Source organism: Bacteroides sp. GM023, assembly GCF_014750685.1.
Classification (GTDB): Bacteria; Bacteroidota; Bacteroidia; order Bacteroidales; family Bacteroidaceae; genus Bacteroides.
The window spans coordinates 403,701-634,386 of record NZ_JAAXGE010000005.1; the positions used below are offsets into that span (position 1 = coordinate 403,701).

Below are 230,686 nucleotides of genomic sequence, written 5' to 3' on the forward strand. Positions count from 1 at the left end.
CAAGGAGATTATTGATTATTTTAATAATAATCCCGAAAATTGGCTAAATCAATTCCAGGTATGTGCTACAATCGCAATTAAGGTTACGCCATTTACTCGTGATTTTGTAAAAGAATGGAGAAATCTAATGCTTAAATATCCTAAGTTTGTTATGGATGTTACATGTGAAGAGAAAGATTATCAGCTCCCATGTTTTATAGAAAACAGACATGATCAAGCTTTATATTCAGCTTTGATATATAAGTATTTGTCCAATGGACTTATATGTCTTCCATGGGAACACATTGAAGGAGTTGATCCATATCGGCGACAAGCAATAATTGCCACTCGTTTAAAGAGTGGAGAAGTATTGTCCCCAAACTTTAAATCTGTGATTTTTTCGTATTTTAAGTGGGGCGTGAAACATCTAATTTATACTTCATTAAAATAAAATGCTTTACCTGTCAGTATTCTTGCTATTTTTATTTGCTGCCATAAAATTTGACTCAAGTAATAACAGCTCTCCAAAAGCTTCTAATAAAGTCTATCTTTTTGAACTGTTAATACTTATTTTATTAGCAGGATTGCGTAAAGGAGTTGGTGGAGATACATTTTCGTATATGTCATATTGGAACAGTGGATTCTATTCTTCCATATATGATCTAAATCTTTTCGGCTTGGCCTTATTTGATAGATTTGGCCCGGGATGGTTGATTCTATCTAATCTTGTGCATACGTTTTCAGAGGAATTTTATGTATTTCAAATAGTCCATGCATGTATAATTAATACGGCAATATTTTACTTTGTAAATAAAGCCACAAATTATAGGTTTACTGTAATTCTCTTATATTTTTTGACAATATTCTTTTACTATAATATGGAGATTATGCGACAATCATTAGGAAACGTATTGCTATTGATATCTCTTTTTTATTTTGTAAAAAAAGAATGGAAAAGCTATTTCCTGTTTGTTGCTGTTGCCGCTCTGTTCCACGTTAGTGCCCTATTATTTGCTTTCTTGCCATTCGTCAATAGTTATATTTTGAAGTTATCCAAATTGCGTACTATTGTTATCGTATCTGTAATGGCAGGCATTATGAAAGTTATATTTCCGTCGTTATCATTTGGTGAATCATGGGCTGATGGAGTTGTAAAATATTCTGCGATGCAGAATGCAAGTTTACTTGGCAATATACATGCAGTGTTATTGACAATCGCATATTTCTATTTGGCAAGATATTGCAGAAAATGTGATACATTGTCACCGGAAGTGAAAGTTGGAGTTAACGTATTCTTCTATTTTAACTTGATAGGTTTGTTCATGCCGATTTTTGTAACTCGTTATTCTACAATAATGTCAATAGTGTTATACATAGCAATGGCTACTTTAGTAATAGAAAAGCATAAAACAATTGTAAAAGCAGTTGTATGGGCCGAGTTTGTAGTATTTACATTCTTTCGTGCTTATACAATTGATATGTCTTCCGATGTTGGCAGAGCTCCCGGATCGTATTATTTTTACAATAGATTTTATCCTTATTATTCTATATTTGAAGATAATGTCGAAGCAAAAGAATATTATCAATTTCGTTATAACATTATGAACAAAAATGAAGGATAACATCGCAATAGTAGATATAGACTTCCCGTTTCACGTAAATGAGGAATTGTTTTTTAATGTTAAACCTTATTCGAATCTACCTCTATGGAAAATGTTTTCTTTCAGACTTTTCCATATAAAGCAGAACGAAGTGGAAAAACAAAACTGGGTTAACGAACTTGCAACGGCAGATTTCATCATTTTGTTTGATACTCACAACAATTATGCATATTTGGCTGACAAAATCGAAAAAAAATATCCCGATAAAAAACTTATTTTTTATGCATGGAATCCATTGATATTTTCAAATGATTGGAAGTTACTGTCATCAAAATGGGAAAAACTTTCATTTTCTAAAGCAGATTGCGTTAATACGAGCTTTGAATATGCAGGCACTTTTTATGGTATTCCAAAAGAAATATGTGGCAACACAGAATGCAAGTGGGATGCCTTCTTTGTCGGTTTGGATAAGGGTAGACGATCCTTAATTGGTAAAATTCAAAACATGTTATCAAATGCTGGCCTTATTTCTAAAATCATCATAGTTGATAATAAAAAATGTCTATATAATCACAAGTTTAGCCGCTATCTTGAATATGATGAAGTATGTAGATATATAAAATATAGTAAAGCAATTATTGATATTGTTCAAGAAGGACAAGAAGGTATGACCATACGGGTAATGGAGGGTCTTTTCTATAACAAGAAAGTAATAACTACCAATAAAAATATAAAATATTATGATTTCTATGATAAATCAAACTTTTTTATTTACGGATTAGATGATCAAACCAAAATTAACGAATTTATGAATACTCCGTTTGTACCTGTACCTTATTCCATAAAAACAAAATATCAGTTCGATAACTGGCTAAAAAAAATAATAGGGATGTGACAATAAGAATCTCAGACAGGAATATTTTTGATGGGGCTGTTTTTGATTATTTCACTTTGATTTCTTGTAGTAAGAAATTAAAGCAATAATCAGATTGTTATTGAATATTTGAATGTAATTTTGATATAATATTAGAACTAATGGATAGACAAAATCGATTAATATGGGCAGACTCACTAAAAGGATGTCTAATGTATTTGGTTATAGTAGGGCACATTATACAAGGTATGCTTTTTGAAGAATGTGAAAATAATCATCTATGGAATCTCATTTATTCTTTTCATATGCCTGCTTTTATGGCTGTAAGTGGTTGGTTTGTTTATAAAGATCATACACAATATGGGGAGGGTAAAAAGAAATTTTGGAATATTATTCAACGAAGATGCTTTCAATTATTATTACCTTATATCTTGTGGAGACTGATTAATGGCTTTTTGAGTGGTAGCAACTTTATTGATAGTTGTATCGCTATAGTCGTTTCTCCAGAAACAGGATATTGGTTCCTTTGGACATTATTTTGGATAAACATACTTTTTGTAATGGCTCAATTTGCAGCAAAAAAATTAATGAAAGACGAACTTATTATTATCTTGATGTTAGCATTGGTTTTAATGGGCATTATGGTCATTTTTGATATCCGAGTATTTGCATTTCAATATATTGCTTATTATTTCCTTTTTTATATGGCTGGTTATATCCTAAGAAGATATAATATACTTAGCTATCTAAATGGTTGGCATTATATAATAGTCTGTATATTATGGTTTATACTTGCTTGGAGCTGGAATATGCATGAATTACCATTTTGGATGCCAAATATTCCGTATATACCTATGTCCTTGGTGCAATATATATATAGGGGATTAACAGCTATCCTTGCTGTTATTTTTATTTTGGGAATAGCTCCAAAATATCTAAATACCAATAACTTTTTTAGAAGATACACTTGCTATATAGGTACTTATTCTCTTGGATTCTATGTTGTACAACCGTTAATAAACTTGATGATTTTGGATTTGTTCACTGATTATGTAAAGATCAATTTTTATATTGCAGTTTGTGTAGTATCGATAATTAGTATAATATTATGCTATATCGCTGTATCAGTATTAACATATAATAGGTATACTTTGAAATATTTATTAGGAAAAAATTAAGACTATGAAGATAGTAAATATCATTGGTGGTTTAGGGAACCAGATGTTTCAATGTGCCTTTGCTATTGCTTTGAGGGAAGCAAATCAAGGAGAACAAGTGAAGCTTGACATTTCTCATTTCAATGGCTATGGACTGCACAATGGTTTTGAGGTAAAGCGGCTTTTTAACTTTCCCTTGGATATTGCAACTAAGGATGAATTAAAGAAGCAGACATACTATATACCGAACTACAAGTGGTCAAGAATTGTAAGAAGGATTCTTCCTAAAAAGAAGACAGAATATCTGGAGCCATATCAATTATCTTATTTATATGATCATAATGCTTTGAACATTCAGGGGGATTGCTATATGGAAGGTTATTGGATGTGTGCAAAGTTTTTTGATTTCTGCAAGGATAAGATTATAGAAGCTTTCAAGTTCAAACCATTTGATACAGAAATTAATCAAGAGTACGAGAAATTACTAGGTGCTGATAATACTATCAGTATTCATATTCGTAGAGGCGATTATGTTAATGCTCGTAATTTCAAGGGTATATGTACGATAGATTACTATCGCAGAGCCATACAGGAAGCGAGAATGAGAATCGATAAACCTATATTTTTTATTTTCTCGAACGTTCAGGAATGGTGTATAGAAAATCTAAAAGATGTACTTGGTGAAGCAGATGTTCACTTTGTAACAAACAATAAGGGTAACGAGAGTTATCGTGATATGCAGTTGATGTCACTTGCTCGTTGTAATATCCTTGCCAATAGTTCCTTTAGCTGGTGGGGAGCATATTTGAATAATCGCAAAAACCAAATAGTATATGTTCCAAAGAAATGGGTGAATAACCTTGAAGATAAGGATGCATATGCAGATGACTGGATAAAGATTTAGAGACCATGGTAAAATACCGATTAGTAAAAGAGGCAGACTTACATCAGGTTGCACAGATTCATAAAGATCAATTCTCAGCTCATTATCTAGGACAATTTTCGACGTCTTTCTTGGAGGTGTTTTATAAGAATCTTCTGGATGCTGGATATGTTTTTGTTGTTGCTGTGGAGGAAGAAACTGTACTTGGTTTTGTTTTAGGCGGCGAATGGAAAAATATTTCTAGAAGTTTGAGTTTGTTCATGAAACATAACTTTGGCAGAAGTGTTTGGGAATCAGTTGTCAGACCAAAGACATGGAAAAAAAGTGTACTTAAGATGGTGTCATTATTTTGCAATAAAGCCAGTGACCCTAACAATCTAGACAACATAGAGAAGTTTACATTACTTTCTATTGCCACAAGCAAATCCTCACAGGGGAAAGGAGTTGGAACTGGGTTGATTTCTGCATTTAATGCAGAGATGAAAAAGATTACCAACAAATATTACCTCTCGGTACAAGACACAAATTTCAATGCAATCAGATTTTATAAAACGAATGGATTTGTTGAAGCATATTCATGCTCTGGTGAGATTCAAATGATAAAAATGCTTTAACTGATGAAAAGACTTGCCATTATCATGTCTCTGTATCGAAATGACAGACAGAAATTTGTATCTCTTGCAGTTGAGAGTGTACTTAATCAAACATATAAGGATTTTGATTTCTATATTCAGTATGACGGTTCTGTTGATACAGATGTAGATGCATATCTTATAGGTCTCAAAGACGAGAGAATTAAAATACAACGGCGTACGGAAAACAAAGGATTGGCGCAATCGTTAAATGATCTTCTATCTATCGTCATGTCTATGGACTATAAGTACATTGCCCGCATGGATGCTGATGATATCAATGAGTTGAACCGCTTTGAACGTCAGTTGGAATATTTTAGGCAACACCCAAAAGTAGAGTGCTTGGGCACATGGGTTGTGGAAATTACTAGTTCGGGTGAAGAGTATTATCGTAAACAAATGCCTGAAACTCATGATAGTTGTAAGGAGTTATTCCGCAAGCGTGATTGTATGGTTCATCCTACTGTTATGTTCCGACGTTCATATATAGAGAAGGCTGGTTTTTATTCTCTTGACACTTATTTTGGTGAGGATACAATGATGTGGTGTCAAGGCTTTGCCGCAAATTGTACATTCGCAAATGTACCAGAGTATCTTTATCAGTTTAGAATAGACGATAATTTCTTCAAGCGTCGTAGGGGATGGAAGCACGCTACTGCTATATTTAAACTCCGTCATAAGGTAAACAAGATACTGAGCTATGGTATTATGGCAGATTTTTGGGCTTTGGTGTATGCAGTTGCAAAGATGATGCCGACGAGCATACTTAATTTAATTTATAAGAAAGCAAGAAAAGTATAAGCTGTTTTATAAAGTATATTTTTCGTATAGAACAAAAATAAAACTCTCAATATAAAGAAACATATTATGAATGTGCAATTGCGCAATGTGCCTTTCAGTCCTCCGGATATGACGAAGGCAGAGGCTGATGAAGTGCGTGATGCCATCCTCTCAGGATGGATCACAACTGGACCTCGTACCAAAAAACTGGAGAAGAGAATCTCCGAGTATGTACACACGCAGAAAACTGTATGCTTAAATTCTGCTACGGCCGCTATGGAAATGGTGTTACATCTATTAGGGGTGGACCCTGGTGATGAGGTGATTGTTCCTGCATATACTTATACTGCTAGCGCATCTGTGGTCGCCCATGTGGGTGCAACTATCGTGATGGTGGATGTGCAAAGGGATTGTGTGGAGATGGATTATACCAAATTGGCCGATGCTATCACCGAGAAAACCAAGGTAATTGTGCCTGTGGACTTGGCTGGTATTTGTGCGAATTTGGATAAGATCTATGAGGTGATAAACCGCCCTGAGATTAAAGCGAAATTCACTCCAAGTAATGAAATACAGAAGAAGATGGGGCGTATCATCGTATCAAATGACTGCGCTCATTCTTTTGGGGCAAGTCGTCGCGGTAAGATGGCAGGTGAGATAGCGGACTTTAGTTCTTTTAGTTTTCATGCGGTGAAGAACTTTACAACTGCAGAAGGCGGCGCTCTTACTTGGAACCTGCCTTTCGGTCAAGAAATAGTAGAGTGTCAGCAGGTATATTGTGGTTCGCCTGTCCCTTTTATCGAGGGTGAGACATGGAATGAGTTCTTGTATCGTCTTTCTCAGCTATTGTCGCTCCATGGTCAGAACAAGGATGCTCTTGCAAAGACAAAACTTGGTGCTTGGGAATATGACATCATCGGACCTTGGTATAAATGTAACATGACTGATATAATGGCTGCTATGGGCATCATACAATTTGAACGTTATCCTGCAATGCTAAAACGTCGCCGTGCTATTATTGAGAGGATGGATGTAGTTTTCGCAGATCTGAATGTTGCTACTCTCAAGCATTATGGTGATGATTGGGCAAGTAGTGGTCACCTCTACATGGTGCGTCTGTTGGGGCACACTCGTGAGGAAACTAATGCTGTTATTGAAAAGATGGCTGAACGTGGTATTGCAACGAACGTGCACTACAAACCTCTGCCTATGATGACAGCTTATAAGGCTTTGGGATTTGATATCACTAACTTTCCTAATGCATATCATTTCTTTGAGAACGAGATTACATTACCACTTAACACTTGTCTGACCGACGAAGACGTTGATTATGTTATTGAGAATTTTGTTGAAATCGTAAAGTCATTGGAATGAAAAGACTTTTTGATATTGTAGCAAGTGGCTGTGGACTTATTGTCTTCAGTCTCTTGTTTCTGGTACTGGCAATTTGGATTAAGTTGGATTCTAAAGGACCAGTGTTTTACCGTCAAGTACGTGTAGGTAAAGGAAATAAAGATTTTTGTATTTTAAAGTTCCGTTCTATGCGAGTAGGTTCGGACAAAGGTAGTCTTGTGACTATCGGTGGTCGCGACCCTCGTGTGACGAAATCGGGTTATATTATCCGTAAGTATAAGTTTGATGAACTCCCTCAGTTGATCAACGTATTTACGGGTGATATGAGTTTAGTGGGACCTCGTCCAGAAGTACGCCGCTATGTCGATTACTGGACATCTGAACAGATGCATGTATTGGATGTTCGTCCAGGTATCACCGATCCAGCCAGCATCAAGTTCCGTAACGAAAATGAACTGATGGAAAAGGCCGAGAATTCTGAAAGCTACTACATCAATGTGATCATGCAAGAGAAAATCAAGCTATATTTAGAATATGTGCAGAATGCTTCATTCTGGTATGACATCAAACTTATCTTCCAAACCTTCAAAGTCATTGTTACAGAAAGATGATTGTGGGGAAATTCAAATAGAAGGATCCACTTTCATTAAAGTGGAAGTTACATTGGAACATTAAATATCTGATTAAAATAAAAAAAATATGAAACATTATTACGAATTAATCTATTGGTGCGTGCTTTTTTTACTGCTAACAGCTTGTCAGTCTTACAAAAAAGTGCCCTACCTGCAAGATGTGGAAGTGGTAGGACAAACGAAACAACAGAAGAACCTGTATGATGCTCAGATTATGCCCAAAGACTTGTTGACAATCGTAGTGTCGTGTACCAGCCCAGAGTTGGCGGTTCCTTTTAACCTGACGGTTGCTACTTCTGCCAATGTGGCTCTTTCTAATACACAGGTCACTGCCCAAGCGGTTTTGCAGCCTTATCTGGTAGACAACGAAGGTAAAATCAACTTTCCAGTTTTAGGCGAATTGAAGGTAGGCGGTTTGACTAAGAAACAGGCGGAAGAAATGATTATCAAAAGGTTGCAACCTTATATGAAAGAAACTCCGATTGTTACCGTCCGTATGGTAAACTATAAAATCTCAGTAATCGGTGAGGTGGACCGTCCAGGTACTTTTACGATTTCCAATGAGAAAGTGAATTTGTTGGAAGCCCTTGCTATGGCAGGCGACATGACAGTCTACGGTTTGCGCGACAACGTGAAACTGATCCGCGAGGATGCTAACGGCAAACAGGAAATTATAACGTTGGATTTGAATAAGGCCGAAACGATTCTTTCTCCTTATTACTGGCTTCAACAGAATGATATTGTCTATGTGACTCCCAACAAGGCAAAAGCTAGAAATTCGGATATTGGAAACAGTACGAGCCTGTGGTTCTCGGCAACTTCCATTTTGGTATCGCTTGCAAGCTTATTGTTTAACATCTTAAAATAAGGACCAGACCGATGAAAGAAGAAACAGCAAATGAACGGTTGCGTGAATCTGATGACGAGAAAATAGATTTTCAGGAAATCCTGTTTAAGTATATAATTCATTGGCCCTGGTTTGTTGGGGCAGTGCTGGTTTGTTTAATCGGCGCTTGGATTTATTTACGTATGGCTACCCCTGTTTACAATATCTCTGCAACGGTTTTGATTAAGGATGATAAAAAAGGAGGTTCAGGTACATCTTCAGAATTGGAAAATTTGGGATTAAGCGGGCTTATGACATCTTCCAAGAACATTGATAATGAGATAGAAGTGCTGCGTTCCAGAACGTTAGTGAAGGAGGTTGTTGAACAGTTAAACTTGTTTGTCACTTATAAGGATGCGGATGAAATTCCATCAAAAGAGTTGTATAAGGCTTCTCCTGTTTTGGTTAGTCTGACTCCTCAGGAGGCGGAAAAACTTCAAGGTTCGATGGTTGTGGATATGATGTTACAGCCGGAAGGAAAGCTGGATGTAAATGTAGAAGTAGGAGAGAAGAAGTATCAAAAACATTTCGAGAAACTTCCCGCTGTATTTCCGATGGATGAAGGTACGTTGGCTTTTTTTGAAAATGCGTGGGATTCAGTGGCTATTCGTCATATCACCGCTACTATCAGCCGCCCGATGAAAGTAGCGAAAGAATATTGCAATAATTTAAGTATTGTTCCCACTTCCAAGACTACTTCCGTGGCTGTCATTTCCTTGAAAAGTTCCAGTCTGCAATGCGGACGGGATTTTATTAATCAGTTATTGGAAGCGTATAATCGGAATACGAATAATGATAAAAACGAGATAGCGCGGAAGACGGCCGAATTTATAGATGGACGCATTCTGATTATTTCGAAAGAGTTGGGTAGTACGGAAGCCAATCTGGAAGCCTTTAAGCGTAATGCGGGTATTACGGATTTGACGAGTGATGCACAGATCGCATTGAGCGGTAGTGCCGAATATGAAAAGAAACGGGTAGAGAACCAGACACAAATTAATTTGCTCAATGACTTGCGCAAGTACCTTAGTGGTGATGAGTATGAGGTGTTGCCGGGTAATATCGGTTTGCAAGATGCAGCTTTGACAGGAGCGGTTGAACGGTATAACGAGATGCTGATTGAACGGAAGCGTTTATTGCGTACTTCTACTGAAAGTAATCCCGCTATCGTCAATTTGGATACTAGCCTTCGTGCCATGAAATTGAACGTACAGGTCACTCTTGATAGAACATTGCAGGGATTACTGATAACCAAAGCTGATCTGGACCGTGAGGCTAGCCGCTATTCCCGTCGTATCAGTGATGCTCCGGGACAAGAGCGTGAATATGTGAGTATTTCCCGGCAGCAGGAAATTAAAGCCGGTTTGTATCTGATGCTTTTGCAAAAACGCGAGGAGAATGCGATAGCTCTGGCGGCTACAGCGAACAATGCGAAGATCATCGATGATGCTATCGCTGATGAAAATCCCGTATCGCCGAAAGGTATGGTGATTTATTTGATTGCTTTCATTTTAGGCGTAGGCATTCCTGTTGGTATTATCTATTTAATCAATTTGACAAAATTCAAGATAGAAGGTCGTACGGATATGGAAAAACTCACTAGTGTACCCATTGTCGGTGATATCCCATTAACAGATGAAAAACAGGGAGCTATTGCTGTATTTGAGAATCAAAATAACCTGATGAGTGAAACCTTTCGTAATATCCGAACGAATCTTCAATTCATGCTTGGAAATGACAAGAAGGTGATTTTGGTTACTTCCACAGTCAGTGGTGAAGGTAAATCCTTTATTTCTGGTAATCTTGCTATTAGTCTTTCTTTATTGGGGAAGAAAGTAGTAATAGTTGGTCTTGATATCCGCAAGCCAGGTTTGAATAAGGTATTCAATTTATCAAAAAGAGAACAAGGTATAACTCAATATTTGGCTAATCCGGAAAAGAACTTGATGGATTTAGTACAGCTTTCCGATGTTAGTAAGAATCTCTATATTCTTCCTGGTGGAACAGTACCTCCTAATCCGACCGAATTGTTGGCTCGTGATGGCTTGGATAAAGCGATTGAAACTCTCAAAAAGAATTTTGATTATGTCATTTTGGATACTGCTCCCATTGGCATGGTTACTGATACCTTATTGATTGGTCGTGTGGCGGATTTATCAGTATACGTATGCCGTGCGGATTATACGCATAAGGCAGAATACACATTGATTAATGAACTGTTCCATGAACAGAAATTGCCTAATCTTTGTACCGTCATTAACGGTGTAGATCTAAAACGTAGAAAGTATGGTTATTATTATGGCTATGGCAAGTATGGTAAGCATTATGGCTATGGCAAACGTTATGGGTACGGATATGGATACGGGCAAAATCCAAAAAAATAAAATGTTGAGATGTAATAAACATGAGAGTGTTTGTATGTGAGATGAAAAAAATGTAGGTCCCTAGCTTCATGCTGTAAAGGCATGATTCTCCTACATTGTGGATTGGAAATCGTACGACGGTACATTTCTAATTTACGCCCTGTCATCGGAGGTTAAAGCCGATGTGAATTTCCCACTATATCAACTGTCTGTGAAGATCGTTGATATTTAAAGAATAAAATCATAAACTATGATATAAAAGAATATGTAGGTCCCTAAATTCATGATGAACTCATGAAATCCCTACATAATGAAGGTTAGAAAGGATACAGCGGTATATTTCTAACCTTAGCCCTCATGTCGGTTGAAAGACTGATATGTGTTTGTATGTAAAATATGCCAACTGTCTGTGAGGATCGTTGGTATATTTCGTTTTAAGGGTCTGGTGTACAGAAGAAGTGGATATTATCAATGACAAGGTTGATTAGCGTCCAAAATGACATATTCCTATAGGGGATGTCTAAATTGGACGCTAACAGAATGTTGTTTTTTAGCTGAGAAATAGGAAAATCAAAAAAGAATTTGTTCCTTTGTGGTAATATTAAGAATAAAGAGAATATACATGACTTCAGATGATATTTTGAAATTGAAAGCAGTCTCCCTCTACATTCTCAAGCAATGTGGAGAGACGGATTTTATTCATCTATTTAAGATTCTCTATTTTGCAGAACGTAATCATTATGCATCTTATGGAAAGCATTTGGTGAAAGATACGTTTTGTGCATTAGAGCGTGGTCCTGTTCCTTCATTCTTATATGATGCTATGAAAGTGGCAACTGGAAGTGCTTCTGCACTGCCGGGAACTCCGTTGGGCAATTTATCTCAGGCATTCAAGCCTGGGGAAGCTGAGTGCCGTTATATTATCCGTGCCGCAGAAGAACCGGATATGGATGAATTGAGTAAGGCTGAAATAGCTTCATTGAATTCTTCTATAAAAGAGAATTGTTCTAAGACTACTCAACAATTGTCTAAAGATTCACACGATTTGGCATGGAAAAAAGCGTGGAATCATAAAAATGCTTCTCCAATGAACCCTTTATTGATTGCTGAAGCTGGAGGCTCTACTTCCGAATTTCTGAGATACTTGAAAGAACAGGAAGAGCTTGATAAATATTTGGCAGATTGAAAATACAAAAAGGTACATTGGCTGATCTTCTCTCGAAAGAGGCAATGGAGAAACTTACAATTTCTAGTGTGCAAGTAGGGGACGTGTTTAGAATGCATCTAGGGGAAGAAGAGAAAGTGAAGGGTAAGAATCTCGGTGATGATGGTCGCAATAAGTATTTTGTTGTATTAGGATATGATTGGGAAGGTAATGCGTTTGGAGTTATTCTGATTGATACAAATATTAACCCTGTTCTTCCCCAGAAACGTAAAGATATGCATTATCCTCTCCTTGCTTCTAAGTATGATTTTCTCGAAGGTGTAAATCGGTTTGTAGACTGTTCTGATTTGAAAGTTATCAGTGGCAGTCGTTTTGTTCAGCTTTTTGGCGCTGACAAAGCAAAGGGAACGATACATGACGAAGATTTGTCTTTAATAAAGACAGCTGTAGCAGGTTATGAAGATGCTTCACCGAAATTGCTGAAACGTTTTGGATTAATTGAAAAGTAAGAGCTTACAAAGCTACCTCTGTGAATATCCGTATGAGCAACGGTTTACATTAAAAAAGATATTTAATAAAAGGCGAATGGAATATTTTTATAACTTTGTGTAAATTCTAACGGTTATGGAAAAGATGCAACGATTATACCCGATAGGGATACAGACATTTTCAAAGATTCGTGAGGGGAATTACCTCTATATCGATAAGACGGAGTACGTTTATCGGATGACTCATTTTACATCTAACTATATGTTCCTGAGCCGTCCCCGTCGGTTCGGAAAGTCATTGCTTACTTCCACTTTGCACAGCTATTTCTCCGGTTGCAAGGAACTGTTCAAGGGATTGGCTATAGAAAAGTTGGAGACGGAGTGGACAGAGTATCCGGTACTTCATTTCGACATGAGCACGGCAAAGCATGCGGGCAAGGATGAATTAATTAGTGAACTGGAACGTAAGTTGGCGGCTTATGAAAGAATATATAGTCGAAATGAGGAAGACATATATATCAATCAGCGTTTGCAAGGTCTGATAGAGCGTGCTTATAAGCAAACCGGTAAGCAGGTGGTTGTTCTTATCGATGAATATGATGCTCCTTTGCTCGATGTGGTGCATGAAAGGGAGAATCTCGACGTGCTTCGCAACATCATGCGCAACTTCTACAGCCCGTTGAAAGCCTGCGATCCTTACTTGCGTTATGTATTTCTTACGGGCATCACAAAATTTTCCCAACTCAGTATCTTCAGCGAGTTGAACAATATCAAGAACATCAGTATGGACAAGACGTACGCTGCCATCTGTGGAATCAGTGAAGAGGAAATCCGTACGCAGATGAAAGAAGATGTGAATTTGTTTGCCGATGGATTGCGGATTACTTCGGAAGAGGTTCTGGCAAAGCTGAAAGAAAATTATGACGGTTATCATTTCACTTATCCTTCTCCTGATATTTATAATCCGTTCAGTTTGATGAACGCTTTCACTGACCGGGAATTTAAATCATATTGGTTTGGAAGCGGTACTCCCACATACCTGATAACGATGTTGAAGAAGTTTAATGTCGCTCCCTCTGAGATAGGTGAGATTCATGCGGACGTTACCTCTTTCGACGCTCCTACCGAAACGATGACCAATATAACTCCATTGCTTTATCAGAGCGGTTATATAACCATCAAGGATTATGATGAGGAGTTGGAAATTTATACGCTTGACATTCCGAATAAGGAAGTTCGGGTGGGGCTTATGAAAAGTCTTCTTCCTAATTATACGGGTAGTTCGGCACAGGCCGCCATCACGACGATGGCTTACTTTTCTCGTGATATCCGTAACGGTAATATGGATGCGGCCCTGCGTCGCTTGCAAACGTTCTTGTCTACTGTTCCTTATTGCGACAATACGAAGTACGAGGGGCATTATCAACAAATGCTTTACATCATCTTCAGCTTGTTGGGATATTATGTGGACGTGGAAGTGCGCACTCCTCGTGGACGGGTGGATATGGTGCTTCGTACAAATACGACTCTCTATGTGATGGAACTGAAACTAGACAAGGATGCATCGTCCGCTATGGAGCAGATCAACCTGAAGAATTATCCCGAACGTTTCGCCCTCTGCGGCTTGCCGATAGTAAAAGTGGCGGTCAGCTTCGATTGTGATTGTGGAACGATAGCGGATTGGAAAATAGAAGAATAAAAATGTTTCCGCAATTATTTCGTGGATAAATCAAAAAATATAGTCATTAATACATTTTAGTGTCCCTAATGTGGTGAGTGCCTTTCCTTATATTTGATTTTGCATCGGTAAAGATTACCATCGTAAACTTTACGGTGGTAAAGTTTGATCTAGCACTAAATATATGTTCTTGAGTGATTAATATAGCTCATTGCTTCCTCCTTTTGTCCCTTTTTTCTGTCTTAAACTATCTTTTCCATTTAAAAATCTCTTTTTACTGCCTTCTGACCACGATTTTATCTTGTCCTTTCATTCCCTAAGAAGATGCTGCATCTTTGTATCGTTAACGTTAGCGAAGTAATAATCATTAGTATTTATCTTAAAAAGAAAGGATCAAAATTATGGCAATTAGATTTAGAAGAGTGTCGCGTTTGTGTGACCCTACCAACAAAGAATTAGGAAAGAAAGTGTATCCGGTAATCTCTTACCAATATGACACGAGTGCGACTCTGACAGAATTTGCGAAAGAGATATCCTCCAATTCGGGAGTGAGTGAAGGAGAGACAATTAGTGTATTGAAAGATTTTCGTACTTTATTGAGAAAAACGTTGCTGGCGGGTCGTTCAGTAAATATTGAAGGGTTAGGCTATTTCTTCTTGTCTGCCCAAAGTAAAGGAACAGAGAAAGCGGAAGACTTTACTGTAGCTGATATTCAAGGGCTGCGCGTCTGTTTTCGTGCTAATTCGGACATTCGTCTGTCTACTGGAACATCGACTCGTTCGGATGGTTTGAAATTCAAGGATCTGGATCATATAAAGGATACGGGTGCTACAGGTGGAAAGCCGGATGATGGAGATGACGAAGAAAATCCGAATCCGGGTGGCGGTCCGGGTGACGATGGTGAAACACCGGACCCGGCAGCATAATGAAAACAAGGTAACTCGTTGCTGCAAAGTTGCTATAAGAGTGGGGCTTCGGCCCCATTCTTTCGGCATAAGTATTTCTGAAGAAAAAATCGTAATCTTAAATTCCTCGGTAAGGGATTTAAGATTACGATTTTTTCTTCAGTTCTGCAAATACAGTTACATAATAACTACCAGCTCTCTCTTTTTATCATTACTTAATAAGCATATCAATGAGCGTTTATTGAACTTTCTTTCCCCAATAGGTCTTTTTATTACCTTGTGCGGCGTAAACAATGGTATGAGTTCTGGGAGTAGCTTCCCAATCTACTTCACGTTGCAGATAAAGTACAACTCCAGAACTTGTAGTTATTGTTTGTGCAGCTTCATCGAATGTCCATGATGCATTCTGCCAGCTACCGTTAGTTATTTTATGAGTACTAAGGTCATAAGTTAGTGTTTCAGAAGTTCTCTGGCTGCCTGTACTGGTTGTCAATGCCAAATGTTCCCAGTTTCCTGCTATTTCTGCTTCTGTGATAGGTGCTTGTGGTACTGCTCCATAACGTTCGGGCATTACAAGAGGCCAACCATTGGCATCCCAACGGATACTGCGAACATGTCCCATCATAATTGCATTCGAATATTCATTTCCACCTACGTTTACAGGGAAGCGTCCTTGAGACGTATAGAACCAATTGCCTTCTCCGTCATCAAATACACCACAGTGGGAGATACCTACCCAGCCATAGCTATTGTTGAATTTGTAAGGAGCTGTCAGTATCGGATATAACTCGCCACTACCCATGGCAGAGTTTCCATTCATATCTACATAAGGGCCATCAATATTTGTAGAGCGGCAAACACGTGTGTTGTATTCTACTGATAATGTACCATATGCTAGGAAAAGGTAATAATAGCCATCCCGATAAATGATTTCCGGTCCTTCAGATGCTTGCCAACGGCTATTTCCACGTGTAGCAATAATTTTCCCATAACCGGAGTTGTTTTCTCCTGTAATTTTCCAGGGATCACCTAGTGTATTTAGCGGTTTACCATCTCCGGGGTTTAATTGCATTGCGGCAATCCCATTGTGCCATGAGCCATAGATCAACCAGTGCTCACCGGTGGTAGTTATAATATAAGTGGGGTCAATTGCATTGATTTTGAAATAAGCATTCCAGTCACCTGTACTGCTACGCCCATAATCCGCCATTTCCTTGTCACTGGCAGAACATACTACATAACCTTTATCCTCCCATATATTGCTTGCCGGATCAGATGTTTCCATTAATCCGATAAAGGCGCGCTCTCCCCATGAATTATCGAAATTCCCATTGTTCTCAATTTCCGGCTTTCCGGTTTTGATATAGTTGGTTATGACGATAGAGTAATACATACGGTATTTTCCTGTAGAAACTTTTCTTGCTACCGGTGCCCAATATCCGTAAGAAGGATTGTCGATTGGCTCTAATCCCATTTCCTGACGATATGCGTTCAGCTTTTCTTTAATCCATGTCGGTGGAGTTTCACTCATGGTTGCTCCCAGGTACTCCCAGTTAACGAGGTCTTTGGAACGACGTGCATGGAAATGTCCGTTTCCGTTATGTGCATTTCCATAAGATGCGTCTGTCTGATACATATAATAGTATCCGTCATCCGCTTTCATGACCGTAGGGTCATGTACATTGGCAAGGTTCCATTGGTAACGGTTACTCCAGGCTGAAAAGCCGGTGTAGTCATCCACATATGTCGGCGCTTCATATTCGGCAAGCTCATCATTCAATGTTTCCGTAGGAGTAGTGAAAGAGATTTCTTCCGAATATTTGGGCTCTTCATTGTAGAGGGTGACGAAAGCTCGGGCATAATAAGTCGTTTGTTGGCTTAAACCTGTTAATGTAGTACTGATTTCCGTTCCTCTTACTTCGTCTGTTGTATCATAAATGCTGGGATTGGATTCCGTACTATAACAGAATCCACGTTTCACAATGTTTACACCCTCACTTCCACTAATATTGGCGGATAAGGTAACTTTATTGTAACCTACATTCGTATATGTCGGCGTCGTGATGCTTAAAGCCCCTGATGCGGAGTTTTCATCGTCATCGCTGCACGCTCCCAAAGTGAGCGCGCAACATAAAAGAAGATAGATAGTCTTTAAGTATTTCATATTTCAGTCTTTCTTTTAGAACATTTTGATTTTTATTAGTTAGAAGAGCTTCCGGTATCCCAACCCGGATTCTGTCCGAGGTTCGGGGCGCGTTTCACTTCATTTGCCGGAATTGGGAAGTAATAACTCTTAGGATTGACAAATGTGCGCGAGTTGACAGTTTCTGCCAAACTGAAAGAGTAAGTAGGAGAATCCGCATTACCTGTTACTTTTACTCCATAGAGATTAAGTAATTGATTGTAAAGAGGTTTTCCGGTTTCTCCGGTAGAGGTTACATTGTCATACAGTTTCCAACGACGTACATCGAAGAAACGATGGTCTTCGAAAGCAAGTTCGATGCGCCTCTCGTTGCGGATGCGTTCACGAAGTTCACTTTGTGACATATTCTCGTAAGCAGGCATACCGGCACGTGAGCGTATATCGTTGATATAAGTGTATGCTTTGCTCGGACCTTCCGCTTCATTATAAGCTTCTGCCGCATTCAACAGGATTTCGGCATAACGGAAAATCATCCAGGCATGAGGATAAGTAGCCGGTTCCTTACACGAAATATTATTCACGTATTTTTTTAGGTAATATCCGGTATATGTACCACCCATAGCAGAAGTATAATCGACACCTTTATCGGCATCCGAATTATATCGTACGTCGATAGCACGTCTTTCTTCTTTGTCGGCACGTCCCCACATCATTCCCTGATAGAAGATTGTTTGTGTCAAACGCGGATCCCGGTCTTTGTAGGGGTTCGTTGCGTCATAGTTACTTCCGTTTTCGTCAATTCGCTTACCGTTTGCCATTTCATACGCGTCTACTAGGTTCTGTGTCGGGTTCGTACGTCCGTTTCCGGAAAAAGAACCGGTGAATCCTACGGGTAGGAATACCTTTTCTACCTGATTGGTAGTCCATACGGAACGTGCCAGAATAATTTCATTGTTGTATACCGGATTGGTAGTGAAACATTCATAATAATCGTTTTCAGAATTTCCCGTATTATATAGTTTATACGGATTGCTCTGCTTGTTATTAAGAGTCATAAAGTCCACTGCTGCCTGGGCTGCATTGGCCCAGTACGTAGTATTTCCATCCGGATTATTCAGCTTGGAAGCACGATAGAGCAGGGCTCTTGCTTTCAAGGCATAGGCGGCAGCGCCATTAACGCGTCCCCAATTTGACGCTTCATCGCTGTAACGGAAAGGGAGTTGATCCTTAATCTGTTCACATTGGTCGGCTACCCATTCAAGTGCTTCGGCGGCCGGAGTACGGGACATATTCATAGCCGAAGGGTCGGATAAGTCGAATATGATCGGTTCTCCGTTTTCGTCTTCAGCGATAATAGGCGCATCACCGAACCAACATATTAAATCAAAGTGAAAAATAGCACGCAATAATCTTGCTTCCGCACAATAACGATCATAAAGGTGATTGTCGTCACCCTCTTTTGTGGTGTTTCCCACAACGGACGCTTTGGCATTTTTCAGGAACATATTGCATTTGCGGATTCCATATAAATCAGTGTTCCAAAAACCTAATAAAGGATGATCTCCCGCGGTATATCCGTCACTACCTATCTTTGTATAGTAGTGAAGTCCCCAGCAAGTGACTGCATTATCTGTCATGCAGTCGCGTGAAGCGCCTGTAAACTGGTCGTCCGACAGTGGAGCAAGTCCGTCCGGCAGATTCGTATAGATATTAGCGAGAAACTCACGTGTCAGATTCTGATTATTGAAAACTTTCTTTTCTGACAAAGATGCATCATACTCTTTGTCGAGGTAGTTGCTGCACGAACTACTTGCGAACGCAAGGACTAGAGTTGCTATATAAATTGAAATTCTTTTCATAATTCTTTGCTGTTTTTGAGTGATTAGAAGCCGATGTTTACGCCGAACGTAAATGAACGTGTCTTAGGATAGGCCCAAATATAGTTCGTCGGATTTTCCGGGTCGAAGTCTTTGGGTAAATGACTCCAGTTACACAAGTTGTATCCGCTAAAATAAATACGGCATTTCGTCATGTTTATTTTTGAGATAAGTTGTGTAGGGAGTGAATAACCTACTTCAACATTACGTAATGACAGGAAATCTCCATTGACTACCCAAATCGTAGATTCGTTATACGGATAATTCCGGTCAAGGTCACTGAAAGAGGTAGACAGACGAGGATATTTGGCATTGATGTTACGAGGATCTGTCGGATCGTCCGTATAGTAGCCCCAAGTATTCGTAATTTCGTGAGTGGAAGTACCTCCCCATCCGAAACCGTAGTCCATATTTTCACGACAAGGTACTGTACGATTCAGGTAAGCAGTCAGTACAGCGCGTGCATCGAATCCTTTCCAACTGAATCCTAAACGAATGGTCGGGATCAATTCAGGGATATTGGTATATCCGGTCGGCACTTTGTCGTAACTATCAATTTTGCGGTCACCGTTAGTATCTTGGAATACGGCATTACCCAGTTTATATTTGCCGGCAGCATTCCATGGATATTTTTGCGGATTGGCAACTGCGTCTTCGTAAGATTCAGGTATCAAATCCGGATTACTGGCCCATTGTTTCCAAATTAGCAACTGGCTTTGGTCGATACGATTTCCTGTTCTAGCCTGATAAGCATAATCGGGAGTTAATTCGTCCATTTCGGTAATCTTATTCGTATTGAAAGTCAGCATACCATCAATGTAGTATTCAAAATCCCCAATACGGTTACTATGTCCAAGAGTTACTTCGAAACCTTTTGTTTCCGCTTTTCCATAAGAATCTTGTGGAGCATTCACCCCAAAGATACTGGGCACTGTAGAACGGGACACCAAAATATTAGAACGCCATTCTTTGAAGAAGTCTACCGAACCATAAATTTTCTTGTTCCATAAGTCGAAGTCAACGCCAAAGTTTGCCATATCCGATATTTCCCATTTGATATTTTTGTTTCCGGCAGTCGATTCATAAACCCCTTCCGTGTATGACTGTGAAGTTCCGAAGTTGTAGCCACCACCTTCTGTGAATGTGCCTTGATAAGGATAACGGTTTACACCGGTTACCGCTTGTCCGGAACGTCCGTAAGAGGCACGAAGTTTCAGCAGTTTCACAAAAGAGTCTTTTAGCCATGATTCTTCAGAAAGTACCCATCCGGCAGAGCCACCGGGGAAAGTGCCGAAACGTTCGCCTTCAGCGTAGTTGTCACTACCCATGCGGGAGATATTTCCGGAAAGAATATATCTGTTATTATATACATAAGTTGCCTGGGCATTGTAAGAAAGATAACGGTTGGATGATTCTTGTCCGCGTACTACATTCTGGTAAGTGCGGATAAAAGCCTGTGCATTGACCGCATGTTTGCCGAATGTATGTTCATAAGCCAGTCCACCGTTCATATTGATGTTATAGTAATAATCACGTGGAGAAGTTGTCGCATTAGGTAATGCCTTATACGTTCTCATACGTTGGTAAGTATACTCTGACGGATCGTTTACATTTGCCATATAATTATAGTAGTACACATTGACATCCGCTTGCTGGGTCTTTTGGAATGTTTCATAAGAGTCGAAACTGAATGTCATCTTAGCTTTCAGTCCGGGAACTAATGAGTCCAGGTTTCCGGTAGCTGTAACGGTAGTATACAAGTTACGACGACGGTTTTGTTCCACACCACGTCCGGCGATTTGTGCCGCGCCGTTTTTACTGTCGCTACTGGTCGGCATAAAGAACTCGCCATTGGGACAGAATATCGGATATACCGGAAGATTTTCGCCCGCTCCCCAAGTGAAGAGATTCCATACGTCGATACCTGGTTGTGAAATATTGTCGATACGTCCACCCAAGTCCATGGATACATTCAGGAATTTGTTTACATCAATGTCGATATTGGAGCGCAGATTATAACGGTTCAATACTTCCTGCGTGCTGTAACCGTCATTCCATTCCGTCCATTTGGTATCAAACAATCCTTCCTGACGAAGATAGGAGAAAGAAACATAATAACGGGCACGTGCATTACCGCCACTTACGGACAAGTTGGTGCGGTATTGCGGAGCTGCGTCACGCAACATAGTATCATGCCAGTTGGTGTTGAAGTATTTGTATTTAGCCATCCCTTCCAGTTGCTCACCATTACAGACACGGCGATAATATTCCAAATCCTCGTCAGAAAATTCAGGACTCAATCCGTCCAAATAGCGTGCCTGGTTACGGCTCAACGCATAGTTATAAGAGTTTTGACTTTCCGGTATCCCGGCAGAAGTCTGGAAACCGACTTCCTGTGTGAAGTTGATTTTTGTTTTACCGGCTTCTCCACGTTTGGTGGTTACCAGGACTACACCATTTGCTCCGCGCATTCCATAAATGGCAGTTGCTGCGGCATCTTTCAATATTGTGATTGATTCGATGGGATATGCATCCAGAAATGAGAGGTCGCGTTCCACATTATCAACGATAATTAACGGACTGCGCGCACTGGCATTCATAGTACGAATACCACGGATATACATGGCTGTTTCGCTCCATCCCGGTTCGGATTGCGCTTCATAAGTTTCTACACCTGTCACAGTCGAGGTGAATGCATTTTGTAATACAGTCACCGGATGCTTCTCCAACTCATCTCCGGTAACGATGGAAGTGGATTCCGTCACAAACTTCTTTTGCTTGCGGGTGAAAGGAAGCGGGGTGGTGTGGGCATATTCATCCAGATCGGCTTCCATGACAATCTTGAAGTTCTCTTCAAAATCGGCAATAGCTGTTGTCGGCAGATAACCTACACTGCTTACATAAAGTTCGTCTGCCGGTTTCACATTTTTCAGTGTAAAGTAACCGTCTTTGTCCGAGAGTGCAATGCGGCTCGCTTCCGCTACGTTGACCACCGCACCGGCAATCGGTTCACCCTCTGCATTGACGATTCGTCCTTTCAGGACTTTCGCGTCTTGCGCCCATCCATTGCCCAGCATGAGAACTGCGGCTGCGGTGAGGAGGATTCTCTTGAATCCTTTCTGTATATTTTTAAAATTCATCGTATGCATATTCATTCAGTTAATTAGTCCAACCTGGATTGTTTTCGATATTTGTTTTCCATACTTCTCCTTCCGGTATCGGATAGAGATACATCTTTTCTGTAAATACCCGGGTTTGGGCTACTTTACGTGTATAGACAAACTTTCCGTTTTCCTTGGTAATATCCATTCCGTAGATTGGACGTGCCAGTGCTTTTTCTGCTACGTTCCAACGGCGTACATCCCAGGCACGATGATCTTCAAATGCAAGTTCTATAGTGCGTTCCTTGCGGATGAAGTTCCGACGTTCCGCAAGAGTTTGAAGATCACTTCGTTCTATCAGTTTAGCAGTCATTCCTGCACGGTCGCGGAGAGGTTGAATTATATTCAGTACATCTGCGCGTGAACCACCAGCTTCATTCAGAGCTTCTGCATAGTTCAATACTATTTCCGCATAACGGATAATGATCCAGTTGCGATAATTACTTCCGGTATGATTATTATTCAGGATAACTTCCGGAATATACTTGCGTACATAATATCCGGTCGGTGTAGCATTCGCATTTCCTTGCGGATTATCCCGTTGTCCTTTCAGTACATTAATCACGCCATTTCCCCAATTTACACCATTATACAAGATACTTGCTGACAGGCGCGGATCACGGTTACTATACGGATCATTACTTTTATAACCACTGGCACTATTGATAGCCGGAGTTTCAGTTCCATTGTAAACCGGTGCGCCGGTTTCGTCATAATTGCTGAAAGGAGACTGGCCGTTTGCCATATCGTACATATCCACCAGGTTTTGTGACGGGCATAATCCTCCGTTACCACCTTCACCAACAGGAGTATCATTATAAATAGCCGCCCAACCTGCGACTACATCGTTGCGCCAAAAGATTGTTTCATTGTTTTTCTCATCATGCGCATTTTTCAGGATTGCATTGGTATAGCAGGTTTTCGAATCCGTATCAGCCGTGTACAGGCCATAAAGCGTTCCGTAATCCGTAATAAAACTTTGGGCTGCGTCGGCGGCTTGTTGCCAGGTGATACCCGATTCACTTTTAAAACGGTCGCTTGCCATATATAGCATGATACGGGAATACAGGGCACGTGCCATTGGTTGGCTGATACGTCCAGGATTACCGGATTCGGCAGAGGTTGCCTTATCCATCAATCCTTCTTCGCAGTCCTTCAATTCTTCCAATATAAAATCTACCACATATTCTTTTACCGTAGGGCGGGTTGTGTAATTGCTTAACAGGTCACCATCCGGATCTAGAACATCTAAAACTAAAGGTATGGGGCCATAGCGTAGAAACATTTCCCAATAGAAATAAGCACGGAGAAAGTGAGCTTCCGCTTTATATTGTTTCACATAAGTGGTATGTGCTTCGTCCGAATCGTCTGTTGCTTTAGGCACATCGTCGATTCTCTTTAATAACATATTACATTTACGGATACCCCGATAAAAATGTTCCCAAGTACCAGTCAGTTCTGCGGCGGCTCCGGTTGCGTAGTAGTTGCCAATATTAAAACTGGTGCGGGTACCACCGCTGGCATAACTGGTTTCGGCAAGGTCGGTAGCGGCATCCATCCAGGAGTTATTAATGCGGCATGCTCCGTGACGCAAGAAATTGTATGTGTCGAAATGGAACTCGCGTGTAGTAGTCCATTGACTGAATACTTCTTCCTCGGTCAGCTCGTTACTAGGTTGTTTGTCCAGGAATCCTCCGAATACGTCTTCACAGGAAGTGAAGGAGATTCCAGCTGTTGCCAACCAAAACGCTGTATATATGATTGTCTTTTTCATGTTTTATATCTGTTAGAATTTAACGTTTACACCAAAGTTTACAGTCTTCATAATCGGATAGCGGTTGGAACCTTCACTTTCCGGGTCGCAAAGCCCATCCAGTTTATCCCAGGTCACGAGATTATTCGCGTTTACATAAATGCGACATTCATTCATTGCTACTTTTTTGATCCACTTAGCCGGGAGAGAGTAGCTGAATTCAATATTCTTCAGACGCAGGAAATTACCGTTTTTCAGGAAGAATGAATTTTTTCGTTGGTTATGGTCGCCGTAGCTGTCATAGTGAAGTAGCGGATATTTCGCATTACTTAAATTATAGGCTTCCGATTGGTTAGGATTCCAACGATCCATGTGATGCTCTTTCACTTTTCCACCATTGACAAAGGCAAACATGGCTTCTGCATCATAGTATCTGGAAACATGATCTACTCCCTGGAACATAATATTGAATCCGAAACCTTTATATTCGCATCCTAAAGAGAGTGCATAAGTGTTTTCGGGGACATCACTATAACCGATGAATGTCTCGTCACGACTGTCTATAAATCCGTCACCGTTCATATCACGGTATTTCAAGTCACCTACCTGTACATTTCCAAAAGTAGAGACAGGAAAATCAGGATTACTTAAATCAGCTTCCGTAACGAATCCGTCGCAAACCAAACCGAAATATTGGTTGATAGGATGACCTTCCTGTTTGCGATAATCCGTTTTAGTAGATGGCTCATCCATGTTCCGGATTTCATTACGAGCGTGTGAGAAGGTAAGGCTTGCATTGTAGGTGAAGTCTTTTCCTATATGATTGGCATGTTTCAGTTCTATTTCAAAACCTTTATTGTGAGTTTCTCCCAAGTTACCTGCGGCCATATTCACACCTACCCATTGCGGACGGGTCAGATAAGGAGTCAGGATATCATTTCTCTTTTCATAGAATACGTCGATATTACCATTCAGCAGTCCGTTCCATAAACCAAATTCCAGTCCCAGATTATATTTGTGGGCACGTTCCCAGGTTACTGCATAGTTGGGGTACTGGCTTTCATAAATACCAGTATATCCGGTTGTTCCGAAGTGATAGTCATTAGCTACCTGTGTCCAGACAGCTTGATATAAGAAACGTTGTTTCACACCGTTTACTTTATATACATCATTACCTACTTCACCATAAGATGCACGGATTTTCAAATTATTCAACCAGTCTTCGGTACCTTTCATAAAAGCTTCGTTACTGATTCTCCATCCCGCCGAGAAAGAAGGGAAGAATCCGAAACGTTTTCCACGCATGAAGTTCTCCGAACCGTTGTATCCGAAGTTTACTTCTGCCAGATAACGGTCGTCGTAGCCATAAGTGGCACGGCCTACCAATCCTTGATAACGTTCGGCAAGGTCTGCCTGATAACGATAATCATTCTGATTGTACAATGCCATAGCTGTAATGTCGTGTTTACCGAATTTACGTGCCCAGTTCAGTTGGAACTCCATATAGAGTTTGTAAGTAGTGGTCTGGTCGTTGCCGAGGTAGGCAAGTTCGGTATCCGTATTAAACTGCGTGTAGGCATCTATAGAATTATAATTAGTACGGTCGTTCAGTTCGTAAGTTGCAAAATTGGCATTGAATGCACGCATATAGTACGCATCGTAGTCGAAGGATACCATACCTTTTGCAGCCAATCCTTTAGTCAGCCAATCCATTTTATAATTCACAATGAAGTTTGTTTCATTGATGGTATTCGTTGAGCGGTAGAAGCCTGCTTTGGCGAAACGTGCCACAATGTTGTTCTGATACTGGGAACTACCACTGTACAATGTCTTTTGGTCTTCACCTTCGCCTACTGTGTAGGATACGGGGAACAACCACCCCGGTGTATGATTCATTTCATAAAATGCCTGACTGTAAGTTCCATCTCTTGTTTCATTGGAGTTCGGTCCTCTACGCTCTTCAAAACGGGTTCCGAAGTTGACAGAGAGCGTCAGGTCTTGGGTCATCAGAAAATCAAGGTTGGCACGGAAAGCGAAACGCTTGAAACTGGAGTTCGATTTATTTCCATATTCATCCAGACTGAAGTTCTTGTACAATCCCTGCTGATTGTAATATTCGGCAGAAGTAAAGTAGCGCATACGTTTCGTTCCGCCTTGCACATTGACATTATAACGTTGGGCAGGCGCACTGCTACGCAAAACTGTATCATACCAGTCTACATTCGGGTAGAGTAGGGCATCAATGCCGCTTAGTTGCCCGGCGGAAGATCTTTTATACATTTCAATATCCGAAGCGGAATATTGAGATGGCAGCCCGTCATTGGCCAATGCTTCTTCCAGCAGTACGACTGAATTATAGGAATCCAGGTAAGTATCCTGTCGGGTAGGAGACTGTATCTGCCAGTTGGCAGTCAGGCTGACGGTCGGTTTCTGTTCTCTACCACGCTTGGTCGTAATCAACATAACACCGTTTGCGCCACGCACACCATAGACAGCCGTGGCAGAAGCATCCTTTAATGTAGAGATAGATTCGATGTCATCCGGGGCAATTTGTGAGAATTCACGTTCCACACCATCTACCAGAATCAGCGGCTGGTTATCTCCGGCAAAAGAAGCACGTCCACGGATATAGATTTTCATATCATCAGAACCCGGAGCACCGGAAGTCTGTGACGTAATCACACCCGAAATTTTACCGGCAATAGCTTGTGAAATATTGGCTGCCGGAGATTTCAGGAGTTCTTTAGAAGAAACCTGTGAAATAGCGCCTACCACACTTTCCTTTTTCTGCGCGCCGTAACCTACTACTACGACCTCGTCCAACACTTCCGTATCTTCATCCATGGTCACATTCAGTTTCGTTCTGTTGCCGACAGGAATTTCCTGTGTCTTATAGCCGATGTAGCTGATTTGCAGTACAGCTTTCGGTCCGACTGTCAGTTTAAAGTTACCGTCGAAGTCGGTAATTGTTCCGTTCGAAGTTCCTTTTTCGAGTATGCTTGCACCGATGGCTGCTTCGCCTTTGGTATCGACTACCCGTCCGGTGATTTGCTTGTTCTGCGCATACGTCCATTGGCTGAATGTTATGAGGCAGACTATCAGTAGCAGCCGGGAAAAGATATTTCCCGGGGCTGCTTGTTGATTAAGTTTATAATTCTTCATGTATGTTAAACTTAAGGGTTTAATTCTTTTTCTTTTTCATAATGGACTGAATCTCTTCGAGAGATAGCGCCTTGTTATAGATAGCGATGTCATCGAACATGAATCCGGGGTCCGGATCTCCCCATGTCCAGGCTTGATTTCCTCCTAATGAGATATACTTTAGCTCCGCGCCGTTGGTGAATATTCCGGATATGGTATTCCCGTCGCCGCTGCCTGTCACTTTCCATGAATTAGCTATCTCGCCATCGAAATAGATCTTGCAGGTAGTCGTTGTTAAAACTGCTGTATAAAGATGCCACTCATGGTCTTTCAGCCAGTCCTCCTCACAAACGATTCCATCTGCTGCATATTCCGGACAATACACTGTGTTAACTCCTTTCTCATTTTGTGCGGCGGCGAAGTCCGTCCATCCGGCACAGTTGATTTGTGCAAGTCCGCGTGCTTGAAGAATGAACATGGGCCATAGATTTTCAGATCCGGCTGAAGGTTCATTACCATAAGCGGTAAATAAAGGAGAATATCGATAGTCTTCAGATGTTCCGGCGTTCTTTGCATTTACCCATACGCTGATACTCACTTCCTGTGATTCGACAGAATGAGAAAGAACATCTTGAGGTAATCTCAGATAATTAGTACCTTTGGCACCGGCCACGTTTTGGAATATTTTCCCGAATCCTTTGTCTTCTACAGAAGCTATTTTCCCGGAACCTATGATTTGCGCGTCACCGGTTCCTTCTTCAAATGTATTAATATAGATAGGAGTGGTGAGAACTAATGTCTTATCCTCAATAATTTGTTTAATCTGTTCCTGAGACAATTCTCTATCATAGATTGCAAAGTCGTCGAACATGAATCCCGGGTCCGGATCGCCCCAGTCGAATGCTTGGTTACCCCCTAGTGTGATATATTTGTAATTGGCACCGTTGATAAATGCGCCTTCAATTACATTGTTATCTCCGGTTCCTGCCACTTGCCATTCGTTTTTCAGTTCGCCATCCATATATATTTTGGCAGAAGTAGCGGTCAGAGTTACTGTATAATAATGCCACAGGTGATCTGCCAACCAGTCGGTGGCATCGTGATATAACGCATTGGTTCCATTTACATTCTGCGTATCATCAAAGTTGCACCATCCTGCGTTGTTCAATTGCAATGTACCTCTGACGTACAATGCGAACATGGGCCAGTTGTCTATATTATCAGTTCCTGCAATGCCGGGTGCTTGTCCATGTGCACTGAATAATGGAGACCACATATAAGTAGATGATATTCCTGCTTCTTTCGCATTCACCCACATACCGATAGACATTTCTTTTGTTTCTGCGGAGTGTGACATAACATCTTCCGGGAGTAGTAAGTAATTCTGGCGTTTTCCACCCGGCACATTCTTGAACACGGTTCCGAAGGCATTGTTAGTGTCGGTGATGAAGCTACCGCCACCTATAATCTGCAATCCGTCGCTAGTCTCAAATGTCGCTTTATAGACGGGGTTCGGCACAGATACTCCGCCACTGATATTCGGTCCTTGTGCATCACTATCACTGAATGTATTTGTCCAAATCTTCAAATCATCGTAATAAGCTTCGGCAGTTTCCGTGTCCGAACCGTATCCCATATATATATAGGTAGCAGATGATAGTAAATCGACCATGTTAGCATAGTCGAAATCTCCTACAGTGACAGCTCTTGATTTACCGGAATTGATGCTGGCGTGATTGTTGGTATCATACTTCTTGGAGCCGTCAATATAAATGGCATATCCTTTTTCTGTAAATGTCAGAGCGACATAATGCCATGTGCCGAAAGGCATCGCATTTGTAATGCTGACATCCGGGTCATTGACATCAAGATAACCTCCTGTGCCCGTATAACTTAAGAAAGCATTTGCTGTGAAATACAGCTTGTTTGTTCCATCACTGAAAGAGATCAGTGCGCCTGTGTTATCCGTTTTGGTCGTTTTTACGTAGAAACTAAAAGAGACTCCGGTTTGGATATCTGCTCCGATCAGTGGGTTCGGTATACGGAGATATCCGCCATTGGCATGCATCACTCCGCCTTCTCTTTCATCATCCTGTACAATTTCAGGCTTATCCTGTCCTGTACTATAAGCGAAACCTTCACCTGTTATAGGTGTTTCGCCTTCAGCAGCAGTAGAGTTGAAGTCTTCGTCAAATGTAAATTCTGCTATTAACTTTGCGGAAGTATCCGGCTTTTCCGGGAATTTCTGATTTCCTGCGGGTGGATCTGCTTCGCCCCAGTCCTGACAAGAACTCATACAGAGAATGGTAAGAATTGCCATAAATAGTAACGGCCATTTCCTTGTCTTCATAGATATTGATATTAATGGTTCAACAATAATTTTACTCGTTGTAATGATGCAAAAATACAACGAGTAGATGTATGTCAGGTGGACAAATGAATTTTCGAGGTGGATAAATGACTATATGAGTGTGTTTTTTACACTTCGTTGCTTAATATGGCGCTTGGAGTCACATTAAATTGCTTCGTGAAGCAGCGGGTGAAATATTTCGGATCATTGAACCCTACTTCATAAGCTACTTCCGCAATATTCATATTCTTTGTTTCCCGGTTCTTCAGAATCAGTTCACGTGCTATATTCAAACGATAATTCCGTATAAATTGTCCGGCGGACTGTCCGATAAGACTTTGCATTTTCTTATTCAGCAGACTCTTGCTTACACCGACAGCTTCGCTGAAATCACTGACCTCAAAATAAGAATTCTTATAATTCTCCTTAATGACTTCCATTACCTGATTCAGGAATTTCTTATCACCGGACTCTTCTTCCATATTCAATACGTTCACATCCATATCCAGTGTAAATTTACGTTGATACCGCTTCCGGTTTTCCAAAATATTTTGGATGCGAGCCAATAATAGAGTTTCGTCAAAAGGTTTTAGTAAATACTCATCCACTCCCATACGATAACTTTCCAATCGTGCTTCCTGCGATGTTTTTGCAGTCAACATCAAGAAAGGTATATGAGAAATGGCGAATGTCTCTTTTACCTTTCGGGAGAGTTCGATACCATCCATTACGGGCATCATCAAGTCACTGATGATAAAATCCACCGGATTGCTGCTAAGTATATGCAATGCTTCTTCACCATTTGCAGCTTCCAGAACACTATATTGTTCACGCAGGATGGAACGTATATATCCGCGCATATCTGTGTTATCCTCTACCACCAAAATAGTCAGAGCCTCCCTCTCTTTGGGAGAATCAGACGATGGGGCAATTGCTTCCATATGATTATGTTCGATGATAACTGTTTTATCATCCTGCTCGTTTTCTTGTTGCAGGGGGAGGAGTATACGGAATGAACAACCTGCATGCCGATTGTTGAATGCTTTAATTTCTCCGCCATGCATTTGTACAATCCGCTTGCAGAGATAAAGCCCTATCCCTGTACCTGCTTGCCCGTAAACCGGGTATTTTACCTGATTCTGTGATTGGTAGAAGCGGTTGAAAATCCGGTTAAGGTCTTCTTCCGGTATTCCTGAACCGGTATCTTTGACGCAAATATATATTTTTCTCACTCCGTCCGCAGAGGTAAGAGCCGATATATAGAGTGAAACGGTTCCCTCGTTCGGAGTAAATTTGATGGCATTGCTTAGTAGATTCGTGACTACTTTGCGCATCGCTTCTTCATCATACAGAATATCCGGTGTTTCCATCCGGTAATAGCGTTTTAATATGATATTCCGTTCTCCGGCAAATACTTCAAATGGAGTAATCAGTGAATCTATGAATTTCAGGAAATTCCCTCGTGTCTTTACAATTTCCAGTTTCCCTGATTCCACTTTCCGGAAGTCCATCAATTGATTGACTAAAGATAACAGATACTTGGAATTACGTTCTACGAAGTTTAATTGTTCAATTACCTGTGGATTATAACTTAGTTTCAGGGCACGTTCGATAGGGCCGATTATGAGTGTAATCGGCGTGCGGAATTCATGAGTGATGTTAGTAAAGAAAGAAATCTTATCCAAAGTCAGTTCCTGCACTTTACGTGACATGCGGATAAGTTGCGCTTTCTGCTTCGTGATTTTCTCATTTTGTTGTGTCAGCATCCGGTTTTGCCGTGAGAGCTCTTCTGTTTGGTCTTCCAATAGATGTTTTTGCTGTTCCAGTTCATGGGTTCGTTCTTCTACTGTGCGGTGCAGATATTCTTTCTGATGTTTCAGTGTGCGGATTCTCCACTGGTAAAATTGCCATATACCTATTAATATAAGGACGATTATCGATAAGATAAACCATGCACTTTTATAAAAATAGGGGACGATTGTGATTTTCAGTTCGGTAATATTCTCTCCTTCATTTTCTCCATCGGGGGTATACTTTACTTGCAGGGTGTAATTTCCCGGTGGCAAATTCGTATAACTCGCAAAACGACGATTACCGGGAACCTGTATCCATTTATCATCGAATCCTACCAACCGATAGCTGTAAATAGCTGCATTGTTCGCCTCAAAGTTAAGTGCGGAAAACTCCAATGAAAAGGACTTCTCTTTTTCATGCAACTTTATTTCTGTAGCGGTAGCAATGTCCTGTGATAAATATTCATTTCCGGGTAATATTTCTTCATTGCCTATTCGTAAACGCGTAAAGCGAACTTTAGCTGTAGGAACAGAACTCCCCGGACGATTGCTTTCAATGGTGACTAATCCGCCTACACTGCCGAAATAAAGCAGGTCATGCGAAGAACGGTAAGATGCATTCCAATAGAATTGGGTGTCAATCAAACCGTCATGTTTCGTATAGTTGATAAAGCGGTTTTCTGTAGGATGGTAGCAGGAAAGTCCGTTATTGGTTCCTATCCATATATTTCCGTTGATGTCTCCCAATAGTCCCCGGACACTGTTATTAGGCAAACCTTGTGTAGTACTGTAAGAGATGAATTGCTCTTTTCCCTGTTCATCAATTATCCGCTTATAAATACCATACCCGTTACTTCCCAACCATAGAGTTCCGTTTTGATCTTCGTAAAAACAGGTGATTTTTTCTATCAGGCGAGAATCCGGGTCATCCAGTTTATAGTTCAAATGTCTGTATGTGAATTCTCCTTTGGATGATCGTGAATGAAGGTCGATTATATACACCCCTTCCAGGCAACCCAACCACAGTTTGCCGTCTTTATCAATAATAGAGCCTATACTGCCGTGTATGTTCTCGGCAGCTTTGTCGGCAAATGGAGAAATGAGTTGTGCTTTATCCAAATCATAGAAGTAGAGTCCTTGATTGGCGCCTATCCATACTCCTTTATTAATAGGGTCATACATTAATGCTCCGATAAAGTCGATAGGAAAACCACTCTCTGTTTGTGAAGAGATTACTTTTATAACTTGCTTGGGATTCTTCAAATCAAGCAGATTAATACCGCCACCCCAGGTTCCTGCCCAAAGATGATTATTTGAGTCGGCTGTGAGTGCGCTGACGGAATTATGACTCAATCCGCCACGCTCGCGGGTATAGTGTGTGAAGTTCTCACTGTTACGTTCTTTACGGTTCAAACCGCCTTCTACCGTACCCACCCAAAGAGCACCGTATGTATCTTCGTAAACTGCATTGACCGGGTTTCGGGATAGACTTGATATGTTTTCTTTATCGTGCCGATAATTACGGATGGATAAACGCCGTGGATTCAGTAGATTGATACCGCCGGTTTCCGTGCCGAACCAAATATGATCTTCCTCTGTCAATATGCAATTAATAAAGTTACTATTCAGTAAGTTAGAACCGTTATCCGGGAGATCATTGGCAATCCGTTCGAAATTATCCGTCATCGGATTGTAGATATTAATACCACGGAGAGTTGCAATCACCAGTTGCTTGTCATAAGTAATAGCCAGATCAGTCAGATAATTCTGTGAAAGAGAATAAGGATCGGAAGTATCATGCTGATACTGTTTGATTGCATTTCCATTTTTGTTGTATCTGAATAATCCGCGGTCGGTAGAAATCCATACCTCATTTTCCTTGAGAAGAAAGTCGGAAATGTAAGTTCCTGTTTCGAATTTGAGGGATTCGGCAATGGGCGTCGCTGCCAGTTCTCCTTGCTGGTTTAAAGACACCTTATAAATTTCTTCATTAGCTCCCATCCATATCTTTCCATCTCCGTCGATATCTTGCAGAGCAATATCGGGTCCATTCAGTAAAACAGATTGAAGAGTGGAAATAGTTCTTATTTCCCCTTTTTCATTGAATTCAATGCGGTGAAGTTCATTGGCGCAATGTAGCCATATACATCCTTGTGTGTCTTTGAATACACGGGTAGCAGGTTGCTCCAGAATTTTAAAAAGTATTCCTTTCGGATGACGTGGAATAACGGTTTTTAAGATAGATAAGTCAATGATATCCGTTCCACCTTCAGAAACCATCCAAAGACGTTGATAGTTATCTTCACATACGTTGCGGATGAAATTACTTTTTAGTTTACAATGAGGCGTGTTAGGATTGTAGTTGACGAATTCGTAGCCATCGAAACGGGAAAGCCCTCCACCCGCCGTTGATATCCAAAGAAACCCCCTACTATCCTTATATAAATCGTCGATAAAGTTATGAGGCAATCCGTCATTCATGGTGACATAAGTGATATTGTAACGATCCGCAAATCGCTCTTGTGCCCAAATGGTTCCGGTGAATGGCAGAAAACTCCAAAATAGAATAAAGAATAATAGGTGTTTTTTCATATGAGTACGTATTAATAGGAGCAAAGTTAAAAGATAATCTCAAATCGCAAAAGCGGAACAGGCTTCTTTTCAGCAGAATGTAGAATTGTCCACCAATCGTGTTCGTATGTCCACCTTCAATAGGTGAAACAGGGCGTATTTTTGCACTATGATTGATGAACGAATACACTGATGTTATGAAAAACTTGTTTTTGCCCGTCTTAATGCTAGCAGGTAGCTTGTTCGCAAGTTGCACTTCTGCTGTGTTTACACCAGTCCCTTCTGCGAATCCTTGGGATGATAATTATTTATCCGTAGCTAAAATGGAAGACTACCGCCAATGGGGAACATATAATGTACACGATCCGTCCTGCTGCAAGTTGGGCGACTATTACTATATGTATTCCACCGACGCCATTTTTGGTGAGAACCGGGAGGAAGCAAAAGAAAAAGGCGTTCCCTTGGGATATATCCAGATGCGTCGTTCCAAAGACTTGGTGCATTGGGAATTTTTAGGATGGGCTTTTCCCGAGATTCCCGAAGAAGCGGTTCAGTGGGTACAGACTCATGCCGGCGGACATGGAGCTACAAACATTTGGGCTCCCTATATCATTCCCTATAAGGATAAATATCGCTTGTACTATTGCGTATCCGCTTTCGGACGCAAAACCTCCTATATCGGTCTTGCGGAATCCGAATCTCCCGAAGGCCCCTGGAAGCAAATCGGTTGTGCGGTGAAAACAGATGATTCCACTGCCATGAATGCCATCGACCCAAGTGTCATTGTCGATGAGGCTACCGGGAAATGGTGGATGCACTACGGCTCCTTCTTTGGCGGATTATACTGCGTAGAACTGAATCCTGAAACCGGATTAACACAGAACGAAGGAGACTTGGGACATTTGGTGGCACGTCGTGCCAATTACCGGAAAGATAATCTCGAAGCACCCGAAATAATGTATCATCCGGACTTGAAGCAATATTATCTGTTCACTTCTTATGATCCGCTGATGACTACCTATAATGTACGTGTCAGCCGTTCGGAAGCGGCAGAAGACTTATTCCGGGATTACTTTGACAAAGCTGTAAAAGATACTACCAATAATTTCCCTATCCTGACTGCTCCCTATCGTTTTGAGAATCATCCCGGATGGGCGGGTACTGCGCATTGCAGCGTATTCTCCGATGGCGAAGGCAACTATTTCATGGCCCATCAAGGACGTCTTTCCCCGCATAATCAAATGATGGTATTGCACGTCCGCCAGTTGTTCTTTACACCGGACGGATGGCCGGTTGTCTCTCCCGAAAGATACGCGGGAACTCCTTCACGTCAATTCACCGAAGCCGATTTGGTAGGAGAGTGGGAAATCATCCGTGTGCAGGAACCCAAGTACGAGCGCCAGTTGGAAGCCGGTCAAATCCTGTGGGGGGAAGGTGAACTGAAAGAAGGTGAGTGGAATCTTTCCACCCGGATCAAATTAGCCAAGGATGGAACCTGTACGGGCGAGATAACGGATGACAGATGGAAAATTGTACCAATGAATGGAAATTGGTCCTTTTTGACCGAAAAACATCTATTAATGGTAGAATCGGGCACAGAGAAAATAGAGAATCTGATTATCTTTGCAGGACACGATTGGGAGAATGAAACGGAAACCATTCTCTTTACCGGACTCGATAGCCGGGGACGTTCTGTCTGGGGAAAAAGAATCAAATAATCATATATAATTTTATATTGAAAACCATGAAAAGATACACAAATTTATTGGCTGTATTAGCCTTATCTACCGGCATGGCACTTCATGCGCAAACCAATGAGTTGGTGATACAAACGAAGAAGCTGGGTGCGGAAATCCAACCCACAATGTATGGACTTTTTTTTGAGGACATCAACTATGCTGCCGATGGTGGACTTTACGCAGAGCTGGTAAAGAACCGCTCATTCGAATTTCCCCAACACCTAATGGGATGGAATACCTACGGCAAAGTATCATTGATGGACGACGGTCCTTTTGAACGCAATCCGCATTACGTACGTCTTTCCGACCCCGGGCACGCACATAAGCATACCGGACTGGATAACGAAGGTTTCTTTGGCATCGGCGTCAAGAAAGGAGAGGAGTATCGCTTCTCTGTCTGGGCACGTTTGCCGCAAGGAGGAACAAAGGAAACATTGAGAATAGAACTTGTCGATACGAAATCTATGGGTGAACGTCAGGCTTTCGCTACACAAAACCTGACTGTCGATTCAAAAGACTGGAAAAAATACCAGGTTATCCTGAAACCGGACGTTACCAATCCTAAATCTACGCTCCGAATTTTCCTTACCTCCAAAGGAACCGTAGACTTGGAACACATATCCCTTTTCCCGGTAGATACCTGGAAAGGCCATGAAAACGGACTTCGTAAAGACCTGGCACAGGCTTTGGCGGATATTCATCCCGGAGTCTTCCGCTTCCCCGGTGGCTGTATCGTGGAAGGTACTGACCTGGATACCCGCTATGACTGGAAGAAATCCATAGGTCCGGTAGAAAATCGCCCTTTGAATGAGAATCGTTGGCAATACACTTTCACTCACCGTTTCTTCCCGGATTATTACCAAAGCTACGGGCTGGGATTCTATGAATACTTCCTGTTGTCCGAAGAAATGAATGCGGAACCTCTTCCGATTCTGAACTGCGGGCTATCCTGCCAATATCAGAATGATGACCCGAAAGCTCACGTAGCAGTATGCGACCTGGACCACTATATCCAGGATGCACTCGACCTGATAGAATTTGCCAATGGTGATGTAAATACGACTTGGGGAAAAGTACGTGCCGATATGGGACATCCGGCTCCTTTTAATTTGAAATTTATCGGAATTGGTAACGAACAATGGGGCAAAGAATATCCTGAACGTCTCGAACCGTTTATCAAAGCTATCCGCAAAGTATACCCGGACATGAAAATTGTAGGTAGCTCGGGTCCGAACTCCGAAGGAAAAGAATTTGATTACCTGTGGCCTGAAATGAAACGTCTGAAAGCCGACCTGGTAGACGAACATTTCTATCGTCCCGAAAGTTGGTTTCTGAGTCAGGGTGCGCGCTATGATAACTACGACCGTAAAGGTCCGAAAGTATTTGCCGGTGAATATGCCTGCCACGGGAAAGGTAAGAAATGGAATCATTTCAACGCCGCTTTGCTTGAAGCTGCATTCATGACCGGATTGGAACGTAACGCTGATATTGTTCATATGGCCACCTATGCCCCGCTTTTCGCTCACGTGGAAGGATGGCAATGGCGTCCGGACATGATTTGGTTTGATAACCTGAATTCCGTGCGTACCACTAGCTATTATGTTCAGCAACTATATGCGCAAAACAAGGGAACGAATGTACTCCCGCTTACTATGAACAAGAAAAACGTGACAGGTTCCGAAGGACAGAACGGACTTTTCGCAAGTGCCGTTTACGATAAAGACAAGAATGAACTGATAGTAAAAGTTGCCAATACTTCCGGCACTCCCCAACCGATTTCATTGAACTTTGAAGGCTTGAAGAAACAGGATGTACTGACCAATGGCTGTTGCATCAAACTTCGTTCACTTGATTTGGATAAGGATAATACCCTTGAACAACCTTTTGCCATCACTCCGCAGGAAACTCCGGTATCCATTGAAGGCACAGTCTTTACCACCGAACTGGAACCGGCTACCTTTGCGGTTTATAAATTTACGAAGAAATGATAAATAAGATTAGATTCGTTGTATTCTCATTCGCACTGACAGCCTTTTCCGGGCTGTCAGCGCAGAATGACACTACTTTTGTAGCCAACGGCAATCCCATCATTACATATAAATATACAGCAGACCCGGGCGCTATGGTATATGACGGAAAAGTATATATCTACGCCGGACACGATGAATGTCCTCCGCCTAAAGAACATTATCTGCTGAATGAATGGTGTGTCTTTTCCTCTCCAGACATGAAAACATGGACGGAGCATCCTGTTCCCCTGAAGGCTAAAGACTTCAGCTGGGCAAAAGGAGAAGCTTGGGCAAGCCAGGTTATTGAACGTGACGGCAAATTCTATTGGTATGTCACAGTAGAACATGGCACAATTCCCGGTAAATCTATCGGCGTAGCCGTTTCTGATTCACCGATAGGTCCATTTACGGACGCACGCGGTTCAGCATTGGTCACCAATGACATGACTACCGAATATACCAAAATCGGGTGGGACGACATTGACCCGACAGTTTTCATCGACGATGACGGTCAGGCATATCTCTGTTGGGGAAATACCCAGTGTTATTATGCCAAACTGAAAAAGAACATGATTGAACTGGACGGCCCGATTATTCCCATTAATCTTCCCCGTTTCACGGAAGCCCCCTGGATACATAAACGTGGAGACTGGTATTACCTTTCTTACGCTTCGGAGTTTCCCGAAAAGATTTGCTATGCAATGAGCCGTAGTATAACGGGGCCCTGGGAATATAAAGGTATCTTGAATGAACTGGCCGGAAACTCCAACACCAACCATCAGGCTATCATTGAATTTAAAGGAGACTGGTATTTCATTTACCACAATGGCGGTATCAATACCGCAGGTGGTAGTTTCCGCCGTTCTGTTTGTATCGACCGTTTGTACTATAACGAGGACGGTACAATGAAAAGGATACAGATGACGACAGAAGGCGTACAGTAAAAAGAATAGTAATAAGGATTTTGGGTTAGTTAAATCAATAGATAATAGGTTTTAGGTTTTTGTTAATTTGAGAAAGAAAGGGCGGCTCCCGTGATGGAAGCCGCCCTTTTAATTATCTAATCTTGAATAATCTCTTATTCCAGTCTACGGGAACCGTCGCCGATTACTACGTCATACACTTTCGGGCTTCTGCCGAATTTAGCTTTGAAAGCTTCTTTTGTCTTTTCAACGAAGTTGTCATATAATTCGTTCTTAACAAGGTTGATTGTACAACCACCGAAACCACCACCCATAACGCGTGAACCGGTCACACCGTATTCTTTAGCGCAGTCATTCAGGAAGTCGAGTTCTTCGCAGCTTACTTCGTACAGTTTGCTCATACCGTGATGAGTTTCGTACATCTTCTGACCTACAGTTTCGTAATCATCTTTTTCCAATGCTTCGCAAACGTCGAGCACGCGTTGGATTTCTTCGATTACATATTCTGCACGCATATAGTCTTCAGCGCTGATGTCAGCTTTCGCTTCTTCAAGCATAGCCATAGTACAGTCACGCAGGAATTCTACGTGCGGATGATTCTTCTGGATAGCGGCAACAGCAGCTTCACAGCTTTGGCGACGCTTGTTGTAAGCAGAAGAAGCCAATTCGTGTTTAACTACTGAATCCATCAAAACCAAACGGTAACCGTCCGGATGGAATGGGAAATACTCATACTCCAGTGAACGGCAATCCAGACGAATCAAGCTGCCAGCTTTACCGAATACAGAAGCAAACTGGTCCATGATACCGCAGTTCACACCACAATAGTTGTGTTCTGTAGCCTGACCCACTTTAGCCAATTCGAATTTATCAATCTTGTTTTCGCCGAACAGTTCGTTCAATGCGAAAGCATATGTACTTTCCAAAGCAGCGGAAGAAGACATACCTGCACCCAGAGGCACATCACCTGCGAAAGCAGTATTGAATCCCTTCACGTCAACGCCACGTTTAATCATTTCACGGCAAACACCGAAAATATATCTTGCCCAGCTAGCGCGTGGAGCATCTTCTTCGTTCAAGCCAAATTCTACATAATCCTTCAAGTCGATGGAGTAAGCCTTCACTTTGTCAGTACCGTTCGGTTTGATTTCAGCAATCATACCTTTGTCTACTGCACCCGGGAAAACGAATCCACCATTGTAGTCAGTGTGTTCACCGATCAGGTTGATACGACCCGGTGAAGCATATAAAAATCCGGTAGTTCCGTCAAAGTGTTTAATGAATCGACTTCTTACGTATTCTGTATCCATGATATTAATAGTTTAAAGGTGAATAAATGAATATATTATTATTCCACAGGAATATCCTTATTGACATTTTTGCAACCTACCAGGCCGTAGAACAGCAGATAAGCAAGAGCAGCGATAATCAGCCAGTAGCTAGCCATGTAACCGGCAGAGTCAGAAATACTTTGTTGGATCAATGGCAATACACCACCACCGACAACCATCATCATAAAGATACCGGAAGCCTGTGCTGTATATTTTCCCAATCCTTCTACAGCAAGGTTGAAGATACCACCCCACATTACAGAAGTACAAAGACCGCAAAGTACAAGGAACAGTGCGCTGACAGGAACCTGAGCCATCATAAAGCCTTCACCTACAGTGTAACCCGGCATTGAAACCGTAACATCTTTCGGAGTGAAGATAGCAATCAATACGAAAATGATAGCAGTAGCAGAAACAACGATCAACTGTGCACGGCTTGAAACCTTGCCGCTGATAGCACTACTTGCAGTACGTCCCACAAGCATCAACAGCCAGTAGATAGCAGCGATTGCACCACCGATGGCAGCACCGTTCATCATGATTCCGGCACCCTTGTCACTTGCGTCGGCAAGATAGAAGTTCAAAGTACCCGGGATACCGATTTCGATACCTACATAGATAAAGATACCAATCACACCCAATACAGTATGACGGAAACTCCAGGGACTGTGAGAGAATTTTTCCTTCTTCACGCCACCTTTCTGAAGGTGAGGTTCGGGGATAGCAACAAAAGAGATGATGATAAATGCAGCAACAAACACACCCATTGCAACGAACAGGAGAGGAGCAACGTCCGACATAGCTGTTCTGTCAGTAACAGTACCGATCAAAGCACCTACGAAAAGCGGAGTCAATGTACCAGACAAAGAATTAAGAGCTCCACCTGTCTGAATCAACTGGTTACCTTTGTTACCACCGCCACCAAGAAGATTCAACATCGGGTTAACTACTGTGTTAAGCATACAAACGCAGAAACCGCAGATGAATGCACCCAGCAGATAAATGACGAAGTTCAATTTGATAACATACTCACCGAATGCGAATACTTCGGCACCTGCTCCGAATAAGCTGGAGAGATACTGTGTGAACAAACCGAGGAAACCTACTGCCATTGCAATCAATGCAGTCTTCTTGTAACCGATCTTAACGAGCATGTTACCGGCAGGAATTCCCATAAACAGATATGCCAGGAAGTTCATCATATTTCCCATCATACCTAAAGTGTTCGAACCCGCATATTCATTTCTCCAAATCGTACCGAAAGGAGCAGCGAGGTTTGTAACGAAAGAGATCATCGCAAAGATGAAGAACATCGTAATAATTGCGACGAGATTACCGTTCTTTTTTTCTTGTGTCATGGTTCAAAAAAAATGTTAGTTTATAAAATTAGGTTAGTTATTTACTTGATTATTATTCTTCTACCGCAAATTTGTAGACAGTGATTTGCTGGTATTCATCACCCGGCAGCAAAGTAGCCGATGGGAAATGAGGTTTGTTCGGCGTATCCGGGAAACACTGTGCTTCGAAGCAGATAGCGCTTCTTGCAGGGAATGTGGCACCGTGGGCACCTTCGAATCCGTTGAGCCAGTTACCAGTGTAAAGCTGTACGCCGGCTTCGGTAGTATACACTTCCATGATACGTCCGCTTTCCGGGTCTTTGCAAGTGGCAGCCAAGTCGAGCGAACCGCTTTCAATCTTATTCAGTACATAACAGTGGTCATATCCCGCGCCAAATACCAATTGCTGGAATTTGTCATCGATACGTTCGCCTACGGTATGCGGAGTACGGAAATCCATTGGAGTGCCTTCTACTTTGGCAATTTCTCCTGTCGGGATAGAAACTTCGTCGATGGGCGTATAGAAATCAGCGTTGATAGTAACAATGTGATTGTTGACAGTAGGAGTAGGGGTGGCGATGCCGGCGAGATTGAAGAAACCGTGGTTAGTCAGATTTACCACTGTAGCTTTGTCGGTTGTAGCACGATATTCGATAGTCAGTGCATTTACTTCGTTTTCCAACCGATAGGTCATTTCTACTTCGAGATTACCGGGGAAACCCTCTTCGCCGTCTTCAGAAACATAGTTGAATTGTACTGTACTCTCATCAATTTGGATAGCATCCCAAACGCGGGCGTGGAAACCAGTAGGGCCACCATGCAGGGAGTTAGGTCCGTTATTGATGGTGAGTTCGTGCTCTTCGCCGAATAGAGTGAATTTACCCTTGGCGATACGGTTGCCATAGCGTCCGATAGTCGTACTCAGGAAAGGTTCCGGGCTGTTGACTACATGGTCAATGCTGTCGTGTCCGAGAATCACATTAGCATACTTACCGTTTTTGTCCGGTACCATAATAGAAAGAATGGCGCATCCGTAATTGGTTACAGCTACTTCCATTCCCTTTGTGTTTTTGAGGATAAATAAATCTGTTTTCTTATCGTTTATCTCCTTTTGAAAATCTTCACGGCTGAGCCCTGAAAGATTCCCTTCTGTTGGGAATGTGTTATTCATGTCTGGTATTATTAAAATTTCCTGCAAATAAAAGGAAATTCTTTCTTACTCACAAATTATTCCGACTAAATATAAGCGGTGGTTTAGGAAAGTTTAGCTTTCTTACTTTATGTTCCTTTTCGGGAAAGAGTAATTGCTTGTATTCGCTACAATATTGGATAAAAAACATTAAATACCCCATTTTTTGTTCCTGTTTATACCAAATAAGAATAGAAAGCGGGAACTTTTCTATTTTGACGTTGTTCTAATTCTCCAAGCTGAACGTACGTAGAAAAAATAGACTTGGAAAAAATTATAAACATTTATTTTTTAATAGACATGAAAATTAAACAGCTATTATTGGCAGGAGTTGCAGGAATGTTCCTATTCTCTTGCAGTGACAAAGACGATGTCTCTGTTGCACAGAACGAAATAAAATCTCTTTCAGTATCATTGAGCGGAATCAAAAGTGAAGTCGGTTCGAGAGCATCTTCTCCAACGGATATCATCACATCGAGCGTAAAGGATGTGAACAGTGTCCTGATAAATCTGACTGATGTCAATGGCAAGATCATTACTTCCAAATCAGTGATAAAAGATGATATCGCCAACTCAGACTGGAATAAACTGATAGATCCCACCCTGGGATTGAAGTTCATCAATATTCCTCAATCTGTTTCTAAAGTGTATGTTTACGGTAATCCGGGAAATGCCGTAAAAGATAATGTAGTCAATACCAAACTAGCCGAGCAGCAGGGTAGTGCAGTACTTTATTACGGAATGGACGACGATCTGACACCTATTGTTGACGAACCAATCAACCCGACTCCGACAGCCGGAAAGACTTATACGGCAAACGTCACCATAGCACCGATTGTAGCCCGTATGCAAATCACTAAAATCTCTTTCAAGAATGCAGGCAGCTTTGACTTCACCCGTTCTATCGACGGAGTAAACAAGAAAGCCACTGTTACATGGACACAGTTCACTGGAAACGTGAAAGGTATTTATATGAATAACTTCTATAACCTTTTCAATCAACCGGGAACATTGGACAACCTGCTGCTAAACTCGACTGCCGAAGGACATATTCTACAAGGAATGTGGACATTTGACAACAGACCGATTATCGACGCAGCTTCCTTTGCCAGCTATGCCATTTACAACTCGGCAGATGATACTTATGGTAATCTTCCACTCGACCTGGCCGGCAAATGCTATGCCTTTAACTTCTTCCCGGGCACAGCTATACCGCAACTGCATCTTGACCTTGCCGACTTGGTAATTGGCGACCTCGCATCCTCCGATCCGGAAGTGTTCAACCCCGAACTGGCAAACAGCGCTCGTTTCGCCAACATCGTGAAATATTACAAAAGTATAAATACCGAATTAACGGCTGCTGACTTTAAACCCGGTACACTTTATAACATGGAAATCGAATTGATACCGATGTTGGACAATGACCTGGGTAATATACAATATAATGTATTGGTACATGTCACTGTTGCCCCGTGGAATGAAGAAACAATAACCCCGGGATTCGACTTGGAACAGTAAGCTTCGGCAGAACCATAAACAAAAAATATGAAGAAGGTGATAATGCTGTACACCTTGTTGCTGGTAACGGTGACAGGGTGTATAAAAGAAAATCTGGATGATTGTGAGACAATTTTGTACTTCGACTATCTGGGTGACGGAACACGGGATATCTTTCTTCAGAAAATAGAAAAGGTGGATATGTACATATACAATGAAAACAACGTATGTGTGCAGAAAACTGCCCTCGATAAGAGCGAGCTGCATCGCCAACAGGGCACCACCTTGACTTTGCCAAGCGGTCAATATCATGTTGTTTGTTGGGGGAACTCCCTTAGCGATACGCGGATAAATGAAGGTGCTTCACCGAACGAAAATCTTGTCGGAGCCCCCCATTACTTCACCAAAGAACTGATAACGACGAATGACAGCCTGTATTTTGGAGAAAAGGAGATTATAATACGTAATGAAAACTATCAGGTAGACACCGTTCTCTTCAGCAGCGCACATATCAAGATGCTTGTAGAATTGGAAGGACTTGATATCAGCGATACACGAACGGCAGTTTCGCCCGTCAGTATAGAAATGGGGAACTTGAGCCCGACAGTGGATTTCGCCAAATCGTTTTCGAAAGAACAAATCTCTTATTACCCGGTGCTTAATTATAATTCCGGCACACAAAAGTTTGGCGCGAAGTTCAACGTGTTACGATTTAATAATGAGAATGAAGTAAATCTTCAATTGTACAATACACAGAGCAATGAAAAACTGTACACCCTGCAATTGAAAGACTTCATGAAGGAAAATGACATTACCGTAGACGGTATCAATGAAGTGACGGTAGGAATCCGTATCCGTTTCAATGGAACCGCCATAACAGTAAAACCCTGGGACGAAGAAACGATCAGACCGGGGCAATAACCCCAACATAGAATATGAAACTAATAGTAAAATATCGGCTCTGTTTACAGATGTTTATTCTCGCACTCTTTCTTTATTCATGTAGTGAGAGCGAGACTCCGGTATCAGATGCAACCCATAATCAGGCTCGACTTAATTTTCTGATTAGTACCACACCGAAAGAAGATGTGCTGACCAAAGGAAATGACGGCAGTTTCTCCAGTCTTGCGCTTTATATATTCAATAAAGCTGATGGATATTGCGAGTATTCCGAACTGATTCCGGAATTTACTCCGCAAAGGCTGCAGGAGCTATCACGTTCAGTCAATGTATCACCGCAAACAAAAATCATTTATGCAATAGCCAATTACAATGACCCGGACAAGACATTTTCTATTCCTATTGCTACCGACCTGACAATGGAGCAACTGGAAAGCCTGACCGTGTCCGGCAGTGGCTTCAGTGACAACAGTATCCTGATGATTGGAAAAAAAGAAGTTCCGATTAACAGCGAATACGTCGTTGCCGAAATTCCGATGGAACGGCTGGCTGCCCGACTGGACATCTATATGTTCAAGAATCAAGGATTGGAACAGTCTACTGTCACAGTGACCTCGATTGAATTTGTCAACCAGGTACTCAATACCTATGCCAGCCCGGAAAGCATGGCTATGCCCGCAACTGTCCAATTGCAAAATGTAACCTTTCCGATTACTGAAAACGGAACCCTGCAACCCATGCCATCTGATTTGTCGGAAATTGTTCCGGCGAATGCTAATGCTTCGTTCTATACGTACCGGAATATCGTTTCCGGCGGTAAACCGGATGCAAATACCCCCTATATCCGTATAACGGCCTTATTTAATGGGATAAGTTATACATACCGGGGTTATCTCACAGACCAGGGACAGACTGCCAACAAATACAGCCTGCTGCATAATACGGTTTATCGCGTGATGGCTATGCTCGACCATCCTGACAATCAGTTGATAATCAAAACAACTCCTTATCCATGGAGCGTTGTATCTTCCGAAATTGGGCATGAAGTGAAGGAAGGCGACTATCGTCTCCTGCCTTTCAATGGCAACGATGCCGGAGCTACTACCGGAGTCGTGCAATTCCCGTATATATGGAATGGCGAAGCCCGCAATGAAACCTCTTACGCTGATTATAATTTCAGCCTGACAGCACCTACAGGTGCCGTATGGACTGCCACATTAACCAATGGCCTTGACTTTGCGTTTGGAACCGACGGCTCTGTTGCCGGAACTCCGGCTGTTTCCAAAGGAATAGCCCGGGATGCTGCTTATGAAATAAAAATAGGCGCTACCAAACCCTGGAATGGAACCGCAAGGCGCACGATGTTCTATATCACCGTAGACGGTGCGAAACTAAAAATTAATCCGTTGCAGAATGGCGTCCGCCAATTTCCGGGCGATAACGATACAGATATATTAATCAGTCAAACTGAATATAAATAGCTTGAATTATGAAACAAAACAAACTATATATACTTCCGTTCATGCTCTTACTACTTTGGGGTATCACCTCTTGTGAGAGTGAATCTCCGGTGGAATCCGCCGGAGTAGCAGACGTGAACGGAATCACTCTGAAACTTTCCATCCCACGTCCAGTTGTTTCCAGGGCGGCAACTACGGAGGAAGCCGGCGAAGACGCGCTGAATGAGAACGCGATACAGACACTCGATGTTTTCATTTACCGGGAAGGAGCAGACGACTGTCTGTTCTACCAGCACTTCGCCCTTTCTCCGCAACTGACCGGAACCGGAGAACATCTGGAAGTACTGGACGTGGCACAGGAAAGATTTGCATTGAATGTGAAACATACCGTCTACGTCATTGCCAACCATACGGCGACCATTCCCGAAGCCGGATTGACCCTTACCCAATTGAAAGCATTGGCCGCCCCTGTATTGGATGCGGATAAAAAACAAGATACTTTCCTGATGGACGGCGAACAGGCGATGGTCTTGAATGACGGAATCATCACCAACAAGGAGATTCCCGTCACCCTCCGGCGTGCTGCCGCCAAAATAAGGATCACGCTGAACTATGTGAACGGATTTACTCCGTTGGACGGTGAACAGCCTTCCAAGAAAATAGTAAACTATGCCGCTGACGGTTCATCCATTGCGCAAGGAGCAGTAATGCCCCCGCAGTTGCAAACCATGAATTCGTTTACCGCTCTCAATACGGGTGCAGGATATAATGGACAATTTATCCTATATTCATATGCCAACGACTGGACGAAAGATACGAGCCGTGAAACGTATGTGCTCATCAACGTACCCGTAAAAGATGCGGATAGCCATGCGATAACGCAGAACTATTACCGGATACCGGTCAATTATCGTCTACCGGACGGAACTGCCGGACAGGAAGAAAGCCTCTATAAACTTGAACGCAATCATCTCTATGACATTCTGGTAAATATAGACAAGCAGGGAGATACCGATCCCCATTCTGCCGTGCAATTGAATGGCAGCTATACCATACAAGACTGGACTACCCATGAAATTCTGGTATCCGTAGAAGGTGTCAACTTTATCTACGTGAAGGATACGAAGATTTCCATGCCCAACAGTACTCAATTCACCACCACTTTCCAGTCCTCTACACCGGACGTGGAAATAAATAGTATAACTGTGAACGGAGTTTCCGTAGCCAATGGCAGCAAGGATATAAAAATCGTATCCACACCGAATGCGAAATCAGGAACCATCAGTATCACTAGCCCGCTTCCTGAAAATTTCCTGGCGAAAGAAATAACTTTCCAGGTAAAGAATGGAGTAGGGTTGACGCAAAAGGTTACCGTTTCACAATATCCGGCTTTATACCTTGGTTCCGATACATCTGCAGACGTACCCGGTGGAAGCGACGGACAGAACAATACGAAAATGTATATCATAAACTCGTTTGTCGCCGACTTCTCTACGCTTCCCTATCCGGATGAATTTGATGAAGCGTTCGGTACCGGTTTCTCCCATTACGACCCAGACCCTGCATTGGGAAAATCCTATGCCGACTATATACGTGACAATGCCGTGTTGGGCTATCCTTTGAGGGATAGTGAAGGAGCCAGTATCGATACGGAAGAAAACAACCGGAGAATCTCTCCGCATATGATGCTTGCTTCGCAATATGGAACAACAACGGCGGATTCATATGCCAAATCAAGAATCAAATGCCGTGATTATGTGGAAAGAGACGCCACTACCGGCGAAACCTACTCCGACTGGCGTATGCCTACACAAGCGGAAATCTATATGATAGACATTCTGCAAAATGTCAAAGTCGCTGAAGTAAAAGCAATTTTGGAAGGACATTATTACTGGAGTTCAAATGCTGTCAGTGCCGTCCGTTTTATGGACCCCCGGGTGGGAAATGGAAATAGTTTCGGTCCTCTGAACGCAGCCGTGCGCTGTGTCCGTGACATCCGGTAACACAACAATTGGAATAAAATTAGAAATGTATGAAAAGATTTATCTATTATATAACCCTCTTCGGACTTCTGCTTGCTTCGTGCACATACGAGGATAGCCCGGAGAATCCGTCACCGGAAAAGAACGGGACTACTTTTCGTTTCTCTGTCGATATACCCGATTATAAAACTGTACTTAGCCGTGCTACGGCCAGCGAAAATGCAGTGAATGACCTGTGGCTGATGGCCTTTGATACCGACGGGCTTTTCATCGGACGGGTGCATCCGTCTCTCTTGACCGGCAATGATGACGGAACCGGAACATTTCAGGCAGAAATTCCAGATAATACGGGCATTATCCATCTCATAGCCAACTATGACCAATGGGATAGCTTCGACGAACGTGCCGCTTTGCAGAAAGATGAACGGGAATTGATTCCTTCTTTCACCAGTGCTAAAATGGTATTTTGGGGCAGGCAGGTCCTCGCTTCAGCCAGTGATTCGCCCCATATCATTCTTTATCGCAACCAAGCTAAAGTGACCGTAGAAAACGAAGCCGATAACTTTGAAGTAACGGGATACACTATCTGTAATTATGCAAGCAGCGGTACGGCAGCTCCATTCAACCCGGACGCAGCCGTCACTCCATTTGTCATCATAGACGGCAAACCGACCCTGGCGCATGGTTCCACCCCTAAAGCCAGTCAGACTTCTGACGACTGCACCATGGAACCAAAATATATGTTCGAAAACGAGAACTATTTCAACGACCAGACTTATATCATCATCAGCGGTCGCCTGAAGGGAAAAACTGACATACTATATTATAAGATTCAGTTTCTCGACAGCAATAAGGAACCCTATTCTATTGTCAGAAATTACCATTACAGAGTGGTGATAAAATCCTTTAGCGAAAATGCCAACGGAAGTACGACTTTTGACGACGCCAAGAGCGCGGAATCTTCTAACAATATATATGCGGAGATTTTTAAAGATTCTCCCACCATTGCCGACAACAATAATAATGTGCTGACGGTGAGCCGTCTTCACTTCCTGTTTGTCAGAGGTGGTACTTTAAATGTATCGGCTCAGTACATCCAAAACGGAGTGACCGACAATTCAAAAATTAGCGTAGTCCTGGCCGAAGACCAGGGAAACATACTTCATAACCTCAATTATGACGGCAACGGTACGATTACTGCTGATGTATCCCGTATCATTGCGGGACAACAAGAAGCTACCATCACCGTGAAAGCCGGGATACTGTCCCGTACCATCACCGTGGTATCCAGTGCACTGTATCAGTTTGACCCTGCCTCCTTGTCGCCGGAAGTATATACGGCACGTGACCAGGATATGACATTGCAGTTTACCATACCTGCCAACATACCGTCGTATCTTTATCCGTTGAAGTGTGCCATCACTACCGCCAATCTTTATCCGGTAGCTCCCAACAAGAACTTGCAGATAGAGTACACCAACGGAGGCTACCAATATATCTATTGGGCAACCGACCCCGGAACCAAAACGCTAAACTTCCGCACAAGTCTTGAGAATAGTGACGAAACGATTCTGATAGCCAATGATATTTTCAAAACGCAGGAAATCGAAGTGAAGTCACGACACTTCACCGATGTAGCCGTCAATGGAAATAATCTGGTGAATTACGGTACCAACAATACCGCCCAGTTCACATTTACCGTGCCATCGTATCCCGATTATCCAGTTACTTATCCGTTGACAGTATTCATCGCCACCGAAAACCTGCATACCACGCAAAGCGGATGGACAGCCGTTGACGGAGGTTACCAGCATACCTATGCATCGCAACCTTCCGGCGCTCAAACTGTCGCATTCACTACTGCGAAAGCGGTGAGTGATGAGAACATCGTCATCTCCGCCCCGGGATTCAGCCCGACGACTATCGGTATCGGAACAGTGCTGCAACGTGGAGTAGCCGTCACTAATACCATCCGGGTATATCAGAATAATAACTTGCTCCAAGTCCCTAATTACAGAGTTACATCATCGGACACGAGCATTGTACCTAATTTTACGGTAAACAGTCGAAGCAACTATTCTTTTACGATAGCTGCCAAAGCCAAAGCCAGCGATGTCGTCAGATTCACTTTACAGGGCTATACGGCTGCCTATAGGGTGGAAGAACTGCTTCAAAGTCCGGCCATTGTATTAAGATAATAAAAACAGAATGATATGAAAATAATCAAATCTCTCCTGATAGCTATCCTGGTGTTCACATTCACCAGTAGCATGTATGGGCAGGAAAAAAGCTACTATATGCCGGAATTTGCCATTAAAACAAATGCGTTGTATTGGGCTACCACCACTGCCAATCTCGGCTTTGAAGTCGGACTCGGCAAGAAACTGACTCTTGACGTATCCGGCAACTATAATCCGTGGAAATTCTCGGATAATAAACAAATCAAGCATTGGATGGTGCAGCCGGAGCTTCGTTACTGGCTGTGCGAACGGTTTTACGGACATTTTTTCGGTCTGCATGCCCATTATGCGGAATTTAATGTGAGCAACCTGGATATTTTTGGTTTAGGGCATCATCGCTATCAGGGGAACCTTTACGGTGCCGGTATCTCTTATGGATACCAATGGATACTGAACAAACGCTGGAGTATGGAAGCTACCATCGGGGTAGGCTACGCCCGCATCGACTACGATAAATATAATTGTGGTCATTGCGGAAGCAAGCTCGACAGCGGACACAAAAATTACTTTGGCCCTACCAAAGTAGGTATCAACATTATATACATCATAAAATAAGATAGTCATGAAAAAGAAACTGATATACGCTGCGCTGTGTCTTGCTATGGCTCTTCCGGCCGGCGCGCAGAAATACTATAACGATGCTATCAGCATCACCGATGTCTCCTTGTGGCAACAGGGGGAATCGCTCTACATAGATATGCAGATAGATATGCGAAACCTGAAAGTCGACAACGACCGTACGCTGACGCTCACCCCAATGCTGGTGAGTGCCGACCGTAATCTTGTGCTGCCCGAAATCATCATCAACGGTCGCAGAAGACAGAAAGCCTATGTTCGTTCCATGGCATTGAACAGCGAAACCAACCTGGGAGTGCCGTCCAATAAAAAGGAAGTGTTGAGCTATACACAAGTCATTCCATATCAGTCCTGGATGGAAAATGCTTCCCTGAATCTTGAAGAAAACCTATGTGGTTGCGGCGGACATCAGGAAGTACTGACGCAGGAACCGATTCCGAATGAAATCTCTACTGAAATCAAACGTCTTTCTGCCATTCATCCTATACTGTCACATATTCAACTACCGGCTGACAGACTCGAAGTACGAAGCAAACAATACGAAGCACACCTGGAATTCCCGGTGAACCAATCCGTGATTCTGCCGGATTATATGAATAATAAGTCTGAATTGCAGAATATTCAGAAAATGCTCTCCGAGACATTAAATGACAAGGGGTTGAATGTCAAAGGCATCTATATAGAAGGCTTCGCTTCGCCCGAAGGTGCATTGAAACTCAATGAACAACTGTCTGTAAAGCGTGCCGAAGCGCTGAAAAACTACCTGACCGCACAAGGACAGATTCCTGCCGGACTCTGCCATGTCTCCTTTGGCGGAGAGAATTGGGACGGACTGGTGAAAGCATTAGAGTCTTCTACTCTGAAAGAGAAAACCACTTTGCTCGACATTATCGAACAAACTTCTGACATCGCCCTTCGGAAGCAGAAACTGAAAAATGTAAATGGTGGCGCTCCCTACCGTGTCATGTTAAGAGAACTCTATCCGGCACTCCGTAAGGTGAATTGCCGGGTCGATTATACTACTGATATTTCCATCGCTGCACAAGCCGATGCCGAAGATACCAATCTGAACGCAGCAGCCACCGCCTTGTCCGAAAGAAACCTGACAGCTGCCCGGCAATATCTGGATAAGTCGAATCCCCAAACAGCCGAATACGCCAATAATAACGGAGCTTACTATCTGCTGAACGGTCAGCCTGAACAAGCCATTATTGAGTTTAACAAAGCTATCCAGAAAGGAAGCGAAGCTGCTCGGAGCAATCTTGCAGAGATGGAGAAAGTGATGAAGATGCGTAAGAAATAACCACATGGAAAAGAAAGATGATTTCTTAAATGAATTTTCGGCTTTCTTTTCTTAAAAACTAAACTATTTTTTGTATGTTTGTTCCCGGATTGTAACAATCCGAGCGAATTTAATCTAAGTTTATAACAAGAAAAACAAAAATGTATCCATTAAAATTCGAACCGATTCTGAAGCAGACGCTTTGGGGGGGCGACAAGATTATTCCGTTCAAGCATTTGAACTCAGACTTGACAGGAGTAGGAGAAAGCTGGGAGATTTCCGGCGTTGAAGACAATGAATCCGTAGTGGCTAATGGCCCGGATAAAGGTTTAACCCTGGCCGATATGGTAAAAAGGTATCGCGAAGAATTGGTGGGCGAAGCGAACTATGCGCGTTTCGGCAACAAATTTCCGTTGCTTATTAAATTTATCGACGCCCAACAGGATTTGTCAATCCAGGTACACCCGGCAGACGACTTGGCGAAGAAACGCCATAACTCGATGGGAAAAACCGAAATGTGGTATGTGGTAGATGCCGACAAGGGAGCTAAATTGCGTTCGGGATTCTCTGAAGAGATTACCCCTAAAGAATATAAGGAACGTGTGTTGAACAACACGATTACCGACGTGTTGCAAGAATATGAAGTCCATCCGGGAGATGTCTTTTTCCTTCCCGCCGGACGTGTGCATAGTATTGGTGCCGGTTCGTTTATTGCCGAGATTCAACAGACCTCTAACATTACGTACCGCATCTACGACTTCAACCGTAAGGATGCGAACGGTAAAACGCGTGAACTTCACACCGATTTAGCCCGCGAAGCCATCAACTACGAAGTATTGGATGACTACCGCACTAAATATGATGCGGTGAAGGATGAACCGGTAGAACTGGTTGCTTGCCCTTATTTCACGACTTCCCTGTATGACATGACTGAAGAAATCACTTGCGACTACTCGGAACTTGATTCATTTGTGATTTTCATCTGCATGGAAGGTGCATGCAAAATGAGAGACAATGAAGGTAACGAGCTGACAGTCAACGCAGGTGAGTCTATCCTGCTTCCTGCCACCACACAGGATGTCACCATTACTCCTGAAGATGGAAATGTGAAGCTGCTGGAAACATACGTGTAATCTTATTTTCCATATAGTTAAGGTCATCCGACTTTGTCCCGTTGTAGTGACGGGCAAAGCCGGATGACTTTTTTATTGTATGTAATGAAGATGATTAATGATGCATTATAGAGCTTTAGGGAAACGAAAGAGTAAAGCATTGCTTTGTGCCTGCTAAAGCTATGCTTTATGATTGCTAAAGCAGTGCTTTAGAACTCGCAAAGCACTATGTTATTAACGGGTACAGTAGGTACACTTTTTCCGGGGCTCTTAACACACACACGCATGTGTATATGTGCGCGCCCGCGTATATATAATGTACACGCGAAAAACTTATATATGGGTTTATATCTGTTCGTGTTCCGAATAATATCGTATTACACAATGTATAGTAGCGGGTAGTATAAATTATGATGAATAATAAAATTTCTGATTAGTTTTTTTGATTTTCTATACCTTATTATTACGCGCACGTGTGTGAAAGAATGAAGGGGGTGTACCTGCTGTACCTTTTGTACCTCTCCGGTTGTTTAATACCCCATGAATAAGTACGAAAAATGAGTCAGTATAATCTCATTTCAGATTCCTGAAGTACGCACGAATCTTCCGCATAATTTTGACTCCCATCACCACTCCATCGAAGATAGCCATACCTGTATTGAACGAACGCATGATGGCATCCGCCTTATTGGTTGCCGGAGCAATCGGAGCGAATATTTCACGTGTGGTAGCAGTCATGGCTCTTTTCTGAGCATGAATCTCATTTAAGAGTTTCTTCTTGCGTTCGGCAATCTCTTCTAATGTAAATTTATGTGGTGTTTGCGCACTCATAATTTATTTATTTGAATCGGTTAAAAATAAATTGGCGAGGAAGTTCACCATCGGAGAGATGATGAGCTGCTTGCGGAAAATAATGACCAGGGCGATGAGGACAATATTGATGCCTGCGATGATGGCAAAGCTTGCCATGAGTCCACCGACCAATGGTTCCAAAATGTAAGCTAGTGCGAAAAGTAAGTAAAACAGGGCAACCATGCCAAGGATAATAAGTACTAATATCATGATTAACGTGGAAAACAGTATGGTTAACTTTTCCGTTAATTCTAATTTGGTGTATTCTTTTTGAAGTTCTAAATATTTCTTGAACTCAAAAAATAACTGCTGAAAATTCTCAATACTTTCATCGTCTGCAAACATGGTCGCTCTGTTTTTAGTCTTTTGTTACTCACTTACTCTGCTATTTCTCCTTTCATCTCAGCTGCAATCTCATCAACGAGATTTTCCATTTCACTGCGGTTGAGACGGATTCCTTTCTTACGGAGAATTTCTGCGATCTTGTTGCGGGTATCTTCTCCTTTTTCAGGAGCAAATAAAATACCAAGGGCTGCGCCTACGGCTGCACCACCCAAAAATGCTGCTAATACATTCAATCCTTTCATAATTTGTAATGTTTAAAATGATTACGATACAACAAATATAACATTTTTATCGAAAGGTTGTTCATGAAAACGAAAAAAAATGACTTAGTTTTATAATTCTTTTTTTCTTTTATGGTTTAATTTTATTTAACGGACTTTCGAGACTAACCAATGCGACTTAAGGCGTACTTTTGTCTCCTATATTATAAATCAAAACATAATGGATAATAGAATTGTTTTAATAACCGGAGCAAGCAGCGGAATTGGTAGAGCTTGTGCCCATAAATTTGCAAAAGAAGGTTGGGATTTGATTTTAAATGCTCGCGATGAAGCAAAACTGGGAGAACTGAGATATGAATTGGAAATGGAGTATCCGAAGATTACAGTATGGAAACTTCCTTTTGATGTACGCGACCGCAAGCAAGCGCAAGCTGCATTGGAAAGTCTGCCACCTGAATGGGCTATGATCGACTTATTGATAAACAATGCCGGACTGGTGATTGGTGTAGATAAGGAATTTGAAGGTGACTTGGATGAATGGGATATCATGATCGATACGAATATAAAAGGACTGTTGGCGATGACACGTCTGGTAGTGCCGGGCATGTTGGAACGCGGACAAGGTCATATTATTAACATCGGTTCTATTGCCGGTGACGCTGCTTATCCGGGTGGAAGCGTGTATTGCGCTACCAAGGCTGCCGTGAAGGCTCTTTCAGACGGTCTGCGGATTGATTTGGTCGATACTCCGTTGCGTGTTACAAATATCAAGCCGGGTATGGTGGAGACTAATTTCTCGGTAGTGCGTTATCGGGGTGATAAAGAAGCTGCCGATAATTTCTATAAAGGAATCCGTCCGTTGACCGGAGATGATATTGCCGAAACAGTTTATTTTGCAGCATCGGCTCCGGCACATATTCAGATTGCGGAAGTGCTTTTGATGCCAACAAATCAGGCAACAGGCACTATTTCGTATAAGAAAAAGCAGGAATAGACGTTTTTTTGACGGATTTCTTTGCCGGATGATAAAATTTCTATTATTTTGTTGCCCGAAACTAAATATAGATAGACGGGAACGTTGAATTATTAATTAAAACAGAGTATAGGATTATGAAAAAATTAGTCGTATTAGGAATGGGAGTATGCTTGGTTCTGGCGTTTGCATCTTGTAAATCCAGCGAAAGTGCCTATAAGAAAGCTTATGAGAAAGCAAAACAGCAGGAATTGGCAGAACCGCAAGTGGAAGCTCCGGTAGAGGTGACTCCGGTAGTTGCAGCTCCTGTGACAACGCCTAAAGTGGCAGATACATCCGGCGTTCGCCAAGAAAAGGTTACTGTGGTTTCCGGCAATGAAGGATTGAAAGATTACAGCATTGTAGCTGGTAGCTTTGGTGTAAAGGCAAATGCCGAAGGTTTGAAAGACTGGTTGGATGCACAAGGTTATCATTCTACTATCGCATTTAATGCAGACAAGGCAATGTATCGCGTGATTGTCAGCTCATTTGCTGATAAGATGGCTGCTGCTGAAGCTCGCGACGCATTCAAGGCTAAGTACCCGAATCGTTCAGATTTCCAGGGAGCTTGGTTGCTGTATCGTGTATATTGATTTCTTTTTGGTAATATATATTGGAAAGGACAAACGTTTTTTCCAAATAAGAAGGCGGTAACTGGGAAGTTACTGCTTTTTTATTGAGAGAGGGAAGTGTTATTCCGTTTAGATATTTTTATCATTCTACTAAAAGAAGTTATAAATGATAGTGGGGAAACTTTTATAGCAAAGAAAGTTTTTACTTTTGTCAATTCTTAATTTGGAGAATTCACAGCCTTGGTGTAAATAAGGTATTAATGAAGGAATTAAATGGAACAAAAATATGTAATGGCTGCTATCGACGCAGCATTAAAAGCTGGTAAAGAAATACTTTCTATCTATGAGGACCCGGCGTCGGATTTCGAGATAGAGCGAAAGGCTGATAACTCTCCGCTGACAATAGCAGACAGAAAGGCACATGAAACGATTGTCGCTATTTTGAATGGTACTCCTTTTCCTATTCTTAGTGAAGAAGGGAAGCACATGGGGTATGAAGTCCGTAGTAAGTGGGATACTTTATGGATTGTAGATCCGCTGGATGGAACGAAGGAGTTTATCAAGCGTAACGGAGAATTTACCGTAAATATTGCTTTGGTACAGAATTCCATACCTGTGATGGGAGTTATTTATGTACCGGTAAGAAAGGAACTTTATTTTGCAGTTGAAGGTGTGGGAGCTTATAAATGCTCCGGTATTATCGGCTTGGAAGATGACAGCGTGACATTGGAACAGCTGATAAAGGAATCGGAACGGATACCGTTGGAAGATGTCCGCGATCATTTTATTGTTGTGGCTTCCCGTTCGCACCTATCACCCGAAACAGAAGAATATATCGCAGATTTAAAGAAGAAACATGGCAGCGTTGAGCTGGTATCAAGCGGAAGTTCTATTAAGATTTGCTTGGTTGCAGAAGGAAAGGCTGATGTGTATCCGCGTTTCGCTCCGACGATGGAGTGGGATATGGCTGCCGGGCATGCGATAGCGCGTGCCGCCGGAATGGAAGTGTACCAGGCCGGAAAAGACGAACCTCTACGATATAACAAGGAGGATTTATTGAATCCCTGGTTTATCGTTGAGCCAAAAAGAGAACACTAATTAATGTTTATATGACATTTGAAATTGTATTTGTACTATTGTCCCTATTAGGAATGGTAGCTGCCTTGGTTGCGGATAAGATGCGCCCGGGCATGATACTTTTTTCGGTAGTGGTATTGTTTTTGTGTGTAGGTATTCTGACTCCTAAAGAGATGCTTGAAGGGTTTAGCAACAAGGGGATGATTACTGTTGCTTTGCTGTTCCTGGTCAGTGAAGGTATTCGTCAGTCGGGCACACTGGGGCAGGTGATAAAGAAATTGTTGCCTCAGGGTAAGACAACAGTGTTTAAAGCGCAGTTGCGTATCTTACCTTCGGTCGCTTTTATCTCTGCATTCCTGAATAATACTCCTGTTGTAGTCATTTTCGCTCCGATTATCAAGCACTGGGCAAAATCGGTGAAGCTCCCTGCTACAAAATTCCTGATTCCTCTTTCATATGTGACTATCCTGGGTGGTATTTGTACGCTGATCGGTACTTCTACCAATCTTGTGGTACACGGAATGATATTGGAAGCCGGTTTTGAAGGGTTTTCCATGTTCGAACTGGGAAAGGTGGGGATTTTTATAGCGATTGCCGGAATTATTTATATATTTCTTTTCTCCAAGCGGTTGCTGCCGGATGCTCGTCCGGATACAGCAGTACCGGATGAGGATGTAGAGGAAGGAGAGAGGTTGCATCGGGTGGAAGCTGTTTTGGGTGCCCGTTTCCCTGGTATCAATAAGAAACTGAAGGACTTTAATTTCCAGCGTCATTATGGGGCTGAAGTGAAAGAAATCAAGACTCGTAGCGGACAGCGGTTCGTGACAGATCTGGGTGAGGTGGTGCTTCACGAAGGCGATACGCTTGTGGTGATGGCGGATGATACATTTATCCCGACTTGGGGTGAATCTTCGGTATTTGTGCTGTTGACAAATGGTAACGAGCCGGATACTACCGGAAAAAAGAAACGCTGGTTTGCTTTGCTGTTGTTAGTCTTGATGATTGTTGGCGCAACAGTAGGTGAGCTTCCGATAACCAAAGAGTTGTTCCCGGATATCAAGCTGGATATGTTTTTCTTTGTTTCTATAACTACGATTATCATGGCATGGACGAACCTGTTTCCTGCCCGTAAGTATACCAAATATATTTCGTGGGATATTCTGATTACTATTGCCTGTGCGTTTGCTATCAGTAAGGCGATGGTGAATTCGGGCGTGGCTGATTGTGTGGCGAAGTTTATTATCGGATTAAGCGATGATTACGGGCCGCATGTATTGCTTGCCATGTTGTTTATCATTACGAATTTGTTTACGGAGTTGATTACGAACAATGCGGCTGCCGCTTTGGCATTCCCGCTGGCACTGTCGATTGCTGCCCAGTTAGGGGTAAGCCCGACACCTTTCTTTGTCGTGATCTGTATGGCTGCATCTGCCAGTTTCTCTACGCCTATCGGCTATCAGACTAATTTGATTGTGCAAGGTATCGGTAACTATAAGTTTACGGATTTTGTCCGTATCGGTTTGCCGCTTAATATCATTACCTTCCTGATTTCTGTTATTCTGATTCCGATGATTTGGAACTTTTAATAAAACTAATTTATAAATGGAAGAAAAGAATCATATATATCCCATATTCGACCGTATGATGACGCGGCAGGATAAAGAGAAACTCCTGGGACAGCACAGTGTGATGATTTGGTTCACCGGACTGAGCGGGTCGGGGAAAAGTACGATCGCTATTGCGCTGGAACGCGAACTTCATAAGCGGGGATTACTTTGCCGTATCCTGGACGGAGATAATATCCGCAGCGGAATAAATAATAATCTGGGATTCTCGGAAACTGACCGGGTGGAAAATATCCGTCGTATAGCCGAGGTTTCCAAATTGTTTTTGGATAGCGGTATTATTACGATTGCCGCATTTATCAGTCCGAATAACGATATTCGTGAAATGGCGGCAAATATTATCGGCAAGGATGATTTCCTGGAGATTTTCGTAAGTACTCCGTTGGAAGAGTGCGAAAAGCGTGATGTAAAGGGATTGTATGCGAAAGCACGAAAAGGGGAGATTCAGAACTTTACAGGAATTTCTGCTCCGTTTGAAGTCCCGGAGCACCCAGCCTTATCATTGGATACTTCTAAGTTGAGCTTGGAAGAATCGGTGAATCGTTTGTTGGAGCTGATTTTGCCCAAAGTGAAAAAGAATGTTTAGTAGAAGAATAAAATCATTATTTTAGTAATGGAAGAATATAAATTAAGCCACTTGAAGGAGCTCGAAGCAGAGTCTATTCATATCATCCGCGAGGTGGCTGCGGAATTTGAGAATCCGGTGATGCTTTACAGTATCGGAAAGGATTCTTCGGTGATGGTGCGCTTGGCTGAAAAAGCGTTTTATCCGGGTAAAGTGCCATTCCCGTTGATGCATATCGATTCGAAATGGAAGTTCAAAGAGATGATTCAGTTCCGTGATGAATATGCAAAGAAATACGGATGGAATCTGATTGTGGAAAGTAATATGGAGGCTTTTCATGCAGGGGTAGGGCCTTTCACGCATGGAAGTAAAGTGCATACGGACTTGATGAAGACGCAAGCGTTGCTCCATGCACTGGATAAATATAAGTTTGATGCTGCATTCGGTGGTGCCCGTCGTGATGAAGAAAAGTCACGTGCTAAAGAACGTATCTTCTCATTCCGTGATAAATTCCACCAGTGGGATCCGAAAAATCAGCGTCCTGAGTTGTGGGATATTTATAATGCTCGTGTGCATAAGGGGGAAAGTATTCGCGTATTCCCGATTAGCAACTGGACAGAATTGGATATTTGGCAGTATATTCGTTTGGAGAATATTCCGATTGTTCCGCTTTATTATGCAAAAGAGCGTCCTGTTATCAACCTGGATGGGAATATCATTATGGCGGATGATGAACGTCTGCCAGAAAAGTATCGTGACCAGATTGAAATGAAAATGGTTCGTTTCCGTACATTGGGTTGCTGGCCATTGACAGGTGCGGTAGAAAGTGGTGCTGATACCATCGAAGAGATTGTGGAAGAGATGATGACTACTACGAAGAGTGAACGTACCACCCGTGTGATTGATTTTGACCAAGAGGGTAGTATGGAACAAAAGAAACGTGAAGGATACTTTTAGAAAATTGAAAATTGAGAATTAAAAATTAAAAAATAGCATTATGCAGTTTTTAATTCTCAATTTTCAATTCTTAATTTTTAATTTAAAAAGTGATGGCAGATAATAAATTAGATATAAAGGCTTTCCTGGACAAGGATGAACAGAAAGACTTGCTGAGACTGTTGACAGCCGGTTCGGTAGATGATGGAAAATCAACGCTGATCGGACGTTTGTTGTTTGACAGTAAGAAATTATATGAGGATCAGTTGGATGCGTTGGAACGCGACAGCAAACGTGTGGGAAATGCAGGTGAACATATCGACTATGCATTGCTGCTCGATGGTTTGAAAGCGGAACGCGAACAGGGAATCACGATTGACGTGGCTTACCGTTATTTCTCTACCAATGGTCGTAAGTTTATCATTGCGGATACTCCGGGACACGAACAGTATACACGTAATATGATTACCGGTGGCTCTACGGCCAACCTGGCGATTATCCTGGTGGATGCCCGTACGGGAGTGATTACGCAGACACGCCGCCATACGTTCCTGGTGTCTTTGCTGGGTATCAAGCATGTGGTATTGGCTGTCAACAAGATGGATTTGGTGGACTTCTCGGAAGAACGCTTTAATGAAATCGTTGCAGAATACAAGAAGTTTGTGGCTCCGTTGGGAATTCCTGATGTGAACTGTATTCCTCTTTCTGCGTTGGATGGAGACAATGTGGTGGATTTGTCTGAACGCACTCCGTGGTATAAAGGAACTTCTCTGTTGGATTTCCTGGAAACTGTCCATATAGATAATGACCATAATTTGACTGATTTCCGTTTCCCGGTTCAATATGTGCTTCGCCCGAATTTGGACTTTAGAGGATTCTGTGGTAAAGTTGCGTCCGGTATCATCCGTAAGGGGGATACAGTGATGGCACTTCCTTCAGGCAAAACATCTAAGGTGAAGAGCATTGTAACTTATGACGGAGAATTGGATTATGCTTTCCCGCCGCAGTCTGTGACGTTGACACTGGAAGATGAAATAGACGTGTCCCGTGGAGAAATGCTTGTGCATCCTGACAACTTGCCAATTGTCGACCGTAATTTCGAAACGATGATGGTATGGATGGATGAGGAGCCGATGGATGTTAATAAATCGTTCTTTATCAAGCAGACTACCAATCTGAGCCGTACACGTATTGATACGATCAAGTACAAGGTGGATGTGAATACAATGGAACATCTGTCTTTGGATAACGGACAATTGACTAAAGAAACTTTGCCTTTGCAACTGAATCAGATTGCCCGCGTGGTGCTGACTACTGCGAAGGAACTGTTCTTTGACCCCTATAAGAAGAATAAATCTTGTGGCTCGTTCATTCTGATTGACCCGATAACCAATAATACTTCAGCAGTGGGCATGATTATCGACCGGGTGGAGATGAAGGATATGAGCAATACGGATGATATTCCTGTATTGGATTTGTCAAAGCTGGGAATTGAGCCGGAACATTATGAAGCTATAGAAAAAGTGGCGAAAGAGCTGGAACGCCAGGGATTTGCCGTGAAAATAATAAAATAAAAAAGTATGGGATTACTCGAATTTAACAAACTTCCGATTAATACACTGGTAGGTGCCGACTGGAAAACGTTTAAGGCAATCACTGCCGGTCGTGAAATTGATGCGGCCTATAAGGGTAAATACCGACTGACAAAGGCTGTATGCCGTTTGCTTTCTCCATTGGCCGGACTGCAAAATAGCCGGTATGAAAAACGGCTGGCTAACCAACCGTTGGAACATGACCCGGTATTTATCCTAGGGCATTGGCGGAGCGGAACGACTTTCGTGCATAACGTATTCTCGTGCGACAAGCATTTTGGGTATAATACAACGTATCAGACTGTATTTCCTCATCTGATGATGTGGGGACAGCCTTTCTTCAAGAAGAATATGAGTTGGCTGATGCCGGACAAGCGCCCGACGGATAATATGGAACTGGCTGTAGATCTTCCCCAGGAAGAAGAATTCGCATTGTCGAATATGATGCCATATACGTATTATAATTTTTGGTTCTTGCCGAAATATCAACAGGAGTATGCCGATAAGTATCTGCTGTTTGACGACATCACGGATACTGAACTGAAGGTTTTTGAGGAGGTGTTTACAAAACTGATTAAGATTTCTTTGTGGAATACGCAGGGTACGCAGTTTCTTAGTAAGAACCCGCCGCATACGGGCAGGGTGAAAGAATTGGTGAAAATGTTCCCGAACGCTAAGTTTATCTACCTGATGCGTAATCCGTATACTGTATTCGAATCTACACGCAGTTTCTTTACAAATACGATTCAACCGTTGAAATTGCAGGATATAAGTAATGAACAATTAGAGGAAAATATCCTTTCTATCTATGCAAAGCTTTATCATAAGTATGAATCGGATAAACAGTTCATTCCTGAAGGAAACTTGATGGAAGTGAAGTTTGAAGATTTTGAAGCAGACGCGATGGGTATGACGGAGAATATTTATAAGTCTCTTTCCATCCCCGGATTTGCCGAAGCGCGCGGAGATATAGAAAAGTACGTAGGCGGCAAGAAGGGGTATAAAAAGAATAAGTATAAATATGATGACCGGACAATTCAATTGGTAGAAGAAAATTGGGATTTTGCTTTGAAGCAATGGGATTATAATTTATAAGAAGAAAAAAGAAAGGAAAGTAATGATTCAGAAAATCGTTCATCGCCTGTTGATGGCAGGTTTCGTGGCATTTTTTTCTTCCTTGTCTTTGATGGCGCAACATAGAGTGGAAATGGTTCCTTTTGGAGACATGGACCAGTGGGTAGACCGTCAGATAAAGGAGTCGGGCATTATTGGTGGGAATACAAAGAATGTATATGCGATAGGGCCGACGTCTGTAATCAAGGGAGATCAGGTTTATAAGAATATGGGTGGGTCGCCTTGGGCTACTTCGAATGTGATGGCAAAGGTGGCAGGTGTTACGAAGACAAATACTTCGGTTTTCCCGGAAAAGAGGGGAGACGGATACTGCGCACGATTGGATACACGCATGGAAAGCGTGAAGGTACTGGGACTCGTTAATATTACAGTATTGGCGGCTGGCTCTATTTTTACCGGTTCAGTACACGAGCCGATTAAAGGTACTAAGAATCCGCAGAAGATGTTGCAGACAGGTATTCCGTTTACCAAAAAACCGGTTGCTCTTCAGTTTGATTACAAAGTGAAGATGTCTGACCGGGAGAATCGTATCCGTGCTACCGGTTTCAGCAAGATAACAGATGTTCCCGGTAAAGATTATCCGGCAGCTATCCTGCTTTTGCAGAAGCGTTGGGAAGACGCGGATGGGAATGTGTTTGCAAAGCGTATAGGTACAATGGTAACCTACTATTATCATTCAACGGATTGGAAGAATAACGTTTCTTATGAAATCATGTATGGTGATATTACAGGGCGACCGGAATACAAAGCTCATATGATGCGTTTGCAGGCTACCGAAAGCTATACGGTGAACAGCAAAGGAGAAAGCGTGCCTATCCATGAAGTGGCCTGGGGAAATGAGGAGGATATTCCGACTCATATGTGTCTTCAGTTTACGTCCAGTCATGGCGGTGCCTATATCGGTTCACCGGGAAATTCATTGTGGATTGATAACGTGAAGTTGGTATATTAATAGAAGGTACAATCCAAATATGAGAAATGACCGGTGGTATGATTTACTATCGGTTATTTTTTTTGTTTTGATTCTTCTGTAATAAATGCCCTCAGAAGGCTTCTGGACTTATATGACACTTTTATCATTCCATAAAAAACTATGTCCGAATGAAAATTTACGTGATTTTTTGTTTGTGTTATATTAAATATCTATATTTGCATTAATTTTAGAGGAAAGGACGATGAATATTGTCTCTTGGTCAGGATTGGACATTCGGGTTTATTGTCATCCTGAAAGACAATTGAAATATATTATTTACTAAAATAAATTGAGATGAAAAAGGGTTTATTGTTTATTTTATTGGCAGCAGTCTCAGTATGTCTGCCTGCTCAGGAAAAAGAAAAAGCTGCAAAGAGCTACAGAGTAGAGACAAATACGTTCGGCGCTAATTGGTTTATTAGCGGTGGCGTTGGTGCACAAATGTACTTCGGTGATAACGACAGTAAGGCGGGTTTTGGAGATCGTATTTCTCCGGCACTTGATATTGCTGTAGGTAAGTGGTTCACTCCGGGTATCGGATTGCGTATTGCTTACAATGGCCTTCAGGCTAAAGGTGCTACTCCTAATGCTAACGATGTTTATGCAAAAGGTGGTACTTTCTCTAACGGATATTACAAACAAAAATGGAATGTTGCAAACTTCCATGGTGATGTTCTGTTAAACCTTTCTAATATGTTCTGCGGATATAACGAAGAACGTGTTTATTCATTTATTCCTTATGTAGGTGCCGGATTGGTACATTCATGGTCAAAACCGACAGAAAATAACTTAGGTATTAATGCTGGTTTGATTAACCGTTTCCGTTTGTCTCCGGCTTTGGATCTTAACGTAGAATTGCGTGGATTATTGATGAAGGATGCATTTGGTGGCAAAAGCAAAGAAGCTATGGGCGGTGTGACTGTAGGTGTAACTTATAAGTTCAAAAAACGTAGCTGGGATGCAGTTCCTACTGTACCGATGGTTCCGGAAAGCCAGTTGAACGACCTGAGAGACAGAGTTAACTCTTTGAAGGGTGAAAATGAATCTCTGAAACGTGACTTGGTTGAAGCACGTAACAAGAAACCGGAAGTTATCGTTAAGAAAGAAGCTGGATTCGTTCCACGTCTTGTTGTCGTATTCAACATCGGTAAGAGCAACATCAGCAAGAGAGAATACATGAATATCGAAGCTATGGCTAAAGGTATCAAAGAAAACCCGAACAAGGTATTTACTGTAACAGGATATGCTGACAAGGGTACTGGTTCTGCTGAGTACAATATGAAGTTGAGTAAGAAGAGAGCTGAATCTGTTCGTGACTTGATGGTTAACGAATTTGGTGTTCCTGCTTCTCAATTGAAGGTTGATTACAAGGGTGGTGTAAGCAATATGTTCTATGATGACGCTAAGTTGAGCCGCGTAGCTATTGTTGAAGAATAATATACATTTGAAATATTATAATAAAAGAGACGTTTCCTTTCACGGGAAGCGTCTTTTTTTGTATTTTTGTGCCCCATGAGCAGAATTGTAGCAATAGATTATGGAAGAAAGCGCACAGGAATAGCTGTCAGTGACACTATGCAGCTGATTGCAAACGGTTTGACAACGGTGCCTACGCATGAGCTTCTGAAGTTTATCGGTGATTATGTAGCCAAAGAACCGGTAGAGCGGATTATTATCGGACTGCCTAAGCAGATGAATAATGAGGTCTCGGAGAATATGAAAAATATAGAACCTTTTGTCCGTTCGCTGAAGAAACGTTTCCCGGATATTCCGGTTGAGTATGTGGATGAACGTTTTACGTCTGTCCTGGCGCATCGCACAATGTTGGAAGCGGGCTTGAAGAAGAAGGATCGTCAGAACAAAGCATTGGTAGACGAGATAAGCGCTACAATAATTCTGCAAACATATTTGGAGAGTAAACGTTTTTAGTAGATGACAATAGAATAATTTAATTTATTAGTAGAATATAAAGATATGATTTTACCTATTTATGTATATGGACAGCCTGTTTTGAGAAAGGTGGCAGAGGACATAACCCCGGATTATCCGAATTTGAAAGAGTTGATTGCAAACATGTTTGAAACAATGGTGCACGCAGACGGTGTAGGACTGGCTGCTCCGCAGATTGGCCTGCCTATCCGTGTTGTCACTATCACATTGGATCCGCTTTCGGAAGATTATCCTGAATTTAAGGATTTTAATAAGGCTTATATCAATCCGCATATCTTGGAAGTGGCTGGTGAGGAAGTGAGTATGGAAGAAGGTTGTTTGAGCCTTCCCGGCATTCATGAAACAGTGAAAAGAGGAGATAAGATCCGCGTGAAATATATGGACGAGAATTTTGTGGAACATGAGGAAGTGGTAGAAGGTTACCTGGCTCGTGTCATGCAGCATGAATTCGATCATTTGGACGGTAAGATGTTCATTGATCATATCTCTGCGCTTCGTAAACAGATGATTAAAGGAAAGCTGAATACGATGCTGAAAGGGAAAGCACGCAGTTCTTATAAGATGAAACAGGTGAAATAAAGATAAAAAACGTTTATATCCCTGTTAAGTAAACGAAAAGCATTATTTTTGCTTCGTTTACAAGCATAAAATGTCGATGATAAAAAGAATATTAACAGTATTATTACTGTTCCCCACGCTGGTATGTGCTCAGATAAATACGGATCGAGTGATGACTATCGCCCGAAACGCTCTTTATTTCGAGGATTATGTACTTTCTATTCAGTATTTTAACCAGGTGATTAATGCGAAGCCTTATTTGTATGAACCTTATTTCTTCAGGGCGCTGGCTAAACTGAACCTGGAAGATTTTCAAGGTGCTGAAATAGACTGTGATGCTGCTATCAAGCGGAATCCGTTTGTGGTAGGCGCTTATCAGGTGCGTGGTTTGGCAAGGATTCGTCAGAGTAAATTTGACGGAGCTATTGAAGATTATCAGAAAGCTCTGCATTATGATCCGGAGAATATTACTCTGTGGCATAATCTGACATTATCCCATATTCAGAAGAAGGATTATAGTTCTGCAAAAGAAGATTTGGAGAGTTTGCTGAAAGTGGCTCCGCGTTATACTCGTGCATACCTGATGAGGGGCGAAGTATCCTTGCAGCAAAAGGATACGATTGCTGCTTTGAATGACTTTAATAAAGCGCTAGAGCTGGATAAGTATGACCCGGATGCATGGTCTGCAAGAGCGATTGTGAAATTGCAGCAGTCTAAGTATGCGGAAGCTGAGTCGGATTTCGACCGGGCCATTCATTTAAGTGCCAAGAATTCCGGAAATTATATTAACCGTGCATTGGCACGATTCCACCAGAAAAATCTTCGGGGTGCTATGAGCGATTATGACTTGGCACTGGATATTGAGCCTAATAATTTTATCGGGCATTATAACCGTGGTTTGCTTCGTGCGCAGGTAGGTGATGATAACCGGGCGATTGAGGATTTCGACTTTGTGATTCAGATGGAGCCGGATAATATGATGGCTATATTTAACCGTGGTTTGCTTCGTGCACAGACGGGTGATTATCGTGGCGCGATAAAAGACTACACAACTGTAATCGACCAGTATCCTAACTTCCTTGCCGGATATTATCAGCGTTCGGAAGCTCGCCGGAAGATTGGCGACAAGAAGGGGGCGGAACAGGACGAGTTTAAAGTCATGAAGGCGCAGATAGACAAGCAGAACGGTGTGACGAATAAAGATGTAGCCCAAAATCAGAATAAAGAAAAAGATGGCGAAGACGAGGAGGGTGAAAAGACTCGTAAGAAGTCGGATAAAAATATGAATAACTATCGTAAGATAGTCATTGCTGACGACTCTGAAGCTGATCAACGCTATACGAGCGATTATCGTGGACGTGTGCAGGATAAGAACGTGAATATTACACTGGAACCTATGTTCGCATTGACTTATTATGAGAAAATGAGTGATGTGAAGCGTTCTGTGAACTTCCACAAATTCGTTGAGGATTTGAATCGTTCGAGTGTGCTTCCGAAACGTCTCCGTATCACAAATATGGAAGCTCCGTTGACTGAAGAACAAGTGAAGTTCCACTTCGCTCTGATCGATACACATACATCTGCTATTGTAGCGGATGAAAAGAGTGCTCCGAAGCGCTTTGCCCGCGCAATTGATTTTTACCTGGTACAGGATTTCTCAAGTGCCGTTTCCGATTTGACGCAAACGATTCTATTGGATGGGGATTTCTTCCCGGCATACTTTATGCGTGCTCTTATTCGCTGTAAGCAACTGGAATATCAGAAGGCGGAACAAGCTGCTGAAACAGAGACTTTGGGTGACAAGCATAAGGAGATTACTGCGGTAGATTATGAAGTGGTGAGAAAAGACTTGGATAAAGTAATCAATTTGGCACCGGATTTTGTTTATGCTTATTATAATCGTGCGAATGTTTCTGCCATGCTGAAAGATTATCGCGCAGCAGTGGTTGACTATGACAAGGCTATCGAACTGAATCCGGATTTTGCGGATGCTTATTTCAACAGGGGATTGACTCATATCTTCTTAGGTAATAATAAGCTGGGTATTTCTGATTTGAGTAAAGCCGGTGAGCTGGGTATCGTTTCCGCTTATAATGTAATCAAGCGTTTTACGGATCAGACGGAATAACATTTTTTTGATAAAAAATGGAAAACTCAAAAGATTTAGTTACTTTTGCGTTCAAATTGTGAAAATATAACATAATCATATTATGATAAAGATAACATTTCCCGATGGCTCCGTTCGTGAGTATAACGAAGGAGTGAACGGTTTACAGATTGCAGAAAGTATCAGTTCGCGTTTGGCACAGGATGTGCTGGCATGTGGCGTGAATGGTGAGACTTATGATTTGGGACGTCCTATTAATGAAGATGCGAATTTCGTGCTTTATAAATGGGATGATGAAGAAGGTAAACATGCCTTTTGGCATACAAGTGCCCACTTGCTGGCTGAAGCTTTGCAGGAACTTTATCCGGGTATCCAGTTTGGTATCGGTCCGGCTATCGAAAACGGATTCTACTATGATGTGGATCCGGGAGAAGCTGTGATTAAAGAAAGTGACCTGCCTGCTGTTGAAGCTAAAATGCTGGAATTAGCTGCAAAGAAAGAAGATGTAGTCAGAAAGAGCATTGCTAAAACAGATGCTTTGAAGATGTTCGGCGATCGTGGGGAAACTTATAAATGTGAATTGATTTCCGAATTGGAAGACGGACACATTACTACGTATACACAGGGTGCATTTACTGACCTTTGCCGTGGTCCTCACTTGATGACGACTGCTCCGATCAAGGCTATCAAGCTGACTACTGTTGCCGGTGCTTACTGGCGTGGTCACGAAGATCGCAAGATGCTGACCCGGATTTATGGTATCACGTTCCCGAAAAAGAAAATGCTGGATGAATATCTGGTATTGCTGGAAGAGGCGAAGAAGCGTGACCACCGTAAGATTGGTAAGGAGATGCAATTGTTCATGTTCTCTGAAACAGTTGGAAAGGGACTTCCGATGTGGTTGCCGAAAGGTACTGCGTTGCGTCTGCGTCTGCAAGAATTTCTGCGTCGTATTCAGACCCGTTACGATTATCAGGAAGTGATTACTCCGCCGATTGGTAATAAACTGTTGTATGTGACTTCCGGTCACTATGCAAAATATGGCAAGGATGCATTCCAGCCTATCCATACCCCGGAAGAAGGTGAAGAGTACTTCTTGAAACCAATGAACTGCCCTCATCACTGTGAGATTTACAAGAATTTCCCGCGTTCGTATAAGGATCTGCCTTTGCGTATCGCTGAATTCGGAACGGTTTGCCGTTATGAACAAAGTGGAGAGCTGCACGGTTTAACTCGTGTACGCAGCTTTACGCAGGATGATGCACATATCTTCTGCCGTCCGGAGCAAGTGAAAGATGAATTCCTCCGCGTGATGGATATTATATCTATCGTGTTCCGTTCTATGGATTTCCAGAATTTTGAAGCTCAGATATCATTGCGTGATAAAGTGAACCGCGAGAAGTATATCGGTAGCGATGATAACTGGGAAAAAGCTGAACAGGCTATTATCGAAGCTTGTGCGGAAAAAGGCTTGCCTGCTAAGATTGAGTATGGAGAAGCTGCTTTCTATGGTCCTAAGCTCGACTTTATGGTGAAAGATGCTATCGGTCGTCGTTGGCAGCTGGGTACTATCCAGGTTGACTATAACTTGCCGGAACGTTTTGAACTTGAATATATGGGTTCTGACAATCAGAAGCATCGTCCGGTAATGATTCACCGTGCTCCGTTCGGATCTATGGAACGTTTTGTTGCCGTACTGATAGAACACACTGCCGGTAAGTTCCCATTGTGGCTGACACCGGAACAGGTGGTTATTCTGCCGATCAGTGAAAAGTTCAATGAATATGCAGAGCAAGTGAAGATGTATCTGAAGATCCATGAAATCCGTGCGATTGTAGATGATCGTAACGAGAAGATTGGTCGTAAGATTCGCGATAATGAAATGAAGCGCATTCCTTACATGCTGATTGTCGGTGAGAAAGAGGCTGAAAATGGCGAAGTTTCTGTTCGCAGACAAGGCGAAGGTGACAAGGGAACCATGAAATTTGAAGAATTTACTAAAATTTTGAACGAAGAAGTTCAGAATATGATAAATAAATGGTAACTTTGCAGCCGTTTCAGAATAAAATATTTAGTATAACAATTAAAAGATCAAACTAGGAAGTAAACGTTTTTAATGAAGAATGACACTCTAAAAGGGCAATACAGAATCAATGAACAGATTCGTGCCAAGGAAGTTCGCATAGTAAGCGACGATATCGAACCGAAAGTATATCCTATCTTTCAGGCTTTGAAAATGGCCGAAGAGAAAGAACTGGATTTAGTGGAAATTTCTCCGAATGCTCAACCCCCTGTTTGCCGTATAATTGATTATTCTAAATTTCTTTATCAGTTAAAGAAACGTCAGAAGGAACAGAAAGCAAAGCAGGTGAAGGTTAATGTGAAAGAGATTCGCTTCGGACCTCAGACAGATGACCATGACTACAACTTTAAGTTGAAGCATGCCAAAGGATTCCTGGAAGACGGTGATAAAGTGAAGGCTTATGTATTCTTTAAAGGTCGTTCCATCCTTTTCAAGGAACAAGGTGAAGTATTGCTGCTTCGTTTTGCCAATGATCTTGAGGACTATGCAAAAGTAGACCAGATGCCAATGCTTGAAGGAAAGCGTATGACTATACAACTTTCTCCGAAAAAGAAAGATATTCCTAAAAAGCCGGCGGCTCCGAAACCTGCTGCTCCTGCCCAGAAAGCAGAAAAGCCGGAAGCAAACGAAGAATAAGAAAAAGTGCGTAACGCGCAGGTATAGTGCGTTGCCATTATATATTTAATAATTTAAAAACAAGTAAGATGCCAAAGATGAAGACTAACTCCGGTTCTAAAAAAAGGTTTACCCTTACCGGAACAGGTAAAATCAAAAGAAAGCACGCTTTTCACAGTCATATTTTGACTAAGAAATCCAAGAAGAGAAAAAGAAATCTGTGCTACTCTACAACTGTTGATGCAACAAATGTAAGCCAGGTTAAGGAACTCTTAGCAATGAAGTAATCAAAAGCGTAAAAGTATTTTAAAGTATTAACCGAATGCTTTAGCCTGAAGTTCGCTGCGTGAAGTAGCGGCGCTAACATTCAAAAAAAGTAAAACTATGCCAAGATCAGTAAATCATGTTGCTTCAAAAGCAAGAAGAAAGAAAATTTTGAAATTAACCAGAGGTTACTTTGGTGCAAGAAAAAATGTATGGACCGTAGCTAAAAACACTTGGGAAAAGGGTTTGACTTACGCGTTCCGTGACCGTAGAAATAAGAAAAGAAACTTCCGCGCTCTTTGGATACAACGTATCAACGCTGCTGCACGTCTTGAAGGAATGTCTTATTCTAAATTGATGGGCGGTTTGCACAAAGCCGGTATCGAAATAAACCGTAAGGTTTTGGCTGATTTAGCAATGAATCACCCGGAAGCTTTCAAAGCTGTAGTTGCAAAAGCAAAAGCTGCTTAAGTTTCAACAGTTTACGATTTACAAAGTGTCAGTTACTAAGCTAGTAACTGACACTTTCCTTTTGTTAGGCAGATGAAAGGGAATAAAAAAAATGTTAGTAGGCAAACAAAATCCTTTTTTTTCTTGCTAATCTCAGGGATTCTTATTACATTTGTGATACAAAAATATTAGCCGTATCGACTGGATCGGGAAACTCTTCAAATTAATCTGATGCACCGAGAAAGCTTCGTTCTTCAATGGCGGGCCACATCCTTCGGGACAGCTTTAAGCCGGTGGATTACAAAGAGGGCGAGCGCTCAAATCTTGTTCTATCAGAGTTTCATCACATCGTCGGTACGGCTTTCTTATATACTTTCCTATGATATTTTATTTTTCAGGTACAGGTAATTCCAAGTGGATCGCCCGGCAGCTATCCAAGGAACAGAAAGAAGAATTGGTTTTCATTCCCGACGCATTAAGGAATGAGACGTTGGAATTTTGTCTGCGGGAAGATGAGAAGATAGGATTTGTGTTTCCAATCTATTCGTGGGCACCGCCTGAAATTGTATTGCGCTTTATTCAAAAGCTTTCTCTGAAAGGATATAAAGGGCAGTATTTGTTCTTTGTCTGTTCATGTGGAGATGATACCGGACTTACGCAGCAGGTGTTGACGAAGGCGTTGAAGTCTAAAGGGTGGGAATGTCATGCTGGTTTTTCTGTGACTATGCCTAATAATTATGTATTGCTTCCGGGGTTTGATGTGGATACTAAGGAACTGGAACGTAAAAAGTTGGCAGAGAGTATTCCAAGCCTCAAAAGGGTAAATACTTTGATAAGTAGGAGAGAGTATGTGTTCTCCTGTCATGAAGGGAGTATGCCTTTTATCAAGACAAGGATTATCAATCCTTTATTTAATAGTTTCCAAATGTCACCTAAGAACTTTTATGCTACGGATGCTTGCATTGGTTGTAAACGTTGCGAGAAGTCTTGTCCGGTGAAGAATATCACTCTTTCGGAAGGAAAGCCAGTGTGGGGAAAAGATTGCACCTCCTGTCTGGCATGTTATCATGTATGTCCTCAACAAGCGGTGCAATATGGAAAAAGAACAAAAAGGAAGGGGCAATATTTCAACCCCAATTCCGGTTATTGATCTTTGATTTTGATGCAGCAATGAGATAAGTCCTCAATAATAGCAAGGCTTTCTACTCTAACTCCTTGTTCTTCTAATATTTTGCGGCCGTTTTGGAAAGCTTTTTCGATTATGAACCCCATTCCTACCAAATTAGCTCCGGATTGCTTGATGAGGTCGATAACGCCTAATGCTGCGTTTCCGTATGCAAGGAAGTCATCAACGAAGAGCACATTGTCATTAGGAGTGAGGAAATCGGCACTGATAACAACTTCATAGTCACGGTCTTTGGTAAATGAATGGACGGTGGTACTCAGTGCATTCTGAATGGTTTTAGGAGATTTTTTCTTGGCAAATACGACAGGCAGGTCCATTAAATAGCCCGTCATGATAGCAGGGGCGATACCACTGGCTTCGATTGTCATGATCTTATTTACGTTTGTGGCTGCAAAACGGCGGACAAACTCAACTCCGATTGATTTCATCAGAACAGGATCCATTTGATGATTGATAAAACCGTCTACTTTCAGGATACCTCCTTCGTAGCATTTTCCGTCTTGCAGAATTCTCTTTTTAAGTAATTGCATGCTGTATGATATTAATTAATAATGTGCTAATATGCCATTCCGTTTGATGAAAGTTGCGGATGGTATATTAGCACATAGACAATTTAAATGGTTTACTTGTTGTTTCGTAAGTCTTTCACGCGAACGGCTTTTCCCTCACTTTGCGGGAGAGAGCCTTTCTTTACTAGTTTCACTTTCGGTGTAACCAGAATTTCATCTTTCAATTGGCGGGTAATAGCCTTGCGGATTTTTTCCAGCTCAATGTAGTTGTCGGTGGAGAGGTCGCTCAATTCTACCTCGACAATCATTTCGTCCTGGTTGTTGACAGTCTCCAGGGTGATTAAGTAGTTGCTGCCTAATTCGGGGAATTGTACCAGGATTTTTTCAACCTGCATCGGGAAGATGTTGACTCCCTTGATAATAAACATATCATCACTACGCCCTTTGATACGGTCGATGCGAATATGTGTACGTCCGCAGGGACATTTTCCGGGGAGGATACAAGTTAAATCGCGGGTACGATATCGGATCAACGGCATCATTTCACGGTCGAGAGTGGTGAGTACTAATTCTCCGATTTCTCCTTCGGGCATAGGTTCACCAGTTTCGGGGTCAATGATTTCTACCAGATAGCAGTCTTCCCAAAAGTGCATACCGTTCTGTTCCTGACATTCGAAAGCGACACCGGGGCCATTCATTTCAGTCATGCCGAAGCTGTTGTATGCTTTCACGCCCAACATGCGTTCTATTTTCCGGCGTTGTTCGTCTGTATGAGGTTCAGCACCGATAACCAGCGTCTTTAGGGTGGTTTTTGTCGGGTCGAGACCTTCTTCCTGGAAAACCTCAGCAAGTCGGATTGCATAGCTGGGAATGGCGTGTAAGGCGGTCGTTTTAAAGTCGTTGATGAACTTAATTTGTCGCTTACTGTTTCCGGCAGCAGCAGGAACCGTCAGGCAGCCAAGACGTTCGGCGCCATATTGGAAACCTAATCCGCCGGTAAACATGCCATATCCCGAACTGTTTTGGAAAACATCGGTCTTGCGGATACCTACGGCATACAGGCATCGGGCAACCAGGTTCGCCCAGGAGTCGAGGTCATGTTGTGAATGGACAATTACGGTTGGATTCCCGGTAGTACCACTGGAAGAGTGGATACGTACACCATCATTGCTCATATCACCTGCCACTAGTCCGAAAGGGTAGCGGGAGCGCATATCGGATTTAGTGGTAAAAGGCACTTTGCGGATGTCATCCAATGACTGTATACTATCTGCGGTAATGCCATGTTTGCTGAAAACTTCTTTGTAGTAAGGAGCGTTTGCAGCTATATTGATTGTTTTTTTAAGCCGTTGAAGCTGCAATTCCTGCAACTTCTCACGGCTCATGGTTTCTAGTTCTTCTTCCCAGTATTGTGTACTCATGGTAATGCCTGTTATTGCATTAACTTTTCGGCAATTTCCTTGCCGGCAGCCAATGCTTTAAGATTCATTTCTACAATTGCTTCTCCTTTGCGCAAGAAGATTTCACGAATGCTGTCTTGTATTTTTTCGTAATCGATGCCAAGGAATGGGATGGTGGCTCCCAGTAAGACGATATTAGCAACCCGGGCAGAGCCTACTTCCTTTGCTACTTTATCTACGTTCAATACAATCTTATGGGGCAATTTGTTGATTTCCGCCATTACTTTGTCTGCTTCCGGATAATTGGGAATGTTGACAAACGGAGTTTCGTTGGTCACCAACCAGCCTTCGGGGCTAAGGTAGGGGAGATAACGCAGTCCTTCCATAGGTTCCAGTGAGATGATAAGATCACATTTGCCGGAAGGAATCAAGTCTGAAGCAATCGGTTGGTCGCTGATGCGGAGATTGGACTGGACGTCTCCACCGCGCTGGCTCATTCCGTGCACTTCTGCCTGTTTCATGTAAAGTCCTTCTTTCAAGGCAGCTTTGCCGATTACTGTTGCGATGGACAAAATTCCCTGTCCACCTACTCCTGATAATATAATGTCTTTTTTCATGGCTTACTTACTTCTTTTTTTGCGTGCTAATGTTTGGATACACTCTCTGCGTGGAATAATAACAGATACACCGCGATATTCGATTTCTTCGCGTATGATTTGCTTCATCTCTTCGTAGTTTTTCTTCAATGGAATAACTACGCGGATGTGAGCGGGCTCTACTCCCAGACCTGCGCATATAGCTTCAATACGTCCTGTGCCGGCAGAATCCTGTCCACCTGTCATGGCAGTGGTTTCGTTGTCGGAGATCACGATGGTTACATTGGCATTTTCATTGACGCAGTCCAGTAATCCGGTCATTCCCGAATGAGTGAAGGTAGAGTCTCCGATAACGGCTACGGCCGGATAAAGACCACCGTCGGCGGCACCTTTTGCCATAGTAATAGAAGCTCCCATGTCTACACATGAGTTGATGGCATTGAATGGCGCATTAGCTCCCAGCGTGTAGCAGCCGATGTCACTGAATACTTTATGAGAGGGATATTCCTCTTTAAGAACTTCAGTCAATGTGATATACATATCGCGGTGTCCGCATCCTTCGCAAAGTGCGGGTGGACGCATTTCCACTACGGAAGGAATACCGAATTCTGATTTATTCTCTTTTCCTACTGCACGGGCTACCGAGTCGGGATTTAATTCTCCATCTTGTGAAAGAGTACCGTCCAGGCGTCCTTTTACTTTGATGCCAATGCCCAAATAACCTTTCAATTGCTTTTCTACAAATGGCTGGCCGTCTTCCAAAACGAGGATTTCGTCACAAGATTCGATTAATTGGTGCAATTGTTTTTTAGGCAATGGATATTGTCCGATTTTGAGTACCGGGTATTCACAACCTTCGGGATAATTTTCCATCAGGTAATTGTAGCCGATACCACAAGCGATGATTCCTAATTTCTTGTTAGGACCATCTGTATATTTATTGTAAGGTGATTCTTCTGAAGCTTTGATAAACTCGTCCTGGCGGGAGAGTAATACTTTATAGCGCTTGCGTGCATTTCCCGGCAACAGGATGAATTGGCGTGGATCTTCGCTGAAAGATATGTCATTCTGTGGCTTTTGCTCTTTACGCTCTACTCCGGAACGGGAGTGTGCAAGGCGGGTTACCATACGCATTAAAATAGGTTCGCCTAGTTTTTCAGAGAATTCGAAACCACTGTAAACCATGTCATACGCTTCTTGCTGATTGCTGGGTTCGTACATAGGGATCAGTGAAAAATCTCCATAGAAACGGCTGTCTTGCTCATTCTGCGAAGAGTGCATACTGGGGTCGTCTGCTACTATGACAATCAACCCGCCTTTCACGCCGGTGATGGCAGAATTGACGAAACAGTCGGCGGCTACGTTCATGCCTACGTGCTTCATACAAACTAAAGCCCGTTTGCCTACGAAAGACATACCCAATGCAGCTTCCATCGCTGTTTTTTCGTTGGCAGACCAACGGTTGTGTATATTCTGTTCGGTCGTTATAGGGGCCATTTGAATATATTCAGTAATCTCAGTTGAAGGAGTACCGGGATAGGCATAAACACCCGAAAGTCCGGCATCCAGTGCAGCTTGTGCAATGGCTTCATCGCCAAGTAAGAGTTGTTTGCTCATATATTTCTGTTATTTATTTATGTTGTTCACAGTCTGTTAATCTATCGTGCAAAGATAGCCTTTTCAGTTCGTTTTATCACAAATTTACTTGAAAATCTTTCTTTCATTCAGTGCTTTCCAGTATTTTCTTGCATTTGCCATGTGGTCGGCATAATTGGATGCAAAATTGTGGGTTCCTGAAAAATCTTCTTTGGCACACATATAGATATAGTTGTGTTTGGTATAGTTCAATACGCTGTCTATTCCTTTCTTGGAAGGGATACGGATAGGGCCTGGCGGCAATCCGGTATTTATATAGGTATTATAGGGTGAATTAACTTTCAGATGTTCGTTGGTGATACGGCGCAAGCCAAAATCTTGCAGGGCAAATTTTATGGTAGGGTCTGCCTGTAAAGGCATATCTTTATGCAAACGATTGATATACAGTCCGGCTACCATTGGCTTTTCTTCATTATTGTTGGTTTCTTCCTCAACAATGGAGGCCAGTGTACTTACCTCTTCCGGTGTCATTCCGATAGCAGTGGCTTGGGCGAGGCGTTCCTTGTTCCAAAAGCGTTCGTGTTCCTTCTGTATACGCTTGAAAAAATCATCTGCGCTTATATCCCAGTATACTTGATAAGTCTCCGGGATGAAAAGGCTGGGAAGGGTTGTCTCCGTGTATCCCATTTTATTTTGAAAAGTAGGGTCAAACAATTGCCCGGCGATTTCGGCGGAGTCTATCATAAGTTGTTTGTCGATGCTTCGCGCCAGTCGGTCTAATGTCCGGACGCTTCCGATTGTGAGGTTGACTGCTTCCTGGTAACCTCTCGAAAAGCGGCTATATACATGATAGACATTGTCATTCGGGCGAATGGCGTAACGTCCGGTATGAATATTCTGTTTGAAATCCTTATATTTAGCCATCCAGTAAAATCCGGTGAATTTGTTGACATGACCGGACTTCTTTATTTTATTATATATGGAGTCTGCTGTATCATCCCGGTCTACATAAATATATACGGTTTTAGACGGATGGAACTGAGGAGCAAACAGGTAATAATAAACGGTTCCTCCGGCAATGGCACAAAGAAGGAATGCTCCGATCAGAATGGATAATAAAATGTTTCTCTTTTTTTTCTTCATCTTATGAGACGTTATTTTTGCAGCGTCAAAGATAACAAGAATTTGGATAGGAGTGATTTCTTTCTGAGATGAATCTTTCCTTTGTGACATTTTTGCTCTTATAATAAGTATTATACCCGGAAAAACAAAAATGTTGCATCGTTGATAATCAGATTATTATGTGTGTAAATAGGGTGTATTTTCGATAAGTTTACAAAAAATATCTAAATGATTTCTGTTTTTTGAAGGAGAAAATTGCACTTTTTATGCAATGCATTGTCAATGAGGTGATTGCTCGCTTTTATATGTGTATATAACGATTTGTAAAGTTGCAGTGGAGTAACTATGAGGAAGAACAAGTGTAACTGGTGAGTTACACAACAGTATCAAGCCTGTTGCACAAGTGCAATAGCTTAATATCCCGGCAGATTTTATTAATATACTGAAAGGATTACATTAATTGATAGGAAAGAAATCGGTAAGGTTACTGCATGATTCTAAGAAATTATACGGTGTTTTTGATTAATTCGGCCATTGGAAATAATTTGCTTCTGCTTCTATTTTATTCTCTATCTCATCGGGTAGAGGTGCGAAGAAGTCCATGTTCGTAAGACGTTCGATGCTGTCTATGGTTACTACGTAGGTGGAAAGCGGCTCTACGGCTTGTTTGTTGTTGAACAGGAATCCGATAGCCCGCATGGGTTTGACGAAAGGAGAGAGGACTACTTTGAAAAACTGTTGGGGTACTACAACCTTATTTTTTCCGATTGTTTTTGGCTGTTTGGCTACAATAGGGCCACATATAATGATAATCGCGCTGTCTGCAATAGCCCAATCCCGGATTTTCTCTTCCAGGTTTTTCCATCCTCTCCTGTTTAATTGCGGGTGTTGTGGGCACATATTACTGAAATAGAATGATTCTTTCATTGCCTGCGGGCTCCATTTCATATCCGCAGCCGGTGCCATGTGTCCTTTGTCGTATCCCGAACGTGTATAATCAGCATTAGTTGCAATCGAGCCTGTTACCAGCGGATCGGCAATAAAACGATCGTTTCTTTTCTCTTTTCCTTTTGTTTCTTTCCGGGTTAACTCATAGGAAACCCAATTGGGAAGCTTTAAATCTTTATTATAAGAAACGGTGTATCCGGTATGGTGGATTATTTGTTCTTGTCGCGGAGTTAGTGATATCGGAATTTCCAACTCCTTGCCGGATGGAATTTGAAGTGATACGTTTGCTTGCGGCTCTTCCTTTTTTGTGCTGTCAATTTGTTGACAATACAAATAGACGCCGTAAAGAATAGGAATGAGTACAATGAGGACGATAATACATCCTAATTTATAATTAGAGCGTGATTTCTTTTTGAATAATTTTCTGCTTTTACCTTTTTTACTTCGATTCATTGATTTGTTGACGATAATGGTCAAGTGCATATCATGCTATTCTATGGATATGATGTCACTTTTATATTTATAATTTAGTTAGCAAAAATAAGCTATATTTCTTTCTTTTCCTCATTTTCTATGAAGTTTTAAAGTTTTCTGTTTAAAATAAAGAGGCGATTGGTTTATTATGTAGTAGTTTAGATACTAAATAATTTTATTAATCTAATACGTTAATCTAGTACTTTTTGTATATTTGCAATCAATATACTAAGTTTGTTCCTGATTATAATACTTGATAAAATACAAATCAGAATGGAAATAAGAGTAAGAAAAGAAAGTTGGCTGTTGTTGATACTCTTTTTGGGGAGTTGGGGAACATTGCAGGCTCAATACAAATGGGAGAATCCTCAGGAACAAGCCTGTCCTGTGATTCGTGGTAGAGCTTGGCAAAGTGAATTGCGGGGTACTTATGCCCGTCTTCCGCTTAAAGCCCAAAGTAAAGTGCGTACCCCACTTTGGGACTTGTCTCAACAGAGTGCGGGTTTATCCGTTGCTTTTTATTCCAACTCTTCGGAAATTAAAATAAAATATGTAGCAAAAGGTAGCCGAGGGATGGCGCATATGCCAGCAACAGGAGTTTCCGGAGTTGACTTATATGCCACTGACAGAAATGGACGAAGTAGGTGGTGTGCAGGGAAATACAGTTTTGGTGATACTATAACCTATACATATAGCGGTTTGACTTATGAAGACGGTTCAGGTAGAGGATATGAGTATGAGTTGTTTCTGCCTCTTTATAACTCAGTATCTTTTATGCAGATAGGAGTTAGAGAAAATGCTTCTATAGACTTTCTTCCCGTTTCGCAAGAGAAGCCATTGGTCATTTATGGTACCTCTATTGCGCAAGGAGCCTGTGCGTCGCGTCCTGGAATGGCATGGGGAAATATTATCAATAGAGAACTGAAACATCCGGTTATCAATTTAGGCTTTTCGGGTAACGGAAAGATGGAGAAAGAAATCTTTGAATTGCTGTCGGAAATAAATGCCCGATTATATGTAATAGATTGTATGCCTAACATGGCTAATGCGACTGATAGCGCAGTGATTTATAATCGTACCTTGGACGGAGTAAACATGCTTCGTGCCCGGACTAATGCTCCTGTTTTATTAGTGGAGCATAGTGGGTATATGAATGAATTTACCTCAGAAAAAGTGAAATCTTCTTATAAGATGGCAAATACCCCATTGCGCAGAGCTTATGAAGATTTGATAAAGAATAAAGTTGCAGATATCTATTACTTGACTAAAGAAGATATTAGCTTATCAATGGATGCTATGGTTGAAGGAGTTCACCCGTCTGATTTAGGTATGCAGCAGTATGCGGATAGTTATATTCGGAAAATAAGGGAAATATTACATGAAGAAGGTGGAAGCTCTTCAGCCTGCATTCCTTGTAAGCAACAGAGAGACCCATATGACTGGACGGCAAGACATGAACAAGTATTGAATTTGAATAGTAGGAATTTTCCAGAAATCTTGATGATTGGTAACTCGATTACTCATTATTGGGCAGGTGAACCGCTTTCGGGCAGGCAAGCCGGGAAGAAAGCGTGGGAGAAACTTTTCAAAGGACGGAGAGTACATAATTTGGGCTTTGGTTGGGATAAAACGGAGAATGTACTTTGGCGTATTTATCATGGTGAGTTGGACGGTTTTCAGGCAAAGACAATTTTTCTGTTGATTGGCACTAATAATTTACAGTTTAATACTGACCGGGAGATATTGGATGCCATTATGTTGATAACAAAGACTATCAGAAACAAACAACCGACTGCCAAGCTGCATGTAATAGGTCTTTTACCTAGAAAAGGCATGGAAGAGCGTATCCGCCGAATTGATTCGGAATTGCAGGATTTGGTATCTAAAACTGATGCTGTGTATATAGACCTGACCCCTTCTTTGATTAATAAAGAGGGGCGAATTGATGCGTCATTATTTAGTGATGGCCTTCATCCTAATGAGAAAGGGTATGAACGGATAGCCAGTGTGCTTTCTCCATTTTTGTAATGTGAGAGATCTGGAGGATGTTTATAAGTCTCTTTACTCTTCTTTTCTCATGCTGAATTCACAACCACAATATTGCTGGTTGTAGAAATTATATTCTTTGATGATGGCGATACGGCGTTCGCTTAATCCACCTTTACGCCAATTCTGTTCCCAGTATGTGACATCGGGATAGTGTACCATGGCATATTGTCCGGCTTCATTTATCTGCTCCAGGCTTTTCCAGCGACTGGAAGCAAGAGTGGTAGTAATTACGGAAAAACCATGCTCGTGTGCATAACGGGCTGTCTCCAACAAGCGGACTTTGAAACAACGCAGGCAACGTCCTCCTCTTTCGGGTTCCTGCTCCATTCCTGCCATTTGGCATCTCCAGGCTTCGTGGTTGTAATCGGCATCAATAATTTCCAGTCCTAATGATTGTGCATAGCGTGTACATTCATCTTTTCTTATATTGTATTCTTCCAGTGGATAAATATTGGGATTACAGTAGTAAATGACAGGAGTTATATTGTGTTGCATCAGACATTCGATGATAGCTGACGAACAGGGAGCACAACAGGTATGAAGTAAAATCTTGTCGGCTCCTCCGGGAACTTCGAGTTGGAATTTCTTTTTCATGCCGTAAAGTTAGTACATAATTTGCCATACCGATCAATGGTTTATAATTTATTCAGAATAAAATCGGAGAGGGTTTGGGATGGAATTTTTGCTAAATGAATCAGGACGAATCAATTAATCTCGTTTTTTTTAGTAATTTTGCCCGCTCAACTCAATAACGGAACATGATGGATGAATTAAACAACGGGCAACAAGAGCAATATGTTGAACCCGGTAAGAAAAAGAATAGTCGAAAATTTGTAAAGAGAGCTCTGGTAGTGGCAGGATTAGCCTTGGCGGTATATGTTGTATATTCCATCGTTTATTTGTTTGTCTCGCCCGACCGTAATATTCAGCAGATTTATCTGGTTCCCGAAGATGCTGCATTTATTATCCAGTCATCAGCTCCGATTGAGGATTGGGAAAAGTTTAGCGGAAGTGAGACATGGAAATGTCTGAAGAAAGCGAAATCTTTTGAAGAAGTAACCGAGAGTGTGGAAAAGCTCGACTCGGTGGTAAAAAGCAATAAAGTATTATTGTCTCTTGTCGGTGAAAGAGACATGCTGATTTCACTTCATAAAACCCGTCCTACTAATTGGGATTTCCTGCTTATCCTGGATATGCAGAAAGCGTCAAAGATGGATTTGCTGAAAGATCAGGTTGAAACGGTATTGGTCATGAGTGGCTTTAAGGTTACTAACCGAATGCATAATGGCATCAATATACTTGAAATGCGTGACCCTGATACGCGTGATATTTTCTACATTGCTTTTGTGGATAATCACCTGGTGGGTTCTTATACATCCGCTCTTGTCGAATCGGCTATTGATTCGCGTAATAAACCCAAAATCGGACTCGATCAGTCCTTTATTGAAACGGAGAAATTAGTTTCGGGCAAGGGGCTTGTAAGAGTCTTTATCAATTATGCACGCGTTCCTCAGTTTATGTCTATTTATTTAGGAACGAGAAACGAATATGTTGATCTCTTTAGTAACTCTATGAACTTTGCCGGCCTTTATCTGAATGCAAACGAAGACAGAATGGAAGTGAAGGGATATACTTTACGAAAAGACTCTGCCGATCCCTATGTTACTGCTTTGTTGAATTCGGGAAAACATAAGATGAAAGCGCATGAGATTCTTTCCGGGCGAACGGCTCTTTATACAAATATAGGTTTCGATAATCCGGTAACTTTTGTGAAGGAGTTGGAAAATGCACTTTCTGTGCATGATAAACAGTTGTATGATTCTTATCAAAGTTCCCGGAAAAAGATTGAAGGATTGTTTGGGATCTCTTTAGAGGATAACTTTCTGAGTTGGATGTCAGGTGAATTTGCTATTACACAGTCTGAGCCGGGGTTATTAGGACGTGAGCCTGAACTTATTTTGGCTGTCAGGGCTAAAAGTATAAAAGATGCCCGTAAGAATATGGAGTTTATAGAGAAGAAGATAAAGCGACGTACTCCGGTTAAGGTCAAGACGGTTAATTATAAGGACTTTGAGATCAATTATGTTGAGATGAAGGGCTTCTTCCGCCTGTTTTTCGGAAAGTTATTTGATAAGTTTGAGAAACCATATTATACTTACGTGGATGATTATGTTGTTTTCAGTAATAAGGCTTCTTCTTTGCTTTCCTTTGTAGAGGATTACGAACAAAAGAACTTATTGAAGAATAATCAGGGATTTAAGGATGCACTTTCGTATATGAAATCCAGTTCTACTATTTTCTTATATACAGATATGCATAAGTTCTATTCTCAGTTGAAACCTATGATGAATCCGAGTACATGGAACGAGATACAATCTAATAAAGATGTTTTGTATTCATTCCCTTATTGGACGATGCAGGTGATTGGGGATAGCCAGTCGGCTTCTTTGCAATATGTTATGGACTATACGCCCTATGAGCCTGAAGAGACTGTTGTGGTTGCAACTGATGAGGATGACGAAGAAATGAACGAAGATGCTGAAACCGAAAAAGAACAGATGAGCGAACTGAAACGTTTCTATGTCGAGAAGTTTGAAGGAAATGTTCTGCGGGAGTTTTATCCAGAAGGTGCATTGAAGAGCGAGTCGGAAGTCAAAGAGGGAAAACGACATGGACGTTACCGTGAATATTATGAAGATGGCACTTTGAAACTTCGCGGAAAATACGCTAATAACAAACCCAAAGGTACATGGAAATATTATACCGATGAGGGTAAATTTGATCACAAAGAGAAGTTTTAGATTTAGTCAACAAAAGCCGATTGAAAAAATAACCTCAAAAAAATAGCTGGATTCTTTTTGTTTTCTCAAATAAAGCTGTAATTTTGCACGCCGTAAACGAGAGACAAACGCCGCTATAGCTCAGTTGGTAGAGCAACGCATTCGTAACGCGTAGGTCGCCAGTTCAAGTCTGGCTAGCGGCTCTTGAATTAAAAAACGCTGATTATTAATCCAATAATCAGCGTTTCGTTTTTTGACAGAATTCCTTTTATACGGATAGGAATATCTTTATATGAAGTTTGTATGAACTATAAAAACACAGTCTATGTTAAGTCGTATTATTGTTATGATCGTCGCAGGAGTTGCTATCGTCTATATTGTTCGCTTTATAGACAGTATCTTCTCGCAGCGTAAAAGATAGATATCAGCTTTCGAACATCCTGCTACGTGCCAGCATACAAGCCCCTACGATTCCTGCCTTGTCCTTCAGTTTAGAGGTCATGATGGCGGAGTCTTTATTGACCAGGTTTAGAGAATACTTGCGCACTGCTGTCTTTATAGGCTGGGTGATATAGTCACCGGTCAATGATAAAGTTCCACCTATGATAACCAGTTCGGGATTGAAGATATTGATTAATCCTGCAATCTGCTTTCCTAGCTTCTGTCCGATCTCTTCTACGATTTCGATACAGAGCAGGTCTTCTTTGTTGACAGAAGCTATAATTTCGTCCAAGGTTAAAGGATTTTCTTTAGATAAAATCCGGTTGGACAGGATAGAACTTTCTCCTTTCTGAATGCGTTCAATTAATATACGATGAAGCGCAGAGCCTGACGCTTCGGTTTCAAGACAACCTTTTTTTCCGCAATGGCAGATTATTTCATTATCAAAAACGTTAGTATGTCCGAATTCTCCTGAAAAACCGGATTTTCCAGTATATATTTTCCCGTCAATAATGATACCTATGCCCAATCCCCAACTAATATTAACGAAAATGATGTCTTTCTCTCCTTTTACACATCCCTTCATGTATTCTCCGTAAGTCATGCCACGTGTGTCATTATCTATAGTAACAGGGAATCCGATTCTTTCAGCCAACACCTCTGCCAAGGGGCGTTCCTCAAAATTGAATTGGCTAAAGCTATACCCGGATTCAGGGTTGACTCTACCGGAAACATTAATATTGATATTGAGTATTTTATCACTGGAAATATCTATTTTCTTGATAAATTGCAAAATTAGTTTGCACAATTCATCAAGGGCCTGGGGCGTATTTTCGCATTTGAAGGGAATATTCATTTTGAGTTCGACCATGTCCCCTTTAAAGTTGATTAACCCGATATTGATGGCGAATTTCTTTATATCCACTCCGATGAAATAGCCGGATTCAGGATTTAGACCATATAAACTAGGGTGGCGTCCACCGCTCGTTTCCAATTTGCCATGGTCATTGATATACCCATCTTCGCACATTTCCGAAATGAATTTGGTTACAGTTGGTACACTAAGATCCAATTCCTTCGCCAAATCTGTAATTGTAGAACTCCCATTATATATATAATGTGTAATGATCTTCTTTTTAAGAAGTGCATTCTTGGTTCCTGCTTCTATTTCTTTTAATAAATGTTGTTTCATATCTGTTGTTCTATGTTCTTTTGACAAAGATAATAAAATTATTTATTAATAATAGCTTTAGAAGCATTCTATAAATGTATGACTGATTCTTTTTTAGTAAAATAATCGTTTTTGGTTACTGTATTTTATAGAATAGAAGTGACTTCGATAGTTTATAATTTATATTGTTTACTATTTATCTTTCATATTTGAGATTTTGTTAGTAAAATATTTAATTAATTGTTTGCGATATAATAAAAATAACATTATGTTTGCGTTGATTTATTTGAAAGGGTATTGAATGTTATAAAAGGAGTAAGATTCTTCATCATAGAACTAAATTTATCATTTAAATAAGAAAAATATGATTGTATCTAATTTGAAAAACAGTGAACGTATTGAGGGACTTCACCCTTTATTTAAAGTTTTGTTTGACTATGTAAAGAGCCATGATTTGCTTCATGCAGATTTGGGGCGTATTGAAATTGACGGCGAACGTCTTTTTATTAATAATGTAAATCCTGAGTGTGTTGCTGCTGAAAAACAAGTCTTAGAATTGCATCATGATTATATTGACGTACATATTCTGTTGGAGGGTACGGAGAGAATTGGGTGGAAGGCATTGGAAGATTTGCAGGAGGAGACAAAAGCTTATTCGAAAGAAGAAGATTGTGCTCTGTATTCGGATGTCCCAACCACTTACGTAGACTTGCTTCCCGGTCAATTTGCAATTGTATATCCGGAGGATCCTCATGCGCCGATTATTGGTAATGGTAAAATCCGTAAATTGATTGCGAAAGTTAGGGTTTGATTTTCAGCATAATAGTTGAAATGAGAAGGTAGTATTCTATATGATTGGGATACTACCTTCTTGTATATAATAGCCATATTCTGCTCCTTCTTATTTACTCTTGTTTAATAAATATCGAATAGATAATAAATTATTTTATTAAATATTTGGTGGATAATAAAAATAATATTATGTTTGCATCAGTTTAATACGAAAAACATTAAAAAACGTTCTTATGAAAAACAAAAGTATTTATCCTTGGGTAGTAGTAGGTTTATTATGGGTGGTCGCACTTCTTAATTATATGGACCGTCAGATGCTGTCTACTATGCAGGAAGCGATGAAAGTAGATATTGTGGAACTAAATAAGGCAGAAGCGTTTGGAGCGTTGATGGCTATTTTCTTATGGATTTATGGCTTTATGAGTCCTGTTGCCGGAATTATTGCTGATCGTGTAAGTCGGAAATGGTTGGTGGTAGGTAGTCTTTTTGTTTGGTCTGCTGTTACTTTTTTAATGGGTTATGCGCATAATTTTCATGAACTTTATTGGTTGCGTGCTATAATGGGGGTGAGTGAGGCACTTTATATACCTTCAGCTTTATCTTTAATAGCTGATTGGCATGAAGGGAAATCCCGTTCACTCGCTATCGGAGTACATATGACCGGACTTTATATGGGGCAGGCTATTGGAGGATTTGGAGCTACGGCTGCTGCCGCTTTTTCCTGGCAAGCTACTTTTCATTGGTTTGGTATCGTAGGTGTCGTGTATTCCCTCATTCTTATATTATTTTTACATGAGAATCCAATTCATAACTTTGCAGGCAAAAATGCAGGTGAAAAGCTGAAAGAGAAAAGGCCTTCCGTGATAAGCGGACTTTCCCTTCTTTTTACTAACTGGGCATTTTGGATTATACTTTTCTATTTTGCAGCCCCAAGTCTGCCCGGATGGGCCACTAAAAATTGGCTTCCCACTTTGTTTGCCAGCAGCTTGGATATACCGATGGCAGAAGCCGGTCCGATTTCTACAATTACAATAGCTGTATCATCATTTATTGGTGTGATTGTGGGTGGACTTCTTTCCGATCGTTGGGTACAAAAGAATGTTCGTGGGCGTGTATATACCGGTGCTATAGGTTTGGGAATGACTATACCTGCATTACTTCTACTGGGATTTGGACATAGTTTCGTAAGTGTTATAGGTGCCGGATTACTCTTCGGCATTGGATTTGGGATTTTTGATGCGAATAATATGCCTATTCTTTGTCAGTTTGTATCCGCTAAACATCGGGCTACAGCCTATGGAATCATGAATATGACTGGTGTCTTTGCGGGAGCGGCTGTTACCGAAGTACTGGGAAAATGGACTGACGGAGGAAGTTTGGGACAAGGGTTTGCGATGTTAAGTGTTGTTGTTGCTGTCGCATTGGCGCTTCAGATTTACTTCTTGCGCCCGAAGACAGATAATATGGAAGATTAAAACAGTAATATATAATTTATAAAAAATAAAATTATGGAACGAATTAAAGGACTTATTGATGCACCGTTTACACCGTTTTATGAAAATGGTGAAGTGAATTTGGAACCGATTGAAGCATACGCTAAAATGTTAGTAAAGAATGGCTTGCAAGGTGTATTTATTAATGGCTCTTCCGGTGAAGGTTATATGCTTACCGAAGAAGAACGTATGAAACTGGCAGAACGCTGGGTATCTGTTGCTCCGAAAGGTTTTAAAGTGATCGTTCATGTTGGAAGTTGTTGTGTGAAAGCAAGTCGTATGCTGGCTGAACATGCACAAAAGATAGGAGCGTGGGGAATTGGTGCTATGGCTCCGCCGTTTCCGAAAATTGGACGCATTGAAGAATTGGTGAAATACATCGAAGAGATAGCGTGTGGTGCACCTGAACTTCCTTTCTATTATTATCATATTCCTGCATTCAATGGTGCTTTTTTGCCAATGGTAAAACTGTTGGAGGCTGTGGATGGACGTATTCCCAATTTTGCCGGTATTAAATATACTTTTGAAAGCATGTATGAGTATAACCAGTGCCGTTTATATAAAGATGGTAAATATGATATGCTGCATGGACAAGATGAGACGATTCTTCCTTGCCTGGCTATGGGTGGTGCTCAGGGAGGAATTGGCGGAACAACCAATTATAATGGAAAAGAACTGGTAGGTATAATCGAAGCTTGGGAAGCCGGTGATATTGAAACAGCTCGCGAGCGTCAGAACTTCTCACAGGAAGTAATCAATGTGATTTGCCACTTCCGTGGAAATATTGTAGGTGGAAAACGTATCATGAAACTGATTGGTCTTGATTTGGGTAAAAATCGTACTCCTTTCCAAAATATGACAGATGCGGAAGAAGCACAAATGAAAGCGGAACTCGAAGCAATCAATTTCTTTGACCGTTGCAATAAATTCTAAAAAACACTATATGAACGCTACAGAATATTTAAATCAATGGGCCACGTCTTATAAAAACGACATCGTGAACAACATTATGCCGTTTTGGATGGAACATGGACTCGACCGTAAACATGGTGGCGTGTATACATGCGTCAATCGTGACGGCAGCTTGATGGATACAACAAAGTCTGTTTGGTTCCAAGGGCGTTTTGGTTTTATTGCAGCTTATGCATATAATAATATAGAGAAGAATCCTGAATGGTTGGCGGCATCGAAGAGTTGCATTGATTTTATCGATGCATATTGCTTTGATACAGATGGCCATATGTTTTTCGAGGTCACAGAAGACGGAAAACCTTTGCGTAAACGTCGTTATGTGTTTTCTGAAGGATTCGCAGCTATTGCAATGGCAGAATATGCATTGGCAACCGGTGAAAAGAAATATGCAGAAAAGGCTTTAGAGCTATTTAAACGAACTCAATATTTCCTTGAAACTCCGGGGCTGCTCGAACCGAAATATTTGCCTACTATACAGGCAAGAGGGCATTCTATTACAATGATTCTGATAAATACGGCTTCCCGTATCCGTATGGCCATTGATGATCCTTTATTAACGGAACAAATTGATAATTCAATAGCTGCATTGCGCAGATATTTTATCCATCCTGAATTTAAAGCTTTGCTTGAGATGGTCGGACCTGACGGTGAGTTTATTGATACATGCAACGGACGTGTTATTAATCCGGGACATTGTATTGAAACTGCCTGGTTTATAATGGAAGAAGCTAAATATCGTAATTGGGATAAAGACTTGCTTCAATTGGCACTCCAAATTCTTGATTGGTCTTGGGAGTGGGGTTGGGATAAAGAGTTCGGCGGAATAATTAATTTCCGTGATTGCCGTAATCTTCCTTCTCAAGATTATTCCCAGGATATGAAATTCTGGTGGCCGCAAACAGAAGCTATTATCGCCACTTTGTATGCTTATCAAGCTACAGGAGATGATAAATATCTTCAAATGCACAAACAAATAAGTGATTGGACCTATGCTCATTTTCCTGATAAAGAATATGGTGAGTGGTATGGTTATCTTCACCGTGACGGTACTGTTGCCCAACCCGCTAAAGGGAATATATTTAAAGGTCCTTTCCATATACCTCGTATGATGATTCGCAGTTTTACGCTTTGCGAAGAATTGCTGAAAAGTAAGTAATATATTATTTATCCTTTTCATTTTAAAGTTTTGTTATATGCCTATCTTGAAAGACATATTTTTTATAGGTATTCTGCTCCTCCTCTCGATAACGAGAGGAGAGGCACAGCCTACTTCACTGAATAAAACTTCTGAATTTACCAAATATACAGTTTTCTCCGCAGGGGATGATAACGTGAATAGTTATCGTATTCCTTCATTGTTGACTGCAAAAGATGGTTCATTACTTGTCTTTTGTGAAGCACGTAGAGAAAGTTGGCGGGATAAAAGCCGCACAGATGTAGTGGTAAAACGAAGTACTGATAATGGAAAAACATGGTCTGTAATGCAAGACTTGACAAAAGGAGACTCCGGTGCATATATGGATCCTACCCCCATTTTAGATTCAAATACCGGACGAATCCTTCTTTTTACAACCTTTTGGCCAGCGGATGATCATTCTGGAGCCAATAACCGGGCGGTTCTAATATCTTCTGATGACAATGGGCAAACATGGTCAACTCCAACAGATGTTACTACGGAATTGATTCCTGACGGACGTCGTATCAATGGTTTCGGACCGGGAGCCGGGTTGCAAATGGTTGGAGAGCAATATAAAGGGCGACTGATTTTGCCTGCTCGTATTTCTGATGCAGAAGGTAAAGTTGCACATGATGTGGCTATTTATTCCGACAATCATGGTGAAACATGGAATGTAGGTGGAGATGCTGATGATGACAACGAATTTCAGATAGCTGAATCTCCTAATGGAGTATTAAGTTATAATGCCCGTGTAGCCGGCGCCCGTACAGTAGCATATAGTACAGATGGCGGAGAAACATGGAGTAAGGCGGTAAAAGACCCCGCTCTGCCTGGAGTATCGAAAGGATGCCAGGCAAGTATATTAGGGAATGGAGAGAAACTTTACTTTTCTGGTATAAAAGGTACGACTGAAACACCGGAATATGACGAACGTGCGACACTAACATTGTATAAGAGTGAAAATGGTGGGAAGAAATGGAATAATGGTCTTGTATTATATGATAAAGCTTCGGGATATAGTTGTATGTCATTTTTGCCGGATGGACGAATGGCTATTATCTTTGAAACGGCAGACACACAAGGGTTCACTAGAAAATCACTGCCTAATACCAAACCTCTCAAGCGCCCGGCGGGGTGGATGCGATTAGACTTAATCTTAGTACCTATTATTAATCTTTAATTTTTATATTATGAAAATCTTTTTGAAAAATATTTACTATGTTTTGGGCTTATTTATCATTATTGCCTGTTCGGATGATAATGTAAATAACTTCAGTCCTGTACCTTATCCAGATGAAGTTGCGAAACCTGATCCTGACCCTGAACCAGATTCTGGGCCGGTATGGGAAATTACTTCTCCGACAATTACTGTATTTAATTCAAAAGCAAGCAATGATGTGTCCTATCGTGTTCCTGCAGTTGCAGTTACAAAGAAAGGCAGTATACTCGTATTCTGTGAAGCTCGCTATGGAACTTGGCAAGATAAAGCTAGCCGAACAGATATTCTGATGAAGCGTAGTACTGATAGGGGAGTAACATGGACTGAAAAGAATTTAACTGTTCAAGCTACTTCTTCAAGATTGTCATATATGGATCCGACTGTAGTTGTTGATCAGGTCACAGGTAAAATCTTTTTGTTTACCTCTTTATGGGATGCTATGGGTAAAGAGTCTGCTAAGCAAGGTTATAATAATAGAGCTATCATGTATATTTCAGAAGATGATGGATTGACTTGGGCAAGAAAGGATCTGACTGATGAGGTTACAATTGGTATCTTTAGCGGTGCAACAAGAATGATTGGCAGCTTCGGTCCCGGTTCAGGAGTGCAAATGTTATCGAGTGAGCAATACAAGAATCGTTTGATTGTTCCCATACGTACTTTTAAAGTGAATGAAGATGCCGGAACCGTTTCAAATGGTGGAAATACAGCAATGTGGTCGGATGATAGCGGAATAACATGGGAAACCGGCCAACCTAATAAATCCGGTGAATGGACCGTAACAGAAGCTCCGGATGGTGCTCTGATTGGAAATATCCGTTATAAAGGATACCGCCAAAATTATGTAAGTAGAGATGGTGGAGCCAAATGGCCTTCTTTTGCAGATTATGCTCCGACAGCATTACCTACTCCTGCTGATGGCTGTGCAGGGAGTGTTGCTGTAAAGGATGACTGGCTGTATTATTGTGGCCCGAAAGGAATTACCGAAACAGGAGCTCATGATGATCGAGGTATATTGTACTTGGCTAAAGCTAAATTCTTTGGTGGTCATTCACATACCTTCGAACCGGCAGATCAAATGGTACTTTATGATAAAGCGGCAGGATATACATGCATGGCGTTTCTACCTGATGGTGATATGGTCATTGTTGCCGAGCTTGGTGATGAACCGGGATTTCAAAAACTGTCAATTCGTCCGGCCGGATGGATGAGATTGGAATTGTTTATATTATCTACTAAATAACCTCTTTAATATGAGAAAAATACATTTAAAGTGCTGCCGGAAGGTAATTTTCATGGCAGTAGCCATACTTTGCTCCATTGGCAGTATGTATGCGCAAGTCGGGCAGACGGTAAATGGCATTGTAAAAGATGCTGCGGGAGAACCTTTGATTGGTGTCTCTGTATTGGAAGTGGGCACATCCAATGGTGCTATTACAGATTTAGATGGAAAATATGCACTAACATTGACGAAGAGTAAATCAGTTCTTGCTTTTTCATACATAGGTTATGTTCAGCAGAATATTTCAGTGGATGGACGTAAGAATATTATGGTAGTGATGAAAGATGATGCTATAGGTTTACAGGAAGTTATTGTCACAGGTTATGGCAAGACTGTTACTAAGGATAAACTGACTGCTGCTATTTCCAAAGTGTCTTCTGAAGTTTTGGAAAAAGGGGTGCGTTCCAATCCGTTGACAGCTTTAGCAGGGACGGTTACTGGTGTGCGTGTTACGCAAACCTCCGGGCAACCGGGAGCAGGTCCTTCTATTCAGGTGCGTGCAGGTGCTTCTTTGGACGGTACTGGTAGTCCGTTGTATATTATTGACGGTGTGCAGAAAGATGATATGAATGATATCAATAGTAATGACATAGAGTCTATTGAAGTTTTGAAGGATGCTGCTGCAACAGCATTGTATGGTGCGCGTGCCAACAATGGTGTAGTATTGGTAACTACCAAGAGTGGACATGTGGGAAAAACAACCGTAACTTTGAATGTAAATATAGGTAAGGGTTTTGCTCGTGACAATTATAATTTTATGAATGCACGCGATTATCTGTATTGGGAACGTATGGCTGCAAAACGTAGTGGGGACGATTTGAACCTGGTGAATGGATGGGGTACGGGAAATGACATTACTGCTGATGGAAATAAAAGTAGTAATGGTATCTATAGTACATCTATTCTAACGGATAAGAATAAATATCTTTTGGACTATGGTTGGCAGTCGATGAAAGATCCTGCATCAGACAATTATTTGTTGTTCAAGGAAACTGATTTTATGAAATTGAATACACAGGATGCATGGACACAGGACTATAATATTTCATTTTCCGGTGGAAATGATAAGGGTAAATATTATTCAAGTATCGGATATTATGATGAAACAGGTTTTCCATTGGAGTCAGGATATCAGCGTTTATCTTTTAATTTGAACGGTGAATATAAGATTAAAAGCTGGCTGAAGGCTTCAGGTTTTGTGAATTTTTCACGTTCAGAAACCAATCCTAATTACATGAGTGATGCTAATTTTTGGAGTGTGGTGGCTGCGGCTCCTCCTACCTTCAAGGGGGCTAATTTGGATGGGACAGTTATTACACTGCTCAACAATACCCAAAATGCCAACTGGAATGAAATGAAGAACTACTATTATCGTAGAAATACAGCTTACAAGACTACACTGGGAACTTCTTTCCAAGTAGACTTGATGAAGGGATTGAGTTTGAAATTGAGTGGAATGTGGTATCTTTGGATGAAGGAAACAGAATCTTTTGATAAAGAATTGCCTACTGCCCCCGGTAAGTTAAATTCCAACCGCAAGGCTTCTGCCACTTATGCACGCAAGTTAGATCAAACCTACAATGCTATTCTTAACTACAATGCTTCGTTCGGTGAACATAATGTCAGTGCAGTCGGTGGTTTTGAAATGATAGATAAGTATAGTTATGGACTTTCAGCATCGGGGCAGGGAGCCACTTCTGATGATTTTATTGGCTTGCAGTTCACTGAACCGTTGGATGCTAATGGGAAATCTACCCGTAACATGTCTACTACTCATACGCAAGAGCGTATTATGTCTGGTTTCGTTAACGCAACCTATGATTATAAGAGCAAATATCTTTTCTCTTTTTCTGGGCGATATGACGGCTATTCCAAGTTGGTGGACAATCGTTGGGGATTTTTCCCCGGTGTTAGTGCCGCATGGAATGTTTATCGTGAAGACTTTATGGAGAAATATCTGGATCTGTTTTCCAACATGAAAGTGCGTATGGGATACGGACAGAATGGTAATGTGAATGGTATCGGATTGTATGAATTACAGGGTAGCTATGGGAATGCCGGTAATTACAACGGCATTTACGGTCTGTTGATTGATGATATTGCCTATCCCGGATTACGTTGGGAGAAGACGACTTCTTTTGATACTGCCATCGAGTTGGGATTATTTAATAAAGTAGATTTGACCGTAGGTTACTTCAACAAGAAAACTACCGATCTGATTGCCGATGTACCTTTAGCTTCTTCATCCGGAGTAGGTTCGATGACTACAAATAATGGTGCTGTGCGCAGCCAAGGTATGGAACTTGAAGTCAATTACCGTATTTTTGATCGTAAGGATTTTAAGTGGAATGTGGGTGCTAACATCACTTTCGTGAAATCTAAAATACTACAGTTGCCCGATAACGGTAATGTAAATAACCGCCAAGGTGGTACAGAAGTTTACAAAGGCAAGGGCAGTAATGAAACCGTATGGATGGGTGGAATACAAGAAGGACAATCTTATGGAGATATCTATGGATTTAAGATGATGCATGTAGTGCGTGACGAGGCAGACTTGGCAAATTATGCTTATTATGTGGATAAGATTCCTTCCAAACCGGTATATGGTCCGGCAGCTTATGCCCAGTTAACGGTCGAACAGCAAAAGAATGCGCAACAGTTGGCTCCGGGTGATGCAGTATGGTACGATGTGAATGGTGACGGAACTATTGACACATATGACCAGGTGAAGCTCGGCAATGAAATTCCAAAATGGATGGGTGGTTTCAATACATCTGTTACGTGGAAAGGGCTGACACTTTTTGCCCGTTTTGATTATGCGCTGGGTTATAAGAAGTGGAATAGCGGTTATCAATACTTTATGGGTATTACTTCCGGACACTTTAATGTACCGGAATTGGCAAAGAAGACATGGACAGAAGATAATCCGGGAGCTGAACTTCCAGTATTAGTAACTAATGATACTAACTTTAAGAAGAACTATACTCGTAACACTTCATTGTTATGGGAAAATGCTTCCTATCTGTGTGCCCGTGAAATCTCTTTGAGCTATGACCTGCCATCACAGTGGACAAGAAAAGCCATGATGGAAAAGGTGACGGTGACTCTTACCGGTCAAAATCTATTCTACATAACGGATAATCATCTCTATACTCCCGAATATGGAACTACCAGTGGTAATAAAGGCGGCTATGCTTTACCCAAAACAGTTTTGATGGGCTTAAAGGTTGTATTCTAAAATCATAAAGAAAGGTAGTATTATGAAAAAAATAAAATATATATTATTAGTGTTGTTGATAGGAGCCATGCAGTCTTGTGATTATTTGGATTTGAGTCCGGTAGACTCCTATGGTATTAGTAACTATTGGAGCACCAAAGATCAGGTAGAACGTTTTGTGCGTGGCCTGCATTATCGTGTCCGTGAGCGTCAGGAAGTATTATTCAAAATGGGTGAACTAAGGGGTGGAACCTTTTACGGCTCAAATTCTTCCTTATTCAATCAAACTATCAGTGATGTGCCGGCTGTGACAAACAATCTCACTGTGGCTAATTATGTAATAGGTAATTGGGGAAATTTCTACATGGACATCATGCAGATTAACCATGCTATCCAGTCTGTTCCCGGCAGTTCTGCTTTAAATGAAACTGAAAAGAACTATTATATGGGTATACTGCATGGATTAAGGAGCTTCTATTATTTCCACCTGTTCCGAACCTATGGCGGAGTACCTTTGATTGAGACTGCACGTGTTATGGATGGTAGTTTTACTCCTTCCGATTTAAATCAGCCGCGAGCTACAGAAGAAGAAGTATACGACTTTCTTGTTAGAGACATCAAGGCATCGGAAGATTATTTTGCAAGTGATGCATTTACCATTCATTCTACGGATAAGAGTTCTTATTGGAGCAAAGCGGCAACAAAGATGTTGAAAGCTGAAATCTTGTTGTGGGGATGTAAGGTGAAACCCATTGGCGGTGAAAATGTCTACTCGAAAAATACATCAGCAGACTTGGCGACAGCTAAACAGGCATTGCAGGATATTATAGATTGTGGTAAATATGATTTTGCTTCCAAGACCAACTTTGAAGAGGTATTCGATGTAACGAAGAAAGATAACAAAGAAATGATATTCGTTATCCGCTACATGCTGAATGAAAAAGAAAACTTCTTTAGTAAATTCATGTATCCTACAAACACCAATTTAGTAGGTTTCGAGAGTGCAGACGGTGTAGAGTACAAGGGTGATAATGTGAATCCTTTAAAGCTGAACGGTACGGCATCTAACTATCAGTATGCAAAAGATTTTTTTGATACGTTCAGCGAGAGTGATATTCGTCGTAGTGCCACTTTCTTTGATGTATATAAGGTAGACGGAGGGGCGGCAGCTATACTTTTGAATAAATATAAAGGAGAGCTTGATAATGATATACGTAAATTTACGAATGACTGGCCTATATACCGATATGCTGATTTGCAGTTGATGTTGGCTGAAATTGTGGCGTTGCAGGGTGGTGATCCTGCTACTTACATCAACAGTATACGTGAGCGTGCATACGGTTCTGCATATGTTGCCAATAAATATCCTCGGGAAGGCGAAACAGCAGAAGATGCAATTTTGGAAGAGCGTTCTAAAGAGTTTGTCGGTGAAGGTAAACGTTGGTATGATATTCGCCGTATGAAGGGTGGAGCCTTGGCTAAAGCTCTCCAAATCAGTGTCACGGGCGACCTTATTGAAAAACATTTGTTGTGGCCTGTCGATGCGACGGTATTGTCGAAAGACCCGTTGGTACAACAGACACCCGGTTATTAATCTGCTTGTCGGATTCATTTCATTCATTAAATTTTAAATCATACAAAGATGAAAAAACAATATATATATCCGGTCTTAGGACTCTGTGCAGCACTTTTTGCTGCTGCATGTAGTGACGATGACTATACTCAAACTGATTTTACGCACCCGGCGGGAGGAAACCAGATTTTCCTCAACTGTCAGTCACAGTTAGGTGATAATAAGACGGCTTGGGCGGCAGATAGCAAAATCGGTTTCTTTTGTGAACAGACAAAAACAGTTAATCTTGCCGTGGGAGTTGCAGCACCTTTTGTAGGACAGGTTGAAGGGATGTTTTATACGCAGGTAGCTTGGGACAAGGATGCGGGAGAACATACTTTCTATGCTTATACTCCTTACAATAAGGATAATACAACAGCAAAAGCTGTGTCTGGAGTCTTGAGTAATTCGCAATTGCAGTCAGGTACATCAAACACTCATTTGACGAACACCGCCTTGACGTATGCAGTGGCTAAATCTTCCGAGATAGAAAACGCTGTTCCGATGACTTTTAAGCATGCTTTGGGATACTTGGATGTTAATTGTAAAACAGCTGCTAAATATGTTGGTTGGAAAGTGAAGTCTATCGAGTTTTCCACAGAGGATGGCATTGCATTGGCTGGTGATTATAAGTTTGATCTAACTACCGGGCAGTTCACCATACCCGATGGGTCCTCTAAAATAGAGTTGAGGGTAGATAATGCCCCGGAGCTTGTTGCTAATGAAGTATTCCATGGATATATGTCCATGAACCCCATAGACTTGTCAGCGAAACAATGCAATGTAAAAGTAGCGATTGAAAAAGTAGGTGAGGACGATCTAAGTCTGACAGGAAAGATTTCTTCTGCCAAAATACTTGCAGGTAATATTAATGTGTTGAATCTGGAATTGGATGCTCTTACTGCCGAACTTCTGGAAGACTTATCTATCGATTTGAGTACAACAGAAACAGCAAACTGCTATGTAGCAGGGAAAGCAGGACAAGAATATCGCTTTAAAGCTACTGTCATGGGTAATGGAGCGATTACTCCTGCTATAGATGGAGATGAGACAAAGAAAGGTATCATTCCTTCTCCATTGGCTCCTGTATCCGCATCAATCCTTTGGCAGAGTGAAAGAAGTCTGATATCCGGTGTGAAACTGAAAAATGATTATGTTTATTTTACTTTGAACGGATCGGAAGAAACGGCGTTGAAGGCTGGTAATGCTGTAATTGCCGCTTATGATGGTGCGGGAACCATTGTTTGGAGTTGGCATATTTGGGTTACGGATGTGGATTTGGATGCTAAGGTACAGACCTATGTCATGCATACTGATTATAACACATTCCCGAATTACCAGTCACCAATGATGATGGATCGTAATTTAGGTGCAACGGATGATAAATTGTGGTCGGGAGCTACCGATCCTAAAGATTCGCATGGCTTATTCTATCAGTGGGGGCGTAAAGATCCGATTATTGGTCCGAGTGATGATGCAGCAAGTGTACACGCTACGGTTTATGATAAGGATAATGAGGTTGTAAGTTGGGATTTCACAGTTACAACATTGATATCAAGAGAGGAGATAGCCAAATATCCGATGAAATATATTAAAGGGGATAATTGGTTGGATGAAGATGCTTATGATTTATGGGGAAATTCAGCTATATATGAGAATAATGGTGGAGACGGTTCTATCGGTTCGAAATCCATCTACGACCCATGCCCTCCAGGGTATCGTGTTCCTCATCCTTATGTGTGGAGTGGATTTACATCGACAGTCAGTGGCGGTAATCATAAGACAGGTGCTGTTACTACGAGTGCTTCTGGCGATATAACGAAGCAGGGTGGAGTTACTTTTGCTAATGGCGGAACAGCTATTTATCCTAGCACTGGCTTTATCAATAATGGTGCGTTACAGCGAGTGGCTCCGGCAAGTAACGGTTGTATAAGCTTATGGAGCAATGCTGCAACAAAGAAAGATTTTGGTGCACAGTTCTATTATGATGCAACGAACTGTAATACACCTAAAGGGAATAAACGTACGTTTGGTTTTGGTGTTCGTTGTATGAAGGACGATACTGGAAACTAAAGATTAACTTCCTGTTTTATAAATCCTTGGCGTGCTTTTTGATAATCATGCCAAGGATTCTTTTCAGTATAGGATGACAGTTTTTTACTTTTATAATACAGACATTGCAATGGAAAAAAGTATAGTAGCTGGTTTATTAATGCTGATAGTTTGCAATAATATAGTTTTAGGCCAGACTTCGGATATGATAGGGCGGGAATATAATATTATTCAATCAAATCGGCAGGATGGACGATTTTTAAATACTTATGGAGTTGTTCACGCAATGCTTTCGCATATACAACCTGAATGTGCATTTCAACCGGAGATGACTTTCGAGGATTTTCGTGAATGGCAATGTAAAGTACGAAAGTCAATGCAGGAAATCATGAAGTTTCCTGATATAAAGGGGATGCCGGAACCTCGACGGATAGATAGCGCACAGCGTGACGGTTACAAACTGGAGAAATGGGAATTTTATCCCTTACCCGAATGTGTGTCTACTTTTTTAGTACTGATACCGGATTCTTTAGATAAACCGGCACCAGCCATCTTATGCATTCCCGGTTCAGGACAGAGTAAGGAAGGTTTGGCAGGTGAGCCGGGAATATCCCCCAAACTAAACGATGACTATCAGAATCCGAAAGTAACAATGGCTCGTAACTTTGCCAAAGCCGGATACATTGCCGTAGTTGTAGATAATCCCGCAGCAGGTGAAGCATCCGATTTGGAGCAATATGCCCGTGGTAGGAATTATAACTACGACCTCGTCTCCAGAGTCTTATTAGAGATGGGCTGGAGTTATCTCGGATATACTTCTTATCTTGATATGCAAGTACTCCAATGGATGAAAGCACAGCCCAGTATCCGTAAAGACCGGATTATACTGAGTGGTTTCTCTTTGGGTACAGAACCTTTGATGGTGCTGGGAACCTTAGACCCGTCAATCTACGCTTTTATTTATAATGACTTTTTGTGCCAAACGCAGGAGCGTGCTTTAGTAATGACAGCACCGGATAAAAACGGTACACGCCCTTTCCCTAATTCTATCCGACATTTAATACCTGATTTTTGGCGTAAATTCAATTTCCCCGACATTGTCGCTTCCTTGGCTCCACGTCCGGTGATACTGACAGAAGGGGGACTTGACCGAGATTTGAATCTTGTACGTACCGCATATAAGATTGCCGGACATCCTGAAAATGTAGAAATACATCATTATCCTAAATATGCTGATCCACATACTCGAACAAACATAGAAGCATTACCCAAAGGGATCGACAGAGATGAATTTTATAGATTAGTAAACGTAGATGGGGCTAATCATTATTTTAAATCAGAACTAGTTCTTCCTTGGTTGAAGAAATTTTTAGAGTAGACAGTAATATTCATTCCTATATCCCCAGGAAATAGAAAAGTAGAACAAAGTCCCTTCACCCTTCACTTTTCCCTATTCATCAATGTTAGCGGGTGAAGGGCTATTGTTCACTGGGAGTTCAACCTCCGTTTCATTATAGCAAATAATTTTTTCATTATAGCAAATCTAATTTTCATTATAGCAAATCGGAATATGCTTATAGCTAAATTTATTATGCTCATAGCTTCTATTTTTCTTCCTAATAGTTGAAACAAACATTGGGATGTTTATTTTAAAGACAACCAATGATTGAGATAAACTCTTCGAGTTTTGAAAAGCATCGCTTTAAGTAGGCTAAAGCTATGCTTTACAACCTCTAAAGCATAGCTTTATATCTCATAAAACGCTATGCTACATACAATAGCGAAAGATACAGGATGAAGGATGGCTCCTTCACCCTGTATCTACTTATTCATCAGCTTTTATAGCAGAAGATGAAGGGGGATGTATTTGTATTTACCTATAAGATGTATACCATTTGTGCTACCTGATTCTACAACACTTGCATTAATGACCTTGTTTTTCTTATGTCATTTGTCATTATAACAGTAATTGATTTGGTTTATACAATCTTTCTAGGGAATTGGATAAATACATTGCTACCATGAGTGAGTTCTTGTCTTTATAAGTATAATTGTTCAATGAAATGAATAGTAATTGCTAGTGAATATATAAGTTCAATTAGAACTTATTCAAGTTGTTTGTTTATGCTTTCTTCTATTTCATAGAAGATTTGTGTATTAATTATAGATATATATCTTAATTCGCTGCAAATATATCTATATTATTAATAATAACAAAGTATTTAATAAATTATTTTATTATTAATGCTGATAAACATAAAAGATATATTGTCGTAACTGGAAAATAGAAAGAAGGAACTATATAATAAATGGGTAGAAAATAAATTGATTTTATGAATGCGTTTTTGCTTTAAGTGAAATTTTAATAGAGATTTTGACATAAAGGGGTGAGGTATTACTTGGAAGATTAGTTCTAATTGGACTTATATAAGTAGTTGAATTTATCTTATTTATTAACTAAAAAAGTAATACTAATGAAAAAAGACATCCTTTTGTTGATGTTGTGTTTATTCTGCTCTATAGGAGCGGTAGCACAGACAAAATCAATTACCGGATTGGTTACGGATGGAGCCGGTGAACCAATTATTGGTGCAAGCGTAATTGAGGTAGGTACCACGAATGGTATTATTACTGACATTGATGGTAAGTTTTCCTTAACGGTAAATCCGAATGCCAAGATTAAAATTACGTATATCGGATTTCAGGCGCAGACTGTTGAATTGAAGGGACGAACCTCTTTAAAAATTCAGTTGAAAGAAGATTCTGAAATGTTGGAAGAGGTTGTAGTCACCGGTTACGGTGGCAAGCAGTTGCGTACTAAAGTAACTAACTCTATTTCCAAAGTTAATGAAGAATCTTTAAAAGTAGGTTTGTTTTCTAATCCGGCTCAAGCTCTTTCCGGTGCAGTTGCCGGTTTGAAAGTAACTCAGGCTTCAGGAAGTCCCGGTGCCACGCCTACTATTGTTCTTCGTGGTGGTACCGACTTTAACGGTTCCGGTTCTCCATTAGTTATCATTGACGGTCAGCTCCGTGACGGATTGAGCGACATCAATCCTGAAGATATAGAATCTATGGAAGTCTTGAAAGATGCCGGAGCGACTGCCCTGTATGGAGCCCGTGCAAGTAATGGCGTAATCCTTATTACTACGAAAAGCGGTAAGAAAGGACACCGCGAAATCAACTTAAAAGTAAAGTTGGGAGTTAACTATATCAATAATCCATATGAGTTCCTGAATGGAGAAGAGTATATTAGCACTTTACGCACTGCCTATTCAAAGTCCGGTTATTATTGTAGTGATGGAGAATATGTATCCATAGCTCCTTTGAGTAATCTGACAGGCGCGTCTCCTTTTGGTTTAGGGAATGAATTAGGCAAATCGGCATGGAACGTTATGGGCAAAACCGCGGATAATGCTTATTTGGTACAACAACACGGATGGAAAGAAATGATTGACCCTTTAGACCCGACGCAAACAATTATATATAAGGATATCAATCCTGCCGATTATAACTTGAACAATCCTTCCTTCTCGCAAGATTACAATGTGAATATGTCCGGCGGTGGTGATAAGGCTACCTATTATGCAGGTATCGGCTACAATCGTCAGGAAGGTTTACCTGTTGATACCTATTATGAACGGTATAGCTTTATTCTGAACGCAAGCTATAAAGTAACTGATTGGCTGACATCAACTTCTAACTTTAATTATAATCGTGCGAACTGGAAGAATATGCCGGGCTCAAATACAAGTGAGGGCAACTATTTTGGACGTATTATGTCTACACCGCCTACCGCGCGTTTTGAAGACGAAGAAGGTAATCCGACTTTAGGACCGAACGTTGCAGATGGTAACCAGGCTTTCCAACCGGAAAAATGGACAGACTTTAATCAAACAGATAAGTTTACCATGATTCAGTCTTTTCAGATTGACATAATGAAAGGGTTGTATGTAAAGGGTTCTGCAAACTGGTATTATTCAGAAGGTTTATATGAAAGCTTTACTAAGGATTATCTGGATAATATGTTGACAAATCATTATACCAAAACTCGTGCCACATCTGCTAAATTCGAACGTAATTTCGCACAAACTTATAATGCAGTATTAAATTATTCGCAGACGTTTGTGAAAGACCACAATGTAAACCTGATGTTGGGTATGGAATATTATGCGAATGAAAAACGTGGTTTTTCGGGTTCAGGTTCCGGTGCTCCAACAGATGATTTTGCTGATTTGGCTTTGACAGACAAAGGAGAAGGAAAGCGCTCTATTGATTCCTGGCATGAACAATACCGCATTTTGTCTTACTTTGGACGACTGAATTACGATTATAAGGGTAAATATTTGCTTTCAGCAGTATTTCGACATGATGGTTATTCTTCTTTATTAGGTGATAATCGCTGGGGATTCTTTCCAGGGCTTTCCGCAGGTTGGATTTTCGGACAAGAGCAGTTTGTTAAAGACGCTGTCCCTTTCCTTTCATTCGGTAAATTACGTGCCAGTTATGGTGTGAATGGTAATGCTACAGGAATCGGTGCATATACCTTGCAAGGTTCTTATAGTCCCGCGACTTATAATGGTAACGTCGGGTTCTTGATAGGCTCATTGCCTAACCCGGGTTTGAGGTGGGAGAAGACGAAAACTGCTGAAGTCGGTTTGGATTTAAGTTTCTTCGATAATCGATTGAATGCTAATTTTACTTTTTATAACCGTTTGACTTCGGATAAGTATGCAAACTTCAGTTTGCCTTCAACAACAGGTTTTTCTTCTATAAAAAACAACAATGGAGAATTTCGTAACAGAGGTTTGGAAATAGAACTTTCCGGGAAGATTATAGATACCAAAGATTGGAAATGGAGTATGTCCGGTAATATCTCATATAATAAGAATAAAGTAATATCCTTACCGGACAATGGCTTGGAACATAATCGTCAGGGAGGACAGCAGATTTATACAGGAGAAAGCTTTGTAAATGACAAAGGTGAAGTAGAGTATGTAAAACGTTGGGTCAATGCTACCCAGGAAGGTATGGAACCGGGCATGATGGTTGTTTATAAGTCAGATGGCATATACCGTAGTTGGGAAGAGATACCCGGCGATTTGGTCATAACATCAGGAAATTATTATGGTAAAAAGATGTATGGTCCCGAAGCCTGGAAGAAGTTGACGAAAGCCGAGCAAAAGAATGCTTTGCCTATTATGCCCGGTGATATGAAATGGAGAGATATAAATGGGGATAACGTCATTGACCAATATGACCAAGTGGTAGCAGGTAATACGACTCCGCATTGGACTGGCGGTTTTAATACGACACTGCGTTGGAAGAACTTCCAGTTTTACGGACGCTTTGATTTTGCTCTGGATTATTGGATTTATGACCATACAACTCCGGAAACATTCCTTGCTTGTGCACAAGGTACCTATAATACGACAACGGATGTATATGATACATGGTCGGAAGATAATGTGAATGCCAAATATCCGCGCTATGCTTATGCCGATTTGCTGACAAATGCTAATTATGCCCGTAATTCGACGATGTTTGCTTATAAAGGTAACTATTTAGCTATCCGTGAGTTGTCGCTGACCTATTCGCTACCGGAAATGTGGGCGAAGAAAGTTTTCTGCCAAAAGGTGGATGTATCTATTACCGGACAGAATTTAGGGTACATCACTTCTGCCAATGTAGCTACTCCTGAAGTGTCCAGCGCGGGTTCCGGTTATGCTTTGCCAAGAACTCTTTTGTTCGGACTGAATGTAACGTTTTAAGTGACTAACTCTAAAAGAAAGAAATTATGAAAAAGATAAAATATACATTATTCTATAGTCTGTTCATCGTTCTCGTAGGAGGTATTTGTTCTTCCTGTGCCGACAAGCTGGATTTAGCTCCAATTGATTACTATGGAAGTGGTTCCTACTGGAAAACAGAAGCTCATGTGATAGGATATATGGATGGCATACATAAGCATCTCCGCGATGCGGCGTTTCAACATACATTTCTATGGGGAGAAGCACGAGGAGGAAACTTGATTACGGCTGGTACCAGCTCGGACGGAATGGGTATGTTGTATGGGGATATCAAGCTGCAAAATTTTGATGAGTCGCATACCGGTGGAATTACAAAATTTGGAGATATATTCGGACGCCTTACCAACATCAACCTCTTCATTGCCCGTGTGACGGATGCCACCTATATTAGTGAAGATAAGAAAGGATATTATCTGGGACAGGCGTATGGATTGAGAGCATTTTATTATTTTGACCTTTATCGTACGTATGGTGGTGTGCCTTTACGCCTTACGGCGGATGTAGTGGAAGGAGTTATTGCCCCCAACCTTCTTTATTTAGGACGTGCGACTCCTCAGGAAGTGATGACGCAAATAAAAAAAGACTTGGACAAATCTATGGAATGTTTTGGAGATAACAACTCTTTCGATCCTAATAATAGAGGGAATAAGAAAGGATATTGGTCTAAAGCTGCTACGGAATGCCTGATGGGAGAAGTGTATCTGTGGATATCCAAAGTAACTACCGGCAACGATGTTGCTGATGAAAGTAACTTGGTCACTGCAAAAAAACATTTGCTGAATGTTTTAACTAACTATGGTCTTGAACCATTAGGTAACTTTGCTAATGTATTTGAAGCTAAGAATAATAAAGGTAATAATGAAATAATCTTTGCGGTTCGTTATGCTGAAGGAGAAGCTACCAATAGCAACAATCTCTTTACTTACGCTATGGCTACGGGCAGCACCAAAGACCGGTACAAAAAGGATGGGGAAAAGTTTTTGGATGCTTTAAATATAGGCAATACGGGTAGTCAGCAGTTGGAATATAAAATTGAACTTTATAATAGTTTCGATGATGAAGATACCCGTAAGGATGCTACATTTATTGCTTCCTATAATAAAGATGCAGAAACCGGTGCATTGTCTTTATTCGGAACACACGTATGCAAGAATATCGGATATGCAAATTCTCAGGGTGCACGTATTTATTGTGGCGATTACATCATTTATCGTCTGCCGTGGGTGTGGCTGACACTTGCTGAAATAGAGAATATGCAAGGAGGAGACGTTGCCACCTATATAAATAAGGTTCGTAAGCGTGCTTATGGAGATAATTGGAATGAAGAAACTTATGGCTACAAGAATGCGGATTTTACAACGAATGAATTAGCCATACTTCATGAAAAAGATAAAGAGTTTGTTCAGGAAGGACAACGCTGGTGGGATCTTCGCCGTATGACTTTGACTAAAGGTGGGAAACATCTGGTCTTCTGCAAGGAAGGAAGTATAGGGATAGAACAGCCCATGTTGAATGAGACAACGGAAGCTCATAAAGTCCTTTGGCCGGTGGATGTTACTTTGCTGGGTAATGACCCGTTGATTTATCAGACGCCTGGTTATGACACTTATAAAAAGCCGGAATAAAGGTTGTTTTATGGATAAATAAGTAGTGGATATCCTAAGAAGCAATATAAAAGTTGCTTCTTAGGATTTAAATCAGAGTATATTTTATTATGTATATGAGATATAATAAATTATTTAATTATTTGTGGGGAATATGATAAATTTATATCTTTGTGCCCAAACAATTAATAATACCATGAAAAGAAACCTTCTTTTATTTTCGATTGTCCTCAATTTCTGTTTTTGTGGAACTTTGCAATTAGTTGCTTCGGACACTGTTTTTGTGCGTGAAACTCAAATTCCAATCTTGATTGAACGTCAGGATAATGTGTTGTTTATGCTACGCTTGGATGCAAAAGAAAGCCGTAGTTTGGAAAATGTAGTACTGAATTTTGGCAAAGAGGTTAATTTGTCGGATATAAAATCAGTAAAACTCTATTATAGTGGTACGGAAGCCAGACAGAATTATGGAAAGAATTTTTTTGCTCCGGTAACTTATATCTCCAGCCATACGCCGGGAAAGACATTGGCTGCCAATCCTTCTTATTCGATAAATAAGTCACAGGTAAATAATCCCGGACAGAAAGTTACACTGGCTGCCAATCAGAAACTCTTTCCTGGAATCAATTATTTTTGGGTAAGTTTGCAAATGAAGCCGGACGCTTCCTTGTTGGATAAAATTTCAGCAGAAATCACGTCAATCAGAGTTGACGGTAAAGAAGCGATTGTAAGTACAGTTTCTCCTGAGAACATTGCCCATAGGGTAGGAGTAGGTGTGCGTCATGCCGGTGATGACGGTTCGGCTGCCTTCCGTATTCCGGGATTGGTTACTACTAATAAAGGAACATTGCTCGGTGTATATGACGTACGTTATAATAGCAGTGTCGATTTGCAAGAGCACGTAGATGTGGGCTTGAGCCGCAGTGTAGATGGTGGAAAGACATGGGAGAAGATGCGTTTGCCTTTAGCTTTCGGTGAGACAGGCGACTTGCCTGCTGCGCAGAATGGTGTAGGTGACCCTTCTATTCTGGTAGATACAAAGACCAATACAGTGTGGGTTGTTGCCGCATGGACACACGGAATGGGAAACCAGCGTGCCTGGTGGAGTTCCTATCCGGGAATGGATATGAATCATACGGCTCAGTTGGTGTTGGCTAAAAGTACGGATGATGGAAAGACATGGTCGGAGCCCATCAATATAACTAGCCAGGTAAAAGATCCGTCTTGGTATTTCCTTTTGCAAGGGCCGGGGCGTGGTATTACAATGCAAGATGGTACATTAGTATTTCCTATCCAGTTTATCGACTCTACGCGGGTTCCGAATGCGGGAATCATGTATAGCAAAAACGGTGGTGAAACATGGAAAATCCATAATTACGCCCGCACTAATACAACAGAGGCACAAGTAGCGGAAGTAGAGCCGGGAGTGTTGATGTTGAACATGAGAGATAATCGTGGAGGTAGTCGTGCTGTTTCCATTACGAAGGATTTCGGCAAGACCTGGTCGGAGCATCCATCTTCCCGTAAGGCTTTGCAGGAGCCGGTGTGTATGGCAAGTCTGATTAGTGTGAAGGCTAAAGACAATGCATTAAATAAAGATATTCTTTTATTCTCCAATCCCAATACGGTGAAAGGACGTCATCACATAACGATTAAGGCGAGCTTGGATGGTGGTATCACTTGGTTGCCCGAACATCAAGTGATGCTGGATGAGGAAAATGGTTGGGGATATTCTTGTTTGACAATGATTGATAGAGAAACGGTCGGAATCCTGTATGAAAGCAGTGTGGCTCACATGACTTTTCAGTCTGTCAGATTAAAGGATATAATTAAATAAATTTTATTCTACACAGAAAAACAATGAAAAACATACGGGCACTATTAATATTCTTTTTTATTAACCTATGCACAATTTCTGCGGTATGGGCAGGTGGTAATCATTTGCTTCCTTTGCCGCAAAAGTATGTCCCCCTTCATACATACTTTAACTTAGACAAAGTAAGCCTTTCCACTCCTGTGCTTCAACAGGAGTGGGAGGACTTAGTCTTGGAGATGGACGGAACTATTGCAGCAAAAGCCAATTGTTCCATCGAAGTAAAATTACTGGCTTCTTTGCCTGAAGTTCCTTTGAATCAAGACGAAGCTTACAAACTGAAGGTTACCAAAAGACACATAACCGTTGAAGCCGTGACAGAGCGCGGTGTTTATATGGCTATACAGACCTTGAGACAATTGTCTGAGAAGAAAAATACGAGAACACTGATTCAAGGCTGTGAAATTCTCGACTGGCCTGCCTTCCGTATCCGTGGTTTCATGCAGGACGTCGGACGCAGCTACCTCTCTTTCGAAGAACTGAAACGGGAAATAGCCATCCTGTCCCGCTTCAAGATAAACACCTTCCATTGGCACCTCACCGAAAACCAGGCATGGCGTTTGGAAAGCAAAATCTTCCCGATGTTGAACGACAGTTCGAACATGACCCGCATGGCAGGCAAATACTACACACTAAAGGAAGCTCGCGAATTGGCAGACTTCTGCAAGAAGCACCAGGTATTACTAATTCCCGAGATTGATATGCCCGGACATAGCGCCGCCTTTATACGTACATTCCGCCATGATATGCAAAGCCCTGAAGGCATGAAGATTCTTAAATTGCTGATGGATGAAATCTGCGAAACATTCGATGTGCCCTACATTCATATCGGTACAGATGAAGTGAAATTCACCAATCCCGACTTTGTACCCGAAATGGTAGCGCACATTCGTGCCAAAGGAAAGAAAGTCATCTCCTGGAATCCGGGCTGGCATTACAAACCCGGAGAAATTGACATGATGCAACTGTGGAGCTATCGGGGAAAAGCACAAGAAGGCACACCCGCCATCGACTCCCGCTTCCATTACCTCAATCACTTCGATACATTCGGTGACATTATCGGACTTTACAACAGCCGCATCTACAATGCAGACAAGGGTAGTGACGACCTTGCAGGAGTCATAATGGGTATTTGGAACGACCGCCTGGTAGATAAAGAATGGAACATGATTCTTGAGAACAACTTCTATCCCAATATGCTGGCTATCGCAGAACGTTCATGGAGAGGTGGCGGAAGCGAATACTTCGACAAGCTGGGAACGATTCTCCCCACCGATGAAAAATCAGAAATCTTTCTCAATTTCAAAGATTTCGAACGTCGTATGCTATGGTACAAAGAGCATCAGTTCAAAGGCTATCCCTTTGCCTACGTCAAACAAACGAATGTGAAATGGCACATCACAGACGCCTTCCCGAATGATGGCGACCTGTCGAAAGTTTTTCCACCGGAAAAAGAACTAAGCGACTCCTATACCTACGAAGGAAACCGATACGAAGTACGTCCCGCCATAGGAGCCGGCATCTATCTCCGCCATGTATGGGGAAAAACCATTCCCACCTTCTATAAAGACCCGCAGGAGAATCACACCGCCTATGCCTACACCTATGTCTATTCCCCAAAAGCGCAAGACGTCGGGTTATGGGCAGAATTCCAGAACTATGGACGTTCAGAAAACGACCTGCCACCCCTACAAGGAAAATGGGACTACAAAGGAAGCCGTATCTGGCTGAACGATCAAGAAATACTTCCCCCTGTATGGACTGCCACCCATCGCGTGAAAAACTCGGAGATAGCATTGGGTAACGAGAACTGTGTGGCTCGTCCTCCAATCCCCGTTCACCTGAACAAAGGATGGAACAAAGTGCTCCTCAAACTACCTGTCGGTAAATTCAAAATGGACGAAGTCCGTTTGGTAAAGTGGATGTTCACAACCGTATTTGTCACCCCCGATGGCGAGAAAGCAGTAGAAGGACTGATCTACTCACCGGAAAAGACAAAGTAAAAAATAAAACATATCATGAAAAAGTTATTTTTGTTTGCTATTGCATTACTGTTCATAGCCACAACCAATGCACAAGACAACAAGTATTCCACCTTTTATTACCAGCGTGCCACCTTGTTCGAAGAACTCCCTGTCACCTCAAAAGACATCATCTTCCTGGGCAACAGCATCACGAATGGCGGTGAATGGGCAGAACTCCTGAACAACAGACATGTCAAGAACCGCGGTATCAGCGGAGATATCTGCATGGGAGTATATGACCGCCTGGATGCCATCCTGAAAGGAAACCCCGCTAAAATCTTCTTACTAATCGGTATCAATGACGTCAGCAGAGGCACATCCGCCGACACTATTGTGAGCAGAATAGCCCTGATTGCCCAAAAAGTAAAAAAGGACTCTCCCAAAACCAAACTCTACCTGCAAAGCGTATTACCGGTAACCGATTATTATAAGAAATTCAACGGACATACTTCCCGTTGGCAAACCGTCCCCGAAATCAATAAAGGACTGAAAACACTCGCTGAAAAAGAACAACTGACCTACATCGACCTCTATTCCCATTTTGTAGACAATGAAACGGGAAAGATGAACATCGACTATACCAACGATGGCTTACACCTGCTAGGCAAAGGCTACCTGAAATGGATTGAAATAATAAAGCCCTATGTAAACAGTAAATGAGAACAATCAGACTAACAACCATATTCATACTGCTTTGCACTACCATAACCATTGCAGCGCAAAAGCGGATAAAAGTGTCCTGTGTCGGAAACAGCATCACATACGGTGCCACCCTTACCGACCGTGAAACCCAATCATACCCCGCACAACTACAACAAATGCTGGGAAATACCTACGAAGTGAAGAACTTCGGAAAATCCGGCGCCACCCTGTTGAACAAAGGACACCGCCCATATACCCGGCAAGTAGAATATCAACAGGCCATTGACTTCGCAGGCGACATCGTCGTCATTCATTTGGGAATCAACGATACCGACCCCCGCGACTGGCCTGACTACCGCGACTTTTTCGTGAAAGATTACCTGTCCCTGATAGACTCTTTCCGCCAGGCAAATCCGACCTGTAAAATAATGATTGCAAGGCTGACACCGATTGCCGACCGCCATCCTCGTTTTGAATCCGGTACACGCGACTGGCACGACCAAATTCAACTAGCCATTGAAACAGTAGCACGTTACGCCGGAGTCCAGTTAATAGACTTCCACGAACCACTTTATCCCTATCCATTCATCCTGACAGACGCTGTGCATCCCAACGCCGAAGGCGCAAAGATTCTCGCAAAAACTGTCTATTCCGCCATTACAGGCGACTACGGCGGATTACAATTATCCGAACTTTATACGGATAAGATGGTATTGCAACACAATTGCCCGTTAACTATCCGTGGCATAGCCAACGCCGGAGATAAAATAACAGTAAGCATAGCCGGACAACAACAAACAACGAAAGCCGCTTCCAACGGAAAATGGCAAGTTACTCTCCAACCCTTGAAGGCCGGAGGCCCTTATACGCTAACCATCCGCAGCGACAAACAGAAACTTCAATACCAAGACGTCTTGGCAGGCGAAGTCTGGCTATGTTCCGGACAATCCAACATGGAATTTATGCTAAGAGCCGCTTCCACCGCCAAACAAGACATATCAAACTCGGATAACACGAATATCCGCCTGTTTGACATGAAAGCCCGCTGGCGTACAAACGCAGTAGAGTGGGAGAGTTCCACCCTCGACTCCCTGAATCATCTTCAATACTACGCTGCCACAAAATGGGAAATCTGTGACCCGAAAACAGCCGCCTCTTTCTCTGCCGTAGCCTACTATTTCGGAAAGATGCTCCAGGACAGTCTGCAAATCCCTGTCGGCTTGATTTGTAACGCCATCGGCGGTTCACCTACTGAAGCCTGGATAGATCGCACTACTTTGGAATATCACTTCCCCGCCATCCTTCGCGACTGGAAGAAGAATGATTTTATCCAAGATTGGGTACGCGGCCGCGCGATTCTCAACGTGAAGAAATCAACTGATAAATTACAGCGGCATCCTTATGAGCCTTGTTACTTATACGAGGCAGGTATCCGTCCATTAGAACAATATCCCATAAAAGGAGTGATATGGTACCAGGGCGAATCCAACGCCCACAACTATGAAGCCCACGAGAAACTTTTCAAGTTACTCATAAACAGTTGGCGAAAGAATTGGGAAAATGAAAACCTGCCATTTTACTATGTACAATTATCAAGTATCGACCGTCCCTCGTGGCCTTGGTTCCGTGATAGCCAGCGCAGAATGATGAATGAAATTCCCTGCACAGGAATGGCTGTATCCAGTGACCACGGTGATTCACTGAATGTACACCCGACCAATAAGAAGCCGGTAGGAGAACGTTTAGCCCGTTGGGCATTGAATAAAACCTATAATAAGTTCCAGGTAATCCCTTCGGGCCCCTTATTCCGTCATGCAGATTTTTGTGAGGACACTGTTTATGTCACATTTGACTATGCCGACGGTTTGAGTACTTCAGATGGCTCTCCTATACGCACCTTTGAAGTAGCCGAAACTGAAGGAGTTTACTATCCGGCAATAGCAGAGATAGAAGTTATAGCCGAGATAGAAGCAAGAGTTGAGACAGACGCAAAAGTCGGGAAAGAAGCAGAAGAGGGGAGAACGCCCCAATCTGCATCCGTTCGTATTAAAGTATATAGCGACCAAGTGAAACACCCCCGTTACGTCCGTTACGGTTGGCAACCTTTTACCCGTGCCAATTTGATAAATAAAGCAGGCTTGCCTGCCTCTACTTTCAGAGCCGAAGCTCCGAAATCATTTATCGAAAGCATCCGGTTACAAAAAATGAATGGTTTCCCGAAGTCAGAGAAAGGCATCAATCAAGGCGTTTCCGCTTGCTATGCAGGAATCTTGAACGGAAAGCTATTGATAGCCGGCGGCTGTAACTTCCCCGGAACTCCCGCTAGTGAAGGTGGAAAAAAGAAATACTACCAGAGCATCTATGCAGCAGAAATGAACCCTGATACTCTGTTGTTTTGGAATAAAGTCGGTGAACTCCCGATGCCTGCCGCATATGGCGTTTCCGTATCCTGTGCTGACGGCATCATCTGTGCAGGTGGAATGAACGACCACGGTGCACTAACCACTGTCTACAAAATCCAATGGAACGAAAAGAAAGGCAAAGTCTCCTTAGAAACACTGCCTGATTTACCCTATGCACTAGACAATATGTACGGAACACTAGTCGGCAACCAACTCTTTATTACTGGTGGAAACAGAAACGGAAAACCTTCGAACTCTTTTCTTAGCCTTGATTTGGATAACCTTGCTGCAGGTTGGCAACAACTCTCTGATTTTCCCGGAGCAGCACGAGTGCAACCCGTCTGTGCCGGACAATATAAAAATAACGAAGCCTGTATCTACCTATGGGGTGGGTTCGCTGCGTCCACTGACGGCAAGCCTGCCACACTTTCCACCGATGGCTATTGTTACTCGTCCGCTTCCCGTCAATGGACTCCCGTAACCACTCCGACAGGAAACAACGGCGAAACCATATCCCTTGGTGGCGGAACAGCCATTGCTATAAGTGAAAACCTGATTCTCAGTACAGGCGGAGTGAATAAAGATATTTTCCTCGCAGCTCTCCAACACCCTGAAAAGGATTATCTTCTCCATCCTGCTGAATGGTATAAATTCAATGACCGGATATTGATATATAATATCCGCCAAAATACCTGGCAGGAAGTTGCTCGTAACTCCCAAACAGCCCGTGCTGGAGCAGCATTAACTGGTTGGGATAAAGTTTTTTACAATATAAATGGAGAATTGAAGCCTGGTATTCGTACTCCTGAAATAATCAAGATAACAGTCGAAAAATAGCAATAACGCAGAGCAACATACATACTCCCCCTTAAAAAGTACTATGTTCCTCTGCTTTTCCGTTACTTGCAACCCGATTTTTCCGCAACCTTCATCTCGAACAACGCTAGGAAAACGCCCTTAAAAGTATCATATCCCACCCCCTTCTTTTTATAATAGCGCCCCTTCTCCCCATTGATTGACAGATGTAATATATATTTTGTTAAATTATCAGTGAAATCTAAAGGAAAAATAATATCTTTGACACCGTTAATATCTAATGCCCCCACTATGATGATTAATTTAACAGGGAAAAAAGCTCAAATAGCGTGTGGACTACTCTGCTGTTGTAGCATGGCTTACGCCCAAAGCAATGATAATTCAGAAGTCCTAACCTTGCATACAGGCTGGGAATTTTCCCAAGCGGGAACAGAACTGTGGCGCACTGCTGAAGTACCCGGCACGGTACATCAAGACCTTCTTCATCATGGTCTCATACCCAATCCCTTCTACGGAACCAACGAACAGAAAATCCAATGGATAGAAAATGAAGACTGGGAATACCGGACTGCCTTCACAATCACCGCCGACCAGCTGAAACGTGACGACGCCCAACTCACATTTGAAGGACTCGACACCTACGCCGACATCTACCTCAACGGAGCATTACTATTAAAAGCCGACAATATGTTCGTCGGCTACACGATACCCATTAAACAACACCTTCGCCTCGGAGAAAACCTCCTTCACATATACTTTCATTCGCCCATCCGGCAGACATTACCCCAATACGCCTCGAACGGATTCAACTATCCCGCCGACAACGACCACCACGAGAAACACCTCAGTGTATTCTCCCGCAAAGCCCCCTACAGCTACGGTTGGGACTGGGGAATCCGCATGGTGACCAGTGGAATCTGGCGTCCGGTAAACATCCGTTTCTACGATGCCGCCTCAATCAGCGACTACCACGTGAAGCAACTATCCCTGACCGACCAACTGGCGAAGCTATCCAACGAACTGGAAATAAACAACATACTTCCCCAACCACTTCAAGCAGAAATAAAGATAACCACCTCGCTTGAAGGAGAACAGGAATCCGCCACCAGCCAAACAATCACCCTGCAACCCGGCATCAACCACATCTGTATCCCTACAGAAATCCTCTCACCGGTACGCTGGATGCCCAACGGCTGGGGAACTCCGACCTTATACAACTTCTCCGCCCAAATCATAGCCAAAGGCGACGTCGTAGCCCAACAATCCCACAGAATCGGCCTACGCACCGTCCGCCTGATAAACGAAAAAGACAAAGACGGAGAATCCTTCTATTTCGAAGTAAACGGCGTCCCGATGTTCGCCAAAGGAGCCAACTACATACCGCAGGACGCCCTGCTGACCAACGTCACCACCGAACGCTACCAAACTCTGTTCAGAGACATCAAAGAAGCCAACATGAACGTCATCCGCGTATGGGGTGGCGGAACCTACGAAGACGACCGCTTCTACGACCTCGCCGACGAAAACGGAATCCTAATATGGCAAGACTTCATGTTCGCCTGCACCCCTTATCCGTCCGACGACACATTCCTGAAACGAGTGGAAGCAGAAGCCTGTTATAATATCCGCCGTCTGCGCAACCATCCGTCGGTAGCAATGTGGTGCGGCAACAACGAAATACTCGAAGCCTTGAAATACTGGGGCTTCGACAAGAAATTCACCCGTGAGATTTATGAGGAAATGTTCCGCGGCTACGACAAACTCTTCCGCCAACTCCTTCCCGCCAAAGTGAAGGAACTGGACGCCGACCGCTTCTATATCCATAGCTCACCCTACCTTGCCAACTGGGGACGTCCCGAATCGTGGGGAATAGGCGACAGCCACAACTGGGGAGTCTGGTACGGACAGAAACCCTTCGAATCACTGGACACAGACCTTCCCCGCTTTATGAGCGAATTCGGTTTCCAGTCTTTCCCGGAGATGAAAACCATTGCCACCTTCGCATCTCCCTCAGACTATCAGATTGAGTCGGAAGTCATGAACGCCCATCAGAAAAGCAGTATCGGCAACGCCCTGATTCGCACCTACATGGAACGTGACTACATCATCCCCGAATCATTCGAAGACTTCGTCTACGTCGGACTCGTCCTGCAAGGACAAGGAATGCGCCACGGTCTGGAAGCACACCGCCGAAACCGCCCTTACTGTATGGGCACCCTATACTGGCAACTGAACGACAGTTGGCCCGTAGTATCCTGGTCGAGCATCGACTACTACGGCAACTGGAAAGCCCTGCATTATCAGGCAAAACGTGCTTTTGCCCCCATTCTCATTAACCCCATCCGTCAGAACGACACTCTCGGCATCTACCTGATATCCGACCGCCCCGACACGATGGAACGAATGACACTGGAAATGAAAATCTTCGACTTCGACGGGAAAAAACAAGGCAAACCGGTACAACTGAGATCCCTGACACTCCCGGCCAACACCTCCCAGTGTGTCTACCGGATAAACCCCGACACCTGGCTGTCAGAAGCAGAACGCCGTCACAGCTTCCTACAACTGACCCTGAAAGACAAGACCGGACATACCGTAGCAGAAAACGTCTACTTCTTCAACAAGACCAAAGACCTGCTGCTGCCCGAAACCACTATCACCTATAAAATGAAACAGAGCGACGGCAAATGTGAACTCACCCTGCTTTCTCCCTGCCTTGCCAAGGACGTCTTTATCGAAGTCCCCATACAAGGAGCCCGGTTCAGCGACAACTTCTTCGACCTGCTGCCCGGAGAGCGTAAAATAGTCACAATCACCTCTCCCGACATCAAGAAAGGAGAAGAATTGCCCTTGAGAATCAAACATATTCGTGAAACCTATAATTAAATAATCTATTAGTAACTTAACACTTAATTTTTTAGTTTATGAAACAACTCTTAAAATTAACCGGATGCCTGGCAGTGGCGGGACTATTTGCCTCGTGCCAGTCTGTGCAGCAAGAAGCTGACTATCAAATCATCCCCTTGCCACAGGAAATTGTAACCGCCCAGGGAAGTCCCTTCATCCTGAAGAGCGGAGTGAAAATCCTTTATCCGGAAGGTAATGAAAAGATGCAACGCAACGCAAAATTCCTGGCCGACTACCTGAAAACCGCTACCGGAAAAGACTTCGCCATCGAAGCCGGAACAGAAGGCAAGAATGCCATCGTACTGGCATTGGGAACAGGTAACGAAAACCCCGAATCCTACCAGTTGAAAGTCACAGGTGACGGCGTCACTATCACCGGCCCGACAGAAGCCGGCGTATTCTACGGTATCCAGTCTTTGCGCAAATCCCTGCCTGTCGCCGTAGGCACAGACATCGCGATGCCTGCCGTGGAAATCAATGACTATCCCCGTTTCGGCTATCGTGGTGCACATTTCGACACCAGCCGCCACTTCTTCACCGTAGATGAAATAAAGACTTACATCGACATGCAGGCATTGCACAACATGAATCGCTTGCATTGGCATATCACCGACGACCAGGGCTGGCGTCTGGAAATCAAAAAATACCCGAAACTGACAGAAATCGGTTCCAAGAGAACGGAAACGGTCATTGGACGCAACTCCGGCGAGTATGACGGTAAACCTTACGGTGGATTCTATACGCAGGAGCAAGCAAAAGAAATCGTAGATTACGCTGCCGAACGCTATATCACCGTTGTACCGGAAATAGACCTGCCGGGACATATGCAGGCTGCTCTTGCCGCTTATCCGGAGCTCGGATGTACAGGTGGCCCGTATGAAGTATGGAGACAATGGGGTGTATCCGAAGACGTACTTTGTGCCGGAAACGACCAGGTATTGAAATTCCTCGAAGACGTATATGGTGAACTGATTGAAATCTTCCCGTCAGAATATATCCATGTGGGTGGTGACGAATGTCCGAAAGTGAGATGGGAAAAATGCCCGAAGTGTCAGGCGCGTATCAAGACGTTGGGCTTGAAGTCGGATGGCAAGCATAGTAAGGAAGAACGCCTTCAGAGCTTCGTTATCAACCATATCGAAAAATTCCTCAACGAACACGGCCGTCAGATTATCGGCTGGGATGAAATCCTTGAAGGCGGACTTGCTCCGAATGCTACCGTTATGTCATGGCGTGGTGAAAAGGGTGGTATCGAAGCTGCTAAGCAGAAACACGATGTCATTATGACACCGAACACTTATCTGTATTTCGACTATTACCAGACGAAAGATACGGAAAATGAACCTCTTGGAATCGGTGGTTACCTGCCGCTTGAGAGAGTGTATGGCTACGAACCGATGCCGGCATCTCTTACTCCGGAAGAACAGAAATATATTAAGGGAGTACAGGCTAATCTCTGGACTGAATACATACCTGCTTTCTCTCATGCACAGTATATGGTATTGCCTCGTTGGGCTGCTTTGTGTGAAGTTCAGTGGTCTGCTCCTGATAAGAAAAATTATGATGACTTCCTGTCTCGTTTGCCACGTTTGATTAAATGGTATGAAGCAGAAGGATATAACTATGCCAAGCATGTATTTAATGTAACTGCCGAATATACCCCGAACCCGACAGACGGAACTTTGGATATAACTTTGACAACCATTGATAATGCACCTATCCATTATACGCTGGACGGCACAGAGCCTACCGCTGCATCTCCACTTTATGAAGGCGTATTGAAAATCAAGGAAAACGTGACTCTTTCAGCCGTAGCTGTCCGTCCTACCGGAAACAGTCGGGTGATTTCCGAGAAAATTAATTTCAGCAAATCCAGCATGAAACCTATCGTTGCTAATCAGCCGGTGAACAAACAGTATATGTTTAAAGGCGCTCCCACATTGGTAGACGGCCTGAAAGGAAACGGAAACTATAAGACGGGTCGTTGGATTGCGTTTTATAAGAATGATATGGATATGACTATCGACCTTCAGCAACCGACTGAAATATCAAGCGTTGCAATTTCTACTTGCGTAGAAAAAGGCGATTGGGTATTTGACGCAAGAGGATTATCAGTGGAAGTTTCAGATGATGGTAAGAACTTTACTAAAGTGGCTTCCGAAGACTATCCGGCTATGAAGCAGGAGGACAAGAATGGTATCTATGAACATAAGTTGTCATTCACTCCGGTGAAGACTCAGTATGTAAAAGTGATTGCTTTGTCTGAAAGTAAAATTCCGGCATGGCATGGCGGAAAAGATAGTCCGGCATTCTTGTTTGTAGATGAAATAACCATAGATTGATGAATATAAGAAAGAGATACACTAAAGTTTGTCTTTTCTTATGGATATTAGGGATGTGCTTGCTTGCACATCCCATAAATGCACAGTCCGTCATACCTGTTCCATTGAAGATGGAGCAGAGGACGGGCTCTTTTTTACTGTCAGAGAAAACAAAACTTTATACAAACCTACAAGGTGGAGAAGCGCAACTTTGGGAGAACTACCTGCAAACATTGCCCGTTCCCCTGAAGAAAGGGAAAAAGAAAGACACCCGTCAAGTCATTTCCCTGCTGATAACCGAAAAGAACGACCGATTGTCCTCTCCCGAGAGCTACACCCTCTCCGTAACCCCGGAACGGGTACTGATTCAAGCCACTTCAGGAGCCGGACTATTCTACGGTATGCAAACCCTGTTGCAACTGCTCCAACCATCGGCTACGGGCTATTCCGTTGCTTCTGTCGAAATAGAAGACACCCCGCGCTTCGCCTATCGTGGCTTTATGCTCGACGTGTCCCGCCATTTCTCCACCAAAGAATTTGTGAAGAAACAGATAGACGCACTGGCCTACTATAAAATCAACCGCCTTCATCTGCATCTCACAGACGCGGCAGGCTGGCGAATTGAAATAAAGAAATACCCTCTGCTCACCGAATTTGCAGCTTGGCGTCCCGAAGCCAACTGGAAAAAATGGTGGAACGGCGACCGTAAATACGTCCGTTTCGACGAGCCCGGTGCATCCGGCGGCTACTACACCCAGGACGACATTCGCGAGATTCTGGACTATGCCCGCCAACATTACATCACCGTCATCCCCGAAATCGAGATGCCTTCCCATTCGGAAGAAGTACTGGCAGCCTACCCGCAACTATCCTGTTCGGGCGAGCCTTACAAGAATTCCGACTTCTGTGTCGGCAACGAAGAAACATTCACCTTCCTCGAAAATGTCCTGACGGAAGTCATGGAACTTTTCCCGTCCGAATACATTCATGTAGGCGGTGATGAGGCCGGCAAATCGGCTTGGAAGACCTGCCCCAAATGTCAGAAGAGAATGAAGGACGAGCACCTCGCCAACGTAGACGAACTGCAAAGCTACCTGATACACCGCATTGAGAAATTCCTGAACGACCACGGCCGCCATCTGCTCGGATGGGACGAAATTCTTCAAGGCGGTATAGCCCCCAACGCGACCGTCATGTCATGGCGTGGCGAAGAAGGCGGTATCGCAGCTGTAACCTCCGGTCATCATGCCATCATGACACCGGGCGCCTATTGCTACCTCGATAGTTACCAGGATGCACCCTATTCCCAACCGGAAGCCATCGGTGGCTACCTGCCGTTGAAGAAAGTATATTCTTACAACCCCATTCCCGCCTCTCTGACACCGGAACAAGCGAAACTTGTCTACGGCGTCCAAGGCAACCTGTGGGTAGAATATATCCCGACTCCCGAACACGTCGAATACATGGTTTATCCCCGTATCCTGGCACTGGCAGAAGTAGGCTGGTCAGCTCCCGAACGTAAATCATGGCCGGATTTCCATACCCGTGCCCTGAAAGCCGTAGCGGACTTGCAAGCCAAAGGCTACCATCCCTTCGACCTGAAAAACGAAATCGGAAGCCGTCCCGAATCCACCCAACCCGTCACGCACCTTGCCTTAGGCAAGAAAGTAATCTATAACGCTCCGTACAGCCCCCATTATCCCGCCCAAGGCAACACCGCCCTGACAGACGGCATACGTGGCGACTGGACTTACGGTGACGGTTGCTGGCAAGGCTTTATCGACGGCGACCGCCTGGACGTGACGATTGACCTCGAAGCTGCGACTGCCATCCACTCCGTTACAGCTGCCTTTATGCAAGTGATAGGCGCAGAAGTATTCCTTCCCGCATCTGTCACCATTTCCGTCTCCGACGATGGAACCAACTTTACGGAACTGAAACATCAAACTTTTGAAGTAACCAAGGCCAATCCCATTAAATTTACAGACATCTCTTGGGAAGGAAACGCCCGTGGAAGATATGTGCGTTATCAGGCAAAGGCCGGAAAAGAGTTTGGTGGTTGGATATTTACCGACGAGATAATCGTGAAATAAAGTACACGAAATTACAGTGAGATAAAAGCCACTAAATAATAGTGAGATAAAGTACACGAAATTGTAGTGAAATAAAATCCACGAAAAGATAGTGAATTAGAACATACGGTCGGAATCAACTCGAAAAAAAGTGTCAAATTCTAGCTGTATTTATGAATAAAAGAAGGAATCTACTCAACCAGATTCCTTCTTTTTTTGTTATATTTGTAGTATTACCTTAAAAACTAATCATTATGGTACGACGACACAGCAGACTAACATTTCTCGGCTTTCTTCTGATAACCTCTTGTAGCAGCCTGTTTGCGCAGAAGATTCCCGTAACAGTTCCCATAGATTCCTTAATCACGGTAGGATATGCAACCGGAAGTTTAAAAACCATCTCCGGCTCCGTAGAAAAAATCACGGAAAGACAGATGAACAAAGACCAGATAACGAATCCTCTCGAAGCGATTCGCGGTCGTGTCCCCGGTCTTACCATCCAGCGGGGAAGTAACGGACCCGCCGCCCTCGACGCAGTACGCCTGCGGGGAACCACCTCTCTGACCAGTGGCAATGACCCGCTAATCATCGTCGACGGAGTATTCGGCGACCTTAGTATGCTGACCTCTATTTACCCCACCGACATCGAGAGCTTCACCATCCTGAAAGACGCTTCCGAAACCGCCCAGTATGGTTCACGCGGTGCGTCCGGTGTCATAGAAGTCACCACGAAAAAAGGAAGGCAAGGCAAAACGCAAGTCGCCTACAACGGTAGCTTCGGCATCTCCACCGTCTACAAAAACCTGAAAATGCTCTCCGGCAATGAATTTCGCCAGGTAGCTTCAGAACGTGGCATCTCCATCCTCGACAAAGGAAACAACACCAACTTCCAAAAAGAAATAGAACAAACCGGCTTACAGCAGAATCACCACATCGCCTTCTACGGCGGTTCCAGTGAATCCAATTATCGTGTCTCCCTCGGTTTCATGGACCGTCAGGGAGTCATACTGAACGAGGACATGAAGAACTTCACCTCAAACATGAACATGAACCAAAAGATGTTCGACGGTTTCCTGGACTGCGAACTGGGAATGTTCGGCTCCATCCTCAAGAACCACAATCTGGTAGATTATCAGAAAACATTCTACTCCGCCGCTACCTTCAACCCCACGTACCCCAACCATAAAGACCCCGTCACCAACTCTTGGGACGGCATCACCACCGCCAGCCAAATCACCAACCCGCTGGCATGGATGGAAGTGCAGGACGACGACGCCACCTCGCATATCAGCACCCACGCCCGCCTGACCTTCAACCTGATGAAAGAATTGAAATTCGTCCTGTTCGGCGCCTATACCTACAATATCGTCGAAAACTCCCAATACCTTCCCACCTCTGTATGGGCAAACGGCCAAGCCTACAAAGGAACTAAAAAGCGTGAATCCCTGCTAGGCAACATGATGCTGACCTACAAGAAGAACTGGAGAAAACACTTCTTCGACGCACTCGCCCTTGCCGAAGTTCAAAAAGAAACTTACACCGGATACTACACCACAGTGACCAACTTCAGCACTGACAAATTCGGCTACAACAACCTGCAAGCAGGAGCGCTCCGCCTGTGGGAAGGTACGAACTCCTACTACGAGCAACCCCGCCTTGCCTCTTTCATGGGACGCTTCAACTACACCTACGCCGACCGCTACATCTTAACCCTGAACGCCCGTACGGACGCATCCTCAAAATTTGGCTCCAATCATAAATGGGGATTTTTCCCTTCCGCATCCGCCGCCTGGGTAATCAGTGAAGAGAAATTCATGAAACAACTCCCCATGGTCGACAACTTGAAATTCCGTATCGGCTACGGTTTGGCAGGTAACCAAAGCGGAATTGACTCCTACACAACCCTCAACCTCGTCAAACCGAACGGTGTTGTCCCCGTAGGAAACTCCGCCATCGTCTCCCTGGGCGACTTGCGAAATACCAACCCCGACTTGAAATGGGAAGTAAAGCATACCTTCAACACCGGTTTCGACGTCGCCCTGTTCGGCAACCGCCTGCTGCTATCCGCCAACTATTACAATTCCCGCACCACCGATATGCTCTACCTCTACAATGTCAGCGTACCGCCATTCACCTACAACACCCTGTTGGCGAACATCGGCTCCATGCGCAACTGGGGTACTGAAATCGCCATCGGTATCACCCCTCTGAAAACACCGGACATGGAACTGAACATCAACGCCAACATCACTTTCCAACGCAACAAACTGCTCTCCCTGAGCGGTATGTACAACGGCGAAATGATTTCCGCCCCCGAATACAAAAGTCTTGCCAGCCTTGACGGCGCCGGCTTCCACGGCGGATACAACCACATCGTCTACCAAATGGTAGGACAACCCTTAGGCGTCTTCTACCTTCCCCACAGCACCGGACTGGAATCCGACGGTAAGGGCGGATACACCTACGGCATCGCCGACCTGAACGGCGGTGGTGTCAGCCTCGAAGACGGTGAAGACCGCTACGTAGCCGGGCAAGCCGTTCCCAAAACGATACTCGGCTCCAATATCAGCTTCCGCTACAAACGCTTCGACCTCTCCGTCCAAATCAACGGCGCTTTTGGGCACAAAATCTACAACGGAACATCCCTGACGTATATGAACATGAATATCTTCCCCGACTACAACGTCATGAAAGCCGCCCCGAAGCAGAACATCAAAGACCAAACCGCCACCGACTACTGGCTGGAAAAAGGAGACTATGTCAACTTCGACTACGTCACCCTGGGCTGGAATGTTCCCATAGAGAAAGTACAGAAACTCAAAAAGTATGTCCGTTCCCTACGCCTGGCGTTCACCGTCAACAACCTGGCAACTATCTCCGGCTATTCGGGACTCTCTCCGATGATTAACAGCTCCACCGTCAACTCAACCTTAGGCGTGGACGACAAACGCGGTTACCCATTAGCCCGCACCTACATACTAGGATTAAGTATTAACTTCTAAGAACTAAGTATCAACCTCTAAAAGAGAACAACATGATAAAAACATATTTGAAAAATATAGGACTTATCCTTATTGCATGCACCACTCTCTTTTCATGCGATAAATTCCTGGAAGAAAATCCAAAGGATAAACTTCCCGCCGATGACGTTTACAACAAACTGTCAGACGTATATCTCAACGCCGTAGCCTCGCTCTATACCTACATCGGCGGTTACAGCGACAGCCAGGGACTGCAAGGAACGGGCAGGGGAGTCTACGACCTCAACACCTTCACCACCGACGAAGCCATCATCCCGACACGTGGCGGCGACTGGTACGACGGTGGCTTTTGGCAAGGTCTGTTCCTCCACGACTGGGGCATCGAGAACGACGCCATCCAAGCCACTTGGGAATACCTCTACAAAGTCGTCATGCTAAGCAACAAATCCTTAGAAATAATAGACAAATACAGCGCCACCCACTCCGATGCCGAACTTCCCGCATACCGGGCAGAAGTTCAAGCCCTGCGTGCTATGTATTATTATTACCTGATGGACTTATTCGCCCGCGTCCCCCTGGTACAATCTTCCTCCCTATCCATCAAAGACGTAGTCCAAAGCGACCGAAAGACCATCTTTGAATTTATCTTCAGCCAACTACAGGAAGCCGCCCCTTTACTCAGCGACACCCACAGCAACCAATCCGGCCCTTACTACGGTCGTATCACCCGCCCCGTGGTCACCTTCCTGCTAGCCAAGCTAGCCCTGAACGCCGAAATCTACACCGATAACGACTGGACGGACACGCAACGTCCGGACGGAAAGAACATCAAATTCACCGTAAACGGTAACGAACTCAACGCCTGGGAAACGACCATATACTACTGCGACCAGCTAAAATCCCTCGGCTACAAACTGGAACCGAAATACGAAACGAACTTCTCCATATTCAACGAACCATCGGCGGAGAACATCTTCACTATCCCGATGAACAAAACCCTGTACACCAACCAAATGCAGTACCTTTTCCGCTCCCGCCACTATAACCACGCCAAAGCCTACGGACTAAGCGGCGAGAACGGCCCCAGCGCAACGATTGAAGCCCTCGAAACCTTCGGCTACGAAACACCCGGACAAGACCCCCGTTTCGACATCTGTTACTTCGCCGGCATCGTACACGATCTCAAAGGCAACATCATCAAACTGGACAACGGCACCGTCCTTGAATATCTCCCCTGGGATGTCGCCCTCGACATCACCGACACCCCCTATGAACAAACAGCAGGTGCCCGCATGAAAAAGTACGAAGTAGACCCCACCGCCACCAAAGACGGTAAACTGATGGAAAACGACATTGTCCTCTTCCGCTACGCCGATGTCTTATTGATGAAGAGCGAAGCAAAAGTACGCAACGGCGAAAACGGCGATGATGAACTGAACGAAGTACGCAGCCGTGTGAACGCTTCTTCCCGTCCCGCCACCTTAGAAAATATTCTTGCCGAACGCCAACTCGAACTGGCATGGGAAGGTTGGAGACGCCAAGACTTGATACGCTTCGGGCAGTTCACAAGAGCTTATAGCAGCCGTCCGCAATTGCCCAAAGAGGAGAGTGGTTATACCACTGTATTCCCCATCCCCGAAAAGATACGGGTAATGAATGATAATCTGACGCAGAATCCGGGATACTAACAAAGAAAAAGCTTCGACCTTCATAAAGAAAGTCGAAGCTTTTTATATCAATCTCTTATAGTTCCACTAATCGAAGAAACTCTTGAACTTCTTGAAGATCTTCTCCTTCACCGAAGTGCTAGGCTTGAAGTTATCCGAAGCATCCATCTTCTCGAGTGTACTCTTTTCCTCCTTATTAAGAGCTTCCGGCACATAAATACTGATATTGACGAGCAAATCTCCCGTGCCATATCCATTCACGTTCGGCAACCCCTTACCGCGGAGACGAAGCACCTTGCCCGGTTGAGTACCCGAATCAATCTTCACCTTCACTTTGCCATCAATCGTCGGAATCTCCACAGCACCGCCCAGCGCAGCCGTCGGGAAACTCAACAACAGGTTGTAAATCAAATCATTCTCATCGCGAATCAAGTCCTGATGCGGTTCTTCCTCTACGAGAATCAGCAAATCGCCCGGCACGCCATTATGCTTTCCGGCATTACCCTTGCCACCCATAGAGAGCTGCATACCCTCTGCCACTCCGGCAGGAATCTTCACCGTCACCACTTCTTCGCCGTAAATGATTCCGTCGCCACCACACTTCTTACACTTGTTCTTGATAATCTTACCTTCACCATTACAAGTAGAGCAAGTGACACGAGTCTGCATAGTCCCTAGAATCGTCTGCTGGTTGCGAATCGTCGAACCGCTACCCTTACAAGTAGGACAAGTCTCCGAACCACCATCACCCTCGGCACCCGAACCATGACACTGGTCACACGGCACATATTTCTTGAGTTTAAACTTCTTTTCTACCCCTTCGGAAATCTCCTTCAAAGTCAGTTTCACCTTGACGCGAAGGTCACTTCCGCGATACCGGCGCTGCTGTGAACCGCCGCCACCGCCGCCGAATCCGCCAAAACCGCTGAATCCGCCGCCGAAGCCACCGCCACGACCACCGAAAATATCACCGAACATAGAGAAAATATCATCCATCGACATACCCTCGCCGAAACCACCGAACGGGCCGCCATTGCCTGCCGCGCCGCTCACACCCGCATGACCGAACTGGTCATAACGCGAACGCTTATCCGGATTACTCAATACATCATAAGCCTCGGCTGCCTCTTTAAACTTCTCTTCCGCTTCCTTATCCCCCGGATTCTTGTCAGGGTGATACTGAATCGCTTTCTTGCGGTATGCCTTCTTTATTTCTTCTACTGTGGCGGTCTTCGTCACTTCCAGTATTTCGTAATAATCTCTTTTTTCTGCCATGCTTCTTTGTCAATTACAAATTAATCTTATTCCCCTACAACTACCTTCGCGTGACGTAGCACCTTGTCGTTCAATGTATAACCCGTCTGCACACAATCCAGAATCTTACCCTTCTGTTCTTTCGACGGAGCAGGAATCACTGCAATGGCTTCATGATAATCCGTATCCAGCGGCTGGTCTTTCGTCTCGATGACCTTCACGCCGTTCTGTGCCAGTACAGCCAAAAACTTATTGTAAATCAACTCGACGCCTTCCTTCACGGCATTCACATCCGTTGCCGTCTCCATCGTCTTGATGGCACGTTCGAAGTCGTCCACTACCGGAAGAATACTGCTCAGGCTCTTTTCGCCACCATTCAGAATCAGCTCCGCTTTCTCCTTTATAGTACGCTTACGATAATTGTCAAACTCGGCAGACAAGCGCAGATACTTATCCTTCTGCTCCTCGATAGTCTCCTGAGCCTTTTCCAACTCCTGCGCAAGCTCTTCCTCCTGCGTCAGCGGCGCTGCGCCTTCAGCCTGTTCGTTTAGCGGTTGGTCTTCCGCACCATTATTCAGAATGTCTTCAACATTCATCTCTTCTTCCTTCACCTTTTTTTCTTTCGGATCCATCTTGGTATTTACTATTTTACTAGTTACTATTTACTATTTAAAAACACACACACTATCTATTTAAGATACTGCCTATGAAACATACCGGACTGACCGGATGTCATTGATTTCGTCTGCAAAAACTTTGCCAAGTTGGCGTTTTTGCCAAAAACGCTGCAAAGGTAACACTTTTATGTCAGATTGGCACATACCGGATAGCTCATAATTCATTTTTATTGCCTACCTTTGCACGCTAAAATAGTAAATAGTAACGAATAAGGTAGTAAAGCAGTTACTAGTAAAGCAATAAAATAGTAACTTGAAAATAGTAAATAGTAACTAGTAAAATAGTAAATAATAAGATGATTACAGTTTCGAATGTTTCGGTACAGTTTGGTAAAAGAGTGTTGTTTAATGACGTAAACCTGAAGTTTACGAGTGGTAATTGCTATGGTATTATCGGTGCGAACGGTGCGGGAAAATCTACATTCCTCCGCACGATTTACGGGGATTTGGACCCCACTACCGGTACGATTGCCCTGGGCCCCGGCGAACGCCTCTCCGTATTGAGCCAGGACCACTTCAAGTGGGACGCTTTTACCGTAATGGATACCGTAATGATGGGTCATACCGTGTTGTGGGACATAATGAAGCAACGCGAAGTACTGTATGCCAAAGAAGATTTCACAGACGAAGACGGACTGAAAGTTTCCGAATTGGAAGAACGATTTGCCGAGCTGGACGGATGGAACGCGGAGAGTGACGCTGCCATGCTGTTGAGCGGACTGGGCATTAAGGAAGATAAGCATTATACATTGATGGGTGAGTTGAGCGGTAAAGAAAAGGTACGTGTGATGTTGGCACAAGCCTTGTACGGAAATCCGGACAACCTGCTGCTGGATGAGCCTACCAATGACCTGGATATGGAAACAGTGACCTGGCTGGAAGAATACCTTTCCAACTTCGAGCACACCGTGCTGGTAGTGAGCCACGACCGTCACTTCCTCGACTCCGTATGTACGCATACGGTAGACATCGACTACGGAAAAATCAATATGTTTGCCGGTAACTATAGCTTCTGGTACGAATCAAGCCAGTTGGCTCTCCGTCAGCAACAGAACCAGAAGGCGAAGGCTGAAGAGAAGAAGAAGGAACTGGAAGAATTTATCCGTCGGTTCAGCGCCAACGTAGCGAAGAGCAAGCAGACCACAAGCCGTAAGAAGATGCTTGAGAAACTGAACGTAGAAGAAATCAAACCGTCTTCACGTAAGTATCCGGGTATCATCTTCACCCCCGAACGCGAACCGGGTAACCAAATCCTGGAAGTATCGGGACTGAGCAAAAAGACTGAAGACGGCGTAGTGCTCTTCAACGACGTGAACTTCAACGTAGAGAAAGGTGACAAAATTGTATTCCTTTCACGCAACCCGCGTGCGATGACTGCTTTCTTTGAAATCATCAACGGAAACATGAAACCGGATGCCGGAACTTTCAACTGGGGTGTAACCATCACCACCGCCTACCTGCCGGTAGACAATACCGATTTCTTCAACACCGACCTGAACCTGGTAGACTGGTTGAGCCAGTTCGGCGAAGGCAACGAAGTCTATATGAAAGGCTTCCTCGGCCGTATGCTGTTCTCAGGCGAAGAAGTACTGAAGAAAGTAAGCGTACTCTCCGGTGGTGAGAAGATGCGTTGTATGATTGCCCGCATGCAGCTCCGCAACGCTAACTGCCTGATTTTGGATACTCCTACCAACCACCTCGATTTGGAATCTATCCAGGCATTCAACAACAACCTGAAGACGTATAAGGGAAATATCCTTTTCTCTTCCCATGACCACGAATTTATCCAAACGGTTGCCAACCGTATCATCGAACTGACTCCGAACGGTATCATCGACAAGATGATGGAATATGACGAATATATCACTTCGGACCATATCAAGGAGCTAAGAGCAAAGATGTACGGCGATAAATAATCACGCTTGGCCATAGCATAAAACTTAGGCACGGATTACGCGGATAACACGGTTTTTTATTAATCACAAATGATTAGCTACTGTGAAATCCGCGTAATCCGTGCCTGTTTTTTTATATCTAAGCCCCGTCCGCACATTTCATGTGATAAGTTATCCTATACCTCTTCCATCCGTGCCGATTTCCAATAAAAGCCCGTGCGTAAGTTGAAAGAATGGATTGCTTTGTAGGAAAATTACAACTCCAATCCCTTCTGAACCGGAAGTTGCGGTCGAATTGAATTTTCCGTGCGCTCCTGAGGCGTATACTCCACCACCCAATATTCTGTCACGTTGTTGGAAGTCTTCCGTGAGTGGAAATGGTTGTTTTCCAGTATTGTGACCAGCATTTTTTTCGTCTGCGAGTTGGACTGCGTGCGCCCGTTCATACTCAATATCGACAGCAGGTAGGCGGCAGGATACCATTGCGCCTGTATGTCGTTCGGTCTGGCAGCCCGGAAATAGAAGAAAAGATTCTCCTCTATCGGGTCTTTTTGGCGGAACGCCTCATTGCGGTTGTTAAGAAACGTAATCTCCTTGTTCTCATACCAGTATTGAAATCCCTGCCGGTAGAGCGCGTATGCCTGTGTGTATATCCCCTCATGATTGACAGGCGTGTGATAGTCTATGTCCAGAAGAGTGTTGAACAGGATACGCCTGTTCTCACCGATATCCGGCAGACAGTGCGGATTGTTGGTACTGGCAATGAACGATGCGCGGCGTATGTACGTATAGTTCTGTATGTCGTAAACCTTGCGTTCGTTTACTACATCTTGGGTGATAAGGCTTTTCAGGCTCTGCATACGCTCGGGAGAGAGCGTGTCAAATTCATCCAGGTTGATAATCAGGCAGGACGACATTTGCAGCAGATGGTTATTGTTGTCAGGATTAATCATGCCGTTGCGATAATAATCCTTAAGCTCCGGTGGGAGAAGATGGCGGATAAAGGTGCTCTTTCCTTTTCCCTGTGCACCGTGGAATAGCATCAACTGGTGGTTTTGCACCTCGTCGTTGATGGCGCACGCCACCATTCCCACCAACCATCGGCGGAAACTGTCTTCGAAAAAAGGCTGGTCGGCGGCCTTTACAGTTCTCGTCAGTTGGCCGATGAAGTCCGTTTTCCCGTCCCATGCCTTGCGTGAAGTGAAATAATGGACAAACGGATTGAATGGCTTTGCGTAGTCCGAGTCTACTACTGCTTTCAAATCAGTTTGTGTACAGCAGATTCCCTGTATATGTGCGTTGACATAGAATGTGTTTAAATCCTTTATGCGAAGTGCGTTGAAAGGCGGCAAACCTGTTTCGGGAAGGGCGGGCGTTTTCTGCCGGAACTCGATTTGTTCTTTCACTATGTTTCTCCTGACTTCGTAGTGTTCGTCCATAAACTTGATTATCTGGCAGATTTTCGGTTCCTTCCCTTCTTCTTCAGCCTGGTCGGTCTTTGAGGTGTATTGGTAAGCATTGTGCAAGGGGAGTTCGAGGTCGAAGCCGGGAAGGTCGCCGAAATGGCTGTGTGCCAGGCTGACGGCTTCCGCTTCCGTGATATGCCGGCGGTAACACTGGTTGCCGAGACAATAGAAGAAATTGTCACGGTTGCCTGTCTTGAGGTGTTCTTTCCGTTGGGTGTATTCCACGGCCTTGCGGAAGTCGAGTTGCACTTGCAGGTCTATCGGAGAGGCGTTCTCTTGCGCGGGAAGGAGCGGGGCGGGTTTTTCCGGGGCTTTGCGTTTCTTGCTCTTACACTCTTCTTCGGTGGGAAGTGTCACTTTTACGGTCAGCGCTTTCACGTTCTCCAGCCGTTCGGGAGAGAGAAAAGCGTCCGGGTCATGCGATACGAAGAATCCGCGGCCGGGGTCGCTTCCGCTTGTGTCTACTTTTGTGTTGAGCAGCTTCTCGTATTTGTTGCATGCCAGGGTGTACATACGGTGGTGGTATCGTTCGAGGGTGGGGAAGTCGACGGTTCCCAGTGCGTTCAGTTCGGTGCGTAAGGTTTCCGCTTCTTTGCCGGTGAGGTAGACGAAGATTTTCAGTCCGTGCATACGGGGGCTGATGAAATTCCCTAACGTGTCGGGACAATTGTTCACCAGTTGGCGGTATTCCGGGAGTTTTTCTGCTGCCATATCGTCACAGTCGAGCGTGATGATGTCCTGATAGGTGGCGAGACTGTAAGCCAGCCTTTCCTTTGTGTAAGTAGTCGTGATGGTGTGGTAGGGCAGTTGCTTTTTCATTCGCTCCGCTTTCACCGTGTCTCCCTCTTCCATAGCTTCCCGAAGTCGCCGGATTCTGTCGCGGTAAACGTTTCCCCGGATAAATTCAAATAACTGCTCGATACTCATACTTCCGGATACGAGTGATAATCCTCTGTATGTGGTTATTACAATATTTTTCATTTTAATTGTTGATATGTATTTAAGTGGTGCTGATATTAACACACTGCAAAGGACGGCTTTTTATGTAGAATAAAAAAACTGCTTTTTGTACCCCAAAAAGCAGTTTTTTAACAGTCTGTTCTTAAATGCTAATCATCAAGAAGCGTCCTTTTCAGTCTTTGTATCTCACAATCAATCTCTTCCACACTTAATGATTCGTCCGAATCATCAGATTTTTTGAAATTGACAGCCAAAAATAACAACTCTGCGAAGAACTTGGGACCTTTAATGCTAAGAAGAGACTCACGGTCATAGCAGAGATGGACAAAAGGAAGGAGAAACTTTTTGCGGTTGCGCGGACTCACGTCTATCCTGTTGGTATACAAATTATTGACAGTGCCAAGCATTTGCGTGATGAACTGGGATACTTGGGGAAACTCCCCCTTTTCGAGCGTTACGGCCTGCTTGTTTTGGTAAACGAAGCCTTCGGAAAAAATGTCTTTTTTCTCATGATTTTAACTGATTTTTTAATTTTGTTAAAAGATGTTTTTTTAAAAAGACGCAAAGGTACGTTTTATTTTGTTTCTTTCATTTACTCATGACGTTTATTCTTTTTATATATTTATTTTGATGGAAAAAGCGTGTATTCGAGGGTGAGCCCCTCACCCTCGAATACACGCTTTTTTCTATCTAAAAAAGAATATTTTTTCGCGCCTGCGTATGCGTACATTATTATATAACAAATCAGGGGTTCATTATAGCTAATCTTTTTTTCATTATAGCTAATCTTTTTTTCATTATAGCTAATCTTTTTTTCATTATAGCTAATCTTTTTTTCATTATAGCTAATCTTTTTTTCATTATAGCTAATCTTTTTTTCATTATAGCTAATCTTTTTTTCATTATAGCTAATTTTATTTTCGTTATAGCTAACCGTAATCTGTCCTAAAGAGATTCACGGCTCATCGAGATACTTCACGATGAGCCGTACCTGCCTTGCACTATAGGCGTGGTCGTTCTTTCCCTCGCCACCGCTGTACATAGCGTCATACAGTTCCTTGTTATTTCTGATCCACTCCCTCATCTTCCGCATGGCATACACCAACGGTACGTAGGGATTGTACAAATGTGCCAGTTCCGATTTCAAATACGGACGTATGACAAACGGTTCTTCCACCGTCTCTTCTTTTTCTGCTTTCATATCTTCGGGTAATTGATTTTATCGTATTCCAAATATACGAAAAATCCCCCGTACGTCCAACTATATAAGTCAAATAAAATCAATCTGAATAAAAGTAAATACACTCTGGATGAAACTGAATGAAAGTAAGGTAAAGTAAGCCAATACGAGACAAAGTACGCCATTTCATCCCACTGTGATATAGTACCTTTGAGGCATCGAAAGAGAAAGAAACAGAGCTCGTTCATCTCTCCCGATACCCATTGCGAAAACCGCAATCTGTAACAAATATTTTTTAATTTTTAATTCTCAATTTTTAATTTATCATGGCAATACCATTTAAAAGAATGGGTCGTAAAGACCCGAGAAAGGTTGACGGGGTGGTGAAGTTTCACCCGCAACTTGTGACGCAGGGACAGAGTGTAGACCTGGATAAACTCGCTTACACCATGAAAGACAAGAGTTCCTTGTCGCTGGGCGATATCCAAAGTGTGCTGACCAATCTTGTAGAGGCGATGCGTGCAGCGCTTTTCGATGGCAAATCGGTCAATATCCGTGATTTTGGTGTATTCAGCCTTTCCGCCACCACGCTGGGAGTGGATAAGAAGGAGGACTGTACGATGAAAAACATCAAAGCTGTGAACATAAACTTCCGTCCGTCGAGCAGTGTCCGTCCCAACCTGACATCTACCCGTGCCGATGAGAAGATAGAGTTTCTTGACCTCGACGCGCCCAAGAAGAAGAAAACCGAAGGCGGAGAAGCCCCTGACGATGGTGGTGGCGAGACTCCTGGTGGCGGTGGAGACGATGGCGGTGAAACTCCTGATCCGGCAGCATGATAAGTCATGATTTCCCCACTACTTTAAGGTGATGATTTTTTCAAATTTTCAAAGTAATGATTCTCCAAAAACTGTAAGAAATGAGAAAGATTGATTTAATCGTGATTCACTGTTCCGCCACACGCGAAGACCGTTCGCTGACACCGGATGATTTGGAGACGTTGCACCGCCGGCGTGGATTCAATGGGACAGGGTATCACTATTACATCCGCAAGGACGGCACGGTGCATCTCACCCGCCCGATTGATCGCATCGGTGCGCACGTCAAAGGTTGGAATGCGACTAGCATCGGCATCTGCTACGAGGGTGGTCTGGATAGTCGTGGACGCCCGGCAGATACGCGGACACCGGCACAATGGTCTTCACTATGGCAATTGGTGAATCTATTGCAGGAAAAGTTTCCCGGTTGCCGGGTGTGCGGGCATCGCGACCTCTCGCCCGACCGCAACGGAAACGGGGAGATTGAACCGGAAGAGTGGATCAAGGCGTGCCCGTGCTTTGAGGTGAAAGCGGAATTCGGAACTCGGGCTATATAGGATTTCAGTTTTCGACCGGATAACGAAAAGGTAAGATAAGAGAGTTTTCAGGATTCAGGAAGTAATTAATTATTTAAAGAGTCAGAAAGGAGGTGTGTAAAGTTATGGCAGTCAAAAGAACTCTTTGGGATATGATTTTGAAAGTGGTTATCGCAGTGGCTTCGGCAGTGCTGGGCGTTGTAGGCGGTAATGCGATGAATCTGTAACCTGTATTCTGGCGGAAAGTACGCGCGCTACTTTCCGCCTTTTTTAGTTACTGATATTCGTATTCATTTTTTTCAGTTTGCATATCGTTGGCAATCTTATCTGTTTACATCAATATTATAAACATATGAAATATAAATCTTTCAAATATTTAGTTTCCTGCCTGATGCTTTGGCATGCTTCACAGGCATTTTCACAAGTCCAGTTTTATTCGGACGAAACCGTTCTGACACCTCAGACCTGGAGCTTTATGAAATACGGGGATACTCCGGTAAATATGTATACCGGAACTATTTCCACATCCATTCCCGTCTATACATATCATGACAATGATTTCGACTTGCCCGTCAGCCTGACTTACGCTTCTGACGGCTATAGGGCAAATACCCAAACCGGTATTGTCGGTCAGGGATGGTTCCTCAATGCGGGTGCCTCAATCACTCGCGAGATATGGAATATGCCTGATGAAAGCCGAAACAATTCCTTGGGAATAAATGGTTATTATTATTATCACAAGAACGTAACGGTCGACAAAAATCTGTCATCCTATAAAAGAGGAAAGCAATATCGCGATGGGGGAAAGTCAGCCATAGATGAACCGTTCGTATACCTGGCGAATCCATCGGCGGAAATTTCGAGTAAGTATGAAACGGAACCTGACATCTTTCACTTCAACTTTATGGGGCATAGAGGTAAATTTCAGTTCGACATAAACCGGAACATTCAAGTGTATGGAGTGGAAAACGGTTCGAAAGCTGATTTCAAAATAGAATGTTTCAATTTTGACAGTCCCGGAAAAGGGCGCTTTATCATAACAACCAATGACGGCTATAAGTATGTTTTCGGAGGAGACGGAACTTTCTACGATAGAGAATGGAGCGGCGAAGCCAATTCGGTGCCAAACAACGTCGTTGCCTGGCAGCTAACAAAGATTATTGCGCCTAACGGTAGAAAAATTACTTTAAAATACCGTGATGGAGATTGGACAGAGAGAGGATACGTGCAAAGTTGGCGTCCCGGTACACGTTATGAGGGTGCTTTCAATACTGAATTAGGTAACACCAATCATAGTACGGCTTTTCATATCACGAATACACATCCCACTTATCTGGAAGAAATCATCGTTGATAACGGCTGCCGGATTTCATTCACCTATACGGCTAAAGAAGCTGAAACATATGGTCATAGTTTCAGAAGTGAGGGACTTCTTCCGGCATTACTGAAGTTATCTTCTATAGTGGTCAATCCTTTCACGGCTTCCGCCGGTCAAGAAAGGACGCGATGTGATTTATCTTATGAATATGCGATGGGAAACAAAGTGATGTTCCTGAAAAAAGCGGACCTTGGCAAAAACGGTATTTACGAAATGGATTATAATGGATTGTCATCCCGTATCTTTCCTCCCCATGCTATCTACGGAATGGACCATTGGGGATATTTCAACGGAAAAGTCACGGCATCCTCATCCGACTTCATACCCAATACTGAAAATGAAACGTCTCTGAAAGAAACGATCATAGGCATGGGACGTAATCCGGATGAGAAATCATCTTTGTTGGGTATGCTTACCTACATAAAATATCCGACAGGCGGCTATACTAAGTATGAGTATGAAGGACATCGCTATTCAAAAAGATATTCTGATATACATAGTTTTGTCGAGTTTTCCATTCCCAATCCTATCGGCACCCAGGGAGAATTGGCTGGAGGTGCGAGAATAAAGCGGATTACAGATTATTCGGAGGGCAAGGAATGTATGCAGAGGGAGTTCTTATACGAAAACCCGGATAGCACCAGTTCAGGGATTCTGCTATCTATGCCCCGCTACCGTTTGGTATTTCATGCGGCTATTTTCAACATGACAGACAACCGCGAGAACAGATATGTATACAAAGGTGTAGTGCAAAGTCTTGCTGCAAAATCCTTAGACGATACCCATATCGGCTATAGTAGAGTGGTGGAAAAGAGAAAAGACGTGGGGGATACTGAATATAAATATGCTGACTATGAATCTTATTTTGATGAGAATGACCCCTCGTTGAATCCTCTAATGTTCAACAGCAACCATTATATCCAAGGTACCATGATAACATCCGATAATGCATGGACTATCAGAAATTTGTTGTCCGAACCATTATCGCACGCATCAAGCAGAGGGCAACTGCTGTCAGTAAAGAAAAGAAATACCGGATGGCCTGTTCAAACTGAAGAATTTATTTATTCAAGACGCCTCCCATGGTCTTTAGCTCCGGGTATCTCCAATATAAAATCAGCGGGAGATGTATATTATGAAATGAAGACGAACACGGAAGACTCTCCGCTCGTTTACAAAAAAACAACAAAGATGTACGGTAAGAGTACTCCGCAAGTCGTTGAAGAAACATATGCATACAATGCTTCTGCCAAGCCCGTTAAAATAGCCAAAACTGTAAACAATGGACTCATCTTGTCCGAAAGAAGGCAGTACATTGAAGATATGAGTGAGCTCACAGACGCGGAACGGATCATGAAAGATTCCTTTCAGGTCGGGTTGGCGATAAAGACATTGCAAACGGTTCAGAAATCACCGAAAGATAAAGAATATGTATTAAAGGGAAGCCATTCCGTTTTCTCCCGATACGGGAACACCATACTTCCCCAACTGGAAGAAGTCAGAGAAACAGAATTGAAAAATCCTGTAGAATGGAATGGTTTCGACTTGGATTATTCATACTCGGAACTGCACAACGACCATTATGATTCTCACGGGAATGTACTCCAGCAAACCGATCAGAAAGGACTGACGACTACTTATCTGTGGGGATACAACCACCTCTATCTGGTTGCCATCATACACAATGCGACAATTACTGAAGTGGAGAATATATTGGGCAGTATGGATGCCTTTGCCGACACCGTTATTCCTGATTTTAATAAAATAAAGCTTCTCAGACAGTCGTTGCCGCAAGCTCATATTTCAAGTTATGCATACCAGCCTCTAGTAGGCATGACAGAGAGAACGGATGCCCGGGGAGTGACTACTTATTATGAATATGATAGCGAAGGCAGACTGACGTGCGTCAAAGGAAACGATCGGAAAACTATCAACCGCTATGATTACCACTATGCAGGACAAACGGAATAAAAAACATATATAAATTACACATGATGAAAAAATGTCTACTATTAATCGGCATGAGCATTCTAGGTGCCCTTACCACAATAGCGAAAGAAACCGGAGATTCAATCCCCCAATTAAGTGTCAATAAAAACTATATCTATAGCCAAACCCTGCTCGACCCTACAGGAGAACACGTGAAAAGTGAAGTAAACTATTTTGATGGAATCGGGCGGGCGTCACAGCAAGTAACCCCTTTTGTCACCCCGTCCGGAGCCGACCTTGCCCTTTATCAGGAATATGATTCGCTGGGGGATCTTTGGAAAGAATGGCTTCCCGCAATAGCCGTAGGGAACAAGGGAGGATTCGTGGAAGAAATTCCCGAAAAACTCCCGGAACAATATGGAGATGTGAATCCTTATTCTTCCCTACATTATGAGCACTGCCCCTTAAACCGTATTTTAGAGCGGCATGGACCCGGCATGGACTGGCCTTACTATAGAATTCAAGGAACAAACTTCTGGACCAACCGAAGTGAATATCCTGACCTGACCTGCAAATGTTATGAGATAGAAGGCGACAGCCTGGTCTGTAACTCTGACTATGAGACCGGGGAACTATATCTCACCCAACAGACAGATGAGGATGAAAAAACAACGTATATATTTACTGATAAACTGAACAGGACGGTGTTGACGCGTCAAGTTTCAAGTCCACGCTATGATGCTACCTGCTTGGACACCTATTATGTGTATGACGCACTCAACAACCTGTGTTTCGTACTTTCTCCCGGTTTTCAGGAAAACCCTGATTTAGACTTGTATTCTTATCAATACAAGTTTGATGCGCGTAACCGGTGCATTGGTAAAAAGACACCGGGAACGGATTGGATCACATATGCGTTTGATAAAGCGGGACATCTGATATTCTCGCAGGACGGAGCCCAACGCCAAAGAAGAGAATTGACCTATCATCTTTCCGACGAACTGGGACGTGAGGTTATCGTGGGAGTGGGTACGTTGTATTCAGATACGATTCCGGATATAAGCAATACTCATATCAAAGCGGTACGTTACGACCATCCCGGTGCTACCGGGGCAGGTTACCTTGTTTACAATTTATTAGGATTGACCACCACAATCCCCCTTACCGTGAATTATTATGATAGCTACAGCTTCCTGAATATGGATGAGGAATATAAGAACTTGTTGGAATATAGTTTTGAAGACCTCCCTGCATCGAAGGAATATGAGACGTATTTCAAAAGTACAACTTCCCTCCAACAATCCGCCAAGGGAATGCTCACCGGAACTTTCGTCAATATACCTGACCTCCAAAAAGGAGTGATGACGGCAATCTATTATGATGACAAGAAGAATATCATACAAAGCCGCAGCACGAACCATCTGGACGGCTATGATAAGAACTGGTTTTCTTACAGCTATTCAGGATTGAAACTCAAGCATCTCCATGTACATGATTCTAGGTATTACAAATCTCTTGTCACAGAAATGTATGAGTATTCTTATGACCATGCCACTCGTCTGAAGCAGGTGGACCACACCTTGAATGATGCTCCCCGTGTGACTCTTGCCACCTACACGTATGACGAATTGGGAAGGCTCTCGCAAAAGACATTGCACAACGGGCAGTTTACGCAATCATATACCTATAATATCCGGAACTGGCTGAAAAGTATATCATCTCCCTATTTTGAGCAACAGCTCTATTATACGGAAAACGAAGTGGGCAACACTCCGCAATATAACGGTAACATCGGTAGCATGATATGGAAAGTTCGGGGGGAATCAAAGCGTGGATATAACTTCGCTTACGACAACTTCAACCGTCTGGCAAATGCGGACTATCAGGAAAACGAACTTCCTTCGCCGCATTACAGTACACGATATAGTTATAATTTTATGGGTGACCTGACTAGGATTTCACGGAACGGACTTCTGACGGCGGGGAGTGAACCGACTTTTGGTGAAACAGATCGTCTGTTCTTGATTTATCATGGTAACCAGTTGAAACAAGTTACGGATTCGGCAGATTTGAATATCTCTTTATCTCCCGGTTCCTTGAACTTTACGGATGGCGTAAATCTGGCGGAAGAATATAAATATGATAAAAGCGGCAACCTGATTCAAGATTTAAACAAAGGAATCGAACAAATCAAATATAATTCATTAAATTTGCCGGACACAGTGATTGTCGACAAGAAGCATTGCATATATTACCGTTATGGAGGCGAAGGAAGTAAATTTCAGGTGATTCATAAAGATAGTATAGAGAATGTTACTGATTACTGTGGCAATGTGCTCTATGACAACAATGTGCTCCATAAAGTATTGACAGAGGAAGGGTTTGTAACTTTTGAGAACGGTGTCCCGGTATATCATTATTTTCTGCAAGACCACCAGGGGAACAACCGAATGGTGATCAGACAGGATGGTGTAACGGAAGAGGTGAACCATTATTACCCGTTTGGAGGTTTGTTCGGAGAAAGTACGGGTATGCAGAAACAAGCGTACAAGTACAACGGAAAGGAACTGGATACCAACATCGGTCTCAATTGGTATGATTATGGGGCAAGGCATTATGACGCGGCATTGGGTAGATGGAATGCGGTGGATCCGATGGCGGAGAAAAGATATGGGATTTCTCCTTATTCTTATACATCTAACAATCCGGTAAATCGTATTGATATAAATGGTCAATTAGATGATTGGGTAGAGAGTGCAGCAAAAAGAATCTACTGGGACTCTAATGCAACTTCACAGGCGACGACAAAGCCAGGTGAAACTTATTTAGGAAAAACTGTTGTTGATTTTTCAGGTTCAAGACAAGAGGCTTTAGGAATAAAGAATGGCAAGAGTGGATATATAAATGGTGAAGGGGCTGTAACGGCGCAAGTTACTGTGTACGGAGCTGGAGGGTCAGATGATGTACATAACTTTACTGGATATACAATGTCTTCGGATGCAAAGACTCTTGGTGCTATTGATGAAGGCATTTATAATGGAAATTATGATGCAAAAGGGAAAAGTGGGTCTTTAAAATCCCATTGGGTTTTAAATAATAGAGGGAGTGTACGTACTTTGGATGGACAAATAAACCCTAATGCACCTAAACAAATCAATCCAAATGGTGAAGGATATAAGGATCAAATTTTTATCCATAGCACAAATAGGAATGGATTTGCAGGAACAAAAGGTAATATTGCAATCTCCAAAGGTTGTTTGCTTATATCTCCAAAAGATTGGAATAGCTTTAATAATGTAATGGATGGAACACAGAATTTTAAAGTTAGAGTTTCCAGAACAACAATCGAAAAAAGTCCATTGCAAGGAGTAACAGGAGCAGTAAACGGTGTTTATATTATAAATAAAAGAACTATATATTAGATTGTGAAGAAATTTGGAAAACTATAATTAATGCATATGAAAAGGATATTTTTATTGGTTGTCATCCTTCTTTGTGGAATTAGCGTGTATGCTCAAAAAACGGAAGAAGAATGTTCTTGTAACTCTGCTGCTTTTATAGACATTGAATATAAGGGTCCAATACCATTATATGATAAACCTGATGGTAAAGTCATTACATATATGAAGCATGATTTTGCAAATGAGTCTTTCATTCATTTTGAAATAACTAAGAAAAAAGGAAAGATGATTCATATAAAAGCTTATACCATTGATTTAGTCTATCCTCATGGTTGGATTAATATTGATAGTCATATTGGAATATATTCTAGAGCCTATAACGGCGGATTAAAACTATATAGTTCGCCTAATGATAAATCTGCGGTACAAAGTATCATACAGGAATATGATCCGGAAATGTATACAGTTATTGATTGTCAAGGTGAGTGGCTAAAAGTAAAGAGGATACTGCATGGTAAAACCTATATGGGATGGATGTCTCCCGATATGCAATGTCCTAATGTATATTCTACCTGTTCTTAAAATTGTTCAAAATAGGTATAGACAGGATACTATAGTATAATTCTTGTGTCTTTGCTTAGAGGAATCTTGCCCTGATATAGGTTGAATAAAAATCAATCCATATCAGGGTATTACTATTTTTTTATAGCTAGTTTGACTAATAAATTTTCTCACATATAAATTATCATCTCTATGATGTCAACGGTGATTTAATTAAAGATTTGAATAAGAATCTTGTTTCGATTCAATATAATTACTTAAATTTGCCGGACACAGTGATTGTCAACAAGAAGCATTGCATATATTACCGTTATGGAGGCGAAGGAAGTAAATTTCAGGTGATTCATAAAGATAGTATAGAGAATGTTACTGATTACTGTGGCAATGTGCTCTATGACAACAATGTGCTCCATAAAGTATTGACAGAGGAAGGGTTTGTAACTTTTGAGAACGGTGTCCCGGTATATCATTATTTTCTGCAAGACCACCAGGGGAACAACCGGATGGTGATCAGACAGGACGGTATTAAGGAAGAGGTGAACCATTATTACCCGTTCGGAGGTTTGTTCGGAGAAAGTACGGGTATGCAGAAACAAGCGTACAAGTACAACGGAAAAGAACTGGATACCAACATCGGTCTCAATTGGTATGATTATGGGGCAAGGCATTATGATGCGGCATTGGGTAGATGGAATGCGGTGGATCCGATGGCGGAGAAGTATTATGGGATAAGCCCTTATGGCTATTGCGCGAATAATCCGGTTAAGAATATAGATCCGGATGGGCGGACGATTGTAATCTGGTATAATAATAATCGTTCATCGTATACATATAGCGGCGGTAATGTAACTCATTCAAATCCTTTTGTCCGGTCGGTTGTCACTGCATACCAGTATAATAAGGCAAATGGCATTAAGGCGGGTAATGGAGGTGGGGCTTCAACGGTGGCAATTGTGGAGAATACAGGTATAAAGGTGAATGTGACGGAAGCGACACTGAGAGATCAATATAGCCCTGATGCTTCCCATGGAACTATTTATTGGAATAGTGAATGGGGATCTCAGAATGATAATGGAACTGTAAGATCTCCCGCTACCATATTTGATCATGAAGCGGATCATGCTTTAGAACATAAAACAAATCCTGAAGCGTATGAAGTAAACAGGGTGAAAGATAGTGATTTACAGTATGACACAAAAGAAGAAAGAAGAGTGATAACCGGTTCTGAACAGAAAACAGCACGCGCCAATGGAGATACTCGTCCCGGGCAGGTTACAAGAAGAAACCATTATGGAAGAACTGTTATAACGAAAGGAGTTACTTCAAATGTAATTGATAAACAAAAAACACAAGTATATGAAAAAAGAAAGAAACCGACATGGACATCTGAGCTTGAACAATAGTTATTTTTGTGGCTCATTATTTTTATTGTTGTTATTGGCGACAGCATGCAAAAGTAATCAGATTATGATTGATAGTAATGAAGTGGAATCCATTCACTTCTGGTTTGTAGGAGATATAGATACAAGTAATGCTATTACAGATTGTATAGATGTTGTACTAATGGACGATCATCATAAAATAATTATTAGTGATAGAAAGATTATCGAGCGATTTGTGGATATAATTAATCGCTCAAAACCGATTAATCCTAATTCGAATTATGATCTTAGAGTAAGTTCACTTGTGAGACTATAACCTATAAATGGCGAAAGGAGACCTGATATTAAAGTCTGTATTGGAAATTATGGTCGAAGAGTTCTTTTAAATGGAGTATTGATGAAGGGAGACCATAAAGAACTTCAGAAGTTTATTCAGGAAGAATTATATGATTCTCTTACTCCGTATGAATGGTTACCTGATTTTATAAAAAAGTATCTTGAAGACCATCCAGAAGAAAGAAGCAATTATTTGCCTGACGAATAAATAATAGATGAATATTTTCCCCTGATATAAACTGACTAATAACCAGTTTATATCAGGGGATTTCTTTTTTTCTTATTTCTTATAAATCAACTTACTCGGCACCCCATCTCCAAACAGACTGTCGCCCAGCGTTGTAATCTTATCCCCCGCAGCCAATACATAACGCAGATTATCACATCCCATAAATGCACCGAACTCAATAGCCGTCACACTGGCCGGAAGTTCCAGCGTGCCACACAGGCGACCACAGTTACTAAATACACGCTGTCCGATAGATTTCAAATTATGCGGTAATTTCATATTCAACAGATACTTCTTCTGTGAGAAAGTGAAATCGGGGATAGCCGTAGCGTTTGTCTTGGAAATATCAACTGATACCAAATTAGGCATATAGTCACGAATCAGTTTGAAGTCAGCATTGTCCAGTTTACCTTCAACAGTCAGGAAGTTGATGTCACGGGGCTGTAATCCTGCTTTCAGAATCTCTTCTTCCAGTTTGCCCATTAGTCCTACTTGCAAAGTAGCCTCTATCGGTTCACCTTCGATGAAAGCAAAATTCTGCCATCTGTCCTTGTAGCGATAAGCATCGCTGCTACCCAGCGGAACGAAGATAGCGGTAACGCTGTCAGCCAAAGCTTCCGGCAATAAGTTGGGAGGTGTCTTTTTACGAATCTGACAGATTTTCAGATTCTCGCATCCTTTGAAGGCGGCGTCCTCGATGTTCTTGGTCTTTTCGGAGAGAATCACCTTTTCCAGAGTCTGCTTACCTTTAGTCACACCCTCCACTACATTGGAGAAAGCATAGGCAGGAATAAAGTTCGGCATATAAATGTAGAATTTTCCGTTAGGGTAAGTGCCGGCTTTTCCACTATACATTTTTATTTCAGCGTTCGAAATATCCAATACTTTCAGATTATCGAATTCGTCACGTAGATGTTTGAAATCTTCGGCATTCAATTTTCCGGTCAAGGTGAGGTGGGTGACGCTGTTTGCTTCGTCCTCCGTCATCATGGAAATCAGTGTTCCCGGCTTGCTTACATAATAGGTTTTACTCACTTGGGCTGCGGCTCCTAATGAGTTGGCAGCCAATAAGAAGCTTATTAATAGTAGTTTAATTTTCATAATTTTGCGGATTTGTTCTGACAAATATAGGAAAAATAGAGATTACATGATGTTTTTTTATGTTTTATATCTAATTTTGTAGCCGGATTAACAAATTGTAAAAATGACGGCAGACAACATTGTAGAAAAAAAAGAGCCTAAGGGACTTCCTGTATGGGTGTGTATCCCACTGTTTATTGTGGTGTTTCTTATATTTATGGGATTGTACGGTACACTAACTCAAGGGTTCTTGTCATTGGTTCTTGGTGTGGAAGCTCGTCATCCGGGGATGGTGGGGTATATTCTGCTGGAAGGCAGTATGCTGCTGGCTGTTCTTACTGCTGCTTTCATTCTATTACGGTTGGAACGACGGCCGTTTGCCGATTTGGGATTGTCTGTCAAAGGGCATGCCAAGGGGCTGTGGTATGGATTTCTGATGGCTTTTTTGTTGTACTTTGTGGGTTTCGGACTATCCTTGCTTATGGGCGAAGTGGAAGTGACCGGTTTTCAGTTTAAGCCGTTGGATTTACTGGGGTCGTTTCTGTTTTTTCTGTTAGTCGCGTTGTTTGAGGAAATTCTGATGCGGGGGTATATCCTCGGACGTTTGCTGCATACCCGCCTGAATAAATTTCTGTCTCTGTTCATCTCGGCGGCATTATTCGCCTTACTGCATATTTTTAATCCGGAGATAGATTTCCTGCCGATGGTAAATCTTGTGTTGGCAGGTATGTTGCTGGGAGCTTCCTATTTATATACGCGGAATCTTTGTTTCCCCATTTCATTGCATCTTTTCTGGAACTGGATACAAGGCCCGATTCTGGGTTATCAGGTGAGCGGGAATAATTTCATGTCTACCATGCTGACGTTGGAGATGCCCGAAGAAAATGTACTGAATGGCGGAGCCTTCGGTTTTGAAGGCTCGCTCATTTGTACAGTACTTATGATAGTGTTTACGATTCTGATAGTTTGGTGGGGTGAGAAGAGAGAGGCAATCAGTCTTGCGGTACCCCGATCATGCTAAGCTGAATCCGTTTCCGGTCGGTATCTACGTTCATCACTCTCACCATGACGTGCTGATGGATAGATACGATTTCTGTCGGGTCGGAGATGAACCGTTCGGCCATTTGGGAGAGATGTACAAGACCATTCTCCTTGATACCTATATCAACGAAAGCACCGAAATTTGTGATATTACCTACGATGCCCGGAAGAATCATCCCTTCGCGGAGATCGGCTATGGTGCGCACGTTTTTGTCAAATTCAAATACTTTGATGGCTTTACGCGGGTCACGTCCCGGTTTGTCGAGCTCTTGCATGATGTCTTGTAACGTAGGCAGGCCGACGGTGGGGGTGATGTAGTCGGAGATGGTAATTTTCTGACGGAGCTCCTTGTTGGCTATCAATTCATCGACAGTGCATTTCAGGTCTTTTGCCATCTGCTCCACGATGTGGTAACTTTCGGGATGCACGGCTGTGTTGTCCAGCGGGCTTTTTGCTCCGGGGATACGAAGGAAACCGGCACATTGCTCAAAGGCTTTTGCTCCCATGCGCGGGACTTTCATCAGTTCTTTGCGTGAACTGAAAGCTCCGTTTTCCGCCCGGTAGTTGACGATGTTCTGTGCCAGTTGCGGGCCCAGACCGGATATATAAGTCAGCAGATGGCTGCTTGCCGTGTTCAGGTTGACTCCGACGAGATTCACGCAGTTTTCTACGGTCTGGTCGAGTGCTTTCTTCAGCTTCGTCTGGTCTACATCATGCTGATATTGACCGACTCCGATGGATTTGGGGTCTATCTTTACTAATTCGGCCAATGGGTCCATCAACCGCCGTCCGATAGAAATAGCTCCTCTGACTGTCACGTCATATTCGGGAAATTCGTCACGGGCGATTTTGGAAGCCGAATAAATGGAAGCTCCCTGCTCGCTGACTACAAACACGGGAATTTGGCGGTCGAAGCTCTGGCGGCTGATGAAATCTTCCGTTTCGCGGCTTGCCGTTCCGTTGCCGATGGAGATTGCTTCTATCTGATAGGCTTCAATCATCTTGCGGAGTTTGGATGCCGCTTCACTGGTTTTGTTGACAGGCGGATGCGGGTAAATATTCTCGTTATGCAATAAATTACCTTGTGCGTCGAGACAAACGATTTTACATCCGGTACGGAATCCGGGGTCGATGGCGAGCACCCGTTTCTGTCCTAAAGGCGCTGCGAGAAGTAACTGGCGAAGGTTTTCGGCAAAAACGCGAATGGCTTCATCGTCCGCTTTCTCTTTCGACTGGGCGGCAAATTCCGTTTCGATGGAAGGTTTGAGCAGGCGTTTGTAGGCGTCGATGGTGGCTTCGTTCACTTGTCGGCTACATTCGTTGTTGCCACGTACGAACTGGCGTTCCAGGCGTTCGATGCATGCTTCGTCGTCCGGAGTGATGGAGACTTTCAGCAGTCCTTCCGATTCTGCCCGGCGGATGGCGAGCAGGCGGTGGGAAGTGCAGCGTTTCAAGGGTTCGGAGAAGTTGAAATAATCTTGGTATTTAGAGGCTTCTTCCTCTTTGCCTTTCACTACTTTGGCACTGATTTCCGCCTGGCGGCTGAATTGATTACGCACAGCGTTGCGGGCACGCTCGTCTTCGTTCACTTGTTCGGCGATGATGTCACGCGCACCTTTCAAGGCATCTTCCACATCTTTCACTTCACCTTTGACAAAGGCGGCGGCACGGGCGTCGAGATTGTTTTCTCTTTGCAGCATCAGAAGAGTGGCAAGTGGCTCCAGTCCTTTCTGACGGGCTGCTTCGGCACGTGTCTTCCGTTTGGGTTTGTAGGGAAGGTAGATGTCTTCCAGTTCCGTCGGATTCCAGGTGTCGTTGATACGTTTTTCCAACTCGGCGGTCAGCTTTCCCTGTTCGGTGATGGTGCTGAGAATCGTCTCTTTGCGCTTGGATATGTCGCACAACTTATCGTGTTGCTCCTTGATTTGCTCTATCTGAACTTCATCGAGCCCGCCCGTAGCTTCTTTACGGTAGCGGCTGATAAAAGGAATAGTGGCACCTTCGCCCAGGAGATGAAGAGTGCTGCTTATTTGTCTTTCCGGAATACCCAACAGGCCGGAAATCATCTTGTGAAATAATTCCATAAACAGTTTTTTTGAAAATGAATGAGCGACAAAAATACATATAAATATCATAAAACCCGACAAGTTTTAGTATATTTGCAGCTCAAATAAAAGAATTGACACATCAAAACTGCATGATTATGCTGAGATATTTAGGATGTCTTTTGATCTTTTCCCTTTGGCTCATACAGTCAATGGAGATCTCTGCTGCCTCCAAAGACAGGAAACCGATTCTGATTATCTGTTCCTATAATCCCGCTGCGCACCAGACTTCGGTAACTATTTCAGACTATATGGAAGAATATAATAAGTTGGGCGGAAAACGGGATATTATCATCGAAAACATGAACTGCAAGAGTTTCTCGGAATCTCCTTTGTGGAGCGATATGATGACGCAGATTCTTTCTAAATATAAGGGAGAGAATCATCCGGCGCAGATTGTCTTGTTAGGGCAGGAAGCGTGGGCTGCTTATTTGTCGCAGAGGGATTCGATGCAGGTCAAAGTGCCGGTGATATGTAGCTTGGTCAGTAGCAATGTGGTGATTCTGCCGAAGGACACAGTGAAGAATCTCGATAGCTGGATGCCCGGTTCGGTCGATATATTTGACGATCATCTGAATATTCCCGAACTGAAGTCGGGATTTATCAACCAGTATAATATTGAGGATAATGTCCGCATGATTCAGGCTTTTTATCCGAAGACGGAGCACATCGCTTTTATCTCGGATAATACCTACGGCGGAGTGACGATGCAGGCTCTGGTGCGAAAGGAGATGGAGAAATTTCCTGACCTGGACTTGATTCTGATGGACGGGCGAAAGCATACGATTTACACGATTGTTGAAGAATTGAGAAATCTGCCGGAAAATACGGTGATTATGGTGGGAACCTGGCGGGTGGATATGAACGAGGGATATTTCATGCGGAATGCTACATACGCGATGATGGAAGCGACTCCTACCATCCCGACTTTTACACCGTCATCGGTGAGCCTGGGGTACTGGGCTATCGGTGGCGTGCTGCCCGATTACCGCAAAGTGGGCGGAGAAATGGCTATGGAATCCATCCGACTGGATAATCAGGCGAATAATCAGATAGGGGATGTGGAGAAACATTTGGAGATTATCGGTTGCAAAGCTGTGCTGGACAGCCGGAAGATGAAAGAGTGGGGGCTGAATCCGAATGCTTTGCCTTTTGATGTGCAGCTTGTCAATCAGCCGGTTTCGTTCTATCAGCAGTATACATATCAGATATGGTCTGCCTGTGCGCTGGTTGTGGTATTGACGCTGGGACTGTTTATTTCTCTTTTCTTTTATTTCCGTACGAAGCGTCTGAAGGATGAGTTGTTGAAATCGGAGAAGGATTTGCGCGTGGCGAAGGATAGGGCGGAAGAGTCCAATCGACTGAAGAGCGCTTTCCTGGCGAATATGAGCCATGAGATACGGACGCCGTTGAACTCGATTGTCGGATTCTCGGATGTGCTGGCTGTGGGCGGCAGCACGGAAGAAGAGCAGCAGTCTTATTATCAGATTATCAAAACGAATTCTGACTTGTTGTTGCGCTTGATTAATGATATTCTCGATCTTTCACGTTTGGAAGCTAATCGAGTGACTTTGACCTGGGGGGAGTGCGATGTGGTGCAGTTGTGCAGGCAAGTGGTTGCTTCCGTCAGTTTCTCGCGGCAGTCGTCGGATAATCAGTTTCTGTTTACTACCAATATTGAGACTTACCGCATGGAGACGGATGTACAGCGTTTGCAGCAGGTGATTATCAATCTGCTTTCAAATGCGAATAAGTTTACGAAAAAGGGAACGATTACGTTGGATTTTTCGATTGATGAGACGAAGCAAATGGCTGTTTTCTCGGTGACGGACACGGGATGCGGCATTCCGAAAGAAAAGCAGGGGCTTGTGTTCGAGCGTTTTGAGAAGCTGAATGAGTATGCGCAGGGAACGGGCTTGGGACTGTCTATCTGTAAATTGATTGTGTATAAATGGAAGGGTGCTATATGGATTGATCCCGACTATACCGGTGGGGCTCGGTTCGTATTCTCGCATCCGCTAAAAATAGAAAAAGAATGAAACGGATTACATTAATTTATGTGTGGCTTCTATGCCTGGTGCTGTCGGTGGCAGCGCAGGAGAAAGTGGTGAAGCTGAAGATTGTACAGACAAGCGATGTACACGGCAACTATTATCCTTATAATTTCATAACCCGCCAGGAGTGGAAAGGCAGTCTTGCACGAATATATTCGTTTGTGCAGAAAGAGCGTCAGCAGTATAAAGATAACCTGATATTATTGGACAACGGGGATATTTTGCAGGGACAGCCTACTGCTTATTATTATAATTACATAGATACCGTGTCTCCGCATCTTTGTGCAGAGATGATGAATTATATGAAGTATGATGCCGGCAACATGGGCAACCATGACGTGGAAACGGGACGCGCTGTGTTCGACCGTTGGATTGGTACTTGTGACTTCCCTGTGCTCGGTGCTAATATCATAGATACATCTACGGGAAAGACGCATCTGCCACCTTATAAGGTACTGGAACGTGACGGCGTGAAAATCGTTGTTCTCGGAATGATTACACCCGCCATCCCGGCATGGCTCTCGGAAAATCTGTGGAAGGGGTTACGTTTTGATGATATGGAAGAGACGGCTCGCAAGTGGATGAAGATTATTCGTGAAAAGGAAAACCCGGATTTGGTAATCGGGCTGTTCCATGCGGGGCAGGAAGCATTCAAGATGTCGGGAAAATATAATGAGAATGCGTCATTGGATGTAGCGAAGAATGTGCCGGGATTTGATATGGTATTGATGGGGCACGACCATGCGCGTGAATGTAAGAAGGTGATGAATGTTGCCGGAGATTCGGTGCTGATTATTGATCCGGCAAGCAACGGGGTTGTCTTGTCGAATGTAGATGTAACTGTTAAGATGAAAGACGGCAAGGTCTTGAGCAAGGATATTCAGGGAGTGCTGACGGCTACGAAGGATTATGGTGTCAGCGAGGATTTTATGAAGCGTTTTGCTCCGCAATATGAGGATGTACAGAAGTTTGTTTCCAAGAAAATCGGTACGTTTACCGAGGATATTTCTACGCATCCTTCTTTCTTCGGCCCTTCTGCTTTTATAGATTTGATACATACGTTGCAGCTCGATATTACGGGTGCTGAGATTTCCTTTGCTGCTCCGCTTTCGTTCGATGCGGAAATAAAGAAGGGAGATGTGTTCGTGAGCGATATGTTCAACTTATACAAGTATGAGAATATGTTGTATGTGATGACATTGTCGGGAAAAGAAATCAAGGATTTCCTGGAAATGTCTTATTATATGTGGACTAATCAGATGAAGTCGCCGGACGATCATCTGCTTTGGTTCAAGGAGAAACGTCGTGAAGGTGCGGAGGATAGGGCTTCTTTCCAGAATTTCAGCTTTAACTTCGATTCGGCTTCGGGCATTATTTATACGGTGGATGTCACCAAACCGAAAGGGGAAAAGATAACGATTGTCAGTATGGCGGATGGTTCTCCTTTCCATTTGGATAAGGTTTATAAGGTGGCGTTGAACTCTTACCGGGGCAATGGCGGTGGAGAATTACTGACAAAAGGATCGGGCATTCCTCAAGAGAAATTGAAAGAACGTATTGTCTTTTCTACTGATAAGGACCTTCGTTTCTATCTGATGAATTACATAGAGAAGAAGGGGACGATGGACCCGAAAGCGTTGAACCAGTGGAAGTTCGTCCCGGAGAAGTGGACAGTGCCTGCTGCAAAGCGTGATTCCGAATACTTGTTCGGGCGTGGTCAATAAGTAGCCAATAATGTTCATTTTGTCCTGTAATATCCTATCTTGACTTGTATATATGATTTATTGCTGATATATTTGTCGCAAAAAAGAGAGAGTATGGATATTCAAAGTGTTCCGAAGATTGGGATTTCTTCGGTGGTTCATTCAAAGCATATAGATTCCAACAGCATTGATGTTGTCGATAATGATATAGCGCTCTTCGATACGGAGAGCGTTATTTCCTTGTATAATGGCCCCAGCAAAATGGAAGTGCTGACGATAGGGCTTTGCCTGCAGGGCGAAGGGGCTTTCAATATCAGCTTGCGCGAGTTTCAGCTGTCACCGGGAGTGATGGTAGTGGCGTTGCCGAATCAGATTATCGAGCATCGGTATTTCAGTCCGGACTATAAAGGTATATTCTTTGCTGTGTCGAAGAATGTATTGGAGACATTGCCCAAAGTGGGGAGTATGCTTTCACTGTTTTTCTATCTGAAGGATTACCCGTGCTTTAATCTTACTCCGCATGAGCAGGAAGTGATTAAGGAGTATCATGTATTTGTGAGAAAGCGGTTGAGGGACAAAGAGGGTACATACCGTAGGGAAGCTGTAATGGGTTTGATGCAGGGTTTTTTCTTCGAGCTTTGCAATATCTTTAATAATCATGCTCCTGTGGCTACTGCTTCGCCTAAAACTAAGACCAGGAAAGAATATATCTTTGAGCGTTTTTATGAATCATTGGTCGAATCTTATCAATCTGAACGTAGTGTGAAGTTTTATGCGGATCAGTTGTGCCTGACGCCCAAGCATTTGTCGGGCGTGGTGAAAGAGGTCAGCGGGAAAACGGTGGGAGAGTGGATAGATGAGTTTGTTATCCTGGAAGCGAAAGCGCTTCTGAACTCTTCAAGTATGAATATACAGGAGATTGCTGACCGACTGAACTTTGCCAACCAGTCTTTCTTCGGGAAGTATTTTAAGCATTATACGAATATGTCTCCCAAGGAATATCGGAAAAGCCGATAATGAAAAGTTTTGACAACGGGGAAAATAATAACTGGTAAAACTAATAACTGTAAAAACCGATAACGGGAAATTCCGTTATCGCAGGCAGGAATGTCATTATAGAACCCCGGAACGTACGCGGCTCAATGTTTCGGGCGTCATCAGCAGGTAAGAGGCTATGTGTGCCAAAGGAGCCCGTTTGATGATTTCGGGATGTGTTTCAAGCAGGAGATTATAACGCTCGCGTGCAGCTTCAAAACGCCACGAGTCTGCTTTAACCTGTGATACGATCAGGGAATATTCCAGTATTTTCTGATAGAACATATTGATTTCCCAGTTTTCTCTTGCCAGTTTTTGTATCATGTCCCGGGGGAACAGGTAGATAATGCTAGGTTCCAGTGTTTCTACTATCAGTCGCGTAGGAACTTGCTTCAGGAAGCTTTCAATACACATGACGATACATCCTTCATAGGAGAAGTGTTCGGTAACGTCTTTTCCGTTTTTATAATAGTATTGCCGGAGCATTCCTTTACCGACAAATACGATTTCGTGAGCTACTTCTCCTTCATTTAGCGCGATAGCACCTTTAGGGAATTCTTCACGAATCAGTATGCTTTCTATCTGTCGCCTTCCCTCTATACTCATCTCAGGGAAACGGGAGTTTACAACAGCATTTACTGTTTCTCTTAATAGTGTATCCATGTCTTTTCTGTCTTGATGTGTGCAAAAATACTAAAAACGGTTGACATAAATCAAGTGTGGTACAAAAAAGATGTATATTTGTCCTTTAAATCAAGATGTAAGACGATAATGAATAAGATAATAGGAGTAGCAGTATTACTGCTTTGTTTCTGTAGTTGCGCGAGGGATAATGATGCTATTTATTATCCGGTAGGCAACGTGAACGTTGAGAATGGTGGCCCGGCTCTGGAAGATGGAAAGGGTGAATTGATTGCCCGTAGTTATAATACCGATGATTATGTACTGGATACGATAGCGCAATATCCGGGAGATACTACTCTCGGCAAGTTGACGTTTATGGTTAATCTGAAAAATCAATTGGCAGGTAAGGAAGCTGAAGGATTTAATGGAATCGGTAAATCCGGACTAACAATGAGCATTGGATACAAGAATGGTAACTATCCGGAAGAAAGTCAAATCCCTATCTATACCTCATCAAATGTAACTACCGCTTATGCCATCAAACTCCGTTTAAAAGGAGAATTGACCGTGTCGGGGGATGAATGGATGGTCGACTATGTTTATGCCCAACTAGCAAGCCTATTTCAACCATATCCGCCTACGGCCTTCCCGGAAGTCTTCATGTGTAAAGGTGGAGAGCAATCATTTGCCTATTTCGACTCTTTCCGCAGAACCTGGACATTTGATATTGAGTATAATCGCTCCAATCTTTCTTTTAGCCAGCTATATTTTAACTTATTCGTAAATTTAGCAGGGCAGAAACGGGAAGACAGAGTCCGGTTGAGGATTGATAAAGATTCTTACTTTGAGATTTATAAATTAAAAGAGGGAATGTAGTTAGAACTACATTCCCTCTTTTAATTTAAGTAGTGGGTACGAGAATCGAACTCGTATTACATGCGTGAGAGGCATGTGTCCTAACCGTTAGACGAACCCACCGAATTTTGATTGATTTAAAAAGAGCTAAGTCCTAAAACTTAGCTCTTTTTTTATTTTGAGATTTAGCGGAAGCTGCGAGATTCGAACTCGCGGTACCCTTACGAGTACGTCAGTTTAGCAAACTGGTGGTTTCAGCCACTCACCCAAACTTCCTTGAAACCACATTCTCTCTCAAATGCGATGCAAAGATATGGGGAAGTTTTTGACTATGCAAATCTTTTAGCAAGAATTTTTTTACGGTTTTTGGAAGATATGAGATAACCTGCTATGTTTCAAATGTTAAACGGAAGAATTTTTTTTCGACGCTTTTGTTTTTTAGTAGTAAGGGAAGAGGGTTGAAACATATTGACGCTATCCGTTCATTATAGTGACGGTATACTTGTAGGATGGGGTAACTATATGGATGGGATAGTGACGCTATGTGAATACAGAAAAAAGGGCATAAAAAAAGGCTATCTATCCCAGACAGCCAATCTTTTGTTAACCTTAAATCTAATACTATGAAAAACACAATGCAAATATACGGACTTCTGTGGAATTAGCAAATAAAACAAGAAAAAACAGATGTTTTATAACATTGATTAAATATTTGATTCTTCAATTCTATTTTTATTAAGATTTTCGGCGATTTGAACACTATATTCCCAATATTTATCACATAATTTCAGATAACTGGTTTCGGCGCTTTTGCCACCCAAGGAAATGGCGTACATCTTTGTCTCTTTTGCTTTCGCCCGTTCTATGCTTTTAGCCAACATATTATCGACGGGACGCATCTCAAAGTCGGATACGGTAATGATGTCTGCTTCCATGTATCCTTCTTCGCTGATTTTCCGCAAAGCATGAGTGATAACGGGTTCCATATCCGTGCCACCATGAAAAGACTGGCTAAGGAAATCGACCAGTCGGTCGAAACTACTTCCTAAATCTGTGATTTCGATACATTCAATATCGTCGGAGAAAAGGATGATGTAACATTTCCGGTGTTGTACTTCCGTCAGTTCGGCGATGGCGAGCAGGGTTGACTTTGCGATTCTTTCCCGTTCTCCTGCCATAGAACCGGAAGTATCCAGGCAGACGATAAAAGGACCTTCGGCTTCTTCGGAAACTTCGTTTCCTACTGTTTTCTTGTCGTTGATGGGTTGTTTTTCGTGCGATTGATAGTCGATTACCTGGAGCCGCTTTTCTATGAAACGTTCGAAGAAGACGGGTTGCAGGCTTTTTTCGGCGAGATAGCAGTACTCGAGAGGAAGAAGGCTGTTTAAGTCGTTTCCTTCACAAATGCCTGTAATATCACTACGTGTGGCATGGGATACGATTTGTTCCCGATGGATTCCCGCAGTCATTTTGAAACGTTTCCGGCTGCTTTGGTGTTTCTTTCCTAATATTTCCAGCAATTCGCGAATTACCGGATTCCGCTTGATTGTTTCTTCATATTCAAGGATTTGCTCCGCGATCTGTTTATGGTTACGAAGTAGCCAGACGAGACGTGAACCGCCACGCACCGGGAGATTCTTGGAAAGTGACAGTTGACGGCGGTAGAAATCATCGCAGAGCTGCTCGATATGTTCCATTTGGTAGTTGAACTCGTTGTTCGAGAGTAACGTATTCCATTTTTCGAAAAAGATGGCACGCAGAGCTTTCCATTCTTTCGTGCGCGTACTGATTACGGCGAAACGCTGGAGGTAATACTTAACGTTCAAGTCTATCAGGTGGTATTTCATGGAAAAAGGATAAGCGCTGTTTTTCAGAAATTGGAGAAATTTGGCGTCGGACGCTTCCTCCATTTCGTGAAAATATTCCCATTGCGATGCATAGCGGGAGTAGAAGTCCTGCAAAGAAGGTAGTGTATGACGAAAATACAGATGAATATCCGTGTCCAGTTCTTCGGGGCGGATAATCAGGTTGTGTAGCTGTTCGTCGTACACATCGTAGGCTATTCCCTGCAATTTCTCGTAATAAATATCTTGCAGGTGTTTGAGCCTAATACTCTCTGTTCTCTTGTTCATGGGCATGGGCGATGATGCGAAGCTCGTTCCGGTAGTTTTCGATGATATGTGCGGTTTCTCCTAAGATTCGTCTTATCTTGCTTTTCTGTGATGAACTCAAGAAAAGATGTTCTTTGGTGTATGCAGTTTCCCGTTCTGAAATCGTCTTGTATTCTGTTTCCATTTGTTGGAGCAGGTCGATGACTTCTTGCAGGGTAAATTCAAACGGGGTACTTTCATCCTGTTGTGCAGGTAGCGGATCGCAATTATCGTAACATAATAGCGGATACTCCTGGTTGTTGACAAAAACAGACCGTCTTCCTTTTCGGAGAGAATAGATGTTCTTTTGTGCGACGTTCCTGTTTTTTACAAAGTCATAGGCTTTCAGGATTTTGTTGACAGGACGGAATTTATCTTGCTGGATATAGAATAAACGGTTACTGTCTTTTTTGAGAGACTGATAGTCTGAGGCAAATATAAGCAGATTACCAGCGATATGATAACCTTCGATACGATAATAGAATGTATCTACTACCTGAATACCCGGATCGCTGATTTCACGCAGACTATGTTCGGATTTCATATTTTCTTTGAGAGTATCCAGTTTCTGTTCCAGCCTTTTTTCACCTAGCAGATAGGTGTTGATACCTCGTGCTATGGATTGTTCTACCATTTCTTCAACAATGGGCAGTTGGGATACTTCGTCCCACAGGCAGGCAGTCATTAAGAGACAATCCGAGAAATGGATTCCTGGAGACTCATTCAGATAGGCAGAAGTGCGGAGCAGGCTCACAATTTTCTTCCAGCGACGGTCGGATATATAAATCGGCGGTGTATTTTCATCACGTCCTGTATTGTACTGCTCAATTTCCCGTTTGATATTGTGAATCAGTTCGAAGATTGTATAGTGGATTCCTACCTTCTCACTTTCAGCTTGTATTTTAGCGTATAATTCATCGTCTATCTGAAGTTTTCCGGGAATTTCGGGTTCGATTTCTTTTGTAGAAGAAATCATTTGGTCGAAAGCGTATTCCTGCTCGATGCATCCTACGAATTGGCGGATCAAGAAGCGGTCATACAACGCTTCCAGTCCTTCACCTTTGGCGGGTAATTCGTTGGAAGCGGCAATCAAAGCTTTCAGAGGAACACTCACTGTGAACTGTCCGTTTCGATATATCTTTTCATTGATAACCGTCAATAGTGAATTCTGAATGGCGGGACCTGCCTTCCATATTTCATCCAGGAAAACAATGGCGGCCGTAGGCAAATATCCTTTGGTGATTCGTTCATATGTGTCCTCATCTTTCAATTTGGATATGGATACAGGGCCGAATATTTCGTCCGGCGTACTGAAACGGGACATCAGATACTCGAAAGCATCCGCATCCTTGAAAGCAAGTTTGAGTCTGCGGGCTACCAAACTCTTGGCCACCCCCGGAGGGCCTAGCAGGAAGATACTTTCACCTGCCATAGCAGATAGCAGGGAGAGCGCGATGGTATGCTCTTTTTCAAATACTCCCTCATTGAGAGATTTTAGTAATTGGGTGATATGGGACTTGATAGACTTCATGCGACAGATGATTTCATGTGTTTTTAGTGACGGGCAAAGATACAAGAATTCTTTGAAATAGACTCCGTCAGATTCGGAAGCTTTAGGGGATTTCCTCCCGACAAGTAGGAATTTTCAGTTTCAGGAGGAAAATTCATTCTATACTTTTGTCATATCGAAAGATAAATGATAGATAATAATAAATGAACCATTAAAAATAAAGGAATATGAAAACGAACGCATTCAAATACTTAGGCTTGGCTTTGATGGCTGTATTGATGGTAAGCTTTACTTCTTGCGAAGTGGAAATTGACAGTTTTTATGATAGCGATAATAATGGCGCAGGATATTACAATCGTTCTGCCGATTTGTGTAGCCGCACATGGGTAAGTTTCTATCGGGATATGGACGGTAATTATTGCCGTCAGGAACTCGATTTCTTCTTAGACCGTACCGGAATTGACTATATACGGGTGGAATATCCTAACGGTGCTGTGGAACAGTTTGAATATAATTTCCGTTGGAGCTGGGAGAATTACGCACAGACTTCTATCCGCATGGCTTATGCTCCGAACGATGTTTCATATCTGGATGATGTATATATCGGTGGTAACAGATTGAGCGGTTATTTGAACGGACGGGATAACTTTGTGGAATATCAGGGAAAAAGATAAAAGATAAGAGCAGCAAGCAATAGGTGAAAAGTTGATGGATGTCAATATGCGGGTAAAAAGAGAAAGGATAATAAGGTTAAGACAGAAATATCACAGGTATTAAAAACAAAATAATAGGTAAGGCGGTAAAAGGGTTGCCAATAAGATTTCAGGATACAAGAATCAGACCATACATGGGGCGCGAAATGAAAGCTTAAAAGTTTTGAATGGGACTAAATAGTTTTTATCTTTGCGCCCTATTAGTTTGAATATACATGGAGTGGTTATATAGTCTATTTATCGAACATTCTGCCTTACAGGCTGTTGTGGTACTTTCGCTGATTTCGGCGATAGGCTTGGGCTTGGGAAGAGTGCATTTCTGGGGAGTTTCCCTGGGAGTCACTTTTGTTTTTTTTGCGGGTATCCTTGCCGGGCATTTCGGACTTTCGGTGGATCCGCAGATGTTGAATTACGCAGAGAGTTTCGGTCTTGTCATATTTGTTTATTCCCTCGGTCTGCAAGTAGGCCCCGGTTTCTTCAGTTCTTTCCGTAAAGGGGGAGTGACGCTGAATATGCTGGCACTGGGAGTAGTTTTTCTAGGAACATTGTTGACGGTGGTGGCGAGCTATGCCACAGGTGTTTCACTTCCCGATATGGTTGGTATCCTCTGTGGGGCAACCACAAATACTCCGGCGCTGGGAGCTGCGCAGCAGACTTTGAAACAGATGGGAATGGAAAGTAACACGCCAGCCTTGGGGTGTGCGGTAGCCTATCCGATGGGAGTAGTCGGCGTTATTTTTGCCGTTTTATTAATTCGTAGAATACTGGTTCGCAAGGAAGATTTGGAAATAAAAGAGAAAGACGACGCGAACAAAACTTATATTGCAGCGTTTCAAGTGCACAATCCTGCTATTTTCAATAAGAGCATCAAGGATATAGCTCATCTGAGCTACCCGAAGTTTGTTATTTCCCGTTTGTGGCGGGACGGGCATGTCAGTATTCCTACTTCCGATAAGGTTTTGAAAGAAGGAGACCGCCTGCTGGTGATAACTGCTGAAAAAAATGTTTTGGCCTTGACCGTCCTTTTCGGCGAACAGGAAGAAAATACGGATTGGAACAAAGAGGACATTGACTGGAATGCGATTGACAGCGATCTGGTTTCTCAGCGTATTGTCGTGACCCGTCCTGAACTGAACGGAAAGAAACTGGGTGCACTCCGGTTGAGAAATCATTATGGGATTAATATCAGCCGTGTATACCGTTCGGGGGTGCAATTGCTGGCTACTCCGGAATTGATACTTCAGTTGGGCGACCGATTGACGGTAGTGGGAGAGAAGGCAGCTATTCAAAATGTGGAGAAAGTGCTGGGAAATGCGGTCAAGAGCTTGAAAGAACCTAATTTGGTGGTTATATTTATAGGTATTGTGTTGGGATTGGCGCTGGGTGCTATCCCTTTTTCCATTCCGGGTGTCAGTACTCCTGTGAAGTTGGGACTGGCGGGTGGCCCGATTATCGTCGGTATCCTTTTGGGGACATTCGGACCGCGGATACATATGATTACCTATACTACCCGTAGCGCGAATCTGATGCTGCGTGCATTGGGACTTTCCATGTATCTTGCCTGTTTGGGGCTGGATGCCGGAGCACATTTCTTCGATACTGTATTCCGTCCGGAAGGTCTGTTATGGATTGCTTTGGGAGCCGGATTGACAATTATCCCGACAGTCTTGGTGGGCTTTATAGCTTTCAAGATGATGAAGATAGACTTTGGTACGGTGTCCGGTATGTTATGCGGAAGTATGGCGAATCCGATGGCGTTGAATTACGTAAACGATACAATTCCCGGTGACAATCCGTCCGTAGCTTATGCGACAGTGTATCCGTTGTGTATGTTCCTGCGGGTGATTATCGCACAGGTGCTGTTGATGTTCTTACTTGGTTGAAAATAATTTTTATATGAAAATTATGAACGGATAAATAAAAAAGCACTATATTTATCACGAATAATTGAATCACATGATTCCAAACAAAGAACATAGGAAGCAAAGTAATTGGTAATTAGTAAATTGTAATAAAATAAAATGACTGCTCAAAGTAATATAACTCCTGAAAGCATTGTGAGCGACCTTCGCTATCTGCAACTGCTTTCCCGAAGTTTTCCTACGATTGCCGACGCAAGTACGGAAATAATTAACCTGGAGGCTATCTTGAATCTACCCAAGGGAACGGAGCATTTTTTGACAGATATACATGGTGAATACGAAGCCTTTCAACATGTACTGAAAAATGCATCGGGTGCGGTGAAACGTAAAGTGAATGAAATATTCGGTAATACTCTCCGTGAGGCCGAGAAGAAAGAAATCTGCACCTTGATTTACTACCCTGAAGAAAAACTTCAACTGGTGAAAACGCGTGAAAAGGATTTGGACGACTGGTATCTGATTACTTTGAACCAACTGGTGAAAGTCTGTCAGAATGTATCGTCCAAGTACACCCGCTCCAAAGTTCGTAAATCGCTGCCGGCAGAATTTTCTTATATCATACAGGAGTTATTGCACGAATCTTCCATTGAACCGAATAAACATGCTTATATCAATGTGATTATCAGCACGATTATTACTACAAAGCGTGCGGATGATTTTATTATTGCCATGTGTAACCTCATTCAGCGTCTGACGATTGACTCTCTCCATATTGTAGGCGATATCTATGACCGTGGCCCGGGCGCACATATTATAATGGATACTTTGTGCAACTATCACAACTTTGATATTCAATGGGGTAATCATGATATTCTTTGGATGGGTGCCGCTTCCGGTAACGACAGTTGCATTGCCAACGTTATTCGTATGTCAATGCGCTATGGCAACCTGGCTACACTTGAAGACGGTTACGGAATCAATCTGCTTCCTTTGGCCACCTTCGCCATGGATACTTATGCCGATGATCCTTGCTCCATCTTCATGCCGAAAATGAATTTTGCCGATACTCACTATAATGAGAAGACTTTGCGCCTGATTACGCAGATGCATAAAGCAATCACTATTATCCAGTTTAAACTGGAAGCCGAGATTATCGACCGTCGTCCTGAATTCGGGATGGCAAATCGCAAACTGTTGGAGAAGGTTGACTTTGAGCGTGGCGTCTTTGTCTATGAAGGTAAGGAATATGCCCTTCGTGATACGAACTTCCCGACCATCGACCCTGCCAATCCTTACCGTCTGACGGATGAAGAACGTGAATTGGTGGATAAGATTCATTATTCATTTACGAATAGTGAGAAACTAAAGAAGCATATGCGCTGCCTGTTTACGTATGGCGGAATGTATTTGGTTTCCAATTCCAATCTGCTTTATCATGCTTCCGTGCCCTTGAATGAGGACGGTAGCTTCAAGCATGTCAAAATACGGGGAAAAGAATACTGGGGACGTAAATTGCTCGATAAGGCCGATCAGTTGATTCGTACCGCTTACTTTGACGAAGAAGGAGAAGAAGATAAGGAATTCGCAATGGATTATATCTGGTATATGTGGTGCGGCCCGGAAGCTCCTTTGTTTGACAAGGATAAGATGGCTACTTTCGAACGTTACTTTGTCGCCGACAAAGAGTTGCAGAAAGAGAAGAAAGGATATTATTATACATTGCGCAACCGGGAAGATATTTGTGACCAAATACTGGCTGAATTTGGTGCTTTAGGCCCTCATTCACATATTATCAACGGTCATGTACCTGTGAAAACCATTCAGGGGGAACAACCGATGAAAGCAAACGGCAAGTTGTTCGTTATTGACGGCGGATTCTCCAAAGCCTATCAGCCGGAAACTGGAATTGCAGGATATACGCTTGTTTATCATTCTCATGGTATGCAGCTTGTACAGCATGAACCGTTTCAATCTCGTCAAAAAGCCATTGAAGAGGGCTTGGATATTAAATCAACTAACTTCGTTTTAGAATTTAATTCCCAGCGAATGATGGTGAAGGATACCGATAAGGGAAAAGAACTGGTGACGCAGATTCAGGATTTGAAGAAGTTACTCGTTGCTTATCGTACAGGTCTTATAAAAGAAAAGGTCTGAAATGAATGCTATTTCTTTGCGATATAAGATTCAATAACTTTGGTATATTGAATGATTCGTTCCGCCCGGGTAGAACTAAACGGATACCCAGGTGGAACGAAAGGGAAACCTGGGTGGAACAAAACAAACACCCGGGTGAAACGTATTATGATTAGTAAAGCAATGGATTGATAGTAATATCTCAATCTTTTCAGTAGTATATCTTACCCGATTCTTATACGAATCTTATATCGTTCCATAGTTATTATCTTTTAGTTTCACAATTGTTTTCCTTTCGTTCTACAGATATGGAACTGAAAGAAAACAATTGTGGAACGATATATTTGTAGTAAAGCAAGAGGATATTCTATATATACAGAATTTATAACTGTTTAGAAAAGAACAATACCTGCTTCTACAATCGCGCCTTTATCGTAATTACTTGATTTATTATAGAACCTGGTTAGTCCGTAACCACCTGTTGCGAAGATACCGAATTTCTTAGTAATCTGATATTCCAAATTGGCACGTACCTGTAATGCATACAGACGTCTTGGGATTACTTCATCTTTATTATCACAGGCTTCGATATGCTGGTATCCGAGGTCACCGCTAATTGAAAGTCCTTTATAAATAGGAAAAGACAGACCGGCACGGTAAGAAGCACTAATAGAAAACTTATCGTTTAACCCCTGATACATGGAACCAACTCCCAAAATCGTGTAGAATAATTGATTCTTGAAACGCACTCCTATATTGGCGGGAGTAGCGTTACCGCCATATACCATCATCTGCACTCTTGTGTCGGGATTGGCGTTGACCAGTCCTAATTGAAGTCCTTTCATATCTTCCTTGTAATAATTGACCAGGCCAATCTGAAGCCCACGGACTTTTGTTGCATAATTGCATAATGCTATTTGTAGACCATTCAGCTTTGTGGCTGTAATATTGGCAAGACCGGCTATTTGCAAACCATTCATATTTTCGCCTACTACGTTCAAGAGCCCGGAAGTCATCACGCCATTGAAACTCTGTCCCGTGATATTAGCTGCACCGGAAAGGTGGACACCTGAAGCCATATTTCCCGTTACATTCATAAAACCACTTATCATTAATCCCGAGGTGTTGTCGCCACCGATACTGGTAAGTCCGGCAATGGTTACTCCTTGTGTGCCGTCGCCGGTTATGTTTACCAATCCGGCAGTAGAAACTCCGATGGTATTGTCTCCGCTGATATTGCTGACACCTGCTATTTGAACACCCCGCATTGTTCCGCCTGCCAGGTTGGCCAGTCCTGTAATTTGGACTCCGTTCATATCACCGTGAACTACACTTCCCAGTGCATTAATTCCCACACCATTCAGGCGATTCATGGTGGACAGAAGACCTATATTTACATAAGTCGTCTGTGTACTGTCATGGGGTTGCGTGCAAATATCCTTCCAAATGGAAATATTAATACCCGCACTCTTGTTCTGTGCCGGCAAACAAACGGCAGCCATAAGGATAGCTGCCGTGATTATTGTTTTCTTTATCTTCATTCTTTATCTCTTTATCTTCGGTTTAAGTCATATCTTCTACGGCTAAGTTGCCTTAACCTTTCGCTTCCTGATACAAGTACCGCTTGATACTCTTCTTCGGCGTCTTTTCAAACTCTTCGGGATAAATCTTCATCTTTGAAATCTGACTATATGCCGGCAACATAGTATTCAATGTTGTCCGGTTTTCTTCCATCACCCGTTCGATGTCTTCATTCTTCAGACCATGAGCGAAAGCGTCATCGAAATCAGGATAAACAAGGCCGACGAGTTTTTCGTTCTGCTGAACGATAATACTTTCGGCTACATACGGCATATTATTCAACTTATCTTCGATTTCCTCAGGATAGATGTTCTGTCCGCTTGCGCTGAGAAGCAAGTTTTTGTTGCGTCCCTTGATACTTACGTTGCCTTCGACATCCATCAATGCCAAGTCGCCTGTGTGCAACCAGCCGTTTGTATCAATAACCTCCTTCGTAGCTTCTTCATTCTTATAGTATCCCAACATCACGTTCGGGCCTTTACAAACAATTTCTCCGACGATATTCTCCGGATCAGAAGAAAGAATCCGCACATCCATACGAGGGGCAGCCTTTCCGCAAGAACCCGGCTTGAATTTTCTCCAGTCTTCGTAGCAGATAATCGGGCCGCATTCCGTCATTCCATATCCTACTGTATAAGGGAAGTCAATCATTTTCAGGAACTGTTCCACTTCCTGGTTGAATGCTGCTCCACCAACGATAATTTCTTTAAAGTTTCCACCGAACGCTTTAATCATTTCATCGCGTACCGTTGCTTTGATTTTATCGTTGATAATAGGAACTTTCAATAATATCTTCATGGCCGGAGTTTCCAGTTTCGGAAGTACGCTCTTCTTAATAATTTTCTCGATGATAAGCGGAACGGCTACAATCAGGCTTGGTTTGACTTCCTCGAATGCCTGGAAAATGATTTTCGGGCTCGGCATACGGGTAAGGAAGTAGATATGGCAGCCAACGGAGAATTCATAAAGAAACTCGAATGCCAGTCCGTACATATGCGCCATAGGAAGCATGGATACGATTTTATCTCCGGCTTCCAGTTCCAGCACTTCAAAAGCAAATTTAGTGTTCGACCACAAACTGCGATAGGGGAGCATCACTCCTTTTGAATAACTGGTTGTTCCCGAAGTATAGTTGATAACGGCTAGTTCTTCGGGTTCGTCCTTATGATAGGCAATATGTTCTTTGCGGAAGTTCTTGGGGTATTTCTTACCGAACATTTCATTCAGATGTTCGCGTGCGTAAGTCAGGCGTTCGCTGCGTGATACAAGCAGGGTGAAGTCGTTCATCATCAGGATACCTTCCAGTAGCGGCATTGCCGATTCGTTCAGGTTCTCCCATACCATATCTCCTACAAGCAGCAATTTTGCTTCGGAGTGATTGACGATGTTGTGCACATTGTCTGCTTTGAACTCGTGTAGGATGGGCACAATAACTGCTCCATACGTCAGTGTAGCGAGGAAGGTTACTCCCCAATGCGAACTGTTTCTTCCGCAAACGGCAATCTTGTCTCCCTTGCGGATTCCGCTTTCCTCAAAAATGATATGGAGTTTTTCGATCTTGCGAGCTACGTCTTTATACTGAAGGGTGGCACCCTTATAATCGGTCAGGGCATCCAAGTCCCAATTGTTCTTGATACTATTTTCAATGTAAGCTATAAAACTCTGTTCCATTGTTTTTGCACATTTGGTATTAAATTGTGCAAATATAGTAATTAAATTAAGAATGAAGAATTAAGAGTGAAGAAATTTTGGAAATGGAGAGGGTGAAGCATCGAAACTGCCATACACTATTGACTAAAATAAATAGGCTATTGGCTGAAATTAATATGATTATTGGCTAAAACAAATATGGTTATAGCTAAAATGGATATCATTATAGCTAAAACAAATATCATTATAGCTAAATTAATTATGGTTATAGCAAAAAGAAATATGCTATTAGCAAAAAAAGATTTGCCAATAGCATATTAAAAAAATATCTCATATCTTATTTCAAGTACCATTCGTACATTCTCTGTACGCCTTCCTCAATTTCAATTTTATGATGCCATCCCAAAGCGTGCAGCTTTGAAGGATCAGTCAGTTTCCGCATGGTTCCATCCGGTTTGCTGCTGTCGAAAGTCAGTTTGCCTTGGTAGCCTACGGTTTCTACAATACGTTCAGCAAGCTGACGGATCGTGATTTCCTTACCGGTTCCGATGTTGATATGGCAGTTGCGAATATCCTTATCACCTTCCTTATAGGTATCTTTGAAATCTACGTGCTCCATGACGAATACGCTGGCATCTGCCATTTCTTCACTCCAAAGGAATTCACGGAGTGGAGTACCTGTGCCCCAAAGAGTCACTTCAGTATCGCTGATACCATATTTTTTCAGGATAGCCAGAATTTCTTCCTTCGGGCTGTCACCATTGACGCCTTCTACCGGACGCAGATTCATATCCTTGCGCACAGCTTCCCAGTTACCTTCTTTCAGACAGTGAGCCAAGTGAATCTTGCGAATCATGGCAGGCAATACATGACTGCGTTCCAAATCGAAATTATCATTCGGACCGTAAAGATTGGTCGGCATCACAGCGATATAGTTAGTACCATATTGCAAGTTGAAGCTCTCGCACATCTTTAATCCGGCAATTTTGGAAATGGCATACGGTTCATTGGTATATTCAAGCGGAGAAGTGAGCAACACATCTTCTTTCATGGGCTGTTCGGCATCACGCGGGTAAATACACGTACTACCCAGGAAGAGCAGTTTCTTAACATTGTGACGGAAACTTTCCCCAATCACATTCTGCTGAATTTGCAGGTTCTTGTAAATGAAGTCGGCACGGTAGATACTGTTTGCCATGATACCGCCTACGAAAGCGGCAGCAAGGAATACATATTCCGGCTGCTCTTCATCAAAGAACTTGCGCACAGCTACGCCATCCAACAGGTCTAGCTCCTTGTGAGAGCGACCTATCAGATTGGTATATCCTTTATCCTGCAAATTTTTCCAGATAGCAGACCCTACGAGACCGCGGTGTCCTGCTACGTATATCTTTGCATTCTTTTCCATATTCAGATGATGATTTTATTAGTGTTTGGTGGCGATCATACGTCTCACCTTCTCCATATCGTGGCGAACCATGATGCTTACCAACTCTTCGAATGAAGTCTTGCACGGATTCCAACCCAGCAAAGTCCTTGCTTTAGTCGGGTCACCCAATAATTGTTCAACTTCCGACGGACGGAAATATTTAGGGTCAACTTCTACCAGCGTTTTTCCGGTAGCTACGTCGATACCCTTCTCATTCACGCCTTCACCTTCCCAACGAAGTTCGATTCCCGCTTCTTTGAAAGCCAACGTCGCAAATTCGCGTACCGTGTGCATTTCTCCCGTAGCAATCACGAAATCTTCGGGAACGTCATGTTGTAGAATCAGCCACATACATTCCACATAGTCTTTGGCATATCCCCAGTCGCGAAGAGAATCCAGATTACCCAGATACAGTTTGTCTTGTTCGCCCTGCGCAATACGTGCGGCAGCTAAAGAAATCTTACGTGTTACGAAAGTCTCGCCACGGCGTTCGCTCTCATGGTTGAACAGAATACCATTAACGGCAAACATACCGTAACTTTCACGATAATTCTTAGTAATCCAAAAACCATATTGTTTGGCTACCCCATACGGAGAACGGGGATAGAACGGAGTTGTCTCTTTTTGTGGAACTTCCTGCACCTTACCGAACAATTCGGAAGTAGAAGCCTGATAGATGCGGGTTTTCTTTTCCAGTCCCAGGATACGTACAGCTTCGAGCATACGTAATGTACCGATAGCATCAGCCTCGGCAGTGTACTCAGGAACGTCGAACGAAACCTTCACATGACTTTGAGCCGCCAAATTGTAGATTTCATCCGGTTGCACCTGTTGAATAATACGAATTAACGAACTAGAATCTGTCATATCCCCATAATGCAGATTAATAGTACGTTTCTGTTTCATGTCGCGCACCCACTCGTCAAAATACAAATGTTCAATACGTCCTGTATTGAACGAAGAAGAACGGCGTAGAATACCGTGTACTTCATAACCTTTTTGCAATAAAAACTCAGCAAGATAAGAGCCATCCTGCCCGGTGATGCCTGATATTAGGGCTTTTTTCATACGTTATGTATTTAATAATTGAAAATATGGGTGCAAATGTCGTCATTTTCTGTGACCCTTGCAAACCTTTCTATGTATTTTTCAGCACAGTTATTCAGCACAGTTCTTTCCCATCATTTTGTCGATAATCAGCGCAATAGCTCCGTCACCGGTGACATTGCAGGCTGTTCCGAAACTATCCATCGCAATGTAAAGTGCAATCATCAAAGCTTGTGCCGATTCATCGAAGCCGAGCATGGATTGAAGGATTCCCAAAGCAGCCATGATAGCCCCGCCCGGAACGCCCGGTGCTGCCACCATCGTGATTCCCAGCATAAAGATAAAACCGGCAAAGAGCGGGAAGTCGAACGGCATTCCCTGCATCATCATCAGCGCCAGTGCGCAGGCTACGATTTTCAGCGTGCTGCCCGATAAATGAATCGTGGCGCATAGCGGAATCACGAATCCTGCAATATCTGCCGATACTCCGTTTTTCTTCGTCTGTTCCAACGTCACGGGAATCGTGGCGGCCGATGATTGTGTGCCCAATGCCGTGAAATAAGCCGGCATCATCTTACCCAATAATTTAAACGGATTCTTGCGCACAAACAGTGCGGCGATGGAATACTGAAAGACCAACAGGAATATGTGCAGAAGAAAGATTACTCCGATGATTTTGATAAATACCATCAAGATAGAGTACACTTGTCCCGAATGTGTCATGTTCAGAAAAATACCAAAGATATAAAGCGGGAGTAAAGGCAGAATCACCGCACTAATCATACGGACGATAATCTCTTGAAAATCACGTGCCACGTTCTTCAAAGCATCGCTGTTCAGCGAAGCCAGTCCCAACCCCAAAGTAAAAGCAAAAATCAAAGCTGTCATCACATTCATCAACGGAGGAATGGATACGGTGAAGTAGGGGAGAATCCCCTGTGCCTCGCTCACTTCTTCGAGAGGGACACCCGGTTCGATGAGCGACGGAAATACCGTGACACCGGTAAAATAGGACAGGAAACCCGAAAACAAAGTGGCAAAATAGGCAATCAGAGCAGTGATGAGCAGCATCTTTCCTGCGCCTTTGCCAATATCGGCAATAGCCACGGTGACCAGTCCGAGAATAATCAACGGAATAGAGAAATTAAGGAACTCACTGAAAATACCGTTGAAAGTGACGAATATTCGTACTAGCGGAGCCGGGAAAAAGGTGCCGATGGCAATACCTAGAATAATAGCGATAACAATACGGGCTAATAAACCGATTTTGATTTTCTTCATCCTTGTTTCTATTTGTTGCCCACAAAAATAATATTTTAATCTAAATATTTCGAACAAATGTTCATTTCAATTGTTACTATGGTAAACATTATTACAAAATATACAAGTTATGGCAAATCAGAATAAAACAGATATCGGACTTATCGGCTTGGCTGTGATGGGCGAGAATCTTGCTTTAAACATGGAGAGTAAGGGATGGCATGTATCGGTTTACAACCGCACCGTTCCCGGAGTAGAAGAAGGAGTAGTAGACCGCTTTATGAACGGCCGTGCAAAAGGTAAAAATATCGAAGGATTCACTGATATAAAAGCTTTTGTGGACTCTATAGCTACCCCGCGAAAAATTATGATGATGGTTCGTGCCGGAAGTCCGGTAGACGAACTGATGGATCAGCTTTTCCCGTTACTTTCACCCGGAGATATTCTTATCGACGGTGGTAACTCCAATTACGAGGATACCAACCGCCGTGTCAAACTCGCCGAATCGAAAGGTTTCCTTTTCGTCGGCAGCGGTGTGTCCGGTGGTGAAGAAGGCGCTTTGAACGGTGCTTCCATCATGCCCGGCGGTTCGGAAAAAGCATGGCCGGAAGTGAAACCGATTCTTCAGAGCATTGCAGCGAAAGCGCCGGATGGTACTCCTTGCTGTCAATGGGTAGGCCCGGCAGGTTCCGGCCACTTTGTGAAGATGATTCACAACGGTATCGAATATGGCGATATGCAGTTGATTGCCGAAGCCTATTGGGTGATGAAGAAACTGCTCGATTTGAACAATGAAGAAATGGCAGATGTTTTTGCCCGCTGGAATGAAGGCAAACTTCGCAGTTACCTTATCGAAATCACTGCCAATATCTTACGTCATAAAGACAAAGCCGGTGGTTATCTCATTGATAAGATACTGGATGCTGCCGGACAGAAAGGTACAGGCAAATGGTCGGTTATCAATGCCATGGAACTGGGCATGCCGCTAGGACTGATTGCTACGGCAGTGTTCGAACGCAGTCTCTCCGCACAGAAAGATTTGCGCCGCCTGGCTTCCAAACAATTCCAATGCCAACATACACAACCTATATATAATAAGGTAGAACTTGTAAAGGATATTTTCTCTGCCCTTTATGCTTCCAAACTCGTTTCTTATGCCCAGGGATTCGCCGTGTTGCAACGTGCTTCCGACGCTTTCGACTGGCATCTCGACCTGGCTTCCATTGCCCGTATGTGGCGTGGCGGATGCATCATACGCAGTATATTCCTGAATGACATTGCGGCTGCCTTCGAAGCCACCGACAAGCCTAAACACTTGTTGTTGGCTCCTTATTTCAAAGAAGAAATGAAAACGTTGCTCCCCGGTTGGAAGAGCCTTGTAGCCGAAGCTATGAAAGAAGAACTTCCTGTTCCTGCTTTCTCTTCTGCCTTGAATTATTTCTATTCGCTCACTTCTGCCGATTTGCCCGCCAACCTTGTGCAGGCACAGCGTGACTACTTCGGCGCGCACACTTTCGAACGTAAGGACGAACTGCGCGGACAGTTCTTCCATGAAAACTGGACAGGACACGGTGGCGATACGAAGTCGGGCACATACAACGTTTAACAGGATATGGTGAAGTAATAAGATTGTTTTATAAGTAAGAAATAAAAAAACGACAATGGATAAATTTGCAATGATAATTTTCGGTGCGTCCGGCGACCTTACCAAGCGTAAGTTAATGCCGGCCCTTTACTCTCTCTTCCGTGAAAAACGGTTGACCGGAGATTATAGTATATTGGGTATCGGACGTACAATCTACTCTGACGAGGACTACCGTTCCTATATATTAGGTGAACTTCAGACGTTCGTAAAGTCCGAAGAACAGGATGCGGCGCTGATGGATGCCTTTATTTCCCATTTGTATTACTTGCCGATGGACCCGGCAAAAGAAGAAGGTTACCCGGCACTCCGCCAGCGTTTGGTGAAGTTGACGAACGAGGTAGACCCTGACAACCTGCTGTTCTACCTGGCCACTCCGCCGTCACTTTACGGCGTAGTCCCCTTGCATCTGAAAGCAGCCGGACTGAATACTCCCCATTCACGTATCATCGTAGAGAAGCCCTTCGGTTACGACCTCGAATCGGCACGCGAACTGAATAAAATCTATGCTTCTGTTTTCAACGAACAACAGATTTACCGCATCGACCACTTTCTCGGTAAAGAGACTGCCCAAAACGTACTCGCTTTCCGTTTTGCCAACGGTATCTTCGAACCTCTTTGGAACAGGAATTATATCGACTATGTAGAAATCACAGCAGTTGAAAATCTCGGTATCGAACAACGCGGTGGATTCTACGAAACGGCTGGTGCTCTGCGTGATATGGTGCAGAATCATCTTATCCAGCTTGTGGCACTCACGGCTATGGAACCGCCTGCTGTCTTCAATGCAGACAACTTCCGTAACGAAGTCGTGAAAGTCTACGAATCTCTGACTCCGTTGAATGAAGTCGACTTGAACGAACATATCGTTCGCGGACAATATACATCTTCCGGCAATAAGAAAGGGTATCGTGAAGAAAAAGGCGTATCTCCCGATTCGCGCACGGAAACTTATATTGCCATGAAACTAGGTATCAGCAACTGGCGCTGGAGCGGTGTCCCGTTCTATATCCGCACAGGCAAGCAGATGCCGACAAAGGTGACGGAAATCGTCGTTCATTTCCGCGAAACACCTCATCAGATGTTTCATTGTGCCAGTGGCAACTGTCCACGGGCGAATAAATTGATTCTTCGTTTGCAGCCAAACGAAGGAATAGTGCTCAAGATCGGAATGAAAGTTCCCGGCGCAGGTTTTGAAGTACGCCAGGTGACGATGGATTTCAGTTATGCCCAATTGGGTGGTGTGCCTAGCGGTGATGCTTATGCACGTCTGATAGACGACTGTATCCAGGGCGATCCGACCTTATTTACTCGAAGCGATGCAGTGGAAGCCTCCTGGAATTTCTTCGATCCGGTACTCCGTTATTGGAAAGAGAATCCCGACGCACCTCTTTACGGTTATCCCGCAGGCACGTGGGGACCATTGGAAAGTGAAGCTATGATGCACGAGCATGGAGCTGACTGGACTAATCCTTGTAAGAATTTGACGAACACAGATCAATATTGTGAATTATGAAATTAGAAGTTTTTCCCTCGTCCATAGAGACGTCCCGTGAGTTGATACTCCGCTTGGTGGAAATTATGAAAGAAGAACCGAGTAAGGTGTTCAATATTGCGGTGAGCGGTGGAACCACCCCTGCTCTGATGTTTGATTTATGGGCGAACGAGTATATGGACATCACCCCTTGGAATCGTATGCATATCTATTGGGTGGACGAACGTTGTGTGCCGCCCGATGATTCGGACAGTAACTATGGGATGATGCGCAATCTTCTTTTAGGATTGACTCCCATTCCATATGAGAATGTCTTTCGTATTCGCGGCGAAGCAAAGCCGGTGAAGGAAGCTCTTCGTTATTCTGAATTAGTCAGGCAGCAGGTACCGCTCAAACAAGGCTGGCCGGAATTTGATATAATCTTGTTGGGTGCGGGAGATGACGGACATACTTCCTCTATTTTTCCCGGACAAGAAAGTTTGTTGACCTCCAGTTCTATTTATGTAGTCAGCACCCATCCCCGCAACGGACAGAAGCGTATTGCAATGACAGGTTACCCCATTCTGAATGCCCGCCATGTCATTTTCCTGATAACGGGGAAAGGTAAAGCGGACGTAGTAGAGGAAATCTGCAATTCGGGAGATACGGGACCGGCAGCCTACATTGCCCATCATGCACAGAATGTAGAACTGTTTATGGATAAAGGGGCAGCTTTGTATCTTGGCGATCAGAGTAAAAAGGATGTGAACTAAAATCAAACGATTCGTTAGCGCAGCTAAAAGATAAAACAGAAAGATATGAATTCTAATCAAAATCCATTTCATGGTAATATCCCGCAGGATGTAGCAGGAAAACAGGGAGAGAGCGTTATATTTATAGTCTACAAATTGAAGGAGTCTCCCGATATGCCTGACAAGGTGAAAGATGTGTGTGCCAACTTCTCGGCAATGATTCGCAGTATGCGCAATCGTTTCCCCGATCTGCAATTCAGTTGCACGATGGGATTTGGCGCCGACGCATGGAGCCGTCTTTTCCCAGAACAAGGCAAGCCGAAGGAACTGGCTACCTTTCAGGAAATAAAAGGAGAGAAGTACACCGCTGTTTCCACCCCGGGCGACTTGTTATTCCATATTCGTGCCAAGCAGATGGGGCTATGCTTTGAATTTGCTTCCATTATTGATGAGAAGCTTAAAGGCGTGGTAGAGTCTGTCGATGAAACTCACGGTTTCAGATACATGGACGGCAAAGCAATTATCGGTTTCGTGGACGGGACGGAAAATCCTGCCGTAGACGAAAATCCTTATCACTTTGCTGTAATAGGCGAGGAAGATGCCGATTTCGCAGGCGGAAGCTATGTCTTTGTACAGAAATACATCCATGACATGGTTGCCTGGAACTCATTGCCTGTGGAAGAACAGGAGAAAGTGATTGGCCGTCGTAAGTTCAACGATGTTGAGCTCTCTGACGAAGAGAAACCGCAGAATGCGCACAATGCCGTTACCAATATTGGTGATGATTTGAAGATTGTGCGTGCCAACATGCCGTTTGCCAATACCTCTAAAGGTGAATATGGTACATACTTCATCGGCTATGCAAGTACCTTCAGTACAACTCGCCAAATGCTGGAAAGTATGTTTATCGGCAATCCGGTAGGCAACACCGACCGTTTGCTGGACTTTAGTACCGCAGTGACGGGAACACTATTCTTCGTTCCTTCCTATGATTTACTGGGAGAACTTGGCGAATAAAATAAAGAATAAAAAGACTAGAGGAGAGTTACACTTTCGTAATCTCCTCTACTATATAGCTCTCTTTCACTTTTCTGCAAGTACATACAAAGTATTCGGGATGTTGCAAGGCTCCTTGTAAAGTATCCGGAAGAATAATTTCTTTCGTACGCCGGTTTACTGCTACCATTGCATATAAGATTCCTTCACTTTCGCATTTCTCGATTAATGCACTTTTCAATTCTTCTACCGCATATTCCATTTGTGTGATATTTTGTCGCTGCAAAGTTATGTAAAATATGTATGTTTTGTGCAATATTATTCTTTTAATATATAAAAATAGCTCCCTAGTTCGTCCGCCGACGAGGGAGCTATCAACACAAAAACTAAACTAGACTTAACTAAACTATTCTATTCTCGGAATTTCACAATCCCTTTCTGTTCTCTGCAAAGGTATAGATAAAACGGTTTCTGACAAAGTATAATCGACAAAAATCGCATTTTCACCGATAAAATAACCAACATTAGCTCCGTTCGTCAAGGAAAGTCTGAAAAACTTGCTTGTAACTGTCACTGATGGGAATATATGTTTTGTCAAAAACAATGCGACCGCGGTCGATTACCCGTATCTTATCTTTTTGGACAATGAAGGAGCGGTGTACACGTATGAAACGGCTGGAAGGTAAAAGCTCTTCCATCGCTTTCATGCTCATGAGTGACAGAATGGGCTTGGGAACGTCTTCTGTATAAATTTTGATATAATCCTTCAACCCTTCGATATACATAATTTTCTTCAGGTCTACCTGCACCAGCTTATAGTCGCTTTTCACAAAGATGCTGTCTATCTCCTCCGGCTTCTGCACCAGTTCGAACCATTGAAGCGCTTTGTTGGCTGCTTGCAGAAAATCGACATATGAGATAGGTTTCAGCAGATAATCGAGCGCATTGACACGATAACCGTCTATGGCGTATTGACCGAAAGCGGTAGTAAATACGATACGGGTGCGTGAATCCACCATCTTCGAGAATTCCAGTCCGTTAAGCTCCGGCATCTGAATGTCCAAAAACAGAAGGTCTACCTCTTCATCCGGCAATTCTTTCATTGCCTGAACCGCACTGGAATACTTTCCCGCCAGTTGCAGGAACGGAGTCTTGTTCACGTAACTTTCTAACAAGCTAAGAGCTAAAGGCTCATCATCAACAATTGCACATCGTAATACCATATTATTCTATATCTAAAGTTTTATACTTAACGTTTTCTAGCTACTCTTTGATTTTAATACTCAATCTTGATTCATAGACAGACTCATCCTCTGAACTGCCCTTCGACCAAGTGTAAGCCCCCGGATAAAGTATTTCCAAACGCCGGCTCACTTGTTCCAATCCGACACCCGAACCACTCTTATCTTCCACTGTCTTGGGATGATTACTATTGCGGATTTCACAAACTACTTCCCTGTCATTCTCTGAAATATGAATACTGATAAAACTCGATTCGGTAGGGGAGATGCCATGCTTGAATGCATTCTCTATCAACGAGATAAAGATAAGCGGCGCAATAAGCGTCTGACTATCCGGTTGAATGTCGAATTGAGTAGTCATCTGTACATTAGCCGACAGGCGGATACGCATCAATTCAATGTAGTTGCGGATAAAATCCACTTCCTTACAAAGAGGCACATACGTCTGCTGATTATCATACAATACATATCGGAGAAGTTTGCTCAACTCCTGCACGGCTTCCTGCGCCTTGTCCGAATCAAATGCAATCAGAGCATAGATATTATTCAGCGTATTCAGCAAGAAGTGAGGATTCAGTTGGTTCCGCAGGTTTTTCAGTTCGGCTTCCGCACGATTCCGTTCCGCTTCTTTACGGGCAGCTTCGTTCTGCGTCCATCGGGCACTCATACGAATGGCGGCACTTAATCCGATGGTGAAAACAAGGCTCAACATATCCCTGAGGAAGAATAACCATCCCGGCGGCATACCCGGTCTTTTGGGTCTAGGCGCAAAGGATGGGTCGAACGTCAGACTTTGCCACAGATGAAGTAAAAGTCCGACAACGCATAGAAAGATAATATTATAGATAACATATCTTTTAGCCTGACTTTGGAAAAGATAGCGGGGAACCAAAAAGAAATAATTGACGTAGAACACAATCATAAAAGATAGTGGTACGGCAAGATGGCGTATATACGCCATCCAATTGATGTTCCCGTTCCCACGTTCAACGAAAAAGAACGGGAAACCGAACATAATCCCCCAGCCGATAATGTGTATCAGTATCTCCAGGGGACGACGTGCGGATGTAAAGGTTTGTTTCATAAAGACAAAGATAGTTTTTTATTCGTATCTGATGGCTTCTATCGGGTCTAAATCTGCTGCTTTCTTGGCAGGATACCATCCGAAGAAGACTCCGGTGACGGTACATACCGCAAAAGAAAGGAACACACTCCACGGCTGGATATAGATAGGCCAATGCGCCACGCTTTTTACAATCCAACTGGCTCCGCAGCCGATTATCACTCCGATGATACCGCCCGTGATACTAATCATAATGGCTTCAATAAGGAACTGGCTCAGAATATCGACCCCTCGCGCGCCGACAGACATACGCAGACCGATTTCGCGGGTACGTTCCGTTACAGATACATACATGATATTCATAATTCCGATACCACCTACCACCAGCGAGATACCCGCAATGCAAGCAAAGTCGTCATCAAATCGGTAGTGGAGTTGAGCATCGTACTCAATTCCTGTTGCGTACGGATGGTGAAATCATCATCGTCCGATGCTTTCAGCTTATGGTTACGGCGAAGAATCGTACTGATTTCATCCGTAGCATATTCCGTCATATCTTCAGTGAGGGCAGAAGCAAACACACCCTGCAAGTACGTAACGGCAAGCAAACGTTTCATTACGGTAGTATAAGGAGCAAGCACTACGGCATCCTGGTCTTGTCCCATAGAGTTGTATCCTTTTGCTTTGAGTACACCTACCACCCGGAAGGGTATCTTGCTGAAACGGATAACCTTGCCTACGGGGTCACTTCCATCCGGGAAAAGATTGTCCACTATCGTCTTTCCTATCACACATACTTTTGCCGAACTCTGTATGTCGGCTTCCGTAAACATCTCCCCATTCTCAACCGTCAACTGGCGAATATCGAGATATTCCGTTCCCACGCCATTCACAGATGCCGGATAGTTATTGTTACCGGCAATAAGCTGTCCCGACGAAGAAACATTGGGACTCACGGCAGACAAGAAACTTGTCTCATCGCGCAAGGCTTCATAATCGGCAAGCTTCAAGGTCTGCATGGCCGACGGGTCTTGCCGCACACCACCACGCATATCGGCTCCCGGATGAATCATAATCATGTTCGACCCCATCTCGGAAATCTGCTGCTGGATGCTTTTCTTCGAACCCTGTCCGATGGCGAGCATTGTGATGACGGAAGCAACACCGATAATGATGCCAAGCATGGTGAGAAAAGCACGCAGCTTATTGTTCGCCAACGCCCGGAGAGCTATCTTGAATAAATTAGTTCCATTCATAATAAATAATTTGCTAATTTGTCAATATGCTAATTTGCCGGTTTGCCACCCTATGATTGTGCAATCTATGGGGCGCACTGGTACATCGGCATATTGAATGATTATTAATCTTCGTCATTTTTCGGCAATGCGGCCAATGCTTCGGCAGCGGACAGAATCTTCGGATTAGTAGTATCCTCAATGACATGACCGTCGCGCAAACGGATATTTCGGCTACTGTATTGCGCAATTTCGGGATTATGCGTTACAAAGATAATTGTGCGTCCTTCGGCATGAAGTTTCTGAAACAGGACAAGTATCTCGAAAGAGGTACGGCTGTCGAGGTTTCCGGTCGCTTCGTCAGCAAGAATCACAGCCGGATTATTCACCAACGCACGTGCAATGGCAACACGTTGCATTTGTCCACCGGACATCTGATTGGATTTATGTTCCAAACGGTCGCCCAATCCCACAGCTTGCAAAGATTCAATGGCCCGGCGGCGACGTTCGGTAGCACTGACGGACGAGTTGTACATAAGCGGCAGTTCCACATTCTCCACAGCCGTCGTTTTAGGCAACAGATTGTAGCTTTGGAACACGAATCCAATCTTACGATTCCTCAGTACCGCACGTTGAGGCTTGCTCATCGTGCGCACGGGAATATCGTCGAGCAGATACTCTCCGCTTGTCGGAGTATCCAGGCAGCCTAGTATATTTAGCAGCGTGGACTTTCCCGAACCGGAAGTACCCATGATGGTGACAAACTCCCCTTCGTTGATGGTGAACGAAACGCCCCGTAACGCATGGACGGTTTCGTCTCCCACTTGGAAGTCTCGTTTGATATTTTGTATTTCAATTACTTTCTTCATTGTGGTCACTTATTGTTCTTCTTTTTATTGTCTCCCGGACGACTTGGCATGAACGGACTTCTTTCCCCGCTACTTTCTTTATTGGGCTCAGCCCCCATACTTTCGCCCGGCAATGTACCTATGGTAGCTTCGGATACCACTTTCGTTCCTTCGGCGATTCCACTGACAATTTCCGTAGACATGCCGTTACTGATTCCGACTTCTACCGGATGAGCGGTGAATGTAGTTCCTTCACGTGTCCAAAGTTTATGTTCGCCTTCGCAATCTTTTACGATGTCATTAGCGCCAATCAGAGGTTTTTCCGGTACGAAGCGCAGAGCTTTGTTCGGAACGGACAATACATCCTTTTTATCAAGAATATAGATAGTAACATTCGCTGTCAGACGCGGTTTCAGTTTTTGGTCGGGGTTGTGGGCAGAGATTACTACTTCATAAGTAACCACCGTGCTACTGCTGCTACTTGTACTGCTCGTACTGCTTGCATCTCCCAAGCGAATCTGCGTCACTACGCCATCGAACGTATCATTCGGATAAGCATCTACCGTAAAGCTGGCACGTTGACCTTCTTCCACACCGCCTATATCGGCTTCATCCACATCGGCTACCACCTGCATCTGCGTCAAATCCGCAGCAATGGTGAAAAGTGTCGGAGTTTCGAACCCGGAAGCAACCGTCTGTCCGGCTTCCACATCACGGCTGATAACGACTCCGTCAATCGGCGAAGTAATCGTTGCGTAAGACAAGTTACGTTCCGCTTTTGCCAAAGACGCCTTGCTGCTGTCATAACTACTTTTAGCCTTCTGATAATTATAAAGAGCTTGTTCGAAATCCGTATCACTAATCAGAGACTTCTCGTGCAGTCCTTTGCTACGTTCATAATTCTTCTTCTGATATTCATATTCGGCCTTGGCACCATCGTAAGTTGCCTGCTGGGAAGCCAGTTCACTTTGCAAAGTGGCACGGTCCATTTCAGCAATCAACTGCCCTTTGGTAACTGTCGAGTTATAGTCTACATAAATCTTGTCGATGATACCTGATACCTGCGTACCGACTTCTACTTCCGTCACCGGTTCGATGGTTCCGGTAGCAGTCACCGAATTTGAAATATCGCCTTTGCTTACGGTAACAGTGGCATATGTGACTTTGTGTTTGGCGGGTGAACCTGCAAAGAACCAAATCCCTGCACCTACTACCACAACGACTGCCACGGCGATTAAGATAATCTTTTTCGTTTTCATTCGTTTATTATGCTTTTACTTATTTATTATAATGCTAATTTATCCCCCTGATAGAACTTCAGCAACTGCGTGTTCAGTATAGCCATATATTTAGCCTGAAGCTGTTCTTGTTGAGCTTGCAGTAAGTTATTCTTCTCTGTAAGAAGTTCTATGGTATTCTTCATTCCCAAGTTGAATTGTTCGCTAATCAGGTCATAACTGATTTGTGTACTCCTCAACTTCTCGTTGGCTGCCGCATAACGCTGTTGTGCACTGTTAGCATCCAACCAAAGACCTTCAATAGCCTTATACAGAGCTTTTTGTTCATCAAGCAGCGATAACATACTCGTTTCGCGTTGCAACTTAGCCTTTTGTACGGCGCTTTTTGTCTGACGGTTATTGAAGATAGGCACACTGACAGACAGTCCGATAGAATTGTTCCATCCGTTCTTCACCTGTTCGCCGAAAGTAAAGTCGCTGCCGCTCGTATGATTCGTCCCGATACCTGCACTAAGGCTGATAGTCGGAAAGTAACTGGATTTTGCAATATCAATCCCCAGTTCGGAAGCTTCTACATTGAGCTTGCTTGCTTCAATCTCCGGACGAATGGCGAGGGCGCTCACATACACATCTTTCTTGGTAGGCAACGGGGCAAGCACATTCTCGTCGGACAGGCTGGGGAGATAGACGTTCATCTCATTCTCCCCATCCAGTTCGAGCAATTGTTTCAGTTGTAATTTGTAATCTTGCAGAGTGGCTTGCGCTGTCACAAGTTGATAACGGTCGGTGCTTACCTGAGCTTCCAGTTGCGCAAAATCGCTTTTTGCAATACTTCCCGCATTCAGCAGTTGTTCTCCGCGGTCACGTTGTGCAATGGAAACCTGCAATGTATTTTCGTTTACTCTGACAGATTCGGACGCGTAAAGAATCTGAATATAAACTTGGGCTATGGATTCCTGGATAGTATTCTCGGAAGTTGCCACATCCAGTTCGGCTACATGGTTGTTCAGTTGTTCCTGTTTGATAGTCTTCAGTCGTTTGTTACCATTATATAGAGTCCACGAAGCATTCAGACCATAATTACCATTATAACTTGTCTTGCTGTTACTGCTGATAATCTCATTGCCGCTCACCCGGCTGCTCGACTCCTGATACGGACGATTCACCACCTGCTGACTGGTAGAAAACGAAAGGCTGGGAAACAAAGCAGCTTTAGCTGTCTTTACATCAATCTGTGTACTTTCCGCCGTCACACGATTTTTGCGGATAGTAATATTCTGCTCCAAAGCATAGTCGATGCACGATTGCAAATCCCATTGGGCAGGGAGCTTCACTTCGTTCTGTGTATCGGCTTGCAGCGGAGATTCTTGTGCAGATATGCCCGAAAACATACCTGCACCAAGAAATGCCATCACTGTCAATCTTCTTACATTTATCATATTCATACTTCTATTGATTTACTGGTAACGAAGGTACGTACATATTATATTAGCTGCAAAAGCGATAGACGGAATACGGAATTTTGCCGTTAAATGTTTTTTTTCTGTCGATAGGTAGATTTTTTTAGAAAAACACAACAAATCCCGCAACAATTTGGGGTATTTGTTTGTTTTAATTATAAAAATTGTATATTTGTACTTATTACAAATTATAACGTCAACATATGAAGAATACACTACTTTCTATTTGGAACTTCTATTTAGAGGGCTTCCGTAGTATGACACTCGGTCGTACTTTGTGGGTTATTATCCTGCTGAAATTATTCGTTATGTTCTTCATCCTCAAATTATTCTTTTTTCCTGATTTTCTCGGCGACCATCCTACGGATGCCGACAAGGGAACCTATGTGGGCAACGAACTGATACAACGTGCCATTCCGGAGAAATCGATTGATTTTTAACTCTTAAACTACATAAGATTATGATTGAAAGTATTGACACTTCGCTGATAGATTGGTCGAGAGCCCAATTTGCGATGACAGCTATGTACCACTGGATTTTTGTTCCCCTCACACTCGGATTGGCAGTGGTGATGGGTATCATGGAGACGCTGTATTATAAAACAGGCAAAGAATTTTGGAAGAAAACCGCGATGTTTTGGATGAAGCTGTTCGGTATCAACTTCGCTATCGGGGTGGCAACCGGCTTGATTCTTGAGTTTGAGTTTGGTACGAACTGGAGTAATTATTCCTGGTTTGTAGGAGATATTTTCGGTGCACCATTGGCTATCGAGGGCATTTTGGCATTCTTTATGGAAGCCACGTTTATTGCCGTGATGTTCTTTGGTTGGGGAAAAGTAAGCAAACGCTTCCATCTGGCTTCTACTTGGTTGACAGGATTGGGAGCAACGATTTCTGCCTGGTGGATTCTTGTTGCCAACGCATGGATGCAACATCCGGTGGGGATGGAATTTAATCCAGATACTGTTCGTAATGAGATGGTCGATTTCTGGGCAGTGGCAACTTCACCCGTTGCTGTTAATAAATTCTTTCATACTGTATTGTCCGGTTGGGTACTTGGTGCTGTCTTTGTAGTCGGTGTTAGTTGTTGGTACTTGCTGAAGAAACGCAATCGTGAGTTTGCACTTGCCAGTATCAAGATTGCTGCCGTCTTCGGATTAGTAGCCTCCTTATTGTCTGCCTGGACGGGCGACGGTTCCGGTTATCAGATTGCACAGACGCAGCCGATGAAGTTGGCTGCTGTGGAAGGTTTGTATGAAGGAGGAACGAATGTCGGACTAGTAGGAATCGGCATGCTGAACCCTGAAAAGAAAACTTATAACGACGGAAAAGATCCATTCCTTTTCCGCATTGAAATACCGAGTATGCTTTCTTTCCTTGCCGAACGTGATGTAGACGGTTACGTTCCGGGCATTGCCAATATCATCGAAGGCGGTTATCAGATGAAAGACGGTACAAAAGCCCTTTCGGCTGCCGAGAAGATTGAACGGGGGAAAACGGCTATCGGTGCCTTGGCTGCTTATCGTGCCGCCAAGAGTGCAAAGAATGAAGAAGATGCACAAGTGGCTTACAAAGTATTGCAAGAAAATATTCCTTATTTCGGTTACGGATATATTAAAGATGTTAACCAGTTGGTCCCGAACGTTCCCCTGAACTTCTATGCCTTCCGTATAATGGTGATTCTGGGAGGATATTTTATCTTGTTCTTTATCGTTGTCCTTTTCTTTATCTATAAGAAGGATTTGAGTAAAATGAGATGGATGCATTGGATTGCTTTATTGACTATTCCTTTGGGATACATTGCCGGACAAGCCGGATGGGTGGTTGCCGAATGTGGTCGTCAGCCGTGGGCTATCCGTGATATGCTGCCTACGTCGGCCGCTATCTCCAAACTGGATGTAAGTTCTGTGCAGATTACTTTCTTTATCTTCCTGCTCTTGTTTACGGTAATGTTGATTGCAGGTGCCGGAATCATGGTAAAGGCCATCAAGAAAGGCCCGGATACGGGAGATAATGCTAATACTAACCATTAATCGTAAAGACTATGTATATATTACTACAACAATATTGGTGGCTTGTCGTTTCCTTGCTGGGAGCTATCCTTGTGTTTTTATTGTTCGTGCAGGGCGGTAATTCATTGTTGTTCTGTCTCGGTAAGACGGAAGAACATCGTAAAATGATGGTGAACTCTACCGGACGTAAGTGGGAATTTACGTTTACTACGTTAGTTACTTTCGGTGGCGCTTTCTTTGCTTCCTTTCCATTATTTTATAGTACCAGCTTCGGTGGCGCTTATTGGCTTTGGATGATTATCCTTTTCAGTTTTGTATTGCAGGCTGTCAGCTATGAGTTTCAGAGTAAAGCGGGAAATCTGTTGGGTAAGAAGACGTATCAGACTTTCCTGGTGATAAATGGAGTAGTAGGGCCGTTATTGCTTGGCGGAGCAGTTGCTACTTTCTTCACTGGTTCTGATTTCTACATCAATAAAGCAAATATGACGGATACCATTATGCCGGTTATCAGTCATTGGGGAAATGGATGGCACGGACTGGATGCGTTGACTAATATTTGGAATGTGATTTTAGGGCTGGCTGTATTCTTCCTTGCCCGTGTCTTGGGTGCGCTTTACTTTATTAATAATATAGCGAATAAGGAACTGACAGATAAATGTCGTCGTGCAGTGCGAAACAATGCAGTCTTATTTCTGGTATTCTTTTTGTCATTTGTCATCCGTACATTAGTTTCCGATGGCTTTGCAGTGAATCCGGATACACAGGAGATTTATATGCAGCCATTCAAGTATTTCACTAACTTTATCGAAATGCCGATAATTCTTGTCTTATTCCTGATAGGAGTTGTTTTGGTTCTATTCGGCATCGGAAAGACATTACTCAAAAAAACGTTCGATAAAGGAATTTGGTTTACGGGAATTGGTACGGTATTGACTGTATTGTCTTTGCTGTTAGTGGCAGGATATAATAATACCGCTTATTATCCGTCTTATACAGACTTGCAAAGTTCATTGACGTTAGCCAATAGCTGTTCCAGTGAGTTTACTCTGAAGACAATGGCTTATGTTTCTATTCTCGTACCGTTTGTGATAGCTTATATATTCTACGCTTGGCGTAGCATCGACCGTCACAAGATTACGGAGAAAGAGATGGACGAAGGTGGACACTCTTATTAAATTGAGAATTGAGAATTAAAAATTGAGAAATAGGCTGCGCAATGAATACTTATCACCTCATGCGCAGCCTATTTTTTAATTCTCAATTTTCAATTCTCAATTTACCAAGTTTTCCGGTTTTCCGGCAGCATATGCCTGTAAGTTGCCGATTGCAATATTCATCAAGCGTTCACGAGCTTCCAGTGTTGCCCATGCGATATGCGGAGTGATATAGCAATTCTTTGCTGTTAGCAATGGATTGTCCGCACAAGGAGGTTCAGTAGAAAGAACATCCACTCCGGCAGCATAAATCTTACCGCTGTTCAATGCATCTGCCAAATCCTGTTCGTTAATTAGCGGGCCACGACCAGTATTGATTAAGATAGCTGTCGGCTTCATCATAGCAAGGCGACGGGCATTCACCATTTCGCGTGTCTCGGGAGTAAGCGGGCAGTGCAAGCTGATAATATCACATTCGCTGAACAGTTGGTCTAAATCCATCTTTTTGATTTCCGGTGGCAACTGGAAGTGTGACTTTGAAGTCAATGCATATACCTGCATTCCAAAACCGATGGCGACACGTGCAGTCGTATATCCGGTATTTCCCAATCCGACCAATCCGATTTTCTTTTCTCTAAGTTCCATCAGCGGAGTATCCCAAAAGCAGAAGTCTTTGCTGTTTGTCCAACGACCTTTGTGTACTTCTTCAGAGTGATGTTGTACTTGTTGAGTGATATTCAGAATATGCGCAAATACCATTTGCGCAACAGAAGCGGTGCTGTATGAAGGAATATTAGTAACGATGATTCCCCGTTCTTTGGCAGCAGCAGTGTCAACTACATTGTATCCGGTAGCTAATACGCCGATATATTTTAGTTCGGGCAGTGCAGCCATGTGGTCTGCGTTGATGATTACTTTATTAGTCAGAAGCACTTCTGCTCCGGCTGCACGTTCTAATACTTCTTCGGGAGCGGTACGATCATAAATCGTGCATTCTCCGAGAGCTTTTATACCTTCCCAGGACAAATCACCGGGATTGGCGGCAAAACCGTCTAAAACTACAATCTTCATTTCAATTTTTATATTAATAATATGTTATACGTCTTTCCTTATTGTTTTATTTTGCTTTCGCTGATAGCTTGTTTTATTTCGCTGATAGCTTATTTCTTGAACTTGTCCCCCCACAATTGTATCATCCGTTCGGTATGTTTCTGCTCAGCAGCATTATTTTGCGGTTGCCATATCCGTTTATCTTTCAATTCATCCGGCAAGAATTGTTGCTTTACAAAATTGCCCTCATAACTATGTGCATATTTATATTCCTGTCCGTATCCTAATTGTTTCATCAACTTTGTAGGCGCGTTGCGCAGATGCAACGGAACAGGCAGATTTCCAGTAGAACGAACCAACTCCAGCGCATCATTAATCGCACTATATGCCGAATTGCTTTTAGGACTCGTTGCCAAATAAATCGTAGCTTCCGCTAAAGGAATACGTCCTTCCGGCCAACCGATTTTCATCAACGTGTCAAAGCAGGCATTCGCAATAAGCAACGCATTCGGATTGGCCAGCCCAATATCTTCCGAAGCCGAAATGACAAGTCTGCGAGCAATGAAAGCAGGGTCTTCGCCACCTTCCACCATACGGGCAAGCCAGTAAATAGCTCCGTCCGGATCACTTCCGCGAATCGACTTGATAAAAGCAGAGATAATATCATAATGCATTTCCCCGTCCTTATCGTATGCCAACGGATTCTGCTGCAACCGTTCAGTCACCATCTCATCAGTGATAACCACCGTTTCTTCGGTTTCCGACTGAACGACAAGTTCCAGTATATTAAGCAATTTGCGGGCATCCCCACCGGAGAAGCGCAACATGGCTGTTGTTTCTTTCAATTCGATTTTGCGTTCCTTCAGCACGGTATCCGTAGCAATGGCACGTTGCAGAAGTTCCAATAAATCTTCCTTCTCCAACGATTTGAGCACATAAAGCTGACAACGGGATAGGAGAGGGCGGATAACCTCGAACGACGGATTTTCCGTTGTTGCGCCAATCAGTGTGACAGTTCCGTTCTCTACCGCTCCCAACAAAGAATCCTGCTGTGACTTACTGAACCGATGAATTTCATCAATAAACAGAATAGGGCTGGATTGTGAAAAGAAACGATTGCTCTTGGCACGCTCTATCACTTCGCGTACATCTTTCACACCGGAAGTTACGGCGCTCAATGTATAAAACGGGGTTTCCAGTTTATTGGCAATGATTTGTGCCAACGTTGTTTTACCCACTCCGGGAGGGCCCCAAAGGATAAAAGAAGAAATGCGTCCTGCATCAATCATCTTGCGCAAGACAGCACCCGGCCCAACTAAATGTTTCTGGCCAATATAATCGTCTAAAGTCTTCGGCCGTAGCCTCTCTGCTAAAGGTTGCATAATTCTTAGAATACCATTAATACCATGAAACGAATACCGTTCTTGTTGATACCCGGATTGTCACGGTAGGTGAAACGATGTACATATTCAACGTGCAGCAACTTGAAAATGTTGTAGATACCGACACTTGCTTCGACATACGGCACTTTCGGGTCCATCACGAAACTGGTAAATTTACCATCGCGTGTCGGGAAACGGAACAAATCAGGATTATCACTCTTGAATGGATTGTTCTTATCTGTCAACGTCCCCCACAATGCACGGACGCGGAACATCTCTCTCCACTTCAAGTTCTTGATAAGCGGAATACGATTGAATAATTTTCCATTCATATCGTATGACACAGACATGGAAGCGAAACGGTCGTTCAAGAATTCCATGTTATTGATAAGGTTGAACGTCTCGCGCTGCGTGATGTACGATAAGTTGGCTTCCGGCAGAATCAACAGCGGGAAAGGAACTGTATTCCATTCCGCCCCTGCTTTCAGGCTCCAATCTATTTTTCCCCAGGAAGCAGGAAGCCAGAAACGTTTCCATACACTTGCTTCTGTACGGTTAAAGTTATATTCTCCGCCCATTACACCTTTGAATCCCATTGCATGAGTAAGCGTAAAGACAGGAGCATCCAGCGATACCGGTACACGGCGTTGCTTGGAATTGACGAAAGATTCGCCCGGCGCATAACGCAGCGTCAGACTCGCTTCGGTAGTCGTAACGTCATGTACACGGGTTTGTGCAGCGTCGTTACGCAGATATTCCAATTTTCCGGTAGGCTCGTCGTTACGGTGGCGGAGCATCGCTTTCACTCCGAATCCCGTAAGCGTTTCGAGTTCGTAGTTGATGGTCGCGTCACGCATATAAGACATCTGGTCTACCGTCGTCGTTTTCAGTGACAGGAAGATATTATCCTTATCCGTAAACAGGAACTTATCCATCGGCGACATTACATCATAACTGTACGTTGCCGAAATATAATGTTTCGGGAACTCCCAAACCACATAATCACGTTTGTTGAACGAATAAGTCAGCGTACCGCTGTATTTCCATCGCTCGTCTTTCAGACCGTAGGCGCCATAACCACTCAAGAACCAATGTTTATCGAAATGAGCCGTAGTCATACCGCTCAACCGGAAACGGGTTCCGTCAATGTAATTGCTTGAAATCATCGTATTGATAGGGCCGATGTCCACCTTACTCGGATGTCCTTTGCTGCCCGTCTCCACAAAGTTCTCAATCAGGGCTTTCGCTCCGAAGATGATATATTTGAATCCCGGAATCTGTTCGAGACGGTTGACGAATACGTCCATTGAACTTTCTTTCTTCGTCAGCGGCACCTGTCGGACGCTTGCCCAGTATTCATCACTTTTCGAAAGCATATCCGCTTCCTTTATCACGCTTCCTTTCAACCGGAAAAGCCGTTGTTCGATAGGGTCGAATTTATAATCGCTATATTTCGTGATTCGCTCCACCTGCAATCCGCCTGATGTTTTGTTGGAATTCCAGGAAAGGTCTACGGTCATGTTATCGTCGGACAATACCCAGTTGCCGTTGGGGAGCTGTTCGTACTGTTGTACGATATCCATGCGGTTGACGAAGTTTACTCCGGTCTTTTTGGGCAGGTTCATCGTACATTTCTGGACGGCATACGTAGAGTCGTTCAGTACATACAGATGTCCGGTGAATCCGAAGTCCTGCGAATTCTGCGGAACAAAAGTCAGATGTACACATTCGCGCTTGTCTACCATCAATGTGTCCATCAGATAATATTTATAGAAAGAAATGGCATTATTGCCGATAGGACTCACGAAACGCTGTTGAAGCAGACGGATGTCATCATCATAAATATTAATATCGGCAAAGACGTCTTTCAATACAGTGCCGAGCATATCTCCCGTCGAGAAGAATTCTTCGATACCGTTGGAGTTCTTTCCTTTAATGATGGTTTTCTTGTTTTCGGGGTCTTTGCGGAAGATAGTTTGCGAAGCCGTTTCCTGTACGGAAATGGGGAGAATCAACTTATTCGTAGTTTCTGATACTTCCACCTGGTCTCTGAGGAAAGAATATTTCTTGTAGATACCTTTCTCGAGTTTTTCCGGGGTGAGGTCGTTGATAGACATTTTCATCTTCTCGTACTTGTCGTACTGATAGTAGTCGTTCACTTCGAGGGCTTGCGCCTTCTTGTGCTCGATAACCTTTTTCATGAATTCGACTGCCGGATTGTTCTTGCGGGAGTATTTTTCTTTCTGTGGTTTTACAACGACTTCACTTAGGATTACGTTGTCCGGGGCTAACTGGACATTGACTGTTTGGTTGCCATAGCTGACTTTCACAGTTTTGCTGACATAACCAACGGCGGAGAAAACAAGTGTTCCCCCATTTCTGCGTGCTTCAAGACTATATTCCCCGTCAATATTGGTGATAGTACCCATATCTCTCTTTTCCTGATAGTAAACAGAGATATACATCAATGGTTCATGTGTCACTGAATCAGTAACTACCCCCTTTATTTGCTGTGCAAACGCATTTGAAGCTGCCAATACAAGTAAGAGCAGTATTAGTATTTTATTATATCGTTGTCTCATAACGTTCGTAGTAGGGCGCAAAGTTAACAAATAACTCTCATGATGAGAGAATATATAACTTTTTTTACCCATCGTTTTTGGTTGTTTACAAGCATATATCGTCCAATGGTCAAATAAGTTAGCCTTGGCATATATATTTAACAACTGGTTTCAGATTTAGTTTCAACCGTTGAAGCTATTTGTTTCCCGGTGCGAAACACTTTGTTTCACTACGGGAAACACTTTGTTCCTCGGTGTGAAACACTTTGTTTCCCGGTATGAAACACTTAGTTTCAAGGCGTGTTGAAACTATTAGCCCTACACTTGACAGAATAGGGCAAGTAAGGTAGTCGTTATTTGCTTGATAGAATCTGTACGATACGTTCAGCAGTGCGTCCATCCCAACGTTCGGGAAGTTCGCCGCGCTTCCATTCGCCTTTCATCAGCGTATCCATAGTCTTGGCGAGTAGAACAGGGTCTTCCCCGACAAGTTCGTTGGTTCCCATACGCCACGTTTCCGGGTGTTCGGCATACGTATTGAGGGTGATGCAAGGAATACCCAGGAAGGTTGCTTCTTCCGCCACGTTGCCGGAGTCGGTAATAATTCCTTTTGCCTTATTAATCAGGTAGCCGAAGAAAAGATAATTCTGTGGCGGCATGATATGCAGGTTCGGAGCTTCGATACCTAGTTCTTTGATAGCATTGCGTACATATGTGTGCAGTGGTGCTACGATAGGCATGCCGGCAGACTTTTCAATGATTGTTTCCATCAGTCGTTTCAGATTCTCTCTGTCATTGAGTAATACGCGACGGTTGAGAGTGAGCAGGAGATAATTGCCTTCCTGCAATCCCAGTACGGAGAACCATATCGGTTTGAGTAATCGGTTGCGGTTGTAGCGGATGGCATCTATAAGGATATTGCCTACATAATATACGTTTTCACTTTCCGTTCCTGTCTGGTTCAAGTTACGGTTGGCAACCATGCCGGCTGTAAACAGATAGTCGGATAGTCCGTCCGTAATCATACGGTTCACTTCTTTCGGCATCTTCATATCAAAAGAACGGGTGCCGGCTACGAGGTGTGCCACTTTGATTCCTTGCTTTTTGGCAACGATGGCGCAACTCATGGTTGTGGTCAGGTCGTCTACCACAAGAACAACGTGTGCCGGGTTTTCGGTCAGCTCCTGTTCGAAGGCTACCATGATTCCTGCTGTCAAAGTCGTTGGATTACTACTTTCTACTCCCAGATAGACATCGGGAGCTTTCATGTCGAGGTCCGAAAAGAGAGAAGCATCCAGACTCGTATCATCTTTTCTGCCCGTATAGACCAGTCGGTAAGAGATACTTTTACCCAGCGCCCGTGCGGCTTCAATAGCGCGTGTAATGGGAGCTATCTTCATGAAATTGGGGCGTGCCCCGGCAACAATTGTTATTTTCATATTGTTTCTATCATATTCGGTTTAATTCGTGAAGCAAATGTACATTTTCTTACGGAATTTATTCGTTACTTTGCATACAAAATAACAAATATATGCCCACATTCGTTCAAATTCTTGATTTTATAGGCACATTTGCCTTTGCTATTAGTGGTATCCGGCTCGCTTCGGCAAAACGTTTCGACTGGTTCGGAGCCTATGTTGTAGGACTTGCTACGGCTATCGGTGGTGGTACTCTTCGTGATGTCCTGCTCGATGTTACTCCGGGATGGATGACAAATCCTATTTATTTGATTTGTACGGGACTGGCTTTGCTGTGGGTGATTTGCTTCGGACGCTGGCTTATCCGGCTCAACAATACGTTCTTTATCTTCGACTCCATCGGACTGGCGCTGTTCACTGTGGTAGGTGTGGGCAAAAGTATTGCCTTGGGCTATCCTTTTTGGGTAGCAATCATTATGGGTAGCATCACGGGAGCGGCAGGTGGTGTGATTCGTGATGTCTTTATCAACGAAATCCCCCTGATATTCCGAAAAGAAATTTATGCGATGGCCTGTGTGGTAGGCGGTATTGCCTACTGGCTTTGCGATGTCGCAGGACTTGAGTCGTACGGATGCCAGCTCATTGGCGGGTCGGCTGTATTCCTGACCCGCATCCTGGCTGTAAAATATCACATCTGTCTGCCTATATTAAAAGGTGGGGAAGATATAAAAGAAGATGTAAAAGAGGAGTAGGGAATACTTACTCGTCTTTCATATCCAATTCTCCCTGAAAACTGATGGATTGACGATTCTGCATATTGACATCAATGCTTGTCGAACCGTTGGAGTACACTTTTGCCCTGAATTCATACCTGTCTTCAGGATTTCGGGCGATGAACTTGATTACAGCATTCCCTTTCTTATCCATTTCCATGGTATATTCCTTGAGGGGCGCCCGGAAGTTCAGTCCGTCTCCGCCACCATAAGGGATACTGTAAGCCCGTCCGAAATAAGGCAGATAGGAGATGACCGAATCATTTCTGATTTCCAGTGAGTAGGGAGATGTCAGAGGAATGGAACGTCCGCGCATCGGCAGGGCGGTCTGTACATCTATCTTGTAGTTCTCGGATGCGATGAGCTTTTTTACAGCTTCTTTCTTCTGTTCCTTTTTCTCCTTTTTACTTTGAGCCGAAAGGGTGGGGAAGCCTACTAGCAAGGCTAGTAGCAACATTAAGATTTGTTTCTTCGTTTTCATATCAGTTGCATTTAGGTTGATATATACATGTATAACAATCAAATATACTAAAAAGTCAGGAACTCTTCTCTTTTCTTTAATGAAAATTAAACAGAAATCCTGACCTTTGCCATAATGTATGTCTTGCCTTATGTCCCGATATGTCTTGTCTATACCTTATATATAAGGAGAACTTAGAACTGTTCCAATATCTCAATCCGTTTTTCAATAGGGGGATGAGTGGCGAACAAACCACTTAGTTTGCTGTATAACCCTTTAGTTTGCTTTTTAGGGTTCTGAATAAATAATTGGGCTACGTCTTTCCGTTCCACAGCTTCTATCGTCGGGTCGACAGATATTTTACGCAAAGCACTGGCAAGCGCCAATGGATTCTTCGTCATTTCTGCCGAACCTGCATCTGCCATGTACTCGCGTTTGCGTGAAATGGCAAAACGCATCAGACTGGCGAAAAGGAAACCGATGGCAGCTATCAGTAAAGCTACAAGCATAAAGAGGAGAATTCCCCCGTTACTTTTGCTGTTACTGCTGCTGCGTACACGCATATGTGTAAGTGCATAGAATGTGATTTCCGTCAGCATGGAGAAGATACCTACAAACACGATGGAGATAATCAGCAGCCGCACATCCCGGTTACGAATGTGGGTAAGCTCATGTCCGATGACTGCTTCCAGTTCTTCATCATTCAGCTTCTTGATGATACCTTCGGAAAGAGTGATAGTATATGTGCGGTCATTGATGCCGCTTGCAAATGCATTCAGCGAATTATCATAGATAATATTTATCTTCGGCATGCTCATCCCTTGGGTCATACAGAGGTTTTCCACCAGATTATAAACGCGTTTGTTCTCTTTGCGGTCTAGTGGTTTGGAACCTGTGGCGGAATTGATAATACTTGTATTAGCCCAATAAGCAATAAGAAACCAAATCAGCACTACTCCTAAAACATACGGCAGGGAAGAAAGGAAAAAATGATTGACTATAGGTATCATTTCAACTTCCATGCTTTTATCATATCCAAAAAGAATCAGCAGGTAACAGGACAGATAAAGAAGCCCTGTTACCAGGCAAGGAAAGAGGAACAATAGAAACGCGGAACGTAAGTTGTTCCGGCTCTGCTGTGTTTGGATTCCGACGTATTGCATCGCGTGTTTGATTTATGCAGTGAGTGAACGGTGGATTAGAAATTGATTTTCGGTGCCTGTTCCAAGTTGGCGCGTTCGTTCTTGCCCAAATCGAACATGATTTCCCTTTGGAATCCGGTCATGCCTGCTATAATATTTGATGGGAAGGTTTGCACGGCGTTATTGTACTCTTTGGTTGCCGAGTTGAAATAACGACGGACAGCAGCCAGCTTATTCTCTACATCGGATATTTCTTCCTGTAATTGCAGGAAATTCTGATTTGCTTTTAGGTCGGGATAGGCTTCTAATGTGATTTTCAGTCCTGCGAGAGCAGAGCTTAACTGATTTTCAGCCGCTATCTTATCGTCGATAGTCTTGGCGTTGACAGCACCGTTACGTGCCTGAATCACACGGTCGAGTGTTTCTTTTTCGTGTGCGGCATATCCTTTCACGGTATCTACCAATTGGGGAATCAGGTCATGGCGTTGCTTCAACTGTACGTCGATGTCGGCAAATGCGTTTTCACGGTTGTTTCTTAGTCTCACTAGCGAATTGTACATGGAAGCAAAGATAATGCCCAGTAATACAATAATTCCTACAATAATAAGTATAGCCATCGTCTTTTAATTTATTTGATAATGTTAATCAAAAGTAATCTATTTGATTCTTTTAAGCAAATTAATGGTCATCTTTTTATCCGGATACCACCTGAAAACTATCAAAAAGCACCTGAAAACTATCATTTGATAGAAATAGCCCCTAAGAAATGATTAAAATACCCCTGTGTGAGACGCAAAATACCTTTAAACTTGCAACCGACGAGAAAAACGAAATATTAACCATAAAACCCTTAAAGTATGAAAAGTTTAAGTTTCAGAAAAGATTTAATTGGAGTTCAGGAGGAGTTGCTGCGTTTTGCTTATAAACTAACGGCCAACCGCGAAGAAGCGAACGATTTGTTGCAGGAAACATCTTTAAAAGCCTTGGATAATGAGGAAAAATTTGCTCCGGACACAAATTTCAAGGGATGGATGTATACTATCATGCGTAACATCTTTATTAATAACTACCGGAAAATTGTACGCGACCAGACTTTTGTAGACCCCACCGATAATTATTATCACTTGAACCTGCCGCAAGATTCAGGATTCGAAAGCACGGTAGGTGCTTATGACTTGAAGGAAATGCATCGCATTGTCAATGCATTGCCCAAAGAGTACAAGGTGCCTTTTTCCATGCACGTATCCGGTTTCAAATACCGTGAGATTGCGGAGAAGTTAGGTTTACCCTTAGGCACAGTGAAGAGCCGCATTTTCTTCACACGTCAACGTTTACAACAAGAACTGAAGGACTTCGTATAAATGAGGATAACACACATACAAACAAGCTTATTGATATAAAAGGAGCAACGAGAATTTATTCTCTTGCTCCTTCTTTTTTTATATAAAGCCTCTCCAAAGGAGAGGGGGTAAGAAATGACTCATAAACAGTTGATTAACAGAACGAATTTAGCTCCCTTTCCATGGGAGAGGGTTGGGGAATTCCTTTACGGTATCTGCCTACCGCTTTTTTTTCTTTTTCTTACTGTCTTTCTTTTCCGTAGCTTTTTCTTCCGGCGGGAACTTGGGAACCAGGTTCATCAACCGTAATATCTGATTTTGTCGTTTTAATATGTATGGCGAAGGTTTCGCCGAATTAAATCGTATTGGATTGGGAAGGGTAGCGGCTATGAGGGCGCATTGGCCTTTCGTTAATTTGGCGGCTGTTGTGCCGAACTTATTTTCTGCGGTAGCTTGTGCACCGTAGATGCCTTTTCCCATTTCAATAGAGTTGAGATAGACTTCCATAATTCGCTCTTTCGACCAGAATGTTTCGATAAGGAACGTGAAATAGACTTCAAGTCCTTTCCGTACCCACGAAGACTGCGGCCATAGGAACACATTCTTGGCTGCCTGCTGACTGATGGTGCTTGCACCCCGTTGCCGTTTGCGTGTTTCATTCTCTTTCATCGCTTTCTTGATTTCTACGAAATCGAACCCGTTGTGCTCGGCAAAACGGTTGTCTTCGGAAGCAATGACTGCCATCGGCAGGCTAGGAGATATCTTATCAAAAGAAACCCACGTGTGTTTCCACGTGGGTTTATCTCCTGAGAAAATCTGCTGAACGCTTCGGATAACCATTAACGGAGTGATATAAACCGGCATAAACCGGTAAATAATGACCGTCAATAAAGTCGATGCAAAGAAGAATATCAGCAGGTTGCGTGTATAACGCAGTAATTTCTTAATGAGAAGCGGCTTGTGCATCTCTAATCATTTGCTCACTAGCGTACATGTAAACTTCTACACGACGGTTCTGTTCACGACCGGCTGCTGTGTCATTGTTTGCAACAGGGTCGCTTTCGCCCATTCCTTGTACACCTTTAATCTGATTGGTAGAAACACCACAGCTCAACAGGTAGCTGGATACACTCTGTGCACGTTCCTGTGACAGATTTACGTTTTTCTGACGGCTTTGTTCGGCAGTACTGTTTTTCCAACCCTGGTTGTCGGTATATCCATAAATAGATACGTCCATGTCACGGTTTTGGTTAAGCACGTTGTTGGCAAATTTGCTCAAAGCAGACTTAGCAGCAGCACTCAAGGTTGCATTACCTGTTGTGAAAAGAATACCTGAATCGAATGTAACTTTCACGGCTTGCAATCCGTTGTTGTCTGTTATCTGTTCTACTTGTGCGCCTTCAATTTGTTTTGCTTCAGCTGCTGCCTTATCCATCTTCTTACCGATAAGCGCGCCGGTTCCCGCACCTACTGCCGTACCAATGGCAGCGCCGATTGCAGCACCTTTACCTTTACCGATAACACCACCCAGGATTGCACCTAGCGCAGCGCCTGAACCACCACCGATAGCAGCACCTTTACCAGTGTTGTTCATACTTCCACAGCTACCAAATATCATGGCAATGCTCATGAAGAGAACCATAAATTTCATCTTGTTCATAATGTTGATGTTTTTTTAATTGTTTATAAAATATAGTTTAATACGAATCATATCGTATTATGAATAACACCGCAAAGATACATATTATTTGGCATAGGGTTGCTTTTTAAGTTAAAATAACTCGGACGATTCTTTTCGTGTGTTAATAAAAAGAATTAGGAGCTATTCTTTAACCACAGTTGGGATGCCCAAACACTTTTTCTTGATGATGACAAACCAGCTTAAAAGAATCAATCCCTTGGCAACCGTAGTGACGCAGACAGCCCACCAAATGCCTTCTACTCCCATACCCATCCGTACAAACAGGATGGCAAGCGGGATACGCATATAGTTGCAGACGATACTGATAACAGCAGGCGGTATCGTACGTCCGATGCCATAGAATACTCCCTGCATGGTGATTTCGAGCATCATAAAGAGTTGCGAATATCCGTCGATGCGCAGGAATACACCTCCGGCTTCGTAAGCCGCTTGTTCAGGGACAAAAATGGAAAAGACCTCATTCCCGAAGAAAACGAAAAGAAAGGTGCAGAATGTTCCGAAAATTCCTGTCATCCATAAGGTTGTGTGCCAGGCTTTAAGTACCCGCTCGATTCGTCCGGCCGCATAGTTTTGGGCAATAAAGGCACTTAGTGCGGTGGAGAACCCTTGTGAAGTATTCCAGGTGATGGCTTCTATTTGTCCGCCGGTGGTGAAAGTCATCAGGCCGATATGTCCGCCCTGTTCTGAAGCCGTGCGACAAAGGAACATATTAACGAAAGCAAATAGAGTGTTCAAAGTAGCTACGGGGAGTCCCAGTTTTAAGATTCTCCGTGTGTATTTTTTCTTCAGACGAGTGAAGAAAGGGAATCCGCCGAGCAATGCATCTCTGTGGCGCAACTGATAGACGAAGATAAGGAATACACTCGCTTCTGCAATCCAGGTAGCATAAGCTGCGCCGTTTGTCCCCAGTCCGAATCCGAATATAAACAGAGGGTCGAGGATGATGTTCAGTATCAATCCCGTGCCGCTTATAAAGAAGGGAACTTTACTGCGTCCTGCCGCATTATAAATCCCTGTGAAGGCGGCGGAGAGGAATACGAACGGCAATCCGGTCGAAACAATCCGCAGGTATTGAACGGCATTGGCAGTAATATGTTCTTCAAGCTCATAGATACGTATGATAGGCTCTGCGAAAACGAAAAGCAATGTCCCCCAACACAAGGAAATAACCAATGCAATTGTAATATTGTGAGATGCGAAGTTCCGTGCGTCTTCCTGACTCTGTGCGCCGATGGACTGTCCGACACTGACTTCGGAACCTACCTTATTTAATAGGGAAATGGAACCGGACATCCATGTCAAAATTCCGACAGAGCCGATGGCGGCTACGGCTTCACTTCCCAGTCGTCCCACCCAAGCCATATCCGTAAGACTATATGCCATCTGAATGAATGAGGTTGCCATGATAGGCATTGCCAGATTGAACAGTTGACGGTTGATAGGGCCTTGCGTAAGATTCTTTATTCCTTGCATATAATTTTTTATAATCAAAATGGGGTGCAAAGATACACAAAATTACTATCTTCGCACATCTAATTATTCATTAATCAAAGTACATAGATACTATGAAACAGAAATTTTCTACTATTTTCTTCCTGCTGCTTCTTTTATTGGCAGGTTCCCGGGTGGTAGCCCAAAATGCTCCGAAACCATTTGATATTGAACAACCTTCGCTTCGTGTATTCCTTCCTGCACCGGAACTGGCAACGGGACGTGCTGTTGTAGCTTGCCCGGGTGGCGGATATTCTCACTTGGCTGTCAACCACGAAGGTTATGACTGGGCACCGTATTTCAATAAACAAGGCATTGCGCTGATTGTCCTTAAATACCGTTTGCCGAAAGGTGACCGCACACTTCCTATCTCGGATGCCGAAGCTGCCATGAGGATAGTTCGTGACAGTGCGGATGTATGGAACCTGAATCCGAATGATATTGGTATCATGGGGTCTTCCGCCGGTGGTCACTTGGCATCGACCATTGCTACCCATGCTAAACCCGAACTTCGTCCGAACTTCCAGATTCTTTTCTATCCGGTGATTACGATGGATAAATCTTATACTCATATGGGTTCTCACGATAATCTTTTGGGTAAGGATGCGTCCGCCGAACTGGAGGCTGAATATTCCAATGAAAAGCAAGTGACGAAGGATACGCCCCGTGCCTTTATCGTTTATAGTGACGACGACAAGGCTGTTCCACCCGCCAACGGAGTGAACTATTACCTTGCTCTGAACAAGCACAAAGTTCCTTCCGTTCTTCATATCTATCCTTCCGGCGGACATGGCTGGGGAATCCGTGAAGGTTTCCTTTATAAGAATGAGATGTTGAACGAACTGACTTCGTGGTTAAGTAGTTTTAAAGTCCCTCATAAAGATGCTATCCGTGTTGCCTGCATCGGTAATAGCATTACCTACGGAGCTCGCATCAAGGACCGTAACCGCGACAGTTATCCTGCCGTATTGAGTCGTATGATGGGCGATGCTTATTGGGTAAAGAATTTCGGAGTGAGTGCCCGTACCTTATTAAATAAGGGCGACCATCCTTATATGAGCGAAAAAGCCTATCAGGAGGCACTGGCTTTCAATCCCAATATCGTAGTCATCAAACTTGGCACGAACGACAGTAAATCATTCAACTGGAAGTATAAAGCAGACTTCACAAAAGACTTGCAAACAATGGTAGATGCTTTCAAAGCCCTGCCGGCCCAACCTAAAATTTATCTCTGCTATCCTTCCAAAGCCTATCAAACGGGTGATAATATCAACGATGATATTATTTCCAAAGAAATCATTCCAATGATTAAAAAGGTTGCCAAGAAAAACAACCTGTCGATTATCGACCTTCACACGGCAATGGACGGCATTCCCCAACTCTTCCCGGACAAGATTCATCCAAACGAAGAAGGGGCAAAAGTAATGGCAAAAGCTGTTTACGATGCTTTGAAGAAATAAAAAACGAGCCATAAAACCATTATATACCCGGCTGGAAAGTTCTCTTTCTGAGAAAGTTTCAGCCGGGTTCTTTTTTAGTTTAATGTCGAATAATCTTCTTATAATATGCTAAAAAAGTAACTTTTGGAAAGATAAACTTGACTATAATCCTTAATTTTGTGCACTTAACTATGTTAAAATGATTGGTGGACGTTATGAATAAACAGAAAGATTCTATATTTTTCTCAAAGTTGATGGGTCACGCTAATATGGGATGGTGGAAGGCTAGCTTAACAACTATGAGTTATGAGTGTTCTGAATACATATCAGAACTTTTAGGTTTGGATGAAACTGGAATTATTAGTTTTGAGGACTTCAATAAACGCATACTGAAAGAAGAGCAACGCCCTACAACAGTGCATTCTTTTGGTGTACTCCAAATGCCGGAAGTTGTATATCTGCTCGATACAGTAAAAGGTGCTATTTGGATACGAAGCAAAGTCTGCTTCCAGGAGACAGACGAAGATGGAAATACTTCCGTTTATGGTATAGCCGAAGTCCAGGATGGCCCGGATATGGCATCGGCTTATCAGGCCTTGCAATATAGTGAACGTCTCCTGCATAATGTTTTCAAGTACCTGCCTGTCGGTATCGAACTATACAATAAAGATGGAATATTGATAGACTTGAATGACAAGGAACTGGAAATGTTTCATGTAGATAAGAAAGAAGACCTTCTCGGGATCAATCTCTTTGATAACCCGATCTTTCCGGAAGAAATGAAGAAACGGCTGCGGAATAGGGAGGACGTCGATTTTACTTTCCGCTATGATTTCTCGAATGTGGGAGAGTATTATCGGAATTCTAAAAAGGAAGGAACAATTGACTTAGTGACAAAAGTTACAGCCTTATACGATGACGACCATAATCCGATAAATTATCTGCTGATTAATGCCGATAAGACGGAAACAACCGTTGCCTATAATAAAATCCAGGAATTTGAGGAATTCTTCGAACTTGTTGGTGATTACGCCAAAGTGGGTTATGCTCATTATAATATTTTGAGCGGGCAGGGGTATGCCCAAAAGAGTTGGTATAGGAATATAGGAGAGATGGACGGCACGCCATTGTCCGACATCTTCGGTATCTACCGCTATTTGCATCCCGACGACCGTGACTTGATGGCTCAATTCCTGAGCGATGTGCAAAAAGGAACAACTGTTAAATTTAACCGTGACATCCGAATACTTAGAGCTAATGGAGAATGTACATGGACACACGTCAACCTGTTGGTCAAGAAGTATGCTCCACAAGATAATATTATTGAATTGATTAGCATCAACTATGACATTACCGAACTGAAGGAAACAGAAGAAATGCTTGTCAAAGCTCGTGATAAAGCCGAAGCGTCCGACCGTTTGAAGTCTGCCTTCCTGGCTAATATGAGTCATGAGATTCGCACTCCTTTGAATGCTATCGTCGGCTTTTCCAGTTTGTTGGCAAGCACGGAAGATATGGCGGAAAAAGAACTTTATAGCTCATTAATCAGTCATAATAATGAATTATTGCTCAACTTGATAAACGATGTCCTCGACCTTTCTAAAATAGAATCCGGATATCTGGAGTTGCATCCTGATTGGTTTAACCTGACAACTCTGCTTAATGAGAGCATTGCAGAATATACCTGTCAAGTTCCTTCCGGCGTCGAACTTCGAACCAACTACCCCGAACAGGATTTCTTAGTGGACTTAGACAGGCTGCGAATCAAGCAGATATTGAATAACTTCCTCTCGAATGCACTGAAGAATACTACTCACGGACATATAGAAGTTTTCTATGAAGTAGAACCGCAATTCGTACGTATTGGTGTCAGCGACACCGGTTGCGGAATCCCTCAAAATATGAAAGAAAAGATATTCGAACGATTCGAGAAGCTAGATTCATTTATCCAAGGCGCAGGACTCGGCCTGTCTATCTGCAAATGCATCGTTGATAAAATGAACGGTCGGATATTGATAGATTCCCAACTGGGAATAGGGACTACTTTTGTAATCGAACTGCCTTGTCGTTCCGCTTCAGTCTGATATACTGGCACTGGAAATATTATTTTGGAAAAAGGAGGATATGAAGAAAATCCGTCTTGGAATATTAAAGTAAATGATAAGAGAAATAATATCAATATGAATAAAGAAAAGCTCTTGAAATTCAGGAGCTTTTCTTTATTTTCGTGATCCAGCTGGGGCTCGAACCCAGGACCCCAACATTAAAAGTGTTGTGCTCTACCTGCTGAGCTACTGAATCAATCCTTATATGCTTTCTTTCGAATGCGGGTGCAAAGGTAGAACATTTTTTTATAACTCCAAAGGATTTCAAACATTTTTCTTATCTTTGTGCCATTATCAACAATATATAATCTTACATATGGCTGACGATAAAAAAATAATCTTCTCGATGGTGGGGGTAAGCAAAGCTTTTACACCCAATAAAAATGTGCTGAAAGACATTTACTTGTCATTCTTTTATGGAGCGAAAATCGGAATTATCGGTTTGAACGGTTCCGGTAAATCAACTTTATTGAAGATTATCGCAGGTTTGGAGAAATCCTACCAGGGAGAAGTAGTATTCTCACCCGGATATTCTGTAGGTTACCTAGCACAGGAACCTCATTTAGACAACACAAAAACAGTAAAAGAGGTAGTAATGGAAGGTGTGCAACCCATTGTTGACGCACTTACAGAATACGAAGAAATCAATCAGAAATTCGGTCTGCCCGAGTACTATGAGGATCAGGATAAAATGGATGCTCTCTTTACTCGTCAAGGTGAATTACAGGATATTATTGACGCAACAGACGCATGGAATCTCGACAGCAAACTGGAACGCGCAATGGACGCCCTCCGCTGTCCGCCCGAAGACCAACCGGTAGTCAATCTTTCCGGTGGTGAACGTCGCCGTGTAGCCCTCTGCCGTCTACTATTGCAGAAACCTGACGTCCTGTTGCTGGACGAACCTACCAACCACCTGGACGCAGAATCTATCGACTGGCTGGAACAGCACTTGCAGCAATATGAGGGTACAGTTATCGCTGTAACTCATGACCGTTATTTCCTAGATCACGTTGCCGGATGGATTCTTGAACTCGATCGTGGCGAAGGTATCCCCTGGAAAGGTAACTACTCTTCCTGGTTGGAACAGAAAACCAAACGTATGGAAATGGAAGAGAAAACAGTCAGCAAACGTCGTAAAACGTTGGAACGCGAGTTGGAGTGGGTGCGTATGGCTCCGAAAGCCCGTCAGGCAAAGGGTAAAGCCCGTCTTAACTCTTACGACAAATTGCTGAATGAAGACGTAAAAGAAAAAGAAGAAAAACTCGAAATCTTTATTCCGAACGGCCCTCGCCTGGGTAATAAAGTAATTGAAGCCAAACACGTAGCAAAAGCCTATGGTGACAAACTTCTCTTTGACGACTTGAACTTTATGCTTCCTCCGAATGGCATTGTCGGCATAATCGGCCCCAACGGTGCGGGAAAAACTACCTTATTCCGTCTGATTATGGGTATGGATACAGTAGACAAAGGTGAGTTTGAAGTGGGAGAGACTGTAAAAGTGGCCTATGTAGATCAGCAACACCGCGACATCGATCCGAACAAGAGTGTTTATCAAGTTATCTCCGGCGGTAACGAGCTAATCCGTATGGGTGGCCGTGACGTGAACGCCCGTGCATACCTTTCCCGTTTCAACTTCTCCGGTGGCGACCAGGAAAAACTCTGCGGTGTCCTCTCCGGTGGTGAAAGAAACCGTCTGCACTTGGCGATGGCACTGAAAGAAGAAGGTAACGTACTATTGCTCGACGAACCTACCAATGACATTGATGTAAATACATTGCGTGCTTTGGAAGAAGGTTTGGAAGATTTCGCAGGTTGCGCAGTAGTTATTTCCCATGACCGCTGGTTCCTTGACCGTATCTGTACACACATCCTTGCTTTCGAAGGAGACTCCAATGTATTCTACTTTGAAGGCTCTTATTCGGAATACGAAGAAAATAAAATGAAGCGTTTAGGAAATGAAGAACCGAAACGCGTTCGTTATAGAAAGCTAATGACTGACTAAGTTAGCTTTTATATTGAAAGAAAAAACATTCAATTTGTGATAGAAAGAAAGCTCCGCAGTCAATTGCGGGGCTTTCTTGTTTTAACAAACTTCAACAATGCTTTAGCTCCTTAAAAAAATGTAGTGTAATTGTAATGATTATCTTATTTAATAATATTATATTTGCAACTTAGGAACACATTTTAAAGGTTGATTAACACTATCTATTAACTAAAAGAAGAATTATGAGAAAATTTCTAATTCAAGTCCTGTTAGTCGCTGTGCTGTCAGTATTTAGTACTGTAGCATTTGCCCAGACAACAGTGCGTGGTCAGCTTGTCGATTCAGAGACTGGTGAACCGCTGGTAGGAGCTGCCGTAATAGCAGAAGGTACTACACAAGGGTCTACGACCGACATTGACGGTTTTTTCAAGCAAAGCGTTGCTTCGAATGCCACATTACTATTTAAGTATGTGGGCTATAAAGAACTTAAAAAGAAAATTACGCAGAAAGGCGCTTCTGTGGAATTGGGTGTCATTAAGATGCAGCCGGATGCGGTAATGTTGGCAGACGTTACAATAACTTCATCTGTTGCTGTTGCACGTAAAACTCCGGTAGCTGTGTCTACAATCGACCCGGTGTTTATTGAAGAAAAGTTGGGCTCGCAGGAATTTCCTGAAATCCTGAAATCTACTCCGGGTATATACACCACAAAAGATGGCGGTGGTTACGGTGACTCTAAAACCAACGTGCGTGGTTTCAAGAGCGAAAACGTGGCAATGATGATCAACGGTGTGCCGATGAACGGTATGGAGAACCAAAAGGTATATTGGTCTAACTGGGCTGGTCTGTCCGATGTGACTCGTAGTATGCAGGTACAACGTGGTTTGGGTGCATCAAAAGTCTCTTCTCCGGCTGTCGGTGGTTCTATCAATATTATAACTAAGAGTACAGATGCTAAAAAGGGCGGTTTCGTATCTTATGGTATGGGTAATGATGGTTACAACAAGATTTTGTTCAGTGTATCTTCCGGTCTTTCTAAGGACGGATGGGCATTCACTTTGCTGGGTGGTAAGACTTGGGGTGACGGCTACATCCAAGGAACTGAATTTGAAGGATACACTTGGTTTGCCAGTATCGCTAAGCGTTTCAACGATAATCATCAACTGACATTGACTGCTTTTGGCGCTCCTCAGTGGCACAATCAACGTAGCAATCAGAATGGTCTTAGTATTAAAGAATGGCAACGTGTGAAACAATATATGGGTGATGACAGTCCATATAAGTATAACTCAACTTTCGGTTATAGAAACGGCCAAGTTTACAACTCAGCCAGAAACTCTTATCACAAACCGCAAATCTCATTAAACCACTTGTGGCAAATTGACCAAAAGTCAAGTCTGAGTACTGCTGCTTATGTATCCATCGGTCGTGGTGACGGATATAGAGGAACGGGAGACAGCACTTACAGCAACAAATGGTATGGTTCTACAAACGGATTAGTAAACAACGACTTCCGCAGATCTGACGGAACATTTGACTATGATGCAGTTCAGACTATGAATGCAGAGAGCACCACAGGTTCCAAAATGGTAATGAGTAAGATGATGAACAATCACTTGTGGTATGGCTTGCTCTCTACTTATACTACAAAATTCGGTGAAAACTTAGACTTCTATGGTGGTATCGACCTTCGTTATTATAAAGGTTTGCATCAGGATATTCTTACCGACTTGTTTGGTGGTAAATACTTTGTCGATTCTAATAATCGTAAAAATGTGGATGCTGAGAATAATCCTATAGCTGCCGACCCTAATTTTAAAAATGCTAAACTAGGTGTGGGAGACGTTTTGAGACGTGACTATGACGGTTTGGTTTTACAGGAAGGCGTTTTCGCACAGTTGGAATACAATAAGGATAAACTTAGTGCTTTTGTTTCCGGTGGAGTTTCTAACACTGGCTATTGGCGTTATGATCGTATGTATTACAGTAAAAACAAGGCAAAATCTTCTACCAAGAACTACTTGGGCGGAAATATCAAGGGTGGTATCAACTATAATCTTAACGAATATAATAATGTGTTTGCTAATGCAGGTTATATCAGCCGTGCTCCGATGTTCGATACCTCATTTATTAACTCACAGACTTCTCATGCGCGTAATGATGATGCGAAGAATGAAAAAATCATGTCTTTCGAAATGGGCTATGGTTTCCGTAGCGGATTCTTCACTGCAAATCTGAATGCATATTACACACGCTGGATGGATAAAGCTTTGTATGCTAGCGGTGATATGAGAGATGGTGACCGATACACGCTGAATATGACTGGTGCCAATGCGGATCACTGGGGAATTGAGTTAGATTTTATGGCTAAACCATTTTCATGGATGGAAGTCAATGGTATGTTCTCTTGGGGAGATTGGCGTTGGACTGGTAATGCTACCGGTTATTATTTCAACTCCGCTGGCCAGATGTTGTCAGATGCTACCATTGGTACTATTGTTACAGATATGTCAAATTCAGAGCAATATAAGGCAAACATCAAGATGGACGATGTTTCTGTTGGTGGTTCTGCACAGACCACAGCAGCCTTGGGAGTTACTTTCCGTCCGGTGAAAGGTGTGCGTCTTGCGGCAGATTGGAACTTTTTTGCACGCAACTATGCCGATTATGACATCAGTGCGGGAAGTGCAAAAATGGGTCAGGAAATTGTTGTGAGCAGTCCGTGGAAGATACCGTCCTACAGTACCTTTGATTTGAGTGCAGGCTACACGTTCGATTTTGGAAAGGTACGTGCCACTCTGAGTGGTAACGTTAATAACCTCTTCGATCAGGAATATATCGCTGATGCTCGTGATGGCAGTAGTCATGATTGGGAATCGGCTACACGCGTACTCTATGGTTTCGGTCGTACCTATTCTATAAGATTGAAGTTCAATTTCTAAACCAAGACAGATTATGAAGAAAAAAATATTATTTAGTATGTGCGCTACCTTGCTACTATTGGCAAGTTGCGACTACAACGAAGACAACTTTCCGGGATATGATGAACTCGCTAATGCTACGGATGTACAAAATGTTACGTTAACGCTCGAAGATACTGAATACAAAACCATTGCGAGTTTGCCTGCCAATAAAGAACTGGCAGCATCAAAAGATTCGGAAGGAGAAACTACTTATGCCAGTGCTTTGGAAGCAGTAGGTAAAAATAAGTTCTTCACAGAAGATGCGCTTGCTGCATGGTATCTACCTGCATATATCAGCGATAAGTATCCTTATTTGAGCGATGGCTCTAAGATGACTGTCAATTACAATAACTTTGAAGAACTTCCCGAATATCTGAAAGACTTCAATAGCGTCTCTACCTATGAGTTGACTTCCGATGATTACAAGACAGTGTGGGGTGATGCAGTATCTGCTTCCTTCCTTTCTCCGTCTACAGTAAGACAGATTCCTAACCTTTTGGCAGAAGCCGTGAAGAACCCTGCTGACGGTGCTATGCGCTTAGTCAATTATGCTTATTCTGAAACAGAGCCGAGTACAGGTGGTGGAGAAGAGCCGGAACCAACCTATACGAATATTGCTGATGCTATCAGTGCAGGCGCAGGCAAATATGATGTAAAAGGCGAAGTTGTAGCTGCTAATAGCAGAAGTATTCTTGTAAAAGATGATACGGGTATTATAATGGTATATCTGAATGCATTGCCTTCATTCTCTTTAGGGGATGTGGTGACGGTTTCAGGTGATATTAGTTCTTATTATGGTGCTCCTTTCCAATTCTCTAAAGAGGCAAAGGTAACAGTAGTAGATCGTAAAACTACATTTGCATATCCTACTTCACCGAAAAATATGAGTGCGACAGATATGGATGCTTATCTTACGACTCAACCAGTAGAATATGTTACTTATGAAGGAACATTGACTATTTCAGATGGTAAATATTTTAATGTTGCGGTTGAAGGTACTACAACAGCAGTGGGGCGTGTTCAGTATCCCATAGCAATTGATAATGCTTGGGTGGATCAAAAAGTAAAAGTCACCGGATATGCTGTTGGCGCAAGTAGCAGTAAATATGTGAACACTATTGCTACATCAGTAGTACCTGTTGGCAGCTCTGAAACTACCGCAATACCAGTAGGATTAATTGCTTTGTCTCAAGCTGGTACATATAAGACGCGAGGTGTGGTTGCAGCCACCTATACAAGAGGCTTTATGTTGACAGATGGTACAGGTAGTATTCTGGTATATGAAAACAAAGTTCCGACTTCTAAAATAGGTGATATTGTATCTGTCACCGGAACAACTTCCAGTTATAACGGTCTGATGCAATTTGGTACTACTGGTTTGCAAGTTGAAAAAGAATCGGAAGGCAACACTTCGGTAAATGGATTGATTGCCCAAAATATGGATGGTGCGGATGTGGATGCTTATGTAGCTGCTCCACGTGCTGTTTATGTTGCATATACAGGCACATTGATTATAAAAGATAGTGGTAGCTATAATTCTTATAGTGTGGAAGTAGATGGTACTACAGTGGGAGTAAATTTCTCTTATGTAGATGAGACTACGATCGACGCAGGTCTCAATAATACGCAAGTTATAGTGAAAGGTTACCTTATCGGTTCGAAGCCTGGAACTGTTTATACAATGGTTAATACCGTTACAGCGGCAACCGCAGATAATGTAAGAGCATTCGGCATGACTCGTGCAGCAGGTGCTAAACCTACTACCTCTGCTGTTTATCGTTACGATGTAGCTACTGATAAATGGAAAGCGTATACCACTACTGCAGCAAGTGTGGCAGTACTTCAACCTGCTGATTACACTGCAATAGGTAGTTCTTATGTATCCAAGCCTGCAGAAACTTTGCCTATCTATTTGAAGCAGAATTATCCGTATGCTAAGAAAGACGATATAAAGGTAGTTGTTTATTATACAGATTCAAATTTGGCAGTTGCCGCTACTGAGTTTGTTTATGACGGTGCCGTTTGGACTCAAACTACTGTTGCCACACCGAGCACAATCATATTCTTGAAGTCACAAGGCGAATGGGCAGAAGCAAAAGTTTACTATTCCTCTTCATTACTGAATGGCGATGATGGTGGCTTTACTGTTCAGAATGTTGAGTTGAGTGACTTGAGCAACGTTTGGACATTAGACAAAGTTTATGGCTGGAAAGGCACTGGTTACTCCGGTAGCAATAAAGTGACCGACAGTTGGCTTATTTCGCCGGAAATCAGTCTGAAGAAATCAGCAGTGCCCGTATTGAAATTTGATATTGCCATCAACTATTTGAGAAGTGGAGAACTAGCCAACTACCTCAATGTGATGATATCTACCAATTATGACGGTGGAGATGTAGCAGATGCCGATTGGACTGAGCTGACGGTGGAAGGTATGCCGGCTGGTGACTCATGGACTTTCTCAACTGTGACACCTGTTGACTTGAGCGCATACAAAGAACAGAATGTTCATATTGCATTCCGTTACAGAAGTGACGCTGCAGTTGCTACTACTACGGAAATCAAGAATATGTCAGTTCAAGAATAAGCGTGGTTGTAGAAGCAGAATTGAAGAGTAAAACACACTCATTTTGTTGATAGATTATATGGCATCGGAGGGGATAAATTCCTCTCCGATGTTTTTTTTAGGTTTAGGCTCTCTCTAAACCTTTTTTTTATTCAACCCTTAAAAAATGTAATACTAATATAATCTATATGTCCCGTTTTTATTTATCTTTGCCGCTGATTCAGAGAAATATAATATATTAGAGAACAAATTTTAAAAGTACTTATGTTAAAAAGATTAAGATTTATTCTTACGGTTATTGCCCTTTTGGCTGCTGTGGGTATCAGTGCGCAGGTCACTACTGCCACGATGAGTGGTAAAGTAACTGCACAAGAAGAACCCATTATCGGTGCGACAATCGTAGCCATTCACGAACCATCAGGAACTCGCTATGGTACTGTGACTAATGTCAGCGGACAGTTCACTTTGCAAGGTATGCGTACCGGTGGCCCATACAAGGTGGAAATCTCCTATGTTGGTTATCAAACTGCCATTTACAAAGGTATCAACCTTTTGTTGGGAGAAAATTATGTTTTGAATGTATCTCTAAAAGAAAGTTCGGAACTATTGGACGAAGTAGTAGTGACTGCTTCTAAAGATAGCAATATGAAGTCTGACAGGGCAGGGGCTGTAACCAACCTTACCAGTGCAAAAATCGCTTCTATACCTACGGTGAGCCGTAGCATGAACGATATAATGCGTTTATCTCCGCAATCAAACACAACATCCAATGGTTTTGCTGCCGGTGGTGGTAACTATCGCCAGTCATTTGTGACAGTGGACGGGGCTTCATTCAACAATGCTTTCGGTATTGGCTCTAACTTACCGGCGGGCGGCGCTCCTATCTCTTTGGATGCTTTAGAACAGTTATCCGTCTCAATCACTCCCTACGATGTTCGTCAAAGTGGTTTTACGGGTGCGGCTATCAATGCAGTAACTAAATCCGGTACAAACGAATTGACAGGTTCTGCTTATACATTCCTCACAAACAATAATTTGATTGGTGACAGAGTAGGTGATAACTCAATTGAACTCGAAAAGTCTCATCAATATACTTATGGAGCTACTTTGGGTGGTGCTATTATAAAGAATAAATTGTTCTTCTTCGTGAATGGAGAATATGAAGACGATTTGACAGCAGGTCCTATTGCGCGTGCGCGTAATAACACTGATGAGAAATATGGTGAGAGCGGTATTCATCGTCCTGTTGCTTCCAAGATGGATGAGATTCGTGATTATCTGATTAAGACATACGATTACGATCCGGGAGCTTATCAAGGATATAATGTAAAAGTCCCTTCCTATAAGTTTTTGGCGCGTGTAGACTGGAATATTAATGAGAACAACAAAGTAAACGTTCGTTTCTCTAAGACTAATAATAGATATGACGCTTCCCCTTCCACTTCTGTTTCTCCAATGACAGTTACTACAATTTTTCCTGGTGATGATGACAAAGGTATTTCTTCCGGAAAAGGAGCTAGTTCTGACGAAGGACTATATTTTAGAAATACCCGTTATCGTCAAGAGCAGAGATTTACGTCTATTGCTGCCGAATGGAATTCAAAATGGGGGATACTGAATAATACTTTGCGTGGAACCTATTCATATCAAGATGAACCGCGTTCTTATGATGGTGGAGCTTTCCCGACTACTTACATTTTGGAGGACGGTGCAGTATATGCTATGTTTGGTACAGAATTATTCACGGAAGGAAACATTCGTCAAGTGAAGTCATTTACTATCACAGATGAAGCTACCTGGACATGGGGGAAACATAACTTTATGGCTGGTTTGCAGTTTGAACATAATAAAGCTGTGAATGGCTATATGCAGGGCGCAAACGGTGCATATATTTTTAAATCCTGGAATGACTTTGTAACGGGCGGAAAGCCTTCTTCGTTCTTGATTACTCACTCTAATTCAGCGGATTTATCACAGTTCACTTCTCAAATGAGACAGATGCAATACTCGGCATATGTTCAAGATCAGTGGAACATTAATGAGAACTTCAAATTGACTGCCGGTCTGCGTTTTGAATTACCCGTGTATCCTTCATTGAAGGACAATTATAATGCTGAATATGCAAAACTGGAGTTTGGTGACCGCAAATTTACTACAGATCAAAAACCTGGTAATTCATTGTCAGTTTCTCCGCGTGTTGGTTTTAATTGGGATATTACTGGTGAACGTAAGTATGTGCTACGTGGTGGTACGGGATATTTTGTAGGACGTTTGCCATTTGTTTGGTTAGTTTCGGCAGTAGGAAATTCAGGTGTAGGTCAGACGCAATATGGTTATAATATTGGTAAAAGCTCTACTGCCGGTGCAGTTGCCCCTAATTTCCATACGAATGTGAATGATATTTTGGATGATGTTTATAAAGGTGGTTTTACTCCACAAGTAAGTATTCCTGGCAGTCCTACTATTATTGATAAAGATTTGAAGATGCCTGCTACTTGGAAAACTTCATTAGCTTTTGACACCAAGTTACCAGGTGATATTGACTTTACACTGGAAGGTATTTACAACCGCGACTTTAATCCGGCTGTTATTTCCAATGCTAATATTTATGCTGATGGAACGAAAACAATCAGTAAAAACGATACACGTACTGCCTATAAGAGTTATAATAACAATACAGGTGCTTATTTGATAGAAAATGGTGGTTCAAAAGCTTATTATTTGTCGTTGACAGCACAGTTGCATAAATCATTTAATTTTGGCTTAGATGCTTCATTCGCTTATACTTATTCCCGTGCTCGTTCTTATGGAGACGGTATTGGCGACCAGGTTACCTCTGCATATAAAACCAATACATATTCTATTAATGGTATTAATGACCACGAATTAGGTTACGGTACTTACGTAGCACCTCATCGTATTATTGCCTCATTAGGTTACTCAAAAGCTTATGCTAAGCACTTTAGGTCAAGTGTTTCATTTATCTACGAAGGTGCACCGCTGGGCTATGCGGGTGGAAGCTATTCTTATTCCCGCTATTCATATACTTATACTACTAATATTGTAGGTGATGGCGGCGCTAATAATTTAATATATGTACCTGCTACTAAAGATGAATTGACTTTCAAAGATGTGACCTCAGAGCAAACAGGTGCAGTAACCTATTCCGCGGCACAGCAGAAAGAAGATTTCTGGAATTTTGTTCAGCAAGACAAATATCTCAAAAAACGTTTGGGTAAATATGCAGAACGTGGTGGTGCAGTGATGCCTTGGCATCATCAGTTAGATTTCAAGTTCAATCAGGATTTCTATATGATGATAGGTGGTAAGAAGAATTTGTTGCAATTTGGTGTAGATATTCAGAATCTCGCTAATCTTCTTAATAAAGACTGGGGATTATACAAGACAGTAAATTCTACTACTCCATTGAAAGATAATGGTGACGGAACATTTACGATGCAGAAAGCTAGCGGTCAAGTTTTAAATTCTACTTATAAGAATTATGCGAACACAGCTTCTACATACCGTGTGATGTTCAGCTTACGCTATATCTTTAATTGATTATCGTAGATCGGAAATATTTTTGAAATATATATAAAGAGAGGATGTATCACAGCGGATACATCCTCTCTTTTTTTGTATTTACTATTGGTGTTTTTACATCCTCACCCTCATCACCACCGGATTATGATCGCTGTAATTCAAGTCCGGTGAAAAGTAATCCGTACTTTTCAGCTCCGGTGAGTGGAGGATATAGTCGATTCTTAGCAGATGCTTGAAATACTTGAAAGTGTACATATACCCATGCCCGCTTGTTTTGAACCCATCTTGCAGTTTGTCACCTTTCACAGTATGATACACATAAGACGAAGGCAGCGAGTTGAAGTCACCACAGACTAGAGTAGGATAGGGGGAAGCAGTAATCAGTTGGTTGAGAAGATTAGCCTGTACGGCACGTTTCTGAAAGTTCTCATGTAGTCCGTCCATGAGAGTGAGGGCGGCACGCTCTGCCCGTTGCGTATCATCTCTGCGGAGTTCCTTTTCCAGTTTACGCTTGTTTTGAGTCACTTCCGTTGTCTGGAGATGATTATTGAATAAGCGGAGCATTTTGCCATTGATTTCAATATCGCACCAAAGACTACAATTCTTGGAATCAGGATAGATAATAAGATTTTCCTCTTTGATGGGGTAGCGGCTGAAAACAGCCAGTTGCAGGAGATTTGTTCCTTCGGGAGATGAAGGGATAGAGTGATAAGGCCAATTGGCGAGAGCCACGCAAAGACTGTCAATCCCAAATTCATCATTGATACCAAACTCTTGGAAACAAAGAATGTCTGCTTTCTGATTCTTCATGTAAGAAGCGATTTCTTTGCATGAGTATCCGGTATGTTCGTGATTGAAAGCATCGACGTTGTAAGTAGCTATGGTTAAAACTCCCGGAGTATATCCACCAATTTTGACTATCGGCTTCGAAGCCGGACTGAAAAGAGGGAACTGGAGCACACAGCTGATATATCCCCAATTACTAAATATAGCAATCAAAGGAATGAAAACCCAATATCGCCAGCGGACAGTCCAATAAATGGCAGTGGCAAGGTTAGCCAACAGAAGAATGGGCAAACCTAAACCGATGAAAGGCATCAATTTAAAACTGTCCGGTGTAGCGCTGCCTGCAAAGGCACCGGCTATTGTTACACCTGCCAAGACACCGGTCAGCAGGATAGATATGTAGTAAAATAGTCTGTAAAAGGCTTTCATCTAATTTAATAAGTTATTTACTATAATCTAATGTTGTTTACTAATTATGTAACTATGTAGCACATTATGTAGCTATGTAGTTCACTATATAACTATGTAGCGCACTATATAACTATGTAATGCATTATACAACCATGCAACGCGTTGTATATCCATGTATCGCATTGTATAACTATGCGTCATGCAATTTTACGAAGATGGTAACCACTTCTTTATCATCGCCTTTAGCTTATCATGCGCTATCGGTTTTGCTATAAAATCATTACATCCCGCTTCCTGCGCCGCTTTCCGATCCTGTTCATAAGCAAAAGCACTTTGAGCAATAATAGGCACCGTCGCAGACAGTTCGCGAATGATTTTCGTAGCTTCCAATCCGTCCAGATTTGGCATCTTTATATCCATCAGAATAAGATCCGGCTTCACCTCATCATACATCGTGACCGCTTCCATTCCGTCATGTGCACGTATAAGACGATGCTTTTTGCCAAGAATAGCTTCCAATAAGTCGAAATTACTGTCCGTATCTTCGGCTATCAGAATACAGGCTGATTTAACATTATCCCAATCTTTTTCCGCTTCGCCGGACGATGAATCATTTCCTTCTGAAGAATCACGTTCATTGGACAAAGCAGAATCGCCATTTGGCAAAGCAGAGCCATCATTTGACGAAGCAGAACCACCATTCACTGCCGCTGCCGTAACGCCTTCACCTTCCGAAGACAAATCCTTTTCTGCGGCACTCCTGCCCCTGTACGGCAAAGTAAATGTAAACGTCGTTCCCTTTCCCACTTCCGAACTGACAGAAATCTGTCCGCCGAGCCGTTCAACGATTGACTTACAAATAGACAATCCCAATCCCGTCCCCTGCGCATGCTGATTCAGCTTGGCGAAACGTTCAAAGACACGTCCCACCTTCTCCGGTTCAATGCCCGTACCCGTATCCGTCACATGGAAAACAATCTGATTGTCCACCAACTCATAACCATAACTGATACTACCTTCCTTCGTAAACTTCACCGCATTCCCAATCAGGTTCGAAATCACCTGGAACACCCGGTTCTTATCCGTTTCAATCATCAGACTTTCGTCCGAAGGCTCGTAAACAAGACTCACCCCCTGCGGAGTACGGAAAATATGCGCATCATGCACTTCCCTGCATAAATGATGCAGATTGACAGGGCCAAAAGAAAACTCAACGATTCCCGATTCAATCTTCGACAAATCGAGAATCTCGTTAATCAATTGCAGAAGACGCTCATTATTAGCATCGACAATATTATAATACGTCTTTCTCTCCTCCGCATCATCACTTTCAGCGATCAGATGCGAGAAACCGACGATCGCATTCAGCGGCGTACGTATCTCGTGACTCATATTAGCAAGGAAAGCCGACTTCAGATTGTCGGACATCTCCGCCTTCTCCTTCGACGACATAAGTTCCCGCTTCATCATCTCAAGCTCCGTGACATCCCATTCGATACTTACGATGATAGGAGAGGAGAGCTCGTCCCCATCCACCCGTATCTTCCGTTTATCGAGAATAATCAGATTCCCGTTCCTGTCCTTGCCTTCTGCTGTCCAGTGCAATCCCTTTCCAGTAGAAGCCACCTGAAGATCCTCCTGCCGCTTCTTTTCCGCCACGATAAACGGATAATAATCGAAGTCGTTCATACCGATGGAAGTACCGGTGAGAAGATCCCGGTTGTACGACTCCCGGTTACGGTAAATATACCGGAAGTCATTATTAATCTCCTTCACCACAATTCCCGCAGGAAGATTATTGATGGTAGTATCCATAATCAAGTTCAATCGCTTGATTTGAGCCTCATATCGCATCCGTTCGGAAATATCATGCGCGAACGACCAGTAACTTTCTTCCCCAGAATCATTGGTAACCTTGTACATCGTACATTCATAAGCCAGAATATCCCTGTTGATCTTTGATGGGTGAGGAGCAATGAACGTATTATTCCCACCATCCGTAGCGTTCCTGCAACGGGCATGCCATGCCTCTTGCGTAGGCAAATCCGCCGCCACATTGTAGATTTTCAACTGACTGATATCCCTGTTCTCCGCTATGCCATGATTGCGCAGGAAACGACGGTTAGCAAAAATAACCGTCCCGTCAGGCTTGGCAGCGAAAATACTCTCTTTCGCATTATTGATAGCATGTGTCAGTGTATTAATATCATTTCTGCGAAGTTGTATATCCGTGATATTCTGAATATACCCTTCGACATTCAGACTGCCGTCCGCAAGTTGATCGCGGAGATAAGTCTGAATACGCATATAAAATATTCGTCCGTCCACACGAACACGATAACTGATACTTTCCGTATTGAAACCTTCCAGATTCCTGTTACACCACTCGTCAAAAGTATGGCAATCTTCCTTGACAATCAATTCCCTGTACTTGTCGAAATGAATATGCTGCGTCTCCTCAGTCGATAACACACCCGTGTAACCCTGATAATGAAAAACATTCTCATTCGTATTGTACGTCCATTGCCCGATTTGAGCCACCTTCTGAATCTCCCGCAGTGTGCGGTTCGTCTGTTCCAGTTTACGTTTCACATTGCTTCTTTGCGTGATGTCGCGATATTGGCAGAGCACCATATCATCATACGGATACATGAGACATTTGAAATAATACGTCTCACCCTTCAGCACCAGCTTGAAATTCTTGCTGATACTCCGTTGCTCTTCGATTACCGTCTGGAAGACGGGCATCACCCTCTCCCGTGTATATTCCGGCAGAAGTTCGAATATATTCTTACCCAATAGTACATCTGCTTGCAGAAACCATGCATCACAATAGGAAGCGATGTCTATGCAGACACCGTTCCTGTCCACCAACAGCATCGTATCAGCCGTCAGTTTCAGTATTCTCTGTGCGTTACTTGCATCATGTAATGTTCTGTCCATGTCTGTTTTCTTTTTTTTAGATGATTGAGACTGTCGTGTCCCATTAAGATAACAAAAGATTCAATGATTTGTTTTTACTTCTCCGCCCGCTTTGCCTTTTCCCAGGCTCCGCTTCCTTTCTTCTTTTTCAGATAGCGTATTCCTTTCAGCACATTGACATTCATAAAAAGAAAATAATACGGAATGAAAAGCAACTTATTCTTTATCTGCTTGGTAGACAGGTAATATCCCCAATACCCTAAAACATAAAAGAGAACCTGCAATCCGAGCAATACCCCATAAAACACCGTCGAACCACCCAGCAATAAAATCGCTACATTCAACGGCAAGAGAGCGAACAACAGAAACGGCGTGACAGACCACCGCAGCACCCGGTGCGACGTATATTGAAAACTCAACACCCCGTACCGGAAAGGATTCAGCAACGGGCGCAACCGCCAGATAGACTGCAATCCACCCGCAGCAATACGTACCTTCCGCTTCTCTTCCTCCCGCATATCCGCCGATCCGCTTTCGATAGCATACGCATTGGTACAATAAGCAATCGTGTACCCCTTCATCGTAATCCTCAAAGAAAGAATAAAATCATCCAGCAACGTATCCGGCTCCATCGCCTCGAACAACTCCCGGCGTACGGCAAACAACTCTCCCGCAGCCCCCACAGCCGAATACAACCGTGCATCCAACGCCTTCAACGTCGACTCATACTTCCAGTAAATCCCTTCACCACCGGCAGCCGCCCCGTCCTTCGTCTGCACAGCAATCCGTTTCTCGCCTGCCACGCAACCCACTTTCTCGTCTTGAAAAGCAAGCACAATCTCCCGTATCGCTTCGCGGTTCACCATCGTGTTGGCATCTGTAAATACGACTAATGGCGTTTCTATTAGCGTCATTCCGCGCGTCATCGCCGCCGTCTTTCCCTGTCTCAACGGCTGAAAATAGACCGTCGCTTTCCCCTGCCAACGAGTCTGCAAACGCTCATTCGTCCCGTCATCGCTACCATCCGTCACCCATACAATGTGCAACTTATCCGCAGGATAATCAAGCTCAAGACTATTCTCCATCTTCTCATCCACCACATCTTCCTCATTGAAAGCAGTGATGAAAAGCGTCACTTCCGGCAGCTCATTGTCCGATGCCGGCAGCGAACGTTTCACCGGCTTCACGAAAAGCTCCTTCAGCTTGACAAGAATATAAAGCACAATTCCGTAACCCAGATACGTGTAGAAAACAACGAACAGGGTAAACCAGAAAATAATTTCAAGACAGAGGATAAGGGTATTGTTCATAGACGTATTATTTGTTTAAATGGATTTTATTCAACTCGCTGCAACAATTCATTTTTCGTTTCGGATTCTTTCAGCATACTCACAAAATAGAAAGCATCTGCTTTGGCAGAAGCATCTGTCGTATTCGCTTCATATCGTTTTACGAAGTTTTCGGCATGTGCAACTAAAAATGTCCGGCAGTCAATATTCAGCATGAGATTTCCTGCATGGTCACCGTAAGAAAGACCGGTGACATCTTCATTCGATTCCAAGCTTTCTATATCTTCAACTTTAAGTCCGAGAATATTGACAGTGACAGATGGATAATAGAAATTATTTTCCCCGTTCATACTCAAAGTCAGCTTCCACGTATGCGTATCCACTTTTTCAATATTCGGTTTACAGTTCAGCCGGTAATAGTAATACTCATAATACTCCTCTTGGTTGGCGAACCACATCGAATCGTCGCCATCCCGTCCATACGTGTCGTTGAGCCACACCAGAAAATCCACCCATCCGGTATCCGTGTTGTGTGCACCTATGGAGATAGCAGCCCGTTCTTCTTTGGGGAGCTTTAATTCTTCGAGGATAGCAGCTTTAATCATATCCGGATTTGTCAGTCCGCTGCCTTGGGGCGGATCGTAGAACGCCCTTTCGATCACTACCTTTTCAAAATCCCTATTTTCTTGGAATGGATATAGCTTTATTGCTTCGCTTTGCGCGCATATGGTTCTGACAGGGTTATGTTGCATGGCAGCTTCGATATACATTTTGTCCCTGTTGGGTTCTGCAAGCATTTTGCAGACACGATTGTTTAGCTTTTTGCGCATAATGTTCTGGGCGACACAAAAGTGCTCCTTTAGCCTTTCCACCGTTTTCTCCTCTTTCGTGACTTTCAAGTCATGGAAAGCGATACCTACACCATAGTTTGTCATTTCCTGCAAGTTGCCCCATACTAATCCATCTTTTTTGTAAAATCGAAAATCATTTCTTGTATATCCTTTTTGTACCCAAGTAGTGGCATTCATGAAATCCCATTCGGCAGCCACCGTTGTTCCGAAAGAGAATCTTACTTCCCGTCCCGTTCCGTCTTCCCGTCTCGTTCCGTCGGTACTTGCCAATGTCTTTCCCAGTGAATAACTGTCACTCGGTAAGTCACCGTTTTGCAGATGAGCCAGGTCACAATTGTAACTGTAAGATAGAGGTTTGCCGTGAATCGCTGCCCACGTGTATGAAAAAGCCGACTGCATACAATCGTCCTGTGTCATCATAAACAGCCAGTCTTTATTATATTTTAATGGTGGTATTTCTGCATATAGATACGATACCGTTCTGTCGGTTTTCAGATGAATCGTAATTTCTACCTCTTTGTTGACAGTTTCACTGCTAAAAGGATACATAAATTCCGTTTCGCAGATGACATCCCGCCTCTGGTCGTTGTTGTCATTTCCCTCTCCATCCTTACCATCCTGATAAAGATTAATCTTACGGATACAACCGGACATAGTCAAGCTGACGATTATACATAGAATGATACCAATATTAAATTTCCTACACATAGGCTTTCATCTCTTTCTTTTTCTATTGAATGTTCCTCCTTATTTCTTCTTCACAAGATTACTCTCCTCATCCTTATACTCTTTCTTTTTGGTAAAAAGACCTCCGATTCCCTTCAAGCGACTGACGACACGTACTTTAAAACTATTGAATAGACTTCCGTCAGCTCCCACAGTGCCATATCCTGTCACGGCACGTGCCTTCCGTTTGCGCACAAATGCAATCTTTCCGAACTGCTTCAGTTGCAATGCCAGATACCCGTCCTCGCCCCGTATAATATCCGTGCGGATTCCAGTTTTCCGTGCATACTCCGTGCGGTAGGCAAACACCAGTCCGCGCACACTAAGTTCGGGACGTTTGAAAGACTGCATCCACAAATGCAGGTCGCGGGCAGACTCATAAAACTTCAGTCCCAACCACGAGTGATCCTTGTCCGGGATATAACTCCAAAGCGAACTTACAGCCACCACACCCGGCTTTTCAAGCTCATCCACCATCGTTTCCACATACTTCGGCGGATACATAGTGTCAGAGTCTATGTTGATATGATATTTTCCGCGAGCTTGGTTCAGTCCGCAGAGTCGCGCAAAGCCACAGCTATGCTGCGTTTCCGTGAAGTATGGCACCCCGCATGCTTCGTATATTTCGGCTGTGCGGTCTTTCGATTCATTATCCACGCCGATGATTTCCACGGGGTATTTACATTTCATCTCACTCAGCGACCACAGGCAGGCGAGCAGATGCTTTTCCTCATTGTATCCGATGAGCGATACAGTGACAAGCGGTTCGTTACTCTGCAATCCGGCCAGATTGCGGCGAACTTCCTCGATAACGGATTGCGGAGCTTCCGCAAAAGGTTTCTCATATACCTGTAAATACTTAGAATACCATTCCATGAGTTTTTGATTTATGATTTTTGAGGTGATTGATTGTCAGAGGTTAACTCCTCAAACAACAGTTTCCAATGTTCAACAATATTCTCCATCCGGAATCGCTGTGCGTTGATACGTGCCTGTTGCCCCATCTCCATCCGTATGTTTTCATTCTCTATCAGCCAGGAGATTTTCTCCGCCAGCTTTTCTATATTCCCGTTTTCGACCAGCAGGCCGTCTTTTCCGTCGTCAATAATATCCTTTGGCCCGCAAGGACAGTCGAAAGAAACAGGTGGCACGCCGCATGACATTGCTTCGGTGATAACCATTCCGAAACCTTCAAAACGAGAGGATAAGACGAAGATGGAACTTTCGCAATACTTGTCCGTGATATTGGGTACGGTATGTTCCAGTATGCATGAGCCGGTCATCTCCAAATCGTTTATTCGTTGCTGAAAAGAATCTCTCAACGCGCCGTCACCGTAGATGCGCAGTATCCACGAAGGATGCTTTTTAGAAACGATCTTCCATGCCTCTATCAGTATATCAAATCCCTTTTGGGGAGCATATCTCCCAGCGGCAATGATTTGCCGGGCGCTGCAATCCGAGAAACGGTCGGTCGGCGTAATAATAGGATTGGGAATCACACAGATATTCTCCAAATCAGGCCAGAATGTTGCTTCTTCATGTGTGAGAACTACAAATTTGTCTAACTGTTGCAGATTCTTCTGCAATTCTTTTTCCCATCTCTTTTGTAATAGATTTCCGAAGAATCCCCCTTTGCCCACGCCGTAAGAATAGCGTGTGACGTGAAATTCACCGACCTTCTTGCTGCCATCAGCGATAGAATGAATAAATTTCACCTCCCGCCGTATGGTTGAAAGCGTGATGTCCGGGCGTATATCCATCAACAGACGGGTAAAACGCTTGCGGAACTTATGATAACGAAACGGATATTTCAGTAATTTACTTATCGTCGACTGGTTGAAAGGCCAGTCAAATGCCACGTCAATGTCTATATGTTTCACTTTGGGCGAAAGAGCGAAATGGATTTCCCTGTCCCGTTGTTCAGACGTGATGATATACACTTCATACCCTTCACAATGCTCGGCAAGATAGTTTGCCTTGAAAGTGACAATACGCTCCAGTCCGCCGGGAGCATAAAGTGAGGGTAAGTAGTATGCGATTTTCATGGTTGAATGATTTAATTTGTTTTCGGATCAGGCACAAGGCTTTCAAACAATTGCTTCCATTGATTGCCAATGTTCTCTGTTTTAAATCGTTGCACATCAATGCGTGCCTGCCGTCCCATCTCTTTGCGGGTTTCTTCATTTTCTATCAGATAGCAGATCTTTTCCGCCATCTCCTTTATGTTGCCGTCTTCCACCAGTAATCCGTCTTTTCCGTCGTCAATAATATCCCGTGGTCCGCACGGGCAGGTGAACGATACGGGCGGCACGCCACACGCCATCGCTTCGATAATCACCATCCCGAACCCCTCAAAACGGGATGAGAGAACGAAAATGGAACTTTCGCAATATTTATCCACGATATTCGAGACGGTAGGTTCGAGGATACAGCTCTCGGTGATTCCCAACGAATCAATTTGCTGTTGAAGTTGCTCCCGCATACCATCCCCGTAGATGCGCAATACCCAGTCCGGATGCTTTTTGGCAACGAGTTGCCAAGCCGGGATGAGCCGGTCGAATCCTTTTTGCGGTACGTAACGTCCGGCGGCTATCACTTGCTTGTTGCTGCCGTCGGATACTTTTTCAGGGAAAAAGGGGAGTGGGTTGTAAATCACTTCCACATTGCTCAGTTCAGTCCATTCGCGGGCATCCTCATGGCTGAGGACGATGAAACGTTTCAGTTGGCGGAGTTGGCGTATGAGCTGGATTCTCCAACATTTTCTGACGATAGCCCGTATGAAAGCCGGCAACCGGCTGTTGCTGAAATCCCGGTAGTTGGACTTGTTGAAGTGAATTTCCCCCAGCTTGATACTTCCATCCGTCAGTTTGTTGATGAAGTTGATATCCCGGCGGAGCAAGGAGATCGTGATATCCGGTTTAATCCGGTGCAGGCATTCGTCAAGTTTGTTTTTAAACAACTTTTGCTTCGCCATGTATTGAGGAATCTTTTTATAAAGAGGCAAATTATCCACATGAGAATAATTGATGTCCAGTTGGTGAACAGTGATAGACGGATGAAGTGGGTAGTATGGCTTTCGCCCTTCACCGTCTGTGAGAAAGATGTGTATTTCATAACCGAACACTTCGGCAAAGTAATTTGCTTTTAGTGACAATACCCGTTCCATGCCGCTAGGGTAGTCGAGCGAAGGAATACAGTAGGCTATCTTCATTTTTTTATAGAATATTGTTTGTTAATACTGTGTTATGTTGATTATATTTTAAAGTCAATCGCGTCAATCACTTTCTGCATTTGCGCTTTCCATGATAGCGGGCGGGCAGATTCCCGTATTTCCTCGGGCGTCATATCCCCCGCATTGCAAAAGTCGATCAGCCCTTGAATATCAATGGGAGATTCATCGGGTGGCACTTTCCATACATAGGGCATACGGTCAAAATCCTCATCCATTTCCGAATATGTGAACGCAAACCCGCGTGCGGCATATTCACGGTTTTTCAGTGTTTTGATGTACGTGATTCCGCTGCGGTGACGTCCCAGACTGCCGATGGCAAAATCCGCCATTTCAAACTGAGCGTCCAGTTCCTCACCGTGCATAGGGCCGTGTAAGAGTATATATTGTTCCAGATGATGATCGCGTATGACAGGCAAAATGCTTTCCCGTTCCCGTTCGCCGGATAGCGGGCCTACGATGTGAAAGTACACCTTATACTCCGGGTTGTTCCGGTAGTATTCCGCCATACCGCGCACAAGGCGGTCGAATCCGTGCCAGTAATGCACCTCCGCCACTCCGATGAGATGCAACTCTTTTGAGATGTCATTCTGGCGGCGCTTCATCGGGATGGCTTCAAAATCTATTCCGTTTGAGATACGTATGGTATGCCCGCCAAAGATTTCTTCTTCATTGGAGAAGGTGACTATTCCGTCCAGGAGCTTTGCGAGCTGGCGGCGGAAGCAACGGTCGATGGCGAGATTAAATTTCATGGCGCGGGTGACGTACTCCTGGTCGTAAGGATATGTCGGGATTTCCATCACCACCTTAGCTCCTGTACGTTTCAGCCGCTTCACCAGTCGCAGGGTGAAAGGACTGGCATTATGATATGACCGGATATATACAAAGTCGATGTTTTCTTTGCGGGCATAGCTGATGATGGGGGAGTAGTAGACTCGTTTCCACACTTTGGCGGTGAGTCCTGTCCCGAAATCGGCAATCACCTCATCATTCACCATCCAACGCCGTTCGCCGTGGGGGGTGACGTCATAATGACACAAACGCACATCCACATTACATTCTCTGAGGGCTTTTACCTGATAATGTATCTTCTTACTAATTCCGTTAGCCTCATTGAAACCGTGAAATATAAGGAAAAGGGCTTTCATTCGTTCTTTTTTCTCTGTATTCAACTATATTGTTTATAATGTCTTTTTCTATTCTCAAACGATTCGGGCGATAATTTGTTTTCGATATTCATCACCGGCATCACCTACTTCACTGCCTATGGCAGTTTCGTTTACATATTTTCGTTCCAGTTTCACTTTCTTCGTGGCTCCCATTCGCCACCATTCGTATTCCACATCCACATGGCCGACGTCGATAGCCTGATAGCCGTCTTTAAACAAATCATAGGCTAGCACGGTGGCCGTCGGACCGAGGGCAATCAGAAATAGCGCTTCCTTCTCCAGTTTGCGGGCTTCCTGCCTGATGTCCTCCAGGCGGTCGAACGCGTCTCTGGGCGGACAGAGGATGCGTCGTATGCTCCGAGCGTTGTCGAAGAGGTCGTTTCCTACTCCGAGCCGGCTTTTTTCCCCTTCTATAAAGATGATGTCCCGGTCGTCCCAAATGCCTTTCATGTCGCGAAACCATCGGGCGGAATCCTCTTTGCGGGCAAAATCCATATACGGGCGGGTGACGAACGTATTATAATACTTTCGTCCGGACACCAGCAAATGATCCCACCATGAACCATACAAATAAAAATGAGTTCTCCAGAACCGGCGGCTTTTACGGTTGTAGCGGTATAGGTCGCTGAACGCGTCGGAGATGCATACAATATGTCCTTCCTCCTGACTTCTGATTACTTCGGTCAACCTTTTCGCCAATTGCGCGTCACCTTTCTGGAACCGTATCGCCTTTTCCGGACTGGTGAGCAACACTTCCCCGTCGCCAAAGCGGCTGACGGAACAGCGGTCGTCGATAATTTTGCGTATCGTTTCGTCAATAGAGGCCACTTGCGGTATGATTTTCCCCTTTTTACGTAGAACGATGTACCAGAAATTGTACCACTCTACCGTACTACCGTATTTTAACTTATAACGCAGCGTTATGAAAACGTCTCGTATGTTCATTGTTTTAGATTTTTTTTCTCAACGAACGCAATTTTCCGATCATATCGTACTCGTGCGTCATTTGTATGTAAGTGCCAAAGATAATAAAACTAACGATACCTTTGGCAATAATTGTCAAAAAAATATTCATCCCTTCCAATGCATATTGCATGGGGACGAGGGCTGCCGCCATCAGCAGACTCACCACCAACGGAGAAATAAGCTGACGAACGAACGTCAAAACACTTCTCCTGAAAGTCACCCGGTACATCTGCCAGTAGCACTGCATGAAGTTGATGGTAAACGTTGCCACGATGCAAGTTGCCACTGCCGTCAGTGTGCCGAAATAGAAAATGCCGAGCAGCATGCCCGCCACGTTGAGCACGGACGAGAACACGCCGCATACGAACAAACTCCGCGTGTCTCCTGCCGCCTGAAAGATGGAGCCGGAAGAAGAAAGAATAATCTGAACCCCCACCGAGAGAGCCAATATCCGGAAGACGGGTACGGATGGCAACCACTGGTCACCGAAAATAATCAGTGTCACCTCTTGCGCCGTAAAAAACAACAACACGCTGAGAGGCAGTCCGATGAAAGAAAGAAAACGGAGAATCCGTTCGTAGGACGTCGCCAACTTCGCCTTGTCGTTCTGAAAATCGCTGAAGATGGGGTGCATCACGGGCGTAATCACTTGCGTGATGTTCTGCAAGGGCAGCATCATCAGTCGGTAAGATTTTTCGTAATAGCCGAGGGGAGACATACCCATATATTTACCAATCAGCAATTTATCAAGATTACGGCTGAAGTAATTGATGACGTTGAACAGGAATTGGTAGGCGGAGTAAGAAAATATTTTTCGGAGCACACCCAGTCCCAGCGTGAAGCGCAACCGTTGCGGGTAGCGCTGGTAAGAAATGATGAATATCAGTATGCTCGATACAATCGGGTTGATAATCAACGCGTACAATCCTGCTCCGCAGAGGGCGGCGGTCACGGCGGCGGCGCCTGCCGAAATCTGTATGATAAAACTGCGCAGGGCGATAAACTTAAACTCTTTGTTGCGATAGAACAATGCACCCGGAACGATGGTGGCGGATGCGAAAAAAAGGTTGACAGACAGCAGTTGGCAGAGCGTCCGCAGGATGTCGCTTTCGTAATAGTCGGCGATGAGCCACGAAGCGCCGAAGAAGAGCACGCTGATGCCGATGCCCGTCCACACGGTGAACGAGAAAATGTCCGACAGGTCGTTCCCCGTCAGCGATTTGTGCTGGATGATGGCGGGCGATACCCCCATGTCCGTGAAAAGATTGAAGAAAGCGATGATAACGGTGGCGATGGCCACTATGCCGAAGTCGTCCGGCGAAAGGAGGCGTGCCAGTACACCTGCTACGACGAGAGAGATGACGACACCGCTGTATTTGGCCAGTGCCGTGTAGAATACTCCTGAAAATAGCTGGCGTTTGATATTGTTAGCCATTTATTGCTTGTTTATAAGTTTGTGCATACTCTTTTCCTACCTTCTGGATGTTCATGTTCTCCATGGCGTAGGTATAATTCATTTCCCCTTCTCCCCACAGGGCGAGACGGCGGGCGGATTCGAGCGACAGGATAATGCTTCTCCTGTTGTCGGGATCAAAGGTGGGGTTGCCGGTTTCGGTCAGCAGTTCGCCGATATTCCCCACGTTGGGCCCCACCACTACTTTGCGGTAGAGGAAGGCGAGGGGGACGTTGCCGGAGTTGAGTATATCTTTTCGTTGGATAAGTATCACGTCCGAGGCTGCCATATAATAAGGCAGGTCGCAGTTGTCTATCAGTTCGTCGTTGGCTCCGGCCTTCAGCTTCATCCAGCGGTTGAGCAGGGGGATGAGCAGGTAATACCCGATGCGCGAGGCCCATCGCTTGAAGAGATTGCTGCCATACTTGTTGCTCTTCGAGAAAGGATAGAGGCGCGGGGCGAGAAGCATCTTGCGTGGCTCGTTCCATTCCCGGAACGCGCCGAGCACCATGTCTATTTCTTCCCGGTTGCGGAACTTGCCGAAGGCGGTGACGATGAATGCGTTCTGCGACAAGTTGAGATACTGTCGGGCACGTTCCACGCTGATATCTTCATTATACGTATATTGGTAGATGTGGTGCGGAATCACGACATTGCGGCTGTCGGGATACCTGGCAATGAACTCATTGCGGCTGAACTGCCCCATGTGCACCACGACATCGCTTTCGGACTCGATGATGTCATACGCCTGGCTGATTACTGCATTGGCGTAGTGCGGGCGTACGTTGTGGCGTGTGTAGACGAAGCGCGTCCCTCGTGAGCGGAAGAAACGGATTCGTTCTTCCAGTCGCCGGACGACATCGGGGTCATCGCACGTCCAGCCTACCACTTCTTCCGGCCACTGAAAGTGGATGATGTCATAATCCGTATCTGAGTTCCAAAATTCCTTGGTGGAACATCGCACGTCGATACCGGCCATTTTGATGGCATCGCACAGAATCGGGACGAACAGATTGTCCGTGTCTCCATTTTCCCTGAATACAATAAGTGCTTTTATCGGTTGACTGCTAATATCTTCACTGTTGTTCATGTTTTTACTTTAGTCATTTATCAGCCCCTGGCTATGCCACAAAGGTAATAAAACTTATGAGAAACCCTACTTTTTTTGCGGCTTCTTTTTGCCGGACGATGCTTTCTTCGTTTCATTTTTCTTTTTGTTCTGTCCATCTTTCTCTTTGTGCCGTTTTTCTTTATCTTTCTTTTGTTTCCCATTCTCTTTCTCTTGTTTCTTATTCTCTTTATCTTGTTCGGATTTCGCACCGTTCATATGTTTGGGAGGCTTTTGTGCCGCCCGTCTTTTCAATTCTTCTTCGTCTACTTGCTGCTGAAGAATAATCTGACGCTTGTCATAGTTCTTGATTTCGCTGTAGTCTACGGTTGTCACGACAAGACATTTGCCGCTTTGCAGTGCCCGGATAATCAGGCTGCATAGAATCAGCGGGTAGAATTTACATTTTATCTCCTTGAGATGCGCATTGAACGCTTGCGCATAGGAGATTATGTTGTAATTCCCCAAGTTTTCCATCCGCCATGCTTCGGCTGAGTTGACCGTTGTCACCTCCTGCACTTTCTGGTGTGACAGGGGAGAGATGGTACGCACGTAACGAATGAGGCGACCGAAAGAAAGGTGGATACATCTTTGTAGTACTTGGCGTACTACTTCGTCATCATTAAGAATTTTTTTTGAATTAGCCATATTTTTTTTAGTTGTTAAAATTCTGGCGCAAAGTTCTTTAAAAGTTTATTAAAAATTCTCTTCATTTATGAAGAAGTGTATTCCAGACGTTTTATAGACCTTCGTGCTCACTAAGTTACCTCGCCGGAAAGGGTGTGGTTTTGTCGAATAATTTTAAAAATTGGAAGAAATAATGAAAAAAGACCAGTATTTTAACTTGGAAGTAAATTTATTGAACGACGATAATATCGCCGGCATGATGGCGGAATTGGATGCCGCGCAAGCTATCGGAATCTATGTAATGTTGCTGCTTCATCTGCGCACGAAGGACAATTACGAGGCTTCCTGCACGCCGCTTCTGCTGAAAGCCTTTGCCCGACGCTATGAACTGGACTTGGCAATGAT

Annotated in this window: 167 protein-coding genes, 4 tRNA genes and 1 pseudogene (2 of these 172 only partly in view); 104 read left to right on the plus strand and 68 right to left on the minus strand. The window is 43.1% G+C overall.

Annotation, left to right across the window (positions count from 1 at the left end; all coding sequences use genetic code 11):
* From HC965_RS12595 to HC965_RS12665, 15 genes are all read left to right on the plus strand, one after another.
* A protein-coding gene (locus tag HC965_RS12595; RefSeq protein WP_191031781.1) for a hypothetical protein crosses the window boundary here: on the plus strand, window positions 1-430 show its 3' portion. 365 nt of this gene lie to the left of the window's left edge; only the last 430 of its 795 coding nucleotides appear in the window; its start codon lies beyond the left edge, outside the window; the stop codon is at window positions 428-430.
* Between the two features lies 1 nt (window position 431).
* Entirely contained in the window at window positions 432-1,601 is a 1,170-nt protein-coding gene (locus HC965_RS12600; protein WP_191031782.1) for an EpsG family protein, read from the plus strand.
* 130 nt (window positions 1,602-1,731) lie between these two features.
* Window positions 1,732-2,475, plus strand: a complete 744-nt coding sequence (locus HC965_RS12605) for a hypothetical protein (RefSeq protein ID WP_223854851.1) — start codon at window positions 1,732-1,734, stop codon at window positions 2,473-2,475.
* A 140-nt stretch (window positions 2,476-2,615) separates the two neighbouring features.
* Window positions 2,616-3,632 (plus strand): acyltransferase family protein, encoded by a 1,017-nt coding sequence (locus tag HC965_RS12610; protein ID WP_191031784.1) that lies wholly within the window; start codon window positions 2,616-2,618, stop codon window positions 3,630-3,632.
* 4 nt (window positions 3,633-3,636) lie between these two features.
* Window positions 3,637-4,515 (plus strand): alpha-1,2-fucosyltransferase, encoded by an 879-nt coding sequence (locus HC965_RS12615; protein WP_191031785.1) that lies wholly within the window; start codon window positions 3,637-3,639, stop codon window positions 4,513-4,515.
* A 5-nt stretch (window positions 4,516-4,520) separates the two neighbouring features.
* Window positions 4,521-5,108 (plus strand): GNAT family N-acetyltransferase, encoded by a 588-nt coding sequence (locus HC965_RS12620; protein ID WP_191031786.1) that lies wholly within the window; start codon window positions 4,521-4,523, stop codon window positions 5,106-5,108.
* A 3-nt stretch (window positions 5,109-5,111) separates the two neighbouring features.
* A complete protein-coding gene (locus tag HC965_RS12625; protein WP_223854853.1) occupies window positions 5,112-5,927 on the plus strand; it encodes a glycosyltransferase in 816 nt (271 codons plus the stop codon).
* A 66-nt stretch (window positions 5,928-5,993) separates the two neighbouring features.
* Window positions 5,994-7,280, plus strand: a complete 1,287-nt coding sequence (locus HC965_RS12630) for a DegT/DnrJ/EryC1/StrS aminotransferase family protein (RefSeq protein ID WP_191031787.1) — start codon at window positions 5,994-5,996, stop codon at window positions 7,278-7,280.
* A complete protein-coding gene (locus tag HC965_RS12635; protein WP_191031788.1) occupies window positions 7,277-7,870 on the plus strand; it encodes a sugar transferase in 594 nt (197 codons plus the stop codon). The genes HC965_RS12630 and HC965_RS12635 overlap by 4 nt, the downstream gene beginning before the upstream one ends.
* Window positions 7,871-7,958: 88 nt before the next feature.
* Window positions 7,959-8,759 (plus strand): polysaccharide biosynthesis/export family protein, encoded by an 801-nt coding sequence (locus HC965_RS12640; RefSeq protein WP_191031789.1) that lies wholly within the window; start codon window positions 7,959-7,961, stop codon window positions 8,757-8,759.
* An 11-nt stretch (window positions 8,760-8,770) separates the two neighbouring features.
* Window positions 8,771-11,161: a polysaccharide biosynthesis tyrosine autokinase gene (locus HC965_RS12645; protein WP_191031790.1), complete on the plus strand. Its 2,391-nt coding sequence runs from the start codon at window positions 8,771-8,773 to the stop codon at window positions 11,159-11,161.
* Window positions 11,162-11,762: 601 nt separating this feature from the next.
* Window positions 11,763-12,326 carry a Panacea domain-containing protein gene (locus tag HC965_RS12650; protein WP_191031791.1) on the plus strand — a complete coding sequence of 188 codons (564 nt, stop codon included), beginning with the start codon at window positions 11,763-11,765 and terminating at the stop codon, window positions 12,324-12,326.
* The gene (locus tag HC965_RS12655) at window positions 12,323-12,814 is read left to right on the plus strand and encodes a hypothetical protein (protein WP_223854855.1); all 492 of its coding nucleotides are present in this window, start codon (window positions 12,323-12,325) and stop codon (window positions 12,812-12,814) included. Before HC965_RS12650 ends, HC965_RS12655 begins: the two co-directional genes overlap by 4 nt.
* Before the next feature lie 115 nt (window positions 12,815-12,929).
* Window positions 12,930-14,492: an ATP-binding protein gene (locus HC965_RS12660; protein WP_191031792.1), complete on the plus strand. Its 1,563-nt coding sequence runs from the start codon at window positions 12,930-12,932 to the stop codon at window positions 14,490-14,492.
* 380 nt (window positions 14,493-14,872) lie between these two features.
* Window positions 14,873-15,397 carry an HU family DNA-binding protein gene (locus HC965_RS12665; RefSeq protein WP_191031793.1) on the plus strand — a complete coding sequence of 175 codons (525 nt, stop codon included), beginning with the start codon at window positions 14,873-14,875 and terminating at the stop codon, window positions 15,395-15,397.
* Window positions 15,398-15,614: 217 nt separating this feature from the next.
* On the opposite strand, the gene HC965_RS12670 is transcribed toward HC965_RS12665, so the two are convergent.
* From HC965_RS12670 to HC965_RS12700, 7 genes are all read right to left on the minus strand, one after another.
* On the minus strand, window positions 15,615-17,540 hold the full coding sequence (locus HC965_RS12670) for an arabinan endo-1,5-alpha-L-arabinosidase (RefSeq protein WP_191031794.1): 1,926 nt from the start codon (window positions 17,538-17,540) through the stop codon (window positions 15,615-15,617).
* 35 nt (window positions 17,541-17,575) lie between these two features.
* Entirely contained in the window at window positions 17,576-19,378 is a 1,803-nt protein-coding gene (locus HC965_RS12675; protein ID WP_191031795.1) for a RagB/SusD family nutrient uptake outer membrane protein, read from the minus strand.
* A gap of 23 nt (window positions 19,379-19,401) precedes the next feature.
* Window positions 19,402-22,545, minus strand: coding sequence for a TonB-dependent receptor (locus HC965_RS12680; RefSeq protein WP_191031796.1), 3,144 nt, complete (start codon window positions 22,543-22,545; stop codon window positions 19,402-19,404).
* A gap of 10 nt (window positions 22,546-22,555) precedes the next feature.
* The gene (locus tag HC965_RS12685; protein WP_191031797.1) at window positions 22,556-24,331 is read right to left on the minus strand and encodes a RagB/SusD family nutrient uptake outer membrane protein; all 1,776 of its coding nucleotides are present in this window, start codon (window positions 24,329-24,331) and stop codon (window positions 22,556-22,558) included.
* 12 nt (window positions 24,332-24,343) lie between these two features.
* Complete coding sequence (locus HC965_RS12690; protein WP_191031798.1) at window positions 24,344-27,472, minus strand: TonB-dependent receptor; 3,129 nt, start codon at window positions 27,470-27,472, stop codon at window positions 24,344-24,346.
* 19 nt (window positions 27,473-27,491) lie between these two features.
* A complete protein-coding gene (locus HC965_RS12695; RefSeq protein ID WP_223854856.1) occupies window positions 27,492-29,801 on the minus strand; it encodes a LamG domain-containing protein in 2,310 nt (769 codons plus the stop codon).
* A gap of 128 nt (window positions 29,802-29,929) precedes the next feature.
* Complete coding sequence (locus tag HC965_RS12700) at window positions 29,930-34,186, minus strand: two-component regulator propeller domain-containing protein (protein WP_191031799.1); 4,257 nt, start codon at window positions 34,184-34,186, stop codon at window positions 29,930-29,932.
* A 155-nt stretch (window positions 34,187-34,341) separates the two neighbouring features.
* On the opposite strand from HC965_RS12700, the gene HC965_RS12705 reads away from it, so the two are divergent.
* From HC965_RS12705 to HC965_RS12715, 3 genes are read left to right on the plus strand one after another with little or no spacing between them, the layout of a single operon-like run.
* On the plus strand, window positions 34,342-35,883 hold the full coding sequence (locus HC965_RS12705; RefSeq protein WP_191031800.1) for an arabinan endo-1,5-alpha-L-arabinosidase: 1,542 nt from the start codon (window positions 34,342-34,344) through the stop codon (window positions 35,881-35,883).
* Window positions 35,884-35,909: 26 nt separating this feature from the next.
* On the plus strand, window positions 35,910-37,892 hold the full coding sequence (locus HC965_RS12710; protein ID WP_191031801.1) for an alpha-L-arabinofuranosidase C-terminal domain-containing protein: 1,983 nt from the start codon (window positions 35,910-35,912) through the stop codon (window positions 37,890-37,892).
* The gene (locus HC965_RS12715; protein ID WP_191031802.1) at window positions 37,889-38,857 is read left to right on the plus strand and encodes a glycoside hydrolase family 43 protein; all 969 of its coding nucleotides are present in this window, start codon (window positions 37,889-37,891) and stop codon (window positions 38,855-38,857) included. Before HC965_RS12710 ends, HC965_RS12715 begins: the two co-directional genes overlap by 4 nt.
* Before the next feature lie 134 nt (window positions 38,858-38,991).
* On the opposite strand, the gene galK is transcribed toward HC965_RS12715, so the two are convergent.
* The 3 genes from galK to HC965_RS12730 are packed head-to-tail and all read right to left on the minus strand — an operon-like array spanning window position 38,992 to window position 42,675.
* Window positions 38,992-40,146, minus strand: a complete 1,155-nt coding sequence (galK, locus tag HC965_RS12720; RefSeq protein ID WP_167964203.1) for a galactokinase — start codon at window positions 40,144-40,146, stop codon at window positions 38,992-38,994.
* A gap of 38 nt (window positions 40,147-40,184) precedes the next feature.
* Complete coding sequence (locus tag HC965_RS12725; protein WP_191031803.1) at window positions 40,185-41,525, minus strand: MFS transporter; 1,341 nt, start codon at window positions 41,523-41,525, stop codon at window positions 40,185-40,187.
* Window positions 41,526-41,577: 52 nt separating this feature from the next.
* Window positions 41,578-42,675: an aldose epimerase family protein gene (locus tag HC965_RS12730; protein WP_191031804.1), complete on the minus strand. Its 1,098-nt coding sequence runs from the start codon at window positions 42,673-42,675 to the stop codon at window positions 41,578-41,580.
* 318 nt (window positions 42,676-42,993) lie between these two features.
* Between HC965_RS12730 and HC965_RS12735 the strand changes: the two genes are divergently transcribed.
* From HC965_RS12735 to HC965_RS12770, 8 genes are all read left to right on the plus strand, one after another.
* A complete protein-coding gene (locus HC965_RS12735) occupies window positions 42,994-44,211 on the plus strand; it encodes a hypothetical protein (protein WP_191031805.1) in 1,218 nt (405 codons plus the stop codon).
* Between the two features lie 27 nt (window positions 44,212-44,238).
* Window positions 44,239-45,111 (plus strand): FimB/Mfa2 family fimbrial subunit, encoded by an 873-nt coding sequence (locus tag HC965_RS12740; protein ID WP_191031806.1) that lies wholly within the window; start codon window positions 44,239-44,241, stop codon window positions 45,109-45,111.
* Between the two features lie 14 nt (window positions 45,112-45,125).
* A complete protein-coding gene (locus HC965_RS12745; protein ID WP_191031807.1) occupies window positions 45,126-46,571 on the plus strand; it encodes a DUF4906 domain-containing protein in 1,446 nt (481 codons plus the stop codon).
* Window positions 46,572-46,579: 8 nt separating this feature from the next.
* A complete protein-coding gene (locus HC965_RS12750) occupies window positions 46,580-48,553 on the plus strand; it encodes a fimbrial protein (protein WP_191031808.1) in 1,974 nt (657 codons plus the stop codon).
* A gap of 29 nt (window positions 48,554-48,582) precedes the next feature.
* On the plus strand, window positions 48,583-50,730 hold the full coding sequence (locus HC965_RS12755) for a hypothetical protein (RefSeq protein WP_191031809.1): 2,148 nt from the start codon (window positions 48,583-48,585) through the stop codon (window positions 50,728-50,730).
* 15 nt (window positions 50,731-50,745) lie between these two features.
* On the plus strand, window positions 50,746-51,327 hold the full coding sequence (locus tag HC965_RS12760) for a DUF3575 domain-containing protein (RefSeq protein WP_191031810.1): 582 nt from the start codon (window positions 50,746-50,748) through the stop codon (window positions 51,325-51,327).
* 7 nt (window positions 51,328-51,334) lie between these two features.
* Window positions 51,335-52,651 (plus strand): DUF3868 domain-containing protein, encoded by a 1,317-nt coding sequence (locus HC965_RS12765; RefSeq protein WP_191031811.1) that lies wholly within the window; start codon window positions 51,335-51,337, stop codon window positions 52,649-52,651.
* A gap of 140 nt (window positions 52,652-52,791) precedes the next feature.
* Window positions 52,792-53,763, plus strand: coding sequence for a type I phosphomannose isomerase catalytic subunit (locus tag HC965_RS12770; RefSeq protein ID WP_191031812.1), 972 nt, complete (start codon window positions 52,792-52,794; stop codon window positions 53,761-53,763).
* Window positions 53,764-54,315: 552 nt separating this feature from the next.
* Here HC965_RS12770 and HC965_RS12775 read toward each other — a convergent pair.
* The 3 genes from HC965_RS12775 to HC965_RS12785 are packed head-to-tail and all read right to left on the minus strand — an operon-like array spanning window position 54,316 to window position 55,181.
* Window positions 54,316-54,573, minus strand: coding sequence for a hypothetical protein (locus HC965_RS12775; RefSeq protein ID WP_191031813.1), 258 nt, complete (start codon window positions 54,571-54,573; stop codon window positions 54,316-54,318).
* Between the two features lie 3 nt (window positions 54,574-54,576).
* Window positions 54,577-54,939 (minus strand): phage holin family protein, encoded by a 363-nt coding sequence (locus HC965_RS12780; RefSeq protein ID WP_191031814.1) that lies wholly within the window; start codon window positions 54,937-54,939, stop codon window positions 54,577-54,579.
* A gap of 32 nt (window positions 54,940-54,971) precedes the next feature.
* Window positions 54,972-55,181 carry a YtxH domain-containing protein gene (locus HC965_RS12785; RefSeq protein WP_191031815.1) on the minus strand — a complete coding sequence of 70 codons (210 nt, stop codon included), beginning with the start codon at window positions 55,179-55,181 and terminating at the stop codon, window positions 54,972-54,974.
* A gap of 199 nt (window positions 55,182-55,380) precedes the next feature.
* Here HC965_RS12785 and HC965_RS12790 point away from each other — a divergent pair, with 199 nt between their 5' ends.
* From HC965_RS12790 to HC965_RS12875, 18 genes are all read left to right on the plus strand, one after another.
* A complete protein-coding gene (locus HC965_RS12790) occupies window positions 55,381-56,154 on the plus strand; it encodes an SDR family oxidoreductase (protein ID WP_191031816.1) in 774 nt (257 codons plus the stop codon).
* A gap of 116 nt (window positions 56,155-56,270) precedes the next feature.
* Entirely contained in the window at window positions 56,271-56,765 is a 495-nt protein-coding gene (locus HC965_RS12795) for an SPOR domain-containing protein (RefSeq protein WP_191031817.1), read from the plus strand.
* 252 nt (window positions 56,766-57,017) lie between these two features.
* Window positions 57,018-57,842 (plus strand): 3'(2'),5'-bisphosphate nucleotidase CysQ, encoded by an 825-nt coding sequence (gene cysQ, locus HC965_RS12800; protein ID WP_191031818.1) that lies wholly within the window; start codon window positions 57,018-57,020, stop codon window positions 57,840-57,842.
* A gap of 11 nt (window positions 57,843-57,853) precedes the next feature.
* The gene (locus HC965_RS12805) at window positions 57,854-59,407 is read left to right on the plus strand and encodes an SLC13 family permease (RefSeq protein WP_191031819.1); all 1,554 of its coding nucleotides are present in this window, start codon (window positions 57,854-57,856) and stop codon (window positions 59,405-59,407) included.
* 16 nt (window positions 59,408-59,423) lie between these two features.
* On the plus strand, window positions 59,424-60,032 hold the full coding sequence (gene cysC / locus HC965_RS12810) for an adenylyl-sulfate kinase (RefSeq protein WP_191031820.1): 609 nt from the start codon (window positions 59,424-59,426) through the stop codon (window positions 60,030-60,032).
* Window positions 60,033-60,059: 27 nt separating this feature from the next.
* Window positions 60,060-60,968 carry a sulfate adenylyltransferase subunit CysD gene (gene cysD / locus HC965_RS12815; protein ID WP_167964303.1) on the plus strand — a complete coding sequence of 303 codons (909 nt, stop codon included), beginning with the start codon at window positions 60,060-60,062 and terminating at the stop codon, window positions 60,966-60,968.
* Between the two features lie 92 nt (window positions 60,969-61,060).
* On the plus strand, window positions 61,061-62,521 hold the full coding sequence (cysN, locus tag HC965_RS12820) for a sulfate adenylyltransferase subunit CysN (RefSeq protein ID WP_191031821.1): 1,461 nt from the start codon (window positions 61,061-61,063) through the stop codon (window positions 62,519-62,521).
* Between the two features lie 6 nt (window positions 62,522-62,527).
* Window positions 62,528-63,634: a sulfotransferase gene (locus HC965_RS12825; RefSeq protein WP_191031822.1), complete on the plus strand. Its 1,107-nt coding sequence runs from the start codon at window positions 62,528-62,530 to the stop codon at window positions 63,632-63,634.
* Between the two features lie 22 nt (window positions 63,635-63,656).
* Window positions 63,657-64,625, plus strand: a complete 969-nt coding sequence (locus HC965_RS12830; protein ID WP_191031823.1) for a PCMD domain-containing protein — start codon at window positions 63,657-63,659, stop codon at window positions 64,623-64,625.
* A gap of 315 nt (window positions 64,626-64,940) precedes the next feature.
* Window positions 64,941-66,083: an OmpA family protein gene (locus HC965_RS12835; RefSeq protein WP_191031824.1), complete on the plus strand. Its 1,143-nt coding sequence runs from the start codon at window positions 64,941-64,943 to the stop codon at window positions 66,081-66,083.
* Window positions 66,084-66,158: 75 nt separating this feature from the next.
* Window positions 66,159-66,575, plus strand: coding sequence for a Holliday junction resolvase RuvX (gene ruvX / locus HC965_RS12840; protein WP_044654664.1), 417 nt, complete (start codon window positions 66,159-66,161; stop codon window positions 66,573-66,575).
* A 45-nt stretch (window positions 66,576-66,620) separates the two neighbouring features.
* The gene (def, locus tag HC965_RS12845) at window positions 66,621-67,175 is read left to right on the plus strand and encodes a peptide deformylase (protein ID WP_167964314.1); all 555 of its coding nucleotides are present in this window, start codon (window positions 66,621-66,623) and stop codon (window positions 67,173-67,175) included.
* Between the two features lie 76 nt (window positions 67,176-67,251).
* Window positions 67,252-69,282: a tetratricopeptide repeat protein gene (locus HC965_RS12850; protein ID WP_191031825.1), complete on the plus strand. Its 2,031-nt coding sequence runs from the start codon at window positions 67,252-67,254 to the stop codon at window positions 69,280-69,282.
* An 82-nt stretch (window positions 69,283-69,364) separates the two neighbouring features.
* A complete protein-coding gene (gene thrS, locus HC965_RS12855; RefSeq protein ID WP_191031826.1) occupies window positions 69,365-71,305 on the plus strand; it encodes a threonine--tRNA ligase in 1,941 nt (646 codons plus the stop codon).
* Window positions 71,306-71,377: 72 nt separating this feature from the next.
* Complete coding sequence (infC, locus tag HC965_RS12860) at window positions 71,378-71,980, plus strand: translation initiation factor IF-3 (RefSeq protein ID WP_191031827.1); 603 nt, start codon at window positions 71,378-71,380, stop codon at window positions 71,978-71,980.
* Between the two features lie 68 nt (window positions 71,981-72,048).
* Window positions 72,049-72,246 carry a 50S ribosomal protein L35 gene (rpmI, locus tag HC965_RS12865; protein WP_024988256.1) on the plus strand — a complete coding sequence of 66 codons (198 nt, stop codon included), beginning with the start codon at window positions 72,049-72,051 and terminating at the stop codon, window positions 72,244-72,246.
* Window positions 72,247-72,343: 97 nt separating this feature from the next.
* Window positions 72,344-72,694, plus strand: a complete 351-nt coding sequence (rplT, locus tag HC965_RS12870; RefSeq protein WP_004297540.1) for a 50S ribosomal protein L20 — start codon at window positions 72,344-72,346, stop codon at window positions 72,692-72,694.
* A 358-nt stretch (window positions 72,695-73,052) separates the two neighbouring features.
* Window positions 73,053-73,823, plus strand: coding sequence for an EFR1 family ferrodoxin (locus HC965_RS12875; protein ID WP_191031828.1), 771 nt, complete (start codon window positions 73,053-73,055; stop codon window positions 73,821-73,823).
* On the opposite strand, the gene xpt is transcribed toward HC965_RS12875, so the two are convergent.
* The 6 genes from xpt to HC965_RS12905 form a co-directional block, all read right to left on the minus strand.
* Window positions 73,817-74,389 (minus strand): xanthine phosphoribosyltransferase, encoded by a 573-nt coding sequence (xpt, locus tag HC965_RS12880; RefSeq protein WP_191031829.1) that lies wholly within the window; start codon window positions 74,387-74,389, stop codon window positions 73,817-73,819. The two genes, HC965_RS12875 and xpt, sit on opposite strands and share 7 nt — an antisense overlap.
* 92 nt (window positions 74,390-74,481) lie before the next feature.
* Window positions 74,482-75,789, minus strand: coding sequence for a phenylacetate--CoA ligase (locus HC965_RS12885; RefSeq protein WP_191031830.1), 1,308 nt, complete (start codon window positions 75,787-75,789; stop codon window positions 74,482-74,484).
* Between the two features lie 11 nt (window positions 75,790-75,800).
* Window positions 75,801-76,385 carry an indolepyruvate oxidoreductase subunit beta gene (locus tag HC965_RS12890; RefSeq protein ID WP_191031831.1) on the minus strand — a complete coding sequence of 195 codons (585 nt, stop codon included), beginning with the start codon at window positions 76,383-76,385 and terminating at the stop codon, window positions 75,801-75,803.
* Window positions 76,386-76,388: 3 nt separating this feature from the next.
* Window positions 76,389-77,981 carry a thiamine pyrophosphate-dependent enzyme gene (locus tag HC965_RS12895; RefSeq protein ID WP_191031832.1) on the minus strand — a complete coding sequence of 531 codons (1,593 nt, stop codon included), beginning with the start codon at window positions 77,979-77,981 and terminating at the stop codon, window positions 76,389-76,391.
* An 84-nt stretch (window positions 77,982-78,065) separates the two neighbouring features.
* The gene (mltG, locus tag HC965_RS12900) at window positions 78,066-79,103 is read right to left on the minus strand and encodes an endolytic transglycosylase MltG (RefSeq protein ID WP_191032019.1); all 1,038 of its coding nucleotides are present in this window, start codon (window positions 79,101-79,103) and stop codon (window positions 78,066-78,068) included.
* A gap of 501 nt (window positions 79,104-79,604) precedes the next feature.
* Window positions 79,605-80,483, minus strand: coding sequence for a DNA/RNA non-specific endonuclease (locus tag HC965_RS12905; RefSeq protein WP_191031833.1), 879 nt, complete (start codon window positions 80,481-80,483; stop codon window positions 79,605-79,607).
* Between the two features lie 300 nt (window positions 80,484-80,783).
* Here HC965_RS12905 and HC965_RS12910 point away from each other — a divergent pair, with 300 nt between their 5' ends.
* A complete protein-coding gene (locus HC965_RS12910) occupies window positions 80,784-82,532 on the plus strand; it encodes an SGNH/GDSL hydrolase family protein (protein ID WP_370539980.1) in 1,749 nt (582 codons plus the stop codon).
* 33 nt (window positions 82,533-82,565) lie between these two features.
* Here HC965_RS12910 and HC965_RS12915 read toward each other — a convergent pair whose 3' ends face one another.
* Window positions 82,566-83,147, minus strand: coding sequence for an epoxyqueuosine reductase QueH (locus tag HC965_RS12915; RefSeq protein ID WP_191031835.1), 582 nt, complete (start codon window positions 83,145-83,147; stop codon window positions 82,566-82,568).
* Window positions 83,148-83,314: 167 nt separating this feature from the next.
* Between HC965_RS12915 and HC965_RS12920 the strand changes: the two genes are divergently transcribed.
* Window positions 83,315-85,354, plus strand: a complete 2,040-nt coding sequence (locus HC965_RS12920) for a toxin-antitoxin system YwqK family antitoxin (RefSeq protein ID WP_191032020.1) — start codon at window positions 83,315-83,317, stop codon at window positions 85,352-85,354.
* 109 nt (window positions 85,355-85,463) lie between these two features.
* Window positions 85,464-85,536: transfer RNA gene (locus HC965_RS12925), tRNA-Thr, on the plus strand.
* Window positions 85,537-85,757: 221 nt separating this feature from the next.
* On the opposite strand, the gene HC965_RS12930 is transcribed toward HC965_RS12925, so the two are convergent.
* The gene (locus HC965_RS12930; RefSeq protein ID WP_191031836.1) at window positions 85,758-86,966 is read right to left on the minus strand and encodes an ROK family transcriptional regulator; all 1,209 of its coding nucleotides are present in this window, start codon (window positions 86,964-86,966) and stop codon (window positions 85,758-85,760) included.
* A 343-nt stretch (window positions 86,967-87,309) separates the two neighbouring features.
* Here HC965_RS12930 and HC965_RS12935 point away from each other — a divergent pair, with 343 nt between their 5' ends.
* The 21 genes from HC965_RS12935 to HC965_RS13035 all read left to right on the plus strand — a co-directional run bounded on the left by HC965_RS12935 (window position 87,310) and on the right by HC965_RS13035 (window position 127,898).
* A complete protein-coding gene (locus tag HC965_RS12935) occupies window positions 87,310-87,756 on the plus strand; it encodes a YhcH/YjgK/YiaL family protein (protein ID WP_191031837.1) in 447 nt (148 codons plus the stop codon).
* A gap of 214 nt (window positions 87,757-87,970) precedes the next feature.
* The gene (locus HC965_RS12940; protein ID WP_191031838.1) at window positions 87,971-89,212 is read left to right on the plus strand and encodes an MFS transporter; all 1,242 of its coding nucleotides are present in this window, start codon (window positions 87,971-87,973) and stop codon (window positions 89,210-89,212) included.
* Between the two features lie 33 nt (window positions 89,213-89,245).
* Window positions 89,246-90,163 (plus strand): dihydrodipicolinate synthase family protein, encoded by a 918-nt coding sequence (locus HC965_RS12945; protein ID WP_191031839.1) that lies wholly within the window; start codon window positions 89,246-89,248, stop codon window positions 90,161-90,163.
* A 10-nt stretch (window positions 90,164-90,173) separates the two neighbouring features.
* Window positions 90,174-91,358: an AGE family epimerase/isomerase gene (locus HC965_RS12950; RefSeq protein ID WP_191031840.1), complete on the plus strand. Its 1,185-nt coding sequence runs from the start codon at window positions 90,174-90,176 to the stop codon at window positions 91,356-91,358.
* Between the two features lie 37 nt (window positions 91,359-91,395).
* Window positions 91,396-92,559, plus strand: a complete 1,164-nt coding sequence (locus tag HC965_RS12955) for an exo-alpha-sialidase (RefSeq protein WP_191031841.1) — start codon at window positions 91,396-91,398, stop codon at window positions 92,557-92,559.
* Window positions 92,560-92,569: 10 nt separating this feature from the next.
* The gene (locus HC965_RS12960; RefSeq protein ID WP_191031842.1) at window positions 92,570-93,841 is read left to right on the plus strand and encodes a sialidase family protein; all 1,272 of its coding nucleotides are present in this window, start codon (window positions 92,570-92,572) and stop codon (window positions 93,839-93,841) included.
* A 10-nt stretch (window positions 93,842-93,851) separates the two neighbouring features.
* On the plus strand, window positions 93,852-97,118 hold the full coding sequence (locus HC965_RS12965) for a TonB-dependent receptor (protein ID WP_191031843.1): 3,267 nt from the start codon (window positions 93,852-93,854) through the stop codon (window positions 97,116-97,118).
* 22 nt (window positions 97,119-97,140) lie between these two features.
* Window positions 97,141-98,691, plus strand: a complete 1,551-nt coding sequence (locus HC965_RS12970) for a RagB/SusD family nutrient uptake outer membrane protein (protein WP_191031844.1) — start codon at window positions 97,141-97,143, stop codon at window positions 98,689-98,691.
* 48 nt (window positions 98,692-98,739) lie between these two features.
* Complete coding sequence (locus HC965_RS12975; protein WP_191031845.1) at window positions 98,740-100,782, plus strand: fimbrillin family protein; 2,043 nt, start codon at window positions 98,740-98,742, stop codon at window positions 100,780-100,782.
* A gap of 109 nt (window positions 100,783-100,891) precedes the next feature.
* Complete coding sequence (locus HC965_RS12980; protein WP_191031846.1) at window positions 100,892-102,139, plus strand: alpha/beta hydrolase family protein; 1,248 nt, start codon at window positions 100,892-100,894, stop codon at window positions 102,137-102,139.
* A gap of 1,096 nt (window positions 102,140-103,235) precedes the next feature.
* Window positions 103,236-106,529, plus strand: coding sequence for a TonB-dependent receptor (locus tag HC965_RS12985; protein WP_191031847.1), 3,294 nt, complete (start codon window positions 103,236-103,238; stop codon window positions 106,527-106,529).
* A 26-nt stretch (window positions 106,530-106,555) separates the two neighbouring features.
* Window positions 106,556-108,193, plus strand: a complete 1,638-nt coding sequence (locus tag HC965_RS12990) for a RagB/SusD family nutrient uptake outer membrane protein (protein ID WP_191031848.1) — start codon at window positions 106,556-106,558, stop codon at window positions 108,191-108,193.
* A 175-nt stretch (window positions 108,194-108,368) separates the two neighbouring features.
* Window positions 108,369-110,009 carry a sialidase family protein gene (locus tag HC965_RS12995; RefSeq protein WP_191031849.1) on the plus strand — a complete coding sequence of 547 codons (1,641 nt, stop codon included), beginning with the start codon at window positions 108,369-108,371 and terminating at the stop codon, window positions 110,007-110,009.
* A 23-nt stretch (window positions 110,010-110,032) separates the two neighbouring features.
* Window positions 110,033-112,048, plus strand: a complete 2,016-nt coding sequence (locus tag HC965_RS13000) for a family 20 glycosylhydrolase (protein WP_191031850.1) — start codon at window positions 110,033-110,035, stop codon at window positions 112,046-112,048.
* A gap of 15 nt (window positions 112,049-112,063) precedes the next feature.
* Entirely contained in the window at window positions 112,064-112,729 is a 666-nt protein-coding gene (locus tag HC965_RS13005; RefSeq protein ID WP_191031851.1) for an SGNH/GDSL hydrolase family protein, read from the plus strand.
* Window positions 112,726-115,950, plus strand: a complete 3,225-nt coding sequence (locus HC965_RS13010) for a cyclically-permuted mutarotase family protein (protein WP_191031852.1) — start codon at window positions 112,726-112,728, stop codon at window positions 115,948-115,950. The genes HC965_RS13005 and HC965_RS13010 overlap by 4 nt, the downstream gene beginning before the upstream one ends.
* 270 nt (window positions 115,951-116,220) lie before the next feature.
* A complete protein-coding gene (locus tag HC965_RS13015; protein ID WP_191031853.1) occupies window positions 116,221-118,815 on the plus strand; it encodes a glycoside hydrolase family 2 protein in 2,595 nt (864 codons plus the stop codon).
* Between the two features lie 38 nt (window positions 118,816-118,853).
* Entirely contained in the window at window positions 118,854-121,178 is a 2,325-nt protein-coding gene (locus HC965_RS13020; protein WP_191031854.1) for a glycoside hydrolase family 20 protein, read from the plus strand.
* Window positions 121,178-123,250 (plus strand): family 20 glycosylhydrolase, encoded by a 2,073-nt coding sequence (locus tag HC965_RS13025; RefSeq protein WP_191031855.1) that lies wholly within the window; start codon window positions 121,178-121,180, stop codon window positions 123,248-123,250. Before HC965_RS13020 ends, HC965_RS13025 begins: the two co-directional genes overlap by 1 nt.
* A gap of 233 nt (window positions 123,251-123,483) precedes the next feature.
* On the plus strand, window positions 123,484-126,231 hold the full coding sequence (locus HC965_RS13030; RefSeq protein WP_191031856.1) for a SusC/RagA family TonB-linked outer membrane protein: 2,748 nt from the start codon (window positions 123,484-123,486) through the stop codon (window positions 126,229-126,231).
* Between the two features lie 32 nt (window positions 126,232-126,263).
* Window positions 126,264-127,898: a RagB/SusD family nutrient uptake outer membrane protein gene (locus HC965_RS13035; RefSeq protein WP_191031857.1), complete on the plus strand. Its 1,635-nt coding sequence runs from the start codon at window positions 126,264-126,266 to the stop codon at window positions 127,896-127,898.
* Window positions 127,899-127,964: 66 nt separating this feature from the next.
* On the opposite strand, the gene dnaJ is transcribed toward HC965_RS13035, so the two are convergent.
* Together dnaJ and HC965_RS13045 are read right to left on the minus strand one after the other, a co-directional pair.
* A complete protein-coding gene (dnaJ, locus tag HC965_RS13040) occupies window positions 127,965-129,152 on the minus strand; it encodes a molecular chaperone DnaJ (RefSeq protein ID WP_191031858.1) in 1,188 nt (395 codons plus the stop codon).
* A gap of 26 nt (window positions 129,153-129,178) precedes the next feature.
* The gene (locus HC965_RS13045; protein ID WP_191031859.1) at window positions 129,179-129,763 is read right to left on the minus strand and encodes a nucleotide exchange factor GrpE; all 585 of its coding nucleotides are present in this window, start codon (window positions 129,761-129,763) and stop codon (window positions 129,179-129,181) included.
* A 341-nt stretch (window positions 129,764-130,104) separates the two neighbouring features.
* Between HC965_RS13045 and HC965_RS13050 the strand changes: the two genes are divergently transcribed.
* The gene (locus HC965_RS13050; protein ID WP_191031860.1) at window positions 130,105-131,724 is read left to right on the plus strand and encodes an ABC-F family ATP-binding cassette domain-containing protein; all 1,620 of its coding nucleotides are present in this window, start codon (window positions 130,105-130,107) and stop codon (window positions 131,722-131,724) included.
* A 233-nt stretch (window positions 131,725-131,957) separates the two neighbouring features.
* Here HC965_RS13050 and HC965_RS13055 read toward each other — a convergent pair whose 3' ends face one another.
* Entirely contained in the window at window positions 131,958-134,150 is a 2,193-nt protein-coding gene (locus HC965_RS13055; protein WP_191031861.1) for a VapE domain-containing protein, read from the minus strand.
* Window positions 134,151-134,449: 299 nt separating this feature from the next.
* Between HC965_RS13055 and HC965_RS13060 the strand changes: the two genes are divergently transcribed.
* On the plus strand, window positions 134,450-134,731 hold the full coding sequence (locus tag HC965_RS13060; protein WP_223854859.1) for a hypothetical protein: 282 nt from the start codon (window positions 134,450-134,452) through the stop codon (window positions 134,729-134,731).
* Window positions 134,732-134,873: 142 nt separating this feature from the next.
* On the opposite strand, the gene HC965_RS13065 is transcribed toward HC965_RS13060, so the two are convergent.
* Entirely contained in the window at window positions 134,874-135,032 is a 159-nt protein-coding gene (locus HC965_RS13065) for a hypothetical protein (RefSeq protein ID WP_191031862.1), read from the minus strand.
* Window positions 135,033-135,084: 52 nt separating this feature from the next.
* Window positions 135,085-135,330, minus strand: a complete 246-nt coding sequence (locus HC965_RS13070) for a DUF4248 domain-containing protein (protein WP_191031863.1) — start codon at window positions 135,328-135,330, stop codon at window positions 135,085-135,087.
* Window positions 135,331-135,635: 305 nt separating this feature from the next.
* Between HC965_RS13070 and HC965_RS13075 the strand changes: the two genes are divergently transcribed.
* From HC965_RS13075 to HC965_RS26695, 9 genes are all read left to right on the plus strand, one after another.
* A complete protein-coding gene (locus tag HC965_RS13075; RefSeq protein ID WP_191031864.1) occupies window positions 135,636-136,148 on the plus strand; it encodes an HU family DNA-binding protein in 513 nt (170 codons plus the stop codon).
* An 80-nt stretch (window positions 136,149-136,228) separates the two neighbouring features.
* Entirely contained in the window at window positions 136,229-136,684 is a 456-nt protein-coding gene (locus tag HC965_RS13080) for an N-acetylmuramoyl-L-alanine amidase (protein WP_191031865.1), read from the plus strand.
* A gap of 104 nt (window positions 136,685-136,788) precedes the next feature.
* Window positions 136,789-136,890: a smalltalk protein gene (locus tag HC965_RS13085; RefSeq protein ID WP_191031866.1), complete on the plus strand. Its 102-nt coding sequence runs from the start codon at window positions 136,789-136,791 to the stop codon at window positions 136,888-136,890.
* A 125-nt stretch (window positions 136,891-137,015) separates the two neighbouring features.
* Window positions 137,016-140,012, plus strand: a complete 2,997-nt coding sequence (locus HC965_RS13090; RefSeq protein ID WP_191031867.1) for a hypothetical protein — start codon at window positions 137,016-137,018, stop codon at window positions 140,010-140,012.
* A gap of 20 nt (window positions 140,013-140,032) precedes the next feature.
* Window positions 140,033-143,392: an RHS repeat domain-containing protein gene (locus tag HC965_RS13095; RefSeq protein ID WP_223854861.1), complete on the plus strand. Its 3,360-nt coding sequence runs from the start codon at window positions 140,033-140,035 to the stop codon at window positions 143,390-143,392.
* 36 nt (window positions 143,393-143,428) lie between these two features.
* Window positions 143,429-143,953, plus strand: coding sequence for a hypothetical protein (locus HC965_RS13100; RefSeq protein ID WP_191031868.1), 525 nt, complete (start codon window positions 143,429-143,431; stop codon window positions 143,951-143,953).
* Window positions 143,954-144,153: 200 nt separating this feature from the next.
* Complete coding sequence (locus tag HC965_RS13105) at window positions 144,154-145,335, plus strand: RHS repeat-associated core domain-containing protein (RefSeq protein ID WP_223854863.1); 1,182 nt, start codon at window positions 144,154-144,156, stop codon at window positions 145,333-145,335.
* On the plus strand, window positions 145,289-145,630 hold the full coding sequence (locus HC965_RS26690; RefSeq protein WP_223854864.1) for a hypothetical protein: 342 nt from the start codon (window positions 145,289-145,291) through the stop codon (window positions 145,628-145,630). Before HC965_RS13105 ends, HC965_RS26690 begins: the two co-directional genes overlap by 47 nt.
* Window positions 145,631-145,711: 81 nt before the next feature.
* Complete coding sequence (locus HC965_RS26695; RefSeq protein ID WP_223854866.1) at window positions 145,712-145,858, plus strand: hypothetical protein; 147 nt, start codon at window positions 145,712-145,714, stop codon at window positions 145,856-145,858.
* 72 nt (window positions 145,859-145,930) lie between these two features.
* Here the strand turns inward: HC965_RS26695 and HC965_RS13115 are convergent, their stop codons facing one another.
* On the minus strand, window positions 145,931-146,980 hold the full coding sequence (locus tag HC965_RS13115; protein WP_191031869.1) for a leucine-rich repeat protein: 1,050 nt from the start codon (window positions 146,978-146,980) through the stop codon (window positions 145,931-145,933).
* Window positions 146,981-147,083: 103 nt separating this feature from the next.
* Between HC965_RS13115 and HC965_RS13120 the strand changes: the two genes are divergently transcribed.
* A complete protein-coding gene (locus tag HC965_RS13120) occupies window positions 147,084-147,980 on the plus strand; it encodes a CPBP family intramembrane glutamic endopeptidase (protein ID WP_191031870.1) in 897 nt (298 codons plus the stop codon).
* On the opposite strand, the gene HC965_RS13125 is transcribed toward HC965_RS13120, so the two are convergent.
* Complete coding sequence (locus HC965_RS13125) at window positions 147,952-150,084, minus strand: Tex family protein (protein WP_191031871.1); 2,133 nt, start codon at window positions 150,082-150,084, stop codon at window positions 147,952-147,954. The two genes, HC965_RS13120 and HC965_RS13125, sit on opposite strands and share 29 nt — an antisense overlap.
* Window positions 150,085-150,203: 119 nt before the next feature.
* Between HC965_RS13125 and HC965_RS13130 the strand changes: the two genes are divergently transcribed.
* From HC965_RS13130 to HC965_RS13140, 3 genes are all read left to right on the plus strand, one after another.
* Window positions 150,204-152,144 carry a HAMP domain-containing sensor histidine kinase gene (locus HC965_RS13130; protein WP_191031872.1) on the plus strand — a complete coding sequence of 647 codons (1,941 nt, stop codon included), beginning with the start codon at window positions 150,204-150,206 and terminating at the stop codon, window positions 152,142-152,144.
* Window positions 152,141-153,883: a bifunctional UDP-sugar hydrolase/5'-nucleotidase gene (locus HC965_RS13135; RefSeq protein WP_191031873.1), complete on the plus strand. Its 1,743-nt coding sequence runs from the start codon at window positions 152,141-152,143 to the stop codon at window positions 153,881-153,883. Before HC965_RS13130 ends, HC965_RS13135 begins: the two co-directional genes overlap by 4 nt.
* 93 nt (window positions 153,884-153,976) lie before the next feature.
* Window positions 153,977-154,879, plus strand: coding sequence for an AraC family transcriptional regulator (locus HC965_RS13140; RefSeq protein WP_191031874.1), 903 nt, complete (start codon window positions 153,977-153,979; stop codon window positions 154,877-154,879).
* 96 nt (window positions 154,880-154,975) lie between these two features.
* Here the strand turns inward: HC965_RS13140 and HC965_RS13145 are convergent, their stop codons facing one another.
* Window positions 154,976-155,560 (minus strand): Crp/Fnr family transcriptional regulator, encoded by a 585-nt coding sequence (locus tag HC965_RS13145; RefSeq protein ID WP_191031875.1) that lies wholly within the window; start codon window positions 155,558-155,560, stop codon window positions 154,976-154,978.
* A 15-nt stretch (window positions 155,561-155,575) separates the two neighbouring features.
* Between HC965_RS13145 and HC965_RS13150 the strand changes: the two genes are divergently transcribed.
* Entirely contained in the window at window positions 155,576-156,397 is an 822-nt protein-coding gene (locus HC965_RS13150) for a DUF3845 domain-containing protein (protein ID WP_191031876.1), read from the plus strand.
* Between the two features lie 30 nt (window positions 156,398-156,427).
* Here the strand turns inward: HC965_RS13150 and HC965_RS13155 are convergent.
* The 4 genes from HC965_RS13155 to HC965_RS13170 all read right to left on the minus strand — a co-directional run bounded on the left by HC965_RS13155 (window position 156,428) and on the right by HC965_RS13170 (window position 160,057).
* A tRNA-Glu gene (locus HC965_RS13155) sits at window positions 156,428-156,499 on the minus strand.
* Between the two features lie 66 nt (window positions 156,500-156,565).
* A tRNA-Ser gene (locus tag HC965_RS13160) sits at window positions 156,566-156,652 on the minus strand.
* A gap of 428 nt (window positions 156,653-157,080) precedes the next feature.
* Window positions 157,081-158,508, minus strand: a complete 1,428-nt coding sequence (locus tag HC965_RS13165; RefSeq protein ID WP_191031877.1) for a VWA domain-containing protein — start codon at window positions 158,506-158,508, stop codon at window positions 157,081-157,083.
* Window positions 158,483-160,057: an AAA family ATPase gene (locus tag HC965_RS13170; RefSeq protein ID WP_191031878.1), complete on the minus strand. Its 1,575-nt coding sequence runs from the start codon at window positions 160,055-160,057 to the stop codon at window positions 158,483-158,485. Before HC965_RS13170 ends, HC965_RS13165 begins: the two co-directional genes overlap by 26 nt.
* A gap of 206 nt (window positions 160,058-160,263) precedes the next feature.
* Between HC965_RS13170 and HC965_RS13175 the strand changes: the two genes are divergently transcribed.
* The 3 genes from HC965_RS13175 (at window position 160,264) to HC965_RS13185 (ending at window position 164,765) form a co-directional block, all read left to right on the plus strand.
* Complete coding sequence (locus tag HC965_RS13175) at window positions 160,264-160,710, plus strand: hypothetical protein (protein WP_191031879.1); 447 nt, start codon at window positions 160,264-160,266, stop codon at window positions 160,708-160,710.
* A gap of 254 nt (window positions 160,711-160,964) precedes the next feature.
* A complete protein-coding gene (locus HC965_RS13180) occupies window positions 160,965-162,632 on the plus strand; it encodes a putative transporter (protein WP_191031880.1) in 1,668 nt (555 codons plus the stop codon).
* A gap of 138 nt (window positions 162,633-162,770) precedes the next feature.
* On the plus strand, window positions 162,771-164,765 hold the full coding sequence (locus HC965_RS13185) for a fructose-1,6-bisphosphatase (protein WP_191031881.1): 1,995 nt from the start codon (window positions 162,771-162,773) through the stop codon (window positions 164,763-164,765).
* A 371-nt stretch (window positions 164,766-165,136) separates the two neighbouring features.
* Here HC965_RS13185 and HC965_RS13190 read toward each other — a convergent pair whose 3' ends face one another.
* The gene (locus HC965_RS13190) at window positions 165,137-166,285 is read right to left on the minus strand and encodes an LA_2272 family surface repeat-containing protein (RefSeq protein WP_191031882.1); all 1,149 of its coding nucleotides are present in this window, start codon (window positions 166,283-166,285) and stop codon (window positions 165,137-165,139) included.
* Window positions 166,286-166,337: 52 nt separating this feature from the next.
* Window positions 166,338-167,996: an AMP-binding protein gene (locus tag HC965_RS13195; RefSeq protein ID WP_191031883.1), complete on the minus strand. Its 1,659-nt coding sequence runs from the start codon at window positions 167,994-167,996 to the stop codon at window positions 166,338-166,340.
* A 177-nt stretch (window positions 167,997-168,173) separates the two neighbouring features.
* Here HC965_RS13195 and HC965_RS26775 point away from each other — a divergent pair, with 177 nt between their 5' ends.
* Window positions 168,174-168,296 carry a hypothetical protein gene (locus tag HC965_RS26775; RefSeq protein WP_255508719.1) on the plus strand — a complete coding sequence of 41 codons (123 nt, stop codon included), beginning with the start codon at window positions 168,174-168,176 and terminating at the stop codon, window positions 168,294-168,296.
* 16 nt (window positions 168,297-168,312) lie between these two features.
* Here the strand turns inward: HC965_RS26775 and HC965_RS13200 are convergent, their stop codons facing one another.
* The 3 genes from HC965_RS13200 to HC965_RS13210 form a co-directional block, all read right to left on the minus strand.
* Window positions 168,313-169,383: a GDP-L-fucose synthase gene (locus HC965_RS13200; RefSeq protein ID WP_191031884.1), complete on the minus strand. Its 1,071-nt coding sequence runs from the start codon at window positions 169,381-169,383 to the stop codon at window positions 168,313-168,315.
* Window positions 169,384-169,401: 18 nt separating this feature from the next.
* Window positions 169,402-170,472, minus strand: coding sequence for a GDP-mannose 4,6-dehydratase (gene gmd, locus HC965_RS13205; RefSeq protein WP_191031885.1), 1,071 nt, complete (start codon window positions 170,470-170,472; stop codon window positions 169,402-169,404).
* A gap of 90 nt (window positions 170,473-170,562) precedes the next feature.
* Complete coding sequence (locus tag HC965_RS13210) at window positions 170,563-171,732, minus strand: dicarboxylate/amino acid:cation symporter (protein ID WP_191031886.1); 1,170 nt, start codon at window positions 171,730-171,732, stop codon at window positions 170,563-170,565.
* Window positions 171,733-171,841: 109 nt separating this feature from the next.
* On the opposite strand from HC965_RS13210, the gene gnd reads away from it, so the two are divergent.
* The 4 genes from gnd to HC965_RS13230 are packed head-to-tail and all read left to right on the plus strand — an operon-like array spanning window position 171,842 to window position 176,596.
* Window positions 171,842-173,317 (plus strand): decarboxylating NADP(+)-dependent phosphogluconate dehydrogenase, encoded by a 1,476-nt coding sequence (gnd, locus tag HC965_RS13215; protein ID WP_191031887.1) that lies wholly within the window; start codon window positions 171,842-171,844, stop codon window positions 173,315-173,317.
* Between the two features lie 55 nt (window positions 173,318-173,372).
* Window positions 173,373-174,869, plus strand: a complete 1,497-nt coding sequence (zwf, locus tag HC965_RS13220; RefSeq protein WP_191031888.1) for a glucose-6-phosphate dehydrogenase — start codon at window positions 173,373-173,375, stop codon at window positions 174,867-174,869.
* Window positions 174,866-175,600 (plus strand): 6-phosphogluconolactonase, encoded by a 735-nt coding sequence (gene pgl / locus HC965_RS13225; protein WP_191031889.1) that lies wholly within the window; start codon window positions 174,866-174,868, stop codon window positions 175,598-175,600. Before zwf ends, pgl begins: the two co-directional genes overlap by 4 nt.
* 45 nt (window positions 175,601-175,645) lie before the next feature.
* The gene (locus HC965_RS13230) at window positions 175,646-176,596 is read left to right on the plus strand and encodes a Dyp-type peroxidase (RefSeq protein ID WP_191031890.1); all 951 of its coding nucleotides are present in this window, start codon (window positions 175,646-175,648) and stop codon (window positions 176,594-176,596) included.
* Between the two features lie 28 nt (window positions 176,597-176,624).
* Here HC965_RS13230 and HC965_RS13235 read toward each other — a convergent pair whose 3' ends face one another.
* The 7 genes and pseudogenes from HC965_RS13235 to HC965_RS13265 all read right to left on the minus strand — a co-directional run bounded on the left by HC965_RS13235 (window position 176,625) and on the right by HC965_RS13265 (window position 183,645).
* Window positions 176,625-176,837 (minus strand): hypothetical protein, encoded by a 213-nt coding sequence (locus tag HC965_RS13235; RefSeq protein WP_191031891.1) that lies wholly within the window; start codon window positions 176,835-176,837, stop codon window positions 176,625-176,627.
* Window positions 176,838-177,099: 262 nt separating this feature from the next.
* Complete coding sequence (locus HC965_RS13240) at window positions 177,100-177,798, minus strand: LytTR family DNA-binding domain-containing protein (protein ID WP_022140197.1); 699 nt, start codon at window positions 177,796-177,798, stop codon at window positions 177,100-177,102.
* Window positions 177,799-177,838: 40 nt separating this feature from the next.
* On the minus strand, window positions 177,839-178,900 hold the full coding sequence (locus HC965_RS13245) for a sensor histidine kinase (protein ID WP_191031892.1): 1,062 nt from the start codon (window positions 178,898-178,900) through the stop codon (window positions 177,839-177,841).
* A gap of 18 nt (window positions 178,901-178,918) precedes the next feature.
* Window positions 178,919-180,135 (minus strand): annotated as a pseudogene (locus HC965_RS13250) (ABC transporter permease).
* A 104-nt stretch (window positions 180,136-180,239) separates the two neighbouring features.
* A complete protein-coding gene (locus tag HC965_RS13255; RefSeq protein ID WP_191031893.1) occupies window positions 180,240-180,983 on the minus strand; it encodes an ABC transporter ATP-binding protein in 744 nt (247 codons plus the stop codon).
* 5 nt (window positions 180,984-180,988) lie between these two features.
* A complete protein-coding gene (locus HC965_RS13260; protein WP_191031894.1) occupies window positions 180,989-182,221 on the minus strand; it encodes an efflux RND transporter periplasmic adaptor subunit in 1,233 nt (410 codons plus the stop codon).
* Between the two features lie 26 nt (window positions 182,222-182,247).
* Entirely contained in the window at window positions 182,248-183,645 is a 1,398-nt protein-coding gene (locus HC965_RS13265; RefSeq protein ID WP_191031895.1) for a TolC family protein, read from the minus strand.
* Between the two features lie 218 nt (window positions 183,646-183,863).
* Here HC965_RS13265 and HC965_RS13270 point away from each other — a divergent pair, with 218 nt between their 5' ends.
* The 3 genes from HC965_RS13270 to cydB are packed head-to-tail and all read left to right on the plus strand — an operon-like array spanning window position 183,864 to window position 186,846.
* Window positions 183,864-184,100 (plus strand): DUF4492 domain-containing protein, encoded by a 237-nt coding sequence (locus HC965_RS13270; protein ID WP_191031896.1) that lies wholly within the window; start codon window positions 183,864-183,866, stop codon window positions 184,098-184,100.
* A 20-nt stretch (window positions 184,101-184,120) separates the two neighbouring features.
* The gene (locus HC965_RS13275) at window positions 184,121-185,692 is read left to right on the plus strand and encodes a cytochrome ubiquinol oxidase subunit I (RefSeq protein WP_191031897.1); all 1,572 of its coding nucleotides are present in this window, start codon (window positions 184,121-184,123) and stop codon (window positions 185,690-185,692) included.
* A gap of 11 nt (window positions 185,693-185,703) precedes the next feature.
* Window positions 185,704-186,846, plus strand: a complete 1,143-nt coding sequence (gene cydB / locus HC965_RS13280) for a cytochrome d ubiquinol oxidase subunit II (protein WP_191031898.1) — start codon at window positions 185,704-185,706, stop codon at window positions 186,844-186,846.
* A 96-nt stretch (window positions 186,847-186,942) separates the two neighbouring features.
* Here cydB and HC965_RS13285 read toward each other — a convergent pair whose 3' ends face one another.
* The 4 genes from HC965_RS13285 to wecB form a co-directional block, all read right to left on the minus strand.
* Complete coding sequence (locus tag HC965_RS13285; RefSeq protein WP_191031899.1) at window positions 186,943-187,896, minus strand: D-2-hydroxyacid dehydrogenase; 954 nt, start codon at window positions 187,894-187,896, stop codon at window positions 186,943-186,945.
* An 89-nt stretch (window positions 187,897-187,985) separates the two neighbouring features.
* Complete coding sequence (locus HC965_RS13290) at window positions 187,986-189,257, minus strand: replication-associated recombination protein A (protein ID WP_191031900.1); 1,272 nt, start codon at window positions 189,255-189,257, stop codon at window positions 187,986-187,988.
* 5 nt (window positions 189,258-189,262) lie between these two features.
* Window positions 189,263-191,839, minus strand: a complete 2,577-nt coding sequence (locus HC965_RS13295) for a DUF5686 and carboxypeptidase-like regulatory domain-containing protein (protein ID WP_191031901.1) — start codon at window positions 191,837-191,839, stop codon at window positions 189,263-189,265.
* 332 nt (window positions 191,840-192,171) lie between these two features.
* Window positions 192,172-193,257: a non-hydrolyzing UDP-N-acetylglucosamine 2-epimerase gene (wecB, locus tag HC965_RS13300; protein ID WP_191031902.1), complete on the minus strand. Its 1,086-nt coding sequence runs from the start codon at window positions 193,255-193,257 to the stop codon at window positions 192,172-192,174.
* Between the two features lie 92 nt (window positions 193,258-193,349).
* Here wecB and HC965_RS13305 point away from each other — a divergent pair, with 92 nt between their 5' ends.
* Window positions 193,350-193,988 carry a trimeric intracellular cation channel family protein gene (locus tag HC965_RS13305; RefSeq protein WP_167964569.1) on the plus strand — a complete coding sequence of 213 codons (639 nt, stop codon included), beginning with the start codon at window positions 193,350-193,352 and terminating at the stop codon, window positions 193,986-193,988.
* A gap of 7 nt (window positions 193,989-193,995) precedes the next feature.
* On the opposite strand, the gene HC965_RS13310 is transcribed toward HC965_RS13305, so the two are convergent.
* From HC965_RS13310 to HC965_RS13320, 3 genes are all read right to left on the minus strand, one after another.
* Window positions 193,996-194,490, minus strand: a complete 495-nt coding sequence (locus HC965_RS13310; RefSeq protein WP_191031903.1) for a DUF4251 domain-containing protein — start codon at window positions 194,488-194,490, stop codon at window positions 193,996-193,998.
* 173 nt (window positions 194,491-194,663) lie between these two features.
* Entirely contained in the window at window positions 194,664-195,632 is a 969-nt protein-coding gene (locus tag HC965_RS13315) for a M48 family metallopeptidase (RefSeq protein WP_191031904.1), read from the minus strand.
* 35 nt (window positions 195,633-195,667) lie between these two features.
* Window positions 195,668-196,228 (minus strand): LemA family protein, encoded by a 561-nt coding sequence (locus tag HC965_RS13320; RefSeq protein ID WP_191031905.1) that lies wholly within the window; start codon window positions 196,226-196,228, stop codon window positions 195,668-195,670.
* A 240-nt stretch (window positions 196,229-196,468) separates the two neighbouring features.
* Between HC965_RS13320 and HC965_RS13325 the strand changes: the two genes are divergently transcribed.
* The gene (locus HC965_RS13325; protein ID WP_191031906.1) at window positions 196,469-196,972 is read left to right on the plus strand and encodes an RNA polymerase sigma factor; all 504 of its coding nucleotides are present in this window, start codon (window positions 196,469-196,471) and stop codon (window positions 196,970-196,972) included.
* Between the two features lie 198 nt (window positions 196,973-197,170).
* Here the strand turns inward: HC965_RS13325 and mtgA are convergent, their stop codons facing one another.
* From mtgA to HC965_RS13340, 3 genes are all read right to left on the minus strand, one after another.
* Window positions 197,171-197,917: a monofunctional biosynthetic peptidoglycan transglycosylase gene (gene mtgA, locus HC965_RS13330; RefSeq protein WP_191031907.1), complete on the minus strand. Its 747-nt coding sequence runs from the start codon at window positions 197,915-197,917 to the stop codon at window positions 197,171-197,173.
* Window positions 197,895-198,611 carry an OmpA family protein gene (locus HC965_RS13335; protein WP_191031908.1) on the minus strand — a complete coding sequence of 239 codons (717 nt, stop codon included), beginning with the start codon at window positions 198,609-198,611 and terminating at the stop codon, window positions 197,895-197,897. The genes mtgA and HC965_RS13335 overlap by 23 nt, the downstream gene beginning before the upstream one ends.
* A 162-nt stretch (window positions 198,612-198,773) precedes the next feature.
* A complete protein-coding gene (locus HC965_RS13340; protein ID WP_191031909.1) occupies window positions 198,774-200,126 on the minus strand; it encodes an MATE family efflux transporter in 1,353 nt (450 codons plus the stop codon).
* A gap of 92 nt (window positions 200,127-200,218) precedes the next feature.
* Between HC965_RS13340 and HC965_RS13345 the strand changes: the two genes are divergently transcribed.
* Together HC965_RS13345 and HC965_RS13350 are read left to right on the plus strand one after the other, a co-directional pair.
* Window positions 200,219-201,604, plus strand: a complete 1,386-nt coding sequence (locus tag HC965_RS13345) for a GDSL-type esterase/lipase family protein (RefSeq protein WP_191031910.1) — start codon at window positions 200,219-200,221, stop codon at window positions 201,602-201,604.
* A gap of 194 nt (window positions 201,605-201,798) precedes the next feature.
* Window positions 201,799-203,667 (plus strand): PAS domain-containing sensor histidine kinase, encoded by a 1,869-nt coding sequence (locus HC965_RS13350; protein ID WP_191031911.1) that lies wholly within the window; start codon window positions 201,799-201,801, stop codon window positions 203,665-203,667.
* A 144-nt stretch (window positions 203,668-203,811) separates the two neighbouring features.
* On the opposite strand, the gene HC965_RS13355 is transcribed toward HC965_RS13350, so the two are convergent.
* A tRNA-Lys gene (locus HC965_RS13355) sits at window positions 203,812-203,884 on the minus strand.
* A 120-nt stretch (window positions 203,885-204,004) separates the two neighbouring features.
* On the opposite strand from HC965_RS13355, the gene ettA reads away from it, so the two are divergent.
* The 4 genes from ettA to HC965_RS13375 all read left to right on the plus strand — a co-directional run bounded on the left by ettA (window position 204,005) and on the right by HC965_RS13375 (window position 214,762).
* Entirely contained in the window at window positions 204,005-205,693 is a 1,689-nt protein-coding gene (ettA, locus tag HC965_RS13360; RefSeq protein ID WP_191031912.1) for an energy-dependent translational throttle protein EttA, read from the plus strand.
* A gap of 224 nt (window positions 205,694-205,917) precedes the next feature.
* Complete coding sequence (locus HC965_RS13365) at window positions 205,918-208,617, plus strand: TonB-dependent receptor (protein ID WP_191031913.1); 2,700 nt, start codon at window positions 205,918-205,920, stop codon at window positions 208,615-208,617.
* A gap of 13 nt (window positions 208,618-208,630) precedes the next feature.
* Window positions 208,631-211,222 (plus strand): choice-of-anchor J domain-containing protein, encoded by a 2,592-nt coding sequence (locus HC965_RS13370; protein WP_191031914.1) that lies wholly within the window; start codon window positions 208,631-208,633, stop codon window positions 211,220-211,222.
* Window positions 211,223-211,465: 243 nt separating this feature from the next.
* Complete coding sequence (locus tag HC965_RS13375; protein ID WP_191031915.1) at window positions 211,466-214,762, plus strand: TonB-dependent receptor domain-containing protein; 3,297 nt, start codon at window positions 211,466-211,468, stop codon at window positions 214,760-214,762.
* A gap of 96 nt (window positions 214,763-214,858) precedes the next feature.
* On the opposite strand, the gene HC965_RS13380 is transcribed toward HC965_RS13375, so the two are convergent.
* The 12 genes from HC965_RS13380 to HC965_RS13435 all read right to left on the minus strand — a co-directional run bounded on the left by HC965_RS13380 (window position 214,859) and on the right by HC965_RS13435 (window position 230,302).
* Complete coding sequence (locus HC965_RS13380; RefSeq protein ID WP_191031916.1) at window positions 214,859-215,959, minus strand: endonuclease/exonuclease/phosphatase family protein; 1,101 nt, start codon at window positions 215,957-215,959, stop codon at window positions 214,859-214,861.
* A gap of 189 nt (window positions 215,960-216,148) precedes the next feature.
* Complete coding sequence (locus tag HC965_RS13385) at window positions 216,149-218,884, minus strand: ATP-binding protein (protein ID WP_191031917.1); 2,736 nt, start codon at window positions 218,882-218,884, stop codon at window positions 216,149-216,151.
* Window positions 218,885-218,958: 74 nt separating this feature from the next.
* Entirely contained in the window at window positions 218,959-220,173 is a 1,215-nt protein-coding gene (locus tag HC965_RS13390) for a glycosyltransferase family 2 protein (protein ID WP_191031918.1), read from the minus strand.
* 26 nt (window positions 220,174-220,199) lie between these two features.
* Window positions 220,200-221,711, minus strand: coding sequence for a hypothetical protein (locus HC965_RS13395; protein ID WP_191031919.1), 1,512 nt, complete (start codon window positions 221,709-221,711; stop codon window positions 220,200-220,202).
* A 39-nt stretch (window positions 221,712-221,750) separates the two neighbouring features.
* The gene (locus tag HC965_RS13400; protein WP_191031920.1) at window positions 221,751-222,605 is read right to left on the minus strand and encodes a glycosyltransferase family A protein; all 855 of its coding nucleotides are present in this window, start codon (window positions 222,603-222,605) and stop codon (window positions 221,751-221,753) included.
* A gap of 11 nt (window positions 222,606-222,616) precedes the next feature.
* Complete coding sequence (locus HC965_RS13405; protein ID WP_191031921.1) at window positions 222,617-223,774, minus strand: glycosyltransferase family 4 protein; 1,158 nt, start codon at window positions 223,772-223,774, stop codon at window positions 222,617-222,619.
* 11 nt (window positions 223,775-223,785) lie between these two features.
* On the minus strand, window positions 223,786-224,940 hold the full coding sequence (locus tag HC965_RS13410) for a glycosyltransferase family 4 protein (RefSeq protein ID WP_191031922.1): 1,155 nt from the start codon (window positions 224,938-224,940) through the stop codon (window positions 223,786-223,788).
* Between the two features lie 41 nt (window positions 224,941-224,981).
* Window positions 224,982-226,106: a glycosyltransferase family 1 protein gene (locus HC965_RS13415; protein ID WP_191031923.1), complete on the minus strand. Its 1,125-nt coding sequence runs from the start codon at window positions 226,104-226,106 to the stop codon at window positions 224,982-224,984.
* Window positions 226,107-226,160: 54 nt separating this feature from the next.
* Window positions 226,161-227,072, minus strand: a complete 912-nt coding sequence (locus HC965_RS13420) for an SP_1767 family glycosyltransferase (RefSeq protein WP_191031924.1) — start codon at window positions 227,070-227,072, stop codon at window positions 226,161-226,163.
* A gap of 4 nt (window positions 227,073-227,076) precedes the next feature.
* Window positions 227,077-228,528, minus strand: coding sequence for a lipopolysaccharide biosynthesis protein (locus tag HC965_RS13425; RefSeq protein WP_191031925.1), 1,452 nt, complete (start codon window positions 228,526-228,528; stop codon window positions 227,077-227,079).
* Window positions 228,521-229,636: a glycosyltransferase family 1 protein gene (locus tag HC965_RS13430; protein ID WP_191031926.1), complete on the minus strand. Its 1,116-nt coding sequence runs from the start codon at window positions 229,634-229,636 to the stop codon at window positions 228,521-228,523. Before HC965_RS13430 ends, HC965_RS13425 begins: the two co-directional genes overlap by 8 nt.
* 66 nt (window positions 229,637-229,702) lie before the next feature.
* Entirely contained in the window at window positions 229,703-230,302 is a 600-nt protein-coding gene (locus HC965_RS13435) for a hypothetical protein (RefSeq protein ID WP_191031927.1), read from the minus strand.
* 172 nt (window positions 230,303-230,474) lie between these two features.
* Between HC965_RS13435 and HC965_RS13440 the strand changes: the two genes are divergently transcribed.
* Window positions 230,475-230,686, plus strand: the start of a protein-coding gene (locus tag HC965_RS13440; protein ID WP_191031928.1) for a Lin1244/Lin1753 domain-containing protein. Its footprint extends 880 nt past the window's final position; the window shows 212 of its 1,092 coding nt (coding positions 1-212); the start codon lies at window positions 230,475-230,477; its stop codon lies off the right edge, out of view.

Bases quoted from the DNA above. Each gene is read 5' to 3' on its own strand.
- HC965_RS12600 (WP_191031782.1), top strand. From the start codon at position 432: ATGCTTTACCTGTCAGTATTCTTGCTATTTTTATTTGCTGCCATAAAA.
- HC965_RS12610 (WP_191031784.1), top strand. From the start codon at position 2,616: ATGGATAGACAAAATCGATTAATATGGGCAGACTCACTAAAAGGATGT.
- HC965_RS12615 (WP_191031785.1), top strand. From the start codon at position 3,637: ATGAAGATAGTAAATATCATTGGTGGTTTAGGGAACCAGATGTTTCAA.
- HC965_RS12620 (WP_191031786.1), top strand. From the start codon at position 4,521: ATGGTAAAATACCGATTAGTAAAAGAGGCAGACTTACATCAGGTTGCA.
- HC965_RS12625 (WP_223854853.1), top strand. From the start codon at position 5,112: ATGAAAAGACTTGCCATTATCATGTCTCTGTATCGAAATGACAGACAG.
- HC965_RS12630 (WP_191031787.1), top strand. From the start codon at position 5,994: ATGAATGTGCAATTGCGCAATGTGCCTTTCAGTCCTCCGGATATGACG.
- HC965_RS12635 (WP_191031788.1), top strand. From the start codon at position 7,277: ATGAAAAGACTTTTTGATATTGTAGCAAGTGGCTGTGGACTTATTGTC.
- HC965_RS12640 (WP_191031789.1), top strand. From the start codon at position 7,959: ATGAAACATTATTACGAATTAATCTATTGGTGCGTGCTTTTTTTACTG.
- HC965_RS12645 (WP_191031790.1), top strand. From the start codon at position 8,771: ATGAAAGAAGAAACAGCAAATGAACGGTTGCGTGAATCTGATGACGAG.
- HC965_RS12650 (WP_191031791.1), top strand. From the start codon at position 11,763: ATGACTTCAGATGATATTTTGAAATTGAAAGCAGTCTCCCTCTACATT.
- HC965_RS12660 (WP_191031792.1), top strand. From the start codon at position 12,930: ATGGAAAAGATGCAACGATTATACCCGATAGGGATACAGACATTTTCA.
- HC965_RS12665 (WP_191031793.1), top strand. From the start codon at position 14,873: ATGGCAATTAGATTTAGAAGAGTGTCGCGTTTGTGTGACCCTACCAAC.
- HC965_RS12670 (WP_191031794.1), bottom strand. From the start codon at position 17,540: ATGAAATACTTAAAGACTATCTATCTTCTTTTATGTTGCGCGCTCACT.
- HC965_RS12675 (WP_191031795.1), bottom strand. From the start codon at position 19,378: ATGAAAAGAATTTCAATTTATATAGCAACTCTAGTCCTTGCGTTCGCA.
- HC965_RS12680 (WP_191031796.1), bottom strand. From the start codon at position 22,545: ATGCATACGATGAATTTTAAAAATATACAGAAAGGATTCAAGAGAATC.
- HC965_RS12685 (WP_191031797.1), bottom strand. From the start codon at position 24,331: ATGAAAAAGACAATCATATATACAGCGTTTTGGTTGGCAACAGCTGGA.
- HC965_RS12690 (WP_191031798.1), bottom strand. From the start codon at position 27,472: ATGAAGAATTATAAACTTAATCAACAAGCAGCCCCGGGAAATATCTTT.
- HC965_RS12695 (WP_223854856.1), bottom strand. From the start codon at position 29,801: ATGAAGACAAGGAAATGGCCGTTACTATTTATGGCAATTCTTACCATT.
- HC965_RS12700 (WP_191031799.1), bottom strand. From the start codon at position 34,186: ATGAAAAAACACCTATTATTCTTTATTCTATTTTGGAGTTTTCTGCCA.
- HC965_RS12705 (WP_191031800.1), top strand. From the start codon at position 34,342: ATGAACGAATACACTGATGTTATGAAAAACTTGTTTTTGCCCGTCTTA.
- HC965_RS12710 (WP_191031801.1), top strand. From the start codon at position 35,910: ATGAAAAGATACACAAATTTATTGGCTGTATTAGCCTTATCTACCGGC.
- HC965_RS12715 (WP_191031802.1), top strand. From the start codon at position 37,889: ATGATAAATAAGATTAGATTCGTTGTATTCTCATTCGCACTGACAGCC.
- galK (WP_167964203.1), bottom strand. From the start codon at position 40,146: ATGGATACAGAATACGTAAGAAGTCGATTCATTAAACACTTTGACGGA.
- HC965_RS12725 (WP_191031803.1), bottom strand. From the start codon at position 41,525: ATGACACAAGAAAAAAAGAACGGTAATCTCGTCGCAATTATTACGATG.
- HC965_RS12730 (WP_191031804.1), bottom strand. From the start codon at position 42,675: ATGAATAACACATTCCCAACAGAAGGGAATCTTTCAGGGCTCAGCCGT.
- HC965_RS12735 (WP_191031805.1), top strand. From the start codon at position 42,994: ATGAAAATTAAACAGCTATTATTGGCAGGAGTTGCAGGAATGTTCCTA.
- HC965_RS12740 (WP_191031806.1), top strand. From the start codon at position 44,239: ATGAAGAAGGTGATAATGCTGTACACCTTGTTGCTGGTAACGGTGACA.
- HC965_RS12745 (WP_191031807.1), top strand. From the start codon at position 45,126: ATGAAACTAATAGTAAAATATCGGCTCTGTTTACAGATGTTTATTCTC.
- HC965_RS12750 (WP_191031808.1), top strand. From the start codon at position 46,580: ATGAAACAAAACAAACTATATATACTTCCGTTCATGCTCTTACTACTT.
- HC965_RS12755 (WP_191031809.1), top strand. From the start codon at position 48,583: ATGAAAAGATTTATCTATTATATAACCCTCTTCGGACTTCTGCTTGCT.
- HC965_RS12760 (WP_191031810.1), top strand. From the start codon at position 50,746: ATGAAAATAATCAAATCTCTCCTGATAGCTATCCTGGTGTTCACATTC.
- HC965_RS12765 (WP_191031811.1), top strand. From the start codon at position 51,335: ATGAAAAAGAAACTGATATACGCTGCGCTGTGTCTTGCTATGGCTCTT.
- HC965_RS12770 (WP_191031812.1), top strand. From the start codon at position 52,792: ATGTATCCATTAAAATTCGAACCGATTCTGAAGCAGACGCTTTGGGGG.
- HC965_RS12775 (WP_191031813.1), bottom strand. From the start codon at position 54,573: ATGAGTGCGCAAACACCACATAAATTTACATTAGAAGAGATTGCCGAA.
- HC965_RS12780 (WP_191031814.1), bottom strand. From the start codon at position 54,939: ATGTTTGCAGACGATGAAAGTATTGAGAATTTTCAGCAGTTATTTTTT.
- HC965_RS12785 (WP_191031815.1), bottom strand. From the start codon at position 55,181: ATGAAAGGATTGAATGTATTAGCAGCATTTTTGGGTGGTGCAGCCGTA.
- HC965_RS12790 (WP_191031816.1), top strand. From the start codon at position 55,381: ATGGATAATAGAATTGTTTTAATAACCGGAGCAAGCAGCGGAATTGGT.
- HC965_RS12795 (WP_191031817.1), top strand. From the start codon at position 56,271: ATGAAAAAATTAGTCGTATTAGGAATGGGAGTATGCTTGGTTCTGGCG.
- cysQ (WP_191031818.1), top strand. From the start codon at position 57,018: ATGGAACAAAAATATGTAATGGCTGCTATCGACGCAGCATTAAAAGCT.
- HC965_RS12805 (WP_191031819.1), top strand. From the start codon at position 57,854: ATGACATTTGAAATTGTATTTGTACTATTGTCCCTATTAGGAATGGTA.
- cysC (WP_191031820.1), top strand. From the start codon at position 59,424: ATGGAAGAAAAGAATCATATATATCCCATATTCGACCGTATGATGACG.
- cysD (WP_167964303.1), top strand. From the start codon at position 60,060: ATGGAAGAATATAAATTAAGCCACTTGAAGGAGCTCGAAGCAGAGTCT.
- cysN (WP_191031821.1), top strand. From the start codon at position 61,061: ATGGCAGATAATAAATTAGATATAAAGGCTTTCCTGGACAAGGATGAA.
- HC965_RS12825 (WP_191031822.1), top strand. From the start codon at position 62,528: ATGGGATTACTCGAATTTAACAAACTTCCGATTAATACACTGGTAGGT.
- HC965_RS12830 (WP_191031823.1), top strand. From the start codon at position 63,657: ATGATTCAGAAAATCGTTCATCGCCTGTTGATGGCAGGTTTCGTGGCA.
- HC965_RS12835 (WP_191031824.1), top strand. From the start codon at position 64,941: ATGAAAAAGGGTTTATTGTTTATTTTATTGGCAGCAGTCTCAGTATGT.
- ruvX (WP_044654664.1), top strand. From the start codon at position 66,159: ATGAGCAGAATTGTAGCAATAGATTATGGAAGAAAGCGCACAGGAATA.
- def (WP_167964314.1), top strand. From the start codon at position 66,621: ATGATTTTACCTATTTATGTATATGGACAGCCTGTTTTGAGAAAGGTG.
- HC965_RS12850 (WP_191031825.1), top strand. From the start codon at position 67,252: ATGATAAAAAGAATATTAACAGTATTATTACTGTTCCCCACGCTGGTA.
- thrS (WP_191031826.1), top strand. From the start codon at position 69,365: ATGATAAAGATAACATTTCCCGATGGCTCCGTTCGTGAGTATAACGAA.
- infC (WP_191031827.1), top strand. From the start codon at position 71,378: ATGAAGAATGACACTCTAAAAGGGCAATACAGAATCAATGAACAGATT.
- rpmI (WP_024988256.1), top strand. From the start codon at position 72,049: ATGCCAAAGATGAAGACTAACTCCGGTTCTAAAAAAAGGTTTACCCTT.
- rplT (WP_004297540.1), top strand. From the start codon at position 72,344: ATGCCAAGATCAGTAAATCATGTTGCTTCAAAAGCAAGAAGAAAGAAA.
- HC965_RS12875 (WP_191031828.1), top strand. From the start codon at position 73,053: ATGATATTTTATTTTTCAGGTACAGGTAATTCCAAGTGGATCGCCCGG.
- xpt (WP_191031829.1), bottom strand. From the start codon at position 74,389: ATGCAATTACTTAAAAAGAGAATTCTGCAAGACGGAAAATGCTACGAA.
- HC965_RS12885 (WP_191031830.1), bottom strand. From the start codon at position 75,789: ATGAGTACACAATACTGGGAAGAAGAACTAGAAACCATGAGCCGTGAG.
- HC965_RS12890 (WP_191031831.1), bottom strand. From the start codon at position 76,385: ATGAAAAAAGACATTATATTATCAGGAGTAGGTGGACAGGGAATTTTG.
- HC965_RS12895 (WP_191031832.1), bottom strand. From the start codon at position 77,981: ATGAGCAAACAACTCTTACTTGGCGATGAAGCCATTGCACAAGCTGCA.
- mltG (WP_191032019.1), bottom strand. From the start codon at position 79,103: ATGAAGAAAAAAAAGAGAAACATTTTATTATCCATTCTGATCGGAGCA.
- HC965_RS12905 (WP_191031833.1), bottom strand. From the start codon at position 80,483: ATGAATCGAAGTAAAAAAGGTAAAAGCAGAAAATTATTCAAAAAGAAA.
- HC965_RS12915 (WP_191031835.1), bottom strand. From the start codon at position 83,147: ATGAAAAAGAAATTCCAACTCGAAGTTCCCGGAGGAGCCGACAAGATT.
- HC965_RS12920 (WP_191032020.1), top strand. From the start codon at position 83,315: ATGGATGAATTAAACAACGGGCAACAAGAGCAATATGTTGAACCCGGT.
- HC965_RS12930 (WP_191031836.1), bottom strand. From the start codon at position 86,966: ATGAAACAACATTTATTAAAAGAAATAGAAGCAGGAACCAAGAATGCA.
- HC965_RS12935 (WP_191031837.1), top strand. From the start codon at position 87,310: ATGATTGTATCTAATTTGAAAAACAGTGAACGTATTGAGGGACTTCAC.
- HC965_RS12940 (WP_191031838.1), top strand. From the start codon at position 87,971: ATGAAAAACAAAAGTATTTATCCTTGGGTAGTAGTAGGTTTATTATGG.
- HC965_RS12945 (WP_191031839.1), top strand. From the start codon at position 89,246: ATGGAACGAATTAAAGGACTTATTGATGCACCGTTTACACCGTTTTAT.
- HC965_RS12950 (WP_191031840.1), top strand. From the start codon at position 90,174: ATGAACGCTACAGAATATTTAAATCAATGGGCCACGTCTTATAAAAAC.
- HC965_RS12955 (WP_191031841.1), top strand. From the start codon at position 91,396: ATGCCTATCTTGAAAGACATATTTTTTATAGGTATTCTGCTCCTCCTC.
- HC965_RS12960 (WP_191031842.1), top strand. From the start codon at position 92,570: ATGAAAATCTTTTTGAAAAATATTTACTATGTTTTGGGCTTATTTATC.
- HC965_RS12965 (WP_191031843.1), top strand. From the start codon at position 93,852: ATGAGAAAAATACATTTAAAGTGCTGCCGGAAGGTAATTTTCATGGCA.
- HC965_RS12970 (WP_191031844.1), top strand. From the start codon at position 97,141: ATGAAAAAAATAAAATATATATTATTAGTGTTGTTGATAGGAGCCATG.
- HC965_RS12975 (WP_191031845.1), top strand. From the start codon at position 98,740: ATGAAAAAACAATATATATATCCGGTCTTAGGACTCTGTGCAGCACTT.
- HC965_RS12980 (WP_191031846.1), top strand. From the start codon at position 100,892: ATGGAAAAAAGTATAGTAGCTGGTTTATTAATGCTGATAGTTTGCAAT.
- HC965_RS12985 (WP_191031847.1), top strand. From the start codon at position 103,236: ATGAAAAAAGACATCCTTTTGTTGATGTTGTGTTTATTCTGCTCTATA.
- HC965_RS12990 (WP_191031848.1), top strand. From the start codon at position 106,556: ATGAAAAAGATAAAATATACATTATTCTATAGTCTGTTCATCGTTCTC.
- HC965_RS12995 (WP_191031849.1), top strand. From the start codon at position 108,369: ATGAAAAGAAACCTTCTTTTATTTTCGATTGTCCTCAATTTCTGTTTT.
- HC965_RS13000 (WP_191031850.1), top strand. From the start codon at position 110,033: ATGAAAAACATACGGGCACTATTAATATTCTTTTTTATTAACCTATGC.
- HC965_RS13005 (WP_191031851.1), top strand. From the start codon at position 112,064: ATGAAAAAGTTATTTTTGTTTGCTATTGCATTACTGTTCATAGCCACA.
- HC965_RS13010 (WP_191031852.1), top strand. From the start codon at position 112,726: ATGAGAACAATCAGACTAACAACCATATTCATACTGCTTTGCACTACC.
- HC965_RS13015 (WP_191031853.1), top strand. From the start codon at position 116,221: ATGATGATTAATTTAACAGGGAAAAAAGCTCAAATAGCGTGTGGACTA.
- HC965_RS13020 (WP_191031854.1), top strand. From the start codon at position 118,854: ATGAAACAACTCTTAAAATTAACCGGATGCCTGGCAGTGGCGGGACTA.
- HC965_RS13025 (WP_191031855.1), top strand. From the start codon at position 121,178: ATGAATATAAGAAAGAGATACACTAAAGTTTGTCTTTTCTTATGGATA.
- HC965_RS13030 (WP_191031856.1), top strand. From the start codon at position 123,484: ATGGTACGACGACACAGCAGACTAACATTTCTCGGCTTTCTTCTGATA.
- HC965_RS13035 (WP_191031857.1), top strand. From the start codon at position 126,264: ATGATAAAAACATATTTGAAAAATATAGGACTTATCCTTATTGCATGC.
- dnaJ (WP_191031858.1), bottom strand. From the start codon at position 129,152: ATGGCAGAAAAAAGAGATTATTACGAAATACTGGAAGTGACGAAGACC.
- HC965_RS13045 (WP_191031859.1), bottom strand. From the start codon at position 129,763: ATGGATCCGAAAGAAAAAAAGGTGAAGGAAGAAGAGATGAATGTTGAA.
- HC965_RS13050 (WP_191031860.1), top strand. From the start codon at position 130,105: ATGATTACAGTTTCGAATGTTTCGGTACAGTTTGGTAAAAGAGTGTTG.
- HC965_RS13055 (WP_191031861.1), bottom strand. From the start codon at position 134,150: ATGAAAAATATTGTAATAACCACATACAGAGGATTATCACTCGTATCC.
- HC965_RS13060 (WP_223854859.1), top strand. From the start codon at position 134,450: ATGGACAAAAGGAAGGAGAAACTTTTTGCGGTTGCGCGGACTCACGTC.
- HC965_RS13065 (WP_191031862.1), bottom strand. From the start codon at position 135,032: ATGAAAAAAAGATTAGCTATAATGAAAAAAAGATTAGCTATAATGAAA.
- HC965_RS13070 (WP_191031863.1), bottom strand. From the start codon at position 135,330: ATGAAAGCAGAAAAAGAAGAGACGGTGGAAGAACCGTTTGTCATACGT.
- HC965_RS13075 (WP_191031864.1), top strand. From the start codon at position 135,636: ATGGCAATACCATTTAAAAGAATGGGTCGTAAAGACCCGAGAAAGGTT.
- HC965_RS13080 (WP_191031865.1), top strand. From the start codon at position 136,229: ATGAGAAAGATTGATTTAATCGTGATTCACTGTTCCGCCACACGCGAA.
- HC965_RS13085 (WP_191031866.1), top strand. From the start codon at position 136,789: ATGGCAGTCAAAAGAACTCTTTGGGATATGATTTTGAAAGTGGTTATC.
- HC965_RS13090 (WP_191031867.1), top strand. From the start codon at position 137,016: ATGAAATATAAATCTTTCAAATATTTAGTTTCCTGCCTGATGCTTTGG.
- HC965_RS13095 (WP_223854861.1), top strand. From the start codon at position 140,033: ATGATGAAAAAATGTCTACTATTAATCGGCATGAGCATTCTAGGTGCC.
- HC965_RS13100 (WP_191031868.1), top strand. From the start codon at position 143,429: ATGAAAAGGATATTTTTATTGGTTGTCATCCTTCTTTGTGGAATTAGC.
- HC965_RS26690 (WP_223854864.1), top strand. From the start codon at position 145,289: ATGAAAAAAGAAAGAAACCGACATGGACATCTGAGCTTGAACAATAGT.
- HC965_RS26695 (WP_223854866.1), top strand. From the start codon at position 145,712: ATGAAGGGAGACCATAAAGAACTTCAGAAGTTTATTCAGGAAGAATTA.
- HC965_RS13115 (WP_191031869.1), bottom strand. From the start codon at position 146,980: ATGAAAATTAAACTACTATTAATAAGCTTCTTATTGGCTGCCAACTCA.
- HC965_RS13120 (WP_191031870.1), top strand. From the start codon at position 147,084: ATGACGGCAGACAACATTGTAGAAAAAAAAGAGCCTAAGGGACTTCCT.
- HC965_RS13125 (WP_191031871.1), bottom strand. From the start codon at position 150,084: ATGGAATTATTTCACAAGATGATTTCCGGCCTGTTGGGTATTCCGGAA.
- HC965_RS13130 (WP_191031872.1), top strand. From the start codon at position 150,204: ATGCTGAGATATTTAGGATGTCTTTTGATCTTTTCCCTTTGGCTCATA.
- HC965_RS13135 (WP_191031873.1), top strand. From the start codon at position 152,141: ATGAAACGGATTACATTAATTTATGTGTGGCTTCTATGCCTGGTGCTG.
- HC965_RS13140 (WP_191031874.1), top strand. From the start codon at position 153,977: ATGGATATTCAAAGTGTTCCGAAGATTGGGATTTCTTCGGTGGTTCAT.
- HC965_RS13145 (WP_191031875.1), bottom strand. From the start codon at position 155,560: ATGGATACACTATTAAGAGAAACAGTAAATGCTGTTGTAAACTCCCGT.
- HC965_RS13150 (WP_191031876.1), top strand. From the start codon at position 155,576: ATGTGTGCAAAAATACTAAAAACGGTTGACATAAATCAAGTGTGGTAC.
- HC965_RS13165 (WP_191031877.1), bottom strand. From the start codon at position 158,508: ATGAACAAGAGAACAGAGAGTATTAGGCTCAAACACCTGCAAGATATT.
- HC965_RS13170 (WP_191031878.1), bottom strand. From the start codon at position 160,057: ATGAAGTCTATCAAGTCCCATATCACCCAATTACTAAAATCTCTCAAT.
- HC965_RS13175 (WP_191031879.1), top strand. From the start codon at position 160,264: ATGAAAACGAACGCATTCAAATACTTAGGCTTGGCTTTGATGGCTGTA.
- HC965_RS13180 (WP_191031880.1), top strand. From the start codon at position 160,965: ATGGAGTGGTTATATAGTCTATTTATCGAACATTCTGCCTTACAGGCT.
- HC965_RS13185 (WP_191031881.1), top strand. From the start codon at position 162,771: ATGACTGCTCAAAGTAATATAACTCCTGAAAGCATTGTGAGCGACCTT.
- HC965_RS13190 (WP_191031882.1), bottom strand. From the start codon at position 166,285: ATGAAGATAAAGAAAACAATAATCACGGCAGCTATCCTTATGGCTGCC.
- HC965_RS13195 (WP_191031883.1), bottom strand. From the start codon at position 167,996: ATGGAACAGAGTTTTATAGCTTACATTGAAAATAGTATCAAGAACAAT.
- HC965_RS26775 (WP_255508719.1), top strand. From the start codon at position 168,174: ATGGTTATAGCTAAAATGGATATCATTATAGCTAAAACAAATATCATT.
- HC965_RS13200 (WP_191031884.1), bottom strand. From the start codon at position 169,383: ATGGAAAAGAATGCAAAGATATACGTAGCAGGACACCGCGGTCTCGTA.
- gmd (WP_191031885.1), bottom strand. From the start codon at position 170,472: ATGAAAAAAGCCCTAATATCAGGCATCACCGGGCAGGATGGCTCTTAT.
- HC965_RS13210 (WP_191031886.1), bottom strand. From the start codon at position 171,732: ATGAAGAAAATCAAAATCGGTTTATTAGCCCGTATTGTTATCGCTATT.
- gnd (WP_191031887.1), top strand. From the start codon at position 171,842: ATGGCAAATCAGAATAAAACAGATATCGGACTTATCGGCTTGGCTGTG.
- zwf (WP_191031888.1), top strand. From the start codon at position 173,373: ATGGATAAATTTGCAATGATAATTTTCGGTGCGTCCGGCGACCTTACC.
- pgl (WP_191031889.1), top strand. From the start codon at position 174,866: ATGAAATTAGAAGTTTTTCCCTCGTCCATAGAGACGTCCCGTGAGTTG.
- HC965_RS13230 (WP_191031890.1), top strand. From the start codon at position 175,646: ATGAATTCTAATCAAAATCCATTTCATGGTAATATCCCGCAGGATGTA.
- HC965_RS13235 (WP_191031891.1), bottom strand. From the start codon at position 176,837: ATGGAATATGCGGTAGAAGAATTGAAAAGTGCATTAATCGAGAAATGC.
- HC965_RS13240 (WP_022140197.1), bottom strand. From the start codon at position 177,798: ATGGTATTACGATGTGCAATTGTTGATGATGAGCCTTTAGCTCTTAGC.
- HC965_RS13245 (WP_191031892.1), bottom strand. From the start codon at position 178,900: ATGAAACAAACCTTTACATCCGCACGTCGTCCCCTGGAGATACTGATA.
- HC965_RS13255 (WP_191031893.1), bottom strand. From the start codon at position 180,983: ATGAAGAAAGTAATTGAAATACAAAATATCAAACGAGACTTCCAAGTG.
- HC965_RS13260 (WP_191031894.1), bottom strand. From the start codon at position 182,221: ATGAAAACGAAAAAGATTATCTTAATCGCCGTGGCAGTCGTTGTGGTA.
- HC965_RS13265 (WP_191031895.1), bottom strand. From the start codon at position 183,645: ATGAATATGATAAATGTAAGAAGATTGACAGTGATGGCATTTCTTGGT.
- HC965_RS13270 (WP_191031896.1), top strand. From the start codon at position 183,864: ATGAAGAATACACTACTTTCTATTTGGAACTTCTATTTAGAGGGCTTC.
- HC965_RS13275 (WP_191031897.1), top strand. From the start codon at position 184,121: ATGATTGAAAGTATTGACACTTCGCTGATAGATTGGTCGAGAGCCCAA.
- cydB (WP_191031898.1), top strand. From the start codon at position 185,704: ATGTATATATTACTACAACAATATTGGTGGCTTGTCGTTTCCTTGCTG.
- HC965_RS13285 (WP_191031899.1), bottom strand. From the start codon at position 187,896: ATGAAGATTGTAGTTTTAGACGGTTTTGCCGCCAATCCCGGTGATTTG.
- HC965_RS13290 (WP_191031900.1), bottom strand. From the start codon at position 189,257: ATGCAACCTTTAGCAGAGAGGCTACGGCCGAAGACTTTAGACGATTAT.
- HC965_RS13295 (WP_191031901.1), bottom strand. From the start codon at position 191,839: ATGAGACAACGATATAATAAAATACTAATACTGCTCTTACTTGTATTG.
- wecB (WP_191031902.1), bottom strand. From the start codon at position 193,257: ATGAAAATAACAATTGTTGCCGGGGCACGCCCCAATTTCATGAAGATA.
- HC965_RS13305 (WP_167964569.1), top strand. From the start codon at position 193,350: ATGCCCACATTCGTTCAAATTCTTGATTTTATAGGCACATTTGCCTTT.
- HC965_RS13310 (WP_191031903.1), bottom strand. From the start codon at position 194,490: ATGAAAACGAAGAAACAAATCTTAATGTTGCTACTAGCCTTGCTAGTA.
- HC965_RS13315 (WP_191031904.1), bottom strand. From the start codon at position 195,632: ATGCAATACGTCGGAATCCAAACACAGCAGAGCCGGAACAACTTACGT.
- HC965_RS13320 (WP_191031905.1), bottom strand. From the start codon at position 196,228: ATGGCTATACTTATTATTGTAGGAATTATTGTATTACTGGGCATTATC.
- HC965_RS13325 (WP_191031906.1), top strand. From the start codon at position 196,469: ATGAAAAGTTTAAGTTTCAGAAAAGATTTAATTGGAGTTCAGGAGGAG.
- mtgA (WP_191031907.1), bottom strand. From the start codon at position 197,917: ATGCACAAGCCGCTTCTCATTAAGAAATTACTGCGTTATACACGCAAC.
- HC965_RS13335 (WP_191031908.1), bottom strand. From the start codon at position 198,611: ATGAACAAGATGAAATTTATGGTTCTCTTCATGAGCATTGCCATGATA.
- HC965_RS13340 (WP_191031909.1), bottom strand. From the start codon at position 200,126: ATGCAAGGAATAAAGAATCTTACGCAAGGCCCTATCAACCGTCAACTG.
- HC965_RS13345 (WP_191031910.1), top strand. From the start codon at position 200,219: ATGAAACAGAAATTTTCTACTATTTTCTTCCTGCTGCTTCTTTTATTG.
- HC965_RS13350 (WP_191031911.1), top strand. From the start codon at position 201,799: ATGAATAAACAGAAAGATTCTATATTTTTCTCAAAGTTGATGGGTCAC.
- ettA (WP_191031912.1), top strand. From the start codon at position 204,005: ATGGCTGACGATAAAAAAATAATCTTCTCGATGGTGGGGGTAAGCAAA.
- HC965_RS13365 (WP_191031913.1), top strand. From the start codon at position 205,918: ATGAGAAAATTTCTAATTCAAGTCCTGTTAGTCGCTGTGCTGTCAGTA.
- HC965_RS13370 (WP_191031914.1), top strand. From the start codon at position 208,631: ATGAAGAAAAAAATATTATTTAGTATGTGCGCTACCTTGCTACTATTG.
- HC965_RS13375 (WP_191031915.1), top strand. From the start codon at position 211,466: ATGTTAAAAAGATTAAGATTTATTCTTACGGTTATTGCCCTTTTGGCT.
- HC965_RS13380 (WP_191031916.1), bottom strand. From the start codon at position 215,959: ATGAAAGCCTTTTACAGACTATTTTACTACATATCTATCCTGCTGACC.
- HC965_RS13385 (WP_191031917.1), bottom strand. From the start codon at position 218,884: ATGGACAGAACATTACATGATGCAAGTAACGCACAGAGAATACTGAAA.
- HC965_RS13390 (WP_191031918.1), bottom strand. From the start codon at position 220,173: ATGAACAATACCCTTATCCTCTGTCTTGAAATTATTTTCTGGTTTACC.
- HC965_RS13395 (WP_191031919.1), bottom strand. From the start codon at position 221,711: ATGTGTAGGAAATTTAATATTGGTATCATTCTATGTATAATCGTCAGC.
- HC965_RS13400 (WP_191031920.1), bottom strand. From the start codon at position 222,605: ATGGAATGGTATTCTAAGTATTTACAGGTATATGAGAAACCTTTTGCG.
- HC965_RS13405 (WP_191031921.1), bottom strand. From the start codon at position 223,774: ATGAAAATCGCATACTACTTACCCTCACTTTATGCTCCCGGCGGACTG.
- HC965_RS13410 (WP_191031922.1), bottom strand. From the start codon at position 224,940: ATGAAGATAGCCTACTGTATTCCTTCGCTCGACTACCCTAGCGGCATG.
- HC965_RS13415 (WP_191031923.1), bottom strand. From the start codon at position 226,106: ATGAAAGCCCTTTTCCTTATATTTCACGGTTTCAATGAGGCTAACGGA.
- HC965_RS13420 (WP_191031924.1), bottom strand. From the start codon at position 227,072: ATGAACATACGAGACGTTTTCATAACGCTGCGTTATAAGTTAAAATAC.
- HC965_RS13425 (WP_191031925.1), bottom strand. From the start codon at position 228,528: ATGGCTAACAATATCAAACGCCAGCTATTTTCAGGAGTATTCTACACG.
- HC965_RS13430 (WP_191031926.1), bottom strand. From the start codon at position 229,636: ATGAACAACAGTGAAGATATTAGCAGTCAACCGATAAAAGCACTTATT.
- HC965_RS13435 (WP_191031927.1), bottom strand. From the start codon at position 230,302: ATGGCTAATTCAAAAAAAATTCTTAATGATGACGAAGTAGTACGCCAA.